Below are 227,357 nucleotides of genomic sequence, written 5' to 3'. Positions count from 1 at the left end.
TGCTCAGCGGAGCTGCGGTCACGCTGCTGCCAGCGCTGACCGTCCGCCGCGAGATCGAAGCGGGTCAGCTCCTTGCCATTCCGCTGGCCGGCAAGACCGGCATTCGCACCCATGTCGATCTCTGCGTCGCGCCGGACCGGCAGCTGTCCTTCGCCGCGACGAAACTGCTCGACTTCATCGAGAGGTTCATGCGCGAGCGCACGAGCCGTCGGACCGATACGAAAGACTGACGCTTCGAGCTTGCATTGCCCGCGGATTTACGGTGTAGCTTTTTTGGCTACACTGAGCACACAAAATCGTCATTGTGTGTGCACTGGCATAGTGCCACTTTATTCGCAAAAGGCCTTCGCCATCGAGCATGGCCAGACAGGGGACATGATGATCAAGCTTTCGTTTGCGCCTTCGCGTTTCGTCCGGCGGCTTTCCCTGGGTGCCGCACTTTCGGCCGGCCTGGTGATAACGGCGATGACGCCGGCCGAGGCGGCGAAGACCACGCTCAATCTCGGCATGAGCGTCGAGCCGACCGGTCTCGACCCGACGATCGCGGCACCCGTCGCAATCGGCCAGGTGACCTGGCAAAACGTGTTCGAGGGCTTGGTGACGATCGACCAGGCCGGTAAGATCCAGCCGCAGCTGGCAAAAAGCTGGGAGATCTCTGCCGATGGCCTGACCTATACGTTCAAGCTGCAGACCGGCGTCAAATTCCATGATGGCGAGGCCTTCGATGCCGCGAGCGCCAAGTTTTCGCTCGACCGCGCCCGCGGCGCGGAATCGGTCAATCCGCAGAAGCGCTTCTTCGCCTCAATCGCCTCGATCGATACGCCCGATGCCGAAACGCTGGTGCTGCATCTCTCGGCCCCGACCGGCAGCCTGATCTACTGGCTCGGCTGGCCGGCCTCGGTGATGGTCGCACCGAAGACGGCTGCCGACGGCAAGACGACGCCAGTGGGGACCGGCCCGTTCAAATTCGCCAGCTGGGCGAAGGGCGACAAGGTCGAACTCGCCAGGAATGCCGATTACTGGAACAAGGATGCGGCTGCCAAGCTCGACAAGGTGACCTTCCGCTTCATCGCCGATCCGCAGGCGCAGGCGGCTGCGCTGAAATCCGGCGATCTCGACGCCTTTCCGGAATTTGCCGCACCGGAGCTGATGAGTTCCTTCGACGGCGATGCAAGGCTCGTCACCAGGATCGGCAATACCGAACTCAAGGTCGTTGCCGGCATGAACACTGCCAAGAAGCCATTCGACGACAAACGCGTCCGCCAGGCGCTGATGATGGCGATCGACCGCAAGACGGTAATCGACGGCGCATGGTCCGGCCTCGGCACACCGATCGGCAGCCACTACACGCCGAACGATCCGGGCTATCGGGACATGACAGGCGTGCTGCCCTACGACGTCGAGAAGGCGAAGGCGTTGCTTGCCGAAGCCGGCTACCCCAACGGCTTTACCTTTACGATCAAATCGCCGCAGATGGCCTATGCGCCGCGCAGTGCCCAGGTGATGCAGGCGATGTTTGCCGAAATCGGCGTGACGATGAATATCGAGCCGACCGAATTTCCGGCGAAATGGGTCCAGGACATCATGAAGGACCGCAATTTCGACATGACGATCGTTGCCCATGCCGAACCGCTCGACATCGATATCTACGCGCGCGATCCCTATTATTTCAACTATAAGAACCCTGCTTTCAACGCACTGATGAAGAAGGTCCAGGAGACCGTCGATCCTGCCACGCAGAATGCGATCTATGGCGAAGCGCAGAAGATCCTCGCCGAGGACGTGCCGGCGCTCTACCTCTTCGTCATGCCGAAACTCGGCGTCTGGGACAAAAAGCTGAAGGGCCTGTGGGAGAACGAGCCGATCCCTTCCAACGTGCTGTCTGGTGTTTCCTGGGACGAGTAGGCGGCGGGTTCGGGCGGATTGAGAGGCATGGAATGAGCGAAGGGAAGCCGCATAGCGAAACGCTCAATGCCGGTCGCAACCCCCGCGCCACATCGAAAGCGTGGCACGCATGATCCCACTCCTCGCCCGCCGCTTCGCCGGTCTCATCGTCACGCTGGTCGTTGTCTCGCTGCTGATCTTCGCCGTCATGGACCTTCTGCCCGGCGATCCCGCCTCGATCATGCTCGGCACCTCGGCAACACCGGAAACGCTTGCAGCGCTCCGTCACAGTCTCGGCCTCGACCAGCCGCTGTTGCTGCGCTACGGGCAATGGTTGGCCGGCGTGTTCTCCGGCGATCTCGGCAATTCCCTGACCTATGGCGTACCGGTCGCGGGGTTGATCGTCGAGCGGCTGGCGGTAACGCTGCCACTGGCGCTGATGGCGATCGTGCTTTCGGTGGCGATTGCCCTGCCGCTCGGCGTGCTGGCCGCCTCGCGCCGCGGCGGTGTCTTCGACGTCATCGCGACGCTGTTTTCGCAGATCAGCATCGCCGTGCCCGCCTTCTGGGTGGCGCTGCTGTTGATCATCCTGTTTTCGACGATGCTCGGGCTGATGCCGGCCGGCGGTTTCCCGGGCTGGAACGCCGGCCTCACGCCGGCATTGCAGGCGCTGATTATGCCCGCCGTCGCGCTGGCGATGCCGCAGGCGGGCGTGTTGACGCGGGTCGCGCGCTCGGCGGTGCTTGACACGATGCATGAGGATTTTGCCCGCACCGCGGTCGCCAAGGGGCTGTCACGCGGTGCGGTGCTGTGGCGCCATATCGTGCCGAATGCGTCGATCCCGATCCTGACGATGATCGGGCTGCAATTAACCTTTCTCGTCGCCGGCGCGGTGCTGGTGGAAAACGTCTTCAACCTGCCCGGGCTCGGACGGCTCGCCCTTCAGGCGCTCTCTCAGCGCGACATCATCGTCATGCAGGATGTCGTGCTGTTCTTCGCAGGCCTGGTCATTGTGATGAATTTCATCGTCGATCTCTCCTACCTGGCGATCGATCCCAGGATGAGAAAGGCGGCCTGACGCATGGCACCGATCGTGTCCACCGCCATCACCAGCCGCCGCCGGGTCTTTAGACTTAGCCGGCGAATGAACCTGATTGCAGGGGCCGTCATCATCGGCCTGCTGGTCGCCGTGGCGCTGCTGTCGCTCGTCTGGACGCCGCTGCCGCCAGCAAAAATGCAGATCATCCATAAATTGCAGCCGCCGCTCGCCTTCGGCCTGCTTGGCACGGACCAGTTCGGCCGCGATGTGCTTTCGATGCTGATGGCGGGATGCTGGAATTCACTGTCGATCGCCATCACAGCGGTTGCGATCGGCGGGACGCTCGGCTCGATATCAGGCATTTCGGCGGCGGCGATCCGCGGTCCTTTCGAGGCGTTGCTGATGCGCATCTGCGACGTCATCTTTGCGTTGCCGCCGATCCTGTCGGCCATGGTGCTTGGCGCTTTTCTCGGGCCAGGGCGGTTCACTGCGATCACCGCGATCGCCGTCTTCATGATCCCGGTCTTTGCCCGGGTGACGCTTGCGACCTCGCTGCAGGCCTGGAGCCGCGACTATGTGACGGCGGCGCGCGCCATCGGCAATACCCGCCTAACCATTTCGCTGCGCCATGTGCTGCCGAATATCATCAGCCAGATCATCGTGCATGGCGCGATCCAGCTGGGGCTGGCGATCCTCACCGAAGCGGGTCTCAGCTTCCTCGGGCTCGGCATGGCGCCGCCGGCGCCGACCTGGGGCCGGATGCTTGCCGATGCGCAAACCTATCTGGCGCTCGCCCCCTGGCTGGCGATCCTGCCCGGCCTTGCCATCGCGCTCACCGTCTTCGGCTTCAACATGCTCGGCGACGGTTTGCGCGATCTGCTCGACCCGCGCGAGGCGAGCCGCTGATGTCCTCCCAAGACGAAAAAGCCCGAAAGACCATCCCATGACCGAAACCGACCTTACCATCCACGAACTCAGGCAGCGCTTCGCCGATAAGAGCCTCTCTCCTCTCGAATACTGGGTCGCCCTCGAAGACCATATCGCCGCCTGGGAGCCGTCGATTTCGGCACTCTACCTCTACGATCCGGAATCGGCGCGCGCCCAGGCGAAAGCGTCGACGGAGCGCTGGGCGAAGGCAGAAACGCTGGGCCCCCTCGACGGCATCCCGGTGACGCTGAAGGAATTGATCGCCACGAAGGGCCAGCCGGTACCATCAGGCACCAGGGCAGTGGAACTCAAACCCGCGGACGCCGATGCGCCGGCCGCCGCCCGGTTGCGGGAAGACGGCGCGGTGATCTTCGCCAAGACCACCTGCCCCGATTACGGTATGCTGTCCTCCGGCCTTTCGAGCTTTCATCCTCTCAGCCGCAATCCCTGGAACACCACGCAGAATCCCGGCGGATCGAGTGCCGGGGCTTCCGCAGCGGCAGCGGCCGGTTACGGACCACTGCATATCGGCACCGATATCGGCGGTTCGGTGCGCCTTCCCGCCGGCTGGACCGGCATCTTCGGCTTCAAACCGAGCCATGGGCGCATTCCGGCCGATCCCTATTATGTCGGGCGTTGCGTCGGGCCGATGGCGCGCACCGTCGAGGATGCGGCCTTTTCGATGGCGACGCTGTCACGGCCGGACTGGCGCGACGGCACCAGCCTGCCGCCGAACGATTTCAACTGGATGGATCTCGATATCGACCTGTCGGGCATGAAGATCGGGTTGATGCTCGATGCCGGTTGCGGGCTTGCGGTGGACGACGAGATCAGGGCCGCGGTCGAAACGGCGGCGAAACAGTTCGAGGCGGCCGGCGCGACCATTCAATTGGTCCAGCCGGTGCTGACACGCGCGATGCTGGATGGGCTCGACAATTTCTGGCGGTCCCGGCTCTGGGGCGATATCGCCGATCTCGACGATAACAGGCGCGACAGCATCCTGCCCTATATCAGGGATTGGGCGAAGGGCGGCGCCGACATCCGCGGCGTCGATGCGGTCAGAGGCTTCAACCAGACGATCGAGATGCGCAAGAGCTGCGGACGGCTGTTCACCGAAGTCGACGCCCTGCTTTCGCCGACCAATCCGATCATCTCCTATCCGGCCGAATGGGCATCCCCGACCAATGATCCGGCCCTGCCGTTCGAGCATATCGGTTTCACGGTTCCGTGGAACATGTCGGAGCAGCCGGCCGCCTCGATCAACTGCGGTTTCTCCCGCTCAGGCATGCCGATCGGGTTGCAGATCGTCGGGCCGCGCTTCGACGACGTGCGGGTGCTGAGACTGTCGAAAGCCTTCGAGGACAGGACCGGCGGAGTGATATCCTGGCCGCAGCCTCCGATCGGCTGATCAACTGATCGGGCGGCGATAGCCGGTCGGTTGCTCGTAGAGCCAGCCGATGCGCTCGACCGCGGCCGCGAAATTCTCGCACGCCACCGTCATGCTGTGGCCGTTGGCGTGCAGGATGGTTTCCGGATTTTCGAAGACGGCGACATGACCCTTCCAGAATACCAGGTCGCCACGGCGGATTTCGGATCGGTCGATCGGCTGGCCCAGGCCTGCCGCCTGCATATCGGTGTCGCGTGGCGCAGCTCTGCCCGTCATCAGCATCGCCAGCTGGACGAGGCCGGAGCAATCGATGCCGAGGCCGGAACGTCCGCCCCAGAGATAGGGCGTTTCCAGGAAACGGGCGGCGATCTCCACGTAATCGGCGCCATCGAGCACGCCGATCGGCTGGACGTGCTTGGCGAAGATCGCCGTTCCGTCCTCGAGCACGAGGTAGCGATTGCCGCGCGCTTCCGCCTCACCGGCGACATGAATGCGGCTTCCCATCGACAGGATCGCCTGGTGGGGCATGCGCAGTTCCGGTTCGGGATAGAGGAAGGTGCGCTGGACGGTGACGATATGGGTCGGCGCCGGCCGGCCTTCCAAGAGCGCGTCTGCCTTTACATAACCGACATAGCCGTCCGAGGTGGCTTTCACCCAGCACCAGTCATCGGCGCGATCGAAAACTGTCACATCCTCGCCGAGAAGCAGTTCCGTGTCGATGCCGCGGGCCAGGTCCGGTTCAGGGCGCAAACCCACGACAGGAACGGCGACACGTGCCGGCGCGCCTTTCACAAAGCGCAACGCCTCGACCTTGCCTTCAAGGCCGGCTTCCGCCAGATCAGGACGGTAGGCATGCAGGCGGCGGTCGAGCATCGTCATTCGCATTCCTTTCAGATCCGCAACCGGCGGGCCTGATCTCGGATGAGATCGCCGAGCTTTTCCAGATAGAGCGCACCGCCGACAGTGCGCTTGATGATCACGTTGCGCCGGTCGGCATCGTCACGCACACGATCGACCAGGCCCATCTCGCCCATCGTATCCAAGGCGCGGGTAATGACCGGCTTGGTGACGTCAAGCGTGGCGGCAAGCCCGCGCACCGTGTGCGGCGGCGGCACCAGATAAATATGCAGCAGGATCGCCATCTGGCGCAACGTCAAATCGCGGTCATCGTGGCGGACCTGATCGAGCGCCGCGCCATGCCAGAGCCCCAGCGCCTGCGAGGCGGTCAGTTCGATCGGCACGGCCCCTCCGGAAGATCGTTACGCTAACGTTCCATTTTCCGGCAGTTGCCACGCACATGCAAGGGGCGGCAGAAATTGCCGCCCGGCAAGGTGAATAAAATTTTAACGATCGGCAGCAAGGCGCGGCGCGTGAACCGGGATCATGCCACGCGCCTCAGCGCCTACTTTGGCATGGCGTCAGCGCAGGCTCTCGCGGATATGGTGAAAGAGCGCGCGGATTGCCTGTGCTTCGCCACCACCAGGCGAATGCGGCCGTTCGGACTGGGCCCAGCCGTAGATGTCGAAATGCGCCCAGCTCTTCGCCTTGCTGACGAAACGCTTGAGGAAGAGGGCGGCGGTGATCGCCCCTGCCATGCCGCCGGCCGGCGCGTTGGTGAGGTCGGCGAACTTGGTGCGGATATCCTTTTCGTAGCCGGAATAGAGTGGCAGGCGCCAGATCGGATCGTCGGTTTCCAGGCTCGCTTCGGTGAGGTCATGCGCCAGATTGGCGTCATCGGTGAAGAAAGGCGGAAGATCCGGACCAAGCGCAACGCGGGCGGCGCCGGTCAGCGTCGCCATGTCGATCAGCAGCTCGGGCTCTTCCTCGTCGGCATAGGCAAGCGCATCGGCAAGGATCAAACGGCCTTCAGCGTCGGTATTGTCGATCTGGACGGTCAGGCCCTTGCGGCTCCGGTAGATGTCGCCGGGCCGGAAGGCATTGGACGAGATCGCGTTTTCGACGACGGGAACGATAACGCGCAGGTCGACCTTCAGCTTAGCGTCCATGATCATCAAGGCAAGTCCCATGACATTTGCCGCGCCGCCCATGTCCTTCTTCATCAGCAGCATGGAGGCGGCAGGCTTGATGTCGAGACCGCCGGTATCGAAGCAGACGCCCTTGCCGACGAGCGTCACCTTGCGATGGCCCTTCTTGCCCCAGCGCAACTCGAGAAGGCGCGGCGCATCGGCGCTGGCGCGGCCGACGGTATGGACGAGCGGGAAGTTCTGCGTGAGCAGATCGTCGCCTGATATAACCGACATCTCCGCCTTGTAGTGTGCGGCCAGGCCACGGAAAACGGCCTCGAGCTGGTTCGGCCCCATATCATTCGTCGGCGTATTGATGAGGTCGCGGGCGAGAAAGACGCCGGCGAGCTGGCGCTTGATGTCGGCGGCGTCGGCATCGCGGGGGATCATCAGCGTCGCCGCCGGCGATTTTTCGGTTTTGTAACGGTCGAAACGATAGCTGCCGAGGCCAAAGCCGAGGGCCAGGCGATTTGCCGTCAGCGGCGCGGTCTCGATGTGCCAGTCGCCGGCCGGCAACGCACGGGCGAGCCTGCCGGTGATGTAAGGCTGCTCGGATGGATTGGTGCCGAGGCCGTAAAGCGCGCCGCCGAGATGGCCTTCGGCCGTCGGGATCAGCAGCAGCGACCCGCTTTCGGCCTTGTAGCCTGCCCTGCGCGCCCAATTGAGCGCGATCGGATCAATCGTGCCGGTCTCGATATGGGCAGGCGTAACGGCAAAGATCGGCAGCGTCGAACCGCCCTTCGTGTTGAAAGGAGTCGGTCTCTCGATAAACTGATAGGGGGCCATGATTGTCCTTCGGCGGTCGCAAGGAATCGTTCCTTAACGGTCTGTTAGGGTTAACAGACTATTGCTGGAGCGAAGATTACGCGTCAAACCTTTCCCTGTTCCGCTTCGAGGTCAGGCGCCGATTTCGGAATCCAGGAACGCGCCATGCCTGCCTCGCTCACCACCACAATCACCAATCGTATCCTGCAGGGCGCTGCGGCATCGCTGCTCGTCCTGGCACTTGCCGGTTGCTCGACGACCAAGGACCGGATGACAACGGGCTCGGTGCCGAAACTCACCAAGCCGGTCGAAGAGATGGATGCGACCGAGCTGCGCTCGGCGACGGACCGGCTCGGCCAGGCCTATGAAAAGAACCCGCGCGATCCCGTCACCGGCGTCAACTACGCCAATCTGCTGCGCATGAACGGCCGCGACACGCAGGCGCTCGCCGTCATGCAGCAGGTGGCAATCGCCAATCCCGCAGACCGCAACGTGCTGGCTGCCTACGGCAAGGCACAGGCGGCGGCCGGTCAGTTTCAGCAGGCGCTCGATACGATCGGCCGCGCCCAGACGCCGGACCGTCCGGACTGGAAGCTGATCTCGGCCCAAGGCGCGATCCTCGACCAGATGGGCCGGGCAAGCGATGCCCGGCAGCGCTACCGCGACGCGCTCGACATCCAGCCGAACGAGCCCTCCATCCTTTCCAACCTCGGCATGTCCTACGTGCTGACCGGCGATCTGCGCACGGCGGAAACCTATCTGCGCTCCGCCGCCAGCCAGCCGATCGCCGACAGCCGCGTCAGGCAGAACCTTGCCCTCGTCGTCGGTCTGCAGGGGCGTTTCCCGGAAGCCGAGCAGATCGCCCGACGCGAACTTTCGCCGCAACAGGCCGATGCCAATGTCGCCTATCTCCGAGGCATGCTCTCGCAGCCAAATTCCTGGCAGAAACTCGCCGCCAAGGACAAGACGCCGCAAGCAGCAGGCGACAGCAACACCAATTGACCGAATCATCTCGTCGAGAGGCTTACACCTTCGGAGAGATCATGATGTAATTTAAAGAGTTAGCGCATGATGTCGTCCGAAAACTGCGCACACTTTTCGGCATCATGCTCTAGCGGGCGCTCAGGCCCGAAAGAATGAGACGCAAACCCAGGCCCCCCATGACGGCACCGGCGGCCCGGTCGATCCAGCCCTTGGCGGCAAGATAAAGACGCCGCGGATGGCGGGCCGAAAAGGCGACGGCCACGATCGAATACCATCCGGCCTCCACGGCAAAGACACCGAGCGGCAGCGCGACGATGAGATCGAGCGGCACCGTTCTCGGCAGAAGTGCCGCAAAGAGGCTGGCATAGACGATGATGGTTTTCGGGTTGCTGAGCTGGGTCAGCAGCGCAGTCATGAAGCTCAATCTCAGCGCGCGGTTGCCGTTGACGGCGTCAGAGACTTCGAGCGGCTGACCGGCGCTCCTCCAGATATTGACCGCGATATAGACGAGATAGGCGCCGCCTGCGACCTTCAGCAGGACATAGAGCCATTCGAACTGAGACAGCAGCGCCGTCAGCCCGGCAAGCGCCAGCACAGCAAAAACGACACCGCCGACGCCCATGCCGAGCGCGGCCGCAAGGCCATCCAGCCTTGAACGTGAGATGGCGATCCTGGAGACGACGACGAAGCTCGGGCCGGGGCTCATCGCGCCGACCGCCAGGGCTGCCATGATGCTGATGAAAATGCCGGCAGAAGACATCGAAAACCTCTCTCTTGGGATTGAACGCGCGCCAGGGGCACTGCGGTGCATCCGCGCTTGCCGATGATCGCCCATCCCGTTTACCAGCTATGTCGGCGGCGGTCACGCGTGTTTGAAGGCCGCAATCGGCCGACGGTCTTTGAGGCAACATCGCCTTCTACAGAGGCGGCATCCGCTTTCCGGGACTGGCGCAATCGTCAGAACTTGTCTGCCACCTGAATGCCGGCCGGACCGAGAATGACGGCGATCAGCACCGGCAGGAAGAACAGGATCATCGGCACTGTCAGTTTCGGCGGCAGGGCGGATGCCTTCTTTTCCGCCTCGTTCATGCGTTCGTCGCGCCCTTCCTGGGCGAGAACGCGCAGCGCCTGCGCGATCGGCGTGCCGTAGCGATCGGCCTGGACCAGCGCCTGCGTCACCGAGCGTACCAATTCGATCTGGGTGCGCGTGGCGAGATTTTCGAGCGCCACGCGGCGGTCAGGCAGGAAGGAGAGCTCGGCCGTGGTCAGCACCATCTCCTCGGCGAGCGCCGGCGACTGCTCGCCGAGCTCTTCCGACGCACGACGCATCGCGGCCTCGATCGAGATACCGGATTCGACACAGATCAGCATCAGGTCCAACGCATCCGGCCAGGCGCGCTTGATCGAGTGCTGACGCTTGCCCATGCGGTTCGAGATATAGATGTTCGGCGCGTAGAAGCCGAGATAACCGATGCCGATGACGGCGAAGAGGCGGATGCCCATGCCCCTTTCAGCGAGATTACCGAGGCCGAAGACCCAGAAGGCCGCTAGCGCCAGGAAAAGGAAAGGCAGCAGGAAACGCGCCACGAGGAAGCTATTCAGCGCATTCTCCGAGCGGAAACCGGCGGCGCGCAGCTTGTTGACCGTGTTTTCGTCTACCAGCGCCTTGCGCAGGTTGAAACGCTCGACGATCTGGCGGACCGAGCGGTTGTTCTGGCTCCTCAGCGAAGCCTTGCCGGCGCCGGTTTCCGCGTTCATGCGAGCGCGCTCACGGGCGCGGATCTGCTCGCGCTCGGTCGAAACGGCCTTCATGCGCTTTGTGAGGTCGCCGCGCTCGAAGAAGGGAACAGCGATCGTATAAAAAGTAGCGAAGACGGCGATCGCCACGAAAAGTGCGATCAGCATGCTCGGATTGGTGAGCGTTGCGGCAAGATCCTGCGACATGGTGCTTCCTTCCGGCTAGATATCAAAACTGACCATTTTGCGCATGACGAAAATGCCGATCGACATCCAGATTGCCGAGAAACCCATGATGAAATGGCCACGCGGATCGGTGAAAAGGATCATCATGTAGCTCGGCGACGTCAGGTAGACGAGGGTCGCGACGACGAAGGGCAGAGCGCCGATGATGTAGGCCGACGCCTTGGCTTCCATCGAGAGCGCGGTAACCTTGGCCTTCATCTTCCTGCGATCACGCAAGACCTTGGAGAGGTTGCCGATCGCTTCCGATAGATTGCCGCCGGCCTGTGACTGGATGGCGATGACGATGGCGAAGAAATTGACTTCCTGGAGCGGCATGTGGATCGTCATGCGGGCGCAGGCATCGGAAATGCTGAGACCCACCTGCTGCGCTTCAATGACCCGCCGGAACTCGCTCTTGACCGGCTCGGTGCCCTCGGTTGCGATAAGACGGATCGCATCATTGAGTGGCAGGCCCGATTTGATCGAGCGGATGATGACGTCAAGTGCATTGGGCAGCTCGTTGAGAAACTTGTTCTGGCGGCGCTTGATCAGGAAGCCGATGACCCAGCGCGGCAGGCCGAGACCGGCGACCACGGCGACACCGACCATGACCATCCACGATACACCAACGATGAAGGCCACGAGCAGCAGCACGGAGGCGAAGATGGCGCTGATGAGATAGAATTTCGCCACCGTGATCGTCAGGCCGGCCTGCACCAGCCGGGATTTCATCGACAGGGTTTTCTTGGTCTTTTCGTGCTGGCGCTTTTCCAGATCCTTCAGATTGTCCTGTACCGATTTACGGCGTTTCGACAGTTCTTGCACACGGTCACGGGCGGCCTTGACCTTAACCCGGTCGCTTTCGGCCGATTTGACGCGATTGATGCGGCTTGCCGATTTCTTGTCGGCTTCGATCTTCGAAAACAACAGGGCATAGGCGACCGCCGCCGCGGAGACGGCGGCGAGGACGACGATTGCCAACACTATCGGATCGAACCCGAACATCTCGCCTATTCCTTCGTTTTCGCTTCCATCGCGTCGAGGGCGGCGGCAAGACGCTTTTCCTCGTTGAAGTAGCGGGCGCGATCCCAGAAATGCGGCTTGCCGACGCCGGTCGACATGTGCCGGCCGATCAGGCGGCCGTTCGCATCCTCGCCTTCGATCTCGTAGCGCATCAGGTCCTGGGTGATGATGACGTCGCCTTCCATGCCGATCACCTCGGTGATCTGGGTGATGCGGCGCGAACCGTCGCGCAGGCGCGCCGCCTGAATGACGACGTCGACCGAGCTGGAAATGATCTCGCGCACCGTCTTTGCCGGCAGGGTGAAGCCGCCCATGGCGATCATCGATTCGATACGGCTCAGGCATTCGCGCGGCGTGTTGGCGTGGATGGTGCCCATCGAGCCGTCGTGACCGGTATTCATCGCCTGCAGCAGGTCGAAAACTTCAGGTCCGCGCACTTCGCCGACGATGATGCGCTCGGGACGCATACGCAGGCAATTCTTGACCAGATCGCGCATGGTGATCTCGCCCTCGCCTTCGATATTCGGCGGGCGCGTTTCGAGACGGACGACATGCGGCTGCTGCAGCTGCAGTTCGGCGGTATCCTCGCAGGTGATGACGCGCTCGTCCCTGTCGATATAGTTGGTGAGGCAGTTCAGAAGCGTCGTCTTGCCCGAGCCGGTGCCGCCTGAAATGACGACATTGCAGCGTACGCGCCCGATGATCTGCAGCACGGTTGCGCCTTCCGGCGTGATCGCACCGAAACGGACGAGCTGATCGAGCGTCAGTTTGTCCTTCTTGAACTTGCGGATGGTGAGCGCCGGCCCGTCGATCGACAGCGGCGGCGCGATGACGTTGACGCGCGAACCGTCCGGCAGGCGGGCGTCGCAGATCGGGCTGGATTCGTCGACGCGGCGGCCGACCTGGCTGACGATACGCTGGCAGATCGAGAGAAGCTGTGCATTGTCGCGGAAGCGAATCTCGGATTCGATCGTCTTGCCGCCGACTTCGATGAAAGTCTGGCCGGCGCCGTTGACCATGATGTCGGCGATGTCGTCACGCGCCAGCAACGGCTCCAGCGGGCCGTAGCCGAGGACGTCGTTGCAGATATCCTCAAGCAGCTCTTCCTGCTCGGAGATCGACATCGCAAAGTTCTTGATGGTGATGATGTCGTTGACGATGTCGCGGATTTCCTCGCGGGCGCTTTCGCCGTCGAGCTTGGAGAGCTGCGAGAGATCGATCGTGTCGATCAGCGCGGAAAAGACCTGCGCCTTGGTGTCGTAATATTCATCGGTGCGGGCCGGGCGCTTGCGCTGCGGCGTCTGCATCGGCGGCGGCGTCACCTGCTGGCGCAGGGGCTCGCGCGACGGTTCGACCAGAATGGAGGGGGAAGAGGCCGTAGGGACGGCGGCCGGAGCCGGCGGCGGCGGAGCAATCGCCCCCCCGACCTTTCCGGAACCTTCGTTTCCGCGTTTTCCAAACATGCCACTCGATCCAATCTGCTCGTTCTAGAGCATTTCCCGATCTCTCCGAGTCAAGGAAATGCACTATCTTTTTGTTTTCACGCAATTCCGGACGCAAAACCGCTGCACAGTTTTGCTGGAATTGCTCATCGTCTACTTGCGCTTCAGGAGGCCCAGCAGGCCGCCTTTCTTCGCCTTCTTGATCGCGACTCGGCCGGTGACGATGTGCGATATCTGCGAAAAGGTTTCCGCCGTCGGCGACTTCGGGTCGACTTCGGAAATCATCCGGCCACTGTTGGCGGCGTTGCCGAAAAGATTGATATCGAAGGGAATGATCGCGATCGGATCGATCTCCAGCGGCTCACAAAAATCCGACGGCGAAATCTCCGGCCGTTTCGGCATGCCAACCTGATTGAGGATGAGATGCGGCGGCCTGTCGTTCGGCCGCATCTTGCGCAGCGCGTCCAGCATGTTCTTGGCGTTGCGCAGATTGGCAAGATCGGGAACCGCTGCGATGACCACCTCGTCGACGCTCGACAGCACCGAGCGCGTCCATTCCGACCATGCATGCGGAACATCGAGCACGGTGACGGGCGCGCTGCGTTGCAGAACGTCGAGCACCGGCTGGAAGGCCTGGCCGTCGAAATCATAGGCACGGTCGAGCAGCGAGGGTGCGGCAAGCAGCGACAGATGCTCGGAGCATTTCGTCAGCAGGCGATCGAGGAAGACCTCGTCGAGACGATCGGGTGCGAAGACCGCTTCGGCGATGCCCTGGGCCGGATCCTGATCGAAGTCGATGTTCGCCGTGCCATAGGGCAGGTCGAGATCGGCGAGGATCGTCTCGGTGGAGAAGAGATTGGAAATGCCGAAGGCGCAATTATGCGCGATGGTCGAAGCGCCGGTGCCGCCCTTCGAGCCGATGAAGGCGATGCTACGGCCGAGCGGCTCGGCGTCCGGATCGACAAAGATCGAGGCCATCGCAGTGAGGATATCGGGCATGGCGACGGGCTGAACCATATATTCGGAAATGCCGTTGCGGATGAGTTCGCGATAAAGCCCGATATCGTTGTAATAGCCGATAATGACGACCTTGGTCGTCGGATCGCAGACGGCGGCGAGCGGCGCAAGTTCGCCTAGCAGGTTCGCGGCATTCGCCTTGGTCTCAAGGATGATGAGGTTCGGCGTCGGGGCGCCGGAAAACATATTAGCGGCAGCGGCGATGCCGCCGCTGGTGATGCGCATGCTGACTTTCGCGACGCGCCGATCATTGGCGCAGCGTTCCATGACATGCTGCAGGGCCTCGCTCTCGCAGAAAGCATGGACGGAGATGCGCGGCAGCGGCCGCATGTTTTCCAGATCCGCCATGCGCACCGCCTCCTCGGCGTTGCGAAGCTCGCTGGGATTCCTGATTTCGTATTCGATCGCGCTCATCGTCCCGTTCCGCCTCAGAAGCTACTGTCGCTGCCGACATCTTCGATCGTCGTCGTTGTCGTCCGGTATTCCTGGATGGCATTGTTACGCCGCTGCGCGTCAATCGGAGTCATGCCGCGGGGCGCCACCAGATCCTCCGGATTGGCGATCTGGGCGGCGAGGTTGTTCTGCGAGGCGCAGCCGAAATTATAGTAGTTCTGATTGGTCAAATCGTTCGAGATGTCCTTCGGCCACTGACCGCATTGCGTGGTGACCGCGGTGGTGCCGGTAAAGCTCAGCCGGATCGGCGCCGCATCGCCGGGACCGGCGGCCACATAGGAGGTGTTGACGATTTTCGAGCTTGCGATCCCCCTCGATGTCAGCTCGGCGCGAACCTGATTGCGCAGCTGATAGGCGGCCGCCGAATTGGCCGAGCCTTGCGGCGACAGCACGTAAACCGGGCCCGAGGCGCGCGAGATGTAGTTTGCGGCAAAGCCGCGGATGAGGTCGCGCTGGGCGATGGTCAGGCGGCGATCGGTGGAGGCGACGGGTATATCCACCGTCTGCTCCGCCTCTGTGACGATGATCGGGTGGCGGGCGCGGTAATCGTCCGGAATGCCGCCGGTCGTCAGTTGGTCATGCGGGCCGGCGCATCCAGAAAGTATCGCCGCCGACATGGCGACCGTCGCAAAAAGCGCCTTCGAGATTCCGAGGCGGGGTGTCGTCGCATTCATATGGGCCATCGCCTGATCTCTGTTTTCTGCCATCGCTGCCGCTCGCGCCCCGCTCATTTGTAGATGAACCCGATCGAGCCGTGGAACTGCGCATCGGCGACGGGCGCCTCGCGGCGGCCATAGACCTTGTTGACACGGTTGAGGAAGAAGGTCGCACCGTCATTCTCAGGGCTGAAATTGTCGTCCGGCCGGTTGAGCTGATTGCGCGCCACCGGGCGCACCAGATAGGGCGTTGCGATGATGACGAGTTCGGTTTCCTGACGCTCGAACCCCTTCTGGCGGAAGAGCGTCCCGAGCAGCGGGATCTTCGAAACGCCGGGTGTGCCGCCCATCGTCTGGGAAACATTATCGCGGATCAGGCCGGCGAGCGCGATCGAGCCGCCCGAGGGCAGTTCCACCGAGGTTTCCGCCGAACGGCGCTGATAGGTGGCATTGCCGCTGCCGGCTACCGGTTCGGAGACATTGGTCTTGATCTGCAGGCTGATGCGGCCCGACGACAGTACGACCGGTTTGAAGGCAAGGTTGATACCGTAGTTGAACGGGACGACAGTGACGTTGCCGTCGTTGTCGGTCGTCGAATAGAGCTGCTGGCCACCGGAATTGAAGGTCGCGGCCTGACCCGATATCGCCGTCAGCGTCGGTTCGGCGAGTGTCTTGACGACCTTGGCCTGCTCCAGCGCGTTGAGGTAGGTCGAGATGTCGTATTTGCCGATCGAGCTCTTGAAGAGCGCCGCCAGGCCGCCGCCGACCGTCGATGCGGCGCTGTCGGCGTTCGGACTGCCGAGCTGGGCGACCGTCATGCCGGAGGAATTGGAAACCAGATTGTCGAAGCCGAGCTGCTTCAGCACCTCGCGGCGGACCTCGGCGATCGTCACCTTGAGGGTGACCTGGTCCTCGCCCTCGATCTGCAGGAGGTTGACGACCTGCGAGCTCTGGCGACCTTCGGCAAAGAGCGCCACCGAGCTGTCGCCGCCGGTGCCGGATGCCGTTTCGGTTCTGGTCGTCGCCTCGCCGCCCTTCAGGAAAACCTGCGCCAGATCGGCCGCCTGTGTGGCATCCTGTGGCGTGCGCACCGTGCCGGTCAGCACGATGTTGTCGGAGACGATTTCGACGTTGATGTTGGAGTCGGGAATGAAGCGGCGGAGATTGACTTCGAGGCCGGAGACGTCGCGCTCGATCTCGATGTCGAGATTGACGATCTCCTGTCCGCCGGCGCCGAAGACGAAGATATTCGTCTGGCCGACCTTCTTGCCGAACAGGTAGATGCGCCGCGAGGTGCGGGTCACGGCATCGGCCATGGTCGGATCGGAGACGAGGATATCATGCGCGTCGTCCGGCAGATCGACGACGACGGCCTTGTTGAGACCGATCTTCAGCCGGCGATGGGCATTGGAGCCGGTCTGCGAGATCCGGACCAAGCTATCGGAATCGGCGCGCGCCTCGCCTGCGCCGAGAAGCGGGGCGAAAGAGGCCGGCACTATACCGGAGACGCCGACCGCCAGCGAAAGGCAGCCTGTCAGGAGAGGTCCGGCGCGCCGCGTTGAATTGCCCATTTGCACGTCCTCTACTCCGCCTTCGGCGCGGCGCCGGCGTCCGTGACGATGGCGCCCGATTTGATGACCTGGATGATCGCACTGCCGTTGTCGCCGCTCAGCAGATAGTCGGCGGCACTGGTATCCTGCTCCTGCGCATCGGCGACCGAGCGCAGCGCGAGCGACAGCCGGTCTGCCATTTGCTGGGCGACGGCAAGAACCTTCGTTTGATCGGGCGTGAGCTCGAGCGTCGCGGTCGTGCCGACCACCGATTTCGAGCCGTCGTCCTTTTCCTGGATCTGCTGGTCGATGGCGAGGACGCGGACATTGCTCAGCACGGTTTCGGTGATGAGCTTGTCGGACTCAGTGCCCTTGCGGACCATGATGACGTCGACGCGATCATTCGGCAGGATGAAACCGCCGGCACCGGTTGCCACCGATATCTCGGTCGCGACGGCGCGCTTGCCGGCCGGCAACAGCGAGGAGAGGATGCGGCTGCTGGAATCGGCGATCTTTTCCGGCCGGATCGGTTCACCTTCGAAGATCGGCAGACGCACGACGGCGCCCTGCAGATCCTTGATCGCATCCGGCTTGTCGGCTTCGGTGATGAGGCCGGGAACGACGCCGCCCTGCGGCCAGGCCATCCAGTGCACCGACTTCTCCTCCAGTCTTGCGCCGACCGACAGATTGGCGCTCGAGACGAGGATGTTGACGGTCGGTTCCTTCTCGATGACCGACTGGACCTGGGTAACGACACCGCCACTGCCCGCCATGCGCATTGCCAGGAGGCCGGCAAGGCCGGCTGCCGCCACGGCGACAGCTAGGATTATAAGGCGGGCCGGTTTCATCGATCATTCCTCAGGGCACGATATGTTCGCCCTGTAGAATGCTCAGCAATTGGTATAATTATGGTTAATGGAATGCTTACATTTTAAGTTAACGGGCATTTAAAATGCCGTTATTTCAGGCTTTCCAGCGCGGCGATGAAGAGCGGCGAGGAGGGAAAGGCCATGAAGCCGCCGATCGCGATCGCGATGCCGTAAGGAACCTTCTTGGCAAGCAGCAGCGAATTGGGGATGGGAAGGCCGATGGCCAATATCGTATTTGACTGTGACCGGATCAACAGGATCGCCAACGTGACCAAGCCGCCGATGGCACTGATATAGGCCAGAAAAGTCAGCAGAGCAGGCTCGCAACCGAACCAGAGCGCGGCCGCGCTCAAAAGTTTCGCATCTCCACCGCCCATCACATTGAGCGCAAACAGGGCAAAGCAAATGCCGAACACGATGGCGGCGCCCAGCGCATGCATTCCGATTGCCGGAAGAGCCACTCCACTCGATGGCGCCAACACGGCGAATGAAATCACCATGATCAACGATACCCTGTTCGGGATCGTCATCGTCAACAGATCGGATATGGCCGCAAAAGCAAGGCAGAGCGGAAAAATCAGAAGGATTGCGGCTACGATCATCTTCTCACCTGCCCAAATTCCTAAACGCCCACGCCCCAAGACAAATAGGCTCACGGCGGTTCGCTCGTGAGCCTGATCGTTCTAAACCAGAGCTACGGCTCCAGTTATTAAGGAGTGGTCTTCGTCGTAGCGTTGGTCAGCTTCGTACCGAGTCCAACGAACGTGTCGTTGAGCTTAGTGCCGAGCGTGGTGGCACCAGCCACGAGGGCTACGGAAATGAGGGCGGCGATCAGGCCGTATTCGATTGCGGTCGCGCCGGATTCATCCTTCAGAAAACGGCTAAAAAGCTTGGTCATGGTTACTCCTAACTCCAGTTGATGTTCAGCACGTCCGCCAACTGTTTGCCGTTGATCGGATGACTGCAACCTAGCGAATGGCCGTTTCCATCGGCTTAAGGAAAAGAGTTAACAACATGTGAACGAGACAACATGCCCCTGTAGAGTCAGTATTTTCTTACGAACTTCGCTCAATATTTAACGATATTCCTGGAATAACCGCTGTATTCATCCGGAAATAGCACATATTCTGCTTCCAACCGGGGCGTGCGCCGTCTTAAAGCCGTACCAAATCGGATCATTACGCTTCATCCCGGAACAGAGTGGTAGGCTTAAGGCTTCGTTCACCAATTTTTTCCATTCTATGCGGATTGCGCTGTGATCGTGAAAGAGGACCCAATGTCATCGAGCGGCAAAATCATTTTCTTTGCCGGCATGATCGCCGTTTTCGGTATTTCGGGAGTGTCCGCGGCCGCAGACGATGACATGCTGCGCGTCTATATGGATCACGCGCGCGTCTTGAAGCTCGATCGCCCTGTCAGCAAGGTGATTGTCGGCAATGCCGCCGTTGCCGATGCGACCGTGGCCGATGCCATGACCATCGTGCTCACGGGACGCAGCTTCGGCACCACCAATCTGGTGCTTCTCGATGCCGACGGCAACGCGATCCTCGACGAACGCATCCTGGTGTCGATCGACGAGGGCAATACGGTGCGCGTCTACCGGCAGACCCAGCGCTCCGTGCTATCCTGCACGCCGAACTGCGAGCAGCATGCGCAGCAGGCGGCCACCGGGGCAACCTCGCCCTAAGTGGCTACCTTCAGCTTTCTCGACCATTCGTTAAAATCGTCGTGTCAGGTTGAAACGGAAAATCAACGAACGGACCTTAGTCTGACGACTGGAAAATGTCGCTCGGGTCCAGGCAATGACGGTAATTGATCAGAAGACGGATAAGGGGCGCGCTTTTGTGCCGTTCCGTTTCTTACGGCTTCGCGCTCTCGCCCGCTCGCGCGAGGGTGCTGCGGCGATCGAATTCGCCCTGCTCGCCATTCCCTATTTCCTGGTGATTTTCGCAATCCTCGAAACTTTCGTCGCCTTCGCCGCCGAGGAACTCGTCTCCAACGGCGTGGATACGATGAGCCGCCGGATGCGAACCGGGCAGATCACCTATAATCTCGGCCGCACGACCGATATGAACCAGGCGCAATTCCGCCAGGCTTTCTGCGATGAGATCTCGATCCTGATCCGCTGCTCGGCGACCGAAGTCGCCACACCGAGCAAACTCTACCTGGATGTGCAGACGTTCAGCACCTTCTCGGCCATTCCGACGACGATCCCCAAGGTTTCCACCGACAAATATGCCGACATCAACCCGGCTGCCTTCAAATATACGCCGGGCGGCGCCGGCACGATCAACATGCTACGCGCCTATTATCGCTGGGAAATCATCACGGATCTGGTCCGGCCCTATATCACCACGATACGTCCCTCCGGCGGCTCGATGCCGAGCCAATATCTGATCGTCGGGACCGCGGCCTTCCAGAACGAGCAGTATCCATGATGGCGTTGCGCAACCCGTTCACCAGATTGGTCCTGACGGCGCGGCGGCTGGCCCGCGACCGCAAGGGCGCCGGCGCGATCGAATTCGCGATCCTCTTTCCTGTGCTCGTCATGCTCTATATCGGCGCTTTCGAGATCACGATCGGCCTCAGCGTCAGCAAGCGCGTGACACGCGCCGCAGGAACGGTGGCCGACCTCGTCACCCAGCAGCAATCCGTCACCAAGAGTGCGCTTGCGCAAATGCCGTCGGTCGCAAACGCAATCTTCCTGCCCTACAACACGACGTCGCTGACCATGAAGATCACCGGGATTAGCATCGACGCCGGCGCCAATGCGAAAGTGCTCTGGTCCTGGGCCCAAGACGGGACGGTGCCCTATGCCAAGAACGCCGCGGTGAGCGACGTGCCGACCGACATGAAGACGGCGAACAGCTTCCTTGTTCGTACCGAGGTCAGCATCCCCTATACGATGTTCCTGTTCGCGCCGAACTTCATGCCGGACGGCATGCGCACGATCACCATCAGCCGCAATTATTTCTACCGCCAGCGGCAAGGCGACTCGATCCCCTGCGGCGACTGCTGACGGCCCTTGCCCGCTCTTCTCTGCTGCATCACTCCCTCAATCGAAATCGATCAGGGAGTTATGCAGCGATTCAAAGTGTTACAGCGTCCTTTGCGCGTCTGAAAAAGACGCGCGGCGCTGTAATTTGCCAAGCCGGCCACAGCATTATATGGCTGGATCTCAGCCGCCTCCGACATTGCAGAGGCCGGCGATCGGCTCTCTCGGGTGTAAAATGGCGCGTGCCTTTCTTTTTGTTCTGGATTCCTTCGGCGTCGGCGGAGCGCCGGATGCGGCGGCCTATGGCGACGAGGGCGCCGATACGCTTGGCCATATCGCCGAGTTCTGCGCGGCCGGAGTCGCAGACCGCGCCGGATTGCGCGAAGGGCCGCTTTCTCTGCCCAATATGTCGGAACTCGGGCTGATGCACATCGCGCGCTCCGCCTCCGGCCGGTTTCCGGCCGGCATGCCCGTCCCGGAGAAGGTCTACGGCATTTATGGCGCCGCCACCGAAATTTCCCGCGGCAAGGATACGCCGTCGGGCCATTGGGAGATCGCGGGAACACCTGTCAGTTTCGATTGGGGTTATTTCCCAACGGAGGGAGACGCCTTTCCTCAGGAATTCATCGAGGCGCTGTGCAGGGAGGCTGGCGTGCCCGGCATCCTCGGCAACTGCCATGCCTCGGGAACGGAGATCATCGCCCGGCTCGGCGAGGAACATATCCGCACCGGCAAGCCGATCTGCTATACCTCCTCGGATTCGGTCTTCCAGGTCGCGGCGCACGAGGTGCATTTCGGCCTCGATCGTCTGCTCGCCTTCTGCCGTCTAGCCCGGGGGCTGCTCGATCCCTACAATATCGGCCGCGTCATCGCCCGGCCGTTTATTGGCCAGTCCGCCTCTACTTTCCAGCGCACCGGAAACCGGCGCGACTTCTCCGTGCTGCCGCCGGAGCCGACGCTGCTCGATCGGCTGATCGAACATGGCCGGCATGTGCATGCCGTGGGAAAGATCGGCGACATCTTCGCGCATCAGGGCATTTCCAGAGTCATCAAGGCGAATGGCAACGAGGCGCTGATGAAAGCGTCGCTCTCGGCGATCGACGAGGCTGAGGACGGCGATCTCGTTTTCACCAATTTCGTCGATTTCGACATGATCTACGGTCATCGCCGCGACGTGCCGGGTTATGCCGCGGCACTCGAAGCCTTCGATGCGCTCTTGCCCGAAGTCCACAAGAAACTGAAGCCCGGCGATCTCGTCGTGCTCACCGCCGACCATGGCTGCGATCCGACCTGGCGCGGCACCGACCATACGCGCGAGCGCGTGCCTGTCATCGCCTATGGCCCCGGCATCCGGTCGCGTTCAATCGGCGTGCGCCGCAGCTATGCCGATATCGGCGAGAGCATCGCCCGGCATCTCGGCATCCCGGCCGGACCACACGGAAGGAGTTTTCTGTGACATCGCATTTGAAGAAGGTCGAACTGCACTGCCATCTGGAGGGTGCGGCACCTCCAGCTCTGACCGCGGCGCAGGCACGGAAATATGGCGTCGACATCAGCGCTGAGCTTCGCGACGGCGCCTATGTCTGGCATGATTTCGCAAGCTTCCTCGAATGTTACGACAAGGTTTCCGAGGTCTACAAAACCGAGGAGGACTATGCGCTTCTGACCGAAACCTATCTCGACGAACTCGCCGGCATCGATACGATCTACAGCGAGCTCATCGTTTCGCCCGACCACGGCAAGCGCATCGGGCTGGGCGCCGATGCCTATATATCCGGTATCTGCGAAGGCATCCGGCGGGCCAGAGAAAAGAGCGGCATCGAAGCCCGGCTGATCGTCACCGGCGAGCGGCATTTCGGTCCGGAAAGCGTAATTGCTGCTGCCGAATATGCGGCGAAGGCGGACAATCCCTTGATTACCGGCTTCAACCTTGCCGGCGAAGAGCGCATGGGCCGTGTGGCCGACTATGCCCGCGCCTTCGATATCGCCCGCGATGCCGGCCTCGGGCTCACCATCCATGCCGGCGAGGTCTGCGGCGCCTTCAGTGTCGCCGACGCGCTCGATGCGGTGCGCCCCTCGCGCATTGGCCATGGTGTGCGCGCTATCGAGGATCTCGACCTAGTGAAGCGGCTTGCCGACCTCGGCACCGTGCTCGAGATCTGCCCGGGCTCCAATATCGCGCTCGGGGTGTTTCCCGATTTCGCGTCCCATCCGCTGCGGCGACTGAAGGAGGCAGGCGTGCGGGTGACGATCAGCTCGGACGATCCGCCATTCTTCTATACTTCACTGAAGCGGGAATATGAACTTGCCGCCGGAGCTTTCGGCTTCAGCGACGCCGAGATCGATGCGATGACGCGCACGGCGATCGAAGCGGCCTTCGTCGACGAGCAGACGCGCAAGGACTTGCTCGCCCGGCTTTAAAGACCCCAGAGAGACTGGGGAAGATCGACGCAAATTGGCCGCCACTCTTGCGGTCGGCCCAATTTCCGTGAAAGAAACATTCGATAGAAAGAATGAAAGGCTTCCCCATGGACGGCGTCACGGTCATCGATCATCCGCTTGTGCAGCACAAGCTCACCATCATGCGGCGCAAGGAGACATCGACGGGAAGTTTCCGGCGTTTGCTGCGCGAAATCTCGACGCTGCTCTGCTACGAAGTGACCCGCGATCTCGAACTGACGATGGAAACGATCGAGACGCCGCTGCAGACGATGGAATCGCCGATCCTCGAGGGCAAGAAGCTGGTCTTCGCCTCGATCCTGCGCGCCGGCAACGGGCTGCTCGAAGGCATGCTCGATCTCGTGCCGTCCGCCCGCGTCTCGCATATCGGCGTCTACCGCGACCACGAGACGCTGCAGCCGGTCGAATATTACTTCAAGGCGCCGGAGGACGTAGCCGAGCGGCTGATCATCGTCGTCGACCCGATGCTTGCGACCGGCAATTCCTCCATCGCGGCGATCGACAAGCTCAAGGAACGCGGCGCCCACAATATCCGCTTCCTCTGCCTGCTTGCCGCCCCGGAAGGCATCCGCAACTTTCGCGCCGCGCATCCCGATGTTCCCGTCTTCACCGCATCGATCGACAGTCATCTCAACGAGAAGGGCTACATCATGCCCGGCCTCGGCGATGCCGGCGACCGTATGTACGGCACCAAGTAATTTCAGCCTTCCTTTACCAAATCGAAAGACTTTACGGCCCGGAGATTCATTCCGGGCCTTTTGGTGTCGATCTTAGCAACTTGTCAGCACTTGAGGTTTAACAAGCTCGGAGCATGAGGCCCTGCATGAAGCCGGGTTTATACAGGAAGGATTTCTGTTTCATGCTCGTGCGTACCGTCCTATTCGCCAGCATCGCCGCGGTGCTCGCCACACAGGTGCCTTCCTTCTTCGGAAGCACCAGCCAGCAGCCCGCTGACGCCCTTTCCGCCAATTACGTATCGACCCAAACCGAGCAGCCGGTCGCACCGCAGCCGGTCTACGGCAGCAATGCGGTCCGCCTTCAGCCCGATGCGCAGGGCCACTATACCGGCAGCTTCAAGATCAACGGCAAGCCGGTGCATGGTCTGATCGATACCGGCGCCACCTATGTGGCGCTCAACGAGACGCTCGCCCGCCGACTGGGCTTCACCGCCAACCAGCTCGATTTCCGCTACGGGGTGAACACCGCGAACGGCCGGACGAAGGCCGCGCATGTGACGCTCGACCGGGTCGAGATCGGCGGCATTCGCGTGCGTGAGGTCGAAGCCTTCGTCCTGAAGGACGATGCGCTGACGACGACGCTGGTCGGTATGAGCTTCCTGCAGAAGCTCGCCTCCTATTCCGTCGCCGACGGTTCGCTCAGCCTCAAGCAGTAAACCGCGTCAGATCAGGCCCGCAATCACCGGTGTCAGCTCCGGCTTGTCCTCGGTGATGCGATAGTGCGCGGCAAGTGCCGCAGCTGCCCTTTCCGCCGCGGCTTCGTCGGCGGCGTGAACCAGCGCGATCGGTTCGCCGGCATTGACGCGGGTGCCGAGCGGCAGGAGTTCGGAAAAGCCGACGCGATGATCGATCCGGTCCGCGGGGTGGCGTCTTCCGCCGCCAAGATCGATGACACTGACCCCGATACCGCGCGCATCGCAGGCGGCTAGCCAGCCGGACCCGGCGGCCGGGACAGGTTTTTCCACAGGTGCCCTGGCCAGATATCGGTCGGGGTTTTCGATGAGATCGGCCGGGCCGCCGAGCATGGATACCATGCGCGCGAAGACCTCGGCCGCCTTTCCCGATGACAGCGCCCGACGCGCCATTCCCTCGGCTTCATCAGACGAGGCGGCGATACCGGATTTCACCAGCATTTCGGCGGCGAAAGCAAGAACGACGGTCTCAAGCCGCGTGTCCGCCTTTCTGCCGGCCAGGAAATCCAAGCAGTTGCGCATCTCGACGGCATTGCCGGCACTATCGGCGAGCGGTTGGTTCATGTCGGTGATCAGGGCCGAGGTCTTCACACCTGCGCCATTGGCCACCTCGACCAGCGACTGCGCCAGGATCTCCGCCTGGTCGCGGTCAGCCATGAAGGCGCCGTTGCCGACCTTGACGTCGAGCACCAGCGTCTCCAGCCCCGCCGCAAGTTTCTTCGAGAGGATCGACGCGGTGATGAGGGGAATGGAATCGACGGTGGCGGTCACGTCGCGCACGGCATAGAGCCTGCCGTCGGCGGGCGCCAAGGTGCCGGTCTGACCGATGATGGCACATCCCGCCTCCCTAACGACCTTGTGGAACAGGTCCGCGTCCGGGGTGATCATATAGCCGGGAATGGATTCGAGCTTATCCAGCGTGCCACCCGTGTGGCCGAGCCCGCGTCCGGAGATCATCGGAACGGCAAGGCCGCAGGCAGCAGCGATCGGCGCCAGCATCAGCGAAACATTGTCGCCGACGCCGCCGGTCGAATGTTTGTCGGCGATCGGGCGGTCGATATCGGCCCATTGCAGCCTGTCGCCGGAATCGGCCATCGCCAGCGTCAGGGCCACGGTTTCGGTCCGCGACATGCCCTTGAACCAGACCGCCATGGCGAATGCGCCGATCTGGCCTTCCGATAATTGGCCGGCAGCGAGCTCAGCGATGAAGGAGCTGATCTCGGCGGCGTCGAGTTCGTCGCCATCGCGCTTACGCCGGATGATCTCCTGCGGAATCATTTCAGTAGCCCGACGCCGCAGCCGGGGCCGACTGTGTTCCGCTCAGAACAGACAGGATATCGTCGAGCAGGTCGGAAGCGCCGAAGCGGAACGTCGACGGCATCGCCCAGTCCGGTGTCATGATGGTCTCGGCAAGGCTCAGATAGAGCGCGGCATCGGTCACCGAGCCGATGCCGCCTGATGGCTTGAAGCCGACCTTGCGTCCACTTTCACGAATGGCGCGGATCATGATGTCGGCGGCTTCGAGCGTCGCATTTACGGCGACCTTGCCGGTCGAGGTCTTGATGAAATCGGCGCCGGCTTCGATGGCGAGTTCGGAGGCACGGCGGATCAATGCGGCATCCTTCAGCTCGCCAGTCTCGATGATGACCTTCAGCAGGACGGCGCCGGCGCATTCGGCGCGCACGGCCTTGACCATGTCGGTCACCGCCTTCTCATTGCCGGCGAGCAACTTGCGGTAGGGGATGACGAGATCGATCTCATCGGCACCATCGGCAATCGCCTCGCGTGCTTCGGCAGCGACATCGGCTACTTCCATATCGCCGGAAGGGAGGTTGACGACGGTCGCGATACGCACGGCGTGCCCAGTGCCAAGGATAGTGCGGGCCTGAGCGACGAACCGCGGCCAGATGCAGATCGCAGCGCTAGTGCCGTAGGGCGTCTGCGCACGGGCGCATAGCGCGTCGATCTGCGCCTCGGTGCAATCATCCCTCAAATTGGTGAGATCGAGAAGAGAAAGGGCGACAGCCGCTGTCTCCCGGTTGGAATGGCTATTCATCTTCGCTTCCTCTAGATCATGAAGCCGCAAAGTATGCGCGGTTTCGGCACCATGTTCTAACTATTAGAACAGGATTCGGATTTTAGGCCGACCCGGCCTAAAATCATCCTGTTCCAGCCGCAATCATGTCTTTCAATATCGCGGCGAGACAGGCGCCGCCGATGGGCGCCATGTCCTTGGTTTCTTCATGGCTGAGCTCATTGCCGGTCATGCCTGCCCCATAGTTGGTGATAACGGAGGCGGCTGCAACCCTCAGGCCCAGCATTCTTGCGATGATGACCTCGGGCACCGTCGACATGCCGACGGCATCGGCGCCCAGGATGCGCGCCATACGGATTTCGGCCGGCGTTTCGAAGCTTGGGCCGGAGAACCACATATAGACACCCTGCGCCAGCTCGATTTTAAGCTTCGCCGCTGCCCTTCGCATCGCCGCGGCAAGGCCCGCATCATAGGCATTGGTCATGCCGACGAAACGATGATCGCTTTCCTCGCCGATCAGCGGGTTCATGCCGGAATAGTTGATGTGATCGGTGATCTGCATCACCGAACCGGGCGGCATGTCGTCGCGCAGCGATCCGGCCGAATTGGTCAGGATCAGCGCTTCGACGCCGAGCGCCTTCAGCACCTCGATCGGCAGGCGCATGGCATTGGCATCGCCCTTCTCGTAATAATGCACGCGGCCGGAGAGCATGACGACAGGCACGCCGCCGAGACGGCCGGTAACGACTTCGCCTGCATGGCCGGAGACGGCGCTGACGGGAAAGCCCGGCAGGTCGCGATAGGGAATACGGACGGCGCCCTCCAGCTGGCTAACAAGGGAACCGAGGCCGGAGCCGAGCACGATGCCGTGGCGCGGTTTGATGGCGCCGAGCAATGCGGCGAGCAGGTCGACCGTCGCCTTCATCCGAGTTCGGTCTCGAAGCTGAAGGGAAGAAGCTCTTCCATCGTCATGGTCTTCTTCACGCCCGCCTCATCGCAGAGGTAGATCTTCGTCTCCTTGGAGGCGAATTCGGAGATCTTCTGGCGGCAGCCGCCGCAGGGCGGGCAGAGCGGCAGTTTCTCGGCAATGACCGCCATTTCGACGATCGTCTTCGCGCCGCCCATGATCATGGCGCCGATCGCCGTCGGCTCGGCACACCATCCTTGCGGGAAGGAGAGGTTTTCGATGTTGGCGCCGGTATAAATCTTGCCGTCCTCGGCGCGGATCGCGGCGCCAACCGGGAATTTCGAATAGGGCGCATGGGCAAAGGCCATAGCGCCGCGGGCGGCTTCGAACAGATCGTGAGACATATCAACGCTCCTTCGTATAGGGCACACCGCCGGCTTTCGGCGGGGTCGCGACGCCGATGAAGCCGGCAAGCAGGACGCAGGTGAGGACATAGGGCAGCGCCTGGAAGACCTGAACCGGCACTTCGCCGATCAGCGGCACCTGCTTTCCCTGCATGAAATTTGCGAGCGCATCGAGAAAGCCGAAGAGCAGGCAGGCAAACATGACGGGCACCGGCTTCCACTTGGCAAAGACGAGAGCGGCGAGCGCGATGTAGCCCTTGCCGGCCGACATGTCCTTGATGAAGGCGGCGGACTGGGCGATGGCCAGATAGGTGCCGGCAAAGCCGCAGAGAATGCCGGCACACATGACGGCGCGGTAGCGCAGCCAGGCAACGGAAATACCTGCCGTATCGACCGCGCCCGGGTTCTCGCCGACGGCGCGAAGGCGCAGGCCGAAACGTGTGCGGTAAAGCACCCACCAGGAAAACGGCACGGCAAGAAAGGCGAGGTAGGTGAGGATATTGTTGCCGGATATGACATTGGCATAAAGCGGGCCGACGATCGGAATGTCGCGGGCGGCGTCGGCGCCTGGCAGGATGATCCGTGCGAAGCGCGAATCCGGCGACAGCTGTGGCGTGCGCCCGCCCTGGCCGAACCAGGCCTGGCCGAGCACGATGGTGATGCCGGCGATGAAGAAGTTGATCGCCACACCTGACACAATCTGGTTGCCGCGATTGGTGATGGAGGCAAAGCCATGCACCAGGCTCAGCGCCACCGAGCAGAGGATGCCGGCACCGAGACCGAGCCAGGCCGAATCGGTGAGATAGGCGACGCAGGCTGCGGCAAAGGCCGAGCCCAGCATCTTGCCCTCCAGGCCGATATCGAAAATGCCGGCGCGTTCCGAAAACAGACCGGCAAGGGCGGTGAAGATCAGCGGGATCGACAGGCGGATGGTCGAGCTCAGAACGTTGATAAGGATGTCGTAATAATCCATCGCCCGCTCCTTAACCGCGCTTGAACTGTTGGTAGAGGCGCACTATCGCAGGCCGGAACATATATTCCAGCGCGCCGGCAAAGAGGATCACCAGACCCTGGATGACCAGGATCATCTCGCGGGTGATATTCGGCATTTCGAAAGAGATCCAGTCGCCGCCCTGATAGAGGATACCGAAGAGGATCGCGGCCATGATGATGCCGAGCGGATGGTTGCGGCCCATCAGCGAGACCGCGATGCCGACGAAGCCGGCGCCGCCGACGAATTCCACCTGCAGACGGGCAGACGAGCCCATGACTGGATTCAGCGCCATCATGCCGGCGAGCGCGCCGGAGAGCAGCATGGCGATGATCACAGTGCGGGCATAGGGGATGCCGGCATAGGCCGCCGCCGTCGGGCTGACGCCCAGCGTGCGCATCTCGAAACCGAGCTTGGTGCGCCAGACGAGCAACCAGACGAGGTAGCTGACGACGAGCGCAATAATAAAGGAGACGTTGAACGGGGCAGCCCCCAGCTTGGCGCCGAACAGCTGCATGACCCAGCCGAGCTTCGGCAATTGGCCGCCTTGCAGGAAGGTACGGGTTTCCGGCGCCATCTTGCCCGGTACGATCAGCACATGCACAAGGAGGTACACCATCAGCGCTGCGCCGATATAATTGAACATGATCGTCGTGATGACGATATGGCTGCCGCGTTTTGCCTGCAGGAAAGCCGGGATGAAGGCCCAGGCTGCGCCGAACAGGCCGGCGCCGATCACCGCGATCGGCATCGTTACATACCATGGCACGTAGCGGTCGAGCGCCAGCGCCACCAGCGCGCAGCCGAGGCCGCCGAGATAGGCCTGGCCTTCGGAACCGATGTTGAAAAGTCCCGCATGGATCGCCACCGCGACGGAAAGGCCGGTGAAGATGAAGCTCGTCGCGTAATAGAGCGTAAAGCCGATGCCTTCGCCATTGCCGAGCGCGCCCTGGATCAGCAGTGACAGCGCATCGAGCGGGCTTTCACCGATCAGCCAGACGACGAAGCCGGAGATCAGGAAGGCGACAGTGAGGTTCAAAATCGGGATGAGGCCGTAGTTGATCCAGTTTGGTAGCGGAACGGAAGCAGTGCTCATAAAGGCCTCATGCGGCAATGCCGGCCATCATCAGGCCGAGGGTCTGTTCACCGGCATCGGGCGTCTTCTCGCCGACGACATGGCCGGCAAACATGACAAGGATACGGTCTGAAAGGGAGCGGATTTCATCGAGTTCGACGGAGACGAGCAGGATCGCCTTGCCCGCGTCGCGCATTTCGATGATCCGGCGGTGGATGAATTCGATGGCGCCGATATCGACGCCACGTGTCGGTTGGCCGATGATCAGCATCTTCGGATCGCGTTCGATCTCGCGGGCGACGACGATCTTCTGCTGGTTGCCGCCGGAGAAATTCGCCGTCTTCAGCCGCGGGTTGGGCGGGCGGATGTCGTATCTTTCGATCTTCTCCATCGCATCCTTGCGGATCGCTTCGAGATCGAGCAGAGGGCCTTTGCTGTAGGCCGGGTGGCGATGATAGCCGAGCACGGAATTTTCATATTCCTCGAATTTCAGCACCAGGCCCATATGGTGGCGATCTTCAGGAATATGCGCGAGGCCGAGATCACGCAGGCGGGCGGGATCAGCCTTGTCGATCGTCTGGCCGTCGAGCAGGATTTCGCCGGAGGTCGGCTTGCGGATGCCGGCAATCGCCTCCAGCAATTCGGACTGGCCATTGCCGGCGACACCGGCGATGCCGACGATCTCACCGGCGCGCACGTCGAAGGAGACGTTGTCGACCATGGTGACGCCGCGATTGTCCTTGACCGTGAGGTTGCGGACGGAGAGCACGGCGGCCCCAGGGTTTGCCTCGCCCTTCTGCACGCGCAGCAGCACGCGGCGGCCGACCATCAGTTCGGCGAGTTCCTCCACCGTCGTTTCCGCCGTCTTGCGGGTCGCGACCATTTCGCCGCGGCGCATGACCGAGACCGTATCGGTGATCGCCATGATCTCGCGCAGCTTGTGGGTGATGAGGATGATCGTCTTGCCCTGATCGCGCAGCACCTTGAGGATACGGAAGAGATGATCGGCTTCCGCCGGCGTCAGCACGCCCGTCGGCTCGTCGAGGATCAGGATCTCGGCGCCACGATACATGGCTTTCAGGATCTCGACACGCTGCTGCAGGCCGACCGGCAGCTCTTCGATCAGCGCGTCGGGATCGACCTCCAGGCCATATTCCGTTTCCAGCCGCTTGAGCTCGGCACGGGCCGATGCGACGCCCCTGGCCAGCAGCATGCCGCCTTCGGCGCCAAGCATGATGTTCTCGAGCACCGTGAAATTATCGACCAGCATGAAATGCTGGTGCACCATGCCGATGCCGGTGGCGATCGCCGCCTGGCTGTCGCGGATGGTGACCGGATTGCCGTTGACCAGGATCTCGCCGCTATCGGCATGGTAGAAACCGTAGATGATCGACATCAGGGTCGATTTGCCGGCACCGTTTTCGCCGATGATGCCGTGGATCGTTCCCTTGGCAACGCTCAGGTTGATGTCCTTGTTGGCGTGGACGGCACCGAATTTCTTATCGATGCCGACAAGCTCGATAGCGGGCTTATCTGTCACTGCAGACTCCAAATAAGAAAAGGGCGTATGGCGAAAATCCCCTCCGCCATACGCCCGATCTCAATCGTCGATCACATACGGGCGCGGATCACTTCGGGCAAGCGTTGTCCGAGGTGTAATCGTGAACCTTGACGGTTCCCGCGATGATATCGGCCTTGGCCTTGTCGACGGCAGCCTGCATTTCCGGTGTGATCAGCGACTTGTTGTTGTCGTCGATCGCGGCGCCGACACCGTCTTCCTTGACGCCGAGCGCCTGGACACCGCCGGTGAACTTGTCGTTCTTGGTGTCGTTGTAGGCATTGTAGACGGCGAGATCGACGCGCTTGACCATCGAAGTCAGGACCGAGCCCGGATGCAGATGGTTCTGGTTGGAGTCGACGCCGATCGACAGCTTCTTGTTGTCGGCGGCGGTCTGCAGAACGCCGAGACCGGTGGCGCCGGCTGCCGCATAAACGACGTCAGCGCCCTGGTCGATCTGGTTCTTGGCCAACTCGCCGCCGCGGACCGGGTCGTTCCAGGCAGCGCCCGTCGTGCCGGTCATGTTCTGGAACACTTCGATATCGGCCTTGACGGAGCGTGCGCCCTGCTCGTAGCCGCATTCGAACTTGCGGATCAGCGGGATGTCCATGCCGCCGACGAAGCCGACCTTGCCGGTCTTGGAGGCCATGCCGGCGAGAACGCCGACGAGGTAGGAACCTTCTTCTTCCTTGTAGACAACCGAGCGGACGTTCGGCTTGTCGACGACGGAGTCAACGATGATGAACTTGGTGTCCGGGAATTCGGCTGCAACCTTCTCGATGGCCGAGGTCCAGGCGAAGGAAACGGCAACCACCGGATTGAACCCGCGGCTTGCGAAGTTGCGGATGGCCTGTTCGCCCTGGGTGTCGCCCGTCGGCTCGAAGTCGCGATAGGCAATGCCGGTCTCGGTCTTGAACTTCTCGGCGCCGTTATACGCCGCCTCGTTGAAGGACTTATCGAACTTCCCGCCGGTGCCGTAAACCAGCGCCGGCTTGACATCGGCGGCAAGCGCCGTCGTCGACATGGCAGCCACGGCAAAGAGAGTGAGAAGGGATTTTTTCATTGTGCAGCCCTGTTGTTGCTATTCGTTAGGGGTCCTCCCGCAAGCCCTTTTCGGGCATGTCTGCGGAACCACCGACCTCCCCCCGGAGGCCTGGCTGCGCGCATCCTTGCATGGCTCACGGAAAAATTCACCAGAAATTTTTCAGGCGGTAAAGATTTGCAGTGATTGCCAAAAATCAGCTCTTCGGGACTGATTTTTGGACATCCTCTCCCTCAGAATGCGGATTTTCTAGCCAGTCCGGCGGTAAATACCTTGGTCGAAGAGCAGGCTACGCCACCTGGATTTCTCGCCGGATCGTGCCGGCAAAACCACCTTGCTATGCAGTGAAGCGACCGGCTACCGGCGGCTTCTTGTAGCCGATCATCCACAGAAGCAGCGCGATCACCAGGAAAACGGCAAAGGCCGGCTGGAGCATCAGCCACTGGAAGATGAGCGTGTAGAAACGCGGGTGGATATAATAGGAAAGGGAGGATTGCAGCGACGTCAGGGTTGTCGGGCTCACATCCTGCCAGGCATCGGAGATCGGCGTCATCACCACGGAGGACGCCGCAACCGATTGGATCGAATCGATGGTTCCGGCAATCACGGCCGCCGCAAGCGCGACAAGACTCGCCAGACGCAACAGGAAACGCATCAATTCCTCCGACGCTCGATATGCCGGACAATTCCGGCCGGCCGCGCCATTCTCCACCTTAGAGAATTACATAGTCATCGATGAGGTGAAGCACAATGGATGGGCCGAGGCGAGTTTTATCCGAAGAAGTCAAAAAACTGTTAGATTTAGGTTGATCGACGTAAATTCATCGGTATATATCGCGCCGTTCCGACGATTTGCTCCTATCCTAGGCGCGAACGCCCAATGGACAGGTGGCCGAGTGGTTTAAGGCGCACGCCTGGAACGCGTGTGTACGTGAAAGCGTACCGTGGGTTCGAATCCCACCCTGTCCGCCATGGTATCGATTTCGATATTCATCTTAAATCGTTGTCGACAACTGGCCGAAGCTGTCGGATCCCCAATCTACGTTCGTGGAAGACGTGCTCCACCTTCGTCATCGCCCGTCATCGCCAGCGCCGTGATCTCCGTGCCTTGGAAAACGCAGAGCGAACTCAAGTTCAGCACGTCGAAAGATTCCTGAATTTTTACCATGCGGCTTCACCGCCTCTTTGCACGTTTGGGTTTACCGTCTGCCAAAATCAAAAACAGAGGTAAAACAGGTGGAAGAACTTTCGGTAGAGTCGAAGATCATCAAATCCGTCTATTTCAGCCAGGAAGACGGACGACTGCGGATTTGTTTCAAGAATGGCGAGGAACGTCTGTTTGAAGGCGTTCCCTCCTCGGAAGTGCACGCAATGACGGTGGCGCCGTCTCCAGGCCATTATTATCTCGACCGGATCAGAACCCGGTTTCGCAGATTGGCAGCCTGAAAACCCGAGCCGATACCGCCAGCGCGCATTGCGGGATTGTGCGAGATCGGGACAAGGCCGGTGGATAGTAACCGGCTGTTAGCCCTCGATATCATCCGGGTTGGATCGCCGCTGTCGGAAAGCGGCAACGTGTCGGCGCTGCCGGCTTGTGCAAGGTCGGCCAGCCGGGAGGCTCGGCGGCGGACCCCAGCCAGGAAGCCGAGCCTCCCCGTCATGGGTCTAGTGGACCGTATGGTGAAAGGCATGGGCGGCTCTCGGACGCCGCCATGCTCTGTTTGTCTGATGAAATGGCCCGGAACGGCTGCGACCTCATCATCCCCTGAACTAGCGAATTGGGGCTAATCCTGTGAAAAACCCGAATTGTCGCATCCGGACTCGACAATGCTTTATTAGAATGATTGCATAAATCGGAATAAAGACGGGGGTAATGATGTTCGAGAATCTGCTTGAGATGCAGGAACGTGGCGCACGGGACCGTGCGCGTGGCCGCAGTCTGGCCGACAATCCGATGTCGAAGCCGGATATCCTGCCGATCGCCGACTTCCAGGAATGGTACTCGATGTTCGACGCCTGGCGCTTCGGTTGGTCGATCGAGGATGCGATGGCGGGGCACATCAATATGCCCCGGGATGGCGGCACATTGGCCCAAACCTACACCAGAACGGTCTGATCGATCCTGTCCTCGGCGCCGAAGAATTTCAGGTAGCGTTCGACCTCGGCCGGGTCGCCGGTCGCCTTCTGCGGGTTGTCGGAGAGCTTCACCGCCGGACGGCCGTTGGCGTCGCTGACCTTGCAGACGACGGAGATCGGGTTGAGGCCGGAGATCTCGATCGGCGCGCAGCCGGAAAAATCGTTCGTCAGGTTCGTGCCCCAGCCGAAGCTCATGCGCACGCGGCCTTCGAAATGCCGGTAGGTATCGATGATGGCGTCGACATCGAGGCCGTCGGAGAAGATCAGCAGCTTCTGGCGCGGATCGCGGCCCATCTTCTTCCACCAGTCGATAATCTTCTCGCCGCCTTCGATCGGCGGGGCACTGTCCGGGCGGAAGCCGGTCCAGTCGGCGACCCATTCCGGTGCGTCGCGCAGGAAAGCAGCGGTACCGAAGGCATCCGGCAGGACGATCAGAAGGTTGCCGCCATAGAGCTTGTTCCAGTCGCGCAGGATCTTGTAAGGCGCGTTGCGCAACTGCTCGTCGGTTTCGGCCAGGGCGGCAGCCACCATCGGCAGCTCGTGCGCATTGGTGCCGACGGCCTCGAGATCGGAATCCATAGCCAGCAATACGTTGCTGGTACCGGCAAAGGCCGGGCCGATGCCTTCCTTCAGCGCCTCGACGCACCAGCGCTGCCAGAGGAAACTGTGGCGGCGGCGAGTGCCGAAATCGGAGATACGCAGGCCCGGCAATTCCTTCAGCCGTTCGACCTTCGACCACATCTTCGCCTTGGCGCGAGCATAGAGCACATCGAGGGTGAATGGACCGAGCGCCTTCATCGCCGAGCGCGAGCGCAGCTCGTTGACGATGGCGAGCGCCGGGATTTCCCACATGGTGGTTTCCTTCCACGATCCGTGGAAATCCAGCACATACTGGCCGTCCTTCTTCGACAGCTCGTATTCGGGAAGCTGGAGATTGGAAAGCCAGGCAAGGAATTCCGGTTCGAAGATCTGCGCGCGACCATAGAAGCTGTTACCTGCAAGCCAGATCATTTCCTTCTTGGAAAGCCTCAGCGTGCGGGCATGATCGAGCTGTTCGCGCAGCTCGCCTTCGTCGAGCTCCTCGGCCAGACGCACCCGTTTGGTGCGGTTAATGAGGGTGAACGAAGCATTCACGTCCGGATAGAGCTTCCAGATCATCTGCAGCATCAAAAGCTTGTAGAAGTCGGTATCGATCAGGCTGCGGATGATCGGATCGAGTTTCCAGGCATGATTGTAGACGCGTCTTGCGATATCGGTCCTGGCCATCAAACTCCCGCCCCTGTCCACTCCGGTCAGGTGCTGCCAAATTCCCGGGTACTGCCAAGTTCCCAGCCGGCGCACAAAACCGGCTCGTGCGCCTTCTTATCGAAAAATCGGCGACTAAAGTCCAGACAAAACAATGAACGTCCCGCCGCAGTGTCGCGACGGGACGTGAACATGGTTTTGCTCACGATTATTGGGCCGGAGTTGCAGGCGCCACATTCGGAGCGGCCGGCGTGGTGTTCGGCGTTTCAGTTGGAACGGCAGTACCGTTCTGTGGCGTCGGCGCGGGAGCCGGAGCAGGCTGCTGCGACTGAAGCTGCTGACCCGGCTGTTGCGGTGCCACTTCGTCTGCCTCGCGATTACCCCAGATTTCGACCGGGATCCAAACCACGAAGGCAAGCACCAACGCGACGATCAGCACCGTCAGGATGCGATAACCCATGCGTCCCTGCCTTGCCTTCACCGGCGGGATCTGCTCTTCCTTGTGAAGCTTGCCGTCCGACTTTTCCCAGCGTGTTTCCGTCTGATGGGCCATCATCGTCTCCTTCCGCTGTCTTGACGGGCCGATCCGGCCGCGAAGAATTTCCGCTAAGGAAACGGGTGGCTGTCTGGAAGGTTCCGAAACCTCAATAGCCGGCGGCGCGGTCGACCACGAATTGCAGCGGCTCGCCGCGCTCGAAGCGGGCGATCTGCGTCTCGACATGACGGAACAGCGCGTTTTCTTCAGAGACGGCCGCGTCGTGCGGCGTGATGAAGACGTTCTGCAATTCCCACAACGGGTTGTCTGATGCAAGCGGCTCCGCCTCAAAGACATCGAGGGAAGCGCCGCCGAGGGTGCCGTCACGGATGGCGGAGACGATATCGGCCTCGACCTGGCTCTTGCCGCGGCCGGCATTGATGAAGACCGGCCGCCCGAGCGCGCCGTTGCGGCGCAGCTTTGCAAACAGCCCGGCGTCATAGAAGCCTGATGTTTCAGGCGTCAGCGGCAGCAGGCCGACGAGGATGTCAGTCCTTGCGAGGAAGCTGTCAAACTCGCTGGCATCGAAGGTTTCGACGCCGTCGATCTGCTTGCGGCTGCGCGACCACCCGATGACGTTGAACCCCATCACTCTCAGCTTGGCGACCGCATCCTGCCCAAGAATGCCGAGACCCATGACGCCGACCGTCACTTCTGCCGCCTCCGGCGCGATCAGCTTGGCCCACTCACGCTGCCGCTGGTGGCTGTCATGGGTGTATTGCCCGCGCAGATGCATCAGGCATTGCATGACCACCCATTCGCTCATGCGGGTCGTCAGGCTGCGGTCGACGAAGCGGACGATCGGGATCTCGGGCAGGCCGTCCATGCCGATAATATGGTCGACGCCGGCGCCGCCGGAGAAGATCACTTTCAGGTTCGGCGCCCGTTTGAAGAGATCGGCATCCGGCTTCCAGAGAAGCGCGTATTCGACGTCGCGGAGATCGCGTGTCCGATCGGCCGGATCGGCGAGATTGATGCTGCCGCGGTCGGCGAAGGCCGTCTTCAGTACGCGGGCGACGCCTTCGGGATTGAACTTGATATCGACGAGAACGGGAGGAGTTGCGGGCATGATCTTCTTTTATTGCTGTACGGCGGGTGTCGGCACCGCCTCGATGTTGAAAGCGGCGGCCATCAGCGCCCTGGTGTAATCGTCCTTCGGCGCGCGGAAGATTTCCGCCGACGGTCCCTGCTCCACTACCTTGCCGAAACGCATGACGATGACGTCGTTGGCGAGCGCCTTCACTACCTTCAGGTCGTGGCTGATGAAGAGATAGGCGAGATCGTGCTTCTTCTGCAGATCGCGCAGGAGATCGACCACCTGGGCCTGCACGCTCATGTCGAGCGCGGAGGTCGGTTCGTCAAGCATGACGAAGCGTGGTTTCAGCACCATGGCCCGGGCAATGGCGATGCGCTGGCGCTGGCCGCCGGAGAATTCGTGCGGGTAACGCCAGCGGGTCAGGGGATCGAGACCCACCTCCTCCAGCGCCCAGCAGACGCGCTGATCGCGTTCTTCTGATGTCAGCGAGCGCTCATGCACCTTCAGCCCTTCGGCGACGATATCGCCGACCGACATGCGGGGGCTGAGCGATCCATAGGGATCCTGAAAGACGACCTGCAGCTGGTTGCGCAGCGGCCGCATCTCGCTGAATGAATAGCCGGCTATATCCTTGCCGACAAAGGCAATTCGTCCTTGCGAGGAGATCAGCCGCGTGAGCGCCAGGCCGAGCGTTGTCTTGCCGGAACCGGATTCGCCGACGACGCCGAGGGTCTGGCCGGCGCGCAGCGAAAGATCGATGCCATCGACGGCCTTCACGTGATCGACAACGCGGCGCATCAGCCCCGCTTTGATCGGGAACCAGACGCGGATATCCGAACCTTCCATCACCAATGGTTTCGACGGATCGGCAAGCGGCGGCTCGCCGCGCGGTTCGGAAGCGAGAAGGTGGCGGGTATAGTCGTGCTTGGGATTGGCGAAGACCTCCGCGACCGTCCCGGTTTCGACGATCTTGCCCTTGGTCATGACGCAGACCCGATCGGCGAATTTGCGGACGATGCCGAGATCATGAGTGATGAACAGCAGCGACATGCCGTGGACGGCCTTCAACTGCCGGAGCAATTCGAGGATCTGCGCCTGCACGGTGACGTCAAGCGCCGTGGTGGGCTCGTCGGCGATCAGTAATTCTGGCCGGTTGGCGAGCGCCATGGCGATCATGACGCGCTGGCGCTGGCCACCTGACAGTTCGTGCGGATAGGCCTTCAACCGCTTTTCCGGTTCGCGGATGCCGACCTGGTTCAGCAATTCCAGCACGCGCTCACGCGCCGGCTGGCCGGTAAGGCCCTGGTGCAGGGCTAGGATCTCGGCGATCTGCTTCTCGATCGTATGAAGCGGATTGAGCGAGGTCATCGGCTCCTGGAAGATCATGGTGATGTCGTTGCCGCGCACTTCGCGCAGCGCCCGCTCCGACGCCTTCAGAAGGTCCTTGCCCTTGAAGAGGATTTCGCCGGAGGGATGGCTTGCGGAGGGATAGGGCAAAAGCCGCAGGATCGAATTGGCCGAGACCGATTTGCCGGAGCCGGATTCGCCGACGAGCGCAACGACCTCGCCTTTGGCGATATCGAAAGAAATGTGATCAACGGCAAGCGAGGTTTCGCCGCCCTGATGAAAGGCAACAGAGAGATCGCGGACGGAAAGCAACGGTTCTGTCATGTCACTCATTGAAACGTCTTCCTCGGATCGAAGGCATCGCGCACGGCTTCGCCGATGAAAATCAGCAGGGAAAGCATGATCGACATGGTGAAGAAGGCCGTCAGCCCGAGCCACGGCGCCTGCAGATTGGTCTTGCCCTGAGCGATCATCTCACCGAGCGAGGGGGAGCCTGGCGGCATGCCGAAGCCGAGGAAATCGAGCGAGGTCAGCGTCGTGATCGAGCCGGACAGGATGAAGGGCAGGAAGGTCAGCGTCGCGACCATGGCGTTCGGCAGCATGTGCCGCCACATGATGGTGCGGTTGTTGACGCCGAGCGCGCGGGCGGCGCGGACATATTCGAAATTGCGGGCGCGCAGGAATTCGGCGCGCACGATGCCGACGAAACCGACCCAGGAAAAGAGCAGCATGATGCCGAGCAGCACGAAGAAGCCTGGCGGCAGAATGGCGGCGATGATCAGCAGGATGTAAAGCACCGGCATCGACGACCAGATTTCGATGAGACGCTGCAGCAGGAGGTCGGTCCAGCCGCCGAAATAGCCCTGCACCGCACCTGCCGTGACGCCGATGATCGCCGAGCAGATGGTGAGCGCCAGGCCAAAGAGCACCGATATGCGGAAACCATAGATGACGCGGGCGAGCACGTCTCGGGCCTGGTCATCGGTGCCGAGCCAGTTGAGATTGCCGAGGGTGCAGGCGGGATCGTTCATCCCTTGCGGATAGCCGGCGCAGCGCTCCTCCTTCGTCATCAGCCAGAACGGGGCGGTGGGCGCCGAATGCGGAATGTTCGAATTGACCGAGCGGTAGGAATAACGGATCGGCGGCCAGATCATCCAGCCATTGGCGTTGATCTCGTCGGCAATGACGGAGGAGCGGTAGTCGGTTTCTGCGAGGAAGCCGCCGAACTTCTCCTCGGGATAGTCGATCAGCACGGGAAACAGGATTTCGCCCTTGTAGGAGGCGATGACCGGGCGGTCGTTGGCAAGGAATTCTGCAAACAGGCTTAGCCCGAACAGCAGCAGGAACAGCCACAGCGACCAGTAGCCGCGGCCGTTCGCCCGGAAATTCTTCCAGCGACGGATGTTGGTCGGCGACAGCAGCCCCTTGCGCGGCGGCTTGACGGGGGTTGCAGTGACAGGATTTGCGGCGGCGTCCATCAGACATCCCTCCGCTCGAAATCGATGCGCGGATCGATCCAGGTGTAGATCAGGTCCGAAATCAAGCTGACGAACAGACCGAGCAGCGAGAAGATGTAGAGTGTGGCGAAGACGATCGGATAATCCCGGTTGACCACAGAGAGATAGCCGAGACGGCCGAGGCCATCGAGCGAGAAGATATTTTCGATCAGCAGCGATCCGGTGAAGAAGGCGGAGATGAAGGCGCCGGGGAAACCGGCGATGATGATCAGCATGGCATTGCGGAAAATATGGCCGTAAAGCACCTGCCGCTCATTCAGACCCTTGGCGCGGGCGGTGACGACATACTGCTTCTTGATTTCCTCGATGAAGGAATTCTTGGTCAAAAGCGTCGTCGTCGCGAAGGCTGCAAGCGAAAGCGAGATCAGCGGCAGGGTGAGGTGCCAGAAATAATCGAGCGGCTTCTGCCACCAGGCGAGCTGATCGAAATTGTCGGAAACCAGGCCGCGCAGCGGAAACCAATCGTAGAAGGAGCCGCCGGCGAAAAGCACGATCAGCAGAATGCCAAAGAGGAAGCTCGGCACTGCGTAGCCGACGACGATGACACCCGAGGTCCAGACGTCGAAGGTCGATCCGTCCTTGACCGCCTTGCGAATGCCGAGCGGGATGGAGATCGCATAGGAGAAGATCAGGATCCAGATGCCGAGCGAGATCGACACCGGCAGCTTCTCCTTGATGAGGTCGAGCACGGAGGTGTTGCGGAAGAAGCTCTCGCCGAAATCGAAGCGGATGTAATTCCACATCATCTCGCCAAAACGCGTCAGCGGCGGCTTGTCGAAGCCGAACTGTTTTTCGAGCTTGGCGATCAGTTCCGGATCGAGCCCTTGGGCGCCGCGATATCTGGAGCCTTCGTCCCCTCCTCCGTCACCCATCAGGTCACCGCCACCGGACAGGCGCTGATCGGCGCCATCGGCCTGGCCGGTCAATTGGGCGATCACCTGCTCGACCGGGCCTCCTGGCGCGAATTGAATGACGATGAAGGAAATCGCCATGATGCCGACGATGGTCGGGATCATCAGAAGCAGGCGGCGAATGACATAGGCGCCCATCAGCCTTCAGCCTCCGGAAATCTTCTTCTTGTCTGCCTGCCGTCCAGTCCGATGCTGCTCAATCCGCCAGCCTTCCCTTGCCGGCCGTACCGGCTTGTCGTGATTCGCTTGCCCCATTTGGAGCCGAGGCCGCCTTCAATGCAAGCCTGCTCATTTCGCCGAGGTCGACCACCAGGCATCCGGGAAGCCCAGGCTATAGGCCGGGAATTCGGCAGGATGAGTGATCGTATTCCAATAGACGATGTTCTGGGTACCGCGGTAGAACAGCGGGATGACGTAATGGTTTGCAAGCAGTACCCTGTCCATCGCCTTGATCGCCGCGACCTGTTCATCGCGGTTCGGCGCGAAGATGATCATGCGGATGAGCTCATCGACAGCCGGATTGGCGATGCCTGCGTAATTTTGAGACCCCTGCTGATTGACCGAACCGGAGCCCCAATAGTCGGACTGTTCGTTGCCAGGATTCATCGTCTGCGCCCAGACATTCCAGATCATGTCGTAATCGAAGCTGCGTTCGCGATTGACGGCCTGCGAGGCGTCAACCGTCCGCACGCGCGCATCTATGCCGATTTTCTTGAGATTGCTGGCATAGGGCACCGCCCAGCGCTCCAGCATGGGGCTCGACAACAGGATCTCGAAACTCATCGGCTGGCCGGTCTTGGTATTGACCATGCGATTGCCCTTGATCTCCCAGCCGGCTTCTTTGAGAAGCGCAATTGCCTTGCGGAGGTTGTCGCGGCTCTTCTGCGGATCGCCACCGACCGGATTGGCATAGGGCGTGGTGAAGATTTCTGCCGGGACCTTATCCTTTATGCCCTGCAGAATTTCCAGCTCTCTGCCTTGTGGAAGGCCGGAGGAGGCGAGTTCGGTATTCCAGAAATAACTGTCGATGCGTTTGTAACTGTTAAAGGCAACCGTTCGGTTCAGCTCCTCAAAATCCAGTCCATAGTTCAGCGCCTCGCGGACCTTGGTGTCCTTGAAGAGGTCACGTCGCATGTTGGGCACGAGAGCCTGCATGATGGCGGTGGCGCGCAGCGGGTTTGCAACCTCCTCTTTCTTGACACGTCCTTCCTTCACCGCGGGGAAATCATATCCCGTCGCCCAGCGGGCAGCCGTGGTTTCCTGCCAGTAGTCGCTATTGCCGGCGCGAAAGGCTTCGAACTCGACGTCCCGATCACCAAAATAGGTGTAGATGACATTGCGGAAATTGTTCTGGCCGACATTCACATTGAGGTCCTTGCCCCAATAGTCATCGCGCAATTCGTAGCGGATCGTCGCGCCGGGGGAGAAGGAAGCAATCTTGTAAGGTCCCGAACCCATCACGGGCTCCAGCGTCGTCTTTGAGATATCGCGTGGCTTGCCGTCTGGTCCCTGCCCCTCCCACCAATGTTTCGGCACGACGACCAACTGGCCGAGAATATTCGGGAGTTCCCGGTTGTTCTTCTCGTCGAAGGTGAAGGTGACGTCGCGATCGCCGGTCTTTTCGGCTTTCACCACGTGGCGGTAATAGTTCGCCGTGAGGGGATTTAATTCCTTGGTCTTATCCAGGCTGAAGATGACATCCTCGGGCGTGACCGGCTGACCATCTGCCCATTTTGCCTCCTTACGCAGGCGAAAGGTTGCGCTCGCGACATCGGCGGGGAAGGACAGCCCCTCGGCGAGCAAGCCGTAGGAAACAAGCAGCTCGTCATCTGCCGCCTTCATCAAGGTGTCGTATACGAGCGTCAGGCCTACTCCCACCTGGCCCTTGGCAAGTACCGGGTTGAAGGTGTCGAAGGCCCCGCTCGCGGAGAGGCGCAGGTCTCCACCCTTCGGGGCATTGGGGTTCACATAGTCGAAATGAGTAAAGCCCGGCTTGTACTTCATCTCGCTGATGACCGAGCTTCCGATCTGAAACGGCTGGCCCTCAGCCAATGCCGTCCGCGGCGCCAGAGCACCCGCAAGCGACAGAAACAGACCGATTTTCGACCACAAAGCCGCCATTCCCATTTCCCCTGAATATTGATGGATACGACAATACGAGAAATAGGGGCGAAAAACAGGAGAGAGTCTGGTTTTTGCCGGGCTCGCGAAATTTTGAGCCGCCAGTCCTGTCAAAGGTCAGCTCCTGTCAATGCCTGAGGCGCTGCGGCATTCCGTCACCGGCCCCTCCTGCGCCCGTCCAGCAAATCATCGATTCACCAAAATCGCTTTTCAGGATAGATTCGAGTGCAAATCACTTCGACATCGAATTAAGGGAACAGCATGGCTTTCGGCTTCGCTCAGGCTTTCAGAACATTCGGCAAACTGGCGCTCGCCGGCGCGATCGGCGCAGGTCTTGCCGTTGGCGACGTCGGCGCTGAGCAGAAGACGCCGAGCCCGGGCAGCGCCAAGGGGCAGTTCGGCGCCGTCGGCCTGCCGACGCAGGGGCCGGCACAGCCGATCGGCTTTTACGCAAAGGGCTGCATGACGGGTGCGGTGGCACTGCCGACCGACGGGCCGACCTGGCAGGCGATGCGGCTTTCGCGCAACCGTCGCTGGGGCAATCCGGCCATGATCGCGCTCTTGGAGCGGTTTTCGCAGGATGCGGTCAAATATGCCGGCTGGCCGGGCATCCTTGTCGGCGATATCGCGCAACCACGCGGCGGGCCAATGCTCAACGGCCATTCCTCGCACCAGATTGGCCTCGATGCCGATATCTGGTTTAGCCCGATGCCGGCGCGCCGCATGACGGCCGAGGAGCGCCAGGATCTGCCCTTCACCACGATGCTGCAGAAGGGCAAGTTCCTGACCGTCGACTCCAAGGTATGGACGCAATCGCACGCGCGGCTTTTGATGCTGGCGGCAAGCTATCCCGAGGTGGAGCGTATCTTCGTCAATCCGGCGATCAAGAAGAAGATGTGCGACACCTGGGCCGGCGACCGCACCAACCTTGGTAAGCTCCGGCCGATATACGGCCATGACTCGCATTTCCACATCCGCATCAAATGTCCGCCGGGCGCTGCCGGATGCACGCCGCAAGCTCCTGTCCCCGCCGGCGACGGCTGCGACAAGTCGCTCGCCTATTGGTTCACGCCGGCGCCTTGGGCGCCGCCGAAACCGCCGAAGCCCGGCGCCAAGCCGCCGAAGCCGCCGCGTGAGATGACGGTCTCCGACTTGCCGAGGGCCTGCGCCGCCGTGCTCAATGCTGCATCCGTCGCCTCGATGCAGGCAGCCACCTATGGCGGACCCTCCGCCGCAAGCGCGCTCGCCGCTGCTCCGGCAGCCGCGTCGGCTGACGACACCGATGGCGCGTTACCGGATGTCGGCCCGATCCCGAACGACAAGCCGGCGATCCAATGAAGTGGCAGATGCGCTGTCTTTCAAATCGCAAATTCTTGGTATACAGCGGTCAAATCGATTGAATTGGTGGGGCGGAGATTCACTTCATGGCCGGCGGCAAATGCCTTGCGCTGATCGCGCATGACCAGAAGAAGGACGATATGGCGGCATTCGCCCGCGCCAACCGCGACATTCTCTCGCGCTGGAAGATCGTCGCCACCGGCACCACCGGCGGGCGCGTGCTCGACGCTGTCCCCGACCTCAACGTTACGAGGCTGAAAAGCGGACCGCTCGGCGGCGACCAGCAGATCGGCGCGCTGATTTCGACCGGCGAGGTCGACGCCCTGATCTTCTTCGTCGACCCCTTGACGCCGATGCCGCACGATGTCGACGTGAAGGCGCTGATGCGGCTGGCGATCGTCTACGATATTCCGATGGCGCTCAACCACGCGACCGCTATAAAACTCCTTCCCACACTTAAAGCCTGATCAGCACGGAACCGGCCATGCCAAAACCGAACAACAGCACCGCTCCGCAGCCTTTCCCGATCCTGATCGGCGATATCGGCGGCACGAATGCCCGCTTCTCCATCCTGACCGATGCCTATGCCGAGCCGAAGCAGTTTCCGAACGTACGGACGGCGGATTTCGCCACGATCGACGAAGCGATCCAGCAAGGCGTGCTCGACAAGACCGCCGTGCAGCCGCGCGCGGCGATCCTTGCCGTCGCCGGCCCGATCAACGATGACGAAATCCCGCTGACCAATTGCGACTGGGTGGTGCGGCCAAAGACGATGATCGAGGGCCTCGGCATGGAGGATGTGCTCGTCGTCAACGATTTCGAGGCGCAGGCGCTGGCAATCGCCGCCCTTTCAGATGAAAACCGCGAACGCATCGGCGACGCCACCGGCGACATGATCGCCTCCCGCGTCGTGCTCGGACCAGGCACCGGCCTCGGCGTCGGCGGGCTCGTGCATGCCCAGCACAGCTGGATCCCGGTTCCCGGCGAAGGCGGCCATGTCGATCTCGGGCCGCGCAGCAAGCGCGACTATGACATCTTCCCGCATATCGAGACGATCGAAGGCCGCGTTTCGGCTGAGCAGATCCTCTGCGGGCGCGGCCTCGTCAACCTCTACCATGCCATCTGCATTGTCGACGGCATCCAGCCGACGATGAAAGATCCCGCCGACATCACCTCGCACGCGCTTGCCGGCAGCGACAAGGCGGCGGTAGAGACCGTCTCGCTGTTTGCCACCTATCTCGGCCGCGTGGCCGGCGACATGGCGATGGTGTTCATGGCGCGCGGCGGCGTCTATCTCTCCGGCGGCATCTCGCAGAAGATCATCCCGGCGCTGAAGAGACCGGAATTCCGCATCGCCTTCGAGGACAAGGCGCCGCATACGGCGCTGCTTCGCACCATCCCGACCTATGTGGTGACACATCCGCTGGCGGCGCTTGCCGGGCTTTCCTCCTATGCGCGCATGCCGGCGAATTTCGGCGTCTCGACGGAAGGCCGCCGCTGGCGGCGCTAAGCTCGGCATGCAAGGCGATAGAGCGTTCTTGGCGCGTCCCATCCGGACGCGCGGCGCTCTAGCCAAACCGGTCCCAACTCTTTATAGACCCCGGCAAAAGTGCGTGTCGCCCTCGCGGGCGCTTGGCCCGAGACAGGAAACCCTATTTGGAAGCGGCGGAAAGCAGAACGCAGAGCGTCAACAGCGATACCGTAACCGGCATCCTGAAGCGCATCATCGCTGAAAACGGCCGCGATCATCTGTGGGGCTACGTCTTTGCGATCGCCTGCCTCATCGTGGTGGCGCTTTCGACGGCATTCACCGCCTGGATCATGCGGGCGATCATCGACGAGGCCTTCGCCAATCGCCGCGCCGACGTCGTGTGGATCATCTGTCTTTCGATCTTCATCGCCTTCGTGCTGCGCGGTTTTGCGAGCTATGGCCAGGCGGTGGCGCTTTCCAGGGTCGGCAACGATATCGTCGCCCGCTACCAGCGCCGGCTCTATGCGCATCTGATGACGCTTTCGGTCGGCTTCTTCAGCGAGGCGCGCTCGGCCCATATCGCCGCGCAGGTGAGCCAGAATGTCAGCGGCATCCGCGACGTGCTCAACCTGACGATCACCTCGACGGTGCGCGACCTACTGACCTTCGTTTCGCTGCTCGCCGTGATGATCATCCAGGATCCGCTGCTCAGCCTTGCCGTGTTCATCATGGCGCCGCCGCTGCTTTATGCATTGCGCTATGTTTCCAAGCGGCTGCGCTCGGCGACCCGCGAGGCCGTGCATCTGAACAGCCACGTTCTCGGCGCCATGCAGGAGACGATCCAGGGCATCGCCATCGTGAAAGCCTTCACGATGGAAGAAGAACTGGAGCGCAAGGTCAACAAGCTCATCAAGGGCGCCGAAAACCGGGCGAACCGGATTGCCCGGCTTTCCGAACGCACCTCTCCGCTGACGGAAAGCTTCGCAGGCTTTGCCGTCGCCAGCGTGCTTGCCTATGCCGCCTACCGCTCGATCTACTTCAATGTGCCGCCGGGCGCCTTCTTCTCCTTCGTCACGGCGCTGCTGCTTGCCTATGACCCGGCCCGCCGGCTTGCCCGCCTGCAGGTGCAGATGGAGCGTGCCGTCGTCAATGCGCGGATGATCTATGAACTGCTCGACATGGAACCGCGCCAGCGCGACCTGCCGGATGCCCGGCCGCTGACGGTGACGCAGGCGAGGATCGAATTCCGCAATGTGTCCTTCGCCTACGGCAATGAGAGCGTGCTCAGCGGCGTCAGTTTCACCGCCGAGGGCGGCGCGACCACAGCGCTGGTCGGCCCCTCCGGCGCCGGCAAATCCACCGTGATCAGCCTCATTCCGCGCTTCTACGATCCGCGCGAGGGCGAAATCCTGATCGACGGACAGGACATCGCCCACATCACCAAAAAGTCGCTGCGCCAGCAGCTCGCCTATGTCTCGCAGCAGCCCTATCTGTTCGAGGGCACGATCCGCGACAATATCCGCTATGGCCGGCCGGAAGCGACCGATGCCGAGGTGGAAGAGGCCGCCCGGCTCGCCTATGCGCATGACTTCATCTCGGCACAGCCGCAGGGTTACGAGACACCGGTCGGCGAAAACGGCGTGACGCTTTCGGGCGGCCAGCGCCAGCGGCTATCGATCGCGCGCGCTTTGGTGCGCAATGCGCCGATCCTGCTTCTCGACGAGGCGACCTCGGCCCTCGACACCGAATCCGAGGCGGCCGTGCAGAAAGCGCTCGACGAAGCGATGAGCGGACGCACCGTCGTCGTCATCGCCCATCGGCTTTCGACCGTGGTGCGGGCCGACAAGATCGTCGTCATGCAGCAGGGTCGCGTCGTCGAGGAAGGCAATCACGAGACGCTTGCGAAGGTCAGCGACGGTCTTTACGCTCGCCTCAACAACCTGCAGAGGCCTTCGGCCTCCGATTCAAACTAAGCTGGCGAGACTGACATGAGCGATGCTGCGATGAAACTGGTGGTGGTTGGCGCAGCAGGACGCATGGGGCAGACGCTGATCCGGCTCATCCATTCGATCGAGGGCGTGAACTTGCATGCCGCGGTCGAGCGCGCCGGCTCGCCCTTCGTCGGCAAGGATGCCGGCGAGATCGCCGGTCTCGGCCCGTCCGGTGTCATCATAGGCGACGATCCGCTCAACGCTTTTCTCTATGCCGAAGGCGTGCTCGACTTCACCTCACCTGCCGCAACGGTGGAATTTTCGGGCCTCGCCGCGCAGGCCCGCATCGTCCATGTCGTCGGCACGACCGGCTGTTCGGACGATGACAATGCCAGGATCGCTGCGGCGGCCCGCCATGCGCGCGTCGTCAAGTCAGGCAATATGAGCCTCGGGGTCAATCTGCTCGGCGTGCTCGCAGAGCAGGCAGCGCGTGCGCTCGATCCTGTCGACTGGGATATCGAGATCCTGGAAATGCACCACAAGCACAAGGTGGACGCGCCTTCAGGCACAGCCCTTCTCCTCGGCGAGGCCGCGGCAAAAGGGCGCGGCATCGATCTTGCCTCGAAATCGGTCCGGGTGCGCGACGGCCATACGGGCGCCCGCGAGGCGGGCACGATCGGCTTTGCGACGCTGCGCGGCGGCTCCGTCATCGGCGAACATTCCGTGCTTTTTGCCGGAGAAGGTGAAATCGTCACCCTGTCGCACAGTGCGGCCGACCGCTCGATCTTCGCGCGTGGCGCCATCAAGGCGGCGCTCTGGGCGCGTGACAAGAAGCCGGGTCTCTATTCCATGCTCGACGTGCTCGGGCTTTCTTCCTCATAACGATACTACGGAGACAAATTCATGAGCGGTACCCTCGTCCTCGTTCGCCACGGCCAGAGTGACTGGAACCTGAAGAATCTCTTCACCGGCTGGAAGGATCCCGATCTGACGGAACTCGGCATCCGGGAAGCCAATGCAGGCGGAGCGGCCCTCGCCGAATACGGAATCAAATTCGACGTCGCCTATACCTCGGTGCTGGTTCGTGCGCAGCACACGCTGAAGCTCATCCTCGACAAGGTCGGCCAGCCCGATCTCCCGACGATCCGCGATCAGGCGCTGAACGAGCGCGACTACGGCGACCTCTCCGGCCTCAACAAGGACGATGCGCGCGCCAAATGGGGCGAGGAACAGGTGCATATCTGGCGCCGTTCCTATGACGTGCCGCCTCCCGGCGGCGAAAGCCTGCGCGACACCGGCGCCCGCGTCTGGCCCTACTACCTCACCGAAATCCTGCCGCGCGTGCTCAGGGGCGAGAAGGTGCTGGTTGCCGCACACGGCAATTCGCTGCGCTCGCTTGTCATGGTGCTCGACAAGCTGAGCAAAGAAGGCGTGCTTGCCCTCAATCTCGCGACCGGCGTGCCGATGGTCTACACGCTGAAGGCGGATTCCACCGTCGCGTCCAAGGAAGTGCTCGGCGACATGTCGGGCGCACATTGATCTCAGCTGATCTTTCCCCGCTTCGGCGGGGAAAGGCGCTCAGTTCTCGATCGTGAACTGTACCCGGTCGGCCGCGAAGCGGCTGATCGAATATTGCACCGGCACACCCTCAAGATCGGTATTCATCGCCTTGGCGATCAGCAGGATTGCGCCGGGGGTGAGTTCGAGGTCGGCCATATCGGCCGCACTCGCATGGGCGGCGGTCACTTCGGTGGTCGCGCGGACATAATCCGGTAGGCCGAGTTCGGCGAAAGCCTTGGTGATCGATTCGTGTCTGCGGTAGGCTTCGCCAATCCCGGCAAAACGTTCGGCGGGAAACCAGCTCGTCGCCTTTGAAACCGGCCGCCTGTCGGCATGGCGCAATGTTTCCAGCCGGATCACCTGTTCTCCCTGCTTCAGGCCCAGCCAGCCGGCGATCTCGGTACTCGCCTCCTCCTTCGCCTCATCGAGCAGAAGGCCGCGCATCTCACGCGCCTGATCGCCAATGCCGGCGGTAAAGCGCGTGCGCCTGGTGATCGGGAAATTCAGCCGCTCCTTGCGCTCGATCAGCGTGCCGCGTCCCTGTACCGCACGGACGATCCCTTCCTGCGCCAGTGCCGCCAGCGCACTGCGCACCGTATGTCGGTTGACGCCGAATTGCAGGGCCAGGACCGTTTCCGGCGGCACCATGCCCGTTTCGTCATAGGCTCCGGTGCTGATCGCCTCGCGAATCCGATCGGCGATCTGGCGCCAGAGCGCCACGCCCGTTTGCCTTTGCACCTGCTTCAATCCCGCCATTCCATCCCTGCCCTGCCATTTCACCCCTTCTGCTAATTCGATCCATAAATCGACTCCGATTTATGGATCGAATTATGCAGCAATTCAGAGTGCTACAGCGTCCTTTGCGCGTCTGAAAAGACGCGCGGCGCTGTAGGATGTCACACGCTTGTCACGACATCGATTTAGAGCTAAACATATCTTGTATGGTTGTCTATATCAATAGACATTTTAAGGGAAGCGGCGATGATATCAGCGGACAGGACAGACGCTGCGTCACAGACGGCATCCGGGCGCAAACGCGCCGCCGATCTGCTGGCGCGGGCGGAACGCGGCGAACTCCAGGCGGTCTTCGATGCATTGCCGGAAAAGCCTGTTGCCCATCCGGTGCGCGGACCGGAAACTGGACTGGTGATGGTGCGCGGACGCATCGGCGGCGGCGGCGCTCCCTTCAACCTGGGGGAAGTGACCGTGACGCGAGCGACCGTCCGGCTCAACTCCGGCTCGGTCGGCCATGCCCAGGCGCTCGGCACTGACCGTGAGAAGGCCCGGCTTGCGGCGATCTTCGATGCGCTCTGGCAGGAGGAGGCGACGCAGGATTTCGTCGAACAGGCCCTGCTTTTACCTGTTGCCGAACGGATCGCCGATGCCGAACGCCGCAAGGCGGACGAGACGGCGGCAACCCGTGTCGATTTCTTCACCATGGTGCGGGGAGACAACTGATGGGCCTGAAGACAGAAGCTCTGATCGGCGGCTTTGCCGAGCCGGTCTTCCATGCCCAAAGCGTCTTCAAGATGCTGATGGACGGCATGGCCCGCCCCGGCACGATCCAGACCGTTCAGCCCGATGTCGCTCCGCCGGCGCCGCTCGGCATCGCCGCTGGCACGATCGCGCTGACGCTTTGCGACCACGACACGCCCGTCTGGCTTTCCCAGGGACTGGCGAGATCCGCCGTGCCGGAGTGGCTCGGCTTCCATACCGGCGCGCCGCTGACGACCGAAAAGGCCGAGGCGCGCTTTGCTTTCACCGAGGCTGGCACCGCACTTTCCTCCTTCGGCCTCTTTGCATCAGGTACGCAGGAATATCCCGACCGCTCGACGACCCTCGTCATCGAACTCGCCGAACTCGAGGGCGGCCGCATGCTGACGCTGATGGGTCCCGGCATCCAGAGCGTGGCGGAGATCGCGCCTATCGGCCTGCCGGAGACCTTCCTGCGGCTCTGGACGGAGAACCGTGCGCTCTTTCCGCGCGGCGTCGACATCGTGCTGACGGCGGGTAAACGCTTCCTCTGCCTGCCGCGCACCACCAAGATCACAGCAACGGAGATCTGAGCTCATGTATGTTGCCGTCAAGGGTGGCGAGGCCGCCATTGCCAATGCCCACCGCCTGCTCGCCGACCGCCGCCGCGGCGATCGTTCGCTGCCGGCGATCGGCATCGACCAGATCGTGGCGCAGCTGGCACTCGCCGTCGACCGCGTCATGGCCGAGGCTTCGCTTTTCGACCGCACGCTCGCAGCCCTCGCCATCCGCCAATCACGGGGCGACATGATCGAGGCGATCTTCCTGCTGCGCGCCTACCGCACGACGCTGCCGCGTTTCGGCTATTCGAAGCCGCTCGACACGGCTGATATGACGATCGAACGCCGCATCTCGGCGACCTACAAGGATTTGCCGGGCGGCCAGCTTCTTGGGCCTACCTTCGACTATACCCATCGCCTGCTCGATCCCTCGCTGCTTTCGGATGAGGCGGTGGAAACGCCCGCTCAGCGCCCCGCCGAGACCGGCCGCGTCATGCGCGTCTCCGAGATCCTCGGCGAGGAAGGTCTGATCGAAGCCGACGGCGACATGCCGGAAGATCACCAGATCGGCGACCTGACACGCGAGCCGATGGAATTTCCGATGACGCGGGATCTGCGCCTGCAGGCGCTTGCCCGCGGCGACGAGGGCTTCCTGCTGGCGCTCGGTTATTCCACCCAGCGCGGCTACGGCCGCAACCACCCCTTCACCGGCGAAATCCGCATCGGCGACGTCGAGGTGGAATTCGACGTGCCGGAACTTGGTTTCGCCGTCTCGCTCGGCACGATCCAGATCACCGAATGCCAGATGGTCAACCAGTTCAAGGGTTCGGCCAAGGCACCGCCGCAATTCACCCGCGGCTACGGCCTGGTCTTCGGCCAGAGCGAGCGCAAGGCGATGGCGATGTCGCTGGTCGACCGGGCCCTTCGCGCCGAAGAGCTCGGCGAGGACATCACCGCGCCGGCCCAGGACGAGGAATTCGTTATTTCCCATTCCGACAACGTCCAGGCAACGGGCTTCGTCGAGCACCTGAAGCTTCCGCATTACGTGGACTTCCAGGCCGAACTCGATCTCGTCCGCCGCATGCGCCGCGAATTCGAAGCCGCCCGCAATGGTGGCGAAGACATGAAGGAAGCCGCCGAATGACCGACCTGGCCAGCTACAACTTCGCCTATCTCGACGAACAGACCAAACGGATGATCCGCCGCGCCATCCTGAAGGCGATCGCCATTCCCGGCTACCAGGTGCCCTTCGCCTCGCGCGAAATGCCGATGCCCTATGGCTGGGGCACCGGCGGTGTGCAGGTGACGGCCTCGATCATCGGACCTGATGACGTGCTGAAGGTCATCGATCAGGGCGCCGACGACACGACCAACGCCGTTTCGATCCGCGCCTTCTTCCAGAAGGTCGCCAATGTCGCGGTGACGACGCATACCAAGGATGCGACGATCATCCAGACGCGCCACCGCATTCCCGAGGAAAAACTTAGGCTCGGGCAGGTGCTCGTCTACCAGGTGCCGATCCCCGAGCCGCTGCGCTTCCTCGAACCGCGCGAGACCGAGACCCGCAAGATGCACGCGCTCGAAGAATACGGCCTCATGCATGTGAAGCTCTATGAGGATATCGCCCATAACGGCCGCATCTCGCGGACCTACGCCTATCCGGTGAAGGTCCACGGCCGCTATGTCATGGACCCGTCGCCGACGCCGAAATTCGACAATCCGAAGATGCACATGTCGGAGGCGCTGCAGCTCTTCGGCGCCGGACGCGAGAAGCGCATTTATGCGGTTCCGCCCTATACCGACGTCGTCAGCCTGGATTTCGAGGATTATCCCTTCGATATCCAGCGCTTCGACAAACCCTGCGCCCTTTGCGGCGCCGAGGACGTCTATCTCGACGAAGTGGTTCTCGACGACAAGGGCGGGCGCATGTTCGTCTGCTCCGACACCGATCATTGCGAAGACCGCCGCGCGCACGGACATGCCGGCGAGATGCTGGCCCGGGAGGCTGCAGAATGAGCGATACCCCGCTTCTCAAAGTCCATGACGTTTCGAAATTCTATGGCAACCGCATCGGCTGCCGCGACGTCTCCTTCGAACTCTGGCCCGGCGAAGTGCTCGCCATCGTCGGTGAATCCGGCTCCGGCAAGACGACGCTGCTCAACTGCCTTTCCACCCGGCTGTTGCCGAGCACCGGCAGCGTCGAATATCACATGCGCGACGGCAGCTACCGCGACCTCTATCGCATGAACGAGGCCGAGCGACGTTTCCTGATGCGCACCGATTGGGGCTTCGTGCATCAGAACCCGGCCGACGGCCTGCGCATGACCGTTTCTGCCGGCGCCAATGTCGGCGAACGGCTGATGGCGATCGGCGACCGACACTACGGCAAGATCCGCGCTTCGGCGATCGACTGGCTCGAACGCGTCGAGATCGACGCCGACCGCATCGACGACCAGCCGCGCGCCTTTTCGGGCGGCATGCGCCAGCGATTGCAGATCGCCCGCAACCTCGTCACCGGCCCGCGCCTCGTCTTCATGGACGAGCCGACCGGCGGCCTCGACGTCTCGGTGCAGGCGCGCCTGCTCGATCTCGTGCGCGGCCTCGTCAACGATCTCGGTCTCTCGGCCATCATCGTCACCCACGATCTCGCCGTCGCCCGCCTGCTCTCGCACCGGATGATGGTGATGAAGGACGGCTACGTCATCGAACAGGGTCTCACCGACCGCGTGCTCGACGACCCGCGCGAACCCTATACGCAGCTGCTCGTCTCCTCGATCCTGCAGGTCTGAGGCCCGAAACCAAGGAAGAAGAATATGGCAACGCCCCTCGTCGTTTCCGAAGTCTCGAAGAGCTTCATCATGCATCTGCGCGACGGCATCAAGCTACCCGTCGTCTCCGATGTCGCCTTCTCCGTCGCATCGGGCGAATGCGTCGTGCTCGGTGGCCCATCGGGCATCGGAAAGAGCTCGCTGCTTAAGATGATCTACGGCAACTACGCCGTCGACACCGGCCAGATCCTCATCCGCCACGACGGACGCATCGTCGATCTCGCCTCCACCGATCCGCGCACCGTGCTCAACGTTCGCCGCAATACACTCGGTTATGTCAGCCAGTTCCTGCGCACCGTGCCGCGCGTCGCGGCGCTCGACGTGGTTGCCGAACCGCTGGTGGCACGCGGCGAAGACGCCGGCACGGCACGGCAAAAGGCGGGCGCCCTGCTTGCCAGGCTCAATCTGCCAGAAACGCTCTGGCAGCTTCCGCCCGCCACCTTCTCCGGCGGCGAGCAGCAACGCGTCAACATCGCGCGCGGCTTCATCACGGAGCACACGATTCTGCTTCTCGACGAGCCCACGGCCTCGCTCGATGCCAGGAACCGTGCCGTCGTCGTCGGCATGATCGCGGAAAAGAAGAAGGCGGGGGTGGCCCTTCTCGGCATCTTCCACGACGAGGAAGTGCGCGAAGCCGTCGCCGACCGCATCCTCGACGTCCAGCAGTTCTCACCGAGAAAGATCGCTGCATGAGCCGCAAGCTGGGCATTGAGCCCTACTTTCATGAAACGGCATCCGTCAGCGAATCCACTTTCGGGTGCTATACGGAGGTCTCTGAACGCTGCCGCATCAGCGAGGCCAGCTTCGGCGACTATTCCTACATCATGCAGGATGGCTCGGTCTGGTGTGCGACGATCGGCAAGTTCGTCAATATCGCCGCCGCCGTGCGCATCAACGCCACCAACCATCCGACCTGGCGCGCGACACTGCATCATTTCACCTATCGCGCCGCCGATTACTGGCCGGACGGCGACATGGAAACAGACTTCTTCGCCTGGCGGCGCGCAAACCGCGTGACGATCGGCAACGACGTCTGGATCGGCCACGGGGCGACGATCCTGCCGGGTGTCAACGTCGGCAACGGCGCAGTGATCGGAGCCGGCGCCGTCGTCTCGAAGGACGTTGCGCCCTATACGATCGTCGGCGGCGTACCGGCAAAGCTTATCCGCGAGCGCTTTCCAAGAGAGGTCGGCGAACGGATGGACAGGCTTTCGTGGTGGGACTGGGAGCATGACCGGCTGCGCCAGGCGCTCCAGGATTTTCGCAACCTTAACGCGGAAGATTTCCTGTCCCGCTACGGCGGTTAAAACCCCCGATATAGGGGCGAAGAATTGTGACAGGACTTACACAAATATGACATGTGAGGTTCATCAAGCGGGACTAATGCGATGCTGACCAAGGCCTGGATTGCAAAGGGTAGAGCATGATGTTCGAGCTGAAAAATGTCACACGTCGTTTCGGAAAAAAGCTCGCTGTCGATTCCGTCACACTTGCCATTCCTCAGGGCCAGATGGTCGGCATCATCGGCCGCTCCGGCGCCGGCAAGTCGACGCTGCTGCGCATGATCAACCGCCTTCAGGAGCCGAGTTCAGGCTCCGTTCATTTCGCCGGCGTCGAGGTCTCCGGGCTTCGCGGCCAGGCGTTGCGCAACTGGCAGCGCGACTGCGCGATGATCTTCCAGCAGTTCAACCTGGTGCCGCGCCTCGACGTTCTCACCAATGTCATGCTCGGCCGTCTCAACCACCGCTCGACGCTTCTGAGCCTGCTCAACATCTTCACCCGCGAGGAACGCGTGCATGCCATCGCGGCACTCGAACGCCTCGGCATCGAGCAGACGGCGCTACAGGCAGCCGGCACGCTTTCCGGCGGCCAGCAGCAGCGCGTGGCGATCGCCCGCGCGCTGATGCAGAACCCGAAAATGGTTCTCGCCGACGAACCGATCGCCTCGCTCGATCCGCTGAACGCCAAGATCGTCATGGATGCGCTACGCGATATCAACGAACGCGAGGGCATCACCGTCATCACCAACCTTCATACGCTCGATACCGCCCGCAACTATTGTGAGCGCATCGTCGGCATGGCCGGCGGCCGCGTCGTCTTCGACGGGCAGCCTTCGGAGCTGACCGCCGAAGCGGTGAAGGAAATCTACGGGACCGACAAGGACGGCGCCGGCATCGACGAAACGCTGACCTCGACCAGCCTCGAATCCAAGCGCCGCGCCGCGGATCTCTCATCCGGCATGGTGGCCAAAGCCGCCGCCGTGCACTGACCGTTTCCGACCGACGGGACAACGGTCGGAAAACCAACTGACGAACAAACCATGTCACAAAAGGAGACTTCCATGTCTGCATTCCGCAAGATCATGATGGCAACCATCGCCGCCGCCGCCCTCGCCGGCAACGTTGCTGCCCAGGACGTCAAGGTCCTCCGCATCGGTCTCGATGGCGGTGAAAACGAAGCCGACCAGGTTCGCCGCACCGAATGCGTCAAGCCCGGCCTGATCGCTGCCACCGGCGTTTCTGAAGTTCAGCTCTTCCCGTCGCCGAATTACAACGGCGTCATCCAGGGCCTCCTTGGCGGCACGATCGACCTCGCCGTCATGGGCGCCGCCTCTTACGCCGCGGTCTATATCAAGGATCCGAACGCCGTCACCCCGGTTCTGACCACCAAGCAGGCAGACGGTTCGACCGGCTATTACTCGATCATGGTTGCCCGCAAGGACTCCGGCATCAAGACGCTTGCCGACGCCAAGGGCAAGAAGCTCGGCTTCGCCGATCCGGACTCTACCTCCGGCTATCTTGTTCCTAACGTTGCCCTTCCGAAGGCCACCGGCGCACCGGTCAAGCAGTACTTCGCTGAAACCGGCTTCGGCGGCGGCCACGAGAATCTCGTTCTCGGCGTTCTCGACAAAAAGTTCGATGTCGGTACCACCTTCGGTTCCGGTCAGGGCGACTGGGCGCAGGGCTACACGTCCGGCAACCTGCACCAGATGGTCACCAAGGGCTTGCTCGACATGGACGATATCGTCGAAGTCTGGAAGTCGCCGCTCATCCCGAACGGCCCGCTGATGGTTTCCCAGAAGCTGCCGGCCGACCTCCAGAAGAAGGTTACCGCCTATTTCGCCGAACTGCCGAAGACAGACAAGAGCTGCTTCGAATCGTTCACGGGCGGCGGCTACGTTGACTGGGCGCCGGTCGACCAGAGCTTCTACCAGACGATCATCGATGCCCGTAAGGCCGTTATCGGCGGCTGATCATCAAGTCTGAACAGTCTTGCGGCGGCATCATGATGATGCCGCCGTTTTCCAAGAAGGAAGCCACATATGGCGCACTCGGCCGGCGCGGACTCTCTGAGCGGATTGCAGGAGGGCTCACGCACCATCCTCGATCATTATCAGAGCCAGGTTCGGACGCGGCGGATCTATACCGTCGTTTCAATCGTGGTCTTCCTGATCATCCTCGGCGCCTCGCTCGACTTCGCCAACGGCGCCAATTCGGGTAAGTTCTTCGAGCGACTTCCCTATTTCTTCGACTTCATGAAGAGCTTCGTGCCGGACAGTCCGCTGGAGATCTTCCGCGCCATGTTCGACCTACCGTCGCCCTTCTCTGACGGTTCGATCAAATACGACTATACAAGCGACCGCGTCTGGATCACCGATAGTTTCTACATCCCGAATTTCTTCTACCAGCTCGCGATCACGCTCAACATCGCCATCGTCTCCACCATTCTCGGTGCGAGCGGCGCGTTCTTGCTCTGCTTTTTCGCTTCCACCAATCTGGTCGGTGCAGGCGTGACGCGCTGGGTCGTGCGGCGCATCATGGAAATCATGCGCGCCTTCCCGGAAATCGTCGTCGCCGGTCTTCTCGCCGCGATCCTGTCGATCGGACCGATTTCAGCGATCATCGCGGTATGGGTCCATACCGTCGGCGCGCTTGGGAAGCTGTTCTTCGAAGTCGTCGAGAATGCCGACATGAAGCCGGATGAAGGGCTGCGCGCCGCCGGCGCCAGCTGGCTGGAGCGTGTGCGCTTCGCGATCCTGCCGCAGGTGTTGCCGAACTTCGTCTCCTACACGCTGCTGCGGACTGAGATCAACGTGCGCGCCTCGACTATAATCGGCGCCGTCGGCGGCGGTGGCATAGGTGAGGTCTTCAGTCTGTCGATCGGACGCGACCATGCTGCCAAGACCTATGCGATCATCATCCTGCTGCTGATCACCGTCATTTGCGTCGACCAATTCTCCGCCTGGCTGCGCCGCCGGCTGATCGGCAAGCAGTCCTTCGAATTCGGACAGGGAGCAGCCTGATGTCCTCGGTTCCGACGATCAACGCCGCCGAGCGCGAACGACTGCTTTCCGCCTATCCGGACGTCTTCCATCGCAGCTTCATGCAACGCTGGGGTCTGCTCCTCATTTCAGCTGCGGTTTTCATTTATCTTGCCTTCTGCTTCGCCTTCTTCAACGTCATCCCCACCTTTGTGAACGGCAACTGGGACCGCGCGGCGATCTATGTCCAGGACTGGTATTCCTGGCGCGCCCAGCCGCGCCTGCGTTTCCAGAACGATCAGGTCGTCCCCCAATGGACGAGCCGCCGCCAGTATCCCGAGGGCGCCGATATCAACTGGCTGAAGCCCAATGCCGACAGCAGCCGATACACCGTCATCTTCGGTGGCGACGAGGACCGCATGGAAGTGACGCCGAGCCGCGTCGACGTCTATATCGGCGGCAAGCTCTATCCCGTGACCGTCACCCGCGATCGCGCCTCCCTGCCGGCCGATGCGCCTTCCCAGATGGAGCAGGACGACAACAAGGTGATCGTCTATTACGGCTTCGCGGGACAGGCGGAAATCCGTACCAGCCAGGTCTATGTCCAGCGCCGCTTTCTCGGCTGGGCGAACTTCTTCTTCGATACGCAGTCGCCCTTCTGGGGCCGGAACCTGCCTGAGGTGGTCGGCCTGATGTTCTCCGGCGAACGGCTCGATCCCAACCAGTCCAATGCCTCGCTGGCGTTGGACAACTTCCTGAACAACGCAAGCTGGCAGCATGGCGACATCCTGTCGAAGTTGATGCAGACGCTGGTCATGGCCTTTGTCGGTACGCTGTTCGGCACGCTGGTCGCTTTCCCGCTTGCCTTCATCGCCGCGCGCAACATCACGCGGAGCCGCGCTGCGAACTGGGGCACGAAGCGACTCTTCGATTTCCTGCGCTCGATCGACATGCTGATCTGGGCGTTGTTCTTCACCCGTGCCTTCGGCCCAGGGCCGCTTCCGGGCATCGCGGCGATCTTCTTCACCGATACGGGCGCGCTCGGAAAGGTATATGCCGAAGCGCTCGAGAACATTGACGACAAACAGCGTGAGGGCGTGAGATCGGTCGGTGCGACACCGGTGGCCGTCCAACGCTACGGCGTCATCCCCCAGGTCCTGCCGGTGTTCATCTCGCAATCGCTCTACTTCTGGGAATCGAATACCCGCTCGGCGACCGTCATCGGCGCCGTCGGTGCGGGCGGCATCGGCCTCAAGCTGCTCGAATCCATGAAGACCAATTCGGACTGGGACAAAGTCGCCTATATGGTCCTGCTGATCCTCCTCGTGGTCTTCGCCTTCGACAACCTCTCGAATGCTCTGCGTTCGCGCGTGATGGGAAAAAAGGGCCACTGACGAATTGACGCCATCATCATTCTGTCACGGAAATCTTTTAGCCGGGAGCCTGCTTGCGGTTCGCCGCCAAATCACTGCACAGTGCGCTCCCCCGTTTGGACGATCCCCAGGATAAAAGCCTTGCGCTACGCTCTCTATTTCTCGCCGCCGAAGGATGATCCCCTGACCGGCGCGGCCTCGTTCTGGCTCGGCCGCAATGCCTTCACCGGCGAGACCTATCCTGCACCGGAACATGAGCAGCTGGGTGCTGCAGAACAGTTCGAGCTGACCGCCGACCCCCGCCGCTACGGCTTTCACGCCACGATCAAGGCGCCGTTCTCACTCGCCTCCTCCGTCACCGAGAAGGATCTCATGGCCGTTGCCGAGGATTTTGCCCAGCGCACGCAAGCCTTCGAGATTCCTGAACTTGTGCTTGGCCAGCTCGGCCGTTTTTTTGCCCTTGTTCCCGGTTCTCTTCATCGACCTCTTCAGGATTTCGCCGCGAAGGTGGTAAGGTCGTTCGAGCCGTTCCGCGCAGCACTTTCCGAGGCCGATATGGCGCGGCGCAATCTGGAGAAGCTCAGCGACAGCCAGCGCGCCCATCTGCAACGCTGGGGTTATCCTTACGTCATGGAGGAATTCGGTTTTCACATGACACTGAGCGGCCAGGTGCCCGAGACACGCGCCGAGGTGATGAAAGCGATCCTGACCGAGCGTTTTGCCGATTTCACCGGCCGGCCGCTTTCGATTTCCGGCCTTGCCGTCTTCATCGAGGACACGCGCGGCGCCCCATTCAAAGTTCATTCCTGGCTGCCGCTTGCCGGCGCCAAAAGCTGAAAGACCTGACGTCATGAGCAAAGAGACCGTGTTTTCCAATGCCCGCATCGTTCTCGAGGATGACATCCTCTCAGGCTCGATCCTCATTCGCGACGGAAAGATTGCCGACATTTCCGGGGGCAACTCGGTAGCCGGCGAAGATTTCGAAGGCGACTACATCATTCCCGGCCTTGTCGAGCTGCACACCGACCACCTCGAAGGGCATTATCAGCCGCGCCCCGGCATTCGCTGGAACAAGACCGCCGCCATCCAGGCGCATGACGCCCAGATCGTCACCTCAGGCATCACCACGGTGTTCGACTGCCTGCGTATGGGGGCGGACGAGGATGGCGGCTTCGAACATGGCGAGATGCGCGAGATGGCCGATGCCATCCAGTCGGCGGAGACGGAAGGCAGGCTGCGCGCCGAGCACCTCATCCATTTGCGCTGCGAGGTCTCGGCCGACAATGTGCTCGAACATTTCGCCGATTTCGAAAACGACCGGCATGTGCGGCTCGTCTCGCTGATGGATCATGCGCCCGGCCAGCGGCAATTCCAGACGATGGATCAGTATATTTTCTACTACCAGAAGAAGCGGGGGCTCAGCGACGAGGCCTTCGCGCGTTTCGTCGCCAAGCGCCAGGCAGAATCGGCGCGCAATTCGACGCCGCACCGCAACGCCATCGCCAAGGTCTGCGCCGAGCGCGGCATCACCGTGGCAAGCCATGATGATGCGACGCTCTCGCATGTCGACGAGGCGATCGACAACGGCGTGCGCCTGGCCGAATTCCCGACTAGCTTCGATGCCGCCCGGGCGTCGCACGGACATGGCATGAGCGTGCTGATGGGGGCGCCAAACATCGTGCGCGGCAAATCCCATTCCGGCAATATCGCCGCCCGCGACCTTGCCGAGATGGGCGTGCTCGACGTGCTTTCCTCCGACTACGTGCCGCTCAGCCTGCTGCATGCGCCCTTCATCCTCGCCGACGAAGTCGAGAGCATCAGCCTGCCGAAGGCGATCGCCATGGTCACGTCGACGCCAGCCCGTACCGTCAGCCTCGATGACCGCGGCCGGATCGCGGCGGGGCTGCGCGCCGATCTCGTGCGCGTCCACCGTTCGCATGGCGTGCCGGTGACACGCTCAGTCTGGCGCCAGGGACGCCGTGTCGCATGATGTCGCACGAACCCCACCCCGGAGCCGGAGCCGAGCGCGGCATCATGGTCGTCGTCGTCGGACCGAGCGGGGCCGGCAAGGACACGCTGATGAACCTCGCGGCCCGGCGTTTCAAAGGCCGCGACGATGTGCATTTCGTCCGCCGCGTCATCACCCGTCACCGTGACGCCGGCGGCGAAGACCATCTTTCCGTCTCCCTCGAAGGGTTTGCCTCCATGGAACAGTCAGGCTCCTTCGCCGTCTGGTGGGAAGCGCACGGCCTGAAATACGGCATTCCGGCCGAGGTTTCGGTGGCGCTGTCGCGAGGTCACATTGTCGTCGCCAACGGTTCACGCTCGGCGCTTCACCGTTTCCAGGCCGCATTCCCGCGGCTGAAGGTCATCAACGTCACCGCCCGCGCCGAAGTGCTCGCCGGCCGGCTGGAGGCGCGCGGCCGCGAGACGCATGAGGATATTATGGCCCGGCTTGCCCGCGGACCACTGACGGTGCGTGGCGAATACGACGTGGTGGAGCTCGACAATAGCGGCTCGCTCGAAGAGGCCGAGCAGAAGATGATCGAGATCCTCGACGGATTGCTGACCAAGGCGCCCTGACCAGATCGAGAGGAAGGGCATGCGCGCCATCAAGGTGGTCGACTACGATCCTTCCTGGCCGCGGCTGTTTGCCGAGATCAGCACCGAGGTCTCCGCGTTGCTCGGCGACTGCCTGCTTTCCATCGATCATATCGGCAGCACATCAGTGGCTGGCCTGGCGGCCAAGCCGAAGATCGACCTCGATGCCGTGATGATATCCGAGGCATTCCTGCCGGCGGCGATCGAGGTCGTGCGCGCGGCGGATTTCGTCTTCCACGGCGATACAGGAGAGCAACGCTGGGCCTTCACGCGCGATCGTGAAGGTTATGGCTTCAAGCTCTATCTTTGCGGGCCTAATAATCGCGCGCATCGGGAGCACATTCTGTTTCGCGATTATCTCAGGGATCACACCGTGAGGGCCAAGGCCTATGCCGATTTGAAACGCCAGCTGGCTGCGGAGGCAGACGGCGATTGGGATTTTTATACCGGCGGAAAGACCGAGTTTGTCAGCGAGACGGTTCGGCTGGCTGCCTCGATGATGTAAGACAGGAATCCGTCAGACGCCCTGGCCGCCGGCGATTACTCGCCGTCGCCCCGTCCCGATACGATCTCGCGCTTGCCGACATGGTTGGCGGGGCCGACGAGGCCTTCCTTTTCCATGCGTTCCACCAATGAGGCAGCGCGGTTGTAGCCGATGCCGAGGCGGCGCTGGATGTAGGAGGTCGAGCATTTCTTGTCACGCATGACGACCTTGACCGCCTGCTCGTAAAGCTCGTTGCCATCCTCCGAAGCCATGGCGCTCTTGTCGAAGACGGCGCCGGCTTCTTCCTCGTCCGTCTCTTCCTCCTCATCGGCGGTGACGGTGTCGAGATATTCCGGGCGGCCCTGGGTCTTCAGATGGGCAACGACCTTTTCCACTTCGACATCCGAGACGAAGGGACCGTGGACACGGGAAATCCGCCCGCCGCCCTGCATATGCAGCATATCTCCCTGACCGAGCAATTGCTCGGCGCCCTGTTCGCCGAGAATGGTGCGGCTGTCGATCTTCGAGGTCACCTGGAAGGAGATGCGGGTCGGGAAATTTGCCTTGATCGTGCCGGTGATGACGTCGACCGACGGACGCTGTGTCGCCATGATCAGATGGATGCCGGCGGCTCGCGCCATCTGGGCGAGGCGTTGGATCGCACCTTCGATGTCCTTGCCGGCGACCATCATCAGGTCGGCCATCTCGTCGACGATGACGACGATATAAGGCATCGGCGTCAGGTCCAGTGCCTGGCTTTCCTCGATCGGAGTGCCGGTGCCCTTGTCGAAGCCGACCTGGACCATGACATGGATGGTCTCGCCCTTTTCGCGGGCCTGGGCGACGCGGTCGTTGTAACCGTCGATGTTGCGGACACCAAGGCGCGACATCTTGCGATAGCGCTCTTCCATTTCGCGCACGGCCCATTTCAGCGCCATGACCGCCTTTTTCGGATCGGTGACGACGGGCGTCAGCAGATGCGGGATGCCGTCATAGACGGACAGTTCGAGCATCTTCGGATCGACCATGATCAGGCGGCACTGTTCCGGCGTCATGCGGTAGAGCAGCGACAGGATCATCGTATTGATGGCGACCGACTTGCCGGAGCCGGTGGTGCCGGCGACGAGCAGATGCGGCATCTTGGCGAGCTCAGCAATGACAGGTTCGCCGCCGATGGTCTTGCCGAGGCCGAGCGCCAGCTTGTAGCCACTCTTCTCGAAATCCTGGCTCTCGATCATCTCGCGGAAGTAAACGGTTTCGCGTGTGACATTCGGCAATTCGATGCCGATGACGTTGCGGCCGGGGACCACGGCAACGCGGGCAGAGAGCGCCGACATAGAGCGGGCGATATCATCGGCAAGGCCGATGACGCGCGAGGATTTCACACCCGGCGCCGGCTCGAATTCATAGAGGGTGACGACGGGGCCGGGACGGACATGGATGATCTCGCCCTTGATGCCGAAATCTTCCAGCACGCTTTCGAGAAGCCCGGCATTCTGCTCCAACGTCTCCTGCGACATGATCTCGCCGAGGCGTTCCGGAGGCTCCTGTAGAAGGGCACGCGGCGGGAATTCGTAGCCGGATGCGTCGATCCTTTCGGGCCTCACGGCCAGGCGCGGCGATGGCAGGACCGCAGCGACGGGCGGCGTGCGCTGCGGCGCCGGCGCGACCTGAGGGGGCGATGCGATGTGAGGAGCCGGCGCAGCCCGGGGGGCCGGCGCGACCGGTGCCTCGACAGCAATGCGCCTGGGCTTTTCCAGGGATATGGCAGCAGCAGGGCGCACGGCAACCTTCGCGGAGACCGCGGCGGGCTGCGGGGCCGGGCGGGAGACGACGGGAGCGGGGGCCGGCCGGCCGGGGCGCCATTCCATGATCCGGAACAGCGACGTGATCGATTCGGGCGAAGTCTCGGTCTTCGGGAAGGATATCAACGGCGGCGTGCGAACCGGCTCGGCCTCTTCGAAGGCCATGACTTCCCAGAAGGCGAAATCCGAAATGGAGGAAAGCTCGGCGCTGGCGCGGAAGGCGGGCGCGTCGGGCTCGTCAAGCAAAGGTGCCTGCTGCAGTTCGATCCTGTGCGGTGCTGCGGAAATTTCGTCCGGCTCCGGCAGATAGATATCGAACGGCACGTCGACGGCAACCGGCTCTATCCGTATCGCCTGCTGTCCAATCTGCGAATCATCGCGAACCGGCTCATTCGGCGCGCGCCGCCTGCTGATCAGCGTTTCCGGCGTGCGGGTGAAACGGACGTTCGGCGCGAGGGAAAAGTTGCTCTGCCAGATGGGCGCCGCCGGCTTCTCCCCTGGGTTTTCCTCCGGAAGGTCCGTTTCAATCTCGCTGGAAAAATCTCCGGCATCCGTCAAATTGGTTCTGGGAAAACGCATGCGTCCGCTACTCACTCATGCTTTGCAAATTACGACCCTACCGGGATAGAAAAGGAAGGTTAATAAGTTCCTTCCTGCCGTATCGTTCCGATACGGCCCGTTTGGATAAATCGCTGCACTTTCAATGCGTTCAGGCAGTGAGAAAAATCTTTGCCAATTTTGGGGAGGTGCTCGAAAGCGCGTCGCGATCTTTCAGATTCGCTGCTGCCGCTTCAGGCTTTATTTCCACGCATGTTGTTGTCGCAAAACCGCCGCACAGTTTTGCGCGACATGCTTTTAATGCGCCTCGTCCCAATTGGTGGCGGCGCGGGCATCGACCCTCAGCGGCACGCGCATTTCCAGTGCCGGCATGGTGGCGTTTTCCATGACCGAGACGATGACAGGCATCGCCTTTTCGACATCCTCGTCCTCGACCTCGAAGATGAGTTCGTCATGCACCTGCAGCAGCATGCGGACGCGATCGGCAAGGCCGACTTCGACAAGCGCCGGCTCTATCTTGATCATTGCCCGGCGGATGACGTCGGCAGCCGAGCCCTGGATCGGCGCGTTGATCGCCGCACGCTCGTTGAAGGCGCGCACGGATGGATTGGACGAGCGGATTTCGGGATAGTTGATGCGGCGGCCGAAGATCGTTTCGACGTAACCCTTGTCGCGCGCCATGGCCTTTCGGCTTTCCATATAGTCGCGGATGCCGGGGAAACGCTCGAAATACTTCTTGATGTAGTCGCCGGCTTCCGAACGCTCGATCGAAAGCTGATTGGCAAGCCCGAAGGCCGAGATGCCGTAGATGATGCCGAAATTGATCGCCTTGGCGCGGCGGCGCACCTCGCCCGGCATGCCTTCCACCGGCACGCCGAACATTTCCGACGCCGTCATGGCGTGGATGTCGACGCCATCTTCGAAGGCCTTGGTCAGTTGCGGGATCTCGGCCACATGGGCAAGCACGCGCAGTTCGATCTGGCTGTAGTCGGCAGAGATCAGCTTGTGGCCAGGCGTCGAGATGAAGGCGGTGCGGATCTTGCGGCCTTCTGCGGTGCGCACCGGAATGTTCTGCAGGTTCGGCTCGGACGAGGACAGGCGCCCCGTGGTGGTCGATGCCAGCGAGTAGGAGGTGTGGACCCGCTTTGTCTCGGGGTGAACGTAACCCGGAAGCGCGTCGGTATAGGTGGATTTCAGCTTGGTGACCTGGCGCCAGTCGACGATCTTGCGTGGCAATTCGAAACCGGCGGCGGCCAGATCCTCGAGCACCTGCGCGGAGGTGGACCATTGGCCTGTCTTCGTCTTGTTGCCGCCGGCAAGGCCCATCTTGCCGAACAGGATATCGCCCAGCTGCTTCGGCGAGCCGATGTTGAACCGTTCGCCGGCCAGCACGTAAATCTCGTCCTCCAGCCTTGCTGCACTCTGGGCCAGCTCGCCGGAGAGGCGCGACAGGATCTGCCGGTCGACGGTGATGCCGCGCGCTTCCATACGCGCCAGCACCGGCAATAGCGGCCGCTCCAACCGTTCATAGACGCTGGTCAATCCCGCCGCCGCCAGACGCGGCTTCAGCACCAGCCAGAGGCGCAGCGTCACCTCGGCATCTTCGGCGGCATAGTGGGTGGCGCGGTCGATATCGACCAGATCGAAGGTGACGTTCGCCTTACCGCTGCCCGCCACGTTCTTGTAGGGGATCGGCGTATGGCCGAGGAATTTTTCCGAGAGCGGGTCCATGCCATGCGCGCCGGTGCCGGCATCGAGCACGTAGGAGATCAGCATCGTGTCGTCGAAACTCCTGGTCTCGATGCCGTAGCGCTTCATCAGCAGGTAATCGTATTTCAGGTTCTGGGCGACCTTGAGAACCGATTCGTCTTCCAGCAATGCCTTCAGCCGTGGCAGGGCATCGCCCATCGGGATCTGGTTTTCGGCAAGGCCGCCGCCGAGTAGATCGCCAACGCCGTTCTTATGGACGAGCGGCACATAGGCGGCACGGATCTTCGTGCCGGTGGGATCGGCCGTATTGTCCGCGATCGCCAGCGAAATGCCGACAAGCTCGGCCTGCATCGCATCCAGCGAGGTGGTCTCGGTATCGAAAGCAACGAGGCCGGTGGCGCGCGCATCGGCGATCCAGCGGTCGAGGGTCGCCAGGTCACGGATCGTGACATAGGTCGAATGATCGAAGGGCAGCGTCGCGAAGGCCTCGGCCCGCGCCTTGGCAAGATCGGCGGGCGAAAAGGCGCCTTCGACCGCGGTCTTCGCCTTTGCACGCGGCGGCACCGGCACGGATTCGCCGGAAACATCGGGGATGCCGCCGGCAACGGGCTCGGGCTCGGCCGCATCGAGATCCGGGCCGCGGGCCGTCTCACCCCATTCGATGCGGACGATCGCCGGTTCGATGGCGCTCGCATCGCAATCGCAGGCTTCGGCGACGCGGCGCGTCAGCGTGGTGAATTCCATCGTCTTCAGGAAGCCGATCAGCTTCGGACCGTTCTGCGGTTCAAGCACCAGCCCGTCGAGATCGAGATCGAGCGGCACATCGGTGCGCAACCGCACGAGATCGCGCGAGAGCCTGGCCATGTCGATATTGGCGAGGATCGTCTCGCGGCGCTTGACCTGCTTGATCTCGGTGGCGCGTTCGAGCAGCGTATCGAGATCGCCGTATTCCTCGAGAAGTTGGGCGGCGGTTTTCGGGCCGATGCCGGGAATGCCGGGAACATTGTCGACCGAATCGCCGGTCATCGCCTGCAGGTCGATCATCTTTTCCGGCGGCACGCCCCATTTCTCGATGACATCGGGAATTCCGATCTGCTTGTCCTTCATGCTGTCATACATATGGACATTGGGGCTGACGAGCTGCATCAGATCCTTGTCGGAGGAGACGATGGTGACATCGGCGCCGGTCGCTTCGGCCTGGCGGGCATAGGTGGCGATGATGTCGTCGGCCTCGAAGCCTTCGGTCTCGATGCAGGGCAGATTGAAGGCGCGGGTCGCCTCTCTTATAAGGCCGAATTGCGGGATGAGCTCTTCCGGCGGCGCGGAGCGGTTCGCCTTGTAGGCGTTGTAGAGATCCTTGCGAAACGTCTTGGCGGAATAATCGAAGATGACGGCAAGATGCGTCGGGGTCACGCCGACATCGGTATTGCGCGCGTCCCTCAGCAGCTTCCACAGCATGTTGCAGAAACCGGACACGGCGCCGATCGGCAGGCCGTCGGTCTTGCGGGTCAGCGGCGGCAGTGCATGAAACGCCCGGAAGATGAATCCGGAACCATCGACTAGGAAGAGGTGATCGCCTTTTTTCATGCGTGCATGGATAGCGCGGGCATGGGACGAGGTCCATATGGAGTTCGGCATAAAGTTCGGCGCGCGAAAAGGATTATGGCGCTCGGAGCACTACGTCGCCGCGCGCATTTTCGGACGTGCAAAGGACGCTGGGCACTTGGCGTTGCTGCATAATTTTATCCTTCCATCGATTCCGATCTCAGGAATTGTGCGGCAGGGATTCCGGCTCACCAAACTGTTACCGATTTGTAACGATGGCCCTCCCTTGAAAAACCACATTCTAAGGCACAAATCCATGTCACCGGCGCTTGATTGCGCCGCGGGTCTGATTACCGGCTTGTCCCCCGCCGCGTCAGGCTTGGACAAAGGCCTTATCCCCCTCTCCGGGCCTTTGTCCCCACTTTAAAGTCGCCATGGCCAACCTCCAGGCCATGGCGATTTTTGTTTTTTCGAGACACTCGAAATTCTGATCGCCGCTTGCATGTTATGGAGCATCGTATGCGATTTGCTGCATTGTCTCCGGCATGGTTTTGAGCCTAACTTGCAATCATGGGATTTAACCGCATGGATTCGGGAGCCTACCTTGCCAGCCAGCTGGCGAAGGGTTTTGCCCGCTCGCTGCACCAGCGCGCGGTCGGGCTCGGTTTTTCTCCTGGGCAGTTCCCCATTCTGCTGGAACTCTGGGCCGAGGACGGGCTGACCCAGAAACAGCTTCTCGAGCGGGTCGATATCGAGCAGGCGACCATGGCCAATACGCTTTCGCGCATGGTCCGCGACGGCCTAATCGAACGCCGGCCGCATCCATCCGACAAGCGGGCGCAACTGCTCTTCCTGACGCCGAGAGCCCGCGCCATGGAGGCCGAGGCGATCGAGACCGCGCGTGAGGCCGATCTTGCGCTGTTTAAAGGGTTTCGGGTTTTCGAGCGCGAGCTGACGCTTGAATATATCCGCCGGCTTCTGGAAAACGCCAAGGCGCTTTGACCCAGATTACTCGCAGGCAAGACGCGTAGGTCGCCACCGCGATATCTGCAGCGCGTCGGCGTCAGCCGTCGGAGACAGGAAGTTTCTGCGGGCGGCGAACTTGATGCTCGGCTCGATATCCGGCTTGCCGAGCAAAAAACCTTGTACCTGCGCGCAGCCTTCTTCGACGACGATCCGGCGCTGCGTCTCGGTTTCGACGCCCTCCGTCACAACAGGCATGCCGAGACTGTGACCGAGGCCGATGATTGCGCGCACGATCGACCGCGCCGCCGCATCATGCTCCAGCATGCCGGTGAAGCTGCGGTCGACCTTGATCTTGTCGAAAGGGAAAGTTCGCAGGTTGGAAAGGGAGGAATAACCGGTGCCGAAGTCGTCCATGACGATGTGAACTCCCAGACTGCGCAGACGCTGCAGCGTGGTCATCACCCGATCGCGATCACGGAAGAGAGCGGCCTCGGTGATTTCAATTTCCAGCCGATCTGGCGCGAGCCGCGTTTCCTCGAGGATTGTTTCGATTCGCTCGGCCAGGTTCGGCAGCATGAACTGCACCGGCGAGACGTTGACGGCAATCGTCAGCGGATGCGGCCAGCGAGCGGCCTCCGAGCAGGCCTGCTGCAGCACCCATTCCCCGAGTTGGACTATCGACCCGCTTTCCTCGGCGATCGGAATGAAGACGTCCGGTTCGCATATGCCGTGGCCCGGCCGGTTCCAGCGCATCAAGGCCTCGTAACCGCTGATCACGCCGCTATGTGCATCGAGAATTGGCTGATAGCTGAGATGGATCTGATGGCGAGTGATGGCGTGGCGCAGTTCGCTTTCGATCAGGCGGCGGGCTCGTGTGGCCTCGTCCATTTCCGCATCGAAAAAACAGGCCTTGCCGCGGCCACCGTGCTTGACCCGGTAGAGCGCGATATCAGCGTTGTTGCAGATCTCGTCTGCATCGCTGCCGTCGGCCGGATAAATGGCGATGCCAAGGCTGACGCCGACGGCGGTCGGGTCGCGTGCCGTATCCATCTCGACGGCGAATTCGTCGAGGATCACGGCCGCGAGCTTCTGCGCTGCCGCCGGCTGCTGTCCGGAGGGCTGGATGATGGCAAATTCATCGCCCCCGAGGCGGGCGATCGTATCACTTTCATCAGTCACGCGACGCAGGATAGAGGCGACCTTGCAGAGAATTCGGTCACCCTCGGCGTGGCCGAAAACGTCGTTGACGGTCTTGAAGCGATCGAGATCGATATAGAGGAGGGCAACCTCGCCGTTCTTTCGTTCGGCCATTTGCAGCGCCTGGCGGATGCGCGTGTCGAACAATGATCGGTTCGGAAGATCGGTGAGAACATCGTGGTGGGCGAGATGTTCGATCATTTCCTCGGCCTGTCTGCGCTCACTGAGATCGCGCACCGCCAGAACGTCGCAATTGTGCCCGCGATAGACGATCCTGCTTGTGTTCACTTCGACGGCGGTCTCCTTGCCGTTCCTGGTGTTGAGCAGCGTCTCGCCGAGCCTGTTCTGTCCCTGGACGGCGCCCAAAACAGCAGAGGGCGCCTTGCCGGCAAGATCGGCAAGCTTCCAGCCGGAGAGTTCCTGGAAACGTTCGTTGGCGTCGATGATCCTGCCTTCCCGCAGAATCAGCAGCCCTTCCTGCGAGGCATTCGCGAGCCCTCTCAGATCCGTCACGTGACTTTCGATATAGACCACCGCGAGCGCCATCAGAATGAGCGTCGTCGCCGCCACCACGACGATCGCAGCAAGCAGGCTGGCGTCGAGCACCGTTGCCGGAAGCTCTTTGCCGGGATCCGGCACGAGCGTGATGCTAGCCATCGAGATAAAATGGAGCGCGCAGATCGCGAAGACGAAAGTGATCGACGAAGCGAGGAGCCGCCTCGGTCCCTTCAATTCGAAAAAGGCGTGGAAGGCGGCGCTTGACAACAGCGCTCCTGCGAGAACCGCACTCAACGTCATATAGGGGTCGTAGACGATTACCGCTTGGGTCTGGATCGCCTGCATGCCGGTCAGATGCATCGCGGCGATGCCGAGCGCCATCAGGATGCCGCCGCGGATGCGCGAAAATCTGCAGCGGCTTTGCGAAGCGACGAGGATCGCGGCCCATGAGCCGACAACCGACAGGAGGAAGGACAGCGCCGTCAGGCCCAGCTGATAGCTGATCGGCATGCCGCCGTCATAGGCCAGCATCGCGATGAAGTGGGTTGCCCAAACGCCGGTGCCGAAGGCGAACGCCGCGGCCCCGATCCAGAGCTTGCGCCGCCCGGCATCGCATCCTTGGGCGCGGGAAAGCGGCAGCATCGCTGCCATCGCGCCGATCAGACAAACTGCGGCAGCCAGAAGCACCAGGCGCCAATCGTGATCGTCGCGAATACATGTGATGATCGAAAACATCCGTCCCCCCGAACAGCTGAATTCGATCAGGCTATCGAGGTTGTACTAAATAACTGTAAATTGAATTAGAAACTTCTTCTATAATGTTCGGCGATATTCTTGACCCCGATACTGACCTGGGCGTCTTTCGCACCGCCGATTTTCGTTTTTTCCGCCTCGCCTGCCTTTCGGGTTTGGTCTATCGTCCGGCCGAATTTCAAAAAGGAGTCGAAAATGACGGATGTACAACAGGTGCTTGCGCGCGCGGATCAGAACCTTTCCACGAGTCTCGAAAGGCTGTTCGAGCTTCTGCGCATCCAGTCGATTTCCACCGACCCCGCCTATAAAGCCGAATGCCAAAAGGCCGCCGAATGGCTCGTCAGCTATCTCGGGACGCTCGGCTTTGCGGCCTCCGTGCGCGATACGCCTGGCCATCCGATGGTGGTCGCCCACCATGCCGGCGCTTCCGCCGATGCGCCGCATGTTCTCTTCTACGGCCATTACGACGTTCAGCCGGTCGACCCGATCGAGCTCTGGGAAAACGACCCCTTCGAGCCATCGATCAAGGATGTCGGCGAGGGCCGCAAGATCCTGACCGGCCGCGGCACCTCCGACGACAAAGGCCAGTTGATGACCTTCGTCGAGGCTTGCCGCGCCTATAAGGAGATCAACGGCGCGCTTCCCTGCCGCGTCACCATCCTCTTCGAGGGCGAGGAGGAGTCCGGCTCGCCCTCCCTGAAGCCCTTCCTCGAAGCCAATGCCGCCGAGCTCAAGGCCGATTATGCGCTGGTCTGCGATACCGGCATGTGGGACCGCGACACGCCGGCAATCGCCGCAGCGCTGCGCGGCCTCGTCGGCGAGGAAGTGGTCGTGACGGCCGCCGACCGCGACCTCCATTCCGGTCTTTTCGGCGGCGCGGCCGCCAATCCGATCCATATTCTCGTCGAGGCTCTTGCCGGACTGCACGACGAGACGGGGCGCATCACGCTTGACGGCTTTTATGACGGCGTCGAGGAAACGCCCGACAACATCAAGGCGTCATGGGAGACGCTCGGCAAGACCGCGGAGAGCTTCCTCGGCGAAGTCGGCCTTTCCATTCCATCGGGTGAAAAAGGCCGCTCGGTGCTGGAACTCACCTGGGCACGGCCGACCGCCGAAATCAACGGTATCTGGGGTGGCTATACCGGCGAAGGCTTCAAGACGGTGATCGCCGCCAAGGCTTCGGCGAAGGTTTCGTTCCGCCTCGTCGGCACGCAGGATCCGGCCGCCATCCGCGAGGCTTTCCGCAGCTATATCAGCGCGAAGATTCCCGCCGATTGCTCGGTCGAGTTCCATCCGCATGGCGGCTCGCCGGCGATTCATCTCTCCTATGATTCGCCTGTTCTCACCAAGGCGAAGAACGCGCTTTCCGACGAGTGGCCGAAACCCGCCATCGTCATCGGCATGGGTGGGTCGATCCCCATCGTCGGCGATTTCCAGAAGATGCTCGGCATGGAATCGCTGCTCGTCGGCTTCGGCCTCAGCGACGATCGCATCCACTCGCCGAACGAGAAATACGAGCTTATCTCCTACCACAAGGGCATCCGCTCCTGGGTGCGGATCCTTCAGGCGCTCGCTGCCTGAACGGCCTGCCATGCCGGCGTGCCAAGCAAAATCGCAAAAAACAAAAAGGCCGGTTCGACCCGGCCTTTCGTCATCCGCTCACCTCAGTGCCAGTTCATCCGTGGTCAAGGAGCAAGCAGGTATTGCAATGAGACTGCCGCCGAAAGGTTAACGGGCCGTTAACAGTACCGCCCTTGTCGGAAGCACCACTCGCGGCTCCGAGCGCTGACTGACATTTCGCCGTTCAAGCTGCGTTCATCGCGAGCAACATATAAGCCATTGAAAGATAAGATGAATGACACCGCCCTAAACACCTGCGGGCGATCGCTCTATCTTTTGTTTCAGTGGCATATGCCATTGAAACGCCGCCAAACGCTGCCTGAAAAACGTGCCAACAAGGACTGAGAAGCGTGAAAAATCTCTTTGTTAAAATCGCAGCCGCCGGCCTGCTTATGCTGGCGCCTGCCATAGCGGAGGCTGCCGAGGGCTACTCGACGGCGAACGTCAACATGCGTGCGGGTCCAAGTACCCGTTATCCTGCCGTCGCGGTCATCCCGGCCGGTTCTTCCATCGAGATTCGCGGATGCCTTTCCGACGTCAACTGGTGCGACGTCGAGTTCTACGGCGGCCGCGGCTGGGTTTCCGGCCAGTACGTGCAGGCCCTCTATCAGCAGCGCCGCGTCTATGTCGGTCCGCAATATTACCGCCCGCTCGGCATTCCGATGATTCGCTTCAGCGTCGACAATTATTGGGACCGCTACTACCGCAACCGCGATTTCTATCGCGAACGTGACCGCTGGAGCCGCGGCCCGGACTATTACTACCGCGACCGCGACAATCGAGATCGCGACCGCGATCGGGATAACCGGGATCGCGACCGGAGCTGGCGTGAGCGGGATCGCGACCGAGATGGGCGCGACCGAGATCGTGACTGGCGCGACGACAATCAACGGGGCGATCGGCAACGGGGCGATCTGCAAAGGGGCGATCTCCAAAGAGGTGACCGGCAAGGGGACGACCGCAGGGGCGATGACCGCAGGCCAGACCGTAGGGATTTTGATTGCCGCCCCGGCGATCCCTCCTGCGACGAATGAGAAGGGGGACGGCAGCGCCGTCCTCTTCCGAGGTTCCAAGGGCAAACACCCAAGAAAAAGCCCGGCGCTCCCTTGGGGGGATGCACCGGGCCTGATGTCGATCGGCACGCGTTGAGGGGAGACGGCCGATCATTCGCGGGACGTGAGGGGTTGTCCCGCTTCTTCATAAACAATCGCGAAGCCTATTGGTTCCACCTTCTGCATAATTCCTTGAATCGGAATCGACTTAAGGAAAGAATTGTGCAGTAATTCAAAGTGTTACAGCGTCATTTACGCCTCTCGAAAAGGCGCATGGCTTGGTAATGGCGTCGTATCGCACGTGATTCACGTGACGCACCTCAGGTTTTTGTTTTCATGACGCATGCTGCTTCGCCGGCGAGCGCTAGACAGGGGAAGCATCGACCCTAGAATGCGGTCACCGACAATTTGAGGTGAGGCCACCGCGATGCTCTTGTTTTGCGGGATTGTTTATTGCATTTTTGTGAAGTTGCGGATCAATCTTGATCCGTTCGAGGCTGGACCCTGATGACGCAAGACTACCTGGCTTTCTTCGGGCTTTTCGCCCCTCGGGCGGCCGCCATAGATGTTACCATATGGCATAAACACAACCCGATCCTGCCTGTACGCCTTACCGATGGGGCGAACCTCAACCCTTCCGGCCAGATCTGGCGCCGCCTTCATCTGGGCGAGTGGGAATATAAGCAGGACCCGGAAACGCTCGACGATTACGAAGCCCGCCAGTTTTGACAAGCGGCGCGATCTGCTTTGCTTTCCATTATTAACACCCCGTTAAATCGCCGCATTTACAGTTCAGTCGGGTGATCACGGCGGCACTCAAAGTGCTCCAGCGTCCTTTGCGCGCCTGAAAAGACGCGCGGCGCTGGAGAAGAGCGCCGTCATGCGAAGCTGACTTCGCGATCGAATATGGGGTGTGACCGGTCCGCGATGGCAGGCAGAGGCAGATCAGGCGACAGAATAGAACCCTCCTTCAGCGGCCGGCCGGCACGCGACGATGACGAATTCTCGCTGGATGCCGACGAGCGCATCGCCGGAGGCCGATCTCCGCGCCGCGGCGGCTCGAAACCCCCGCCGCAGCGCCCCGCCTCCCGGCGACGGCGCGAGCCGCGGGAGCGTGAAGGCGGCGGGTTGTTCGGCTTCATGCGCCGCATGATCTACTGGTGCGTCGTGCTTTTCATCTGGGCCGGTATCGGCGTTGCCGGGCTCGTGGTCTATTATGGCTCGCGCATGCCGAGCGCCAGCACATGGGCGATCCCGGAGCGGCCGCCGAACGTCAAGATCACCGCTGTCGACGGCAGCGTCATCGCCAATCGCGGCGCCACCGGCGGCGAAGCGCTGTCGCTCGAAAACATGTCGCCCTATATTCCGGAAGCCGTCATCGCCATCGAGGATCGGCGTTTCTATTCGCATTTCGGCGTCGATCCGCTCGGCCTCGGCCGGGCGATCGTGACCAACCTCACCGCTGGCCACATGGTCCAGGGTGGCTCGACGCTGACCCAGCAGCTTGCCAAGAACCTCTTCCTCTCGCCTGAAAGAACGCTGGAACGCAAGGTGCAGGAGGTGCTGCTCTCGCTGTGGCTGGAGCAGAAATACACCAAGGACCAGATCCTGGCGATGTATCTCAACCGGGTGTTCTTCGGATCGAACGCCTATGGCGTCGAGGCAGCCTCGCGCCGCTACTTCAACAAATCGGCGCGTGACGTAAACCTCGGCGAGGCCGCGGTGCTTGCCGGCCTGCTCAAGGCGCCGTCGCGGCTTTCGCCGGCCCGCGATGCGGAAGCTGCGAATGCACGCGCCCAACTCGTGCTCGCGGCGATGCGCGAACAGGGCTTCATCACCGATTCCGAGGTCAAGACGGCGATGTCGCAGACCCCGGCTTCGGCCAAGAGCTACTGGTCGGGCGCCGGGCACTATGTCGCCGACATGGTGATGGACGCGCTGCCGGGTCTGATCGGCGACGTCAAGGAAGACGTCATCGTCGATACGACCATCGACAAGTCGCTGGAAAAGAAGGCCGAGCAATCGCTGGTCGACGTACTCGACAAGGAGGGCGGCAAGCTCGACGCCTCGCAGGCGGCCCTGGTCTCGATCGACGGCACCGGTGCGATCCGGGCGCTGGTCGGCGGCAGGGACTATGCGACGAGCCAGTTCAACCGCGCCGTCAAGGCCAAACGCCAGCCGGGTTCCTCGTTCAAGCCCTTCGTCTATGCCGCAGCACTCGAGAAGGGGCTGACACCCTATTCGGTGTTTAACGACGCGCCAATCCGGATCGGCGACTGGACGCCCGAAAATTACGAGAAAAAATACAATGGCGAAGTGACGCTGGCGACCGCGCTTGCCAAGTCGCTGAACACGGTGGCCGCCCAGCTGGTGATGTATGACGGGCCGGATCAGGTGATCAAGCTTGCCCACCGGCTCGGCATCGAAAGCGAGCTGCAGCCGAACGCCTCGATCGCCCTCGGCACGTCCGAGGTGTCGCTGATGGAACTCACCGCCTCCTATGCCGCCTTCATGAACGGCGGCTACAAGGCGACGCCGCACGTCATTCGCCGGGTGACGACCGCCGAGGGCAAGGTTCTCTACGAAAATACCTATGACAGCCCGCCGCGCGTGCTGTCCGAGCAGATCGTCGCCCAGATGGATGCGATGATGATGGGTGTCATCGACAACGGCACCGGCAAGAGCGCCAAGATCCCCGGCTGGCAGGCGGCGGGAAAGACCGGCACCACCCAGAATTCGCGCGACGCGCTCTTCGTCGGCTTCACCAGCAATCTCACCACCGGGGTCTGGTTCGGCAATGACGACGGCAAGCCGATGAAGAAAGTGACCGGCGGCGGCTTGCCGGCCAAGGCCTGGAAGGAATTCATGATCGCCGCCCACAAGGGTCTTTCGCCGGCACCGCTCTTCGGCAACGGCCAGTTGATCGCCGATCCGAACAATGGTCAGCCGATGGCGCAGGCACCGGCCGATGGGCAGCTGGGCAGCGGACAACCGATGACGGCCGAGGCGCCGCCGTCGACGATCGGCGGCATCATTTCCGGCGTCTTCGGCGGTGACGACAATGCAAACCGCTATCCGCAAGCGCCTGCCCGGCAGCAGGCGGCGAGCTCCGGCAATGGCCCGGTTCCTCCTGCAGACATTGCCGAAGGCGGGGGTTCGAACTATGAGGGCATGGTTCCGCCTGGGGATGTCGGGGGCGCGCAGACGACCTCTTCCGTCCAGCCGCGGCGCACGACGCTGCTCGATCTGATCATGGGCCAGTGAGATCTTTGCTACATGCCCGGCGCACGCCCGATGCTCTAAAGCGCGCCATGATCTTTCGGACTCGCGCCTCGCGCTTGAGCTCCTTGTTTTACGCATGTCGGTGTCGCAAAAACGCTACACGGTTTTGCGCGACATGCTTCAGAAATCGCCCGGTTTCCGGACATAGGGCGACCTCTTTCCCGGCTACTGTCAAAATTGAATGCAACACATTCGTTTTGCTGGATTCCGGGCCATTTCTCGCCTTGCAGTCCAGAAAACCGCTCCTTATATACGCCGCATCACCGCAATCACGATTGCGTAATCTTAAGTAGACCCATCCCGTAAGGGGCTGTCAGGGAAATGCCTTCTCGGGGTTCCCACAGCTTGCTTCAAGGAGAGAATGACATGGCAAAAGTAATTGGTATCGACCTCGGAACGACGAATTCCTGCGTCGCAGTTATGGACGGCAAGGACGCGAAGGTCATCGAGAACGCGGAAGGTGCGCGTACGACCCCTTCCATGGTGGCATTTTCCGATGATGGCGAACGCCTCGTCGGCCAGCCGGCCAAGCGCCAGGCGGTCACCAACCCGACGAATACGCTCTTTGCAGTCAAGCGCCTGATCGGCCGCCGCTACGAAGATCCGACCGTCGAGAAGGACAAGCATCTCGTTCCCTTCACCATCGTCAAGGGCGACAATGGCGACGCCTGGGTCGAAGCCAATGGCAAGGGCTACTCTCCCGCACAGATTTCCGCGATGATCCTTCAGAAGATGAAGGAAACTGCCGAATCCTATCTCGGCGAGAAGGTCGAGAAGGCCGTCATCACCGTTCCCGCCTACTTCAACGACGCGCAGCGCCAGGCAACCAAGGATGCCGGCCGCATCGCCGGTCTTGAAGTCCTGCGCATCATCAACGAGCCGACTGCTGCGGCCCTCGCCTACGGTCTCGACAAGAAAGAAGGCAAGACGATTGCCGTCTACGACCTTGGCGGCGGCACCTTCGATATTTCAATCCTCGAGATCGGCGACGGCGTCTTCGAAGTGAAGTCCACCAACGGCGATACCTTCCTCGGCGGTGAAGACTTCGACATGCGTCTCGTCGAATATCTCGTTGCCGAGTTCAAGAGGGACAACGGCATCGACCTGAAGAACGACAAGCTTGCCCTGCAGCGCCTCAAGGAAGCTGCGGAAAAGGCAAAGATCGAGCTTTCGTCCTCGCAGCAAACCGAAATCAACCTGCCGTTCATCACCGCCGACGCCTCGGGCCCCAAGCATCTGACGCTGAAGCTGACCCGCGCCAAGCTCGAAAGCCTGGTCGACGATCTCGTCCAGCGCACGATCGCGCCGTGCAAGGCAGCGCTCAAGGATGCCGGCGTCACTGCTGCCGAAATCGACGAAGTGGTTCTCGTCGGCGGCATGAGCCGCATGCCGAAGGTACAGGAAGTCGTCAAGCAGCTGTTCGGCAAGGAGCCCCACAAGGGCGTCAACCCGGATGAAGTGGTAGCGCTTGGCGCCGCCATCCAGGCCGGCGTTCTGCAGGGCGACGTCAAGGACGTCCTGCTCCTCGACGTGACGCCGCTGTCGCTCGGCATCGAGACGCTCGGTGGTGTCTTCACCCGCCTGATCGAACGCAACACGACGATCCCGACGAAGAAGAGCCAGACGTTTTCGACCGCCGAAGACAACCAGCAGGCCGTGACCATCCGCGTCTCGCAGGGCGAGCGTGAAATGGCTGCCGACAACAAGCTGCTCGGCCAGTTCGACCTCGTCGGTCTGCCGCCGTCGCCGCGCGGCATGCCGCAGATCGAAGTCACCTTCGACATCGACGCCAACGGCATCGTCCAGGTTTCGGCCAAGGACAAGGGCACCGGCAAGGAACAGCAGATCCGCATCCAGGCGTCCGGCGGTCTCTCCGACGCCGACATCGAGAAGATGGTGAAGGATGCCGAAGCCCATGCCACCGAGGACAAGAAGCGCCGCGAGGCCGTCGAAGCCCGGAACCAGGCCGAAAGCCTGATCCATTCCTCGGAAAAGTCGCTGAAGGATTACGGGGACAAGGTTTCCGAGGCCGACCGCACCGCGATCTCGGATGCGATCGCTGCGCTGAAGACGGCGTCGGAAGCATCCGAGCCGGATGCCGACGACATCAAGGCCAAGACCCAGACGTTGATGGAAGTGTCGATGAAGCTCGGCCAGGCGATCTATGAAGCACAGCAGGCCGAAAGCGGCGCTGCCGGTGATGCCTCCGCGGAAAGCGGCGACAATGTCGTCGATGCCGACTACGAGGAAATCAAGGACGACGACCGCAAGAAGTCCGCGTAATCCGCGACGGCGTGGTTATGCTTCAACATCTGATCCGGCTGCTCACCATGGCAGCCGGAAATCCATTTCCGGGGTTTAATCCTTAATGGCAAAAGCGGACTTTTACGAAACTCTGGGTGTAGCCAAGTCGGCGGACGAGAAAGAGCTGAAGAGCGCCTTTCGCAAACTGGCGATGAAATACCATCCGGACAAGAACCCGGATGACAAGGACGCCGAACGGAAGTTCAAGGAAATCAACGAAGCCTACGAGATGCTCAAGGACCCGCAGAAGCGGGCGGCCTATGACCGGTATGGTCATGCGGCCTTCGAGCATGGCGGCATGGGCGGCGGTGGCGGCGGATTTGCCGGCGGCGGTTTCTCCGACATTTTCGAGGATATCTTCGGCGAGATGATGGGTGGAGGGCGCGCGCGCCAGCGGTCGTCGGGCGGCCGCGAACGCGGCGCCGATCTTCGCTACAACATGGAAATAACGCTGGAGGAGTCTTTCTCCGGCAAGACGGCGCAGATCCGCGTTCCGACGTCGATCACCTGCGACGTCTGTTCGGGTTCAGGCGCCAAACCCGGCACGCAGCCGAAGAACTGCGGCACCTGCCAGGGAACGGGGCGCGTGCGCGCGGCACAGGGCTTCTTCTCGATCGAACGGACCTGCCCGACCTGCCACGGCCGCGGCCAGATCATTCCCGATCCGTGTCCGAAGTGCCACGGCCAGGGCCGTGTGACGGAAGAGCGTTCGCTCTCGGTCAATATCCCGGCCGGCATCGAGGACGGCACCCGCATCCGGCTGCAGGGCGAAGGCGAGGCCGGCGCCCGCGGCGGACCGGCAGGCGACCTCTATATCTTCCTGTCCGTCAAACCGCATGAATTCTACCAGCGCGACGGAGCCGATCTCTATTGCGCCGTTCCGATCTCGATGACGACGGCGGCACTCGGCGGCACCTTCGACGTGGCGACGCTCGACGGCACCAAGTCCCGCGTCACCGTGCCCGAGGGCACCCAGGTCGGCAAACAGTTCCGTCTCAAGGGCAAGGGCATGCCGGTGCTGCGTTCGGTGCAGACGGGCGACCTCTACATCCAGATCCAGATCGAGACGCCGCAAAAGCTCACCAAGCGCCAGCGCGAACTGCTTCAGGAATTCGAGCAGCTTTCCTCCAAGGAGAACAATCCCGAATCGACGGGCTTCTTTGCCCGCATGAAGGAATTCTTCGAAGGCTGAGCCGCGATCGACATGCCCATTACGAAAGCCGGGGACGGAAACGTCTCCGGTTTTTTTGTTCCCGGAATCTCGATTTGCGACATTCGCCGTCCATGCCGGCGAATCTGTCCCAGATCGATACGGCGGCGGGCGGGACGATGACTTGCGTTAACGCAGCCAGATGATGCCGCTTGCAAGTTTTCCAAATGAATTCAGTCTCTGCCGTCAGTGCATGACCCTGGGAGCCGGAATCGATTTCGGGGGCATGCACCAAATCAAAGTGATAGAGCGTCCTTAGCGCTAGCGGGAACAAACAAACCAAGGGTATCAGCCATGGCGCCAGCCTTTTCCTCTCAGTCCGAAGATGTCGACGTTCTCGCCGGCGCCATCTACACATGGTGCGCCGAGCGCAACATCAAGCTTCGCAGCCAGCAAGGCCTTTCCATTGCCAGCATCGCGATCGACCTCTATCATGCCGGCCACCAGACGCAGGACGATCTGCTGATGGCGCTGCACGAATGCGAGATTCACTGAAGCGCGCGGCATCAAACCTCAATCAGGCGGTCTGCTTCCGGTCTTTGTTCTGATGCAAGTCATCCTCCCAATATTGCTGCACACCCGCAGGCGTCCGGAAGCCATCCAGACCTTGAATAGGTCGTGCTTTCCGTGGGAACCGTGATTGCTGCAGTGGAATCAGGCGGTGGTTTCGGCCGCTTCCCCCGTCATGAGGGTGACGATGGTCTTGACCGCTTCCTTGCCTGCCGGTGAGTTCAGCTTGTCGTAGCTCAGCGCAAGCGCATAGGCGTCGGGGCTGAGTTCGACACGGCTGCCGAATGGCGACATGCCGGCACCCTCGAAGAGAGCGGAGATCTCGACGTCGAGAAAAACCGCGATCTGATGCAGCTTGCTGGCGGAAACGCGGTTCGCCCCCTTCTCGTATTTCTGGATTTGCTGGAAAGTCAGTCCGAGTGCTTCGCCAAGCTCGAGCTGAGAAACACGGCGAAGGGCGCGAAACTGTCTGACGTTGCGACCGACGATAATATCAACCGGATCTGGCACTTCATCACTCTCTTATACATAAACGGTCCGTTTACCATATCGTTTGCGCCGGATAACTCAACCCAACAGTTGCAAAATTCAACCAACTTTTTTTGGGCTTTACGTTACGTCAGTAGCCTTGGAGGATGGCGGCAAACCTTGAATATCCGGCGCTGGAAGACATTGGCAATGACTGTCGACAGGATCGGTCTGGCGATGTCAGGCATCTCGGATGGTTGTATTTTTAACCGAATTTCGAAAGTGCCATGGCTGCTGTTCCATCGGGAGGATGTCGGACACAAGGGCTTCTGTCACGGGATCATCTGAAATATATGTCCTGCGTGGCGCCAGCCGCCGCGTCCTGACGTTCGGCAGCAGCGGCGGTACACGTCCCCGCGGCCAAAAAGCTGCCAGCCTTGCCATCAGCGCCGCTTCGGCTTAGCTGTCACGCTTTACGATTCCGGACATTCGATGCCGCACAAAGTTTCTCTTTCCCGTCTGAAACTGACAGACTTCCGCAACTATGTGGCGGCGGCCCTTACCCTTGATGGTCGGCATGCCGTGCTGACGGGAGACAACGGTGCCGGCAAGACCAATCTCATGGAGGCCGTCTCGTTGCTTTCGCCCGGCCGCGGTCTGCGCCGTGCGGCTTATGGCGACATTACCCGCGTCGGCGCGGCCGGCGGCTTTTCGGTCTTCGCCGCGCTCGACGGCATGGAGGGCGACGTCGAGATCGGCACCGGCATCGAAACGGGCGAGGAGACCACCGCCCGCAGGCTGCGCATCAATGGCACGACGGCAAAGACTGCCGACGAACTGACCGACCATCTGCGCCTTCTCTGGCTGACACCGGCGATGGACGGCCTCTTTACCGGCGCCTCTTCCGACCGGCGGCGCTTTCTTGACCGGCTGGTGCTGTCGCTCGATCCCGCTCATGGCCGCCGCGCCAGCGATTTCGAGCGCGCCATGCGCAGCCGCAACAAATTGCTGGATGAAGGGCGCTTCGATCCCTCCTGGCTTGCCGGCATCGAGGAGCAGATGGCAAGCCTCGGCATCGCCATGGCGCTCGCCCGGCAGGAGATGCTCGGCCTGCTTACCCGGTTGATCGAGGAAACCCGCGAAAGCTCGCCCTTCCCTTCGGCATCGCTGCAGCTTTCGGGCTTCATGGACGGTCAGTTCTCGAGCCCCTCGGTCGACCTTGAGGACGACTACGCGGCGATGCTGGCGGAGAGCCGCTACCGCGATGCCGGCGCAGGGCGCACGCTTGAGGGGCCGCACCGGGCCGATCTCATCGTGCATCACCGCGAAAAGGCGATGGAGGCGGAGCGTTGCTCCACCGGCGAGCAGAAAGCGCTGCTTGTCGGTCTGGTGCTTGCGCATGCCCGGCTCGTCGGTAATCTCACCGGCCATGCGCCGATCCTGCTGCTCGACGAGATCGCAGCCCATCTCGACGAGGGCCGCCGCGCCGCGTTGTTCGACCTTATCGACGGGCTCGGCGGCCAGGCCTTCATGACCGGAACGGATCGCGCGATGTTTTCGGCACTCGGCGACAGGGCGCAGTTTTTCACGGTGGCCGACGGAAGGGTGTTCGAATGACCGAGGCGGCTTTTCCCGGCGTCGGGCGTCATGATAACATCGGCGCCATGGAACCGCTCAGCCCGGAAGAAATCGCGCGCTATCACCGCCACATCCTGCTGCCCGAGATCGGCGGCGCCGGCCAGCAGAAACTGAAAGCCGCCCGCGTGCTGGTGATCGGCGCCGGTGGCCTCGGTGCGCCGGTCCTGCAATATCTGGCCGCAGCCGGTATCGGCACGCTCGGTATCGTCGACGACGACCGGGTGTCGTTGTCGAACCTGCAGCGCCAGGTGATCCATGATTCCGGCACGATCGGCGAATTGAAGACGGAGAGTGCCGCCTTCGCCATCGCCAAGCTCAATCCGCATGTCCGACTGATCCGCTTCGAGGAACGCTTTTCCCCGGAGGCCGCCCGCCGTCAGCTCTCCGGCTTCGACCTGCTGATCGACGGCTCCGACAATTTCGACACGCGTTATGCCGCCGCCGATGCGGCGGAAGAAGCGCGCATCCCGCTCGTCAGCGGCGCCGTCGGGCGGTTCGACGGCTCGCTGACAGTTCTCAAGCCCTATGAGACGGCTGAGGATGGAACGTCCAACCCCAGATATCGCGACCTGTTTCCGGAAGCGCCGCCAGCGGGGCTGATTCCCGCCTGCGCCGAGGCCGGCATCATCGGCGCGCTGACCGGCGTCATCGGCACGATGATGGCGATGGAGGCGATCAAGCTCGTCACTGGCACTGGCGAACCACTGGTCGGACGGTTGCTGCTCTACGACGCGCTCTCGGCCCGCTTCGACACCATCCGCTACAAACGACGCCGTACAACAGAGAGACAGGTGGGATGAGGATTGTTCCGCTTGATCAGACTTTCACGCGCTGGGATGAACTGCTGGCGCTGATCCTTTCCGCCTTCGCCGCCATGAATGGCAGGATCGACCCGCCATCTTCGGCGCTCAAGCTGACGACGGCATCACTGGCCGAAAAGGCCGGGACCGAGATCGGCCATGTCGCCATCGACGGCGAAAAGCTGGTCGGCTGCCTCTTCCTGCGGCCAGAGGCCGATTGTCTGTATGTCGGCAAGCTCGCCGTCCTGCCTGAGGTACAAGGCAGGGGCCTCGGCAAGCGGCTGCTGAGGATTGCCGAGGAGACCGCTGCGGCGCTCGGTCTTCCCGCCTTGCGGCTGGAAACGCGCATCGAACTCACCGACAATCACGCCGTCTTTGCCGCCTGGGGATTTTCCAGAACCGCCGAAAAGGCGCATCCCGGCTTTGCCAGGACGACATTCGTCGAGATGCGCAAGGTCCTTGCTCCTCCGATCTGCGTCGCCTGATTTACAGCGTTCTTTAACGACCCGGCAGTACCCGATTCGGCGGTCTATGGCCGTCGATGAAGGTGCGGATGTTGATGATGACCTTGTCGCCCATGTCGACGCGGCCTTCGATCGTCGCCGAACTCATATGCGGCAGCAGCACGACCTTGCCCTCATTGGCGAGCTTGATGAGCCTCGGGTTGACGGCAGGCTCATTTTCGAAGACGTCGAGGCCGGCACCGGCAATCCGGCCCTCCCTCAGGCATTTGATCAGCGCAGCTTCATCGACCACGTCGCCGCGCGCGGTGTTGACGAGATAGGCCGTCGGCTGCAGCAGTGCCAGACGGCGGGCCGAGATCAGGTGGAAGGTCGCCGGCGTCGACGGACAATTGACCGAAACGATGTCGACGCGGGCGAGCATCTGGTCGAGGCTTTCCCAATAGGTCGCCTCCAGCTCGTCCTCAACGGCCGGATTGACGCGCTTGCGGTTGTGGTAGTGGATCGACAGGCCGAAAGCCTTGGCGCGGCGGGCCACCGCCGTGCCGATGCGGCCCATGCCGACGATGCCGATTCGCTTGCCATGAATGCGCCGGCCGAGCATCCAGGTCGGAGACCAGCCTGCCCATTCGCCGGGCTTGTCGGTCAGCACGCGCGCACCTTCGCCGAGCCGTCTCGGAACGGCAAGAATCAGCGCCATGGTCATATCGGCAGTGTCTTCGGTCAGGACGTTCGGCGTGTTGGTGACGGTGATGCCCTTGCGCGCCGCCGCCTCGACGTCGATGTGATCGGTGCCGTTGGAGAAGCTCGCAATCAGCTTCATCTGCGGTCCCGCCTGTTCGATCAGCGCCGCGTCGATGCGATCGGTGACGGTCGGCACCAGCACATCGGCGGTCTTGACCGCGGCGATCAGCTCGGGAACGGAGCGCGGCGCGTCGTCGATGTTCAGCTCAGCGTCGAAGAGTTCGCGCATGCGGGTTTCGACGGCATCCGGCAGCTTGCGGGTGATGTAGACCTTCGGTTTTTTCTTCGCTGTCATGGCTGCCTGTGGTGCCTTGTTCAGAGGTCTTTAACCAAGAGGGGTGATAATTTTCCCATTCCGGGCATTTTCTACCAGACCCGCACGCGAAGACAAACAAAACTCGTGGTGCAGCCGGGGAATGTCAGAGCCCGGAGCGCGAGCAGGCCGGGCCTGCCCGCGAATTCGAGCAAACGGAAACTTCGATGCGCAGCAAAGTCCTGAAGTCCTGCCTCGCCCTTGCCATCGCTCTGGCTGCATCCATGGGAAGCGTCGAGTTCGCCCATGCGCAGGCGGCCAAAGGGCCAAGCGGACTGCCATTGCCGCGTTTCGTCACGCTGAAATCCAAGCGCGTCAACCTGCGCATCGGTCCGGGAACGGATTACGCCGTGTCTTGGATGTACCTGAAATCCGGCCTGCCGGTGGAAATCATCCAGGAATACGACAATTGGCGCCGCATCCGCGATGCCGACGGCACCGAAGGCTGGGTCAACCAGTCGCTGCTGTCAGGTCAGCGCGCGGCAATTGCCGCCCCGTGGATGAAGACCAAGGGCAAGGGCATTTATGTCAATCTGCGCCGCGAGGCGCAGCCCTCCGCCTCGATCGTCGCCAAGCTCGAACCCGGCGTGATGATCACCATTGGCGAATGCAACGGCGACTGGTGCCGCGCCGAAACCGACGGCGCCTCGGGCTGGGTGGCGCAGTCGGAGATATGGGGCGCCTATCCCGGCGAAGCCTTCAAATAAGCCCTGCCCGTTTGGCGGCCTCGGAAAGCGAGGTCATCGGGCGCGGGCCGATCTGCTGGATGACGATGCCGGCGGCCAGGCAACCGAGCTTGCCGCAATCCTCCAAAGAACGTCCCTGCGTGTAGCCATAGAGGAAGCCGGAGGCGAACAGATCGCCGGCACCGGTCGTATCGACCACTTCCTTGATCCGGATCGCATCGACGTAAAAACGCTCGCGGCCCTTCAGGATGACGGCGCCATCCTCGCTCATCGTCACGGCGGCGATCTTGCAATCGGCGGCGATCCTGTTCAGCGCCTCCTCGAAATCGTCGGTCTCGTAGAGCGACAGCGCTTCCTGGCGATTGGCGAAGACGATATCGACCTTGCCGGTGCGCATCAGATCGAGGAATTCGCCGCGATAACGGTCGACACAGAAGCTGTCGGACAGCGTCATCGACATTTCGCGGCCGTTTTCATGGGCGATGCGGGCACAATCGAGGATCGCTTCCTTGGCGCGTGGCGGATCCCAGAGATAACCTTCGAAATAGGTAACCTTGGCGTCAGCCACGACGTCGGTCTCGACGTCTTCCGGGCCGAGCTCGACGCAGGCGCCGAGATAGGTGTTCATCGAACGCTCGCCGTCCTCGGTGACGAAGATCATCGAACGCGCCGTCGGCGGGAAGGTGCCCTTCGGCCGGGTCTCGTAGTGGACGCCCTGGGCGCGGATGTCGTGTGTGAAGATGTCACCGAGCTGATCTTGGGCGACATTGCCGAAATAGGCAGCCTTGCCGCCAAGGCTCGCCACGCCCGCCGCCGTGTTGCCGGCGCTGCCGCCGGAAGCTTCGAGCGCCGGTCCCATGCGCGAATACAAGAGTTCGGCGCGTTCGGCATCGATAAGGTTCATCGCCGCTTTGGTGATCTGGTTGTCAATGAGGAACTGGTCGTCGCAACGGGCAATGATATCCACGATTGCGTTGCCGACTGTCAGAACATCGAATCTTGTCATGAAATGAGGGGTCCCGGAGTTTGTGATAGCCGGGGTTTGGTCTTAGCGAAATTTCCGCGGTTTGGAAGGATAAATGGTGGATGGCCTGTCTATTTCTTCGCAAAAGTGCCGCCTATTCGTCATGTCCCTGTCATTTTCAATATCTAGAAATACTCGCAAGAAGACCGGCATGAGCAGCTTCCAGTTGCAGCCGGGCGCACGAGGGATGACCCCTTCGATCTTACCGGCGCGATGCTGACCACGGATGAACTGGCAGCTTCGTGATCCGGGTTTCCGGCAAGACCGGAGCGGAAAAGCGGGCTATGCCCGCTTTTTTTGTTTTGCCGATGTGCTTGATTGGACGGCGATTGCCTTTTCAAACCAAGCAGTTTGCTGCTAGACGTCGAATACTCCCCCGCGCAGAGCAGCCTCCCCTATGTCAGCCATCATTTTCGACGTCCTTCCCGTCTTCATTCTGATTCTCATCGGCTGGGTGATCGTGCGCAGCGGATTGATGGCGTCGAATGTTGGCGAAGCGCTCAGCGAATTCGTCTTCAAGATCGCCGTGCCGCTTCTGCTCTTCCGCACCATCGCCGAGGCGGATTTTCATGGCGCCTCGCCCTTCCGGCTCTGGATCGTCTATTTTTCGGGCGTCGCCATCACGTGGACGGCCGGCCATATCGCCGCCACACGCCTCTTCGGCCGCGACGAACGGATCGGCGTGCTGGCCGGCGTTTCCTCGGCCTTCGCCAACAATATCTTCATCGGTCTGCCGCTGGTCGAGCGGACCGTCGGCGACGAAGGGCTGGTGGCGCTGTCGATCCTGCTTGCGGTGCATCTGCCCGTGATGATGGTCGCCGGCACAGTGCTGATGGAGCATGCCGAGCGCAAGATCGCCGGCAAAAGCGATCGCAGCATGGTGCTCGTGCTTCGCCAGATCGCAGTCAACCTCGTGCGCAACCCGCTGGTGATCGGCCTTGCGGCCGGCATGGCCATGCACCTTTCCGGTCTCACCATGCCGACGACGCTGGCAACGGTCGTCGGGCAGATCGCCGGCATTGCCGGCCCGGCGGCGCTGATATCGCTCGGCATGGCGCTGGAAAGATACGGCGTCTCCGGCAATCTCGGCATCGCCAGCGTCACCTCGAGCCTGAAGTTGCTGCTGCTGCCCGGCTGCGTGTGGGCGGCGAGCCATCTGCTCGGTCTCAGCCCCGAATGGACGGCAGCGATCGTGCTGACCTCCTCCGTCCCAACCGGCGTCAACGCCTGGCTGATCGCCAACCGCTTCGGCGTCGGTCACAGCCTCGCCGCCTCGACGATCACGGTGACGACGGCGCTCGGCGCCATCACGGTTTCGCTCTGGGCCTATTTCCTCGGCGCCTGAGGTCTTTGCTTTACGCATGTCGTTACCGCACAACGAAAAAGCCCGGCTTGCGGGCCGGGCTTCAATGTCCTGCGATTGTCTGCCGTGCTACTGCGTCGCGGCGTTCGGATCCGGCAGCGGCACCGGCGAATCGGCGAGCGTGTGCAGGTAGAGGATAACGTTGGCGCGCTCCTGATCCTTCGCCAGACCGGCGAAGCCCATCGCGGTGCCTGGAATGTCCTTCTTTGGCGCCAGCAGGAACTTGTTGAGGTTTTCGAAGGTCCACTTCTCGCTGCCGCCCTTGGAGAAATCCTTCATGGCAGCGGAATAGGCAAAGCCTTCATGCGAGGCGATCGGGCGATCTACGGCACCAAAGAGGTTGGGACCGACCTTATTCGGTCCCCCTTTGGTGGCGTCATGACAGGACTGACACTTCTTGAAGACAGTTTCACCGGCCTTGGCATCTGCAGAAGCGAGCAATTGCGCGATCGGAACGGCAACGGCAGGCGCAGCCTCACCGCCGGCGGCAGGCGCCTCTTCGGCAACGATCGCGAAACCTTCCTTTTCCGGTGCTTCGGAATGGAAGATCCCTTCGGACGCGATGGAGACAGACATCAGAACGAAAATCGTTCCGAGCAGCGCCCCAACGGCCGTATTGACGTATGAATTCATCTGCAATGCTCCCCTTGCAGCCGGCAGATCATAAACCGGACCATCTTGAAATCGCGCGGAACCTATGTCTTTTGGCTGTTCGTTGCAACTGTCTAAATGGTCTTGCGCATGAGACTTTTTGACACTTTCCAGCCCGGAATAGAAGGCCTGAACCATGAGTGATTCAAATTTAGATGGCGTGCTCGTATTGATCCCGGCGCGCATGGCCTCCACCCGGCTTCCGGGCAAGCCGCTGGCCGATATTTGCGGTCTGCCGATGATCGTCCAGGTGGCGCTGCGTGCCAGGGAAGCAGCCATCGGCCGCGTCGTCGTCGCCGTCGACGACGCCCGAGTGTTCGAGGCCGTGGCCGCCGCCGGATTCGAAGTCGTCATGACCCGTGCAGACCATCAATCGGGTTCCGATCGGATTTTTGAGGCGCTGACGAAAGTCGATCCGGACGGAAAGGCGAAAATCATCGTCAACGTCCAGGGCGATCTGCCGACGATCGATCCGGAAACGGTGCGCGCGGCGTTGCGCCCGCTCGAGAACGAGGCGGTCGATATCGGTACGCTGACGACCGAAATCGACAATGAGGAGGACAAGACCGCGCCGCACATCGTCAAGATCGTCGGTTCGCCGATTTCCGCCAACCGGCTGCACGCGCTCTACTTCACGCGCGCGACCGCCCCTTACGGCCAGGGGCCGCTCTACCACCATATCGGCCTTTATGCCTATCGGCGCGCGGCGCTCGAACGCTTCGTCTCGCTCGGCCCCTCGACGCTCGAAAAGCGCGAATCGCTGGAGCAGCTGCGGGCGCTGGAAGCAGGCATGCGCATCGACGCCGAGATCGTTGACACGGTTCCGCTCGGTGTCGATACTCCCGCCGACCTCGAAAAAGCGCGGCGCATCCTCTCCGCAAAGTCGAACTGACGGAACCATCATGAACATCAAGACCAACAGGATCGCCTTCCAGGGCGAATTCGGCGCCAATTCCGATATGGCCAGCCGCGACATGTTTCCGACCATGGAGCCGTTGCCCTGCCAGACCTTCGAAGATGCCTTTACGGCAGTCGACAACGGCGACGCCGATATCGGGATGATCCCGATCGAGAACACGATTGCCGGGCGCGTCGCCGATATCCACCATTTGCTGCCGGAGTCGCGGCTGCACATCATCGGCGAATATTTCATGCCGATCCGCTTCCAGCTGATGGTGCTGCCCGGTGTTACCAAGGACGAGATCCGCACGGTGCACAGCCATATCCACGCGCTCGGCCAGTGCCGCAAGATCGTTCGCGCCAATGGCTGGAAGCCGGTGATCGCCGGCGATACGGCGGGGGCGGCGAAACTCGTGCAGGAAACCGGCGACCGCTCGATGGCCGCCTTGGCGCCACGCCTTGCCGCCGATCTCTACGGGCTTGAGATCATCGCCGAAAATGTCGAGGATACGGAAAACAATGTGACCCGTTTCGTCGTCCTGTCCCGCGACGAGGAATGGGCGCAACGGAATTCGGCGGAAGAAAAGGTCGTCACCACCTTCGTCTTCAACGTCCGCAACATTCCAGCCGCGCTCTACAAGGCGCTCGGCGGCTTTGCCACCAACAACATCAACATGACCAAGCTGGAAAGCTACCAGCTCGGCGGAAAATTCGTGGCGACGCAGTTTTACGCCGATATCGAAGGCCATCCGAACGATCCGAACGTGCGCCGGGCGTTGGAGGAGCTGCGGTTCTTTTCCGAGAAAGTCCGCATCCTCGGCGTCTACAAGGGGCATGCGATGCGAGGCCTGCTTTAAACAGCGGGTCCAGGGGTGCAAGTAGACCCCCCTCTGCCCTGCCGGGCATCTCCCCCACAAGGAGGGAGATCACAAGTGGGTTGGCCTTCCTGCTCATCTACCGTTTCGCCATGCTGCAACGCTGATTGCTTGGGAAGCCGGTGCGCCCAGCCAATCTCCCCACCTGTGGGGGAGATGCCCGGCAGGGCAGAGGGGGCGGATGTGGCACGACGAGATTGTGAGACAAAGCCCCCACAATCAGAGCGCCAAAATTCATTTATCCGGCTCACAGACACGCAGCCGATGGCCATCGGGATCGAGCACGACGAAGGTCGGGCCGAAATCCAGTTCGGTCAGTTCCTGGGCGATCGGCAGACCGCGCTGGCGCCAGTCTTCATAATGCCTGGCGACTGCATTTTCTCCTTCGACCATGAACGCCACTTCGCCTCGATTGCCGATGGCGGAGGGCTGCGGCTCGACCTTGCTGCGCCGCCAAAGGCCGAGCGTGAAGCCGCCCTCAAGCGGAAAGGCGACGAAATTCGGCGCTTCCACGGCCGGTTCGCGGTTCAGCAGATTCCGGTAGAAGCTGGCGCTTTCAGCCGGGTCCTTGACGTAAAGAATGATGAGATTGGGGCTGGTCATTTCGGTTCTCCCGTTGTTTACGAATTGCCCCGCGAGAGGTCTCGTCTGCTGACAATGAATGGCAGCAGACTACCGGGGCGTTGCGATCGCAACGCCCCGTATTCGTCGGACAGAATGTTGATAAGGATGGGCGGCCTAAAGTGGTCGCGCATGTCGTTGTCGCAAAACCGCTGCACACTTTTGTGCGGTATGCTTTAGAGCGGAAAACGGTCCTCGCGGCGCGGATGGCGTCCGTCGATGAAGCCGAGGTCGCGCTTCCGGTAATCCGGTGTCGCTTCAAGGTCGAGGCCGGTGCGGTCTCCTCTGCGAAATCGGAAAATGTTCATGACCAGGTGCAGCAGGCCGGAGCGCGCTGACTGGTGGACATCGGCAAAAGTCTCGGCCGAAATGACATCGGCAAAGGACTCGGCCGCAAAACGGTCGTTAGTAAAATGAATGGCTGGAGGCATTACCATGATCAGTACTCCTTCCTGGTGGATTGAGACTGATAATAACTCCATCTGCTGACAGTTTATGGCAGCAGCGTTCAGTTCTCCATCTGCACGTCCTGCGTCTCGCGCCATTCCTTGAGGAGCACCGTGCGGCGGCGCGGATAACGCACCTCGTGCAAGGCCATATCGATGATGCGATCGGTGCGGAAATGGCGAAAATCCTGGCGCAGTTCGCACCAGGCCATGAGGACGCGCACATGCTCGTAATAGCCGAGCCCGAAAGGCCAGACGCGGCGGCGCGAGATACGGCCCTGCTCGTCGCCATAATGCAGTTCGAGAATACGCTCCAGGCGGATCGCCCTGCGGATGGCCGAAACGTCAGCCTTGTCCTCGTCCCTGCGTTTGGGACCGACGAAAAGCGCTGCCGAATCGATCATCTCGCGCATATCGGCCGGCAGCACCGCGGCAATCTTGGCCAGTGCATCGGCGCCGGCGCCGGCAAGGCGCGGCTCGGCGGCGCGGGCCACCCAGCGCGAGCCGAGCACCAAAGCCTCCAGCTCTTCTTCGGAAAACATCATCGGCGGCAGCATGAAGCCGGGCTTCAGCACGTAGCCGATGCCGGCTTCACCTTCGATCATCGCGCCCTGGGCCTGGAGGCTGGCAATATCGCGATAGAGCGTCCGCAGGCTGACGCCGGTCTCTTGTGCCAGCACCGTGCCGGTCACCGGCCGCCGGTAACGCCGGAGCGTCTGGAGCAGCGTCAGCAGCCGTTCGGAGCGGGCGACGGGCATGACGCTAGCGCTTCCACTCCACCCAGTCGCGCATCAGGCGGTGGGCAATCGCCCCTTTCGGCGGAGAGGCCTTGCCTGTCGCGCTCGGGCGTTCCAGCATCTCGATCGTTTCCTCGCGGGTGAACCAGCGGCAATCCTCCAGCTCGGTCTCGTCGCGACTGATTTCGGTGGATTTCGCCTCGGCGTAACAGCCGATCATCAGCGAATGCGGCATCGGCCAGGGCTGTGAGGCGTGGTAACGGATACGGCCGGTGCGGATGCCCGATTCCTCCAGCGTTTCGCGGCGCACGGCGTTCTCGATGGTCTCTCCGGGTTCGACGAAGCCGGCCAAACAGGAGTACATGCCCGGCGCGAAATGCGGGCTGCGCCCGAGCAGGCAGAGATCGCGCTGCTCGTCGACCGTCAGCATGATGACGACGGGGTCGGTGCGCGGGAAGATCACGTGTTCGCAGGCGGCGCAGACACGCTTGTAGCCGCCGATATGGATCTCCATCGCCGAGCCGCAGCGGCCGCAGAAGCGATTGTCGCCATTCCAGCGGATGAGGCTTGCGGCCTGGGCGAATTCGCCGAGCAACACCTCGTCGATCAGCATTTCGCGAAACAGCGTGCGACCGTCGGCAGGCTTATAGTGGCTGGTGAGGTCGTCGACGTCGATGCCGACGGGAACGGCAAGGCGCGGCTCGCCGGTCTTGCGGTAACCGAGAAGTACGGTCTCGTCCCAATCCGGCTGCAATTCCTGCAGCTCGTAGCGGGCAAAGAGCGGGTCGAGCACCTGGCCGTCATGCTTCAGCACCAGCTTATCCCTGGCGAAGGCGAAGATATGAGTGCCTTCCTTGGCCAGCGCCTTTTGGACGGATTGTTCGTCGCGATGCTCGGAATCGCGGTTGAGATCGTTGGCGGCAAAGGCCGTGAGATTGCTGGGTTCCGGATGCGGCGCATCCGAATCGAAAAGCGAATGACTCATGATGACAGGGCTTCCCGCAGCTTCGCTGTAAATTCGTCTCTCTTTCCGTCTTCGTAGGGCTCCGCGCGCCCGAAGCCCCAGACGGGACCCGGCCAGTTGGCATCGCCTTCGAAGCGGGCAATGACATGAACATGAAGCTGGCGGACGATGTTGCCAAGAGCCCCGACATTGATTTTTGTCGCGCCGGTGATCTTCTTCAGCGCCTTGGCGACCAGTTCCGTCTCGAAGGCAAGCAGCACCTGGTCGAGCGGCGTCAGTTCGAAGATTTCGGTGATATCACCCCGGCGCGGCACGAGAATCAGCCAGGGCCAGCGGGCGTCCTTCGACAATCTCAGATCGCAGAGGCCGGTGACCATGATGCTGATGCTGTCATTTTCGAGCCTGGGGTCGAGCACGAAACCGTTCAAAGGGCATTCCTCCTGTCTTTTCCTACGACTAGCAGTTTTTTCGCATGTTGGCTTGCTTTTGATGTCGATATTGCCGATATGTGCATCCGGGAGGTTGGTGGTGGACGAGCCACTCGCCAACCGGGTCAGGTCCGGAAGGAAGCAGCCCTAACGAGCCCGGCACGGGTCATCGTGCCAGCCTCCCACCTTCTCTCCACGAAGTGCCCGACAGTCCGGGCGACAAGCAGGGCGATGAGCGACACCGAGCGACAATCAAAAGATGCCGCCTCGACGGGCACCGGATACCGCGTGCTGGCTCGCAAATACCGCCCCAAGGATTTCACGGACCTGATGGTCGGCCAGGAGCCGATGGTCCGCACCCTCACCAACGCTTTCGAGACCGGCCGCATCGCCCAAGCCTACATGCTGACCGGCGTGCGCGGCGTCGGCAAGACGACGACGGCGCGCATCCTGGCGCGGGCGCTGAACTACAAGACATCGGAAATCGACAAGCCGACGATCGACCTCCGCACGCCCGGCGAGCACTGCCAGGCGATCATGGAAGGCCGGCATGTCGACGTGATCGAGATGGATGCCGCCTCCCATACCGGTATCGACGATATCCGCGAGATCATTGAGCAGGTGCGTTACCGGCCGGTTTCGGCGCGCTACAAGGTCTATATCATCGACGAAGTACACATGCTGTCGACGCAGGCCTTCAACGGCCTGCTGAAGACGCTGGAAGAGCCGCCGGAGCATGTGAAATTCATCTTCGCCACCACCGAGATCCGCAAGGTGCCGATCACCGTGCTGTCGCGCTGCCAGCGCTTCGACCTGCGCCGCATCAGCGCCTCCGATCTCGTCGGGCTGTTCACGACGATCGCGGCCAAGGAAGGCATCGAGGCGGAAGCCGATGCGCTGGCGATGATCGCGCGTGCTGCCGAAGGCTCGGCGCGCGACGGCCTGTCGCTGCTCGACCAGGCGATCGCTCATGGCGCGGGCGTCGTGCAGGCGGAAGCCGTGCGCGGCATGCTCGGCCTTGCCGACCGCGCCCGGATCGTCGATCTCTTCCAGCATATCGTCAAAGGCGATGTCGCCGCCGCCCTCGGCGAGTTCCAGAACCAGTACGAAGCCGGCGCCAATCCGGTGGTGGTGCTGACCGATCTTGCCGATTTCACCCATCTCGTGACGCGGCTGAAATATGTGCCGGATGCGGCAAACGATCCTTCGCTCAGCGAGGTCGAGCGCACCAAGGCGGCGGAATTCGCCAAGGGCGTTGCGGTGACGACGCTGTCGCGCATCTGGCAGATGCTGCTCAAGGGCATTCCGGAAACGGAAGGCTCGTCGCGGACGGCAGGGGCAGCCGAGATGGTGCTGATCCGGCTTGCGCATGCCGCGCATCTGCCGGCGCCCGAGGACGCGGCGCGGCGGCTTGCCGAATTTTCCGGCGACAATGCCGGCCCGCGACCCGCGGTTCCGCCGTCCGGCAATAGCGGCGGCAACGGGACACGGGTTTCCTATCAGAACAGTGTCACGGCGCGCGCGGCGGAAACCGCATCGAGCCAGCCACAGCCTTCGGCGCCGGTGGCGATGCTGCGGGCCGTGCCGAGCAGCCAGCCGGAAACGATGCCTGTCGGGCGGATCGAGCCAAAACCGGCGGAGGCACCGAAGCCGCTCGTCTCGGTCAATTCGGTCAACGATATCGTCAACCTCGCCACCGAGAAACGCGATCCGAAGCTGAAGGCGATGGTGCGTACCTTCCTGCGCCCGGTCCGTATCGAAGCCGGCCGGCTCGACGTCAGCCTGGCTCCCGGTGCGCCGACGACGCTGCTCAACGAGCTTGCCGTCAAGCTGAAGGAGTGGACCGGCATCCATTGGATCGTCAGCCTCAGCCGCGACGAGGGCCAGCCGACGCTTGTCGAAGCGGAGGCCAGGACCCGGGAACAGCATGTGATCGACGCGCGCCAGGACCCTGACGTGGCGGCAATCCTTGCACATTTTCCCGGTGCCAAGATCATCGACGTGCGCGTACGGGCGCCCGAACCGGAGGAGGAAGGCGAGGCGACACCGCCGGCCGCCGCCGAATCCGAGGAAGGTGATATCCTGCCGGGCGACGACATAGAATTCTGAGGTTTCAACAAGGAGCGAGACGATGCGCGACATCATGGGCATGATGGGCAAAGTCAAGGAAATGCAGGCCAAGATGGAGCAGATGCAGGCGGAAATCGCCGAGCTCACGGCCGAAGGCAAAGCGGGCGGCGGTCTCGTCGCCGTGGTCATCACGGGCAAAGGCGAGCTGAAGAGCCTGAAGATCGATCCGTCGCTGTTCAAGGAAGACGATGTCGAGATCCTCGAGGACCTGATCGTCGCCGCCCACAAGGACGCCAAGGACAAGGCCGAGGCGCTCGCCGCCGAGAAGACCAAGGCGTTGACCGCCGGCCTGCCGATTCCGCCGGGCTTCAAGCTGCCGTTCTGAGGCGGCCCACATATCAAGGTGTGATCTAGTGCGCTTCGCCGGCTTGGGATTCCAGCATGGCCCGAAGCTTGCAGTGAATTGGGGCCGCGAGATATCGCGCACGATCTGCGCCCTGAAGCCTTCGGCCGAAGGTCTCCATTAGCTCGGGCATCGTAATCTTGTCTCCCGAAAAAGACGTGTATTCCATCGGCATCCCGGGCTCGACCACGCCGCCCCGGATGACGCGGCAATAGATGCCGGGACGGGCGGCGGCAGTGTAACGCTTGACGAATTTCGGATCGGCCATCCTGGCGGCGAAGGTGGCGCAGGGCATACGGCATGCCGTGACCTCGAGGATGAGATCGCCAGCGGCGAAGCGGTCGCCGACGGCGACGTCGCGATTGTCCAGATCTGATATCACCATGTTCTCGCCGAAAGTACCGGCCTCATAAGGCCTGCCGAGCTCGCTGCTCCACCAGTCGAGCGTCAGCGATCCCTCCACATAGACCGCCTGGTCGACGCCGCCATGGTGTTTGCGGTTGCAGATCGCATCGCCGACGAGACCTTCGGCGTCGATCATCACCGCGCCATTGACGGCGTGTTTGAAGATGCCGGTCTTGTAACTCTTGCCCGGTAGTCTTTCCGGATTGCCGGTGCACAGGGCCAGGATTTTCATGGGATGGCCGATCCTTCCACGATTCCGTTTTCGTTCCATATCAGTTAAGAACGGCGCATGGCAAAACGAGTCACCGGACCCGAAATCGAAAAACTCATCCAGCTTCTGGCGAAGGTGCCGGGCCTTGGGCCGCGCTCGGCGCGCCGGGCGGCACTGCATCTGATCAAGAAGAAGGACCAGCTGCTCGGCCCGCTGTCGAATGCGATGGGCGAGGCCTATGACAAGGTGAAGATCTGCTCGCGCTGCGGCAATGTCGATACGGTCGATCCCTGCATTGTCTGCACCGACGCGCAACGCGATCAATCCGTCATCATCGTCGTCGAGGACGTATCGGATCTCTGGGCGCTGGAGCGGGCAGGCGCGATGAACGCCGCCTATCACGTGCTCGGCGGCACGCTGTCGCCGCTCGACGGGGTCGGTCCTGACGATCTCAACATTCGCGGGCTGATCGACCGGGTCGGCGAAGGCGGCATCCGGGAGTTGATCATCGCGGTCAATGCCACGGTCGAGGGACAGACGACGGCGCATTATATCACCGACCAATTGCAGGGGCTCGACGTGAAGATCACGCGGCTGGCGCATGGCGTGCCTGTCGGCGGCGAGCTCGACTATCTCGACGAGGGCACGCTTGCGGCGGCACTTCGGGCGCGGACGGTGATATAGGGAGGCTTGCGTATGTTGCATCACACCCCCCTCTGCCCTGCCGGGCATCTCTCCCACAAGGGGGGAGATCACAAGCGGCTTTGGTTTCCCGCTTCATTGTCAGTTTGCCGCGCAGAAACGTCGATTGTCGGCGGAAACTTCTGCGCCCAGCCAATCTCCCCACCTGTGGGGGAGATGCCCGGCAGGGCAGAGGGGGGTGTTCCACGGCGGCTGCGGATATTCGCATTCGCTTTAACGGCAGCTCTCCTGCCCCTCTCCTGTTACGCGGCCCCTTCGAAAGCCGATGTCGAGGTGCAGTTCGAAAAATGGGTGCAGGCCGACCTCTGGCCGGAGGCGAAGGCGAACGGCATTTCGGAGAAGGTCTTTCAAGCCGCTTTCTCCGGCATCACGCTGAACTGGAACCTGCCCGATCTCGCCCCGCCCGGTTTCCCGCCACCGAAGGAGCAGAAGCAGACGCAGGCCGAATTTTCCTCGCCCGCTCCCTATTTCAACGAGGACCAGCTGAAGAAGCTTGCCGCAACGGGACGCGGCTTTGCCGCCCAGTATGGCTCGACGCTGAAGCGGATCGAAAAGACCTATGGCGTGCCGGGCTCGATCGTGCTGGCCATTTGGGGCCGTGAGACCGGCTTCGGTGCGGCGAAGATCCCGAATTCGGCGATCGAGGTGCTGGCGACCAAGGCCTTCATGTCGACGCGCAAGGAGATGTTCCGCACCGAGCTGGTGGCCGCACTCCATATTCTCGACGGCGGCGACGTCACACCTGCCGAGTTCAAGGGTTCGTGGGCGGGCGCGCTCGGCCAGCCGCAGTTCATGCCGACGAGCTATCTGAAATATGCGGTGGATTTCGATGGTGACGGTCACCGCAATATCTGGACCTCGGTGCCCGATACGCTCGCCTCGATCGCCAATTACCTGCTCAAGAAAGGCTGGCAGCGCAACCGCGACTGGGGCTTCGAGGTGTCGATACCGGAGGCGGTCTCCTGCGCACAGGAGGGACCCGATCTGGCAAAGCCGCTGTCGCACTGGGCCTCGCTCGGCATCGACCGCATCTCCGGCAAGGGCTTTCCCTCCGGCGAAATGAAGGCTGATGGCATGATGCTGGTTCCGGCCGGCCGCGACGGACCGGAATTCATCGTCACGCCGAATTTCTACATCATCAAGGAATACAATAATTCCGATCTCTACGCGCTTTATATCGGCAATCTTGCCGACCGGATCGCCTATAATGGCGGCGCCTTCCAGGGCCGGTGGGGCGATGTCGGCAAGATGTTGCGCTCGGACGTCGCCGCCATGCAGAAGGCGCTGGAACGGCAGGGCTATGATGTCGGCGGTTCCGACGGTCTGCCGGGCTACAAGACCCGGCGCTCGATCGGCCAGTGGCAGGCAAAGAACGGCATGAAGCCGACATGCTTTCCCGAGGCGACGATGAAGGGCAAGCTGAAGTAATCGGCTTTAGAGCGGTTCAGCTTTTCATGGACACGCCGAACCGCTCTAACCTTTTGTTTTGACGCAATTCCGGACGGAAAACCGCTTCGCACCTTTCCTGGAATTGCTCTAGAGAGTGCGTTTCAGCCCTTCATGGCTTGCAACGAAACCGAGCCTCTCGTAGAAGCGGATCGCATCCTGTCGCGCCTTGTCCGATGTCAGCTGCACCAAGCCGCAGCCGCGCTCGGCGCACTGAGCAATCGCCCATTCGATGAATTGCGCGCCGAGGCCCGAGCCGCGAAGATCCCTTGCCACACGCACGCTTTCGATCTGGCCGCGCCACATGCCCGTCCTCGAGAGGCCGGGAAGAAAGCTCAGTTGCAGACTGCCCACGACCTGGTCGGCCGCATCGGTCGCGACAGCCAACAACTGGTTGGCATCCGCCTCGATCGCGGCGAAGGCCGAGAGATAACGTGCATCGACGGGATCGGAGACGATTTCTCTGGCGCCGCCGAGATCGTCATCGCCAAGAAGCCGGACGATGGCGGCAAGATCGGATAGGCGGGCGAGCCTGAAATTATGCATTGACTGTTCTCAATGATGCAGGTCGATCGGCGCTTTGTGGAAGACATCGTCACCTGGCGCAATGGCCTGGCGCTCGATCATGCGGTGAACATGAGGCGGACCTTCGCCGCGATGGAGCGCGCGCAGCCTGTCGATATTTTCGGCATCGGCCTGCGTACGCCGCTGGTTGTGTCTTATATATTCGACCCATGTCGGCGTATGATAGGTCTCCGTCCACAGCCCCGGATTTTCAAGATCGCGCATCAGCGCCCAATTGCGGGCGCCGTCGCGGATGCGGATGCGGCGGCGCTCGCCCATCAGCGCCATGAATTCCGCAAGGTCCTCATCGGCAATCTCGTAATCGACCTGGATGACGATCGGGCCGCTGCGCGGCGTGATGTCGAGACTGAGGGCCGGTTCGGTGAAGCGGTTCAGCGGATCGAGGTTGAGCGAGGCGAAGGCCGGCATGGAAAACCGCAGGCCGATCGCAATGCCGAGCAGCATGACGACGGATGACATCAGCAGCGCATCGGCGACGCCGTAGCGATCCGCGGCAACGCCCCACAGCCAGCTGCCGCCGGCGATGCCGCCGAAGGTGACGGTCTGATAAAGCGACAGCGCCCGGCCGACTACCCAACGCGGCGTCGAAAGCTGAACGATGGTGTTGAACAGCGATAGTGCAGAGACCCAGCAGGCGCCGGAAACGAGCAGCCCGGCTGAGGTCAAGACGGCGCTCGGGCTCACGGCTGCAATGACCGCGCTCAATGCGAAGCCGGCAAAGGAGAGGCGGATGATCATCTCGCTGGAAAGCACCTGGCGGAGCCTGGCATTCAGCACCGCGCCGCCAATCGCGCCGATGCCGAAGGCGCCGAGCATGAAACCATAGGTCAGCGGGCCGCCGGCAACGAGATCGAGGGCGACGACCGGCAGCAGCGCCAGCATCGAACTGGCGCCGATGCCGAAGAGCAGTCCCCTGACCAGGACCTTTTCGAGATTGGGCGACATCGAGACATAACGCAGGCCGGCAAAGATGGCGCTGCCGAGCGCCTCTCGCGGCAGGGTCGAGACGGGCGCGGCTGGCCGCCAGCGCAGCAGGGCGTAGATCAGGGCGAGGTAACTCAGCGTATTCACCGCGAAGGCCGCGGCCGCGCCGGCAGCGGCGACGATGACGCCGCCGATCGCCGGGCCGACGCTGCGGGTGATGTTGAAACCCATGCTGTTCAGCGTGACCGCTGCCGGCAGATCGGCACGCGGCACCATATCGCCGACCGAGGCCTGCCAGGAGGGATTGTTGAGCGCGGTGCCGCAGCCGATCAGGAAGGTGAAGAAGAGCAGCAGCCAGGGCGTGATCCAGCCGAGCAGGGCTGAGGCCGTCAGTAGCGCCGAGACGGTGAGCATCATGCACTGCGCCGTCAGCATGACCCGGCGGCGGTCATAATTGTCGGCGAGCGCACCCGATATCAGCGAAAACAGCATGATCGGCAGCGCCGTCGAGGTCTGCACCAGCGCCACCATGTCCTCCGAGGCGGTGATCGTCGTCATCATCCAGGCCGCACCGACTGCCTGGATCAGGCCGCCGAAATTCGAGGAAAGGCTCGCGAACCAGATGGTGCGGTAGGTATCGTGCCGCAAAGGCGCCAATGTCGACGAAGTGTAGGCCACGATTTCTCCCGCTTTTGTTATTGCGCGCCAGCGGCAATATATGCGCAAGACAGGCGCCGGCCATAGTCCTCATCACGCGCGGCAAGCGAATTGGCCGAATCGGTCGGGGACCTTGCAATTTCGGAAAAACCCGACTATATGCCTCTCAAATTCTTGATCGCTTGATGAAGAGTGGGCCGCAAGGACCCGCTCTTTTTTATTAGCGCGATCGCCGAAAAAGCATGAAATTGCGAGGAGCGCACCGCTTGTCGGATCTGACAAACGCAGACAATGAACGTGAGCCGCGGCTGATTACCGAAACCGGGCTCGACCAGCGTCTTGCCGATATCATCGAACCCGTTCTCGTCGATCTGGGCTTCCGCCTTATCCGCGTCCGCATGATGAACCAGAACGGTGCGACGATGCAGGTCATGGCCGAACGCAACGACGGCACGATGACGGTTCAGGATTGCGAAGAAGTCTCGATGGCGATTTCTCCCGTCCTCGATGTGGAAGATCCGGTCGATAAAGAGTATCATCTGGAAGTGTCTTCGCCCGGCATCGACCGTCCGATGGTACGGAAATCCGATTTCGTCCGCTGGCAGGGCCACCTTGTGAAATGCGAGACGTCGATCTTGATCGACAATCGCAAGCGCTTCCGCGGCAAGATCGTCGAGGCAGGCACAGATGGTTTCACGCTCGAGCGTGACCAGGTCGCCTATGGGGAAGAGCAGAAGGTCACTATTCCCTTCACGGCGCTTAGCGATGCGAAGCTCATTCTGACCGACGACCTGATCCGCGACGCGTTGCGCGCCGACAAGCTGGCGAAAGCCCAGGCCGCCAACCAGAACGAAGCCGACGACGAAGAATAACCGATCAACAGACCGCTCCAGGGACGGGAACCCTGGAGTAAAGACGGAGAAACAAGACAATGGCAGTCAGTGCGAACCGGCTCGAACTTCTGCAGATCGCAGATGCAGTGGCGCGCGAAAAAGTCATCGACCGCGAGATCGTGCTGGCCGCAATGGCCGATGCCATCCAGAAGGCGGCACGCTCCCGTTACGGCACCGAGTCCAACATCCGGGCCGACATCAATCCGAAGACCGGCGAAATCCGCCTGCAGCGCCTGCTCGAAGTCGTCGAGAAGGCCGAGGATTATTCGACGCAGATCCCGCTGGAGCTTGCCCGCGACCGCAACCCGGACGCCGCACTCGGCGACTTCATCGCCGATCCGCTGCCGCCGATGGATTTCGGTCGCATCGCCGCTCAGTCGGCCAAGCAGGTGATCGTGCAGAAGGTGCGTGAAGCTGAGCGCGACCGCCAGTTCGACGAATTCAAGGATCGCGTCGGCGAAATCGTCAACGGTACCGTCAAGCGCGTCGAATACGGCAACGTCATCGTCGATCTCGGCCGTGGCGAAGGCATTATCCGCCGCGACGAAATGATCCCGCGCGAAAACGTCCGCTATGGCGATCGCGTCCGTGCCTATGTCTATGATGTCCGTCGCGAGCAGCGCGGCCCGCAGATCTTCCTGTCGCGCACGCATCCGCAATTCATGGTGAAGCTCTTCACCATGGAAGTGCCGGAGATCTACGACGGCATCATCCAGGTGAAGTCGGTCGCCCGCGACCCGGGTTCTCGCGCCAAGATCGCGGTGATCTCGAACGACAGTTCGATCGATCCGGTCGGCGCCTGCGTCGGTATGCGCGGCTCACGCGTTCAGGCCGTCGTCGGCGAGCTTCAGGGCGAGAAGATCGACATCATTCCGTGGAGCCAAGATCCGGCGACCTTCGTCGTCAACGCCCTGCAGCCGGCCGAAGTCGCCAAGGTCGTTCTCGACGAGGATGCCGAGCGTATCGAAGTCGTCGTTCCCGACGAGCAGCTGTCGCTTGCGATCGGCCGCCGCGGCCAGAACGTCCGCCTCGCTTCGCAGCTCACCGGCTGGGATATCGACATCATGACGGAGGCCGAGGAATCGGAACGCCGCCAGAAGGAATTCAACGAGCGCACCAACCTATTCATGGATTCGCTTGATGTCGACGAGATGGTCGGCCAGGTTCTGGCTTCGGAAGGTTTTGCCGCGGTTGAAGAACTGGCTTATGTCGATCTCGACGAAATCTCGTCGATCGACGGTTTCGACGAGGAGACGGCGCAGGAAATCCAGCAGCGCGCCCGCGAATTCCTCGAACGTCTCGAAGCCGAGATGGACGAGAAGCGCAAGGCGCTCGGTGTTCAGGACGAACTGCGTGAAATCAACGGCATGACCGCCCAGATGATGGTGGCGCTCGGCGAAGACGGCATCAAGACGATCGAGGACTTTGCCGGCTGCGCCGCCGACGATCTCGTCGGCTGGTCGGAACGCAAGAACGGCGAAACGAAGAAGTTCGAGGGCCTGTTCTCGAAGTTCGACGTCTCGCGCGTCGAAGCAGAACAGATGATCGTCCAGGCCCGCCTTTCGGCCGGCTGGATCACGCAAGAGGACCTGGCGAAGGGGACCGAAGAAGAGGTCACCGAAGCCGAACAAGAAGCATGATGACCGCGCATGAACCGGACGCTCCTCTCGAGGACGACGATCTTGCAGGTTATGACGTGAACGGACGCATGTGCATCGTGACGCGCGAAAGCGGATCGCCGGAAGAGCTGATCCGCTTCGTCGCCGCTCCCGATGGAACAGTTGTCGCCGATCTGAAGCGCGAGCTTCCGGGACGCGGATGCTGGGTGAAGATCGACCGGTCGCTGGTCGACAGGGCGGTGGCGAAGAAGCTCTTCGCCCGCGCGCTGAAGACGGATGTGAAGGCGGCGGACGATCTCGGCGCGAGTGTCGATCGGCTGCTCGCGGCGCAATTGATGCAGATGATGAACATGGCGCGGAAGGCCGGCCAGTTTGTCAGCGGGTCCTCGAAAGTGGATGCCGCGGTCAGAAGCGGAGCAGCCCTTGCGGTGTTCCACTCGACTGGCGCAGCGGACGACGGCGTCCGGAAAATCGACCAGGCCCGCAAGGCCTGGCACCTCGGAATGGAGACCGAGGAGGAGATACCTTCCTTCCGTCTCTTCTCGGAGAGCGAAATGGAAGGCCTGATGGGCCAGAATGCTTTTATCCATGCCGCAGTGCTTGCAGGGCAGGCGGGTGAAGGTGTAGTGAAGCGCGCAAAGATGCTCGAACAGTACCGTAATGGCGGTCAGTCCCGGGCAGCGGGCGGCGCTGGCCGGCAAAAACAATGAGGCGGTCACCGGCATCGGCCGGTCCCATACTCATTGATCGACAGTATTGAACGACAGGGTCTGATCTAGTTATCGCTCCCTGTCCGAAGGAACGGGAACGAATGACTGATAGTAACGACGACAAGACAATCAGCGTAGCGGGCAAAAAGACACTCACCCTGAAACCATCGGGGATGAGCCAGGGCACCGTTCGCCAGGATATGGGTCGAGGTCGCACCAAGGCGGTCGTCGTCGAGACCCGTAAGCGGCGTCCGATGCGCCCGGAAGACGAAAAGCCGATCACGCCCGTCGCTCCGGCGGCCCCCGTGCGCGCAGCCGAACCGGCGCCCGCACCCGTGCAGGCGCGTCCGCAACAGCCGACGCCGGCTCCGCGGGTCCAGCAGGGCAACAACAACCAGACGAACCAGCGTCCGCCGCAGCAGTCTCACCAGCCGCCGCGCCAGAACGATCGTCCGCGCCCGGTGGTGCTGAACCATCTGTCGCCGGAAGAGATGGATGCCCGCCGCCGCGCGCTTGCCGACTCCCAGGCGCGTGACGCCCAGGATGCGATCCGCCGCGCCGAGGAAGAAAAGCGCCGTGCCGCCGAAGAGGTTGTCCGCAAGGCAGCCGAAGCGGAAGACGCTGCCCGCAGGGCCGCTGAAGAGGCTATCCGGCAGGCTGAGGCACCCGCTGTTGCTGAATCCGCAGCCGCAGAACCGGCTCCGGCCGAAGCACGCACCGATGCGGCACGGCCGCAGCAGCCTGCATCGTCGGCACCGGCCGCACGCCGTCCCGATGCGGCTGGAGCACCTGCTGCCCGTCCGGCACCCGGCGCTGCCGTCCCCGGCGCCGTTCGCGGCCGTCGTGACGAAAAGGAAGAAGACGATCGTGGCGCAGCGCGCGGCGGTCCCGTCCGTGGCCGCGTCGTTCGCCCGGAACCCGCAAAGCCGGTCACGACTCGTCCGAAGACGGATGAAGAGCGCCGTCGCGGCAAGTTGACGATCACCACTGCCAACGTCGACGGCGAGGACAATGCCCGCGGTCGTTCTCTCTCGGCGATGCGTCGCCGGCAGGAGAAGTTCCGCCGCGGTCAGATGCAGGAAACCCGCGAGAAGATCTCCCGCGAAGTGATTCTGCCCGAGACCATCACCATTCAGGAACTGTCGCAGCGCATGTCCGAACGCGCCGTCGACGTCATCAAGTACCTGATGAAGGAAGGTCAGATGATGAAGCCGGGCGACGTCATCGACGCCGACCTCGCCGAAATCATCGCCGGCGAATTCGGCCATACGGTCAGGCGCGTGTCGGAATCCGACGTCGAACTCGGGATCTTCAACGTGTCCGACGACGATGGCGAACTGGTTTCCCGTCCGCCCGTCGTTACCATCATGGGCCATGTCGACCACGGCAAGACCTCGCTGCTCGACGCCATCCGCCATGCCAACGTGGTCTCCGGCGAAGCCGGTGGCATCACCCAGCATATCGGCGCCTATCAGGTGGAGCAGAACGGTCAGAAGATCACCTTCATCGATACGCCCGGCCACGCCGCCTTCACGGCAATGCGTGCCCGCGGTGCGCAGGCGACCGATATCGCGATCCTGGTCGTCGCAGCCGACGACAGCGTGATGCCGCAGACGATCGAATCGATCAACCACGCCAAGGCGGCTGGTGTTCCGATCATCGTGGCGATCAACAAGGTCGACAAGCACGAGGCTGATCCGCAGAAGGTCCGCAACCAGCTGCTGCAGCACGAAGTCTTCGTGGAATCCATGGGCGGTGAAGTGCTTGACGTCGAGGTTTCGGCCAAGACCGGCAAAAACCTCGACAAGCTGCTCGAGGCGATCCTGCTACAGGCGGAAATTCTCGATCTCAAGGCGAATGCGAACCGGACCGCCGAAGGCACTGTCATCGAAGCCCAGCTCGATCGTGGCCGTGGTTCCGTCGCGACCGTGCTCGTCCAGAAAGGTACGCTGCGTCCAGGCCAGATCATCGTCGCCGGCGATGTCTGGGGCCGCGTGCGCGCTCTCGTCACCGACAAGGGCGACCATGTGAAAGAAGCAGGTCCGGCAACGCCGGTCGAGGTTCTCGGTCTTTCCGGCACGCCGCAGGCCGGCGACAAGTTCGCCGTCGTCGAAAGCGAAAGCCGCGCCCGCGAAATCTCGGAATATCGTCAGCGTCTGGCCCGCGACAAGGCGGCTGCCCGCCAGTCGGGACAGCGCGGTTCGCTGGAACAGATGATGATGCAGCGCCAAAGCGTCGGCATCAAGGAGTTCCCGCTGGTCATCAAGGGTGACGTGCAGGGCTCGATCGAAGCGATTGCCGGCGCACTGGAGAAGCTCGGCACCGACGAAGTTCGCGCCCGCATCGTCCATTCGGGCGCCGGCGGCATCACCGAGTCGGATATCTCGCTCGCCGAAGCCTCGAACGCGGCCATCATCGGCTTCAACGTTCGTGCGAATACGCAGGCACGCCAGTTCGCCGAACGCGAAGGCATCGAAATCCGCTACTACAACATCATCTACGATCTCGTGGATGACGTGAAGGCAGCGATGTCGGGCCTCCTGTCTCCGGAACGGCGCGAAACCTTCATCGGCAATGCCGAAATCCTCGAGGTGTTCAACATCACCAAGGTCGGCAAGGTCGCGGGTTGCCGTGTCGTCGAAGGCAAGGTCGAACGTGGTGCCGGCGTCCGCCTCATCCGCAACGACGTCGTCGTTCACGAAGGCAAACTCAAGACGCTCAAGCGCTTCAAGGACGAAGTGTCCGAAGTGCCGATGGGTCAGGAATGCGGCATGGCCTTCGAAAACTACGAAGACATGCGCGCCGGCGACGTCATCGAGTGCTTCCGCGTCGAGCACATCACGCGCACGCTCTAAACAGCTGCGCCTGAACTTTTCCGAAAGCCATCCGCCAGCCGGCGGATGGCTTTCGGGTTCCTGCCGACTTGACCTTTTCGGCCAAAAGAGTCATGGACGCTCTCCTTTGACGGGTTCGATTCCCAGCCGCATCGGCAAATAGAGATAACAATGACCAGACCAACTTCTTCCGCGCCTTCGCAGCGCATGCTGCGCATTGGCGAACAGGTTCGCGCCGCTCTCACCCAAGTGCTGCAGCGCGGCGAAGTGCGTGACGAAATCATCGAGGCGACCGTGATCTCGATCTCGGAAGTGCGCATGTCGCCGGACCTCAAGATCGCCACCGCCTATGTGACGCCGCTCGGCGTTTCCGACCACAGCATTGTCATCCAGGCGTTGAACCGTCATGCAAGGTTCATCCGTGGCCGGCTCGGGCCGCAGCTTCGGCAGATGAAATACATGCCGGAGGTGCGCTTCCGCGACGATACCAGCTTCGACAACTACAAGAAGATCGACGAGCTGCTGCGGTCGCCCGAGGTGAGCCGCGACCTCGACGGCGATAATGACGAACAATAAACAGAAGAGACGCATGTCCAAACCACGCAAACCCAAGGGCCGGCCGATTTCCGGCTGGCTGATCCTCGACAAGCCGGTGGATTTCGGCTCGACGGAAGCCGTCTCCAAGATCAAGTGGCTCTATAAGGCTGAGAAGGCCGGTCATGCCGGCACGCTCGATCCGCTCGCCTCCGGCATGCTGCCGATCGCGCTCGGCGACGCGACGAAGACCGTCCCCTACGTGATGGACGGCCGCAAGATCTATGAATTCACGGTGAGCTGGGGCGAGGAGCGCGCGACCGACGATCTCGAGGGCGAAGTGACCAAGAGTTCGGACAAACGCCCGAGCGAACAGCAGATCCGCGATATCCTGTCTGGATATATCGGCACGATCAGCCAGGTGCCGCCGCAGTTTTCCGCGATCAAGATCGCAGGTGAACGCGCCTATGATCTGGCGCGCGAAGGCGAAACCGTCGAAATCCCCTCGCGTGAGGTCGATATCTTCCGGCTGACCTTGCTCGCCTGCCCGGACGCCGATAGCGCGCATTTCGAAGTGGAATGCGGCAAGGGCACCTATGTCAGGGCGCTGGCGCGTGATTTCGGCCGCGAGCTCGGCTGCTACGGCCATGTGTCCGGGCTGCGGCGCACCTTCGTCGCGCCTTTCGCGGAAGAGGCCATGGTGCCGCTCGCGGATCTCGTGGCACTGGAAGCGATCGAGGATATGGACGAGCGGCTGGCGGCCCTCGACGCGCTGCTGATCAACACCTGCGAAGCGCTGTCCTCCCTGCCCCATCTCGTCATCAACGATGACCAGGCGCACCGGTTGAAGATGGGCAACCCGATCCTGGTGCGTGGCCGCGATGCGCCGGTTGCCGAAAGCGAAGCTTATGCGACGGCCCGCGGCAAGCTGATCGCGATCGGCGAGATCGGCCAGGGCGAGTTCCGCCCGAAGCGGGTTTTCGCCTGAGCCTATCTGGGTTTCTGACAACGACAGCGATTGTCAGCCGGTCGCGATGCGATATCTTCCCTGTTGGGCCATGGGGGCCTGACAGAGGGAAAGATCATGCGCGGAACTGCTATCGGAATCCTGACGTTCTTTTCGATGTTTCTCGCCGCCGCCGGCGCTCGATCCGCCGAGCGCTGGGCCGAGCTTCCGGCCTTTCCTTCGATGCCGGCGGCAAAAACGAGCGGCATGGCCGATGTGAACGACATCAGGATGTATTACGCCGAATATGGCGAAGGCGACCCCATCCTGTTCATTCATGGCGGTCTTGGAAATGCCGAGGTCTGGGGTCACCAGGTCGCCGATTTTGCGAGGGATCATCGGGTCATCGTTGCCGACAGCCGCGGACATGGGCGCTCGACGCGCAGCCAGCAGCCCTTCGGTTACGATCTGATGACGTCTGACTACGTCGCCCTTCTCGACTATCTGAAGATCGACAAGGTGACACTTGTGGGATGGTCGGACGGCGGCATCATCGGCATCGACATGGCGATGAAAAATCCGGAGAAGCTGACGCGCGTCATTGCCCAGGCCGCCAACGTCACGACCGACGGCGTCAAGGCCGACGTGATGAACAACAAGACCTTCAACGACTACATCAACGTCGCCGGCGACTATTACCGGAAACTGTCGCCGACGCCGAACGAGTACGACGCCTTCGTCAAACAGATTTCCCACATGTGGGAGACCCAGCCGGCCTGGACGGCAGCGGATCTTGGAAAGATCGCGGTGCCGGTCACGCTCGCCATCGGCGACCATGACGAGGCGGTGAAGCTCGACCATACGGAGATGATGGCAAAAGACATTCCGGGCGCCAAGCTCGTGATCCTGAAAGACGCCAGCCATTTCGCCATGCTGCAGGATCCGACGGGTTACGATGCGATGATCCGGGACGCCATGGCGGGCCGCTGAAAACCGCTGCTGGAGCTCCCCTCTTTCCATTGCTGCTTATTTGGTTTATAGGCAGCGCCAGCGTCAGGTTTGCCTGCTCGCATTCACGGCCAAAGCTGGACGACATCCCGGCTTTTGGCGACTTTATCTCCTCCTCTTAGAAAGGATCACCCGATGTCGATCACTGCTGAGCGCAAGTCTGCGCTGATCAAGGAATATGCGACCGTTGAAGGCGATACCGGTTCTCCGGAAGTCCAGGTCGCGATCCTGACCGAACGCATCAACAACCTGACCGAACACTTCAAGGACCACAAGAAGGATAACCATTCCCGCCGTGGCCTGTTGACGATGGTTTCGAGCCGCCGCTCGCTTCTTGATTATCTCAAGAAGAAGGATGAGGGCCGCTATTCCAAGCTGATCACCAGCCTGGGTATCCGCCGCTAAGATTGTCCGGCGGGCGCTTTTCGAGCGCCCGCCGGATGTGTTTCGGGACACGGCTCCCGATGAAATGTTCCAGCCGCGCCCTATCTTTTAGCGGTGGAAAGACCGGCAGACCCGGATGGGCCGGTTCTGCCAAACCAACCGTTGACCTGTCATGGGGCAGGATTGCCGGATGCTTTCGGCCAAGGCTTGTCAATGAGCTTTGGCCCGGTTTCTCAGGAACGCCTGAGGAAACCGAGGATGAAAAGCCTCCCGTTGTCTTGCCCGTGATACGTCACATTGATTGCGGTCGACTGTGCGCTGCGCCTTGATATCGGCGATGGCGCGTGCTCCCGCATTGAAGGACAAGACATGTTTGATACACACACAGTCGAAATCGAGTGGGCCGGCCGCCCGCTGAAGCTCGAAACCGGCAAGATCGCCCGTCAGGCCGACGGCGCGGTTCTCGCCACCTACGGCGAAACCGTCGTTCTCGCCACCGTCGTCTCGGCCAAGGCGCCGAAGGCCGGCCAGGACTTCTTTCCGCTCACCGTCAACTACCAGGAAAAGACCTATGCGGCCGGCAAGATTCCCGGCGGCTATTTCAAGCGCGAAGGCCGTCCGAGCGAAAAGGAAACCCTCGTTTCCCGCCTGATCGACCGCCCGATCCGCCCGCTTTTCCCTGAGGGCTACAAGAACGACACGCAGGTTGTCGTCACCGTTATCCAGCATGACCTCGAAAACGACCCGGACATCTTGTCGATGGTCGCTACCTCGGCAGCGCTGACGCTGTCCGGCGTTCCCTTCATGGGCCCGGTCGGCGGTGCACGCGTCGGCTACATCAACGGCGAATACGTTCTCAACCCGCATCTCGACGAGATGGACGAATCGAGCCTCGACCTCGTCGTCGCCGGCACCTACGACGCCGTGCTGATGGTGGAATCCGAAGCCAAGGAACTTAACGAAGACGTCATGCTCGGCGCCGTCATGTTCGGCCACAGGGGCTTCCAGCCGGTCCTCGACGCGATCATCAAGCTCGCCGAAGTGGCCGCCAAGGAGCCGCGCGACTTCCAGCCGGCAGACTACTCCGCTCTCGAAACCGAAATGCTCGGCCTTGCCGAAGTTGAACTTCGCGAAGCCTACAAGATCACCCAGAAGGCCGACCGCTACGCCGCCGTCGACGCCGTCAAGGCGAAGGTGAAGGCGCACTTCCTCCCCGAGGAAGGCGAAGCCCGGTACACGGCCGAAGAAGTCGGCGCGATCTTCAAGCATCTGCAGGCGAAGATCGTCCGCTGGAATATCCTCGACACCAAGAGCCGCATCGACGGCCGCAACCTCGAAACCGTCCGTCCGATCGTTTCGGAAGTCGGTCTTCTGCCGCGCACCCACGGTTCGGCGCTCTTCACCCGCGGCGAAACCCAGGCGATCGTGGTTGCCACCCTCGGCACCGGCGAAGACGAGCAGTATGTCGACAGCCTGACGGGCATGTACAAGGAGCGCTTCCTGCTCCATTACAACTTCCCTCCCTACTCGGTTGGCGAGACCGGCCGCATGGGCTCCCCGGGTCGCCGCGAAATCGGCCACGGCAAGCTCGCATGGCGCGCGATCCGTCCGATGCTGCCGACGCCTGAGCAGTTCCCCTACACGCTGCGCGTCGTCTCCGAGATCACCGAGTCGAACGGCTCGTCCTCGATGGCGACCGTCTGCGGTACCTCACTCGCTCTGATGGACGCCGGCGTTCCGCTGGCAAAGCCGGTTGCCGGTATCGCCATGGGTCTGATCCTGGAAGGCGATCGCTTCGCTGTCCTCTCCGACATTCTCGGTGACGAAGACCACCTCGGCGATATGGACTTCAAGGTCGCCGGTACCGCCGACGGCATCACCTCGCTGCAGATGGACATCAAGATCACCGGCATCACCGAAGAGATCATGAAGGTCGCCCTTGGCCAGGCCCAGGGCGGTCGTGTCCACATCCTCGGCGAAATGTCCAAGGCGATCACCGAAAGCCGCGGCCAGCTCGGCGAATTCGCTCCGCGCATCGAAGTCATGAACATCCCGGTCGACAAGATCCGTGAAGTCATCGGCTCCGGCGGCAAGGTCATTCGCGAAATCGTCGAAAAGACCGGCGCGAAGATCAACATCGAGGATGACGGCACCGTCAAGATCGCCTCGTCCTCGGGCAAGGAGATCGAAGCGGCCCGCAAGTGGATCCACTCGATCGTCGCCGAGCCTGAGATCGGCCAGGTCTACGAAGGCACGGTCGTCAAGACCGCCGACTTCGGCGCCTTCGTCAACTTCTTCGGCGCCCGTGACGGCCTCGTCCACATCTCGCAGCTTGCTTCCGAGCGTGTTGCCAAGACGCAGGACGTCGTCAAGGAAGGCGACAAGGTCTGGGTCAAGCTGCTCGGCTTCGACGAACGCGGCAAGGTTCGCCTGTCGATGAAGGTCGTCGACCAGGCCACCGGCCAGGAAATCCCGAACGAGAAGAAGAAGGAAGAAGCGGCCGAATAAGCCGCCTTCCAAATTTGCTACCGGGCGCGGGAATGCTTCCGCGCCCTTTTTCGTATGAGAAGACGAGACGAGACCATGAGCAGCGAGACGCTGAAGACCCTGTTCCATCCCTTTGCCAGCGGCACAGTCGCGGCGCCCGGCGAGGGCGAGCGCGTGCTCTTCCTCGGCGCCGAGGCAGGCTTTGCGCTGCCGGAAGGCTTTGCCGCCTCGCTCAGCGCCGTCCAAGGCTTCCGGCCGCTCTACCGGCAGCTGCTGGCGCAGCGGATCGAAGCGAAGCCGGAGATCGACGGCGAGGACTATGATGCGGCTCTGGTGCTCTGCACCAAGCACAAGGGCGAGAACGAGGCCAATCTTGCTGCTGCTATCGCCCGTACGCGGCTCGGCGGCCTGATCGTCGTTGCCGGCGCCAAGGAAGACGGTGTCCAACCGCTGCGCAAGCGGATGGAAGGTTTCAATCTCGCCGTCGACCATATGCCGAAATATCACGGCGTCGCCTTCTGGTTCGGCCGGCCGGCGGATGCTGACGAGATTGTCTCCAAGCTGGCAAAGGCGCCGGTCCGCGTCGACGGCCGTTTCAATGCAACCGCCGGCATGTTCTCGCATGACCGCATCGATGCCGGATCGGAGCTGCTCGCCTCGCGCCTGCCTGAGGATTTCACCGGCGACGTTGCGGATTTCGGTGCCGGATGGGGCTATCTCTCCGTCGAGATGGCGCGGAAGTCGCGTGGACTGACGCGCCTCGACCTCTACGAGGCCGATCACGCGGCTCTGAAGGCTGCCAGGGATAATCTGGCTAAGAACTGCCCGAACGCGCCTGTGCGCTTCTTCTGGCACGATCTGGCGGGTGAGCCGATAAAAGACAAATACGATCTCGTCATCATGAACCCGCCCTTCCATGAGGGACACGCGGCCGATCCGGCGCTCGGCCAGGCAATGATCAAGACGGCCGCATCCGCCCTTCGTGGTGGCGGCCGCCTGATGCTCGTCGCCAATCGCGGCCTGCCTTACGAGCCGGTTCTGGCGGCGAATTTCAGGGAAAGCGGCGAAACCTGCCGCAACGCCCGGTTCAAGGTGCTGTGGGCGAAGAAATAAGCCTACGCGGCTTCGACGCTGATCCTATTATCGAACAACAAAAAGGCCGTGCGCATCATGCGCACGGCCTTTGAGTTTCAAAACGGGTAGCGTTTACTCGACGTCCGCCCTGCGCAACGTTTCAAGCGTCGGCATGGAGGTGACGTTGAAGCCGGCGTCGACGAAGTGGAGTTCGCCGGTGACGCCGGAGGAAAGGTCTGAGAGCAGGTAGAGAGCCGAGTTGCCGACCTGGTCGATGGTCACGGTCTTGCGCAGCGGCGCATTGCGCTGGTTCCAGGAGAGGATCGCGCGCGCATCGGAGATGCCGGCGCCGGCAAGCGTGCGGATCGGGCCAGCGGAAATGGCATTGACGCGGATGCCGCGCGGGCCGTAGTCGGCGGCGAGATAGCGCACCGAAGCCTCGAGCGCTGCCTTGGCGACGCCCATGACGTTGTAGTTCGGGATGACGCGCGTCGAGCCATTATAGGTCAGCGTCAGCATCGCACCACCATCTTCCATCAACGGAGCGCAGCGCTTGGCGATCTCGGTAAAGGAGAAACAGGAAATGACCATGGTGCGGCTGAAATTCTCACGCGTCGTATCGGCGTAGAGACCCTTCAGCTCGTTCTTGTCGGAAAAGCCGATGGCATGAACGATGAAATCGAGCTTGCCCCAGCGCTCGCTTATCGCGTCGACCACGGCATCGACCGAGGCGACGTCCTCGACGTCGCAGGGCAGGACGAAATCCGAGCTGACCTCGGCAGCAAGCGGCCTGACGCGCTTGCCGAGCGCAGCGCCCTGATAGGTGAAGGCGAGTTCCGCACCCTGTGCGGCGAGAGCTTTTGAAATTCCCCAGGCAATCGAGTGGTTGTTGGCGACGCCCATGACGAGCCCGCGCTTACCCTGCATGATTCCCGTCATATTATCATTATCCGTTATAGCGCTGGAAGACGAGCGTAGCGTTGGTGCCGCCGAAGCCGAAGGAATTGGAGAGGGCAATGTCGATCTTCGCGTCGTCGATGCGCTTGCGCACGATCGGGACGCCTTCGAATTCGGGATCGAGCTCGGTGATATGAGCGCTTTCGCCGATGAAGCCTTGCTGCATCATCAGCAGGGAATAGATCGATTCCTGCACGCCGGCAGCGCCAAGCGAATGGCCGGTCAGCGACTTGGTCGACTGGATATGCGGGATCTTCGAGCCGAATACTTCGCGGATGGCGCCGATTTCCTTGCTGTCGCCGACCGGCGTCGATGTGCCGTGGGTGTTGACGTAGTCGACATCGCCTTTGACGGTGGCGAGCGCCTGGCGCATGCAGCGGATGGCGCCTTCGCCCGAGGGGGCGACCATGTCGTAGCCGTCCGAGGTCGCGCCGTAGCCGACGATTTCGGCGTAGATCTTGGCACCGCGCGCCTTGGCGCGCTCCAGTTCCTCGAGCACCAGCACGCCGGCGCCGCCGGCGATGACGAAACCGTCTCGGTTGACGTCATAGGCGCGCGAGGCGCTGTCCGGGGTGTCGTTATATTTGGAGGACATGGCGCCCATGGCGTCGAAGAGGTTGGACATCGTCCAGTCGAGATCCTCATGGCCGCCGGCGAACATCACGTCCTGCTTGCCCCACTGGATCATCTCGGCGGCGTTGCCGATGCAATGCGCCGACGTCGAGCAGGCCGACGAGATCGAATAATTGACGCCGTGGATCTTGAACCAGGTGGCGAGAGTGGCCGATGCAGTCGAGGACATCGCCTTCGGCACGGCGAAGGGGCCGATGCGCTTCGGGCTGTTGTTCTTGACGGTGATCTCGGCAGCCTCGATCAGGGTGCGAGTGGACGGGCCGCCGGAGCCCATGATGATACCGGTGCGCTCGTTGTTGCCGATGTCCTTGTCCTCGAGACCGGAATCGGCGATCGCCTGCTTCATGGCGACATGGTTCCAGGCGCCGCCCTGCGACAGGAAACGCATGGCGCGGCGGTCGACCAATTCGGCAAGTTCCGCCGAACCGAGCTTCGGACTGCCCCAGACCTGGCACTTGAACCCATGTTCGGCGAAATCGCTCGAAAAGGAGATACCCGACTTTGCCTGCCGCAAGGATTCGGTGACTTCGGCCGCGTCGTTTCCGATCGAGGACACGACACCCAGACCTGTGACAACTACCCGTCTCATCTGATCAAACCTTTGTTGTTTTCGTCAGCCGCTCGAAATGCGGTTTCAGACCGTCTTGTCTTTCGATAGACCGACGCGAAGGTCGGCCGCCTGATATATGGTCTCGCCGTCCGCTTTTAGCCAGCCGTCGGCGGTGCCGAGGACCAGACGGCCGCGCATGACACGCTTGAAGTCGATGCCATATTCGATCAGCTTCGTCTGTGGCCGGACCATGCCCTTGAATTTCACTTCGCCAGTCGAAAGCGCCATGCCGCGGCCTTCTTCGCCGAGCCAACCCAGAAAGAAACCGGTCAGCTGCCACATGCCGTCGAGACCGAGGCAGCCCGGCATGATCGGATTGCCTTCGAAATGGCAGGGAAAATACCAGTCGTCCGGGCGTACGTCGTATTCCGCCCTGAGGTAGCCCTTATCGAAGGTGCCGCCCGTTTCGGAAATGTCCGTGATGCGGTGAACCATCAGCATGGGCGGCAGGGGCAGCTGCGCATTGCCGGGGCCGAACAGCTCGCCATGGGCGCAAGCGATGAGTTCTTCATACGAGAAGCTGGACTGTCTGGTCGTCATAAAGTTTCTGTTTCCCCCCGCGTCAAGCCGATGGATGTGAACGTGTAGTCCAAGTTCTTCAGAAAATGAAGCACAAGCAAGGCAGCTTCATTCATCGCCCCGGACCAGGCTTGCACCATTATTTGGTGGTCGCATACAGGAAGGCTAGGGCTGGGACCAGACCTATTTGCGTGAAAAGCCCGTTTTTGCCGCGTTTATCAGGCTCCCGTCCCCATTGAACTATTGAAAGGCTCCGATGCAAAAGTTATACCGCTTAAAGAAACATGATTGCTTTATGCCAGAATAACCGGAGTTGGTTTTGATGACGGGTGCATTCCCGATCGCAATAGAGGTGAGGCTGCGCGGTGCAGGCCTGCGCCCCACCCGCCAGCGCGTCGCGCTCGGCGACCTCCTGTTTGCCAAGGGCGACCGGCATTTGACCGTCGAGGAACTGCATGAAGAGGCGGTTGCCGCCGGTGTGCCGGTGTCCTTGGCAACCGTCTACAATACGCTGCATCAGTTCACGGAAGCCGGTCTCATCCGCGTCCTCGCCGTCGAGAGCGCCAAGACCTATTTCGACACCAATGTTTCCGACCATCACCATTTCTTCGTCGAAGGTGAGAACGAGGTCCTCGACATTCCCGTCAGCAACCTCACGATCGCCAATCTGCCGGAACCGCCCGAAGGCATGGAGATCGCCCATGTCGACGTGGTGATCCGCCTAAGGGCGAAGCAGGGCTGACGACGCCTCTAAAGAGCGTCGCGAGTTGTCCCAAAACCGCTGCGCACTTTGGGCGACATGCATTAGGCCTCACATGACATCGTCGGGATGCCGGCCGGGCTTGTGCCTGTAGGTGGGGAAGGTCCAGCCGAACCACAGGGCTCCACCGCGCACCGCAAAGGCCGCCACGACGCCGCAGGCAGATGCCAGATAGAGCTGCATTCCAAGCGCATTGGCGAGCGTGAACACACTGGCGCCGATGAGGGCTGCGGTCACATAGATTTCCGGCCTCAACAGCACCGAAGGCTCGTTTGCCATCAGATCGCGTAGGATGCCGCCGAAGGTCGCCGTCAGCGTGCCGGTGACGATCGCAATCGTCGGCGAACCGGTGGCGGCGAGACCCTTGGCGGCGCCGATCACGCAATAGGCGGCAAGGCCGATCGCATCCAGCCAGATCAGCAGGCGATATCGCGATTCCAGCAGATGGGCGGTGAAGAAAACGATGACGCCCACGATGCAGCAGACGAGGATATAGGCAGGGTTCAGCACCCAGAAGACCGGCACGCGGCCGAGCACGATATCGCGCACGGTGCCGCCGCCCGTTCCCGTCACCATGGCGAAAAACAAAAAACCGATCAGGTCCAGTTGCTTGCGCGAGGCAGCGAGCGCGCCTGTCGCGGCAAACAGCGCAATGCCGGCATAATCGAGATAGATGAGCAAGGACATGCGAACCCCGAAACCGGCAGACGTTTTATCGAAAGAACCACGGCGGCAAGGGCGGCGCAAGGCGGCGGCGCCATAAAGCTAAGGTCTTTACGTGATGCATGTCATTGTCCTAGAACCGCTGCACACTTTTGGCGACATGCATTGGGCCACAGAGCCTTTATCCAAAAGAGGAAAGCCGTGAAAACGCTGGTGCTCGCCGTTCTGAATATCGTCCTGCTGCTTGCCATGCCGGCTGTCGCCCTCAGTCAGCAATCGCTGATCTCCGACCCTGAGATCTACGAGAAGAAACATTTCCAGGAGCAGTGCAAGACGGCCGAATTTGCCGACGGCTTCATCATCCGACAGGACATCAACAATGACGGCCTGATCGACGCGGTGGTCAACGAGGGCCAGCTGACCTGCGACGGGCAGAAGGGGCCGCAATGCAATGACGACGGCTGCACCTATAATTTCTACCTGCAGGTTGCCGAAGGCGGTTATTTCATGATCGCGACGGCGCAAATCTATGGCTACGATTTCGTCCAGCGCTTCGGCAACATGGTGTTGGCGATGAAGATGCATCCGCGCTTCTGCGACCGCACCGAAGGTGATCCCTGCACTGTGACGGCACGCGTCCGCGGCACGAAATTCGTCACCATCTCGAAGAAGTAAATCTTAGAGCCGTTCCTTCCTGGAAGCGCGGAACCGCTCTAGCCTTTTGTTTTGACGCAATTCCCGGCAAAAGCGCTTCGCGCTTTGCCTGGGAAAACCGCTTCGCACTTTTCCTGGAATTGCTCTATTGCGGATAAAGCTCCGACGTGCGGCCGGCGAGATAATAGCCGACCAGGCCGTACCATTCGCGGATCGCCGTCGCCATGTTCTGCGCATTGAGGTTCGGCTGGGTAAAATCCAACCCAAGGCTCACCTGGCCGTCGGTGCGATAATCGGTCGGCCAGGGCACGATATCGATGCCGAGCTTGCGGAAGATGCCAACGGACCGCGGCATGTGAAAACCCGAGGTGATCAGCAGGCAATTGGAAAGGCCCTGGCTTGCCAGGAATTCCTTGGTGTTGACCGCGTTTTCGAAGGTCGTGCGCGATTGCCTCTCCTCGATCAGGCGATCCCTGCCGACGCCGAAGAGCGGGAAGAAACGCTCGGATGCCGCCGCATCGCCTTCATAGATGCCGGAGATGGAGCCGTCGCCGCCCGATACCAGAATGCGCGACTGCGGAAATTTCTGCGCCAGCCGCAGGGCTTCGATGAAGCGGTCGGCTCCACCATTGAATTCTATGCCGTGGCGCGCCGTGTTCACCTCGTTTTCGAAGGCGCCGCCGAGCACGATCATGCATTGCAGGCTATCGGGATCGACGGCGGGCTTTGCAAACCGCTGCTCGAGACCCTGCATCAGCAGGTTGCCGGCCGTGGTGTAGAGCGTGACGAAGAGGATGAGGGCCGAACCAGCTGCGCCGAGGATATTTAAGATACGCCAGCGCAGAAGGCCGGCAAGCAGGGCAAGGAAGACGAGGAAGAATGCCAGCGACAGCGGCTGAGCGAAAATCCAGACAAGCTTCGAAATCAGGAACAAAACCCACTCCTTGAGGATGGACGGCGGTCCTTCCTATCCGATTCGACGGTGACAGGAATGCGACGGTTTTATTTCGCGCGCGTGATGGCCGATCCGCTCGGTGCGATCTTCTGGTTGAAGCGGCGCTGAAGCGGCCGCGGGATGAGCATGGCGGCAAGCGCAAGCACCATGGCGAAGAGGGAGACCAGCCACAGCGCATGGGCGCCTGTCAGCCGTGTCAGGACGGCGCCGGCGATCGCGCCGAGCACCATACCGCCCCAGGGCACGATCTGGATCGTCCATTCGACACGACGATCGCCGATGATCCAGCGGCCGATGCCGCGGCCGAAACGCGACAGGGCGCCGGTCACGTAGGTCAGCCCGATCGGCAGGCCTTCGATGTGTTCGACGGCAGCATTCACCATGCCCATGGAAAAAACGATCATGTAGAACCGTGCGAAGAGCATGTTCTGCACCGTCATCATCGAGGCGAGCGCCAGAACCAGCCCGACGCAGCCAAGCACCACGAAAATGCGGCGTTGCGAGACATGAGAGATGACGATGCCTGCCGCATTGCCGAGCACGAAAACGACGATGGCGGAGATCAGCACCGCGGCGTGATAAAGATTGCCGTCGCTCAAGGCCAGTGCCGCCCGCGTCGTGTTCCCCGTCATGAAGGAGACGAAATCGCCGGTCAGCAGAAGACCGGTCGCATCGGTCATGCCGGCCAGAAACGAAATCGAGCCGACGAGGGCAAGCCCGGTCAGGGTTCGTCGGGTCCGGATGATGCGGCGGCGTCTTGCTCTGGTCATTGGCTGAAGGTCCTGGAGCCGAATCGCTGAGATTGCGGCAACAAGCATACATCGTCCTATTGAGGAAATGGCAAAGGCGATCGGAAGGGGATTGGAGGCGGACTTGAACGGCAAGACATTTTCGATGTCTGAGAGCCCCAGCCTTGTGTTTTGCCAGGCGCGACTTCAGATCACTCGCAAGTCAAGCCTCTTAGGCCGGCTAAGCGCGTATTGACGCATGAAGCTGGCCGCAGACCGTAAGGCTTTCGCGCATTGCCTTCACGCGCATCTCGGCATCTTCGAATGAATAGGCCCAGATTTTGGCAGACCAAGTCGAGAGGCCCATCTTGTATTCAAGGGCGAACAGATAGATTGCCCGACCGTGTTCGTCCATTCGGACGAACTGAGCGTCGGGCCTTTCGCGGGTGTCGCGAAGTTTGTTGAAACTGATTACGCTCATATTTGAACTCATTTAACACTGAGGCAGGAAGACAATCGTCTATCGCTGGCCTGTCGCCGCCGACAGTTCCAACAGTTGCCAACACCTGTTGTTCCCGGCCTGCCGCCATTTTTTACCGGATTCGCGCGCAGCTCTCTGATGCACGGCGGATAATGCGAAGGTTATCAATACTGTGCGACATCGCACTGGAACGATCTGCTCGGATTGCCGTTCCAAAGTCGAATCGAGCCGCGAAATCCCTTCCGGCAACGCTAGTGCGCGCGGTCCGCCGCAGCCTCCCGGCATCGTTGTGTTTCCGTCGCTTGGGGAGAGGTCCGCCGATGAGCGAAACGACATGTTTGTCCGATACCGCACGGCAACGATTAGGATGTTCGGGACTTTCCTTTCAATCCCAGGAGAGAAAAATGACGTCTCTATCTTCACCACGTCCTGCGTCACATTGTGAAAAAACATCCTCCGTCGAGTTGGAGATTGTCGCACTCACTCCGGCGTTGCGCGCCTTCGCCCGAAGATTCCTGCGAAGTGAGGACGACATCGATGATCTCGTGCAGGAAACGCTGCTGAAGGCGTTCAATTCAATTCATCTCTACCATCCCGGCACCTCTCTCAAATCCTGGCTCTTCACAATCCTTCGAAATACGTTCTGCAGCAACTATCGCCGGCGGCAGCGTGAGCCGGTCGGAATGGACGTGACAATGGAGCAAGTCGCAATTGCCCCGAGCCAGGAATGGGCGCTTCGCGAGCGCGAGCTGCAACAGGCGCTGACCCGCCTCTCCGACGACAGACGCCGTGCGCTAACGCTGGTGGCGGCCGGAACGAGCTATGAAGATGCCGCCAAGATCTGCGGCTGCCGGGTTGGCACCTTGAAAAGCCGCGTCAGCCGCGCCCGCGAGACCCTGCAGTCGCTGCTGGGTAACCAACTCATCGACTAATCGCGCTTCTGTTTCCGTCGCCGCCAATCAGCAATCATCACACAGCCGTCCTTTGTGAGGCTGAACGTCGGGAGCCACATGGCGCATCCGCCGAGGCTCCCGCATCGCACGCCGAGACGCCGCCCGCCGGAACATATCCTCTCTTTTCAGGTTCGGTGGCTTCAGCTTTTTCCGAACTCTAGGAGACAAAACATGGATAGGAATGAACTTGGAAAAGGTCTCGCGGTGATCACCGGCGCCTCGACGGGCATTGGCTATGAACTTGCCAAATGCGCGGCGCAGGAAGGCTATGATCTGATTATCGCCGCCGACGAGACACGCATCCAGCAGGCAGCGGCGAGCCTGAAGGAGTTTGGCACGTCGGTCCAGGCGATCGAAACCGACCTCTCCACCGAAGACGGCGTCGACCGGCTGATGGAAGCCATCGAAGCTTCCGGGCGTTCGGTCGATTTGCTGATGGCTAATGCCGGGCGCGGCCTCGGCAAGGGTTTCCTCGACCAGGATTTTGCGGAAGCGCGAAAAGTCGTCGATACGAAAATCGTCGGCACCATCTATCTCGTCCAGCAGGTCGGCAACCTGATGCGCAGCCGCGGCGAGGGTCGGATTTTGCTGACCGGTTCCATCGCCGGCTTCATGCCCGGCTCCTACCAGGCCGTCTACAATGGAACGAAGGCCTTCATCAACAGCTTCTCCTTCGCCCTGCGCGAGGAATTGAAAGAGACTGGCGTGACCGTCAGCTGCCTGATGCCCGGCGCGACCGATACCAAATTTTTCGAGCGCGCCGATCTCATGGATACCTCCGTCGGGCAGGCCAAGAAGGATGATCCGGCTGACGTCGCCAAGATCGGCTTCGATGCCATGATGGACGGTGAAGGGGATATCGTCAGCGGCTGGAAGAATAAACTGCAGGCGGCCGTCGCCAATGTGACGCCGGCAAGCATTCTTGCTCATCAGCATGCCAAAATGGCTGAACCAGGTTCAGGCAAGGAGTAGATTACCCTGACGCGTCGATCCAGACGAGATCGGCAATCCCGTCTACTTCTCACGCGGCTGCTTCAATCGTCTTCCGGCCGCCACCATCTTGCCGTCGCGGCGTAACGTGATGCCCTCCAAAAGCGTTCGAGCGGCATTGCGCACCTCCTCCTGAAAGGCTTTGTCTCTTTCAAAAGCATTGTGGCTGGTGGCGTAGGGCTCCCAATAACCGATGTAACGTTCAACCTCGGCCGAGGCTCCGGCCGGGATGAGGTCCATCGACGTCAGCCAATTGGAGACGCTGCGCCGGACATTCTCGACCCCTTCGGTATCGCCGTGGACGACGACTGAAAACAGGCGGCCGGAAAGATGGCGCGGATAGCCCCATCCCCGCATCTCGAGCTCCTTGGCCTCCTTGGCATGTTTGCCATGCGTGCTCGTCGGATCCGGATTGCCGCCGTCGGCGCAGACAAGCCGGTCGATCATCAGTTTCAGCGGCGAGGGCGTCTGGTACCAGTTCACCGGGCTGACGATCATGATGCCATGGGCCTCGACCCACATCGGATAGATGTCGTTCATCCAATCGTGGATCTGTCCGAGCGAATAGTTCGGATAGCAGGAGCACGGCCAATGACAGAGTGCGGCCGATGTCGAGAAGCACGCCTTGCATGGGTGAATCTGTCGGCCATACTCGGACGCGATGCGACTGAGGTCGAGGACGGTGACGATGACGCCGGCGGCGGCAAACACCTCCTTGGCGATTTCGACCATCCGAAAACTTTTCGAAAGCTCGCCCGGACAGCTATGTTCACTTCGCGACGAACCGTTGATGAGGAGGACGCGCGACGGCGCGTTCTTTTCCTCGAAGCGCGCTTGCGCAGCGCGGATTTGATCTCTCGCCGCGAGCCAGTCGACGCCAAGATCATAGTCCGGGTCGGCAAATTCTGGTCCGGCCTTTCTGGTTATCGGGCTCTTTCGCGAATGGGCGTAAGCATCCCAAGCAGCCGCGGCGACTTTGCCGAGTTCGTCTTCCAGGGTTTCGTACACTTGATCCTTGAACTGGCTCAGGAAACGCTCCTTGAATTCGCGCTCGTCGAGGCGAGGGCTCGGGCTGCCTTTTCGCGGTTCAAGGTCAGGTTCGGTTGCGGCTGGTTCGTCAGGCATGGGACCTCCACGCATCTATGCGCTCGACACAACGCGGTGAGCCGGCTTCTGTTCCGCTGCCTCCAAGTTGCATCGTCTATCGAGGATCTGTGTTCAGGCCGGAACAATCGGCCGTTGTCCCGGTTCGGAAATAAAGCTGATCGGATATCCCATGCAGCAAGGGGCTTTGGGATCATGAATTCTCGCAACCAAGCCGTCTTTTCGAACGCAAGAGCCACTGGCTTCGTCCGGATAAATCGTGCCAGCTGGATCGACACATTGCGTGTGGTTGCGGCTGTCATGGTTCCGACGGCTGCCAAAGGTGTCATCATTCGCCGCCCGATCATGGAACGCCTGGCACAGCGGCAGGATCTGGACACCGGTGCTGTCAGGCAGATGCAGCGGCTGGTGAAGAAATATGGCAGGGCGCCTCTGCTGTTGCCTATCCCGTTCCGGCCGCAGTTGCTGGTGCTCGACCCTGCCGACGTCTCGACGGTGCTCGAGTGTTCACCCCAGCCATTTGCCACGGCAACCTGGGAGAAACGCGCCGCTCTTGCGCATTTCGAACCGAAAAACGTGCTGATCTCACCTGCCTCGCGGCGGGCCGAGCTTCGGCCGATCCATGAACACGCTTTGGCAAGCGCGGACCGGCTGCATCCCTCTTCGGCCCGCTTCAAGACGATCGTCGATTCCGAACTCCTGGAGATTTTGGACGGCATCGGTTCCGGCGGGCCGAACGAACTCGATTGGTCTGCGTTCTCGCTAGCCTGGTTCCGGATTGTCCGCCGCACCGTACTCGGCGATCGCGCGCGCAACGACGTCACTTTGACGAAGACCTTGAACGACCTTCGAAGCCGGGCGAATTGGGCTTTTGCAGCTTCCATCGATCGGCACAAGCTTCGGCAGTTTCAGCAGCAGCTGGGTCAATATCTGCGCCAGCCGGAGGAGGGCAGCCTGATTGGTCGGCTGCCGAAAGGCAGCGATTTCGATTTGGAAAGCCAGGTGGCCCAATGGCTGTTTGCCTTCGACGCCGGCGGGATTGCTGTTTTCCGGACGCTTGCGCTGCTTGCTTGCCATCCGAGCTACTGGGCCAAAGCCGTTGACGAGGTTAAAGATCCCGAACTTGAGCGTCCCTTCACACGCAATTGCCTGCTCGAGGCTCTGCGTCTCTGGCCGACGACACCCGTCATTCTCAGAGAGCTGACCGAGGATATCAGATCCGGCGACAGGACCGTGGCGCGCGGCACGGGCGTCATCATCTTCGCGCCCTTCTTTCACCGTGATCCCGAGCTGGCTTATGCAAACCGGATGGAACCAAGTATCTGGGGGCCCAACGACACCTTGCCGACAGTCGGATTCGTACCTTTCAGCGCTGGTGCTGCCATTTGTCCAGCCCACAATCTCGTACCGGCGATTGCAAGCTTCGCCATCGGCGCGCTGTTGTCGCAGGCAGATATCACGCTGCTTCAACCGTCTCTGACAGTCGGCGACCTGCCCGGCACCCTCAACCACTTCGATATTCGGCTACGGCTAAGCAGGCAGCGGGTTGGAGCCGGTGCGCCGCATGCTGCGGCAGGCTTTCCGCCTCATTGAAATCCATTCTTTGTCGCAGTGGCGATCCGCAGAAGCGATAGTCTTTAGGTCTTAGCTGCCGGCGGCGGCTCAACTGCATAATGGCGTTGGCCTCGTCGGCACAGATAGACCTCGCGTTCCGGATGATCGTCGATTCGAAAGCCGGCGCTGCGCAGCATCGCCTCGACCGCCGCCTGGTTGGGAATGAACCAGTTTGTCGGATCGGACGCGTAGCGTTCCTCGACAAAGAAAAGCTTCGGATATTCCGGCTGGTCGAAGATGCTCCATTCGGAAAAGTCGTAATCTTCCCTGAGGTCGGGAATGCGCTCGTCGCCGCGCTGGAGGCACTGGAACAGCATCATGTCGCCGACAGCGTGTTCATAAAGAAGATCCAGCGCCAGCAGGGGGTGGCGCAGGTGATAGAGCACGCCCATGAAGATCACCAGATCGAATTTCTCGCCTAGTCGAGCGACGTCATAGACCGACATCTGCCGGAACTCGATTTCGGCTTGCAATTGTTCCGCCGCGAAGCGGGCCTGCGCCAGGTAGCGCGGGTCGGAATCGATGCCGACGACATGGGCGGCGTTGCGGCGTTTCATCTCAAGGGCATAGAAGCCGGCGTTGCAGCCGACGTCGAGCACGCTGAGGCCGCTGAGATCGGCCGGCAGCACATGCTGAAACCCTTTCCACTTGAAGGTGGGATAGTCTCCGAGGAAATGATCGGCCGCTGTCATGTGGCCGCCGATGTTCAAATTCTGAAACCACGGCTCGAGTTCCTGAATCCGCTTTTGCAGGTCCTGATCCCTTGTCGGCTGTGCTGCATCCATCTGGCTCTCCTTCGTCGTTCATCGCTCACATGTCAGACGCCGATCGCAGTGCGTCCGGCTTTTGCACCTTGCCTCCAGTTCGAGCGCCGCGTGACCTTCGCGCCGTCGAAGCCGCCGTCAGGACGGGCCGCGGCGATGAACCAATCGGCGGTCAGGCGCAGACCTTCGGCAAGCGGGATCGTCGGCTGCCAGCCGAGAAGGTCTTTTGCCCGCGAAATGTCGGGCCGTCTGCGCTGCGGGTCGTCTTGCGGCAGCGGCCTGTGGACGACGACCGATGTCGACGGCATCATGGCCAGCACCATGTCGACCAGCTGGTTGATCGTGAATTCGCCGGGATTGCCGAGATTGACCGGGACGCCCGGATTGGGATCGACATCCATCAGCGCTATCAATCCTGCGACGAGGTCGCTGACGAAGCAGAAGGAACGCGTCTGGTCGCCGCTTCCAAAAATCGTCAGCGGCGCGCCTGATATGGCTTGCACCAGCAGATTGGAGATGATCCGCCCGTCGCTCGGCTGCATACGCGGCCCATAGGTGTTGAAGATGCGGGCAACACGTGCGTCCACCTTGCCGGCCCGCAGCATATCGAAGCAAAGCGCTTCCGCCGCCCGCTTGCCTTCGTCGTAACAGGCGCGCGGACCTGTGCAGCTGACATTGCCGCGGTAGTCCTCCGTCTGCGGATGCTCGACCGGATCGCCATAGACCTCGCTCGTCGACGCCTGCAGGAGCGAGGCGCGATGCTGTTCGGCCAACGAAAGCAGATTGCCGGTGCCGGCAACGCAGGTCATCATCGTATGCACCGGGTCTGCCTGATATTGTGGGGGAGATGCCGCACAGGCGAGGTTGTAGATCTGGTCCAAAGGCTCTTCGAGGCTGAAGAGATGGCAGATGTCCTTTTCGATCAAACGGAACTTCGGATGGTTGATCAACGGCCGGACATTGTCCTCCGATCCGGTGATATAGCTGTCGACACAGATCACCCGGTCGCCGCGGGCCAGCAGCGCATCGCATAAATGCGAACCGACGAAACCGGCTCCTCCGGCGACAAGCACAGTCTTCACTCTTCCGTTTCGCGTCCTCTGCAGCATCATGCGTCTCCTAGGCTGAAATGGATTGAGGCTGGGGGCGACTGTCGTTCACCCCATCTTCTGGCAGTTCTCGCAAGGCGGCGGCGAGTTCACGAGCCCGCACCTCGCCGGTATGGCGCTCAAGCACCGTCGCCCTGGCGGCCGATGCCAGCGCGCGACGCCCCTCGGGAGAGATTTTCGTCAGGGCGTCGATCACATGATCCGATCCTTTGGCGATGATGATCGCCTGACCGTCGGCAAAGAGTTCTTCCAGCCCGCGCCAGTCGTCGCTGATGATCGGCGTGCCGCAGGCAGCGGCCTCGAACAGCCGCACGCTCGGTGACCAGCCCGCGGCAATCATGTCGCTTCGCGTGACGTTGAGCGTAAAACGCTGCCGGCTGTAGAAGCTCGGATGATCGGCAGGTGGCAGGTGCTCGATCCGCTCGACATTTGCCGGCCAGTCGATATCCCCGGGATATTGAGGACCGGCAACTACGAAGCTCAGATGCGGCAGCTGCCTGGCAGGCTCGACCAGCAACCGCTCCAGCGTTGGCTGCCGGTCGGAACTGTAGGTGCCGAGATAGCCGAAATCCCAGCGGAACGGCTCGCCCGTTGCCTGATATCGGCTCGCATCGACGGAGCAGTAGAGAGCGATCGCCTTGCGCGCGCCGTATCGACGTTCGAGCCGCGCCAACACCTCTCCGCCCGAAAACGAGAAGCAGGCGTCGAAGGTCGCAAGCTGTCGGCGCGCCAGATATTCCTCGTCGCCACGGTCGAGTTTCGCCAGTGTGACCGGGGTGTCGATGTCGTAAAAGCACAGCCGTCGTGGCTTAAGGGCGGCGATCCTGTCGATAACGGTGACGCCGGATGGGACATATGACCCTATGATCACGGCGTCCGCCGCCTTGATCCGATCGGCATGGTTTTCGATCATCTCATCGATGTCGCTGTAGTGGACGAGCTGGCAGAAGCCGGGATCCGGAAGATCTCGATGCGCTGCATACCAGGGCACGTCGCGCTCCAGGAACAGCACCCGGTGCCCCTCAGCGTGCAAGCCGCCGATGAGGGCGCGATAGGTCGTTGCGTGACCGTTGCCCCAGGACGACGACAAGGAGAGGCCGAGGATGACGATATCGAGCGGACCGGTCATTCGGCAGCCTCCGCTCGCGTGGCCCGGGCGCGGAAGATGGCATTGGCGGTCTCGGCGCGATTGCTATAGGTATGTTCGGCAAGCACGCGTCTCAGCGCCCGCTGTCCGATCGCCCTGGCCTGCTGCCATGTCAGACCGGCCAAAAGATCGGCGACATCCTGGCCGTCGCGCGCCACCAGGATTTCGTCGCCGGGCTTGAGAAACAGGTCGATGCCCTGCCAATAGTCGGTGATCAGGCAGGCGCCTGCGCCGGCCGCTTCGAAAACGCGGGTTGCCGGCGAAAAGCCATTTTCCGCCATGCTTGCACGCGAGATATTGAGCACCGCTTTCGGCGTCGCGTTGAAAGCGTTGTGGTCGCGGGTCGGGACATGCCCGATGTGAACGATGTTCGACGACAACGCTTTGTCACTCCAGCCGGACCCGCCGAGCAGAAACTTTTGCTGCGGCAGGCGTGCAGCCGGTTCGAGGAAAAATTGCTCGACCCGCGCTTCACGATCGGGCAGACGATTGCCGAGAAAGACTAGATCTGCGGTGAACCGCGCCTCTTCCTGCACCGGATGATGGGTTTCAGGATCGAGCGCGTTATAGATCGGCACACAGTCGGCTGCACCGAGGCTGCGATAGGCGTCGACCACGGGATTGCCGCCGCCATAGGTGAGGATGAGGTCTATCCGGCTCAAGGATTTGCGAAGCGGGTGCTCAGGGCTCTGCCGCAGCTCTGAGAGCGTTGCCGGCGCATCCACATCCCAAAAGATTTTCAGAGCCCGTTGTCTGGCGTGGCGAAGAACTTCCTGCAGCAGGAGATCGTCCTCGAAACCGACGCCGCTGGCTTTGACGACGATATCGGCCTCGGCCGCAGCCGCCGTCACCTCCTTCAGCGCCTCGATTGTGCCTTGGTAGACGACGACCTTGCACCATTCCGGCGGATCGATATCGCGGTTTTTCTGCCGGTCGTAGACGTCGGGCTCGTAGAAGGTGATGTCATAGCCCTTCTGCGCCAGAGCGCGCAGCAGGCCGCGATAATAAGTAGCGGCACCGTTCCAATAGGCGGAAACCAGGCTTGATCCGTAAAAGGCGATTTTCATTCGGCAGCCTCCTTGGCTGGCAGCTGCCCGACGACGCCCGCCGTGCCGCATTGCTCCAGAATCGAGAAGAGTTCATCGACGCGATGCCGGCAGGTATGCCGCGCGCGGATCGTCTCGAGACCCGATGTGATCAGCGCAGCCGCGAGAGCATCGTCCGTCATCACCTCGCGCAGCAGGCGCGTCATCTCCCGGCCATTCTCGGCGACGAGATAATCCTTGCCCGGCCTGAAAAGCGCCTCGGCATCGTGCCAGGGTGCTGAGATCAGCGGGATGCCGCAGGCCAACGCTTCGAAGACACGGATTGTCGGAATGCCGGGGAGGTTTTCGACATAGGGGCGCCGCGGGATATGCACGGTCGCTTTGTGGCCTGCGAAAGCGAGCGGCGCCTCTGCATTGGCGATCCAGCCGCCATAGGCGATGTCTGCATCTTCGAGAGCATCGAGCGCCTGTTGAGGGTAACGCACACCGCGAACGGTCGTCTTCAACCGGAGCTCACGCGCGGGGCGGACGAGGAATTCCATCAGCTCGGTGGAGCGCTCGTCGTCACCCCAATTGCCGATCCAGATGAGATCGCCGGTCTTTTCGATCTCCGGCCTCGGATAAAACAGCGCGTCGTCGGCCGCCTCATGCCAGGTAAAGACCGATCTGCCCCAACCGGCCTGCAGATAGCGCTGCCGTAGCGTCTCGCCGAAGGCGAGCACGCCGTCATAATCTTCAAGCGTCAGTCCGGCGATATCGCCTTTTGCCGACACGGCCCGGTGATGTGTGTCGTGGAACAACAGGGTGAAATCGGCGCCGCTGCGCCGGGCTCGGCCGATCCGTTCCACCAGCGCCGGTTCCGTCCATTCGTGGACGACAACGACGTCGGCCTCGGCAATCGCCGCTTCGTGATCGAAATGCGGTCCGTAAATTTGCGAACGGAGCTGCGGGAACAGGTCGTGAAATTTCTCGACCGCCCTCGGCCCTTGATCGCTGAGCAGGTTGCTGCGGCTCCAGGATTCCTCGGGTTCGAGCGCCAGCGCCTCGTGATGGCGGCGGTTCAGCTCGCGCATGATGCCGCGCAGGAAGTGGGCGTTGCCATGGTTCCAGTCGGAAACCAGCGAATGGGTGTAAAATAGGAATTTCATGATTGCTCCGCCGCTACCGGGGTAAATTTGTCGTTCAGCAGCTGCGCATAGGTTTCGAGCACCGCTGCCGCCTGCCGTTCCAAACTGAAGGCTCGCGAGCGCTCCAGCGATCGCACCACGAGTTCGTCGCGCAATTGCTCGTCTTCGCTGAGGCGCATGCACACTGCTGCCAGGGACTGGGGATCATGCGGATCGAAGAACAGCGCGCATCCGTCCCATAACTCGCGATAGGTCGGGATATCGGACAGCACCAGAGCCGCGCCGCATCGCGCCGCCTCCAGGGCGGTCAGGCCGAAAGGCTCGTAAACGGATGGCGATACGACGATTTGCGCGCGCTGCATCAGGGCGATGGTCTTCGGATAGGACAGCGGTCCGCGATCGTCGGCGTCATTGAGCTGCAGTCGCTGTCCGTTGGGACCTGAGCAAGAACCTGCCATGACGACGGGCAGAGGCATCGCCGCTGCCGCCCTGTCGAGCACCGCGCCGTTTTTGCCCTCGTCCCACCAGCGCCCGGCCGCGAAGACGAAAATCTTCTTCGGACGCGGATCGGATCCGACGCGGCTGGCGTTGTGGACCACCTTCAGTCGGGAGAGTGGACCGTAGGCGGCTTGCAGTGCATCCGCATGGCTCAGGCTCGGCGATAGTACCGCATCGGCGCGGTCGAAGCCCTCACGGTTTGCCTCGCGCTGCCAGACCCAGTCCGGCGGCACCGGCGTCCCGCGCACCGCGGCAAACCACGTGACGACGCAGGAATGGGAAACCGCGACAACGGGCAGCGGCGTATCGATGCCGGCGGCCTGGGACGGCAGGTTGAGATGCAGCAGATCGACGCGATAGTCTCTGGCGATCCGGGAGATTTCGGCGGGCGCGGCTGATATTTCGGCGCTGCTCGCCGCCATCCAGTCGAGAGGGGCATCGAGCCACACCAGCTGTCCCAGCGCTTTCGCCTCTGCGGTCTGCGTTGCCGACGGTGCGGGTCCGAGGCCTGCAAAGACGATTTCCATCCCCTGGCACCGAAACCCGGCGGCGAGATCCATCGCATAACGCCAGACGCCGCCAACCGCATCGAGGGTCATCAATATCCGGTTTCGTCGACGAATCATGCGGAGACCTTTCGATCGCGGCGCGGGATCGGCCGGCCGCCGAAACGGTTTTCGATGAGCCACTCGGCCAGATGCTGCAGTCCGCTTTCCCAGCCGACACGCGCGCTCCAGCCAAGCGTGTGCTGGAGCGCGCGGGTGTCTGCGACGAAGAAATACTGGTCGCCGGCTCGCCAGTCGTCGAAGGAGGTCTCGACCGGGCGCCCAATCAGCTTGCCGATCTCGCGCAGGACTGCGAGCACGCTGACGGCATTCGCCGGACCGCCTCCGAGGTTGAAGACGCGGCCCTTGATCCCGTCAATGCCATCGAGGACGCTGCGATAGGCGGCAATCGCATCCGCGACGTGCAGAACATCCCGGACCTGCTTGCCGTCGCCGTAGATCGACACGGGCTCTCCGGCGAGCGCCCGGATCAGGAAATGCGCCACCCAGCCCTGGTCCTCGGTGCCGAACTGGCGTGGGCCATAGATGCAGCTCATGCGCAGCACGGCCGTCGGGATGCCGAAGGATTTCGCATAATCCAGCACATATTGGTCGGCCACGCCTTTCGAGCAGCCATAGGGGGTGCAGAAATCGAGCGGCCTGTCTTCGCCGATCCCGTATGACCGGATGGTCGCGTCGACCGGCAGGTAGCGATCCTCGGCCTCACGCATGGCAATGTCATCGAGCCCGCCATAGACTTTGTTGGTGCTGGCAAAGATCACCGGAGCCTGGCGGTCGGCCTTGCGCACCGATTCCAGCACGTTGATCGTGCCGCGCGCATTGGCCTCGAAGTCGTCGATCGGATGGATGAGGCTCGTCGTGACCGCTGTCTGGGCGGCGAAATGAAAGACCGCCTTGGCGTCGGCAAAGGCTGCTTCGATGCTTCTCGCGTCGCGCACGTCGGCAAGCACCGGATGTACGTTTGAGCCATGTCTTTCGGTCAGCCAGCCGAGATTCTGATCGACGCCCGGCCGGCCGAGATTGTCGAGCACGACAACGTCTTCACCGTCCTGAAGGTAGCTGTCGGCAAGGTTGGAGCCGATGAAGCCGCAGCCTCCGGTGATGACGATCGGGGCGGCTCCCTTGGCGACGTTGGGGGTGGCGAGCCGGGCGACCTGCTCGAGCCGTTCGACGCCGCCTTCCATCAGCAGGCGCGCGAGCAGCTTCGGCTGGTTCTCATGGGTGACGGCACCGAGATGGTAATGCCGGGGGTCGAACCAGAGGCCTTCCTGCACCGGCACATCCGGCGGCACATCCCGCCAGGAATACCAATACATCCGGTCGGCCGGCACGCTCAGAGCCTTCACGAAACGCCGTGCCTGTTCCATCTCGTCGTTGCGCCAGGTCGAATAACCGGTTTCGGTGATCCAGATCTCGGCCCTGTCGTTGAAGCGGCCGATAATTTTTCGCATCTCGCCGAGATGCATGTCCCAGCCGCCCCAGGTGCCTTCCTCACTGTCCCATGTGCCGGGGAAGCCGTGGAAGCCGACGGCATCGACGACGCCGAGCACGCCGCGCTCGCCCATCAGGTTGAGCCAATAGGGATCAAAGGGGCATGGCCCGCCGAGCACCGGCTGCCAGCCGCGATGTTTGGCCCAATAGGCGGCGGCGCCGACCATCTCGCAAAACAGCAGAAAGTCCTTGTCTTCGCGCCAGTCCCAGTCGAGCAGATTGTTGGGCTCGTTCCACAATTCGATGTGACTGAAATACCGACCGTATCGGGTGAGCACGTGGTCGACGAAGTCGGCATAGGATTTGAGATCGGCCGGTGCGCCGGAAGACCGTCCTGTCCGGGATAAGGACGGCGGCGTGTAGTGAATGCACGGCAGAAGATCGATCTCGCGCCCAAGCTTCGGGATCAGCCAATCAAACCACGCTTCGCCACCCGGAGCGAGGTATTCGGCCCATGAGAGATGCGTGCGCAAATAGCTGGCGCCGCTTATACCGACATCTGCGATCGTCTGCGACGTCCGCTCGTATTCGCCCGGGCGAAACCACTCGACGAAGCCATAGGATCTCGAGGACGCGCCGGTTCCGGCGGACAATGCGGATATGGTCATGATACCAGCCCTCTTTCCTCCAACTGCCGTTTCATCTCTGCGCCGCGATCGATCGCTCCGGTATGTCTCACCCAATCGGCGAAAGGCCCGAGCGCGTTTTCCAGCTTGAAGCGCGGCTCGAAGCCGAGCAGTTCGCGCGCCTTTGCGATGTCGGCAAAGCAGTTGCGGATATCGCCGGAGCGCGCCTTGTTCATGATCTCGGGCCGTATTTCCGGCACGCCCATAGCGTCGGCGAGAAGCGTTGCGACCTCAGCGATCGTATAGGCCTGGCCGCTGCCGATATTGATGACATGTCCCGGCGCATTGGGTTTTTCGAGCGCCAGGCGGAAGGCGCGCGCCACGTCGCGCACATGCACGAAATCCCGCCGCTGCTCGCCATCTTCGAAGATCATCGGCGGCTGGCCATTGGCGAGCCTGGAGGCGAAGTTTGCCAAGACGCCGGTATAGGGGTTGGACAAGGCCTGGCCGGCGCCGAATACGTTGAAGAGACGGAGCGCCACCGCCTCGACGCCATAGGCTTCGCCAAAAATCAGGACCTGTTTTTCCTGCGCATATTTGGTAAGCGCATAGATCGAGGCGAGATCGACGGGCTTTTCTTCATCCGTTGCAAGCGGCCTCAGGACTTTGCCGTCAGCGCCGCGCAGGTTCCATTGGCCGGCCTTGATCTGGTCGCCGCGTCGCCTGACCAGATCGAGCTGCGCACCGTCGGCGGTTTCATAGCGGCCCTCGCCATAGACACTCATGGACGAGGCGACGACAACGCGTTTGGGCCGGCGACCGATCATCGCCTCCAGAAGGACCGCCGTGCCGAGATCATTGCCGCCGACATATCGGGCGATCTCGTACATCGACTGTCCGACGCCGACCTCCGCAGCGAGATGGATGACGCCATCGGCACCCAACAAAGCCCGTTCGACCGCAGTCTTATCCCTGACGTCGCCGCGCATTATTTCGGCAGCCTCGGGCAGCGCCGTTTCAGCATCGCCGTGAACCTGATCGATCAACGCATCGAGGACCCGCACCTCATAGCCGTTGTCGAGAAGTTCCTCGACGACATGCCTTCCGATGAAACCGCAGCCGCCGGTTACAAGGATCATCGCCATCTGATTTCCGTCCGCTCAAGTTGAAGATGACCTGCCGAACCAAGCGCGGCGAAGATTGTTCCGGCTTCAATGTCATCTTCTTTGACATGTTCTTTGACATCATCCGGAACATCTGGCGACGTCGCTGGTTCGGCGGCCAATCCATGAGCGAAATATTCCTCGAAGATTGAGAAGCGGCCACCGGCGTCTGCCGGCAAGCAGACCGGCCATGCCAAACGAAGGAGCAATTCATGAACATGTTGGCAAGAGCGGCCGAGGGAGCAATCCGGGCGGCGATCATCACCGGCCCCGGAGAAGTGTCCGTCGAAGAGAGACCTCTTCCCCAGCCGGGACCGGGCCAGGTCAGGATCAGGCTCGAAGGCTCGGGCGTGTGCGCTTCCAATCTTGGCCCTTGGGCCGGCCCGGAATGGATGACCTTTCCGACTGAGCCGGGCGGTCTCGGTCACGAGGGCTGGGGCAGGATCGATGCGCTGGGCGACGGGGTGTCTGGCCTCAATCCGGGAGACCGGGTCGCTGCGCTCTCATATCATGCCTACGCCACCCACGACATCGCGGATGCCGACATGGTCGTGCCGCTGCCGCCGGCGCTCGACGGCCAGCCTTTCCCTGGCGAGCCGCTCGGCTGCGCGATGAACATATTCCGGCGCAGCCGCATCGAGGCGGGCCAGACCGTCGCCATCATCGGGATCGGATTTCTCGGCGCCTTGCTGACGCAGCTTGTTAGCGGCGCCGGCGCGCGCGTCATCGCCGTCTCGCGCCGTCCGTTTTCCCTCGAAATCGCCAAGCGCATGGGCGCCGCCGAGACGCTGGCGATGGACGACCACTGGCGGATCATCGAAGCTGTAAGAGAGTTGACCGACGGTGCTTTCTGCCACCGCGTCATAGAGGCGGTCGGCAAGCAGTGGCCGCTCGACCTGGCCGGCGAACTGACTGCCGAGCGCGGCCGGCTGGTGGTGGCCGGATACCATCAGGACGGTCCGAGGCAAGTCAATATGCAGCTCTGGAACTGGCGTGGCCTCGACGTCATCAATGCTCACGAACGCGATCCCCTGATTTATATCAGTGGCATGCGCGAGGCGATCGAAGCGGTCGTTTCCGGCAGGCTCGATCCGTCATCGCTCTATACCCATGTCTATCCGCTGGAAGGCCTGGGCGAAGCGCTCGACGCCACCCGGGACAGGCCAGATGGTTTCCTCAAGGCGATGGTGACGTGCTGATGAACAGGATGGTAGATCGCTCCCTGCAGACGCGGGTCAAGCCCGTGAGACTCGGCTTCCTCGGTATCGGCTGGATCGGCAGGAACCGAATGGAGGCAATTCTTCGCACGCGGATGGCCGAAGCCGTTGCCATCGCCGATCCCTGCGAGGAAATGATAACAGAAGCCCTGCGCCTTGCGCCCGATGCGGAAATCGTCGGCGGTCTCGATGCGCTCCTGTCGCTCGACCTCGACGGCGTCGTCATCGCCACGCCGAGTGCTCTGCACGCCGAGCAGTCGATCCGGGCGCTGCAGGCCGGTGTTGCCGTATTTTGCCAGAAACCGCTCGGCCGATCCGCGGCGGAGGCGGAAGCGGTCGTGGCCGCCGCCAGATTAGCCGACAGGCTGTTGGGCGTCGATCTCTCCTATCGTTATACGCAAGGCATGCAGCGCATTCGCGATCTGATCAGAAATGGCGAGCTCGGCACTGTCTTCGCCGCCGATCTGGTCTTCCACAATGCGTTTGGCCCCGACAAATCCTGGTTTTACGACAAGTCGCTGTCGGGTGGAGGATGCGTCATCGACCTCGGCGTCCACCTCATCGACATGGCGCTCTGGTGCCTCGACTTTCCGCAGGTCACCGACGTCACGAGTACACTAATGAAAGGCGGCGAGCCGATCAGCGCAGCGGGGGATGTCGAAGATTTCGCCATCGCCACTCTGACGTTGGCAAATGGCGCGGTTATCCGCCTCGCCTGCTCCTGGCGGCTGCAGGCAGGATGCGATGCGGTCATCGGCGCCGACTTTTTCGGAACATCCGGGGGTGCATCTTTCAGGAATGTCGGCGGGTCGTTCTATGACTTTGCGGCCTGTCGCTTCCGCGGGACATCGACCGAAGAACTTGTTCGGCCTCCCGACGACTGGGGCGGCCGGGCGGCGGCGGACTGGGCGGCCCGGCTCGCCAGTGGTCAGGCTTATGATCCGTCCTGCGAACGGCTTGTCGAGGTCGCTGCAATTATCGACGACATCTATCGGCACGCATGAAGCGGCGGCGTCGGCACGGCCGGACAAAATCTTTGCAGTCATCGGTGAATCGGCTGGAACCGCCGAGCCTCTCGCCGGTTTTGGCGGTCGCAAATCATCTGCGGGATGGACATGGCCTCTCGACCAGCAGGGAAGACGTCGAAGCCGCGGGCAGCCTCGAGCGATATGCTCGCCCGCAGCAAAATCCCTGTCTGGATCGTCAAGGCGCTTCTGTCCAGCGGCATAAAGCGTGTCAGTAAATTGTCTTCGATGACCGACGACGAACTGCTGGCGCTTCCCGGCATCGGCAAGCGGGCGATCGAACTGATCCGATCATTTCAGAGCGCCCGCGAAAGCGGCGGGAGCCAGGCTCGGGGATTGCCTGTTCGTCGATGAAATGAGCGGCGCTGGTCAAACGCGAAACTCTCCGCCTTCACAGAGGTTGGATTTGCTTAAACATGGAAGCATTCAATGTCGGCACCGAGATCCGAGCAGCAGCAGAGCACGATATCCAGACGTCTCGACCGCAACATCGAGGCTCTGCTGAAGCGGCGGGAGCAAGAGGCGCGGCAATCGAGCCGGCAGGAGCGGGCGGCCGATGCCATTACCCGTTTTGCGGGATCGATGATGTTCGTCTACCTGCACCTGCTGGTCGTCACGCTCTGGATCGTCGTCAATACCGGCCTGCTTCCGCTTATACCCGCCTTCGACCCGTCATTCGTCATTCTGGCGATGGTCGCGTCTGTCGAAGCGATTTTCATCTCGACATTCGTGCTGATCAGCCAAAACCGTATGGCGGAGGCCGACGACAAGCGCGCCGATCTCAACTTGCAGATCTGTCTTCTGGCAGAGCATGAGGCGACGGAGGTGTTGACACTGGTTTCGGCCATCGCCGAGAAACTCGGCGTCGAAATCGAGACGAGAGAGGAGCTCGAGGAACTGAAAGAGCAGGTGACGCCGGAAGAGGTACTGGACGAAATCGAACAAAAAATGCGGCGTCGGGGAACCAACACGCCGCTGGCGTAAAGCGGCCCAATCGCGGAACCTGGCCTAAACCGGCAAAGACGCATTTAGTGGAATCGTGCGAAAACCTCGCCAAGGCAACTATATGGAAGATGACGAACAACGGGCAAACCGCGCTTTTTTCGAAGCATTAGCGAGCTCGGCGACCGACCATGTTCCGGATGCCGTCGACGGGATCCCGCGAGATATTCGGCGGCCTGAACATGCCGGATGCCGAGGCGAGAGCGAGACCGGACCTACTGGAGCGGACGATAAGAACCGGCGCAGGCGATGAGCTGCGGCGCGAAAGTCGCCACCAGCTGAAGACAAGCTGTTCGTCGCACCTCCTTCGATCGTTCAAGGAGTGCCCGGCAAATCGGTCGAGTTTTCAGATAGCTCCTTTTCCTGCTCTCCGGCGGCCATCATTTCGCGCAGCGGCGAACGCGACACATTTGCCTCGATCGCCTCATGACCCGGCGTATCGGCAAGCGCCTCGCGGAAATTTTTGGCGTAGTTTTTCGGCATCTTCGGCGGCATCATCGGCTCGTATTGATCCACCAGGGCTTGAATGACCACAGGACCGGCCATGGAAAAAGCTTCCTCCAAAGTCGGCTCGATCTGATCGAAGCTGCTGATCGTGAAGCCGTGGCCTCCCATTGCCTCTGCCGCCTTGGCAAAATCGATCGGCGCCAGCTCGCAGGCAAATTGCGGGTTGCCGAGGAACATCATCTGCTCCCAGGCAATCTGGTTGAGCATGCCGTTGCAGATCACCAGAATTTTCAACGGCAGAGCCATCCGAACGGCGGTCGAGAACTCACCGAGCTGCATGCCGAATCCGCCATCGCCGATGACCGCATAGATTGGCCGTTTCGGATCGGCAGCGCCCGCCGCAATCGCATAAGGCAGGCCGGAGGCCATCGAAGCGAGCGCGCCGGAGACGGCGAACTGGTTTGCCGGGCCGAGGTCGATGTGGCGCGCTGCGAGTTCGGTGTTTTGGCCGGAATCGGCCACCAACACGCCGTCGGCCGCGATACGCCTGCCGAAGGCTCGCACCACGGCCTGTGGCTTCAAGGGAGCGCTCAGGTCCGTCTCCATCATCTCCATCTTTCGGCGCCAGTCGGACATCGCCGTTTGCGCCTGCTCCAGAAATGACCGATCCGTTTTGCTGTTCAGCCTGGGCTTCAGCAGCCGCAGCGTTTCCCGCGCCTCGCCCACGAGACCGGCATCGACGGGGAAGCGCAGGCCAATGCGCTGAGGATCGCTGTCGATCTGCACGCCGCGGGCGCCTTCGGGCCGCGGGTAATATTCGATATAGGGAAAGGAGGAACCGACGATCAGCACCGCGTCGCATTGCTCCATGATCTGCTGCGACGGGCTGGTGCCGAGAATTCCGATGCCGCCGGTCGTCAAGGGATCGTCGTCGGCGAGAGCGGTCTTGCCGAGCAGGGCTTTGGCCACCGGCGCCGCGAGCAGGTCGGCAATCTCGCGTAATTCCACCTGGGCGCCGACGGCGCCCCGGCCGGCGAGGATCGCCACCTTGCGGGCATCATTGAGTATCTGGGCCGCACGATCGAGCTCGATTTCCTCGGGGATTTGGCGGCCCCGGAAATAGCGGTTCGGCACATGTTTGGGACGGTTTCGTTTCGAGCGCAATTTCGCGTCCATCTCCTGAACGTCATTGGCGATGGAGAGATGTGCCACGCCGCGGCGTGAGAGCGCCGAGCGGCAGGCAAGGCTGGCGACGTTTTCCATGTGCGATGCGTCACTGACGTGCGCATTATAGATCGCGACATTGTCGAACACGCGGGTCAGGTCGACGTCCTGCTGGGTAAAGGTCTCGATCAGGTCGTGATACTGCGTTCCGGTGATGGCAAGCACCGGCATCTGGTCGAGCTTGGCATCGTAGAGGCCCGTCAGCAGATGCGTGCCGCCGGGTCCGGACGTTGCGAGACAGACGCCGAGCTTTCCGGTGAACTTGGCGTAGGCGCTCGCCATGAAGGCGGCCGATTCCTCATGCCGAACCTGGATGAACCGGATCCGGTCCTGGCGCTTGCGCAGCGCCTCCATAATACCGTTGATGCCATCTCCCGGAAGGCCGAAGACGAGCTTGACGTCCCATTCGATCAGCGTGTCAATCAATATGTCGGCGGCATTGGGCATCGAACTCGTCCTTTGTTTGTCAAAGACCGCAAACCTGCGCCGCTATCAAAGGTTCCGAGCTCAATCCTTGGAGCTGCACGGTAGCAAGCCGATGTGGCAGGCTACGGCTTCGTTCACATCCTATGCGCCAGACCGTAGACGAGGATGGTGACGTAAAGCAGGAAGGCGATGGCGGCCACGGTCACGATCAGGATGACGGCGATCCGCCCGCCTTTCAGGCTGTTTCGCTGCTGTTTGGCAGTGGGGCGGGTTGCCTGAATCGGATCTTTTTCTGGCTTGTCCATCAGGACCTCGCTTCCGTCGAGACCGGCGCCGGCTCATCACCTCGCCGCCTGCCTCAAATGAGATGATTGCACCGAAAACGATCAAAAGCCCGACCAACATCACGGCTACGATGTAGATTACGAAGCTCGACGGTCCGTCTTCTGGTTCATCCGCCCCTTCCCTGCTCCTCAAACCGCGGGGCAAGTGCAATGTTCCCGACAGATGATCTTACCGCGTATTCCTGCCTTGCGTGCAGCCATCGACCACGATCGATGTCGGCCCCTGACGTATGCAGCGCCTGATTTCCGTCAACAATGCCGCCGGCTCGCATGGTTTTTCCAACCACACGCCCTCGGAAAATGCTGCAGCATCCGGGTGCACCTTCTGCTGGGCGCCCGTGTAAACGATAAATGGGATATGGCGGTCGCGCAAAGATCTGGCGATCGCTCCGGCGATCCCGTCTTTCAGTTCGACATCCATCACCACCAGATCGGGATCGTTGGCCGTCAGCCACTCTTCAGCGGCTCTACAAGACGACACTGTCTCTATCCGGTCGAAGCCGGCGCGATGAAGCGTGTCCTCCACATCCATCGCGATGATAATCTCATCCTCCATCAGAAGAATGGAAGTCGTCCCTGCAATGTTCATGGCCCAACCCCTAATATGCGGAGTTGATACAATAAACTATTCAGGCCAAAATTCAGGGATCGTGCGCTATCGCACGGTCCTGTTACGAGCGCGTTTCTTTGCTCCTGCATGTCGGTCACGACGACCGTGCCGTTGCCCTCCATGTCATTGATCGAGCGCGCTATCGGCTGGAACTTTCCCTCGCGCGATCGGTTCGGCGCCGTGCCCCGAGCGAGTGTGTGGGGCCGACATCGAACGGAGGTTTCCATGACGACCGCAAATACGACGACCGATCATTCTGCCATTCGCAAATGGGTGGAAGCCCGTAAAGGACAACCCTCCCGCGTCAAGGGCGCCAAGCAAGGCGGCATATTGCGGATAGACTTCGGAGAGCCGGAAGAGAACCTGGAAAAGATCTCCTGGGACGAATTCTTCGCCATTTTCGATGAAAACGAACTTGCCTTTCTTTATCAGGACAAGACCGAGGATGGGACAAGCCGATTCAACAAATTCGTCAGCCGTAAATGACCGGATGATATTCGCCGCGCGAGATGGTCGTGCTGTCATCGCCATGCTCGCGGAGGATACTGGCGGCGGCGAGGCCGGCGGCAAGCTCTGAGCCTGGTTCGCGGCCGTGACGCGCGAAAAAGCTCACGCTTGCTATAACAGCACCATTCCTGCCGTGCGGCCGCGCCTGCAGGGCCTTTGTCGCCGGCCAGGCCATTGTCTTTTTCAGTCCGGGCGATTTTCAAAACCAGAAAGGCGAAGCACTGCGGTCTGTACGTTAGTGCACAAACTATTGCTCAACGATTCTATATGGTTAGGTTCGCTGCAGCAGCGATCGACGATCGATGCGCGGATCAAGCCATGGACGATGAACAATTGAATTTTCGAAATGAACTTCTGCGCGCCATGGGGCCGCAGGAGCGTGAACTTCTTGTGCCCCATCTGGAGCCTGTCGATCTTGACGTGCCTTTGATCCTCGAGATGGAAGATACGCCGGTCGGCGACGTGTATATTCTCGAATCGGGACTAGCATCGATCGTCGCGCGGTTTCCAGGCGGGCGCGACATCGAAGTGGGCATCGTCGGCAGGGAGGGCATGACCGGCGCCGCCGTGATCCTTGGCGGTGATCAATCCGCCAACCGGACATTCATGCAGATCTCAGGCCACGGGTTCAAATTGCCGGCAGCCATTCTTTATGCCGCCATGGAGGAGAGCCGCGCCTTGCGCAGTCTGCTTCTGGCCTATGTCCAGGCGCTGCTGGCGCAGACGACATCGACCGTGCTTGCTAATGGTCATGCCAAACTCGAGGAGCGGCTCGCGCGGTGGCTGCTGATGGTCCATGACCGGACGGACGGCATGACGATATCGCTGACCCATGAATTTCTCGCGGTGATGCTTGGTGTCCGCCGCGCCGGCGTGACGGTTGCGCTGCATCTGCTCGAAGGCAAAGGTCTGATCCGGTCCACCCGAAGGCAGATCGTCATCCTCAACCGGCGCGGATTGATCGAAGAGGCGCACGGCTCCTACGGGGCGGCGGAGGAGGAATATCGACGGCTGATCGGCAGCCATCTTGCGCGTTGAACAGTCTTTTCAATCAGAGTTGGCAGTGACCTGCGGTGACAGGCGGCGCTTCCGTGTCGATGCCAAGCGACCCACCGACAGCAATTTGTCCTGGTCTGCCACTCCATGACGATAAAGGCTGATCAGCAACGCTGCGATCTCCTCAGTCTCCGGCGCTCGCAACGGTCTGCCCGTCTCGCAACAGATGGCATTCAAAATCGCCTGCAACTGACTGAGGTCAGCTGAATCGAGCGCTTTCAAATGAGCAGACTGGGAATCGAGCATAGCGCCTTTCCCGATACGAAGGCTTCGGATTATGCAGATACCCATAATGGAGCGCAGACACGGTCAGCGCAACGCCCCTTTGAAAACCGTACGCAAGCGCACTGATCTAATGATAGTAACCGGCATCAGGCCCGAACAACGCCGCGACGATCGCGTTGATGTCGGCGGGACGATGGCTGAGGACAAAGCCGGCTGAGCGCGCTTCGGACCGATGATCCTGAGCGAAGACGAAGGGTATCCGTCGCGTCTCCAGCCAATCGCTTATTGCAAGCATCGCCTCGTCGGAAATGGTGACATCGATGATCGCCGCATCGCATACCAGGCTTTCATCCAAGCAATGCATCGCAATCGCATCGACGCGCCGATCGACGACCACGGCTTGATGCGCGACCAATGCCTCCCTGGCGCCGTCCGACAGGAAGCTTGGCTCCCCGATGATGACGATCGTCTTGCCGGCGACCGGACTGAGCGATTTCATAGCGGACGCCTGCAATGGTTGTTCTGACTGCGATTGTGCCCTTGGATGGCACCTCAGGCCGTCACTGTCTGCGCCGTGCGTAGCATATTCATGCCTGCCATGCGACCTTCATTTGGTTCACCAAACCGCATCGCCTTGTGTTGGTTCCCCGGCCGGCGGCGAGGCCAACGGGAAACCGAATTCGTACGGTTCCGCACGAGCGGTTGAAATCGAAAATCCGGAATTTTAGGATCGTCTTACATTCCTGGGGAGGAACACGATGACACAGCATTCGGGAATTACGAAGCCGGCTTTGCAGCCTGCTGACGTCGCCATGTTGCAGGCTGTCTTGCGAGGCTGGTGCCAGGAAAAATCATGTGGGATTGCCAGTCCGGCGGCGCAACATGTTGCCAGGGAACTTGTCTCCTGGTTTGAGTGCGGCATTCGAGATCAGCGTAAACTCAGCGATCTGATGCGATATATGCACTTGGATTCCAAAAGTTTGCCGGTTTCCACGGAAGCGCCGCGTCGGGAGTCCGTGCGATCGGCCGCCAATATCAGCGAAACCAATGTGCTATGATGGACAGGCTCGGTTATTTCAAATGGGTCACCGCGGACCCGACCGCTCTCAATGCCGTCGATCGGCAGATTGTGGTCAGGCAGATCGTCGATGAGCTTCAAGAGATCTGCGATAGGGACGCTGGAAGCGGCGGCATCGACCGGTACCCGGCGCTCAATCGTCTGCTCCAAACGATCCGCGCCTCCATCATATCTATCGCCAAAGCCGACGACAGTTGCTGGGAAGGTATCATCGACGAGCTTCTCCAGCTTCGCACGACGATGGTTGATCTCAGGGCGAGTCAGGGCGCAAGGATCTCCCACTGATGCCCGAGAAAATCGTGATGCAGGACCTCCTTCATCGCCGCCGGTTATTTCGAGCTTAGCCGACCGTCGACATTTTTCTGAGGAACTAACCGCAATTTATGGCATTGATTCCGCAACGATGGGGCGGGCGATGCCAACATTTTACTTCAACATCGTTTCCGCTGCAGGGACGATCGCCGACTTCGAAGGGACCGAGCTGGCGACGCTCGAGGACGCCAGGCGCGAGGCCATACGCGACGCGAGAGCGCTGATGAGCCAGGCGGTCCTTTCGGGAAAAGATATTTCCGCCAGAAGAGTTCATATTTGCGACGAACAGGGCGGCATTCTCCTGATCGTGCCTTTCACCGAAACGATCAGGCCTTTCGACTGACCGATCGCCGAACCGGCAGGCCGATCAGTCGTTCATATTCCCGCTCGGGTATGCCGTAACTTCCGGCGGCGATCTCTTCCAGCTTCGCTCTATCGATGACCCTGACATTGCCGCGGGTGGCCTTGATGATCCTCATTCCCTCGATGACATGCAGCTCGTTGGTGACGCCGGAGCGGCGCACGCCAAGCATAAGCGACAGGAATTCATGGGTGAGCGGCAGATCGTTGCCAATCAGACGGTCATGGCACATCAGCAGCCAGCGCGCGAGCCGCTCGTGCATATTGTAGCGCCCGTTGGCGAGCGCCGATTGGGCAAGCTGTATGTCACAACAATGCACGTAGTTGAGGAACATGTCGTTGACCGCCGGAAACTCCGCCAGTATCCGCCTGAAGGTGGTGACGGAGACCAGCAGACCGGAGCCGCTAACCTGAAGGAAAGTCCGGTTCGGCGTCGTATCCGTCTTCAGGACGACATGGGCTCCCACCAGGCCCTCATATCCGACATGTCCGACCTCGACAGCTTCGTCTTCGGCGATGGTGGCCACCATCGACGCCAGACCCTCCTCCATGAAACAGACGTGTTCGTTCGGCTGATCGGATTCGACCAAGACATGTTTAGCCGGCAGCTGGACCACTTCGGCATCGGCCATCAGCAAGTCGAAGACATCGGTGGGCAAAGCCTTCAGCAGCAGGTTGCGAACATTACGCTGATCGGGTGCGGGCATGCACGTCTCCTTCGGGAGGGAGCCCGCACTCATACCAGCAGCCGTTGCGATGGTGGCAATGATCAGCTTATGCGTCAAAAAGGCAGTCATAGCCATATTCGCAAAGGACTTTGTGCGTTTTTGACAATTCCGGCGACAGGTACAGGAGCCGATTTATCACTGGAAATAAACGGTTACGGGTTTTGAGGCAGACGGATTAAAAATCGCGCGCCTGACCGTTGATCCTCGATCTGAAGCTCGGCCTTCAGCTGCTGCACGAGACCACGGACGACCCTCATTCCCAGGCTTTTACCGTCATTTTCGAAGGACGAAAATTCCGGCGGCAGACCTTTTCCGCATCGGCGATCTCAAGCAGAATTTCGTCATTGGTACTATGCGCCCTGACGGTGACTGGGCCGGAGCCGTCGGGATAGGCGTGTTTGAAAGCGTTCGTCACCAGCTCGTTGACAAGAAGGGCGATCTGGATCGCACGGTCGGCATCGACGACGCACGGCTCCACCTCGACGGATACGGCGTGCTGGGAGGCTGACTGCTGCAGGCGTTGACAGAGGTTCGACAAGAAGTCCGCCAGATCCACCGTCTCGATATGCGGCTGGCGCCACAATTGATCATGCACTTGGGCAATGGTTCCGACGCGCGCCTCCGCATCGCTGAGCGCCCGGCCCACTTCCGGATGCTGCGCTAGACGGGCCTGCATCGCCAGCATGCCCGCGACCAACATCAGGCTGTTTTTGACGCGATGGCTGATCTCGCGCATCATGATTTGCTGATGCTCATCGGCAAAGTGTCGTTCGGTGTCGTCGCGCAGCACCTTCAGGTAGCCGGCTCTGTTGTGATGGGCGCGAAGCGGCATGGTCAAGCCGCTGCCCCAGAACGCCGTGCCGTCCTTGCGCATGTGAAACCGTTCGTTCTCTGCACGACCGCATTCGAACGCCGTTTTCATTTCGCGTTCCAATGCGCCATTTTCGCGGTCCTCCGGCAAGAACAAGATACGTGCGTCGCGATCGAGGATATCCCGTTCCTCATAGCCGAAAATGCGGCAGGCCCCGGTGTTCCAGCGGATGATCAGTCCGTCGCGATCAAAGGTGAAGATCGCATAGTCGGTGGCGCTTTGGAGAATGAGCTGCAGGCGCTCCTGGCTCGAACGCAACGTTTCGTCCTGCTGAAGCGTTCGTGTACGGTCGCGAACGACCTTCATGAGGCCATAGACCCCGCCGGCGTCGTTGCGAAGCGGCATCATCAGCCCGGAAGCCCAAAACATGCTGCCGTCTTTTCTAACGTGCCACCGATTGTCGTCGGCACGGCCTTCGGCGAGCGCCACCCGCCTCTCCTTAAGCGGCACGCCAGCGAGTTGATCCTCGAAGGAGAAGATCAACTCGCTGTTCTGGCCGATCATCTCATATGGGGAATAGCCGAAGAGATTTTTCGCACCCGTGCTCCAAGTGGCGACCGTGCCGTCGATGTCCATGGTGAAAATAGCATAGTCCAAGGCGCTCTCGACGATATGCCGATAGACGTCAGCATTTTCACCCGGAAAGGCATATTGATCCACGCCAATGGGCTCCTCAAGATTAGCATCGTCTTACATTAGCACCTCCGACGGCGATTTCTCCGCGAGTGCGTTTGCGTACAAAGTCACGATCGAACATCGCCGCGACGTGAAGGAACCGATGCAAGCGCGACAGAGCGACCGATACCCCGTTCGGGGTGCACGACCACGGACAAACGGCTTGCAATGGGGCCTGTTGCGGCCCATAATTCGACCATCGTTGGCTGAATTTTTGGCGCCGACGGCTGGGAGACGATCCGCTCTTGCCACACAAGAGGGCAAGGTGATGCGTCCTTTCGAAAGCAAAAATCTCTTCCTGCTCCATCTGACGACGCCGCAGATTGTGGTCTTCGAGAGAATTCTCGAGCCGCTTGCTCTGCCGCGCGATTTCGAACTCGCCTCCATCGGCCTGCCCGTCAGCCACTATTACTTCCTGGAAAGCGGCATCGCCTCCATGGTGGCGACTTCGCCTGAAGGCAAGAAAGCCGAAATCGGCTTGGTCGGCAGAGATGGCATATCGCCGCCGGTTCTAACGATGGAGGCGGAGAAATTTTCCTTTGACGTGATGATGCAGGTCGGCGGCGCGGGACGTCGTGTGGAAGCACGGGCTTTGGCAGGGTTTCTGTCCGACCAGCCCGCCGTCCGCCAACTGCTTGCGCGCTTTCTGCATGGCTTTTTCGCGCAGGTCGCCAACACCGCGCTTTCCAATGCCGTTCACAAGATCGACGTTCGATTGGCAAAGTGGATATTGATGTGTCACGATCGTATGGATGGCGAGGAGATCGCGCTGACGCATGAATATATGGCGACCATGCTCGGCGTGCGCCGCTCCAGCGTTACCGAAGCGCTGCACATCCTCGAAGGCGAGCACTTCATCTATTCTCACCGGGGACTTGTTATCGTTCGCAATCGCACATCCCTGGAAGCGTTTGCGGCTGATGCCTACGATGCTCCGGGAGTATCGGGCCGCAGCTGGCCCGACCTCGGTCAGCTCTCACTGGTTGCGGTCCAGTAGCCTTCTGCAAGACGCGGGCGCTATTGCGGCGTCAACCGGTCGGGCCTGTTCTTCCATTCCTTGTACGGCTGCAGCAGCTGGCCGGGAAACCGTCTTTCGATCGCGCTCTCGGTGAGAAGGATTTTTGCGAAGACCTCGTCTGTCGAGGATCGATTCAACGCTTCGCTGCGCATCTCCAGATCAGCCATCAGTTCGAAAAGCTCTTCATCCGTCATCGACTCCAGAGCCGAGGCGAACTCACGCTCCGAGACATCCGCAAAATCCGTCACGATGCACCTCCTGCCGATGGCTGCGTTTTGACCTACCGATCAGCGATTTCTTAGGCGTCATTGCCCTGGCAGGTCCTTCTCGGTCGTCGCAGCCGCCGGAAGCTTTTGCTGCGACCCTTCCCTGTCCGACGCCCGCATCGGAGCCGTCGGCGCACTGGCGACATAGAGGCCCAGCACCAGCGCGCCGATGGCAACGACAAATGCACCCGATATGGCGAGGACGGACCGCTGTCCGTCCTGCTTGATCATTCCGAAAGCAAGAGCAATGCCGAGAAGGGCCGCTCCTCCTGCCACTGCAAACAGCCAGAGGTAATTCATCCGCAGAGGCTCCCAATGTCCGGCCGCCTAACCCTGAGGAGGGCGGAATGTTCCTGGAGCATTTCCGTTCTCTCCAGATCACGGAAATGCTCCATCTCTTTGTTACAACTTCGGCGCAACCGCAGACGGCTATTTGTTAAGCTCCTCTGCCATCTGCAGATGGTGTTCAAGCGCAGGCCTCGTGCTTGCCGCCCAAGCTTTCAGCTCAGCATTGTCGCCGCCTTCGCCATAGCGTTTGAAGAGATCGACCGCATCCTCGTGCGCGGCCTCCTGATCGGAATGATATTGCTTGAGGAAATCATCGCCTTGAAGGCCCTTCAGCTTGTCGAGCATGTCCTGCTGCGCGCTGGTCATGGCGCCCGGCAGCTGCGCCTGCACCTTGCCGGCGGAGATCAACGCCTTGAGTTCGCTGCTGGTCTTTTGATGGTCCGTCACCATCTGCTGCGCAAAGGTCTTGGTTGCAGCATCACCGCGCTCGAGTGCCAACTTGCTGGATTCGATCTCGAACATGTCGCTGGTGGCAGCCTCCAGCACGAAATCCTCGGTCTTCGGTGCGGTTCCCATCAGCGAATTGACACCGGTCTTTTCGGCGGCGGACTGAGCCATCACAGGTCCGGCAAGCGAAACGGCAAGAGAGGCGATGATGATCTTCTTCATGGTTTCTGATCTCCTGGTTGGAGGCGTCAGAACTTTGAAAGCGCGAAACTGTTCCCGGCGCGCGGATCAATTGTCGTCTGGCCCTTGGTGCGAATTACAAAAGATCCGTGTCGAGCGGATCTGCAAAAGACCACGATCGGCGCCGGGGCATACTGTTATCGGCATCGCGCCTACAGCGCCGCGGGTCTGGCTGGGACCCCAGCGGATGACCGGGTGATGGCGCGAGCGCTGAGGAAGGTTTGTTCCTGCGACTATGGATCTGCTCGTTTTCCGATGGAACAACTTTCGCGGATCTAGGTTTGGTCGTCTTCTCGGGGGGCCAAAACGATGAAGATCGTTTTCGTGCACCGCATGTTCCAAACCCGAAGAGCTGCAAGGGCAGCGCGTCGGCATTGCGGCTAGATCAAGAAGGCAGGCGAAGACATGAAGGCACTCACCTGGCACGGCAAACACGACATCCGATGCGAGAGCGTTCCCGATCCTCAAATCCAGGAAGGCCGCGACGCGATCATCAAGGTGACGGCGTGCGCGATCTGCGGCTCGGATCTCCATCTCTTCAACGGTGTGATGCCCGACATGCATAGCGGCGACATCATGGGCCATGAGACCATGGGCGAGGTCGTCGAAGTCGGCAGGGACAATAAAAAGCTCAAGGTCGGCGACCGTGTCGTCGTGCCTTTCACCATCTCCTGCGGCGAATGCTTCTTCTGCCAACGCGGCTTTTATTCCGGATGTGAACGCAGCAATCCCGATCCGTCGAAGGTCAAGAAGATGTGGGGGAATTCGCCTGCGGGCCTGTTCGGCTACACGCATCTTCTCGGCGGTTACAGTGGAGGCCAGGCGGAGTACCTGCGCGTGCCTTATGCGGACGTCGGCCCGATCAAGGTGCCGGATGGACTGACGGATGAGCAGGTGCTCTTTCTCTCCGATATCTTTCCGACAGGCTACATGGCGGCAGATTTCTGCAATATCCAGTCCGGCGACACGATCGCGATCTGGGGCTGCGGTCCCGTCGGGCAGATGGCGATCAAGTCGGCCTTCATCCTCGGCGCCGAGCGCGTCATTGCTATCGATACCGTGCCGGAGCGGCTTGCTCTTGCCGAGGCGTCGGGAGCAATCACGCTCGATTTCATGGACGACGATATCTACGACAAGCTGATGGAGCTGACCAATGGGCGCGGCGCCGACGCTTGCATCGATGCGGTCGGCACCGAAGCCGATCCTTCGGCGAGCTGGGACTCACGGCTTGACCGCATCAAGGTCGCCACCTTCATGGGAACCGACCGACCGCACGTCCTTCGCCAGGCAATCCATTGTTGCCGCAACTTCGGCACGGTTTCGATCGTCGGCGTCTATGGCGGTTTCCTCGACAAGATCCCGATGGGTTCGGCGATCAACCGCGGCCTGACCTTCCGAATGGCGCAGACGCCGGTGCAGCATTACCTGCCGCTGCTGATGGAACGCATCCAGAAGGACGAGATTGATCCGTCCTTCGTCATCACCCATCGCGCGCCCCTCGAAGAAGGCCCCGATCTCTACAAGACTTTCCGCGACAAGAAGGACGGCTGCATCAAGGTTGTTCTCAAGCCGTAGAGAAGTCGACTGCGGTCAAGGCAAGCAGGATTGGCGCCATAAAGCTAACCACTGGCGCCTTGGGATTATCGCCGGCATTGAGGAAAGGTCCGATCATGCAGAAGGAATCCAACGATCCTATCGAAGACCGACATAAGCTGCGCCCACCGGAGATGGAGCTCGAGCCCATCCCGCCAGAAGGTGAAGACCCGGGTGACGCTGCCGGCAAGGGCGGCAAAGCGCAAGCCGGCGGTCGCCCGAAGGGATCACCGGCGACGCGCCGCGGCCAAGCGGACAATCAAAGGGTAGAAGGATTGCCCGAAACAGACGCGGCAAAAAGCCTGGCGACGGCACCACCGGCGATGAAGCGCGATTGACCACGACCGTCGTCGTCCGTCGAATCGAACACCGCGTAATGGTAGCCGATAACGCGTAAGGCTGAGCGCGATGACACAGGACGTATTCGTTTTTGGAACGCTGAAGAGAGGTTTCGCTCTGCATGAGCGGGGACTGTCCCGCGCAAGGTTTCTCGGAATTTTCAGGACTCTGGAATGTTATCCGATGCTTATTGCCGGTCCCTGGTTCGCCCCGATGATGTTCAACGAACCGGGCAACGGCTATCACGTCGTCGGTGAACTTTATGAGTCCGGCGACGATACGATAGCAAGGCTGGACCAGCTGGAATCCCTCGGCATCCCCGGCAATCTGCGCGTGGCGATAGACGTGGAACCGGTCGCCGGCGGGCCAATACGCACAGCGCTGGCATACATGAAATCGCGGCAGCTCGCTAAGCCCGTTCACTCGGATTATCTGCGCGTCTACGAAGACCGGCGGTTTGTTCCGTTCGACCGGAGAGGCTGAGGCGCCTGTGGACAAATCGGCCCGGAACGGACACGGCAAAAAGCCTAGCGAGGGCACCGTCGATGATGAAGCGCGATTGAACTGCGGCCATCGTCGCCATGTGGGGGGGCGCAAGCGGCCTGCTCGATTTGACGCGAGACGGCTACAGTCTTTTCTTTGCGAATGCTCTGCCTGAAGCCGACTTCAGATATTTCTCGAAAGCGAAGGCCTGCGCTTCATCGGAGAAAGCGAGATAGGTCTTGAGAGACCAAGGAAGATATTTCGAGGTGTGAGAAACCTCGCCGGCGTTGTGTTTTGCCAAGCGCGACTTCAGGTCACTCGTCACGCCAACATAATAGCGATCCGGAAATTCAGTGCTATGGAGAATGTAGACGTACTTCATGAAGGATCATAGCCCGCCTACGTTGCTTCGCAACTTCGGCGCGGCAGCCTCCGCTTCCTTCTCGCCCTCGTCCCGTCAAGCCTGCCGGCCTGCCGAGCCGAAGCTCGAAGAGCGTAGGCTGGTGGAGCTAAGCGGGATCGAACCGCTGACCTCTTGCATGCCATGCAAGCGCTCTCCCAGCTGAGCTATAGCCCCATCAAGGTGGTCCGGCTTAAGGCCGGTCCTGGGATGCTCCTTAAGGCTGGCGCCTTCGGAGTGGCGGCTTATTACTTCCGGATTCCGGAGATAGCAAGCCTAAAAAATCTGGCCCGGAGAATTTTTTCCTCGCCGGGCCGAAATGCGGTCTCAGACTTCGTCGTCGTCGCCGGTCACGCCGATGATATCGCTCATGTCGTCATCATCGTCATCTTCGTCGGGTGTAAGGAAGGTATCGTCGTCGTCGTCGCCTTCGATTTCGACATCGTCATCGCCGATATCGGGGATGTCGTCACCGCTGGCGGCGTCATCGGCATCTTCCAGCGAAACCAATTCGACTTCGGTGTTTTCAGTATCGACTTCCGCGACCTCCTCTTCCTCGGCAACTTCGGCGATCGCCGAGGTTTCTTCGAAGAAGGACAGAGGGTAGGACTTGCCGGTATAAGGAGAGACGATCGGATCCCGGTTCAGATCATAAAACTTCTTGCCGGTTTCCGGATCGGTACGCTTGGTTCCAAGTTCCGCTTTCGCCACTATAAGCCTCGTGTGAATAGCCGAATATGAGATTCGGCAGATGCCGTTCAAGCCGGCGTTCCATCGGAATTTATAAGCCGGTCCCCTTAATCGCTGTGGCTTCCCATGTCAAAGCCAAACTTTGCGATCCGGGCGCCGGGTTTTTGGCAAGCCGACGGATGACCGCCCGGCGCGTTTATGTTAACGAGCCGCAACAGCTGCGGAAGCGGACGGGAATTGCGACCGGCCAAGCCTGTCTTGCGGCAAAAATAGACTGCGTTTGCAAAGGATTACACATGCTGCACGGCTCTGCGCCCAGACCCGCCACCGCCCGCAAATCCGCCGGTCTTGCGGGCAGCGTCCGTATTCCGGGCGACAAGTCGATCTCGCATCGTTCCTTCATGTTCGGCGGGCTCGCCTCTGGCGAAACGCGGATCACCGGCCTGCTCGAAGGCGAGGACGTGATCAATACCGGCCGGGCGATGCAGGCGATGGGCGCCCGAATTCGCAAGGATGGCGCGCAATGGGTGATCGACGGCACCGGCAACGGCGCGCTGCTTGCGCCCGACGCGCCGCTCGACTTCGGCAATGCCGGCACCGGCGTGCGGCTGACCATGGGCCTTGTCGGCACCTACGATTTTCGCTCCACCTTCACAGGCGACGCCTCGCTTTCGAAACGGCCGATGGGCCGGGTGCTCAATCCGCTGCGCGAAATGGGCGTGCAGGTCAGCGCCTCCGAGGGCGACAGGCTGCCGGTGACGCTCAGAGGCCCGGGAACGCCGAGCCCGATCCGTTATCGCGTGCCGATGGCATCCGCCCAGGTGAAATCGGCCGTGCTGCTTGCCGGCCTCAATACGCCGGGTGTCACCACGGTCATCGAGCCCGTGATGACGCGCGACCATACCGAAAAGATGCTGCAGGGTTTTGGCGCCGCCCTTTCCGTCGAGACGGACGGGGATGGCGTCCGCACGATCCGGCTCGAAGGCCGCGGTAAGCTCAAAGGCCAGGTGATCGACATTCCAGGCGATCCCTCCTCCACCGCTTTCCCGCTGGTTGCGGCGCTGCTTGTCCCCGGCTCCGACATCACCATCGTCAACGTGCTGATGAACCCGACCCGCACCGGGCTGATCCTGACGCTGCAGGAGATGGGGGCCAATATCGAGGTGCTGAACACGCGTCTTGCCGGCGGCGAGGACGTGGCGGATCTGCGTGTGCGCCATTCCGAGCTCAAGGGCGTCACCGTTCCCGAAGAGCGTGCGCCGTCAATGATCGACGAATATCCTATCCTCGCCGTCGCCGCCTGTTTCGCCGAGGGCGCGACTATCATGAAGGGGCTGGAGGAACTGCGCGTCAAGGAGTCCGACCGCCTTTCCGCCGTCGCCGATGGCCTGAAACTCAATGGCATCGACTGCGACGAGGGCGAGGATTTTCTCGTCGTGCGCGGCCGGCCAGACGGCAAGGGGCTCGGCAATGCTGCCGGCGGCAGGGTCAGCACACATCTCGACCATCGCATCGCCATGAGCTTCCTTGTCATGGGGCTTGCCTCTGAGCATGCTGTGATGATCGACGACGCGGCGATGATCGCGACCAGCTTTCCGGAATTCATGCAGCTGATGACCGGCCTTGGAGCAAAGGTCGAGGCGGTGCCGGAATGATGTGCCAGCCACCATTCCGCGAAGCCAAACTCATTTACCGTTTCGGCTCGCTGCCGCAGGATTGATCGCATGACGAACGAGACCTTCACCATCGCCATCGATGGCCCGGCAGCAGCGGGCAAGGGCACGCTCTCGCGCCTCATCGCAGAGCACTACGGCTTCTATCATCTGGATACCGGCCTGACCTATCGCGCCACGGCCAAGGCGCTGCTCGATGCCGGCCTGCCGCTCGACGACGAGGCGGTAGCGGAAAAGATCGCAAGAGAGGTTGAACTCGCCGGATTGGATCGCGATATACTTTCCAAACATGAGATCGGCGAAGCCGCATCGAAGATTGCCGTCATGCCGGCAGTGCGCCGGGCGCTGGTCGAGGCGCAGCGGCGGTTTTCGACGAAAGCGCCGGGAACGGTGCTCGATGGACGCGATATCGGCACGGTTGTCTGTCCGAATGCGGCGGTGAAATTCTATGTAACGGCGTCGCCGGAAGTCCGCGCAAGACGCCGTTATGACGAGATCCTCGGCAAAGGCCTGACCGCGGATTTCGATGCGATCCTCGAGGACGTCAAGCGGCGCGACGAACGCGACATGGGACGGGCCGACAGCCCTTTGAAACCAGCTGATGATGCGCACTTGCTTGATACGTCGGAAATGAGTATAGAGGCCGCGTTTCAAGCTGCTCAATCGATCATCGATGCGGTCTTGAGCCGAAATGCCTAAATTCAAGCGATTTTGCGTGCTCTGAGCATGGATCGCTTCTAATACAGCAAGCCTGAAATTCCGTCCAAGCGCCGGATTGCCTTCGTAAGAGAAGGCGGACTGGGTTCAGGCCCGTTCAACGCAAACCAACCGGCGCGTACGTGTCCGCTCCGTTTCAGGACACGCAGGAGATTTTATGTCAGTAGCTACCCCCTCCCGCGAGGATTTCGCGGCTCTTCTCGAAGAGTCCTTTGCCAAGAACGACCTGGCCGAAGGCTATGTCACCAAGGGCATCGTCACGGGCATCGAGAAGGACGTCGCCGTTGTCGACGTCGGTCTGAAGGTTGAAGGCCGCATCGCGCTCAAGGAATTCGGCGCGCGCGCCAAGGACGGCCTGTTGAAGGTCGGCGACGAAGTCGAAGTTTACGTCGAGCGCATCGAAAACGCGCTTGGCGAAGCCGTTCTGTCGCGCGAGAAGGCTCGCCGCGAAGAAAGCTGGGTCAAGCTCGAAGCCAAGTTCGAAGCTGGCGAGCGCGTCGAAGGCGTGATCTTCAACCAGGTCAAGGGCGGCTTCACGGTCGACCTCGACGGTGCGATCGCCTTCCTGCCGCGTTCTCAGGTCGATATTCGTCCGATCCGCGACGTGACCCCGCTGATGCACAACCCGCAGCCCTTCGAAATCCTCAAGATGGACAAGCGCCGCGGCAACATCGTGGTTTCGCGCCGTACGGTTCTGGAAGAATCCCGTGCCGAGCAGCGTTCTGAAATCGTTCAGAACCTCGAAGAAGGCCAGGTTGTTGACGGCGTCGTCAAGAACATCACCGATTACGGTGCGTTCGTTGACCTCGGCGGCATCGACGGCCTGCTGCACGTCACCGACATGGCATGGCGCCGTGTGAACCATCCGTCGGAAATCCTGAACATCGGCCAGCAGGTCAAGGTTCAGATCATCCGCATCAACCAGGAAACCCACCGTATCTCGCTCGGCATGAAGCAGCTCGAGTCCGATCCGTGGGATGGCATCCAGGCCAAGTATCCGGAAGGCAAGAAGATTTCCGGTACTGTCACGAATATCACCGATTACGGTGCATTCGTCGAGCTGGAGCCGGGCATCGAAGGCCTGATCCACATCTCGGAAATGTCCTGGACCAAGAAGAACGTTCACCCCGGCAAGATCCTGTCCACAAGCCAGGAAGTCGAAGTCGTCGTTCTCGAAGTCGATCCGTCCAAGCGTCGTATCTCGCTCGGCCTCAAGCAGACGCTGGAAAATCCGTGGGCAGCATTCGCCCGCAGCCATCCGGCCGGCACTGAAGTCGAAGGCGAAGTCAAGAACAAGACCGAATTCGGCCTGTTCATCGGCCTCGACGGCGATGTCGACGGCATGGTGCACCTCTCCGACCTCGACTGGAACCGTCCAGGCGAACAGGTCATCGAGGAGTTCAACAAGGGTGACGTCGTCAAGGCCGTCGTTCTCGACGTCGATGTCGAGAAGGAACGCATCTCGCTCGGCATCAAGCAGCTCGGCAAGGATGCAGTCGGCGATGCCGCTGCTTCTGGCGACCTGCGCAAGAATGCAGTCGTCTCCTGCGAAGTCATCGCGGTCAACGACGGCGGTGTCGAAGTGAAGCTCGTCAACCACGAGGACATCACTTCCTTCATCCGTCGCGCCGACCTCGCCCGCGATCGCGACGAGCAGCGCCCTGAGCGCTTCTCGGTCGGTCAGGTGTTCGACGCCCGCGTCACCAACTTCTCCAAGAAGGACCGCAAGATCATGCTGTCCATCAAGGCTCTGGAGATTGCGGAAGAGAAGGAAGCCGTCGCCCAGTTCGGTTCGTCCGACAGCGGCGCTTCGCTCGGCGACATTCTCGGCGCAGCTCTGAAAAACCGCGGCGGCGAATAAGCCTCGCATCCGCCTTTGAATTGAAGAACCCGCCGGAGCGATCCGGCGGGTTCTTCATTTTCAGGCTTAAAAAAGAGCAGTTCTGCTTTTCATGGAGCGCAGAACCGCTCTATCCTTTTGTTTCTCCGCAATTCCGGACGGAAAACCGCTTCACACTTTTCCTGGAATTGCTTTATTCCCAGCCGACCATGCGCTGATAGAGAGCATAGACCGGATCGGCGGCCGCGCCTGCCGGCTGATGAGCCACCGGTTCGGTATCGATCATCCTCGGGGTCCTCCGCGCGGGTGCTGCGTCGGTCTCTTCGCCGTCGGGCTCGGCATCCTCGCCGCCGGACTGCGCCTGCTGCTCGTCCTGATTCTGATCCTGTGGGGCGCCGTCGCGATGGTGCTGGTGCTGGTGGTGGGTTTCGCCTGCCTTTTCGTTCGACAGGATATCCTTGGCGAACTGATAGGGCAGCTGGGTGTAGGCAAGTCCCTCCGGCATTCTTGCCGCCAGCGGCACATAGGGGGATTCGATCGTCTCCGGGACCGGTATCATTTCCGCTTGGGCGGAGACTTCCCTCGGCTGGCGGGTCTCGACAACCAAGGGCGGGATATCCGGCTGCGACGGGCGGAGCGCTGTGATCTGGCGGACGTCCGGCGCGGCAAGTTCCACCGGCTGCTTGGTCAAGCTCCCGGTCGCCTCGCTGATGACGGCCTCATCGAGGATCGTATCGATTTCCACCGCCGCCTCGACGGGAACATCCTCCAGCACGGTTTCGATGTCCTGCTCGCGGATGAGGGTGGCGATCATCTCCGAGGCTTCTTCGGTCATGGAGGCGACGATCCCTGCCCAGTTCCTGGGAATGACGGGATCGGCCTTGTCGGACACTATGCGGGGCTGAACGGCCGATTGCTCCACCGCTTCCTGCGTATCCTCGATTTTGTCCAGATCCGTTGACAATAATTGCTGGGCTTCGATCTCCTGCGGCAGGGATTCTTCCGCGGCGACTTCCGCTGCCGCCACCGGGGCAAGCTGGGCCGGGGCTTCTTCAGGCTGTGGCGTTTCCGGATCGGCGGCCTCGACAGTTTCGGCGATAAGCGGCTCTTCGGCAGTCACGAGCGCTGCAGCCTCGGTCAGCGGAGCGACCAGTATCGGCACCTTTTCCGCCAGCTGGCGCGTCGCGGCAGTCGGCCTGTTGTCCTCATGCAGCTGGATTTCGGGGCGGGCTTCGGCGCGCATCGGCGAAGCGTCGTTCTGGCGATAGGAGCGCATAACGGCGCGGGCTGCGAGATCGCGATCCTTGTAGCGGACGATTTCCAGATAGGCGACGATGCGGGCGGCTTCCGTGCCTGTCGGGTTTTTCAGAGCTTCGGCAATGGTCCGCAGCGGCAGACCGTGGCCTTGCGCGGTCAGCTGGCGCTCGACCTCGTCGATTCTCGCGGCCGGCAGCCGCCGGATCGCATCGGCAAGCCGGGAGGCGAAGGCAAGATTGCTCTCATCATCTCCACGATCGAGCGAAATCGAGCGGCCTGCCGCATCGATGACATCGAGAAGGGCTTCGACCATGCGCTCGCGCGCCGCAAGGAGCAGAATATTGAGCTTGCCGGCAATGGCGGAATTGAGGTCTGCGGCTTCGACGGCGTTGACAGGCGCGGGGGCAATCACCGATTGGCCGAGACCGCTGGCGACGATCGCCGCTGTCTGACCCTGGGACGAAAAGCTTGCATTGGACGCTGCACGAACGGGAGTCAACATGGCATGCTCCTTTCGTAAAGTGACGATGAAAGCAGGCTCTAGAAAAGGACCGCGCTCATCCGGTCCCCTTGCATCCCAGCAGATCCTCCTGTCCGCATGACGCAGTTCCGGCGTCATCGAAATGCATAAAAATTAACAGGAATATTAATGAACAGGCGTTAATGAATCGCTAACGGCCGCCGGCAAGCCTGCCGTACGGCTATTGGCAAACGCAGAATGAAGGCAATTCGCTCAGCTATGGGCGAAGATATCCGCCTCTTCCCAGCCGAGCAGATCGAGCTTGGCGCGGGTCGGCAGGAATTCGAAGCAGGCCGTCGCATGATCGTAACGGCCGTCGCGGATCAGCCGCTCCGTCAGCTTGTCGCGCAACGCATGCAGATAAAGCACGTCGGAGGCGGCATATTCGAGCTGGGCCGGAGACAGCGTCTCGGCTGCCCAATCGGAGGATTGCTGCGCCTTGGAGACATCGACGTCGAGCATCTCCTTGAGATTGTCCTTGAGGCCGTGGCGATCCGTATAGGTCCGGATCAGGCGCGAGGCGATCTTGGTGCAGAAGACCGGGGTCGTCGTGACGCCGAAGGTGTGGAAGAGCACGGCAATATCGAAGCGGCCGTAGTGAAAGATCTTCTGATGGGTGGGGTCTTCAAGCAGGGCGACGAGATTGGGCGCCTCTTTCTGACCGGCGGCGATACGGATGATATCGGCGGTGCCGTTACCCGGGGAAAGCTGGACGACGCAGAGCCGATCGCGGCGCGGCACCAGGCCGAGCGTTTCGGTGTCGATCGCAATCGCGCCGGTGTAGCGAGCGGCATCGGCCGCGGAAATATCGCCTTCGTGGTAACGTATGGTGGCCGCCATGAGACTGTCTTTCGTACGAATGCATCTCTTTGGGCTATAGCGCAAAGGCGCAGAGTGCGAAACCGCTTTGCTGCGGTAGAGCGCCATGTGTCCTCTGGATGCACAAGGACGCTCTACCTTTTTTAATCTCCGCATCGCGCTTTCAGGAAATCTATTCCGATTTTCGGGCCGATGCGCTGCAGTTCAGAATGTCGGCGGCGTGTTGATCCAAAGAAGCACGGTTTCGCCATCGTGGCGGTTGCGCCAGGAATGATCGCGGCGGCTTTCGAAATAAAGTGAATCGCCGGGGCCGAGATTGAAGAACTGATCGCCGTCGAGCACCAGTTCGAGCCGGCCGGACAGAACATGCATGAATTCCTCGCCCTCGTGGCGATAGGCGCCCTCGCTGGCAGCACCGGGCGCCAACACGAAACGATGGCAATCCATCATCCGGCGGCCTTCGGCGAGGAGCTGTACGGTGACACCCGGCGTCGTTTCCGGCCAGGCGCGACATTCACCGGCGCGCACCAGCGCCGGCACCTCCCCGCTTTCCTCACCGGAGAGGCGCGAGACGGTGGTGCCGTAATACTCTGCCAGATCGTGCAGCGTCTTGAAGCTGACGCCCTGCGAGGTGCGCTCCAGTGTCGAGAGCGTCGACGAGGTGACGCCGATGTCGCCGGCCACCTGATCGAGCGTCTTGCCGCTCGCATGGCGCAGGCTGCGCAGCTTGCGGCCGAGGCCGGTATCCTGGCTTGCCTCGGCGCCATCGGCGGAAGGTTCCTCGCTTTCCAACGCCTCGCGGATCGCTGCGGGATTGAGGCCGCGCTCGACACGATACCAGGAGATGCGCTTCAGCCGCGCCACATCGTCGGCGCTGTATTGCCGATGGCCGGTTTCGGAACGACCGGGAACCACCAGACCCTGGCTTTCCCAGAGGCGTAGCGTCGAGGCCGAAACGCCCGCCAGCCGCGCGGCTTCCGCCACCTTGTAGCGTACAGGCCCATTATCGTTCATCCGTCAATATCCCCGATTCCAATCGCCCCAGAACCTCCATCAAAAAGCCTAATGTTTGAAGCGAAAAATGCCGCTTGTTTTCTTGCAGGAAAAATGTAGGAGTTTTATAAACATCTTGCAGAAATTATACAAGATAGCTTTCCACCCCTCTCAGCGCAGGAGCCATCGATGACCGCGACAAGCCTTACCGACCGGAAGAACGCCGCTATTTCACGCGGCGTCGGAATGACCACCCAGATCTATGCCGATCGCGCAGAGAATGCGGAGATCTGGGACAAGGAAGGCCAGCGTTACATCGACTTCGCCGCCGGCATCGCCGTTCTCAACACCGGCCACCGCCATCCCCGGGTCATCGCAGCGGTCAAGGATCAGCTCGACCGCTTCACCCATACCTGCCATCAGGTGGTGCCCTATGAAAGCTACGTGCACCTTGCCGAACGGCTGAACGCGCTGCTGCCTGGTGATTTCGAGAAGAAGACGATCTTCGTCACGACAGGCGCCGAAGCGGTCGAGAACGCCGTCAAGATCGCGCGTGCGGCAACCGGCCGCTCGGCCGTCATCGCCTTTGGCGGCGGCTTCCATGGCCGCACCTTCATGGGCATGGCGCTGACCGGCAAGGTCGTGCCCTACAAGGTCGGCTTCGGCGCCATGCCGGGCGACGTGTTTCATATTCCCTTCCCGGTCGAGTTGCACGGCGTTACCGCCGACCAGTCGCTGGCGGCGCTGAAGAAGCTCTTCGCCGCCGATGTCGATCCGCAGCGCGTCGCGGCCATCATCATCGAGCCGGTACAGGGCGAAGGCGGCTTCTACTCCGCACCCGCCGCCTTCATGAAGGCGCTGCGCGAGCTCTGCGACCAGCACGGCATCCTGCTGATCGCCGACGAGGTGCAGACCGGTTTTGCCCGCACCGGCAGGATGTTCGCGATGGATCATCACGAGGTGGCGCCCGACCTGACGACGATGGCAAAGAGCCTAGCCGGCGGCTTTCCGCTCGCCGCCGTCACCGGCCGCGCCGCGATCATGGATGCGCCGGGACCGGGCGGGCTCGGCGGCACCTATGGCGGCAATCCGCTCGGGATCGCGGCCGCCCACGCCGTGCTCGACGTCATTGCCGACGAAGATCTCTGCAACCGCGCCAACCAGCTTGGCGGACGGCTGAAGCAGCGGCTGGAATCGCTGCGTGAGACGGTGCCCGAGATCGTCGATATCCGCGGGCCGGGCTTCATGAACGCCGTCGAATTCAATGACCGGACGACGGGACTGCCGAGCGCGGAATTCGCCAACCGGGTGCGGCTGATCGCGCTCGACAAGGGCCTGATCCTGCTCACCTGCGGCGTCCATGGAAACGTCATCCGCTTTCTTGCACCGATCACCATCCAGGACGAGATCCTCGGCGAAGCCCTCGATATTCTCGAAGCTTCGATGCTCGAAGCAAGCGCGGGCCGTTAGGCGCACCCTAGAGCGGTTCAGCTTTTCAAGGAAGCGCAGAACCGCTCTAACTTTTTGTTTTACGCAATTCCGGACGGAAAACCGCTGCGCACTTTTCCTGGAATTGCTCTAGCCGGATTTCAATGGCTGCCGGCAACCGGCAGCCGCACTCCCAAGGAGGATATGACATGGCTTTCACCAGCGCACTGACCAAGCACGTTCCCTTCTCCTCGCCCTTGCTGCGCGATGCCGGCTATATCGACGGCGTCTGGACATCAGGCGATGCCACAAAGACTTTCGACGTGCTCAACCCGGCAACCGGCGAGCTGCTCGCCTCGCTGCCCGATATGGGTGCGGCCGAGACACGGAAGGCGATCGATGCGGCCCATGCCGCCCAGCCGGGCTGGGCGGCCCGCCCAGCCAAGGAACGCAGCGCGATCCTGCGCAAATGGTTCGATCTGATGGTCGCCAATGCCGACGAACTCGCCGCGGTCCTGACTGCCGAAATGGGCAAGCCGTTCCCGGAAGCGCGCGGCGAAATCCTTTATGCAGCGGCCTATATCGAATGGTATGCGGAAGAAGCCAAGCGCATCTACGGCGAGACAATCCCCGCGCCTTCCGACGACAAGCGGATGATCGTCATCCGGCAGCCGGTCGGCGTCGTCGGCACGATCACGCCGTGGAATTTCCCGGCGGCGATGATCACCCGCAAGATCGCCCCGGCGCTTGCCGTTGGCTGCACCGTGGTCTCGAAGCCCGCCGAACAGACGCCACTGACGGCGATCGCGCTTGCCGTGCTCGCCGAGCAGGCCGGCATTCCGGCCGGCGTCTTCAACGTCATCGTCGGGGTGGATGGTCCGGCAATCGGCCGCGAGCTCTGCGGCAATGAAAAGGTGCGCAAGATCAGCTTCACCGGCTCGACGGAGGTCGGCCGCATCCTGATGCGGCAGTGCGCCGACCAGATCAAGAAGGTGAGCCTGGAGCTCGGCGGCAACGCGCCCTTCATCGTCTTCGACGATGCCGATCTCGACGCTGCCGTCGAAGGCGCGATCGCCTCCAAATACCGCAATGCCGGCCAGACCTGCGTCTGCGCCAACCGCCTCTACGTCCAGTCGAACGTCTATGACGCCTTTGCCGCCAAGCTTGCTGCCAAGGTCGCCGAGATGTCGGTCGGCGACGGCTTCAAGCCGGGTGTCGTGATCGGGCCGCTGATCGATGAACAGGGCCTTGCCAAGGTGGAAGACCATGTCAGCGATGCGCTTGCCAAGGGCGCCAAGGTGCTGACCGGCGGCAAGCGCATCGACGGCGCCGGCACCTTCTTCACACCGACGGTGCTGACAGGCGTTGCGCGCGGCATGAAGGTGGCGCGCGAGGAGACCTTCGGGCCGGTGGCGCCGCTCTTTTGCTTCGACACGGTCGAGGATGTCATCAACCAAGCCAACGACACGGAGTTCGGCCTCGCCGCCTATTTCTACGCCGGCGATCTGAAGAAGGTCTGGCGGGTGGCGGAAGCGCTGGAATACGGCATGATCGGCATCAATACCGGCTTGATGTCATCCGAGACGGCGCCCTTCGGCGGTATCAAGCAATCCGGCCTCGGCCGCGAAGGCTCGCGGCACGGCGCCGACGACTATCTGGAAATGAAATATCTCTGCATCGGCGGCGTCTGATTCATCATCCTAATGAGAGGGCACGCGGCATTGCGCCGCGTGTCGTCAATAATGCGGCGGGCGGGTGATCGCTGGCGCGTCCAGCGACTGCTCCTCCAGCGACAGGAAGCGTTCTGTCAGCCGGTCGAGCTTGGTGCGCATCTGCTCGACGGTCTTCCATTGCTCGGCGAGCTGATCGGAAAGCTCTTCGATCGTCTTTGCCTGGTGGGCCAGCATTTCTTCCAGCCGGGTGATGCGGTTCGTCTCGTCGGACATCGATGCTCCTTTGCCGAAACCGGCACAGATGGTTCTCCCAAAGCGGAAATAGGCCGCCTCGTCAATGCTTTCCATGCCCGGCGCGGCCACGCGCAAAACTGTACCGTTTGGTTACTAAAAGACCTTGCCGTGCCTGATGTTGTGGGGTAGGCCGTTATCCATCAGGGAGGAATACTGATGGATGCAGGAAACGGCTTTCTTCATCCGGACCGGCTTTTTCCGGCTGATCCGGCAACACGGACCATCGCGCGAGACCTCTACGAGACGGTGCGCAATCTTCCGATCGTCAGCCCGCACGGGCATACCGAACCCTCCTGGTTTGCCGACGACAAGCCCTTCGAAGATGCGGCCTCGCTGCTGGTCATTCCCGATCACTATCTCTTCCGCATGCTGCACAGCGTCGGTGTCACTTTGGATGAGCTCGGCGTGCCGCGGCTTGACGGCAAACCGGTGGCTGAGGGGCGGGCGATCTGGCGGACCTTTGCCGCGCATTATCATCTCTTCCGCGGAACGCCTTCAAGCCTCTGGGTCGACCACGCCATGTCGGCCGTGCTCGGCTGCACCGAACCGCTGACACCAGACAATGCCGATGCGCTCTACGACCATATCAATGCCCGGCTTGCCCTTCCAGAATTCCGCCCGCGGGCGCTGCATCAGCGATTCGGCATCGAAACGATCGCGACGACGGATGGAGCGCTCGATCCGCTGGCGCATCACCAGAAGATGGCGGCCGACGGCTGGATCGGCAAGGTGCGCACCACCTACAGGCCGGACAGCGTTACCGATCCCGATGCCGTCGGCTTCCGCGACAATCTCATCAAGTTCGGAGAGATCACCGGCACTGAGGTCACGCGTTGGGACGGCCTGATCGAGGCGCATCGGCGCCGGCGCGCCTATTTCCGCCAGTTCGGCGCCACCGCGACCGATCACGGCGTGCCCACGGCCTTCACCGCCGATCTGCCGCTGGCGGAAAAACAGGCGCTGCTCGACAAGGCGCTGAAGGGTCCGCTTTCGGCCGAGGATGCCGAGCTCTTCCGCGGCCAGATGATGACCGAGATGGCCGGACTTTCGGCCGAGGACGGCATGGTGATGCAGATCCATGCCGGCTCGAGACGCAATACCGACCGCGGCCTTTTCTCGACCCGAGGCGCGAATATGGGCGCCGATATCCCGACACCCACCGACTGGGTTGGCGGCTTGAATGCGCTGCTATCGAAATATGGCCACGCGCCGGATTTGCGCGTGCTGCTCTTCACGCTCGACGAGACGACCTATGCACGCGAGCTGGCGCCGATGGTAGGTCATTGGCCTTGCCTGATGATCGGCCCGCCGTGGTGGTTTCACGACAGCCCGCTCGGCATCCGGCGCTATCTCGACCAGGTTGTGGAGACGGCGGGTTTTGCCAATATGGCGGGTTTCAACGACGATACGCGCGCGCTGCTATCGATCCCGGCCCGGCATGACGTCTGGCGCCGCGAAGTCTGCCGCTTCCTTGCGCAGCTCGCCGCCGAGCACCGGCTTTCCAAGCGGGAAGCCGAGATCGTCGCAGGCGAGCTCTCCTATGGCAATGCAAAGAAGGCCTACAAGCTGTGACCGAACGACTGCAGACCCTTTCCGGCCTCGCCTCGACGGCGAAGCTTCCCACCTATGACCGCAACCAGCTGAAAAGCGGCATCCTGCATCTTGGGCCGGGCGCCTTTTTCCGCGCGCATTTCGCGCCGTTTACGGATGCTGCGCTCGCAGCCGCAGGCGGCGACTGGGGCATCGAGATAGCAAGCCTGCGCACGCCCGATGTCGCTGACAATCTGAGCGCTCAGAACGGGCTTTATACGACGCTGATCCGCGACAGCTCGGGCACGACGGCTGAGGTGATCGGTTCGATCCTGAAGGCGCATGTGGCGCCGCGCGATCCGGCTGGCCTGCTGGCGCGGCTCGAAGATCCCGCTATCCGCATCGTCAGCATGACGGTGACGGAAAAGGCCTATGGTTTCGATCCGGCAACCGGCGGCCTCGACCTGAAGCACCCCGATATCGTCGCCGATCTCGCCAGCCGGCATGCGCCGCGCGGCGTCATCGGTTACCTCGTCGAAGGCCTTGCGCGCCGCCGGCAGAAGGGGATCGTGCCCTTTACGCCGCTCAGCTGCGACAACCTGCCGAGCAACGGCGCCGTTCTGAAACGCCTCGTGCTCGAATTCACCTCCCGCATTGATCCCGGCCTGCATCGCTGGATCGAAGCGAATGTGCCCTTCCCTTCGACGATGGTCGACCGCATCACGCCGGCAAGCACCGAAGCGACCTATGCCGATGCCGAGCGGCTCACCGGCCGCACCGACATGGCGGCGGTCGAGACAGAGCCTTTTACGCAATGGGTCATAGAAGATCATTTCGCCAATGGCCGACCGGCCTGGGAAAAGGTCCGCGGCGCGCTGATGGTCGAGGAAGTCTCTGCCTACGAAAAAATGAAGCTGCGGATGCTGAACGGCGCCCATTCGCTGCTCGCCTATCTCGGTTACATCGGCGGCTATGAATTCATTCGCGACGTGATGGACGATGCAGCCCTGGCAGCACTTGCCTACCGCCACATGCATGCGGCCGCGCGTACGCTCGATCCGGTGCCGGGCATCGATCTCGATGCCTATGCCAGCGAATTGATAGCACGCTTTGCAAACAAGGCGATCGCACATCGCACCTATCAGATCGCCATGGACGGCACGCAGAAACTGCCGCAGCGGCTGCTGGAGCCGGCAAGCGAGGCGCTGGCGCATGGCGACAGGGCGGAGACCTATGCGATCGCCGTTGCAGCGTGGATGCGCTATGCGATCGGCGAGCACGGCAACGGTGAGCGCTACGAACTGCGCGATCCCAGGGCTGCGGAAATTGCCGCTCTCATTGCCGATATCCCGCGCACTGGCCTGGCGATCTCAGCGGCTCTCTTCACCCTTCCGGGGCTCTTCCCGGCGGCTTTGACAGGCCACCGGGCCTGGACGCAGGATGTGGCTGACAAGCTGGAGATCCTGATCCAGGANGCCTGGACGCAGGATGTGGCTGACAAGCTGGAGATCCTGATCCAGGACGACCGGCTGCCGCTGTTCTGAGGCTTGGGACTTCTCTGGTGTAGCGAGGGTTTGCGGTGTGGCACCCCCCTCTGCCCGGCCGGGCATCTCCCCCACAAGGGGGGAGATCGGCTGGGCGCAATGGCTTCCCAAGCAACTGGTGTCGCAGCCCGGCGAAACGGTAGAGGGGTGAGAATGCCAAGCCACTTGTAATCTCCCCACCTGTGGGGGAGATGCCCGGCAGGGCAGAGGGGGCGCCGCACGGCATGGCCCTCTCCCCCCGTCATCCCTGTGCTCGTCACAGGGACCCAGTGCGCCTAAGTCCTTGGGCGCGAGAAACTCTATCCAGATCGTAGAGTCTTTCACCGCGCCGACGCGCGTGGCTGGATTCCTGTGACGGGCACAGGAATGAGGGAGTTCGGTGGTTACAGGCTCTTCTCAACCATACGGGATGGTCAGACCTTCACCCGCGCCATATCGGGATCGTAGAGTGGCGACAGCGACACGCTGCAGGGGATGCGTTCCCGCGCGACGTCAAGCTCATAGGTGCCGGAGAGGACGAAATCCTCGGTCACGCCGTCGGGATTGCGGACGTAGCCATAGCCGATCGGCTTGCCCAGCGTATAACCGAAGCCGCCGCTCGACAGCCAGCCGACGCGCTTGCCGTCGCGATAGATCGTTTCACGGCCGAGCAGCACGGCATCGGCATTCTCGGGAACGAAGCAGGCGAGGCGCTTCTTGACGCCTCCCGAAAGCTGCCGCTCGATCGCCTCACGGCCGCGGAACGGAATATTCTTCCGCATCTTCACCGCCCAGCCGAGACCGGCCTCGACAGGCGTATGGTCGGGACCGATATCCGAGCCCCAGGCACGATAACCCTTTTCCAGGCGGCAGCTCTCAATGGCGCGGTAGCCGGCATTGACGAGGCCGAGCTCGCCGCCTGCTGCCATCAGCACGTCATAGACCGTGGTCGCATATTCAACGGGAATATGCAGTTCGTAGCCAAGCTCACCGACATAGGTGATGCGCAGCGCCCGCACCGGGCAGCCTGCAATGCCGATGGTGCTGACCTTGCCGAAGGGGAAGGCCGCATTCGAGACGTCGCTGCCCGTCACCTTTTCCAGCACGGCGCGGGAATTCGGTCCCATCAGCGACAGCACGGAATAGGCGGATGTGACGTCGACCAGCTCGGCATGCATCTCCGCCGGGATATTGCGTGCGATCCAGTCGAAGTCATGGGTGGCGAAGCCGGTACCGGTAACGACGTAATATTCGTTCTCGGCGATGCGGGCGACCGTCACGTCGCATTCGATGCCGCCCTTATCGTTCAGCATCTGCGTGTAGATGAGCGATCCCACCGGCCTTGCGACATCGTTGGAGGCGATCCAGGACAGAGCTGCCTCGGCATCCCTGCCCTTCAGCACGAATTTGGCAAAGGACGTCTGGTCGAAGATGACCGCCGCTTCGCGCACGGCCTTGTGCTCACGACCGACCGCGTCGAACCAGTTCTGCCTGGTGTAGCTGTAGACATCCTTCGGCTCCTCGTTGGCGAAGAGATCGGCAAACCAGTTCGGCCGTTCCCAGCCTAGCTTTTCGCCGAAACAGGCGCCCTGCGCCTTCAGCCGGTCATAGAGCGGCGATTTGCGGCAGGAGCGGCCGCTCGCATGCTCTTCGAACGGCCAGGCCATGGTGTAATGTTTGCCGTAGGCTTCGAGCGTGCGTGTCCGCACCCAGTCGGTATCGAAATGCGGCCGGCCGAAACGGCGGATATCGACCGGCCAGAGATCATAGGGCGGCTCGCCCTTCGTCACCCATTCGGCAAGCGCCATGCCGGCGCCGCCGGCAGAGGCGATGCCGAAGGCGTTGAAACCGGCGCCGACGAAGAGATTTCTCAGCTCCGGGGCCTCGCCGAGAATGAAGTTGCCATCCGGCGTAAAGCTTTCCGGGCCGTTCAGCAGCTGCTTGACGCCGACATTTTCCAGCGCCGGGACCCGGCCGAGCGCCTGTTCCATGATCTGCTCGAAATGATCGAAATTGCTGTCCAACAGCGTGTAGTGAAAACCGTCGGGGATGCCGTCCTTCGCCCAGGGAATGGGATTCGGCTCGTAGCCGCCCATGACGATGCCGCCGACCTCTTCCTTGTAGTAGGTCAGGCGATCGGGATCGCGCAGCGTCGGCAGGTTGGAGGGCACGCCGAAGGATTCGGTGATGATGTATTGATGCTCGACGGAAACCAGCGGCACGTTGACGCCAAATCGGGCGGCGAAAGCGCGCGTCCATTGGCCGGCGCAGACAACGACACGCTCGCATTCGATGCGCCCTTGCGCCGTGACGACGGCACGGATCCTCCCCTTGTCGATTTCAAGGTCGAGGACTTCGGTATCCTCAAAGATCGAAACGCCCGACATGCGGGCGCCCTTTGCCAGCGCCTGGGTGATGTCGGAGGGATTGGCCTGGCCGTCGGTAGGGAGGAAGGCGGCGCCGACGAGATCGTCGACCGTCATCAGCGGCCAGAGGTCGAAGGCTTCCTGCGACGTCAGCAATTGCATTTCGAGGCCGAAGGACTGCGCGGTGGTTGCCTGGCGCCTGACCTCGGTCCAGCGTTCCTCGTTGCAGGCAAGGCGCAGGCCGCCATTCATCTTCCAGCCAGTGCCGAGGCCCGTTTCCTCTTCCAGCCGTTTGTAGAGATCGACGGAATAACCGAGAAGCTGGGTGATGTTGGCGCTGGTGCGCAGCTGGCCGACGAGGCCGGCGGCATGGAAGGTGGTGCCTGAGGTAAGCTTCTTGCGCTCCAGCAGCACGGTATCGGTCCAGCCGAGCTTGCCGAGATGATAGGCTGTCGAGCAGCCGATGATGCCGCCGCCGATGACCACGGCTTTCGCCGCCTTCGGTAATTCCTTCGTCATTTATCGGTCCTGTTCAAAGGCTTGATAGGCGCGCTCGAAGCGCGCGAGATTTTCGGCCGTATAGCCGGCGTAATCGAAATCGATGCTGGAATGGATTTCTGAAATCATGCTCCAGAGCGTCTCGCGCAGCAGCGAGGCGCATTTCATCGCGGCATAGCGCCTGTTGAGATCATCGGTCAGCGGCCGGTCGAAATAGGTCTCCAGCATCGTGTGCTCGGCCGCTTGCGAGAGCTCGTTGTTGGAGGCCAATCCGCCGAGATCGAAAAGCGGCGTGTTGAAACCGGCATAGTCCCAGTCGATCAGCCAGAGCCGCTTGCCGTCATCGAGAAAGTTGGCGGCCAGCAGGTCGTTGTGGCCGAAGGCGATCTCGAAAGGCCCTGCCGCTTCTTCCAGCGTCTCAGCCCTACCGACGAGCCCCGGCAGCAGAGGAAGATAGCTGCTCGCCGACGCCTTCAGATTGGCGGCGTAATCTCGGATGACGTGGAAGACCCAGAAGATCATTGCCTGGCCGCGGAAATGCCGGGCGATGTCGCGATGGCAAGCGCGCACCAGCGGCAAGACCCGGGCGAGCGTGTGCGGGGTCCTGATATCCTCCGGCGACAGCGCCCGCGCCTCGATATATTCGAGCACCAGGACGCCCGGCGAATGGTGGATGACGGCAGGCGATATGCCGACCGCATGGGCGGCGCGGCTCGCGGCAAGCTCGTTCTGCCTGTTGATGTGGTGGATCGGAATATCGGTGCCGAGCCTGACCACACAGCGTGCGACGGCATCGCTGACCAGATAGTTCCTATTGGTGATGCCGCCTGCTATCGGCGAGATTGCGATCGGCCCCTGCCAGATGCCAAGCGCATGAATCCTATCTTCAGGCGTCATGCTCAACCCCCTTGCGGCCCCTCGTGAAATGATGGGCCAGAGGAGGATCGGCTGTCAAGCAGCCGCGCGCTTAGATCGTCTTGCCGGCGGCGTCGAAGACGTGGCAGCGGGCCGGATCGAAGGAAGCCTTCACATTGGCGCCGGGGGCCACCTTCTGCTGGCCGTCGAGTGCGACGGTCAGGAGCTGGTTATCCGGCGTCGTGGTGTAGAGCATGGTAGCGCCGCCGAGGTTTTCAACGAGATCGACGTTGACGGTCGAAAGCGTGATTGCGCCTTCGGCCAGCGAAAGATGCTCGGGGCGAATGCCAAAGGTGACCTCCTCTCCCGCGCCGCCTTTCAGCCGGCGCGGCAAGCGGACGGAATTGCCGCAGACATGGATGCTGGTTTCGGTCTCGCCAACCTGCTCTATGCGGGCCTTCAAAAAATTCATCTTCGGGCTGCCGATGAAACCGGCGACGAAGCGGTTGGCCGGGTTGTTGTAGAGATCGAGTGGGGCGCCGACCTGCTCGATGCGGCCGGAATTCAACACCACGATCTTGTCCGCCATCGTCATGGCTTCGACCTGGTCATGGGTGACATAGATCATCGTATTGCCGAGGCTGCGGTGCAGGCGGGAGATCTCGACGCGCATCTGCACGCGCAGTTCGGCATCGAGGTTCGACAGCGGCTCGTCGAACAGGAAGATCCGCGGCTCGCGCACGATGGCGCGGCCGATGGCGACGCGCTGGCGCTGGCCGCCGGAGAGCGCCTTCGGCTTGCGCTCCAAGAGCTTCTCGATCTGCAGAATCTCGGCGGCGCGCTTCACCTTCGGCTGGATATCGGCCTTCTTGTAACCCGCCGTCTCCAGGCCGAAGGCGAGGTTTTTATAGACCGACATATGGGGATAGAGCGCATAGGACTGGAAGACCATGGCGATGCCGCGCTTGGCAGGCGCCACCTCGTTCATGCGCTCGTTGTCGAGCAGCAGCCCGCCGCCTGAGATCTCCTCGAGACCGGCGATCATGCGCAGAAGGGTGGATTTTCCACAGCCCGAGGGGCCGACGAAAACGACGAATTCGCCGGGATCGATCGTCAGGTCGATGCCATGGATCACATCCATCGCGCCGTAGCGCTTCTCGACCTTCTGAAGAACGACACTGGTTGCCATCTTCTCAAAACCCTCTCTTTTTATTTTACCGGTTACTTCGTTCTTGCGCGCCAATCGGCGTATTTCGGACTATCAGAACCCACCGGCAGCGGCACGTCGGCGCCGCTATCGGAAGACTGGTAGATGGCGGTGACGAGTTCCAGCGCGCGCCGGGCGTCCTTTGTCGTCACCGGCAGCGGCGCATGGCCGCTGAGGAAAGCGTGGAACTGGCCCATCTGGGTGGTGAAGCGCGGCGCGACCGGCTGCCAGTCGCCAACCACCCTGTCGATCTGCTGCTGCACGTCGTCGTTTGCGGCGATGATCTTCCAGGGGTCCTTGCCGGGTGTATAGGGCTCGTGACTGCTTTCGAAGGTGACATTCTCGAAGTGGAGCCTGAGCCGGCTAATCTGTTCCTGCGAACCAAGGGTGCAGGAAAGCGAGACAAAGGCGCCGCTTTCCATCAGCAGGCTGGCGGAGGCACAATCCTCGACCTCGATATCGTTGACGCGGGTGGCGACGCGGCCGAAGACCCTGGCAGCCGGACCCATCAGATGCATCAGCATATCGTGCAGGTGCAGGGCATGGGTGACGAGCACACCGCCGAGTTCCGTCGCCCATTTGCCGCGCCAAGGGACGGCGTAATATTCCGGCTTGCGCAGCCAGAAGGTTTCGACCGAAGCAGTATAGGGCTTGCCGGCGATACCGGCGTCGATGATCCGCTTGGCCTTCTGGATGCCGTCGCCGTAACGGTACTGGAAGATCGGCATCAGCACGCCTTTGGCGGTCTTTTCCGCTGCCATGATGGTATCGATGGCGGCAAGCGAGCCCGTCAGCGGCTTTTCGCAGACGACATGTTTACCGGCGGCAAGCGCTGCGACCACCTGTTCCAAATGGATGCCGGGAGGGGTGCAGATATCGATGATGTCGATCGTGTCGTCGGCCAGCAATTCCGCGAAGGAGGTGGTGCGCCGTTCGATGCCGAACTCGTCGCCGACCGCTGCCATGCGCTGCTCGTTCAGGTCGCAGATCGCCACGACCTTGAACTTGTCGGAATGCGGCAGGTAACCCTCGACGATATGGGAGCGGCCTATACCGCAACCGATAATCGCGACCGTCCTGATGCTCATGTCGTTCTTTCCCGTCATCGCCATCAACGCTTCATGCCCGTCGTGGCGATGCCCTCGATCAGCAGGCGCTGGAAGAACAGGAAGAAGAAGAACACCGGCACAAGCGTCAGGGTCGACATGGCGAACAAACCGCCCCAATCCGATGCGCTGGTTGAGTCGACGAAGGTGCGCAGGCCGAGCTGGATCGTATAGGTGTTCATGTCGTTCAGGTAGATCAGCGGGCCGAAGAAATCGTCCCAGGTCCAGATGAAGGAGAAGATGGCGGCCGTTGCCAGCACCGGTAGCGACAACGGCAGCATGATCTTCCAGTAGATGCGCCAAGCGCTGCAGCCGTCCATCATCGCCGCCTCGTCGAGTTCGCGCGGGATGCCGCGGAAGAACTGCACCATCAGGAAGATGAAGAAGGCATCGCTTGCCAGGAACTTCGGCACGACAAGCGGCAGGATGGTGTTGACCCAGCCGAGATCGAGAAAGAGCACATATTGCGGGATCAACGTCACGTGATAGGGGATCATCAACGTGCCGAGCATGATCGCGAACCAGAAATTCCGGCCGGCAAAACGCAGCCGCGCAAAGGCGAAAGCCGTCAGCGAACAGGCGATGACATTGCCGGTCACCACCAGCAGCGAGATGACCAGCGAATTCCAGAAGAACCGGCCGAAGCTGACATCGAGGCCGACCCAACCGCGCGCATAGGAGGAGAAATCGATCGACGACGGGATGAGCGAGGTCGACGAGAAGATCTCGGTTTCCGGCCTGACCGATGCCGAAACCATCCATAACAGCGGATAGAGCATGAGGAGCGAAGCGGCGATCAGCAGGGCGTGGATGATGAGCGACGCCGGCAGGCTGCGTTTGGTGATGTCGGATGGCGGCCTGGCCGCAGTGACGGAAGCGGTCATCTCAGTCATCGTAGTGCACCCAATAACGCGAGGTCAGGAAGGAGAAGGCGGTGAAGATCGCGATGATCACCACCAGGATCCAGGCGAGCGCCGAGGCATAGCCCATGCGGAAATTGCCGAAGGCTTCCTGATAGAGGTAGAGCGTGTAGAACAGCGTCGAGTTGATCGGACCGCCGGTACCGCCTGATATGATGAAGGCCGGCGTGAAGGCCTTGAAGGCATCGATCGTCTGGACGACGGCATTGAAAAAGATCACCGGCGTCAGAAGCGGCAGCGTGATCTTGTAGAATTGCCGGAACTTGGAGGCGCCGTCGAGGCTGGCGGCCTCATACATATCCTGCGGGATCTGGCGCAGGCCGGCCAGGAAAATAATCATCGGCGAGCCAAACTGCCAGACGGACAGCGCCACCAGAGTATAGATCGAATAGTTCGGATGCGAGATCCAGCTCGGACCTTCGATACCGAAATACGAAAGCGCGGCATTGACGAGGCCATCACTGGCGAAAAGCTGGCGCCAGAGCACGGCGATCGCCACGCTACCGCCCAGCAGTGACGGCAGATAGAAGATGGCACGATAGACCGACAGCCCGCGCAGGCCGCGGTTCAGCGCCATGGCGACCAGCAATGCGAAGGTCAGCTTGAACGGCACCGAGAAGACGACATAGGTCAGGGTGACATACATGGCGGCCGAGAATTTCGGATCCGCCGTGGCGATGCGCACGTAATTCGCCATTCCCACCCACCGCGGCGACTGAAGCATGTCGAAGTCGGTGAAGGAAAGGTAGAGCGAAATCAGGGCCGGCCCGAGCGTCAGCCCGAAAAAGCCGATGAGCCATGGAAGAAGGAAAAGATAGCCGGGAGCATTGGCATTCCAGAGACGCTTGAAGCGTCCTTCGGCCACGGCCCCCTGATATCTTTCCACATTGATGGCCCCTGCGGGCGTGCGCATCGCATTGCTCATACGGGATCAGCCTCGTGCGAGAATCTGCGTGATTTCAGCGACAAGCTGTTTGCCGCCGTCGGAAGGAGACAGCTGTCCGAAGCCGACCTGTTCGGCGATGTTGCGTAACATCAGATCAGCTTCACCGGCGCCGGCCGGCGGCGGCGGCGGCAATTTGCCGGCGAGATCGCCGAGGCCGCTGACATAGGCGAGCGCAACTTTGCCGTTCTCATCAAGCTTCGCCGCGACCACCTCGCGCATGGCTTTCGATTCCGGAATGCCGCGTTCGACATCCAGAAGCAGCGCTGCTTCGGGGTTCTTGACGAAGAAATTGACGTAGTCCACGGCCATATCTATGGCTTTCGACTGGGCGGAGACCGAGAAGAACATCGAAGGCTTGCGATAGTGGCCGCCCTTCGAATCCCCCTTGACGCGCATGTAGTTGGTCAGCGCCAGCTTGTCCTTGTTCATTGCCTGATAGCCTACGAACTGGTTGGAATGGGCAAAACCGGCGGCCGACTTGCCGAGCGAGACCGTGTTGGTTTCGATATCGTTCTTGTCGAGAGCCTGGATATCGGCGGGAACACAGGCGCCGGCCTCACGGAACTTGGCCCACATGTCGTACCATTCGGAGGCATCGTCCACGTCGAAGGCGATCTTGCCGTCTGCAGTATAAAGAGCCTTGCCGCGCTGACGCAGCCAGTTTTCGAACAGCGGTTCGCTGCCGCTGCCGTCGGCGATGCCGAACATGCCCTTGCGTTTTCCTGCCTTGGTGATCTCCGCACCCATACGGGCGAACTCTTCCCAGGTGGTCGCCTGGGTCGGCAGATCGACGCCGGCCTCCTTGAAGGCCGCGGTGTTCAGGACCGTGGCCGCCGAATTCGCGCCCAGGCTGACGCCATAGAGATGACCGTCGACGCTGCCGCCTTCGATCTGCGCCTTGTCGAAATCGTCGAGGTTGAGCTTGGCCGGCATATAGGATTCGAGCGGGGCGAGCGCGCCGCGCCGCGCATATTGGACGATATAGCGATAGTCCATCTGGATGACATCGGGCGCGTTGCGGCCAGCCACCTGGGTCGCAAGGCGCGGCCAGTAGTCGCCCCAGCCGAGGAATTCGCCGGTGATCGACGTTCCCGGCTTCTTCGACTGATAGAGCTGCGATACCTTGTTGGTGCGGTCGGCGCGCGGCTGCGAGCCCCACCACAGGAGACGCAGTCGCGTTTCCTGTGCCAAAGCGCTGGTTCCCAGCGCCGAGAGCGAGAGAAGCGTGGCGCCTCCCGCGACGAAATTGCGTCTGCTTACACGGAATGTCATTTCTTTTCCTCCTCCAAAGGGAAGCGCCTCCACACGCTTCCGAACCTAGTTACCCTTGCATAAATAACTAATTGGTTACAAGCTACGGGCAAAGCGGCGAGCGTGTCAAGCGGTGTCGCGCGCAGGGCTTTCAAATTCGGTTTTTACAATTTCGCACCGAAGGCTTATGAGCGCAACATGTGAGACGGAGGTGGAGAGATGAACGACAGCGGGGGGAATGGGGAAAAGAAAAGGTCTCGGCGCCCATCTGCCGAACGCACGGCCCAACGCGATCCGGAGCGGACACGCGCTGCTATCCTTGACGCGGCAACCCGGGAATTTGCCGAAAACGGCATGGGCGGGGCTCGTGTCGACGCCATCGCCGAGCGCGCCGGCACCAACAAGCGCATGCTCTATCATTATTTCGGCGACAAGGAGCAGCTCTACCTCAGAGTGCTCGAAGAGGCCTATGTCGGCATCCGCACCGCCGAACGTGCGCTGCATATCGGCGACCGCAGCCCCGAGGAAGGCATCGGCGAACTGGCGCTCTTCACCTGGCGTTATTTCCTCCAGCACCCGGAATTCCTCAGCCTGCTCGGCACGGAAAATATGCATCGGGCCCGCTGGCTGCGCCAGTCCGTCCGGCTCAAAGAACTGCATTCGCATCTGATCGGCGAGCTTTCGGACGTGCTCGAACGGGGAAAGAAGCAGGGGGTCTTCATCGAGACCGCCGATCCCCTGCATGTCTATCTGACGATCGCCTCGCTCGGTTATTTCTACCTGTCCAACCAGTACACGCTTTCGACGATCTTCGGCCGCGACCTGATCGAACCGACCCACCTCAATGCCTGGGAAAGGCATATCGTCCACGTCACGCTGACCTCGATCAAGCGCTGAATTTGTAAAATCGGATTTGACTATTGACAGCCGCGTTGCTCTTCTGCCATCAAGTAACTGTTTAGTTACCGGCTCGGGAGGACCGGACGAGGATGCCCGCTCCCGCCGCAAAAATTTGCTGGGAGGAAAAAATGGCACGCTTGGGGATCATCTTGCACGGCGTTACCGGCCGCATGGGTTACAATCAGCACCTGGTGCGTTCTATTCTCGCCCTCCGCGATCAGGGGGGCATCACGCTGAAATCGGGTGAGAAACTCGAGATCGACCCCATCATCGTCGGCCGCAACGGCGCCAAGATGGAAGAGCTGGCGAAGAAGCATAACATCAAGCGCTGGTCGACCGATCTCGATGCCGCGCTCGCCAATCCCGACGACACGATCTTCTTCGACGCCGGCACGACGCTGATGCGCGCCGAGCTGCTGTCCAAGGCGCTCGATGCCGGCAAGCATGTCTATTGCGAAAAGCCGATCTCCGACGATCTGCAGGTGGCACTCGATCTTGCCCGCAAGGCGCGCGGCTCCGGCCTCAAGCATGGCGTCGTGCAGGACAAACTCTTCCTGCCCGGCCTGCGCAAGCTGGCGCTGCTGAGGGATTCCGGCTTCTTCGGCAAGATCCTCTCGGTGCGTGGCGAATTCGGCTACTGGGTTTTCGAAGGCGATTGGGGCGTGCCGGCCCAGCGCCCCTCCTGGAACTACCGCAAGGGCGACGGCGGCGGCATCATCCTCGACATGCTCTGCCACTGGCGCTACGTGCTCGACAATCTGTTCGGCGAAGTCAAAGCCGTATCCTGCCTCGGTGCTACGCATATTCCGCGCCGCATCGACGAGCAGGGCAAGCCCTATGACTGCGACACCGACGATGCGGCCTATGCGACCTTCGAGCTCGAAGGCGGCGCGATCGCGCAGGTCAATTCCTCCTGGGCCGTCCGCGTCCGCCGCGACGACCTCGTCACCTTCCAGGTCGACGGCACGCATGGTTCGGCCGTCGCCGGTCTGACGAAATGCTGGAGCCAGCACCGCGTCAACACGCCGAAGCCGGTCTGGAACCCGGACCAGCCGCAGACGATCGACTTCTACAAGACCTGGGACGAGGTTCCCGATACGCAGGCCGTCGACAACGGTTTCAAGGCGCAGTGGGAAATGTTCATCCGCCATGTCGTCGAAGATGCGCCGTGGCCCTATGGCCTGGAAGCCGGCGCCAAGGGTGTGCAGCTTGCCGAACTCGGGCTGAAATCCTGGGCCGAGCGTCGCTGGCTCGACGTTCCTGCACTGGAGTTCTGAGCCGTGGCGACCATCAATCTCCCTCTCGACGGCAAGATCGCCCCCTACACGCTGACCGGCACGCCGATCGAACTGAAGAAGCGCGAGGCTAAAAGCTTCCCGCGCATCGCCTTTGCCGCCGCCCATGTCGTCGCCGATCCGCTCGCCGACAACGATCCGTGGCTGACGCCGGCGATCGACTGGGATCGCACCCTCGCCTTCCGTCACCGGCTCTGGGACCTCGGCCTCGGCGTCGCCGAAGCGATGGATACGGCACAGCGCGGCATGGGCCTCGGCTGGCCGGAAGCGCGCGACCTCCTCCGCCGGGCGCTTGCCGAAGCGGCCGGCCGCAAGGACGCGCTGATCGCCTGCGGCGCCGGTACCGACCATCTGACGCCCGGCCCCGACGTGACGGTCGACACGATCCTCAGGGCCTATGAGGAGCAGATCGAAACGGTGGAGGCGGCCGGCGGCCGCATCATCCTGATGGCGAGCCGGGCCCTTGCCGCCGCAGCAAAAGGGCCGGACGATTATATCCGCGTCTATGACCGCATCCTTCGCCAGGTCAAGGAACCCGTCATCATCCATTGGCTCGGCGAAATGTTCGATCCGGCGCTCGAGGGTTATTGGGGCAACGGCGATCATATCGAAGCGATGTCCACCTGCCTGCAGGTGATCGAGGCCAATGCCGCCAAGGTCGACGGCATCAAGATCTCGCTTCTTTCCAAGGAGAAGGAAGTGGCGATGCGCCGCCGGCTGCCGAAAGGCGTGCGCATGTATACCGGCGACGATTTCAACTATGCCGAACTGATCGCCGGCGACGAAGAGGGCCATTCCGACGCGCTGCTCGGCATTTTCGATGCGATCGCTCCGGCTGCCTCGGCAGCCCTCGAAGCGCTCGGTCGCAAGAGCAATCATGAATTCTTCGACCTGCTGGAGCCGACCGTGCCGCTGTCGCGCCACATCTTCAAGGCGCCGACCCGCTTCTACAAGACCGGCGTCGTCTTCCTCGCCTATCTCAACGGCCTGCAGGATCATTTCGTCATGGTCGGCGGCCAGCAGAGCACCCGCTCGCTGACACATCTGGCCGAACTCTTCCGCCTGGCCGACAAGGCCCGGGTTCTCGCCGATCCGGAACTCGCAACGACGCGCATGAAGCAGGTGCTTGCCGTCCACGGCGTCAACTGAAGCACGCGGAACGGGAGGAGAATGACATGCAGGTCGACGGACTTTCGATCAATCTGGCGACGATCCGCGAACAATGCGGCTTTGCAAAAGCCGTCGACATCTGCCTGAAACACGGCATCACCGCGATCGCGCCCTGGCGCGACCAGGTCGCCAAGGTCGGTCTCGACGAGGCGGTGCGGATCGTCAAATCGAACGGTATCAAACTGACCGGTCTTTGCCGCGGCGGCTTCTTCCCGGCAGCAAACGATGCCGACTGGCAGAAAAACCTCGACGACAACAGGCGTGCCATCGACGAGGCGGCGGCATTTTCAGCCGATTGCCTCGTCCTCGTCGTCGGCGGTCTGCCGGGCGCGTCGAAGGACATCGTCGCAGCCCGCCAGATGGTGTTCGACGGCATCGCCGCCGTGCTGCCGCATGCGCAGGCTGCCGGCGTAAAGCTCGCCATCGAACCGCTGCATCCAATGTATGCCGCCGACCGTGCCTGCGTGAACACACTCGGTCAGGCGCTCGATATGTGCGAGCAGCTCGGCGAGGATGTCGGCGTTGCGGTCGATGTCTACCATGTCTGGTGGGACCCCGATCTTGCCAACCAGATCGCCCGCGCGGGCAGCATGAAACGCATCTTCGCCCATCACATCTGCGACTGGCTGGTGCCGACAAAGGACATGCTGCTCGACCGCGGCATGATGGGCGATGGTGTGATAGACCTCAAAGGCATAAGACGGATGGTGGAGGCCGCCGGTTTCTTCGGCGCTCAGGAGGTGGAGATCTTTTCGGTCGAAAACTGGTGGAAACGCCCGGCCGACGAAGTGATCGCCACTTGCGTCGAGCGCTTCAGAAGCTGCTGCCAGGCCTGATTTTCATTAAAAGTTTCATCACGCATGCAGGAGGATCATTCGATGGAGAAACGCCGTTTTGCCCTGATCGGTACGGGAAACCGCGGCACCACCATGTGGGGCAAGGATCTGCTTGCCGGCTGGCGCGAACATGTCGACCTCACCGCGATCGTCGAAAAGAATTCGCTGCGCGGCGAACGCGCCCGCAACATGATCGGCAGCAATGCGCCGCTCTACGAAAACATCGATTCGATGCTTGCTGAGCAGAAGCCGGATCTCGTCATCGTCTGTACGCCCGACCATACGCATGACGATATCGTCGTGCGGGCGCTGGAGTCCGGCATCGACGTCATTACCGAAAAGCCGATGACCACTTCGGTCGAAAAAATCCGCCGGATTCTGGATGCCGAAAAGCGCACCGGCCGCCGGGTCGACGTCTCCTTCAACTATCGCTATGCGCCGACCGCCGCAAAGATCAAGGAATTGCTGAATGCCGGCGAAATCGGCCGGGTCACATCTGTCGATTTTCATTGGTATCTCAACACCAAGCACGGCGCCGATTATTTCCGCCGCTGGCATGCCTATACGGAAAATTCCGGCAGTCTGTTCGTCCACAAGGCGACGCATCATTTCGATCTGCTGAACTGGTATCTCGACAGCGATCCCGATGCCGTCACCTCCTTTGCCGATCTGCAGAATTACGGCCGCAAGGGCCCGTTCCGCGGCCCACGCTGCAAGCTCTGTCCGCACGCGCATGAATGCGACTACTATCTCGATCTCGAGGCCGATCCCTTCCTCGATTCACTCTACGAAGATCCCTCGAAGATCGACGGCTACTTCCGAGACGGCTGCGTCTTCCGCGAGGACATCGACATTCCCGATACGATGGTGGTCGGCATCCGCTACCGCAACAACGTCCATGTCTCCTATTCGCTGAACACCTTCCAGCCGATAGAGGGCCATCACCTTGCCTTCAACGGCACCAAAGGTCGGATCGAAATTCGCCAGCATGAGGCCCAGCCCTGGGAAGAGCCGAAGGAGGACACGATCCTCCTTATCCGCAATTTCCCTGATGGTAAGGAGGCGGTGGAGCGCATCGTCGTTCCGCATTTCACAGGTGGCCATTACGGCGGCGACGACCGGATGCGCAACATGATCTTCAAGCCCGAAATAGAAGACAAGCTTGCGCAACGCGCCGGCACGCGGGCGGGCGCCATGTCGGTGCTCTGCGGCATTGCCGCGCTGACGAGCTCGCGCACCGGCAAGGTGGTCGATATTGCCGATCTCATGCCTGAGCTTGCCAATGACGGTTCGCCAAACTCGCTGAGGACGTCGCGCTGATACCCATCGCCTGAGGCGCGTGACGCGCCTCAGGCGATGTTTTCGAGATTTGCCTGATGGATCTGGTAAAGCAGCGGCTGACCGGTCACGAAGCGCTCTATCTCGTCCACCGCCATCTCGCCGAGGCGCGCCCGTTCCAAGCCGACGGCGCCGGCAATATGCGGTGTCAGAAAGACGTTCGGCAGATCGTAGAAAGCAGAGCCCGCCTCCGGGATTTCCGGTTCGGTGACATCGAGGACCGCGTCGATGCGGCCAGTCTTGAGCGCTGAAAGCAGGGCGGCCTCATCGATGAGAATGCCGCGCGCCGTGTTGATGAGCGTCGCGCCGTCCTTCATCAGCGACAGCCTTCGCGCATCGATCATATGCTGCGTCGACAGCAGCGACGGCGCATGCAGGGAAACGATATCCGATTGCCGCATCAATTCGTCGAGATCGACCTTTTCCGTTCCCAGGCCGGCGGCCTCGGCGGCATCAAGGGTCGGATCGGAGAGCAACAACCTATAGTCAAACGGTCTCAGGAGCTCGATCACGCGCCGGCCGATGCGCGAAGCGCCGACGATACCGACAGTGCGGCGGTAGTTTCCGATCGCTTCGCGCTGCATCAAATGTGTCCGGTTGCGGTTTCGGTCGGCAACATAGAGGTCGCGGAAACGGAAAACACGCTTGCCGGCGAAGATGATCGCCGCCAACGTGAATTCGGCCACCGGCACGGCGTTGGCCTCGGCCGCATGGCTGACCGGGATACCGGCTTCGAAGATGGCGTCGTCGATGACGCCCTTTACCGTGCCCGCCGCATGGACGATGAATTTCAGATGCGGCGCCGCGGCGGGAATTTCGGGCCCGACATAAGGCCCGCCCCAGCCGGTGATCAGGATTTCCGCCTCGGCCAGCAGACGTCTCGCACGCTCGTCGTCGAAGCGCTGCAACGGCTTGGAATCCAGCAGGCGACCGATGCCACCCAGCCGCCGCAGGACCTCATCCGACAGGACATGCTGCGTGCGCGACGGTTGCATGGCAAGGATAATGGCCGGCTGGCTCATGGCATTTGTCCGGGCGCTTCGATGGCGCTGACTGTCACGCCCTTTTCCCTCACCAGGGCCTCCAGCGCTGCAATCTCAGGCGCTTTCGGCGGTGTCGTCCATGCACACGAGAGCGCGGCGGGATCGTCAAGCGCCAGCACCGCCGTCACCAGGATGGTTTCACCGGCCGGAATCTGCCCGCGCAGCTGCGGCACCAGGGTTTTCGCGACGATCACATTTGTGTTGGGCATTGCCTTCTGGACAATACCCGAACGTTTGACCGAAGAGCCGAGATCGAGAATACCGGTGAAATCGGCTTCGCCGACCGCATAGGCAATCCCACCCGAAGCGGACAGCGCATCCAGCTCGAAGTCCCGGCGGCCGATGGCAAATCCGCCTTCGGCAATCCACAGCGGCCGGCTTGTCCTGATCCTATGGAGGCGAATATGCCAGGGTGCGGCGGGCACAAGCCAGGTTTCGACGTCGACATCGGCAAAAGACGACCATTTTGCAAACAGCACCTCGCCTGCGATCTTGGCTTCCTCGTTCGTTTCGCGCACGCGGTAGTGCAGGCCGTCATCGCTGAAGGCAAGCGCTGAATCGAAGGCGGCAAGCGCAAAGGCGCGCTCATCGGCCTCGACGCTGAAGCCGTAGCGGGCCGAATAAGCGAACTTCGCATATTTTTCCGTGCCGCACCGCATCTGCAGGTTTTCCTGGCCGGAAGACAGCGCAACGACATCGCCGCCCGCCCGCATGATCACCATGCCGGGATGATGCTGGGAGACGATGTCAGGTGCTTGCTGCGGCACTTTCTCCTTCGCCGTCCAGAATGGGTGATCCTCGGCGATCGCCAGCGGCAGGAAGGCCTTGAAGGCCCAGTAGGGTGAGCCGGCGGAATTGTAACTCTCCGACATCAGCAGGTTCGGATAGCCGAAACCGATCGACAGCACGCCGTCGCGATCGGCAATCGGCTTGTCCTTCCACCAGCGCAGATGCTGCAGGCAGAGATGCTTGACTTCGCCCCAGGGCAGAGCCTCGACATCGGCAAAGGCGAGCGCCGACCAGAAACCGGCGCAGGCAAAGCGATAGGTCAGGCTGCGGCCGAAGGGGATCGTCGCCCCGTCGGCGGCAAACCAATGCCGGAAATCCCGGGCGAAGAGGACCGCGCGCTCGCGGTAGCGTTTCGCATAATCATCATCGACGAGCTTCGAATAGATCAGGCCATAGAAATGCATGGCGAAGGGAATGTAGTGGTCGATGCGGCGCACGTTTCCATCGCGATACCAGCCGTCGCCGATATAGAAACCTTCGAGCTCCTCGAGATATTGCCGCGTCAGACTGCGGTCGAAATCGGCGCCGAGACGATCGAGCGCGATATCGACGAAGATCCGGAAGAATTTCCAGTTGTTGTCGGCATAGTCGAACTGCCTGACATGCTTGAGGTAGGCGACGACATTGCCGCGGGCCCGCGCATCGAGCGGCTCCCAGATCTTTTCCGGCACCAGCGCCAGGGCAAAACCGAGAGCGGCAAGCTCGACCATCCGCTGATCGCGGCCATTGACCGTTCCCCAATATTCGGGATGGGCGGGATCAGTGCCGTTTGCGAGGCCTTCGGCAAAACGATGCCAGTGGGCGAAGTCGCCGTTGCCGGCGCCAAGCGGCGCCAATCCCCAGAGCGGGCGGGCGAACCCTTCCAGATCGGCCGCCGCCCGGTCGAAATGGGCGGCGGCGCCATTGAGCCTGACGCGGGCATTGCCGTTCGAAAAACAGGCAAGCAGCGGATCGAAGAGCGCGAGCAGGGCACGGCTCATATCGGTGCGGGTTTCCAGCGGATTGCCGACAAGCGGGTTGGCGCTGGCGGGATCATAGGTCATCGCATCTCTCACGGGTTTTCGGCATTCGGATTCGGAACAGTCCCACCCTGAACGGGAACGACCGCCTGGCAAATGTGGCGGGCCGGTGCCGTCCTGTTGCGGAAACGGGCAAGCATCAGCGACACGGCCTCACGCCCGAGAGCGGCGCGATCGACGCGCATGGTGGACAGCCGTGGATTGGTCATCAGCGCGCAGGGCAGATCGTCGAAACCGACAATCGCGAAATCCACCGGCACACGCAGGCCGGCCTCGGTCACAGCCTCGAGCACGCCGACGGCGATGAAATCATTCATGCAGAAGGCGGCGGTAAAACCGGCATTCTCGGCAAGTGCTGCGGCGGTGCGTTCATGCGCCTCACGGATGGGGCTGCCCTGGAGGGTCAGGGACACGAAACGGCCCTCGGCACCGGGGACGGCGTTAATCGCCGCCTCAAAACCGCGCACACGCTCCCGGATCGTATGGCGGTGGGAGCCGCTCAGATGCAGGATGCGGCGATGGCCGGCCTTTATCAACCGGCCGGTCGCCTCATAGGCGCCAAAGAAATTAGCCGGCGAAACGCCATCGAACTGCATCCTTGGATCGGTGCCGTTGACAAGAACCGTCGGGGTCATGCTGGCCTGCAGCCAGCCGCGCAACATCTCGTTCGGATCGATACCGACGAGAAAGAGGCCCTCAGCGCTCGCGGTCTGCATATAGTCGCGCACGGCATCCGGGGTGGTTCGATCCTCGCGGACCAGCCGGACTTCGAAGGGCATGCCCGCTTCGGCAGCGCCGGCGCGCAGGCCGTCGACGATCGCTTCATAAAAGACGCTGAGGGTGCCTGTGACGCCGTCGCTGGCAATCAGCGCCAGTCCCCCGGCAACGGCTTCGGAAGCAGGCTTGACGGGATAACCGTTCTCCGCTGCCACTTTCAATATCTGGCGGCGCACGCTTTCGCTGATACCAGGTTCGTTGGCGAGCACGCGTGACACCGTGGAGACCGAGACGCCGGCCAATGTGGCTATATCGGCCTGACGCGGCCGTCTGATTTTTTGGTCGTTCATGGGGCAACATTATGCAAATAATGCAAATTTGCAAGAAGTTGGTTGGTTCTTGCAAATAAATTTTTTTTGCGTAGTCTATTTGCTGAAATGCCCTGACAACGCCATTGGAGGATGGCAGCGGGCATATTGGAACAAGGAGGATTTCTATCATGCAGGTCAATCGCCGTTCATTCCTGATGGGTTCAGCCGGCGCGGCCGCCGGCCTCGCCTTCGGCGCCGGAAGCGCCATTCCGGCCTTTGCCGAAGACGCACAGCTACGCGCCATGTGGTGGGGGTCCAACGACCGCGCCAAGCGCACACTTGACGTCGCCAAGCTCTATCAGTCCAAGACGCCCGGCGTCACTATTGTCGGTGAATCGCTTTCGGGCGACGGCTACTGGACAAAACTCGCAACGCAGATGGCCGGCCGCTCGATCGCCGACATCTTCCAGCTCGAGCCGGGAACAATCTCGGACTATTCGAAGCGCGGCGCCTGCCTGCCACTCGATGAATTCGTCCCCTCCGCGCTGGACGTCCAGTCCTTCGGCGCCGACATGCTGAAACTGACCACCATCGACGGCAAGCTCTATGGTGTCGGCCTCGGGCTCAACTCCTTCTCGATGTTCTTCGACACAGTCGAATTCGAAAAGGCGGGCATCCCTCTGCCGACCCCCGACCTCACCTGGGATGAGTATGCCAAGCTCGCCGTAGAACTCGCCAAGTCCTCCGGCAAGAGCGGCGGCCCCTATGCGGCACGCTACGCCTATGTGTTCGATGCCTGGCTGCGCCAGCGCGGCAAAAGTCTTTTTGCGAGGGAAAGCGTTGGGCTCGGCTTCACGGCCGACGATGCCAGGGAATGGTTCGACTACTGGGAGAAGCTGCGCAAGGCGGGCGGCACCGTCGCCGCCGACGTCCAGACGCTCGATCAGAACACCATCGACACCAATGCGCTTGGTCTCGGCAAGTCGGTCATCGGCATGGCCTATTCAAACCAGATGATCGGCTATCAGCTGATCATCAAGAACAAGCTCGGCATCACCATGCTGCCGCGTGAAAAGAAGGGCGGTCCATCCGGCCATTATTACCGTCCGGCACTGATCTGGAGTGTGGGGGCGACGACCAAACAGGGCGAGGCTGCCGCGAAGTTCATCAGCTTCTTCGTCAACGATCCCGAAGCCGGCAAGATTCTCGGAGTGGAACGCGGCGTGCCAATGTCGCCTACCGTGCGCGAAGCCATCCTGCCGCAGCTTAACCCGACGGAGCAGGAGACGGTCAAATACGTGAACATGCTCAAGGATCAGGTCGGCGAATATCCGCCGCCGGTGCCGATGGGCGCAACCCAATTCGACCAGCGCGTGCTGCGCCCGATCTGTGACGAACTCGCCTTCGAACGGGTCTCGCCCGCCGATGCGGCAACCCGGCTCATCGAAGAGGGTAAGGCAACGATCAAGGGATGATCGGTCGCCTGATATGAGAGGAGAGGCCCGCAACACCCCGGCGGGCCTCTCTTTTTCAGAATGTCAGTTGCCCAGACTTTCGACCACGCGCCAGTCTGGCCGGCCGAGATTGAAAGGCCAGGCATGCACATCCCGGTCGTTGAAATAAACGACTTCCTGCAGATTCGGAAAGGCGCTCTGCTTCAACGTAACCGTTTCGATCCAGGGCTTCATATAGGCGTCGCCGCCTTCATAGCCGAGCTCGGCCACCCAGATGGGCTTGCCGTAGCCGGCAACGAGATCATATCCCTGCTTCAGCGCTTCCGAGAAGGTCCGCTGCTCATTATAGGCAAGCTCGTCGTAGCGCTGCAGGCCGAAGACCGAGAGCCCGACGAGGTCGACGTAATCGTCGCCGGGATAATAGGCCTGAAGGCCGGGCTCTCCCTTCGGCGACCACATGAGTTCGGTGCCGGGCGCCTCCAGGCGGACGATATCCATCATCCGCCTGTAGGCCGTGATATAGTCCTGCGGGTTCCAGCCGGACCATGAAAACCGCCCCGATTTGTCTTCCATCTCCTGCCCCCAGCGGACGATCACCGGGCTTTTCAGTGCCGATATCATCTGCGCGATCGCACGCATGTTGACATCATAATCACCGCGCAGGACCTTTGCGCGAAGCTCCGCGGAGGTCAGCCGCCAATCGACGTCCCAGGACCATGGCTCCACGGTGATCAGCAGGTTGCGGCCCCTGGCCTGCGCATAGGCATCGGCGACGCGCAACGTCTCGAGGTCGACGTCCTCCCACGGCAGGAACAGGGCTTCGGTCGCGACATTCGCCTGGGCGCCGAAATCGCCGTGCGGATCGTAGGCACCGAACTTGATCCCCTCGGCATGAAGGACGGGGCGCTTATCGATGATCGTCCGCACGGCCGCCGCCGGGTTCGGGGCAATGCCGGCATATTGCACTTCGCTTCGGCCCGGCAGATCCGCGACACACAGTAGCAGCAGCGCTATTGCGGCGGTCGAGAGGTTGTTTTTCATTAGCTTCTTCATGGCTCACCCTCCTTTTCGGGCTACTTCCTGGCTCAGCAGGATCTGCTTCAGTTCGCTTGCCTTCGCGCTCACGGTATCGGTGGGAACAAGCTTCTGGAACTCATCACCCTGACGCACCGATGCGTGGCGGAAGACGTACCATTCGCCGTTCGGCTGGCGCCGCTGATAGATCGTGTTGCCGATCTTGCGATGTCCGAAACAGGTGCTGGCGCGGGCCGCGCCCTCGGCATTCGTCCAGGTGGCGCGCATGCAGAGCTGACCGAGATCATCGACCACCCATCTGCCTTCGGCAAAGGACGGCTTCCCCTTGTCGTTGCTCCAGGCGACGAACCGCCGGCCGTCATCGAAGAAGCGGCCGCCGCCGGTGTTCCAGGTCCAGGTCTTGTCGCCGTAGATCCGATAGAGCTCATAGGCGCTGAGCGGCGTCGGCGCGTCCTTTTTGGCAACCTCGGCGCCGTGCGCTACCGCCGGCAGACACAGGCTGAGAGCAAGCGCTGTTCCCCATAGTCTCGATCCGATACTCATTACATCCTCCATACTCGACACTTGCCGGTTCCGCCGGCTCACGCACCCTGTTCGTCTCGGCCGGTTCTGCCGAAACCATTCCATTTCAGGTGGAATTTCACGATCCTGGTCTTGCCGCCGCCGAGGCCGGCGCCGGCCACGGCAAATTGCGTTTCGGTGAAACTGACAAACGTCTGGCCGTGCGAAAGAGCTTCGAGGCCGCGCAGGCCGTGGCTCCCCGCCTGCGTGCCGCCGGCGACGAAAATCGCCAGCCCGGTGGCTGTCGCAAGCCACCGCGCGCGCGATTGCGGCAACAGCGGCAGATCGTTTTCGACCGCATGGCGAACGACGATCAGCACCGTCAGCGACAGGTAGACCGAGAGGTTCATCATGGCGAAAACATAAAAACCCTGGGCGGCCGCGGCATCGGTCGCAAACATCATTGCGGCGGCGGAAAGACCGGCGAGCCCGATATAGGGCGCGATGACGCGCAGCGGCAAAGACCGCTGCTGCTGCCTTCCCTTCGGCGTGATGCGGAAATCGACGAAGGAGCCGCAGATATGGTCGCGAACAGCGGCAAGGCTGCCGGCCAGCGACCACGGCCAGCGCAGAAAGATGAAGGCAAGCCCTTCCCAGCCGAACAATTTCGCGTCGTGCGGCCTGAAGGTTGCCGTTGCCCGCCAGAAGAAGGCAAACAGCGTCAGCACGATCGACATCGGCACGAAGTGCAGCAGGAAATCCGGATAGGTGACATTGACGAAGACACGGCCCGTCAGCAGCGCGGCAACCGGCAGCAGGAACATCATGGCCATGAAGGCCGAAAAGAGCGGGTACCAGAGCTCAGAGAACACGAACTGGAACCTCAGCCGCCAGGGCAGGTGCATGATGTGGTGGCGGGAATATTGCAACAGAATGGTGACCAGGCTGCGTGACCACTGGAATTCCTGGACGACGAGGTCGGTGAAATTTGCCGGGCCGTCGCCATGGGCGATCGCATCGACGGCATGCACGCCACGCCAGCCGCCGGCATTCATAATCAGCGTCGTCGAATGGTCTTCGGCAAGCTCGGGGCCGAGGCCGCCGATCTGGCGAAGGGCAGCGGTGCGAACCGCATAATGCGAGCCGATGCAAAGCGGCGCCCAGCCATTGTTGTAGCCGGTCTGCAGCGAACCGTGCAGGCTTGCCTCCGCATAGAGTCTGCCACGCGCCGCCCAGCTTGTCCCGGCATTGGCATCGCAGATGCTGGGAGCGGAGACATAGCCGATCCCGGGATCGGAAAAGGGACGCAAGATTTCGCGAAGGTAGGTCGGCGTCGGCACATGGTCGGCATCGAACTGGGCGACGAAATCGTAACGCGCATAGCCGAAATGGTCGTAGAAATAAGCGAGGTTGCCTTCCTTGCAACGTGTCCGGCGCGGCCAGGTGGTGCGATGATACTCCGCCACGCCCTTTCGGGTGGAGATCAGCACGCCGTGCGCCGCACACCAGCGGCTGGTTTCCTCCGAGGGGTCCTCGTCGGCCAGCCAGACATCAAAATCGACGTCGACCTGGTCGAGCATCGCCTGCAGCGTGGCGCGGACGACGGCAAAGGGCTCGGATGGCGCCTTGGTGACGACCATAGCCACCTGCCCTTCCGGCAGCCCTGCGCGAGGGCTGACCGTCCTCGCATCGAGGAAGATCAGGATAAAATAGGCGGGCACCAGAGTGATCCAGGCAAGCACGAGGGTGATGAGTACGAAGGCCGTCCAGGAAATGATATGGGCTGACTGGCACCACCAGGTCCAGAAATAGCCGAGTGCCGTCAACCAGCAGAGGATGCCGAAACCATAGGCGACGCGGTTCCAGCCGATGAAAACAGGATCGAACGCGTCCGCTGCGACGGCTTTGGCCGTCCTGACGCGGTGGCTGATCTGGGAAATGTCGCTCATGCCGTCACCTGCAGGCCGAAGGTGGGGCCGGCGGTGCGAATGATCGTATCGATGTCCGAGAGGACGGGGGCAAAGCCGAGTTCCGCCTGCGCCCTTGCGGTATTGGCAAAGAGGATCGGCGGGTCGCCGATGCGGCGCGAGCAATAACGGACGGGGACTTCGCAGCCGCTGGCGCGATGGATCGCCTCGAGAATCTCGCGCACCGAGGTGCCCCGACCTGAGCCGAGATTGACGCTGAGCGAGCCGCCGTCCGCCATCAGATGGTTGACGGCGGCGAGATGCGCCTGCGCGAGATCGCTGACATGAATATAGTCGCGAACGCAGGTTCCGTCCTCGGTCGCATAGTCCGTTCCAAAGATATCGAGCCGCTCCAGCCTGCCGGCGGCGGCGAGAAGGGCGCGCGGTATGAGATGGGTCTCGGGTTGATGACGCTCGGCGAGCTCACCATCGGGATCGGCTCCGGCCGCGTTGAAATAACGCAACGCGGCATAGCGGATGCCATAGGCAGCGGCAAAATCCTCGAGCGCCATCTCGAAGATCAGCTTGGTGCGGCCATAGGGGTTAACCGGATGCTGCGGGCTTTCCTCGCGTATCGGCAACGAGGCGGGAACGCCATAGGTGGCGCAGCTGCTCGAAAAGACGATCCGGTCGATATCCTGATCGAGGCAGGCCTCGAGCAGGGTCAGACTGCCAACGACATTGTTGCGGTAATATTTCCTGGGCATGTCGACGGATTCGCCGACATAGGCATTGGCACCACAATGAATGACGCAATCGGGCGAAAACTCTGCAAGAGTCCGGCGCAGGGTGGCGGCGTCGGCAAGTTCCGCCCGAATGAGCGGACCCCAGCGGACACTGTCGGCATGTCCTGTCGAGAGATTGTCGTAGGTGACCGGGGTCATGCCGGCGCGCGACAGCGCTTTGCAGATATGACTGCCTATGAAACCGGCGCCGCCGGTGACGAGAATGTAGCGGGGCATCTCATACGACCTCCGCCTTCTCTGTGCCGGCGAGCAGTCCGTCGAAATAGTCGACGGTGCGAGCCAAGCCGGTTTCGAGCCCGATGCGGGGCTGCCAGTCCAGCTCGGCCATGGCCCGGGAAATATCCGGCCGCCGCTGACGAGGGTCGTCGGCGACCGCAGGCAGGTGGACGATCCGGGAACGGGAGTTCGTCAGGTCTCGAATGATTTCCGCCAGACGCCGAACGGTCATTTCGGCTGGGTTGCCGAGGTTGATCGGACCGTTGCAGGCGCTGCCGGCAGCCGAAAAACGTAGGAAACCCTCGATGAGATCATCGACATAGCAGAAAGAACGGGTCTGCTGGCCATCGCCATAGATCGTCAGGTCGTCGTTGCGCAGGGCCTGTACGATGAAATTGGAAACCACCCGCCCGTCGTCCAGGCGCATGCGGGGTCCATAGGTGTTGAAGATGCGGCCGACCTTGATGTCGACGCCATAAGTCCTGTGATAGTCGAAAAACAGGGTTTCGGCGCTGCGCTTGCCCTCGTCGTAGCAGCCGCGCGGTCCGATCGGGTTGACATTGCCGCAGTAGGATTCGTGCTGCGGGCTCTGGATCGGGTCGCCATAAACCTCCGACGTCGACGACTGGACGACGATCGCACCGGTCTTTCGCGCGCAATCCAGGGTATTGACGGCGCCGAGCACGTTGGTGAGCAGCGTTCCCACAGGATCCCGCTGATAATCAGGCGGAGAGGCGGGGGAGGCGAAATTGAAGATGAGCGACGCGTCGATATCGAAGGGCTGCCTAACATCGTGCTCGACGATGCGGAAGCGGGTGTTCGATGCAAGATGAGTGACATTCGCACGGCGGCCGGTCGAAAAATTATCGAGGCATGTGACGCTGTGGCCGCGCTGCAGGAGCCTTTCGCAGAGATGTGAACCGAGGAAACCTCCCCCGCCATTCACAAGAACGGTGCGCAACGCTTGCGCTACCGGTATGCCTGACACTTCAGAATAGCCTTCGTTGGGAACGAAACTACGCATTACAAACTCCTTCCCAGGTATTTAGTCTTTTGATTTATTTATGCACTGCATGCGTCCGTTATCCGCACCCGATATTCATAAAACTGAGCGTCAACCCATGAATAACTTTGTAGTTACTCTTCGGATAACCGAATTACTATTAAAATAATACAACTAACGCCGGTAAGGTCAACTTGAAAAAATCCAACTATCCGAAGTAATTACGCAAGTATACTTAAGGTAACAAATGATTAATCACTTTCAACGCAATACCACCAATACGTCTCTCATCCACCTCTCAAGCTTCACTCAATGCAGCTAATATACGAGGGAACGCAGCAGATTGGCCGAGCTCAACCTCACCGCCGGTCTTGCATCCGGAAGCGCCATATGCGAGGGATTTGGTATGTCAAAAAAACAAGACGCGACGCAGCTCAAAGGCTGGCGCCTCCGCTCGGCGATGTTCGTCTGGGGAACGGCGCTTCTGGCGATCGGAACGACGGCTTGCACGGTCGTTGACGACGATTTCGCGGTCGTCGCGAAAAAGAACATCGACGGGATCGAAGCCCCGCGCGTCTCGAAGGCCTACGCCTATCCGGTAAACCGGGCCGAGCGGCCGGCTACGCCGACGCTCCGCACCGCAGCCTATCACGGCTCAGCGCCCTATATCTGCTCTCCAAGCGGCTTCGGACAAAAATCGCGCTGCTTTGCGCGGCCCTCAACCTGAAGCAAAAAGCGCTAGATCAATTGCGCCAGCGTCCGGACATGTCGTCTTCGCCGGCGGGATGCTCATTGAAGAAGCGGGATGCCGCTTCCGTGCGGTTTCGCACGTTCATCTTCTTGTAGATGTTGCGGACGTGAACCTTCACGGTATTCTCGGAAAGATGCAGCTTGTCGGCGATGATCTTGTTCTGCGTCCCCTTGCAGATGAGATCCAGGATCTGAACCTCCCGGGTGGTCAAAGCGGAGATGCTGTCGCGTCTTAGCTTGAGCGCATTGCTGCGGGCCGCATCGACCGATTTTGTCTGATAGAGCGAAGGCTCCAGCTGGGCGTTTTTGCTGGTGAGGCGATTGAGAAGTGCTGACGGAAAATGTTCGCCGCCCTTCATCAGTAGATCCACTGCAGCCATGAAGACATCGAGCCGGAGGTTGAGCGGCAGGACGCCATCGATGATCCGCGCTTCTACCAGCCGGCTGACATAAGTCTCGAGCATGTCGATAGCTTCTACGACAAGTCCGATCGAGGTTTCAGGATGGTTTTCGCGGACAGCCTGCAACGCTTCATGGAGCTCCGGGCCGGGTATATGGTAGAATAAAACGAGTTTCATATCGCCGGTATCTTTTTCCAGCATCGGCTTTGTACTCGTTATGCTTGCCACATCACAGTTCGGAAATTTCTTTGCCAGTGCTTCTACCATGCATTCTGAAAAAAGATCCGCCTTTGCTACCACTAATATAGTATCTCCGGACGAACCCAACTTCCTTCCCTGGTCCGCATTCTCCATTCCTGAGCCTGTCATGAACATATACGCCTCCCCTAGCGTTACACTTTACTCAACTTGGCGCGATGGCGGGTATTAGTTAGTAAGAAATGCCGACCCCAAAGTCATCGCTTTATTTTTTAGACATTTCTTAATTATGTTAATACGGATTGAGAAGGAAGGAAATGGCCCAAAGTAATTAGTTTTAGCGGACTAAAAACGATACGATACCAAGCAACGGTTGCATTCTTACTGCAATATATACTTAGAGGCTATATTTGCCTTCAATATAGATGAGAGCTAAATGTAATGCTTCAGTACAGATTGTTATATTTTCATCACGCATGAAGTGTCGGATATGAGACAGGCAGACCTCGAAAGCTGCTCCTCAGCCCAGCGGCGAATGCCGGAAGTCCTGGATTCTCGCAGCTTAGCGTCGCCCCGGCTGAAGAAGTCTCAACGCTCCAACGACAGGGGCTAGCCGGAAGTGGCAAATCGGCCTTAGCCCGAATTGGTATCTATCGGATCCATATTCTTTACAGCATTCTGTGATCGTCGTCCAAGTGGCGACATGGAAAGCCATGCATTGTCATGCGTTTTTGATGCGCGGCCTCCATTTAGGGCAACCCAACGAAAAGAAAACCTGAATACTCCCTATCCTTCCCAGGATTCGGAGCCGGATATGTGCGGCCTTGTACTGAGTACGTACGTTCCCAATACCAACGGTTTGATCAACAAATCGCGATGAAGCTGCAGATGACCAGTATCGAATACATCTGCCGATGTTAACCGCATCGGAGCGAGCGCGAGTAAAATCCCATTTGAGATGAGAGGGATTTCGAGAAGCTGCTCCGGTTTTTTCTGGAGAATGCAATGTCTGACGACACCGAAATCACGAAGGCCGGGGCGCTTGCCGACGGCTTTGCCAACAGCGCGATCAATTCGACTAAAATCGACGACGATTCGACCGGTTATGTCGGCGGCGTCGCCAATGGCGACAATCGCGACAATCGCGACAACAGCGTCGACGTGGACGTCAAGTCGGAGATCGATGTCGCCGCCAACAATGGCGACAACCGCGACAACGAATATGACTGGAGCTATAAGTCCGACGACGATACGAGCACCAAGACCACGACGATCACCGATACCGACACCAAGACCGACTACGACTGGAGCTATGACAGCAAGTCATACAGCGACAACGATACCGACACCAAGACGATCACGGACACCGATACGAAGACCGTGACCGACACCGATATCAAGACCGTTACCGAGACGGATACGGATACGAAGACGGTTACCGACAGCAACAACACCTCCGACAGCTTCAACAAGACGGACACAGACTTCGCCGTCATCGAGGACGTCAAGGACTCCAACCTCGGCGTTGCCGGACACGACCTCACCTTCAACCTCGGGGACGACTTCTCCTTCACTCTCGACGTCGACAGCATCCTGAACAATTCGCTGACCGGCGAAGGCAATGACAGCGGCTTCAGCGCCATCCAGGCGAACCATCTGGCTGACCAGGATAGCGCCTGGAACACCAAGATGGACAACGCAGGAGCTCAGAACCACCTGAATGCCAATGGCGGCACCGCCGACAGCGCAGAAGGCATGGAGATGGACGGCAAAAGCTGGGATCTCAAGGCCGGCGACGACGCGAGCGGATCGAGCGCAGCCGATGCTTCGGCGATCCTTGCCAATTCCGGCTTCCACCTCGAGCTCGTTCAGGGTGCGAACCTGCTCAGCAACACAGTCGACTCCAGCGTCATCGGCGGCAATTCTCATGCCTCCGACGTCGGCGAGGATACCGGCACCTGACACGACCTCCAGCGACCAAGACGAACTGCACCGGCTCAAGCCGGTGCAGTTTGATTGCTTGAAAACGATTTGACGACCACACCACGGCTCCCCCGGGCGGGCGCCACCAAGGCCGATCGTCATCTCGAATGGGAGGGCCGAACCATGCATATCGAGAAGATTTCGGAAATCATTGCGCACTTCATCGGTCTCTTCGAGATGACGACCGACGAGATGAGGTTGCGTGCCAACTATGCCGAAGGCGCAGGACCGGGCGCGGATGGACCGGCTCTGCCGGATCAGGATGCCTTTACCGCCGCCTTCTCTTCCGATCTCCAGCTCAAGGACTACGATCCGGGCATCAATTACAAAAGCGGCAGCTACGAAATCGAATTTGGCCCGGCGCGCCATTTCGGCCGCGTCTTCGAAGAGAGCCTCGAGAAGCTGGCGGCGATAGCCGGAAAGGACATCCCGTTACCGCATTTCGGCGATCCTACGGATATCGTGCTCACGGATGAGCCGGAACTGACAGTCTTTGCCGGGCCTGGTTCGGCGATCAGTCATGTCCTCCAGGTCAACGCCCTCTACGACGACGACTATCTCGATATGACGGATGGCGTCCATGCGCCTCGAGACACGAGTTTCGTCATCGAGCAGCTCGCGGATTTCAGCACCAAGGCCGAGATCTTCACGCCTTTTGCGAGCCTCCACCGGACAGATACCTATGATGGCGCCCTGAAGATCGCCGAGGATCTCCAAAGCTATATCCGGAATGCCAGAAATACCGAGGATAGCGGGGTGGCCTCGCCCGACAGCGACGTGACGCATCATTTCGTCACCACCGAACCCATGGACGACAAAGTCTATGTCAACGGCAAGGTCGAAGCCGATATACCCGTCCTTGACGATTTTCTGCCCGACCGCGGTCTCGCAAAGCTGCCAGAGGAACCCGATGACAGCAATACATCCGTCGAGCAGACCGACCCGAGCGGCAACAGCCTCGATGTCACCGCCGGTGCAAATCTCGTCGTCAACGTCGCCTCGGTGATCAATACCGGCGTCATCACCTCGGTCTCGGCGGTGATGGGCAACTATCACCAGATCGACGCGATCTCCCAGGCCTTTGTCTACAGCGACAACGACGAGATCGCCTCGGCACTGCATTCATCCGGCCATTCGGCCGAAGAGACGGGAACGATCGCCAAGAATATCGCCCTCTTCGAACAAAGCACCTTCGAAGCATCGAGCCATGCCGAACCCGATTCGGCCGATCCGACGTTCCCCAACAGCTGGCGCGTCAGCGTCATCGATGGCGACGTCTCCTTCGTACAGTGGATCGAGCAATATCACTTCGTCACCGACAACGACACGATGACGGTCACCACCTCAGGGTCCGAAGCCACGGTTCTGACGGGCGGCAATACTTCGATTAATTTCTCCTCCTTTTTCCAGATGGGCCTGCAATATGATCTGGTGATCATCGGCGGCAATGTGCTCGATATCAACAGCATCACGCAGGTCTCGCTGCTCTACGACAATGACTGGGTGCGGGCAGAGGGCGACCTCGATCCCGGCGCCGACCTACAAACAGGCAACAACCTGATCTGGAATTTCGCCTCGATCCACAATGTCGGGACGGGCGGCCCGTTCGAGGCCATGCCCGACTACATGGTCGACACGCAGAAGGCGATCGAAGATCGCGATCCCAACATGCCGGAAGGGCTGTCCTTCGATGTGGATTTCCAGGGATATGCCGGCCTCGACGTTCTCTATATCACCGGCAATCTCTACGACATGACGATCATAAAGCAGGTCAGCATCCTCGGCGATTCCGACGATGTGACCCAGGCGGCATCGACCATTCTCGAAAACAATCCCGACGCAACGGTTACGATCGACACGGGCAGCAATGCGGTCGTCAACATCGCCGAGATCGTCGACTACGACAGTTTCGGCCAGACGACCTATCTGGCAGGCCAGCTCTATTCAGACGCCATCCTCATTCAGGGCGGACTGGTGGAGCATGACACGACACAGCCACAGCCGGTCGACGACGGGCTCGCCAATGAAGTCATCGCCTTTCTCGACAACGACGATCCGGCGGGCGGCGATTCCGCTGACGGCGTCATCAATGCCGGGCACGATTTTTCATGGTCGTCGACGCACCCCGCCGACGTAATGCAAGCCATGGTCGCCTGACCTTGAGTATTGCGAGGAAACCACGATGAACCAGATTTCGAAACAAATCTTTGCGGCAGGCAGCGCCCTCGATCTGAGATCGGGCACTATTCCCTCCGCTGCTCCCTCGGATGCGCCGATGACCGATATGTGCATATCCGCGATCGACGAGGCGGTCGAGAACCTTCGCAGGCTGAGCGGCGCCGCTGCTTCGTCTCCCGATCGCCACAAGAAGACGTCCGAAGCTGCGGCAAACGAGGCTGCCGATATCGGACGCGCAAGCGCTACGCAGGCGCCGCTCCCGGAAAAGATGGTGGTGCCGGAAGCTAAAGTGGAAACGGCACCTCATGTCGCGGTGGCGCAGGGCCTGGCGACAGCAAAAACGCCGGAAGCGCCAGCCCGGCCGCAGATCGAAGCGCGGGTGACCCCCGAACTGCCGAAAGAGAAGACCGAGCTTAAATCGAGCCCGACGATGCCTTTCGGCAGGACCATCGAAGGCGAAAGCGGTCCGATCAGCGAGAACAACAGGCGGCTGCGCACCGGCGGCGGCGGAAATGGCAAGAATTCCGACCCCGGGGGCGGCGGGGGCGGGGGCGGGGGAAGCGGCGGCGGTTTTCACAAGCGTAGCGAGCCTGTGAATTTCGCCGCCAGCCTCTCGCGGGGCATGGCGGCGGTACGGCGCAATTTGGTGGTCGTCATGATGTTCACGATCGCCATCAACGTCCTTCTGCTGGCAATCCCGCTCTATCTATTCCAGATATCCGATCGTGTGCTGACAAGCCGTTCCGTCGACACGCTCGTCATGCTCTCGATCGCCGTGCTCGGCGCCGTGCTACTACAGGCCTTCATGGATTCGGTGCGCCGCTTCATCCTGATGCGCACCGCGGTGGAGCTCGAAGTACAGCTCGGCGCGCCGATCCTCAGCGCTGCAGCCAGGGCATCGCTGCATGGCAGCGGCAAGGACTATCAGACGCTGCAGGATCTGCAGCTGCTGCGCGGCTTCCTGACATCAGGCACGCTGATCGCATTTCTCGATGCGCCGCTGATGCCGTTCTTCGTGGTCGTCGTCTATTTCGTGCATCCGCATCTCGGCATCATCATCATGGTCTGCTGCGCGGTGCTTTTCGTCATCGCCTATCTGAACCAGAAATTCACCGCCCGGCAATTCGCCGAATCCAACGGCTATCTCAGCCGGGCGAATTTCCATCTCGATTCCATGTCGCGCAATTCGCAGATCATCAACGCAATGGCGATGATCCCCGAGGCCGTGAAGATGTGGGGCCGGGAAACGGCGGGTTCGTTGAAATCGCAAGTCGAGGCACAGGACCGCAATATCATCTTCTCCGGCATATCGAAGGCCTGCCGCATGATCACCCAGGTCACCCTGCTCGGCTGGGGCGCACATCTGTCGCTCGCCGGCGAACTGACGGGCGGCATGGTGATTGCGGCCTCGATCATCTCGGGACGCGCGCTGGCACCAATCGAAGGCGCCATAGAAGGGTGGAACCAGTTCAACCGGTCGGCAGCCGCCTATAGCAGGATCAAGGGACTACTGTTGAATTCCCCATTGAACTTCCCGCGCCTGCGCCTCCCCAATCCCGAAGGCCGGCTCGATGTCGAACGCATTCTCTTCGTGCCGCCACCGCAAAAGAAGGTCATTCTCAACGGCATCTCCTTCTCGCTCAGGAAGGGGGAATCGCTTGCGATCATCGGTAATTCCGGATCCGGCAAGACGACGCTCGGCAAGATGCTCGTCGGCTCGATCGTCCCGACATCGGGAAATGTACGCCTCGACCTAATGGATCTGCGCAACTGGGATCAGCGCCAGTTCGGCGAAAGCATCGGCTATCTGCCGCAGGACGTGCAGCTCTTTCCCGGCACGATCAAGGCCAATATCTGCCGCATGCGCGACGACGTCGACGATCACCAGATCTACGAGGCGGCGGTGCTGGCCGACGTTCACGAACTCATCGCCGGCTTCCCGCAGGGCTACGAAACCATCGTTGCAGCCGATGGCGCTCCGCTTTCGGGCGGCCAGAAGCAGCGCATTGCGCTGGCCCGTGCCTTCTTCGGCAATCCCAAATTCGTGGTGCTCGACGAGCCGAATTCGAACCTCGATACGCAGGGCGAGGCAGCCCTTGCCAGGGCACTGATCCACGCCAAGAAGCAGGGCATTACCACCGTCACCATCACCCAGCGCCCGGCTCTTCTCCAATGCGTCGACAAGATCCTTGTGCTCAAGGACGGCACTGTCGCCATGTTCGGGGAAAGGATCGAGGTGCTGCAGGCGCTTTCCAAGAACAACGGCAATAACGGTCAACAAGCACCGCGCATTGAGGGATGAACGACATGGGACGGAAAAATCGGGAGACGACAGGTCCGGCGCAGCTCGAGTGGTATAGCGATGTGCCGCGCTCGATCCGTGTGCACAGCATCGTCGGCCTGACGGTTCTCTTCACCTCGTTCGGAGGCTTCGGCTTTTGGGCGGCGACGGCGCCGCTCGCCTCCGCCGTTATCGCGCAGGGAAGCTTCGTCGCGACCGGCAACAACAAGATCATCCAGCATCTGGAAGGCGGCATCATCAAGGAGATGCGCGTCAGCGAAGGCGATACGGTCAGGGAAGGCGACATCCTGCTGACCCTCGATCCCACAGCATCCCGCTCGAACGAGCGGATGCTGCAGCTTCGTCGCCTGCGCCTTGAAGCCGTCGTCGCCAGGCTCCGTGCCGAAGCGCAGGGCCTGCGCGAATTCCAGCTTCCCGATATCGTGACGAAGGAGGCCGGCGATCCCGATATCAACGCGATCATCCAGAGCCAGAACGTCGTCTTCCGCAGCAAGCAGATCAAACTCGAGGAGCAGCTCAATCTGATCGGGAAGAACATCGCATCGCTCGAATTCCGGTTCGCCGGCTATAGGGGCCAGCGAGAATCCTTCGAAAGGCAGCTGTCGCTGCTGACCGAGGAACGCGACTCCAAGGCTCGGCTGGTCAAGGTCGGCTATATGCGCAAGACGGATCTGCTGGCAATCGAGCGAGCGATCGCCGATGCGATGGGCGACATTGCTCGACTGAACGGCGAGCTCAACGAGAGCGAAGCGGAGATCGCCAAATTCCGCCAGGAAGCCGTCATCGCCGTCAACTCCAACAAGCAGGCGGCACTCGATGCGCTCGAGACTGCCGAAACCGATCTGGACAGTGTGCGCCAACAGATGCGCGAGGCCGCCGGCGTGCTCGAACGCACCACTATCCGTTCGCCGGTGTCGGGCACGGTGGTGCGCTCCTATTTTCACACAGCCGGCGGTGTCATCACGACAGGAAAGCCGATCATGGAGATCCTGCCGTCGCATGTGCCGCTGATCCTGGAAGCGAAGGTGCTGCGCAACTCCATCGACCAGTTGCATGAGGGAGAAACGGCCTCGATCCGCCTCACGGCGCTCAACCGGCGCACGACCCCTGTTTTGCAGGGCAAGGTCTTCTACGTCTCAGCCGATTCGATCGAGGAAAATGCGGGAGCTTCGGTCAAGGACGTCTATATCGTCCGCGTCGGAATACCCGATTCCGAGATTGCGCGGGTGCACAATTTCCATCCCGTTCCTGGAATGCCGGCCGAAGTGCTGATTCAGACGTCGGAACGCACCTTCTTCGAATATCTGAGCAAACCGATCACCGACAGCATGTCCCGGGCTTTCAAGGAGCGCTGATCGCTCACGATCCGGCAACGGGCGGTCCGGTAGATATGACGGACTTGCCCGTTGTTCTGATGTAATGTCCACATGTTCATCCCTTGAGGGATGGATCCCTCCGGGGAGAAAGGGGCAAGCATGGCGGCGATGTCCGATGTCCTGCTGCGGGTCGGCCGCCTGAACTATGTCTGGACGAACACCGAAAGCCTGCTGATCTACATCATCGCCCATCTTCTCCGGGTCGAAAAGGATGCGGCAATCGTCGTGTTCCTGACGCTGAACACCACGCGCGCCCGGATCGATCTCATCGAACGGCTGTCCAAGCTCGCTTCGACCTCCCCTTCCGACCGGAAGGCGATTCTTTCGGCCATGGCGCGGCTGAAGAAGGAATCCAAGATCCGCAACAAGTACAATCACTGCATCTATTCCTTCGACGAAAAAGGAGAGATCTCGAGCACGCAGCTGATGCGGCTCGTCGAGGACGACAAGCAGATCCGCTACGGCAAGATCGAACAGATGGACGCGCGCGAACTCGACCTTCTCGAAAAGTCGATCGCCGAGATCGTCGCCATCAGCCGGACGCTCTGGGCCTTCATCCATGCGAGCCCGCGGATCTCCGGCGAGCTCTGATCTAATCTTATGTACCCATGTTCTCAAAACCGCTGCACACTTTCGGGCGATGTCCGTTGAAGTGCAGCATCCTTCAGGACCCGTTGCGCTCTAACGTTTTGAATCTGTGTATAATTGCTACCAGAAACCGGATGCGATTTTGGGTTATGCGCCGGCTCAGGACTAATCCCATTTAGGCCACTTAAATCATCCGGACGGTTTATTTGAAGATCGGTGTTTCCCACTAGAATGAAACCTCCCGAGTGACGTATGGGGTATTGGGGGCGGACATGCGCATAGATATCATCGACACCATTACAGGGTTCGAGGCGGTACGCGAGAACTGGGATCAGGTCTTCCTGGAAGATCCCGACGCGCAGCATTTCCTCTCCTGGATATGGCTGAAGAACTATCTCTCCCGCCGACGCCGCTGGTTCATCCTCGCCCTTCGCGAACGCGATCCCGAAGCACCCTATGTCGCCTTCTTTCCGCTGCGCCTCATCACGCATCTGAACGAGAAGACCGGGCTCTTCTACGACGAGATCATCATGGCCGGGAATTTTGCGGCCGATTATACTGGCTTCATCGTCAGACCGGATTACGAGCATCACGCCATTGCCGGCTTTGCTTCGTTTCTCAAGCATCAGAACTGGACCGACCTGAAGCTCGAATATTTCAGCGGTCCTGCCGGCCGGCGCGAGAAGATGATCGAGGCGCTGCAGGGGCCGGAGGTGATGTTTCGCGACAGCTCGCCCAAAAACAGCGAGAATATCGACAATACGATCTGCCCGATCGTCCCCCTGCCGGCAAGCTTCGACGACTATCTCGAACAGCGCATGAGCAGCCAGACTCGCCAGAAGCTCCGGCGGTTCCTGCGCAAGGTCGAAGGAGACGATATTTACCGGATCACGATGGCAACCGCCGAGACCATCGATCGGGACTTGGACATCCTCTTCAAACTCTGGCGGATCAAGTGGAGTGCCCGCAAAGGCATGGAGCGGACCGAGCGGCTGATCATCACCACGCGCGAGATGCTGATGGACAGCTTCAACTGCGGCAATCTCGAGGTGCCGGTCTTTTGGCATGGCGACCAGCCGCTCGGCGCGCTGGCGAATATCGTCGACCGGCAGAAGCAGGCGATCCTCTTTTATATCACCGGCCGCGACGAAAACTGGAAGACGCCGTCCCCCGGTCTCATCCTGCATGGTTACTGCATCCGGCGAGCGATCGAGCACGGCTTCAAGACCTATGATTTCCTTCGCGGAAACGAACCCTATAAATATATGTTCGGGGCGGAGGAAAGGCGGATCAGCTGCACCCTGTTCCGCACCCGCAACGGCCTGAATCTGCATGGCGTGCTGAACCCGCGCAGTATTCGTTTCGTCTATGAACAGGCGCTCGACATGTACCGCAACGGAGCCCGGAGCAAGGCGGAGATCGCCTTCAACCAGGTCCTGCAATCGGCTCCAGGCCATACCGGCGCGGAATTCGGGCTCGCCAATCTGCTATTCGACCGCGGCAAGCTGACGGAGGCATTGACTGCCTACAAGGTTCTCGTCGAGCAAGCGTCCGATCCGACACCGATCCAAATGCGGCTTGGCGACACGCAGCTTGCCCTGCATCAATATGAGCAGGCCGCAGAGACTTTCCGCCGGGTCGGCGAGATTGGGCCGCATCTTATCCAGGCACATTACAAGCGCGGTATCGCCCTTGCCGCCAGCAAACGGCTGGCCGAGGCCGAGGCCGTCTTCGCCGCGATCCAGGACGTGCATTCGGACGATCCGACTTCGCTCGATTATGCCGCCAAGGCGGGGATTGCCCTCGAACGCCTGCGCTCGATCGCCGAGCCCGCCGTTGGCAAGACGGACGTCGTGCCGGAGACCATCGCCCGCTGGAATCGGGGACGGCAACTCAGCGAGCGACGCCGGCCACGTCTGCATTGATGTGGCCTTGCCATGGTGCGGAAATGCGGTCCGGCGGCTCCGGGACGCGCAGCCACCATGGTCTTTGATTTTGAGCTGCAATCGTTGCTAAAAGAAAGCGCGAGCCTATTTTTGCAACTCCTCAGTGAGAAGTCATGCAGACAATTGCAGACGGCGCCGAAAGGGAACGGCTTCTGGCCATTCTCGATTTCTGGCACAAGATCGAGTTCTTCATTCCTTACGATCTCTCCAGCCGCATCGTCTCCGGTGAAGGCCGAACTGTTTTCTGGCTGCATGCGAAAACGCTCGAGGATGACGGTGCCGCACTCAGCCGTCCAGCGATCCCCGAGGAGAAGCAAATCACGGGTTTTACCCTCTTCCTCGGGATTTTCAACAAATCCGAAATTGCCGATATCCGCAGACACTTCGATAGCGTTACAGCCGATATCGCCGAATATGACGATGCCGAACGCGGTGATCTCGATGGCGATACCTGCTTTGCCAGCCTGCAGCTCTCCCCCTTGGGAGAGCCGATGTTCGAAACATTTTCGGTTTCCACGCTTCCATGGGCTCTGGGACGGGTGCGGAAATCCGGCCTCTCCTCGCTCAGCCACGAGGCATTTGCCGACAGCAAGCGGCAGCTCTCGGAATTGCTTCAAAACTTTCGGGCTCAACGGCATCTGAGATCTTCATCCTCCGAGGACATGGTCGATCAGCCGATCGATGCCAACGAAATCCTGACACTGCATGAATTGCTCTGCGATTGGGCCGGCTTTGCCTCGAAGCACGAAAAGCCCATCGCCGCTGTTGAAATACGCTATCGAGACCGGGTGGAAAAACCTGAGCTTATCTCCTTGCCGCCACCGCCTGATAGTAATGCGATCGATGCCGACGACGAGGACGAGAGTGCAAGCGTTGAAGATGACATCGGCATCCTGAACAGCTTCTTCATCGAAGACATCGAGCGGGCGATGATACGCGTCACGCATGGCGATATCCCCGCGCCGCTCAGGCAATATCTCACCCCGCTGGCGCGTGAGAAACGGATCGACCTCTACTCGGAGGACGGACGCCGGGCGATCGTTCGGGCCTTGCATCCTGGAAAACTCAACCGCGGGCGCTGGCTCAGCGAACCTCACCACGCCATGAGCCTCATACAACAGTTCGCGATCAATTCGGCAATCGACGACCTGTAGGAAACGGGACTGTTCTCGGTCAACGGCCCGCCAGGGACGGGAAAGACGACGCTGCTTCGCGACATGTTCGCGGACAATATCGTTCGGCGCGCCCGCATCCTGGCCTCCTTGAAGACGGCTCGCGATGCCTTCGATGGCGCGCCGCGCCGCGTCATTTTCTCGGACCGGAGCACGGCCTCGATATCGGCGCTGATCCCGGCCCTGGCAGGATTCGAAATGGTCGTCGCCTCCTCCAACAACGCCGCCGTGGAGAATATTTCGCGCGACCTTCCGAAGAAAAGCTCGGTCGCGAGAACGTCTTCCTTCCAATATCTGCAGACCATCGCGCACAAAATCGCTTGCCAGAAGGACAATGGGGCGGTCGTCAAGCTCTCGGACGGCGACCGCCCATGGGGGCTGATCGCCTGTGCGCTCGGCAATTCCCGGAATCGCCGAGCGTTCAAGGAACGTTTCGCCTTCATGGAGATCGCCGAAAGGCCGAAGCCCGGCTGGTCCGGTGCCGACAAACCAGAGACCATCTGGGAGTGGCTAAAGGGTTATAAGGGACCAAACTTCGCCGAAGCATCGGCGGCATTTCAGGCCGCCGACAAGGTGGTTCGCGACAAGATCGGCGAATATGCACGCTATGCCGATCTCCATGAAGAAATCTCCCTGATTTCGCAGGATACTTTCTGCCGCGAGGCGCTTGAAAAGGTCAGGGCGGCCGCAAGCGAGCTTCGACATGCGCAGGACCGATGCGACATGGTCGCGGCCGAAATGCTCCGTATCAGGGAAGGATTGTCTCAGCTGAAGGAGGAGGAACAACTGCTCGACCGCAGCGCTCCCGCGTGGTGGGAGAAAGTGCTGCCGGCCAATCCTGCCCGCCAGCATCGGCAAAGTGTTATCGCCAATGCGCGCAGGCAGTTGGAATTGCGCAAGGCACTGGCGCAATGCGAGCGTCATATTGCAAAAACCCATGGACCTGCGCTGAAACGGGCGCTGCGGGGATATCAGCGGGCGGAACAGACGCTAGGATCGCAACGGGAAATCTGGTCGAGGAAGAGAGAGGAATACGATCGCCTCGGAAAGATTCTCGATCATCCCATCCTACCCGGGCGTCTCGCCGATCTCGAGACCGATCAGTTCCAGATTGACGGTCTGTGGCATCGAGACGAACTGGCAGGTCTGCGTTCTGCATTGGTGGAAGCGGCATTGACGCTGCATGAAGCGTGGCTGGCTGACGTGGGCAAGAAAGGCGGAGGTTTTGGAGGAAACATCGTCGCCACCAACAAACTGCTTTCCAACAACGGACCCGCCGACGGCGAGCACATTGCGTTGATCTGGCAGAGCCTTTTCATGATCGTTCCCATCGTCTCGACGACCTTCGCCTCCTTTGCCCGGCAGTTCCGCGGTCTCGACACCGGCTCGATCGGCTGGGTCTTCATCGATGAAGCTGGTCAGGCGGTGCCGCAAGCGGCCGTCGGCGCCCTGTTGCGGGCCCGCCGCGTTATGGTGATCGGCGATCCCCAGCAGATCGAACCGGTCTTCACGCTGCCCAGCGCGCTGATCACCGCCATCTCGGCTCTCTCGCCCCACACGGCGGCAGGACAATATTCGCCGAACAGGGCGTCGGTGCAGATGCTGGCCGACGCCACCAACCGCTATGGGACGGCGGTCTCGGGCGAGGAAGCCGACGGGCTCTGGATCGGCAGCCCCCTCAGGGTACATCGGCGCTGCATCGATCCGATGTTCGGCCTTGCCAACCAGATCGCCTATCAGAACAAGATGGTATTCGGGCTGGAAGAACGCCGACCAGCCGGCGACGTGCCGCCGTTTTACGGCGACAGCGCCTGGATCGATGTCAAGGGCAGGGTATCGGGCAAACAGGCCGTTGTGGAACAGACGGATTTCATCGTCGACGTCCTTACCGCCACCTATCGCCGGGACGGCGCGTTGCCAGATCTCTATATCATCTCGCCGTTCAAAGAGATCAAGAACAGTCTGAGGCAGGCTCTCGCCCACGCGACATGGATCGATCCGAACGGAAATATGCGGGCATCTCCACCGAAGCTGTCGAGGTGGTTGAAGGAAAGGATAGGCACGGTGCATACCTTCCAGGGCAAGGAAGAAGACATCGTTTTCATGGTGCTCGGCGCCGATGCCGACCATAGCGGAGCGGCCAGTTGGGCCGCTTCGAAGCCGAACCTCTTGAACGTTGCCCTCACGCGCGCCAAGCGCCGATTCTATATCGTCGGCGATCGCAGCCTCTGGGAGGGCCTGCCTTATTTCCGGGAGACAGCGAGCGCCTTGGATACATTGCAGGCAGCAGAATTCCTGGGCCGCATTGAATTGGACTGAAGGATCGGGATCCGATTACTGCTCACTGGATCCTTGCCTCGACCGACGTCTGGAATCGTTTCGCAAGCGACCTTCGCCACATCCGGACTGGCCTGGTTTGCTCCGCCAATGACAATAATCTTGTGAAAAATCCGATATTAGGGCACAATTTGTGAACGCATCGGAATTTGCGGCGCAATCTCAATTCCGGCCGTCTCGCGCCGGGTAGCAGTTCGCGTCGGAGGGTCGGCGTCGATGGAACCGGGGTTCTTTCTTGTGTTCGCTACGGTGTCCGTGATCACGGCCCTGACGGTGATCTTGGCCCGGAATCCGGTGCACAGCGCAATGGCGCTGATGGCGTGTTTCCTCAACATCTCGGCAATCTTCGTTATGCTCGAGGCGCCGTTGCTCGCGGTCATCCAGATCTTCGTCTATGTCGGCGCGATTATGGTCCTGTTCGTCTTCGTGATCATGATGATCGATGTGCGCGAAGCGGTCTTGCAACGGTTCTTGCCGGGCGGCAACATGGCGGCTCTGGTGTTGCTCGTCCTGCTTGGGATCGAGATGGTTGCGCTGGTGCTCTGGAGCGGCCGCTTTTCGCTCACGCAGCCCGTCACCGTGCGCGGTGGCGATCAGGTCAGGCAGCTCAGCACAACGCTGTTCGCCGACTATCTCCTGCCGTTTGAAGTTGCGTCCGTCATCCTGCTGGCCGCCCTGATCGGGGCCATCGTGCTGGCGCAGAAGGAGCAGCGGTGATGGTTCCGCTCTGGTGGTATATTTTGCTCGGAGTGGCGCTGTTCGTGATCGGAGCGGCGGGCGTGCTGCTCAGGCGCAACATTCTGGTCGTGCTGATGTCGCTGGAGCTGTTGCTCAACTCGGTCAACATCAATTTCATCGCTTTCGGACGTTACTACGCCGATTTCCGCGGTCAGATCTTCGCGATCTTCGTCATCGCAATCACCGCGGCGGAGGTTGCCGTCGCCCTCGGTATCCTGGTCGCCCTCGTGAGGAACAAATCCACCCTCAAGGTCGACGACGTGACCATGATGAAAGGATAGTGGCTTGGACCCGGTGATATCGATCCGGCCGCTACTTGCCGTCGCCGTCGCGGGCCTGGCGGCCCTTGCAGTTCTTCTCCTGAACAACCGCGAGAAACTCCGCGATATCGTCTCGCCATTGGCGGCAATCGCCATGTTCGCAATTGTCGTCTCGATGGCGCCCACGGTGCTGGCGGGCGGGACGGTCGAATTGCGCCTGTTTGAGGTTCTGCCGGGGATTGACTTGGCCTTCCGGGTCGATGCGCTCGGCATGGTGTTTGCCACCGTCTCGTCGCTGCTGTGGATTGTCGCGGCGATCTATTCCATCGGCTACATGCGGCACTTGAACGAGCATGCGCAGACCCGGTTCTTCGCCTGCTTTGCCGCCAGTCTCGCGGCAGCGGTCGGGGGCGCCTTTTCCGCCAATCTGTTCACGCTGGTGATCTTCTACGAGATGCTCACCCTCGTGACCTATCCGCTCGTTTACCACCACGAAGACGAAGAGGGATGGGCGGGCAGCCGCAAGTACCTGGTCTACTTGATGGGAGCGTCAAAGAGCGTGCTTCTCGCCGCGCTGGCGCTGACCTACCACATTGCGGGATCGCTCGACTTTGTCACGGGGGGCCTGCTGGCAGGGAGCGATGCTTCGGCGGCGCTGCTGACAGTCGTCTATTTCTGCTACCTCTTCGGCTTCGCCAAGGCTGCGGTGATGCCGATGCACGCATGGCTGCCTGCCGCGATGGTGGCGCCGACACCGGTCAGTGCGCTCCTGCATGCCGTGGCCGTGGTCAAGATGGGCGTGTTTTGCGTGCTGCGGTTGGTGTTCCATGTGTTCGGCACGGGGCTGGTGGACGGGCTAGGACTGGGCATCGCCACGGCCTATCTGGTCTCGTTCACGATTCTGATGGCGTCGGTCTACGCCCTGACGCGGGACGACCTGAAGGCGCGGCTCGCCTATTCGACGGTCAGCCAGCTCTCCTACATCGTGCTGGGGGCGGTTCTGCTCTCGCCGGTCGCGATGGTCGGTGGGATCATCCACATCGCGGCGCATGCATTCTCAAAGATCACACTGTTTTTCTGCGCCGGGTCGATCTATTGCGCGTCTGGCAAGCGCAACATCAGCGACATGGCTGGTATCGGCCGCCGGTTGCCCTGGACGATGGGGGCGTTCTTCGTCGGCTCACTCAGCATGATCGGCGTGCCACCGACTGCGGGGTTCGTGAGCAAGTGGTATCTGGCGCGAGGCGCGGTGGAGGCGGGGGAAATCGCGTTCCTGATCGTGCTCCTAGCGAGTTCGGTTCTCAACGCCGCTTATTTCCTGCCGGTCAGCTATGTCGCCTTTTTCGGGACGGAGGCGCAAGGGAGCCCGGCAACGGTCCGTGAAATTCCGATGGTGACGATCCCGCTAGTTGCGACCGCCATCCTGTCGGTGGCGATGGGCATCTTCCCCGACTATTTCGTCGCCTTGGCGGAAGGAGTTGTCAGGTGATAAAGCGCGTGGTCGATTTCTTTGGCGACGGAAAGTATGCGACCGAACGGCGTCGGCTTTTCTATCTGGTGCTCGTCCTGATCGTCATCGCCGACTTCCTGGTGCCGCGCGAACACGCCGAATACCCGTGGGACCGTCTGCCGGGCTGGTCGGCCGTCTACGGCTTCTTATCCTGCGTGCTGCTGATTTTCGTTTCCAAGTTCCTCGGTCATCGGGCTGGGCTCATGCGGCGCGAGGACTATTATGACTGACTTCGTCCATCCCGCCCTGCTGTTCATTCTCGGTGCCCTGCCGATCCCCTTTCTGAACGGGTCGATCCGCAAGGCCTATCTGCTGCTGATCCCGATACTTGCGATCCTCACCGTGCTCACGATGCAGTCAGGCAGCTACGGCGCGGCATCGTTCATTGGGCAGGAAATCCTCATCGCGAAGGTCGACAAGCTGAGCATCGTCTTCGCAACGGTCTTCACCATTATGGCGCTGATCGGAACGGTCTACGCTCTGCACCTGACGCGCCCCGGCCAGCATGTCGCTGCGTTCGTCTATGTCGGCAGCGCGCTTGGCGTGGTTTTCGCCGGCGACTACCTGACCTTGTACCTGTTCTGGGAAGGCATGGCGTTTGCCTCTGCCTATCTGGTTTTCGCCCAGGGCGGCCGGCAGGCGGTTGCCGCCGGTTTCCGCTATCTCATGGTCCACATCACCGGCGGCGTCGTTCTGCTCGGTGGCGTCATTCTCCACGAGCTCGCCACGGGTTCGCTGCTCCTCGGCCCGATCGCGGGGGGGATGGGCGTCGGCGCCTACCTGATCCTTGCCGGGTTCATGCTCAACGCCGCGGTGCCGCCCCTTAACGCTTGGCTGACTGATGCTTACCCGGAGGCGACTGTCACCGGGGCGGTGTTTATGAGCGCCTTCACCACGAAGACCGCCGTCTATGTCCTGGCGCGGACGTTTCCGGGGACCGAGCTTCTGGTTTGGCTCGGCACTGCAATGGCGCTTTACGGTGTCATCTACGCGGTGCTGGAGAACGACTGCCGGCGGCTGCTCGCCTATCATATCGTCAGCCAAGTGGGCTACATGGTGGCAGGTATCGGCATCGGCACCGAGATGGCAGTGAACGGCGCCTCCAGCCACGCCTTCGCGCATATCCTCTACAAGGCACTGCTATTCATGGGCGCAGGAGCGGTGATCCACGTGACCGGCCGCCGCAAGCTCACCGAACTTGGCGGGCTCTACAGGACCATGCCGATAACGGTGGCGCTCTATATGGTCGGCGCCTTCGCAATCTCGGCGTTTCCGTTCTTCTCAGGCTTTGTCACCAAATCGATGGTGATTGCCGCCGCCGGACAGGATCATCGGGCGCTGGTGGTGGTGGCGTTGACGATGGCGTCGTCGGGGACGTTCCTGCACACGGGCCTGAAGCTCCCGTATTACATGTTTTTCGGCGTGGACCGGAAACTGGAGGCGCGGGAGCCGCCGCGCAACATGCTGGTTGCGATGGGCATGGCGGCGGTGCTCTGCATTGCGATCGGGGTATTCCCGCAGCCGCTTTACGCTCTCCTTCCCTATTCGGTCGACTTCGAACCCTATACGGGCGTCCATCTCACCGAGAGCCTCAGCTTGTTGATGTTCACCGCACTGGGATTCGTGCTGTTCCTCAGGGCGCTCGACCCCGAGAACACGATCAGCATCGACACCGACTGGTTCTACCGCAAGGGCGCGCGGCTCTTCATGTGGTTCGCCGAAAAACCGCTGGCGCGCTATGAGAAGGCGGTAAGCAACGTGTCCGAGACAGCCGCACTACCCTTCCTGCATGGGACGGCACGGGCGGGACTGTGGATCGATCTCACCGGCGTGGACGCCGTCGTGAACGGCGTCGCCCGCTCGATCCTGCGCGGCGGCGGGCGGCTCCGGCGGCTCCAGACCGGCGTCGTGACCCATTACGCGCTGGCGATGATCGCTGGTGTGATCGCAGCCGCCGTGGTCTTCGCCGTAGTATGGCGGTAGGGGGCGCGATGGGATTGCCGCTTCTGAGCTTCATAATTTTCACGCCCGTCGCCGGGGCAGCGGTTCTGATGTTTCTCCGCGGCGACGATGCGGTGCGCTGGACAGCGCTGGGTGTCACAATCCTCGACCTCGCCCTCTGCATCGCCATGCTGGCCGGATTCGACACCACGACCCACGAGATGCAGTTCACAGAGAAGCGCTCTTGGGTGCCCGCGCTCGGGATCACTTATGCGCTTGGTATCGACGGGATAAGCGCGCTCTTCGTGTTCCTGACCGCGTTGCTGGGTTCGATCTGTGTGCTCGCCTCGTGGGTTGCGATCGACCGCAAGGTGAAGGCGTTCATGGTCAGTCTGCTCTCCATGCAGGCGCTGATGCTGGGGGTGTTCTGCGCGCTCGACCTGTTCCTGTTCTACGTTTTCTGGGAAGCGATGCTGATCCCGATGTACCTGATCATCGGCGTCTGGGGCGGCGACGGCCGGATCTATGCGGCGTTCAAGTTCTTCCTCTACACTCTGGCGGGCAGTGTCCTGTTCCTGGTCGGTGTCATCGTGCTCTATTTCAACGGCGGCGAGACCTTCGACATCCTCGCCCTCACTGCACAGGATTTGCCATTCCGGGTCCAATCCTGGCTGTTCTTCGCCTTCCTGATCGCCTTCGCGGTCAAGGTGCCGATGGTCCCGGTCCATACCTGGCTGCCGGACGCCCATGTACAAGCGCCGACCGCGGGCAGCATCATCCTCGCGGGCGTACTCCTGAAGATGGGCGCCTATGGGTTCCTGCGGTTCTCGCTGCCGATGCTGCCAGAGGCGTCGGTATATTATTCGACACCGATGCTTTCGCTTTCAGCGCTTGCGATCGTCTATGGCGGGTTGCTCGCGCTGGCACAGGACGATCTGAAGAAACTGGTGGCCTATTCCAGCGTCAGCCACATGGGCTTCGTGACCATGGGGATATTTGCGCTGAACCTCCGCGGGCTCCAAGGAGGTATCCTGCAAATGTTCAATCATGGCGTGACGACGGGCGCGTTGTTCCTGTTCGTCGGCTTGATTTACGAGCGGACCCATACCCGCAGCATCGCTGATTATGGCGGGCTGATGAAGGCAGCACCCGTCTATACCGCGTTTCTTGCGCTGTTTACTCTGTCGTCGATGGCGCTGCCGGGAACGAATTCGTTCGTCGGCGAGTTGCTGGTCCTGTCGGGCGGGTTTGCGGCCAACCTGGCCATCGGCGCGGCCGCCGTTGTGGGCGCGTTGCTTGGCGCGGCCTATCTGCTTGGCATGTATAGGAAAGTCGCGCTTGGTCCGGCCAGCGTCAGCGTCCGGTTCAAGATACGCGACGTGAACGCCCGCGAGCTGGCAGCGACCCTGCCGCTGGCCGTCTTCGTGCTGTGGGTCGGGCTCTATCCGAAGCCCTTTCTCAATATCATGGACGCTTCGGTGGAACATCTGCTGGTGCAGGTGCATGCCAAGGGGAGCGGCCAATGATCGTCGCCGCACTTTTCCAGTCGGCCCTCGCAAGCCTGCCCGAGATCGTGGTGATTACTGGAGCCTGCATCCTGCTGATCCTGGGACAGTTTTTGCGCAAGGGGCAGAAGTATTTCCTTGTCTGGGCTTCCGTCACGGTCGTGCTGATTGCCGCCTTGGCGACACTGATGCTGGCGGGAGAAGTGCGGCCGGCCTATACTGGCATGTTCATCGCCGACCGCTTCGCGGTCTTCTTCAAGTTCGTGTTCTACATAGCCACCATTCTGACATTCCTGCTTTCGCGGAAATATGCCGAAATCGAAGGGATCGGGAGCAGCGAATACTATGTCCTGCTGCTTTTCGCCCTTTCGGGAATGATGATCATGGCCTCGGCGACCGATCTCCTCTCGATCTACGTGGGCCTCGAGTTGATGGTGCTTTGCACCTACGTGCTGACCGGATTTCTGCGGCGTGAGCGGCGATCGAACGAAGCGGCGCTGAAATACGCAATCCTTGGTGCGGTCTCGACCGGAATTTTCCTCTACGGCGTTTCGCTGGTCTACGGGCTCACCGGCACGACGCAATTGGACGGTATGGCTGCGGCCGTGACCGGCGCTCCGCGCGACCCCGGCTTGCTGCTGGCGGTGGTCTTCATCGTCGCGGGGCTGGTCTTCAAGGTCGGTGCGGTGCCGTTCCACATGTGGGTGCCGGACGTCTATGAAGGCGCGCCGACGACGATTACCGCCTTCATGTCCGTGGGGCCTAAGGCGGCGGGGTTCGCGGTGATCCTGCGGGTGTTCCTCAACCCTCTGGTCGCAACCTCCAACGTTTGGATCATCGTCGCGGTCATTGCTGTGGTGACGATGGCGCTCGGGAGTTTCGTTGCACTGGTGCAGGATAATTTCAAGCGCCTGCTGGCCTATTCCAGCATCGCCCATGCCGGGTTCGCTCTTTTCGGCGTGGTGGCCGGCGGGGCGGACGGGATCGCCAGCGTGATGATCTATCTGCTGATCTACTCGCTCATGAATCTCGGCATTTTCGGCATCGTCATCGTGATGCGGAACGGCGATTTTTCCGGCGAGGTTATCGAAGACTATGCGGGTCTCGCCAAGTTGCATCCGGGGCTGGCACTTCTGATGCTGCTCTATCTGTTCTCGCTGGCCGGCATTCCGCCAACGGCCGGGTTCTTCGCCAAGTTCTACGTGCTGGTGGCGCTCGTCGAGCGAGGGTTCGTCATCCTGGCGGTGATCGCAGTGCTGCTGAGTGCTGTTGCCGCCTACTTTTATATCCGCATCGTCATGGTGATCTACATGCGCGAGCCGGAAAGGACGTTCGACCCGGCGCTGACGCCCTTGGTGCGCGCGACGCTCGCCTTCACTGCTGCCGGCACCATCGGCATCGGCCTGTTTCCCGCATGGTTTTTAAGACTTGCCCAGCATTCCGTGTTGGCGGCTGACCGATTGAATTTGCAATGATCTGTCCGACGGAATAAACTCAAAGCTCAAGAAAGGATTGCCCAAGTTGCTTCCCGGGGCGACCGCATTACGGTCCTGAACAGGACGGTCGCGGCCTGAGGAAAGCTCTCAGTGGGTAACCGGTGCAGTGCGATATGGCTGCGATGGAATTCTTGCCGGTTCTTTTTATGATCGTCGGAGTCGTTCTGGTGACGGGGGCGACGCTTCTTGTCTCCTCGCTGCTGCGTCCGTCCAATCCCTATCCCGAAAAGAACATGCCCTATGAGTGCGGCATGGACGCCGCGGGTGAGGCCGCCGCGGGGCGCTTCAGAGTGCCGTTTTTTATCCTTGCGATCCTGCTGGTCGTCTTCGATGTCGAGACGATGTTCCTCTTTCCCTGGGCCGTCGTCCTGAAAGACATCGGGCTGGTCGGCTTTGTCGAGATGTTCGTCTTCATATTGCTGCTTCTTGTGGGCTTCGCCTACGCCTGGCTGAAGGGAGCACTCGAATGGGAGGCGTAAACAACGCGATCCGCGACAGCGTGCTGTTCACCACGGCCGAGAGCGTTATCAACTGGAGCCGAAGCTCGGCGCTGTGGCCCGAAACTTTCGGAATTGCCTGCTGCGCCATCGAGATGATCTCGGCGGGGTGCGCCCGCTATGATCTCGACCGGTTCGGCGTGGTGTTCCGGCCATCGCCCCGCCAGTCCGATGTGATGATCATCGCCGGCACAGTAACGCGGAAGTTCGCGCCCGTGGTGCGCCGCCTGTATGACCAGATGCCGGAGCCCCGCTGGGTCATCGCCATGGGCACCTGCGCTATCTCGGGCGGGGTCTACAACACCTACGCGGTGGTGCAGGGAGCGGAGACCTTCGTGCCGGTGGACGTGCATGTGCCCGGCTGCCCGCCGCGGCCCGAGGCGCTGATGCATGGATTCCTGCTACTTCAGGAGAAGATCAAAAAATCCCGAGCACTGGCCGGGACTCCTCTGGATCGGGTTGCAGCGTCATGAGTGTGGAGACGCCCCTCATCCGCACTACGATCACGGAGCGTTTCGGCGAGGCAATCGACGATCTTGGCTTCGCGCATGGTGTACATGCCTTCGCCGCTCCGCCTGACATGATCGTCGAGCTTTGCCGGTTTCTGAAGGAACACCCGGCGTTGCGGTTCAACTTCCTGTCGGACATCTGCGGGGTCGATCATTATCCTGAGATGCCACGCTACGAGACGGTGTACCACCTCTATTCGCTACCGAACAAATGGCGCGTTCGCATCAAATGCCGCCTCGCCGATCCGCCGCGGGTCCCGTCGGTGACGGGGGTCTGGCGAACCGCCAATTGGCATGAGCGCGAAGCCTGGGACATGTACGGGATCAGGTTCGAGGGCCACCCCGATTTGCGCCGGATCTACATGTGGGAAGGGTTCGAGGGCTTCCCGCAGCGCAAGGATTTTCCGCTCCGTGGTTACAAGGACAAGCTGAACCCGTTTGGCGCCGAAGGCACGCCGCCGACGCAGCCCGACCTCGCCACCAAGAACATTCCATAAGGGAGGCCGCTCCACGCCGGAAACTTAAAATGACCGAAGTCACCGAACTGATCAGCCCGCAAGGCGAAGCGTTCGACACCAAGGAGGTGCTTCTCAATCTCGGCCCCCAGCACCCCAGCACGCATGGGGTTCTTCGGCTCGTCCTCGAATTGGACGGTGAGTACGTCAAGCGCGTGGATCCACACATCGGCTACCTCCATCGCGGCACTGAAAAACTGGCGGAGAGCTTCACCTACACCCAGATTTTTCCGCTCACCGACCGGCTCGACTACCTCTGTCCACCGTCGAACAACCTCGCCTTCGCGCTGGCGGTGGAGAAACTCCTCGGCATAGAAGCACCGATTCGCGCACAATATATCCGCGTGATGATGGCCGAGCTGGCGCGGATCTCCGGCCATGTCTTGATCACCGGCGCGCTGCCGATGGACCTCGGCGCCATGACCGCCTTGCTTTACGCCATGCGGGAGCGTGAAATGATCATGGATCTCCTGGAAATGATCAGCGGTGCGCGCATGCACACGTCCTTCTGCAGGGTCGGCGGAGTGCGCGAGGATCTGCCTGACGGTTTCCTTCCCAAGATCAGGGAGTTCTGCGACATCTTCCCGAACCGGATCCGCGACTATGAGCGGTTGCTCGAAAACAACCGGGTATTCCTGAAGCGCACGCAGGGGATCGGCGTAATCTCCGCCGAGGACGCCATCGATCTCGGACTGAGCGGCCCGAACCTGCGCGCCTCGGGCGTCGACTGGGACATCCGCCGCGACGAGCCCTATGAGATTTACGACCGGCTCGACTTCAATGTCATCACCCGCGACGAGGGCGACTGCTATGCACGCTGGCAATGCCGCGTCGAGGAGATGCGCGAGAGCATCCGGATCATCGAGCAATGCCTCGACCAGATGCCCGAAGGGCCGTTCCAGATCGACATGCCAACAATCGCCTTCCCGGTGGACAAGGAGAAGGTGCATTGCTCGATGGAAGCACTGATCCAGCATTTCGACCTGTCGGCCTATGGCTTCAAGGTGCCGAAGGGCGAGGTCTATTCGGCGATCGAGGCGCCAAAGGGCGAGCTCGGCTTCTACATCATCAGCGACGGGTCGCCAAAACCATTCCGCATGAAGGTGCGGGCACCCTCGTTCGTCAACCTTCAGGGACTGTTCGGGGTGACCAACGCCCGCTATCTGGCCGACATGATCGCCGTGCTCGGCAGTCTCGACCCGGTGATGGCGGAGGTGGACAAGTAGCAGGGATTTGAATGCAATGACCATGCGCGAAAAGATAAAAGAGGCAGCGGCGCGGTATCCCGACCAGCGCTCTGCGATCATGCCCGCGCTTCTGATCGCGCAGAGGGAGCATGGCCATCTGCCTGGTCAGGTGCTGGAAGAAGTCGCCGACACTCTCGGAGTCGAACGGATCTGGGTCTACGAGCTGGCGACCTTTTATACGCTCTTCCATACCGAGCCGGTGGGCATGTTCCACCTGCAACTCTGCGACAATGTTTCCTGCATGCTGTGCGGAGCCGAGGACCTGCTGAAGCATCTGGAAACGGCGCTGGCGATCAGCAAGGGCGACACCACGCCGGACGGGCTGTTCACGCTTTCCTCCGTCGAGTGCCTCGGTGCCTGCGAGATGGCTCCGGTGATGCAGGTCGGCGACGATTACCACGGCGCCCTTGATGTCGCGAGTATCGACGCGCTTCTTGACAGGTTGCGGACTGAGGCGGGGCAAGCGACAGGTGTCGATCTCGCCGCCACACCGCCCGGAGAGTAGCGCCATGTTCGAGCCGGTTCTTCTCAAGAACATCGACGTGCCGGACAGTCATTTGCTGTCAACCTACGAAGCCGGCGGAGGCTACCAGGCGCTGGCCAAGGTGCTGCGCGAATACACGCCTGACGAGGTCGTCGAGCTTGTCAAACGGTCCAATCTGCGCGGTCGAGGCGGCGCCGGATTCCCGACCGGCATGAAATGGAGTTTCGTGCCGAAGCAGGTCGACAAGCCGAAATATCTTTGCTGCAACGCCGATGAGGGCGAGCCAGGCACCTTCAAGGACCGGATCATCATGGAGCGCGATCCGCATCAACTCATCGAGGGGCTGGCGGTAAGCGCCTATGCGATTGGAGCCAAAACCGCCTATGTCTACATCCGCGGAGAATATGTGACGGCGATCCGTCGCCTTGAGGAGGCGATCGCCGAGGCACACGAAAAGGGTTATCTGGGATCGCGCATTCTAGGCTCGGATTTCAATTTCACCGTCCACATCCACTGCGGCGCCGGCGCCTATATCTGTGGCGAGGAGACCGCGATGCTCGAGTCCCTCGAGGGCAAGCGGGCGCAGCCGCGATTGAAGCCGCCCTTTCCGGCCGTGGCCGGGCTCTACGCCAGCCCCACAGTCATCAACAATGTCGAGACGCTCGCTTGCGTGCCGCATATCGTTGTGCGGGGGCCGGACTGGTTTCGGGACATCGGCCCGGACAAGAGCCCCGGCCCGAAGCTCTACTGCGTCAGCGGGCAGGTGCACAAACCCGGCCTCTACGAGTTGCCGATGGGCATACCGCTGCGCGAACTGGTCGATCACGCCGGCGGCCCGCTGCCGGGACGCAAGATCAAGGCGGTGATCCCGGGCGGGGTCTCAGCGCCGGTCATCCCGGAGCACGGGCTGGACGTGGGGATGGATTTCGACTCGCTGACTGCTGCCGGCTCGATGCTCGGTTCGGCCGGGGTGATCGTGATCGACGACACCACCTGCATGGTCAAGGTTGCCACCCGGATCATCGAATTCTTCCACCATGAGTCCTGCGGCAAGTGCACGCCATGCCGGGAAGGACTGAACTGGGTCGTGAAGGTCCTGCGCCGGATTGAGGCGGGGGATGGCGCACCCGGCGATCTGGAGCAGCTGGAGATGCTCTGCAAGGGCATTTTCGGCAATACGTTTTGTGCCTTGGGGGACGGCGCAGCGATGGGATTGCGGGCGGCGCTCGCGCATTTCCGCGATGAATTCGTCGCCCATATCGAGGAGCGGAGGTGCCCGTTTCACTGAAGGCGTGCGCCGGGATAGGACTGCGAGGAAGTATGGTTAGCATTGTGGTCAATGAACAAACTCTGGAAGTGGAAGCTGGCTCGACAGTGCTGCAGGCCGCCGAGCGTTTGGGCGTCGACATCCCGACCTTCTGCTATATGAAACGGCTGCCGGCGCTGGCCTCATGCCGCATGTGTCTGGTGGAGATCCAGGGGCTGCGGCGGCTGCAGCCGTCCTGCGCCACCGCGGTCACCGACGGTATGGTGGTGCGGACGAACACGCCTCTGATCGAGGAAACGCGCTCTTCCATGCTCGACATGCTGCTCGCCAACCACCCCCTCGACTGCCCGATCTGTGACAAGGGCGGCGAATGCGAGCTTCAGAACCAGGTGATGGCTTACGGGCCTCGCGAGAGCCAATTCCGCGATGACAAACGTGTGTTCCACTCCGAGGACATTCGTCTGAGCCCGGTCATCATCATGAACGTCAACCGCTGCATCCAGTGCCAGCGCTGCGTCCGGATGTGTGAGGAGGTCGTCGGCGCGGTGGCGCTGGGCACCGTCGAAAAAGGCATGGATACCGCCGTCACCGGCTTCGAGGGCAGTCTGGCAAGTTGCGACCAGTGCGGCAATTGCGTCGAGGTCTGCCCGGTCGGCGCGCTGATGAGCTTCCCCTATCGCTACAAGGCGCGCCCCTGGGATCTCATAGAGACCGACACGGTCTGCCCGCATTGTGGCACCGGTTGCCAGCTGACGGTGGGCACGCGCAAGGGCGAGTTCATGCGGGTGCGCTCGAAGTGGGACGAAGGTGTCAACCACGAAACGCTCTGCGTGCGAGGACGCTTCGGCCTCGATTTCGTTGCAAGCCGGGACCGGATCAAGCAGCCAATGATCCGTCACGATGGCGCCCTGGTTCCGGTTTCCTGGGACGAAGCGGGGGACTATCTGCGCCGGCGACTGTTGGCCGTCGAGAGCAAGGATGCCGGCGGGCTGGCCTCACCTCGCCTGCCCAACGAAGTACTTTATCAGTTCCAGAAGCTGATGCGAACAGTATTTCGGACCAACAACATTGATTGTTCGTCACGCTGGGCCGCGCCCTTCGATACGCTCGGCCCGCTATTGGGAACTTTCTACAGCCGCACGCCGCTGGACGACCTAATCGGCAACGACTGCGTGCTCGTCGTCGGAGGCAATATAACCGAGGAGAACCCGGTCACCGAATACCTGCTGCGGGACAGCGCGCGGCGGCGGCAGACCGGATTGCTCATGCTATCGGCGCGGCCATCGCGTCTGGACGCCGATGCCAGGGTGGTGGTTCGTGTGCCTCCGGGCGGAGAAGCGGCGAGCCTTGCGGCGGTGGTGGCCGGTCTCGTGGCGGCCGCTGGTCAGGCCTTGCCGGGCGGCGCTGTTGCGGACATCGATGCGGCAATCGGCAGGCCAGCGGCGGGCGCCGGCAGTGACGGGCCGGATCGCCTGGCCGCCGCGCTCACGGAAGGCCGCAGCGTCACCGTGCTTGTCAGCGTCGACCTCCTGAGATCACCCGAAGCGCGTGCGACGCTGCAGCAGCTCAACAACCTGCTGCACGTTCTCCGCCTGCTAGGCAAGGGCCCGGCGATGCAGTTTCTCTTCGACCGTGCCAACCAGATGGGCGCCTGGGACATGGGGGTCCTGCCGGCGGCTCTGCCGGGGCTGCGGGCGGTCGCCGATGACGCGGGGCGCGCAACTCTTGCACGAAACTGGAGCGCCGAAATCCCATCTGAATCCGGCGCGGATCTCGACGCCATGCTGGAGCTCTGCGTCGGTGGGCGGATGGGCGCGCTCTACATCGTCGGAACCGACCCCCTGGTCGCCTATCCCGACCGGGACTTTGTGACGCGGGCGCTTGGCGCCGCCGATCTCCTGATCGTGCAGGACGCGTTCCTCACGGATACGGCGGCCATGGCCGAGGTCGTCTTGCCCGCGTCGGGCTACGGCGAGGAATCCGGAACGTTCACCAACAACGAGGGCCGGATCCAGAATGTTCGCAAATTCCGTGAGCCCGTTTTCGAGGCGCGAAGCAATCTGGCGATTGTCGACTTCGTCGCGGCGCTACGCAACCAGGCGCTGCGGCCATCGACGCAAGCTGAAATTTTCGACGAGATTGCCCGGCTGGTTCCGGCCTATCAGGGGTTGACGCAGGACGGGCTTGGCGTCGACGGCGCATTCACCAAGGCGGTGCCAACATTACCGGCTGGCCTGTCCCTTGCGCCGCCGCCCGTTCCAACAGCAGCCGACCGGCTCATGCTGATCACTGGCGACTGCCTGTTCCACAACGGATATCTTTCCGAACGGTCGGACATCCTGAACACAGTCGCCAACGATCCCTATGTCGCGATGAGCGCGCAGGATACCGCGGAGCTTGGCCTTTCGGATGGCGATCTGGTAATCGTGCGTTCCGGCCGAGGTGAACTGACGGCGCAGCTCAAGGTCGACAGGCGGTTTCCAAAGGGCCTCGTCTTCGTTCCGGAAAACTATAGAGCCTTGCGTCTCAACAGCCTGCTGCGGCGGGGCGAATATCCGTGCGCGGTGGAAGTCCAGAAGGCGCATGCCACTCTTGAGGTCGACCGCCCAAGCCGGATCTGGCGTGGGATCTGAAGATTTGGGGTCGGGGCACCGCAAGGCTCCGCAGCAAGCTGCCCGGCCCGGCGTCTTCACATCGAGTTGGCGACGTCAGTGATACCTGGTCCCGCATATGTAATCCTGCAGATCCTGCTCTGTACGCTGCGCTTCGTCGAGCCTGTGTTTAACCACGTCGCCGATGCTGACCACGCCGACAACGTCGCCTCCATCCGTGACCAGCACATGGCGCGTACGCCGCTGGGTCATGATCCCCATCGCGACGGGCAGCAAATCCTGTGTCGAACACGTCGCCACATTGCGGTTCATGATGTCCGCGGCCCGCTTTGCCGCCGCCTCGGCCCCGTATTCCGCCACCGCATTGCAGCAGTCCCGCTCAGACAGCGTACCGAGGTATTTGCCGTTCGATCGGCTGACGACGACGAAGCCGATATTGTTGTCTCGAAACAGCCGCAGTACCTCCACCATCGTTTGATCGGGAGCAACTGCGATGACACCGACACCCTTGTTTTTCATGATTTCACCGACAAACATCTAAGCCTCCTTCCGAGCGCTTCGGTTTGACAGCTGGCGCGCTTTCATGTTCGCCGGATATTCCGCCACCAGTTGTAGCCCTGCGTCTCTTTCGTCTCGACAAGTACGTCCTTCTTCGTATTCAGGCGCGCGGCAACCACGCCGCCGCCGGTTGCCGCCTTACCCGGCTTGGCGAGCAGATCATCGCACCCGATCACCAGGTCAGCTGAGGAAAAACTCGAGAATTCGTATTGTTGGCCAAGCGCGATCGCGTCCGCCGGGCAGGCGTCCTCGCACAGCCCGCAGAACAGGCAGCGGGCCGTGTCGATCTCGAATTTGGCCGGGTGCCGCTTGCCCTTCTCGTCCTCGTAGGGGACGACTTCGATACAGTCGCAGGGACAGATCCGCGCGCAGAGTTCGCAGGCCACGCACTTGATCTCGCCCTCTTCATCACGCGTCAGGAAGTGATGCCCGCGATAGCGGGAGTAGGGTAGCCACTTTTCCTTGTCCGGATACTGCATGGTCACGGATCTGGAGAACATGTAGCCGAAGGTCAGAGCCAAGGCGCTCGCCAGATCGGCAAAGAACGCCCAACCAATCCATGTTCCAACTCTGTCCTGCGCGCGCGACATCGCCGCCTCGCTACGGAGCCGCTACGGCTCCTAAAAGTACACCGGTTATAATTATGTTCGCCATTGAAAGAGGAAGCAAGACTTTCCATCCGATCGCCATCAGTTGGTCGTAGCGGTAGCGGGGGAAAGTGAAGCGGAACCAGATAAACACGTAGACGAAGAACGCGATCTTGAGCACAAACCACAGGAGCGGTGGCAAGGGAATCAGAACTCCGTTCCAACCGCCGAAGAACAGGATCACCACCAGGACCGACACAAGCAATACGATGGCATATTCGCTGACCATGAAGAAGGCAAAGCGGATACCGCTGTATTCGGTATGGAACCCGGCCCCCAGATCACCCTCCGCCTCCGCCAGGTCGAAGGGTATGCGCTGCGCTTCGGCGAGCCCGGCGACGAAGAACACGAAGAATCCGACCGGCTGGTAGACGATGTTCCAGACATCGGCCTGCGCCCGCACGATCTCGAGCAGGCTCATGGATTGCGCCAGCATGACCACGCCGATGACCGCGAACCCCATCGGGATCTCGTAGCTGATCATCTGCGCGCAGGTCCTGAGGCTGCCCAGAACAGCGTATTTGCTGTTGGAGGCCCAGCCGCCGAAGATCACGCCATAAACCTCGATCCCGATCACCGAGAAAACAAAAAGGAGCGCCACATTCATGTTGGAGACGTAGAGCGTGATCTCGTGGCCGAGGACCGAGATAGTTTCGCCGAAGGGGATCGCGACGAACACCACAAAGGGCGGGGCGAGCGCCAGGATTGGCGCCAGTTTGAACAGGAACCGGTCGGCCTCGGCCGGGATGTGATCCTCTTTGGTCAGGAGCTTGATTCCGTCCGCCACCGGCTGCAACAGCCCGTGCCATCCCACGCGCATCGGCCCCATCCGCTGCTGCATGTGCCCGGCGATCTTGCGTTCCAGCCAGGTTAGCGGCAAGGGTAGCAACAGCAGGATCGCAATCAGGAACGCGACCTTCAAGACGATCAGGCCAAGGGCGACGATAAGTTCCATGATCCCGGCTACTTATTCATCGGGTTGAAGCGCACGACCGGACTTTGGCTCCGGCTATACAATGAACACTGCGCGCTTGTCAGACTATATGGTACAACGGCGACGCACCTCATACAATGCCGACGCAGTTATGTCGTCGCTGGCTATGATGTGTCCAGGCTCAGGACGTTTTGAGACGAGTGGCTCGCTGTGCAAGATGAAAGCTTCGCGTTTCCGCCGGTTGCACCGCGCCATTTGCGTATCAAAAGCCGCCGAGGCTCTCATCGCTGCCGGATGAAAGTTCCGTGGCAGGCCAGCTGGCGTCCGGGGAGCTGGACACCCAGCAGAAACGCAAAAAGCTCCTCGACGCTTACGCGGAGGAGCTTTCTGTTAAGCGACTTGAATGGCAAAATATTCAAGTGTGTATCTGGTTGCGGGGGCAGGATTTGAACCTGCGGCCTTCAGGTTATGAGCCTGACGAGCTACCGGGCTGCTCCACCCCGCGCCTAGCGCAAATCCCGAAGGGATTTGTCGCGTCTGAGTAAACGCCTTTGGCGGTTTACGCATACTGCCCGAGCAAATTGCTTTTGCAATTTGTCTCGTGTTTTCCTACCGATGCATTCTAACACAAAAGGCCGCTTTGTGAGCGGCCCTTTTGTTCGGCATGGGCCGTAGAGTTTGTGATGAGAAGATTGTTTTACATCAGTTGCGTTTTGCAGACCTGGCAGCGACCTACTCTCCCGCGTCTTAAGACGAAGTACCATGGGCGCAGGGGCGTTTCACGGCCGTGTTCGGAAAGGGAACGGGTGCAGCCACCCCGCCATAACCACCAGGTCGGCAAAGCGCAACTTTGTTGTTTTGAGAAGCTGGTTCACTGAGTGACTAGTGATTAGTGACTAGTCGGTAGTGGTTTGTTTTTGAACACGTCTTTTGAGGCTTGTGAGGGCAGATGCGAGAGTTTTCACCACTCACTACTGCCTATTCACTACTCACTTCATCGATCCGGACGACCGCTTTTGCGGTCGCCGGGAGATGAGCATAGTCAATGAGA

The 227,357-nt window shown here is 61.3% G+C and carries 214 protein-coding genes, 3 tRNA genes, 1 rRNA gene, 1 other RNA gene and 2 pseudogenes (1 of these 221 running past the window's edge); 120 read left to right on the top strand and 101 right to left on the bottom strand.

Features of this window, described 5'->3' with window-relative positions; genetic code table 11:
* The 5 genes from BS630_RS09500 to BS630_RS09480 form a co-directional block, all read left to right on the top strand.
* A protein-coding gene (locus BS630_RS09500) for a LysR family transcriptional regulator (protein WP_077977220.1) crosses the window boundary here: on the top strand, positions 1-230 show its end. 691 nt of this gene lie to the left of the window's left edge; 230 of the gene's 921 nt are visible here — the last part of the coding sequence; the start codon falls outside the window, past its left edge; it ends in the stop codon at positions 228-230.
* A 148-nt stretch (positions 231-378) separates the two neighbouring features.
* Entirely contained in the window at positions 379-1,905 is a 1,527-nt protein-coding gene (locus BS630_RS09495) for an ABC transporter substrate-binding protein (RefSeq protein WP_183594493.1), read from the top strand.
* 109 nt (positions 1,906-2,014) lie between these two features.
* Positions 2,015-2,962 carry an ABC transporter permease gene (locus BS630_RS09490; RefSeq protein WP_077977219.1) on the top strand — a complete coding sequence of 316 codons (948 nt, stop codon included), beginning with the start codon at positions 2,015-2,017 and terminating at the stop codon, positions 2,960-2,962.
* Between the two features lie 3 nt (positions 2,963-2,965).
* A complete protein-coding gene (locus BS630_RS09485) occupies positions 2,966-3,829 on the top strand; it encodes an ABC transporter permease (protein ID WP_077977218.1) in 864 nt (287 codons plus the stop codon).
* A gap of 37 nt (positions 3,830-3,866) precedes the next feature.
* Positions 3,867-5,258: an amidase gene (locus BS630_RS09480; RefSeq protein WP_077977217.1), complete on the top strand. Its 1,392-nt coding sequence runs from the start codon at positions 3,867-3,869 to the stop codon at positions 5,256-5,258.
* On the opposite strand, the gene BS630_RS09475 is transcribed toward BS630_RS09480, so the two are convergent.
* The 3 genes from BS630_RS09475 to BS630_RS09465 form a co-directional block, all read right to left on the bottom strand.
* Positions 5,259-6,116 carry a C40 family peptidase gene (locus BS630_RS09475; RefSeq protein ID WP_077977216.1) on the bottom strand — a complete coding sequence of 286 codons (858 nt, stop codon included), beginning with the start codon at positions 6,114-6,116 and terminating at the stop codon, positions 5,259-5,261.
* Between the two features lie 11 nt (positions 6,117-6,127).
* Positions 6,128-6,478, bottom strand: coding sequence for a MarR family transcriptional regulator (locus tag BS630_RS09470; protein ID WP_077977215.1), 351 nt, complete (start codon positions 6,476-6,478; stop codon positions 6,128-6,130).
* Between the two features lie 177 nt (positions 6,479-6,655).
* A complete protein-coding gene (locus BS630_RS09465) occupies positions 6,656-8,047 on the bottom strand; it encodes a leucyl aminopeptidase family protein (RefSeq protein WP_077977214.1) in 1,392 nt (463 codons plus the stop codon).
* 144 nt (positions 8,048-8,191) lie between these two features.
* Here BS630_RS09465 and BS630_RS09460 point away from each other — a divergent pair, with 144 nt between their 5' ends.
* Positions 8,192-9,028, top strand: coding sequence for a tetratricopeptide repeat protein (locus tag BS630_RS09460; protein ID WP_077977213.1), 837 nt, complete (start codon positions 8,192-8,194; stop codon positions 9,026-9,028).
* A gap of 109 nt (positions 9,029-9,137) precedes the next feature.
* Here the strand turns inward: BS630_RS09460 and BS630_RS09455 are convergent, their stop codons facing one another.
* The 10 genes from BS630_RS09455 to BS630_RS09410 all read right to left on the bottom strand — a co-directional run bounded on the left by BS630_RS09455 (position 9,138) and on the right by BS630_RS09410 (position 18,880).
* Positions 9,138-9,770 carry a LysE family translocator gene (locus BS630_RS09455; RefSeq protein ID WP_077977212.1) on the bottom strand — a complete coding sequence of 211 codons (633 nt, stop codon included), beginning with the start codon at positions 9,768-9,770 and terminating at the stop codon, positions 9,138-9,140.
* Between the two features lie 197 nt (positions 9,771-9,967).
* Positions 9,968-10,954, bottom strand: a complete 987-nt coding sequence (locus BS630_RS09450) for a type II secretion system F family protein (protein WP_077977211.1) — start codon at positions 10,952-10,954, stop codon at positions 9,968-9,970.
* Positions 10,955-10,969: 15 nt separating this feature from the next.
* Positions 10,970-11,977 carry a type II secretion system F family protein gene (locus tag BS630_RS09445; protein WP_077977210.1) on the bottom strand — a complete coding sequence of 336 codons (1,008 nt, stop codon included), beginning with the start codon at positions 11,975-11,977 and terminating at the stop codon, positions 10,970-10,972.
* 5 nt (positions 11,978-11,982) lie between these two features.
* A complete protein-coding gene (locus BS630_RS09440; RefSeq protein WP_077977209.1) occupies positions 11,983-13,458 on the bottom strand; it encodes a TadA family conjugal transfer-associated ATPase in 1,476 nt (491 codons plus the stop codon).
* A 132-nt stretch (positions 13,459-13,590) separates the two neighbouring features.
* Entirely contained in the window at positions 13,591-14,868 is a 1,278-nt protein-coding gene (locus BS630_RS09435) for a CpaE/TadZ family protein (RefSeq protein WP_077977208.1), read from the bottom strand.
* A gap of 14 nt (positions 14,869-14,882) precedes the next feature.
* Positions 14,883-15,638 (bottom strand): CpaD family pilus assembly protein, encoded by a 756-nt coding sequence (locus BS630_RS09430; protein WP_077977207.1) that lies wholly within the window; start codon positions 15,636-15,638, stop codon positions 14,883-14,885.
* On the bottom strand, positions 15,635-17,134 hold the full coding sequence (locus BS630_RS09425) for a type II and III secretion system protein family protein (RefSeq protein WP_077977206.1): 1,500 nt from the start codon (positions 17,132-17,134) through the stop codon (positions 15,635-15,637). Before BS630_RS09425 ends, BS630_RS09430 begins: the two co-directional genes overlap by 4 nt.
* An 11-nt stretch (positions 17,135-17,145) precedes the next feature.
* Positions 17,146-17,961: a Flp pilus assembly protein CpaB gene (cpaB, locus tag BS630_RS09420; protein ID WP_077977205.1), complete on the bottom strand. Its 816-nt coding sequence runs from the start codon at positions 17,959-17,961 to the stop codon at positions 17,146-17,148.
* A 110-nt stretch (positions 17,962-18,071) separates the two neighbouring features.
* Positions 18,072-18,584, bottom strand: coding sequence for an A24 family peptidase (locus BS630_RS09415; protein WP_077977204.1), 513 nt, complete (start codon positions 18,582-18,584; stop codon positions 18,072-18,074).
* A gap of 107 nt (positions 18,585-18,691) precedes the next feature.
* A complete protein-coding gene (locus tag BS630_RS09410) occupies positions 18,692-18,880 on the bottom strand; it encodes a Flp family type IVb pilin (protein ID WP_077977203.1) in 189 nt (62 codons plus the stop codon).
* Positions 18,881-19,258: 378 nt separating this feature from the next.
* Between BS630_RS09410 and BS630_RS09405 the strand changes: the two genes are divergently transcribed.
* From BS630_RS09405 to BS630_RS09375, 7 genes are all read left to right on the top strand, one after another.
* Positions 19,259-19,669: a pilus assembly protein N-terminal domain-containing protein gene (locus tag BS630_RS09405; protein ID WP_077977202.1), complete on the top strand. Its 411-nt coding sequence runs from the start codon at positions 19,259-19,261 to the stop codon at positions 19,667-19,669.
* A gap of 115 nt (positions 19,670-19,784) precedes the next feature.
* Entirely contained in the window at positions 19,785-20,420 is a 636-nt protein-coding gene (locus tag BS630_RS09400) for a TadE/TadG family type IV pilus assembly protein (RefSeq protein WP_077977201.1), read from the top strand.
* Entirely contained in the window at positions 20,420-21,001 is a 582-nt protein-coding gene (locus tag BS630_RS09395; protein ID WP_027669162.1) for a TadE/TadG family type IV pilus assembly protein, read from the top strand. Before BS630_RS09400 ends, BS630_RS09395 begins: the two co-directional genes overlap by 1 nt.
* A gap of 211 nt (positions 21,002-21,212) precedes the next feature.
* Entirely contained in the window at positions 21,213-22,433 is a 1,221-nt protein-coding gene (locus BS630_RS09390; protein WP_077977200.1) for a phosphopentomutase, read from the top strand.
* Positions 22,430-23,398: an adenosine deaminase gene (locus BS630_RS09385; RefSeq protein ID WP_077977199.1), complete on the top strand. Its 969-nt coding sequence runs from the start codon at positions 22,430-22,432 to the stop codon at positions 23,396-23,398. The genes BS630_RS09390 and BS630_RS09385 overlap by 4 nt, the downstream gene beginning before the upstream one ends.
* A 107-nt stretch (positions 23,399-23,505) precedes the next feature.
* Positions 23,506-24,135, top strand: coding sequence for a uracil phosphoribosyltransferase (gene upp, locus BS630_RS09380; RefSeq protein ID WP_003544477.1), 630 nt, complete (start codon positions 23,506-23,508; stop codon positions 24,133-24,135).
* Between the two features lie 125 nt (positions 24,136-24,260).
* Positions 24,261-24,830 carry a TIGR02281 family clan AA aspartic protease gene (locus tag BS630_RS09375; RefSeq protein ID WP_077977198.1) on the top strand — a complete coding sequence of 190 codons (570 nt, stop codon included), beginning with the start codon at positions 24,261-24,263 and terminating at the stop codon, positions 24,828-24,830.
* A 6-nt stretch (positions 24,831-24,836) separates the two neighbouring features.
* Here BS630_RS09375 and deoA read toward each other — a convergent pair whose 3' ends face one another.
* From deoA to BS630_RS09330, 9 genes are all read right to left on the bottom strand, one after another.
* Positions 24,837-26,144 carry a thymidine phosphorylase gene (gene deoA / locus BS630_RS09370; protein ID WP_077977197.1) on the bottom strand — a complete coding sequence of 436 codons (1,308 nt, stop codon included), beginning with the start codon at positions 26,142-26,144 and terminating at the stop codon, positions 24,837-24,839.
* A 1-nt stretch (position 26,145) separates the two neighbouring features.
* Positions 26,146-26,922 (bottom strand): deoxyribose-phosphate aldolase, encoded by a 777-nt coding sequence (deoC, locus tag BS630_RS09365; protein WP_077977196.1) that lies wholly within the window; start codon positions 26,920-26,922, stop codon positions 26,146-26,148.
* A gap of 103 nt (positions 26,923-27,025) precedes the next feature.
* Positions 27,026-27,826, bottom strand: a complete 801-nt coding sequence (locus BS630_RS09360; protein WP_077977195.1) for a purine-nucleoside phosphorylase — start codon at positions 27,824-27,826, stop codon at positions 27,026-27,028.
* On the bottom strand, positions 27,823-28,212 hold the full coding sequence (locus BS630_RS09355; RefSeq protein ID WP_077977194.1) for a cytidine deaminase: 390 nt from the start codon (positions 28,210-28,212) through the stop codon (positions 27,823-27,825). The genes BS630_RS09360 and BS630_RS09355 overlap by 4 nt, the downstream gene beginning before the upstream one ends.
* A 1-nt stretch (position 28,213) precedes the next feature.
* On the bottom strand, positions 28,214-29,185 hold the full coding sequence (locus tag BS630_RS09350) for an ABC transporter permease (RefSeq protein ID WP_077977193.1): 972 nt from the start codon (positions 29,183-29,185) through the stop codon (positions 28,214-28,216).
* Positions 29,186-29,195: 10 nt separating this feature from the next.
* Positions 29,196-30,299: an ABC transporter permease gene (locus BS630_RS09345; RefSeq protein WP_077977192.1), complete on the bottom strand. Its 1,104-nt coding sequence runs from the start codon at positions 30,297-30,299 to the stop codon at positions 29,196-29,198.
* A 7-nt stretch (positions 30,300-30,306) separates the two neighbouring features.
* Positions 30,307-31,818, bottom strand: a complete 1,512-nt coding sequence (locus BS630_RS09340; RefSeq protein ID WP_077977191.1) for an ABC transporter ATP-binding protein — start codon at positions 31,816-31,818, stop codon at positions 30,307-30,309.
* An 88-nt stretch (positions 31,819-31,906) separates the two neighbouring features.
* Complete coding sequence (locus tag BS630_RS09335) at positions 31,907-32,899, bottom strand: BMP family lipoprotein (protein ID WP_017962791.1); 993 nt, start codon at positions 32,897-32,899, stop codon at positions 31,907-31,909.
* Positions 32,900-33,215: 316 nt separating this feature from the next.
* The gene (locus BS630_RS09330; protein ID WP_003544459.1) at positions 33,216-33,533 is read right to left on the bottom strand and encodes a hypothetical protein; all 318 of its coding nucleotides are present in this window, start codon (positions 33,531-33,533) and stop codon (positions 33,216-33,218) included.
* 227 nt (positions 33,534-33,760) lie between these two features.
* On the opposite strand from BS630_RS09330, the gene BS630_RS09325 reads away from it, so the two are divergent.
* The 3 genes from BS630_RS09325 (at position 33,761) to BS630_RS09315 (ending at position 34,994) form a co-directional block, all read left to right on the top strand.
* Positions 33,761-33,850, top strand: a tRNA-Ser gene (locus tag BS630_RS09325).
* A 264-nt stretch (positions 33,851-34,114) separates the two neighbouring features.
* Complete coding sequence (locus BS630_RS09320; RefSeq protein ID WP_077977190.1) at positions 34,115-34,324, top strand: KTSC domain-containing protein; 210 nt, start codon at positions 34,115-34,117, stop codon at positions 34,322-34,324.
* A gap of 430 nt (positions 34,325-34,754) precedes the next feature.
* Complete coding sequence (locus BS630_RS09315; protein WP_077977703.1) at positions 34,755-34,994, top strand: CrpP-related protein; 240 nt, start codon at positions 34,755-34,757, stop codon at positions 34,992-34,994.
* On the opposite strand, the gene pncB is transcribed toward BS630_RS09315, so the two are convergent.
* The 7 genes from pncB to BS630_RS09280 all read right to left on the bottom strand — a co-directional run bounded on the left by pncB (position 34,976) and on the right by BS630_RS09280 (position 43,726).
* Entirely contained in the window at positions 34,976-36,280 is a 1,305-nt protein-coding gene (pncB, locus tag BS630_RS09310; protein WP_077977189.1) for a nicotinate phosphoribosyltransferase, read from the bottom strand. The genes BS630_RS09315 and pncB overlap by 19 nt on opposite strands.
* 187 nt (positions 36,281-36,467) lie before the next feature.
* Positions 36,468-36,815, bottom strand: a complete 348-nt coding sequence (locus BS630_RS09305; protein ID WP_170269400.1) for a hypothetical protein — start codon at positions 36,813-36,815, stop codon at positions 36,468-36,470.
* An 88-nt stretch (positions 36,816-36,903) separates the two neighbouring features.
* Positions 36,904-37,863, bottom strand: a complete 960-nt coding sequence (locus BS630_RS09300; protein WP_077977187.1) for a 2-hydroxyacid dehydrogenase — start codon at positions 37,861-37,863, stop codon at positions 36,904-36,906.
* A gap of 9 nt (positions 37,864-37,872) precedes the next feature.
* Complete coding sequence (locus tag BS630_RS09295; RefSeq protein ID WP_027669147.1) at positions 37,873-39,510, bottom strand: ABC transporter ATP-binding protein; 1,638 nt, start codon at positions 39,508-39,510, stop codon at positions 37,873-37,875.
* A complete protein-coding gene (locus tag BS630_RS09290; protein ID WP_020052388.1) occupies positions 39,507-40,655 on the bottom strand; it encodes an ABC transporter permease in 1,149 nt (382 codons plus the stop codon). Before BS630_RS09290 ends, BS630_RS09295 begins: the two co-directional genes overlap by 4 nt.
* On the bottom strand, positions 40,655-41,743 hold the full coding sequence (locus BS630_RS09285) for a microcin C ABC transporter permease YejB (RefSeq protein WP_017962784.1): 1,089 nt from the start codon (positions 41,741-41,743) through the stop codon (positions 40,655-40,657). The genes BS630_RS09290 and BS630_RS09285 overlap by 1 nt, the downstream gene beginning before the upstream one ends.
* Positions 41,744-41,893: 150 nt before the next feature.
* Positions 41,894-43,726, bottom strand: a complete 1,833-nt coding sequence (locus BS630_RS09280; RefSeq protein ID WP_077977186.1) for an extracellular solute-binding protein — start codon at positions 43,724-43,726, stop codon at positions 41,894-41,896.
* Between the two features lie 261 nt (positions 43,727-43,987).
* Between BS630_RS09280 and mepA the strand changes: the two genes are divergently transcribed.
* The 6 genes from mepA to BS630_RS09250 all read left to right on the top strand — a co-directional run bounded on the left by mepA (position 43,988) and on the right by BS630_RS09250 (position 50,005).
* Complete coding sequence (gene mepA / locus BS630_RS09275; RefSeq protein WP_077977185.1) at positions 43,988-45,064, top strand: penicillin-insensitive murein endopeptidase; 1,077 nt, start codon at positions 43,988-43,990, stop codon at positions 45,062-45,064.
* An 86-nt stretch (positions 45,065-45,150) separates the two neighbouring features.
* Positions 45,151-45,531 (top strand): methylglyoxal synthase, encoded by a 381-nt coding sequence (locus BS630_RS09270; protein ID WP_077977184.1) that lies wholly within the window; start codon positions 45,151-45,153, stop codon positions 45,529-45,531.
* Between the two features lie 17 nt (positions 45,532-45,548).
* Positions 45,549-46,574 (top strand): glucokinase, encoded by a 1,026-nt coding sequence (locus BS630_RS09265; RefSeq protein WP_077977183.1) that lies wholly within the window; start codon positions 45,549-45,551, stop codon positions 46,572-46,574.
* 146 nt (positions 46,575-46,720) lie between these two features.
* Entirely contained in the window at positions 46,721-48,508 is a 1,788-nt protein-coding gene (locus BS630_RS09260; protein ID WP_077977182.1) for an ABC transporter ATP-binding protein, read from the top strand.
* A gap of 15 nt (positions 48,509-48,523) precedes the next feature.
* Entirely contained in the window at positions 48,524-49,348 is an 825-nt protein-coding gene (dapB, locus tag BS630_RS09255; RefSeq protein WP_077977181.1) for a 4-hydroxy-tetrahydrodipicolinate reductase, read from the top strand.
* A gap of 21 nt (positions 49,349-49,369) precedes the next feature.
* The gene (locus BS630_RS09250) at positions 49,370-50,005 is read left to right on the top strand and encodes a 2,3-bisphosphoglycerate-dependent phosphoglycerate mutase (protein ID WP_077977180.1); all 636 of its coding nucleotides are present in this window, start codon (positions 49,370-49,372) and stop codon (positions 50,003-50,005) included.
* Positions 50,006-50,044: 39 nt separating this feature from the next.
* Here BS630_RS09250 and phnF read toward each other — a convergent pair whose 3' ends face one another.
* Positions 50,045-50,782, bottom strand: a complete 738-nt coding sequence (phnF, locus tag BS630_RS09245; RefSeq protein ID WP_077977179.1) for a phosphonate metabolism transcriptional regulator PhnF — start codon at positions 50,780-50,782, stop codon at positions 50,045-50,047.
* 225 nt (positions 50,783-51,007) lie between these two features.
* Between phnF and phnG the strand changes: the two genes are divergently transcribed.
* The 15 genes from phnG to BS630_RS09170 all read left to right on the top strand — a co-directional run bounded on the left by phnG (position 51,008) and on the right by BS630_RS09170 (position 63,627).
* On the top strand, positions 51,008-51,484 hold the full coding sequence (phnG, locus tag BS630_RS09240) for a phosphonate C-P lyase system protein PhnG (RefSeq protein ID WP_077977178.1): 477 nt from the start codon (positions 51,008-51,010) through the stop codon (positions 51,482-51,484).
* Complete coding sequence (gene phnH, locus BS630_RS09235; RefSeq protein ID WP_077977177.1) at positions 51,484-52,092, top strand: phosphonate C-P lyase system protein PhnH; 609 nt, start codon at positions 51,484-51,486, stop codon at positions 52,090-52,092. The genes phnG and phnH overlap by 1 nt, the downstream gene beginning before the upstream one ends.
* A 4-nt stretch (positions 52,093-52,096) precedes the next feature.
* Positions 52,097-53,203, top strand: a complete 1,107-nt coding sequence (locus BS630_RS09230; protein ID WP_077977176.1) for a carbon-phosphorus lyase complex subunit — start codon at positions 52,097-52,099, stop codon at positions 53,201-53,203.
* The gene (locus tag BS630_RS09225) at positions 53,200-54,075 is read left to right on the top strand and encodes an alpha-D-ribose 1-methylphosphonate 5-phosphate C-P-lyase PhnJ (protein WP_077977175.1); all 876 of its coding nucleotides are present in this window, start codon (positions 53,200-53,202) and stop codon (positions 54,073-54,075) included. The genes BS630_RS09230 and BS630_RS09225 overlap by 4 nt, the downstream gene beginning before the upstream one ends.
* Positions 54,072-54,848, top strand: a complete 777-nt coding sequence (gene phnK / locus BS630_RS09220; RefSeq protein WP_077977174.1) for a phosphonate C-P lyase system protein PhnK — start codon at positions 54,072-54,074, stop codon at positions 54,846-54,848. The genes BS630_RS09225 and phnK overlap by 4 nt, the downstream gene beginning before the upstream one ends.
* Positions 54,849-54,872: 24 nt before the next feature.
* Positions 54,873-55,580, top strand: coding sequence for a phosphonate C-P lyase system protein PhnL (gene phnL / locus BS630_RS09215; RefSeq protein ID WP_077977173.1), 708 nt, complete (start codon positions 54,873-54,875; stop codon positions 55,578-55,580).
* Complete coding sequence (locus BS630_RS09210; RefSeq protein ID WP_077977172.1) at positions 55,577-56,194, top strand: DapH/DapD/GlmU-related protein; 618 nt, start codon at positions 55,577-55,579, stop codon at positions 56,192-56,194. The genes phnL and BS630_RS09210 overlap by 4 nt, the downstream gene beginning before the upstream one ends.
* 119 nt (positions 56,195-56,313) lie before the next feature.
* On the top strand, positions 56,314-57,156 hold the full coding sequence (phnC, locus tag BS630_RS09205) for a phosphonate ABC transporter ATP-binding protein (protein WP_077977702.1): 843 nt from the start codon (positions 56,314-56,316) through the stop codon (positions 57,154-57,156).
* Positions 57,157-57,228: 72 nt separating this feature from the next.
* Complete coding sequence (gene phnD / locus BS630_RS09200; RefSeq protein ID WP_077977171.1) at positions 57,229-58,140, top strand: phosphonate ABC transporter substrate-binding protein; 912 nt, start codon at positions 57,229-57,231, stop codon at positions 58,138-58,140.
* A gap of 69 nt (positions 58,141-58,209) precedes the next feature.
* Complete coding sequence (phnE, locus tag BS630_RS09195; RefSeq protein WP_077977170.1) at positions 58,210-59,190, top strand: phosphonate ABC transporter, permease protein PhnE; 981 nt, start codon at positions 58,210-58,212, stop codon at positions 59,188-59,190.
* Positions 59,190-60,542 carry a phosphonate ABC transporter, permease protein PhnE gene (phnE, locus tag BS630_RS09190; RefSeq protein WP_077977169.1) on the top strand — a complete coding sequence of 451 codons (1,353 nt, stop codon included), beginning with the start codon at positions 59,190-59,192 and terminating at the stop codon, positions 60,540-60,542. The genes phnE (BS630_RS09195) and phnE (BS630_RS09190) overlap by 1 nt, the downstream gene beginning before the upstream one ends.
* Before the next feature lie 120 nt (positions 60,543-60,662).
* Positions 60,663-61,358: a DUF1045 domain-containing protein gene (locus BS630_RS09185; protein ID WP_077977168.1), complete on the top strand. Its 696-nt coding sequence runs from the start codon at positions 60,663-60,665 to the stop codon at positions 61,356-61,358.
* A 13-nt stretch (positions 61,359-61,371) separates the two neighbouring features.
* A complete protein-coding gene (locus BS630_RS09180; RefSeq protein ID WP_077977167.1) occupies positions 61,372-62,511 on the top strand; it encodes an alpha-D-ribose 1-methylphosphonate 5-triphosphate diphosphatase in 1,140 nt (379 codons plus the stop codon).
* Positions 62,508-63,104 carry a phosphonate metabolism protein/1,5-bisphosphokinase (PRPP-forming) PhnN gene (gene phnN / locus BS630_RS09175; RefSeq protein WP_077977166.1) on the top strand — a complete coding sequence of 199 codons (597 nt, stop codon included), beginning with the start codon at positions 62,508-62,510 and terminating at the stop codon, positions 63,102-63,104. Before BS630_RS09180 ends, phnN begins: the two co-directional genes overlap by 4 nt.
* Before the next feature lie 19 nt (positions 63,105-63,123).
* On the top strand, positions 63,124-63,627 hold the full coding sequence (locus BS630_RS09170) for a GrpB family protein (RefSeq protein WP_077977165.1): 504 nt from the start codon (positions 63,124-63,126) through the stop codon (positions 63,625-63,627).
* A gap of 35 nt (positions 63,628-63,662) precedes the next feature.
* Here the strand turns inward: BS630_RS09170 and BS630_RS09165 are convergent, their stop codons facing one another.
* Positions 63,663-65,990, bottom strand: coding sequence for a DNA translocase FtsK (locus BS630_RS09165; RefSeq protein ID WP_077977164.1), 2,328 nt, complete (start codon positions 65,988-65,990; stop codon positions 63,663-63,665).
* A 276-nt stretch (positions 65,991-66,266) separates the two neighbouring features.
* Positions 66,267-69,266, bottom strand: a complete 3,000-nt coding sequence (gene polA, locus BS630_RS09160) for a DNA polymerase I (RefSeq protein WP_077977163.1) — start codon at positions 69,264-69,266, stop codon at positions 66,267-66,269.
* 543 nt (positions 69,267-69,809) lie between these two features.
* On the opposite strand from polA, the gene BS630_RS09150 reads away from it, so the two are divergent.
* Complete coding sequence (locus tag BS630_RS09150) at positions 69,810-70,226, top strand: MarR family winged helix-turn-helix transcriptional regulator (protein ID WP_003544385.1); 417 nt, start codon at positions 69,810-69,812, stop codon at positions 70,224-70,226.
* A 6-nt stretch (positions 70,227-70,232) separates the two neighbouring features.
* Here BS630_RS09150 and BS630_RS09145 read toward each other — a convergent pair whose 3' ends face one another.
* Positions 70,233-72,620, bottom strand: a complete 2,388-nt coding sequence (locus BS630_RS09145; RefSeq protein WP_077977162.1) for a bifunctional diguanylate cyclase/phosphodiesterase — start codon at positions 72,618-72,620, stop codon at positions 70,233-70,235.
* A 213-nt stretch (positions 72,621-72,833) separates the two neighbouring features.
* Here BS630_RS09145 and BS630_RS09140 point away from each other — a divergent pair, with 213 nt between their 5' ends.
* The 7 genes from BS630_RS09140 to BS630_RS09110 all read left to right on the top strand — a co-directional run bounded on the left by BS630_RS09140 (position 72,834) and on the right by BS630_RS09110 (position 82,604).
* Positions 72,834-74,222 (top strand): dipeptidase, encoded by a 1,389-nt coding sequence (locus BS630_RS09140; RefSeq protein WP_077977701.1) that lies wholly within the window; start codon positions 72,834-72,836, stop codon positions 74,220-74,222.
* 389 nt (positions 74,223-74,611) lie between these two features.
* Entirely contained in the window at positions 74,612-75,295 is a 684-nt protein-coding gene (locus BS630_RS09135) for an SH3 domain-containing protein (protein WP_077977161.1), read from the top strand.
* A gap of 525 nt (positions 75,296-75,820) precedes the next feature.
* Positions 75,821-76,042, top strand: coding sequence for a hypothetical protein (locus BS630_RS09130; RefSeq protein ID WP_077977160.1), 222 nt, complete (start codon positions 75,821-75,823; stop codon positions 76,040-76,042).
* Between the two features lie 198 nt (positions 76,043-76,240).
* Positions 76,241-78,577, top strand: a complete 2,337-nt coding sequence (locus BS630_RS09125; RefSeq protein ID WP_077977159.1) for a transglycosylase domain-containing protein — start codon at positions 76,241-76,243, stop codon at positions 78,575-78,577.
* Between the two features lie 384 nt (positions 78,578-78,961).
* Positions 78,962-80,878, top strand: coding sequence for a molecular chaperone DnaK (gene dnaK, locus BS630_RS09120; RefSeq protein WP_072640060.1), 1,917 nt, complete (start codon positions 78,962-78,964; stop codon positions 80,876-80,878).
* Positions 80,879-80,963: 85 nt separating this feature from the next.
* Positions 80,964-82,091: a molecular chaperone DnaJ gene (dnaJ, locus tag BS630_RS09115; protein ID WP_011649969.1), complete on the top strand. Its 1,128-nt coding sequence runs from the start codon at positions 80,964-80,966 to the stop codon at positions 82,089-82,091.
* 312 nt (positions 82,092-82,403) lie between these two features.
* On the top strand, positions 82,404-82,604 hold the full coding sequence (locus tag BS630_RS09110) for a hypothetical protein (RefSeq protein WP_003544370.1): 201 nt from the start codon (positions 82,404-82,406) through the stop codon (positions 82,602-82,604).
* A 159-nt stretch (positions 82,605-82,763) separates the two neighbouring features.
* Here BS630_RS09110 and BS630_RS09105 read toward each other — a convergent pair whose 3' ends face one another.
* Positions 82,764-83,129: a helix-turn-helix domain-containing protein gene (locus BS630_RS09105; protein ID WP_017962753.1), complete on the bottom strand. Its 366-nt coding sequence runs from the start codon at positions 83,127-83,129 to the stop codon at positions 82,764-82,766.
* A 450-nt stretch (positions 83,130-83,579) separates the two neighbouring features.
* Here BS630_RS09105 and recF point away from each other — a divergent pair, with 450 nt between their 5' ends.
* The 3 genes from recF to BS630_RS09090 are packed head-to-tail and all read left to right on the top strand — an operon-like array spanning position 83,580 to position 86,010.
* Positions 83,580-84,704, top strand: a complete 1,125-nt coding sequence (gene recF / locus BS630_RS09100; RefSeq protein WP_077977158.1) for a DNA replication/repair protein RecF — start codon at positions 83,580-83,582, stop codon at positions 84,702-84,704.
* On the top strand, positions 84,701-85,525 hold the full coding sequence (locus tag BS630_RS09095) for a molybdopterin-synthase adenylyltransferase MoeB (protein ID WP_077977157.1): 825 nt from the start codon (positions 84,701-84,703) through the stop codon (positions 85,523-85,525). Before recF ends, BS630_RS09095 begins: the two co-directional genes overlap by 4 nt.
* A complete protein-coding gene (locus tag BS630_RS09090; RefSeq protein ID WP_077977156.1) occupies positions 85,522-86,010 on the top strand; it encodes a GNAT family N-acetyltransferase in 489 nt (162 codons plus the stop codon). Before BS630_RS09095 ends, BS630_RS09090 begins: the two co-directional genes overlap by 4 nt.
* A 13-nt stretch (positions 86,011-86,023) precedes the next feature.
* Here the strand turns inward: BS630_RS09090 and BS630_RS09085 are convergent, their stop codons facing one another.
* Positions 86,024-87,025 carry a 2-hydroxyacid dehydrogenase gene (locus BS630_RS09085; protein WP_025396647.1) on the bottom strand — a complete coding sequence of 334 codons (1,002 nt, stop codon included), beginning with the start codon at positions 87,023-87,025 and terminating at the stop codon, positions 86,024-86,026.
* Positions 87,026-87,210: 185 nt separating this feature from the next.
* On the opposite strand from BS630_RS09085, the gene BS630_RS09080 reads away from it, so the two are divergent.
* Positions 87,211-87,750, top strand: a complete 540-nt coding sequence (locus BS630_RS09080) for an SH3 domain-containing protein (RefSeq protein ID WP_025396646.1) — start codon at positions 87,211-87,213, stop codon at positions 87,748-87,750.
* On the opposite strand, the gene BS630_RS09075 is transcribed toward BS630_RS09080, so the two are convergent.
* The gene (locus BS630_RS09075) at positions 87,743-88,735 is read right to left on the bottom strand and encodes an adenosine kinase (RefSeq protein ID WP_077977155.1); all 993 of its coding nucleotides are present in this window, start codon (positions 88,733-88,735) and stop codon (positions 87,743-87,745) included. The genes BS630_RS09080 and BS630_RS09075 overlap by 8 nt on opposite strands.
* Positions 88,736-89,150: 415 nt before the next feature.
* On the opposite strand from BS630_RS09075, the gene BS630_RS09070 reads away from it, so the two are divergent.
* Positions 89,151-90,098 carry an AEC family transporter gene (locus tag BS630_RS09070; RefSeq protein WP_062944866.1) on the top strand — a complete coding sequence of 316 codons (948 nt, stop codon included), beginning with the start codon at positions 89,151-89,153 and terminating at the stop codon, positions 90,096-90,098.
* Positions 90,099-90,185: 87 nt separating this feature from the next.
* Here the strand turns inward: BS630_RS09070 and BS630_RS09065 are convergent, their stop codons facing one another.
* Entirely contained in the window at positions 90,186-90,749 is a 564-nt protein-coding gene (locus BS630_RS09065; protein WP_077977700.1) for a c-type cytochrome, read from the bottom strand.
* A gap of 154 nt (positions 90,750-90,903) precedes the next feature.
* Between BS630_RS09065 and BS630_RS09060 the strand changes: the two genes are divergently transcribed.
* On the top strand, positions 90,904-91,659 hold the full coding sequence (locus tag BS630_RS09060; RefSeq protein WP_077977154.1) for a 3-deoxy-manno-octulosonate cytidylyltransferase: 756 nt from the start codon (positions 90,904-90,906) through the stop codon (positions 91,657-91,659).
* A 10-nt stretch (positions 91,660-91,669) separates the two neighbouring features.
* Positions 91,670-92,524, top strand: coding sequence for a prephenate dehydratase (locus BS630_RS09055; RefSeq protein ID WP_003544355.1), 855 nt, complete (start codon positions 91,670-91,672; stop codon positions 92,522-92,524).
* 252 nt (positions 92,525-92,776) lie between these two features.
* Here BS630_RS09055 and BS630_RS09050 read toward each other — a convergent pair whose 3' ends face one another.
* From BS630_RS09050 to BS630_RS09030, 5 genes are all read right to left on the bottom strand, one after another.
* Positions 92,777-93,145 carry a VOC family protein gene (locus BS630_RS09050; protein ID WP_017962745.1) on the bottom strand — a complete coding sequence of 123 codons (369 nt, stop codon included), beginning with the start codon at positions 93,143-93,145 and terminating at the stop codon, positions 92,777-92,779.
* A gap of 194 nt (positions 93,146-93,339) precedes the next feature.
* Positions 93,340-93,600: a hypothetical protein gene (locus BS630_RS09045; RefSeq protein WP_077977153.1), complete on the bottom strand. Its 261-nt coding sequence runs from the start codon at positions 93,598-93,600 to the stop codon at positions 93,340-93,342.
* A gap of 71 nt (positions 93,601-93,671) precedes the next feature.
* Positions 93,672-94,367, bottom strand: coding sequence for a helix-turn-helix transcriptional regulator (locus tag BS630_RS09040; RefSeq protein WP_077977152.1), 696 nt, complete (start codon positions 94,365-94,367; stop codon positions 93,672-93,674).
* 4 nt (positions 94,368-94,371) lie between these two features.
* Complete coding sequence (gene nudC / locus BS630_RS09035; protein WP_077977151.1) at positions 94,372-95,331, bottom strand: NAD(+) diphosphatase; 960 nt, start codon at positions 95,329-95,331, stop codon at positions 94,372-94,374.
* Positions 95,328-95,738, bottom strand: a complete 411-nt coding sequence (locus BS630_RS09030) for an HIT domain-containing protein (protein ID WP_077977150.1) — start codon at positions 95,736-95,738, stop codon at positions 95,328-95,330. Before BS630_RS09030 ends, nudC begins: the two co-directional genes overlap by 4 nt.
* A gap of 89 nt (positions 95,739-95,827) precedes the next feature.
* Here BS630_RS09030 and ffs point away from each other — a divergent pair.
* The 3 genes from ffs to BS630_RS09015 all read left to right on the top strand — a co-directional run bounded on the left by ffs (position 95,828) and on the right by BS630_RS09015 (position 98,193).
* Positions 95,828-95,924: signal recognition particle sRNA small type (ffs, locus tag BS630_RS09025), an RNA gene on the top strand.
* A gap of 45 nt (positions 95,925-95,969) precedes the next feature.
* A complete protein-coding gene (locus BS630_RS09020) occupies positions 95,970-97,847 on the top strand; it encodes a DNA polymerase III subunit gamma/tau (RefSeq protein WP_077977149.1) in 1,878 nt (625 codons plus the stop codon).
* 22 nt (positions 97,848-97,869) lie between these two features.
* Complete coding sequence (locus BS630_RS09015) at positions 97,870-98,193, top strand: YbaB/EbfC family nucleoid-associated protein (protein ID WP_003544342.1); 324 nt, start codon at positions 97,870-97,872, stop codon at positions 98,191-98,193.
* Between the two features lie 25 nt (positions 98,194-98,218).
* On the opposite strand, the gene BS630_RS09010 is transcribed toward BS630_RS09015, so the two are convergent.
* Positions 98,219-98,848 carry an MOSC domain-containing protein gene (locus tag BS630_RS09010; protein ID WP_077977699.1) on the bottom strand — a complete coding sequence of 210 codons (630 nt, stop codon included), beginning with the start codon at positions 98,846-98,848 and terminating at the stop codon, positions 98,219-98,221.
* Between the two features lie 57 nt (positions 98,849-98,905).
* Between BS630_RS09010 and recR the strand changes: the two genes are divergently transcribed.
* On the top strand, positions 98,906-99,511 hold the full coding sequence (recR, locus tag BS630_RS09005; protein ID WP_077977148.1) for a recombination mediator RecR: 606 nt from the start codon (positions 98,906-98,908) through the stop codon (positions 99,509-99,511).
* Between the two features lie 174 nt (positions 99,512-99,685).
* Positions 99,686-100,957, top strand: a complete 1,272-nt coding sequence (locus tag BS630_RS09000) for a lytic murein transglycosylase (protein WP_025396636.1) — start codon at positions 99,686-99,688, stop codon at positions 100,955-100,957.
* A gap of 108 nt (positions 100,958-101,065) precedes the next feature.
* Here BS630_RS09000 and BS630_RS08995 read toward each other — a convergent pair whose 3' ends face one another.
* Both BS630_RS08995 and BS630_RS08990 read right to left on the bottom strand, forming a co-directional pair.
* Positions 101,066-101,521 (bottom strand): GNAT family N-acetyltransferase, encoded by a 456-nt coding sequence (locus BS630_RS08995; protein WP_020052338.1) that lies wholly within the window; start codon positions 101,519-101,521, stop codon positions 101,066-101,068.
* A gap of 9 nt (positions 101,522-101,530) precedes the next feature.
* Positions 101,531-103,210, bottom strand: a complete 1,680-nt coding sequence (locus tag BS630_RS08990; RefSeq protein WP_183594495.1) for an MFS transporter — start codon at positions 103,208-103,210, stop codon at positions 101,531-101,533.
* Between the two features lie 197 nt (positions 103,211-103,407).
* Here BS630_RS08990 and rimP point away from each other — a divergent pair, with 197 nt between their 5' ends.
* The 10 genes from rimP to BS630_RS08940 all read left to right on the top strand — a co-directional run bounded on the left by rimP (position 103,408) and on the right by BS630_RS08940 (position 115,669).
* On the top strand, positions 103,408-104,013 hold the full coding sequence (rimP, locus tag BS630_RS08985; RefSeq protein ID WP_020052336.1) for a ribosome maturation factor RimP: 606 nt from the start codon (positions 103,408-103,410) through the stop codon (positions 104,011-104,013).
* 59 nt (positions 104,014-104,072) lie between these two features.
* Positions 104,073-105,674 (top strand): transcription termination factor NusA, encoded by a 1,602-nt coding sequence (gene nusA / locus BS630_RS08980; protein ID WP_003555785.1) that lies wholly within the window; start codon positions 104,073-104,075, stop codon positions 105,672-105,674.
* Positions 105,671-106,363 carry an RNA-binding protein gene (locus BS630_RS08975; protein WP_170269392.1) on the top strand — a complete coding sequence of 231 codons (693 nt, stop codon included), beginning with the start codon at positions 105,671-105,673 and terminating at the stop codon, positions 106,361-106,363. Before nusA ends, BS630_RS08975 begins: the two co-directional genes overlap by 4 nt.
* A 101-nt stretch (positions 106,364-106,464) precedes the next feature.
* Positions 106,465-109,218 carry a translation initiation factor IF-2 gene (infB, locus tag BS630_RS08970; RefSeq protein ID WP_077977146.1) on the top strand — a complete coding sequence of 918 codons (2,754 nt, stop codon included), beginning with the start codon at positions 106,465-106,467 and terminating at the stop codon, positions 109,216-109,218.
* Between the two features lie 150 nt (positions 109,219-109,368).
* Positions 109,369-109,773, top strand: coding sequence for a 30S ribosome-binding factor RbfA (gene rbfA / locus BS630_RS08965; protein ID WP_077977145.1), 405 nt, complete (start codon positions 109,369-109,371; stop codon positions 109,771-109,773).
* A 13-nt stretch (positions 109,774-109,786) separates the two neighbouring features.
* Positions 109,787-110,719 (top strand): tRNA pseudouridine(55) synthase TruB, encoded by a 933-nt coding sequence (gene truB / locus BS630_RS08960; protein ID WP_077977144.1) that lies wholly within the window; start codon positions 109,787-109,789, stop codon positions 110,717-110,719.
* Positions 110,720-110,815: 96 nt separating this feature from the next.
* Positions 110,816-111,667, top strand: a complete 852-nt coding sequence (locus BS630_RS08955; RefSeq protein ID WP_077977143.1) for an alpha/beta fold hydrolase — start codon at positions 110,816-110,818, stop codon at positions 111,665-111,667.
* 153 nt (positions 111,668-111,820) lie between these two features.
* On the top strand, positions 111,821-112,090 hold the full coding sequence (gene rpsO / locus BS630_RS08950; protein WP_003544317.1) for a 30S ribosomal protein S15: 270 nt from the start codon (positions 111,821-111,823) through the stop codon (positions 112,088-112,090).
* 348 nt (positions 112,091-112,438) lie between these two features.
* Positions 112,439-114,577 carry a polyribonucleotide nucleotidyltransferase gene (gene pnp, locus BS630_RS08945; protein WP_077977697.1) on the top strand — a complete coding sequence of 713 codons (2,139 nt, stop codon included), beginning with the start codon at positions 112,439-112,441 and terminating at the stop codon, positions 114,575-114,577.
* Positions 114,578-114,652: 75 nt separating this feature from the next.
* A complete protein-coding gene (locus BS630_RS08940) occupies positions 114,653-115,669 on the top strand; it encodes a class I SAM-dependent methyltransferase (RefSeq protein WP_077977142.1) in 1,017 nt (338 codons plus the stop codon).
* Positions 115,670-115,762: 93 nt separating this feature from the next.
* Here the strand turns inward: BS630_RS08940 and fabI are convergent, their stop codons facing one another.
* Genes fabI through fabA form a run of 3 tightly spaced genes read right to left on the bottom strand, consistent with a single transcriptional unit; the run spans position 115,763 to position 118,370 of the window.
* Entirely contained in the window at positions 115,763-116,569 is an 807-nt protein-coding gene (gene fabI, locus BS630_RS08935; RefSeq protein WP_077977141.1) for an enoyl-ACP reductase FabI, read from the bottom strand.
* A gap of 7 nt (positions 116,570-116,576) precedes the next feature.
* Complete coding sequence (fabB, locus tag BS630_RS08930; protein ID WP_077977140.1) at positions 116,577-117,809, bottom strand: beta-ketoacyl-ACP synthase I; 1,233 nt, start codon at positions 117,807-117,809, stop codon at positions 116,577-116,579.
* Between the two features lie 45 nt (positions 117,810-117,854).
* A complete protein-coding gene (gene fabA, locus BS630_RS08925) occupies positions 117,855-118,370 on the bottom strand; it encodes a 3-hydroxyacyl-[acyl-carrier-protein] dehydratase FabA (protein WP_077977139.1) in 516 nt (171 codons plus the stop codon).
* 301 nt (positions 118,371-118,671) lie between these two features.
* On the opposite strand from fabA, the gene irrA reads away from it, so the two are divergent.
* On the top strand, positions 118,672-119,091 hold the full coding sequence (gene irrA / locus BS630_RS08920; RefSeq protein WP_003544303.1) for an iron response transcriptional regulator IrrA: 420 nt from the start codon (positions 118,672-118,674) through the stop codon (positions 119,089-119,091).
* Positions 119,092-119,160: 69 nt separating this feature from the next.
* On the opposite strand, the gene BS630_RS08915 is transcribed toward irrA, so the two are convergent.
* Positions 119,161-119,796, bottom strand: a complete 636-nt coding sequence (locus BS630_RS08915) for a trimeric intracellular cation channel family protein (RefSeq protein WP_077977138.1) — start codon at positions 119,794-119,796, stop codon at positions 119,161-119,163.
* Between the two features lie 177 nt (positions 119,797-119,973).
* On the opposite strand from BS630_RS08915, the gene BS630_RS08910 reads away from it, so the two are divergent.
* Entirely contained in the window at positions 119,974-120,447 is a 474-nt protein-coding gene (locus tag BS630_RS08910; RefSeq protein WP_028743597.1) for a hypothetical protein, read from the top strand.
* Between the two features lie 124 nt (positions 120,448-120,571).
* Here BS630_RS08910 and BS630_RS08905 read toward each other — a convergent pair whose 3' ends face one another.
* The 3 genes from BS630_RS08905 to BS630_RS08895 form a co-directional block, all read right to left on the bottom strand.
* Positions 120,572-121,360 carry a YdcF family protein gene (locus BS630_RS08905; RefSeq protein ID WP_077977137.1) on the bottom strand — a complete coding sequence of 263 codons (789 nt, stop codon included), beginning with the start codon at positions 121,358-121,360 and terminating at the stop codon, positions 120,572-120,574.
* Between the two features lie 68 nt (positions 121,361-121,428).
* Positions 121,429-122,151 carry a YoaK family protein gene (locus BS630_RS08900; protein ID WP_025396624.1) on the bottom strand — a complete coding sequence of 241 codons (723 nt, stop codon included), beginning with the start codon at positions 122,149-122,151 and terminating at the stop codon, positions 121,429-121,431.
* A gap of 199 nt (positions 122,152-122,350) precedes the next feature.
* Positions 122,351-122,590 carry a hypothetical protein gene (locus BS630_RS08895; protein WP_131640086.1) on the bottom strand — a complete coding sequence of 80 codons (240 nt, stop codon included), beginning with the start codon at positions 122,588-122,590 and terminating at the stop codon, positions 122,351-122,353.
* Positions 122,591-122,994: 404 nt separating this feature from the next.
* Between BS630_RS08895 and BS630_RS08890 the strand changes: the two genes are divergently transcribed.
* The gene (locus BS630_RS08890; RefSeq protein ID WP_025396622.1) at positions 122,995-123,522 is read left to right on the top strand and encodes a sigma-70 family RNA polymerase sigma factor; all 528 of its coding nucleotides are present in this window, start codon (positions 122,995-122,997) and stop codon (positions 123,520-123,522) included.
* A gap of 192 nt (positions 123,523-123,714) precedes the next feature.
* Positions 123,715-124,515, top strand: a complete 801-nt coding sequence (locus BS630_RS08885; protein WP_077977135.1) for an SDR family NAD(P)-dependent oxidoreductase — start codon at positions 123,715-123,717, stop codon at positions 124,513-124,515.
* 42 nt (positions 124,516-124,557) lie between these two features.
* Here the strand turns inward: BS630_RS08885 and BS630_RS08880 are convergent, their stop codons facing one another.
* The gene (locus BS630_RS08880) at positions 124,558-125,658 is read right to left on the bottom strand and encodes a flavodoxin family protein (RefSeq protein WP_077977134.1); all 1,101 of its coding nucleotides are present in this window, start codon (positions 125,656-125,658) and stop codon (positions 124,558-124,560) included.
* Positions 125,659-125,832: 174 nt separating this feature from the next.
* On the opposite strand from BS630_RS08880, the gene BS630_RS08875 reads away from it, so the two are divergent.
* Complete coding sequence (locus tag BS630_RS08875) at positions 125,833-127,230, top strand: cytochrome P450 (protein ID WP_077977132.1); 1,398 nt, start codon at positions 125,833-125,835, stop codon at positions 127,228-127,230.
* A 44-nt stretch (positions 127,231-127,274) separates the two neighbouring features.
* Here the strand turns inward: BS630_RS08875 and BS630_RS08870 are convergent, their stop codons facing one another.
* Genes BS630_RS08870 through BS630_RS08830 form a run of 9 tightly spaced genes read right to left on the bottom strand, consistent with a single transcriptional unit; the run spans position 127,275 to position 136,907 of the window.
* Complete coding sequence (locus BS630_RS08870; RefSeq protein WP_077977131.1) at positions 127,275-128,036, bottom strand: TIGR04290 family methyltransferase; 762 nt, start codon at positions 128,034-128,036, stop codon at positions 127,275-127,277.
* Between the two features lie 32 nt (positions 128,037-128,068).
* Positions 128,069-129,124 (bottom strand): UDP-glucuronic acid decarboxylase family protein, encoded by a 1,056-nt coding sequence (locus BS630_RS08865; protein WP_077977696.1) that lies wholly within the window; start codon positions 129,122-129,124, stop codon positions 128,069-128,071.
* 10 nt (positions 129,125-129,134) lie between these two features.
* The gene (locus tag BS630_RS08860) at positions 129,135-130,253 is read right to left on the bottom strand and encodes a CgeB family protein (protein WP_077977130.1); all 1,119 of its coding nucleotides are present in this window, start codon (positions 130,251-130,253) and stop codon (positions 129,135-129,137) included.
* Positions 130,250-131,338, bottom strand: a complete 1,089-nt coding sequence (locus tag BS630_RS08855) for a CgeB family protein (protein WP_077977129.1) — start codon at positions 131,336-131,338, stop codon at positions 130,250-130,252. Before BS630_RS08855 ends, BS630_RS08860 begins: the two co-directional genes overlap by 4 nt.
* Positions 131,335-132,465 carry a CgeB family protein gene (locus tag BS630_RS08850; protein WP_077977128.1) on the bottom strand — a complete coding sequence of 377 codons (1,131 nt, stop codon included), beginning with the start codon at positions 132,463-132,465 and terminating at the stop codon, positions 131,335-131,337. Before BS630_RS08850 ends, BS630_RS08855 begins: the two co-directional genes overlap by 4 nt.
* Positions 132,462-133,541 carry a glycosyltransferase family 4 protein gene (locus BS630_RS08845; protein WP_077977127.1) on the bottom strand — a complete coding sequence of 360 codons (1,080 nt, stop codon included), beginning with the start codon at positions 133,539-133,541 and terminating at the stop codon, positions 132,462-132,464. Before BS630_RS08845 ends, BS630_RS08850 begins: the two co-directional genes overlap by 4 nt.
* Before the next feature lie 23 nt (positions 133,542-133,564).
* Positions 133,565-135,607: an NAD-dependent epimerase/dehydratase family protein gene (locus BS630_RS08840; RefSeq protein WP_077977126.1), complete on the bottom strand. Its 2,043-nt coding sequence runs from the start codon at positions 135,605-135,607 to the stop codon at positions 133,565-133,567.
* Entirely contained in the window at positions 135,604-136,710 is a 1,107-nt protein-coding gene (locus BS630_RS08835) for an NAD-dependent epimerase/dehydratase family protein (protein WP_077977125.1), read from the bottom strand. Before BS630_RS08835 ends, BS630_RS08840 begins: the two co-directional genes overlap by 4 nt.
* Entirely contained in the window at positions 136,701-136,907 is a 207-nt protein-coding gene (locus BS630_RS08830; protein WP_143529415.1) for a hypothetical protein, read from the bottom strand. Before BS630_RS08830 ends, BS630_RS08835 begins: the two co-directional genes overlap by 10 nt.
* Before the next feature lie 33 nt (positions 136,908-136,940).
* Between BS630_RS08830 and BS630_RS08825 the strand changes: the two genes are divergently transcribed.
* From BS630_RS08825 to BS630_RS08810, 4 genes are all read left to right on the top strand, one after another.
* Entirely contained in the window at positions 136,941-137,927 is a 987-nt protein-coding gene (locus BS630_RS08825) for an MDR/zinc-dependent alcohol dehydrogenase-like family protein (protein WP_025396610.1), read from the top strand.
* Positions 137,927-138,949: a Gfo/Idh/MocA family protein gene (locus BS630_RS08820; protein ID WP_183594497.1), complete on the top strand. Its 1,023-nt coding sequence runs from the start codon at positions 137,927-137,929 to the stop codon at positions 138,947-138,949. Before BS630_RS08825 ends, BS630_RS08820 begins: the two co-directional genes overlap by 1 nt.
* Before the next feature lie 165 nt (positions 138,950-139,114).
* Positions 139,115-139,324 carry a helix-hairpin-helix domain-containing protein gene (locus BS630_RS08815; RefSeq protein ID WP_025396608.1) on the top strand — a complete coding sequence of 70 codons (210 nt, stop codon included), beginning with the start codon at positions 139,115-139,117 and terminating at the stop codon, positions 139,322-139,324.
* 75 nt (positions 139,325-139,399) lie between these two features.
* Positions 139,400-139,954 (top strand): DUF1003 domain-containing protein, encoded by a 555-nt coding sequence (locus BS630_RS08810; RefSeq protein WP_077977122.1) that lies wholly within the window; start codon positions 139,400-139,402, stop codon positions 139,952-139,954.
* 333 nt (positions 139,955-140,287) lie between these two features.
* Here BS630_RS08810 and BS630_RS08805 read toward each other — a convergent pair whose 3' ends face one another.
* From BS630_RS08805 to BS630_RS08800, 3 genes are all read right to left on the bottom strand, one after another.
* Positions 140,288-142,090 (bottom strand): thiamine pyrophosphate-dependent enzyme, encoded by a 1,803-nt coding sequence (locus BS630_RS08805; protein WP_077977121.1) that lies wholly within the window; start codon positions 142,088-142,090, stop codon positions 140,288-140,290.
* A 113-nt stretch (positions 142,091-142,203) separates the two neighbouring features.
* Complete coding sequence (locus tag BS630_RS37310) at positions 142,204-142,374, bottom strand: hypothetical protein (RefSeq protein WP_167383827.1); 171 nt, start codon at positions 142,372-142,374, stop codon at positions 142,204-142,206.
* A gap of 208 nt (positions 142,375-142,582) precedes the next feature.
* A complete protein-coding gene (locus tag BS630_RS08800; protein WP_077977120.1) occupies positions 142,583-143,002 on the bottom strand; it encodes a response regulator in 420 nt (139 codons plus the stop codon).
* Positions 143,003-143,248: 246 nt separating this feature from the next.
* Here BS630_RS08800 and BS630_RS08795 point away from each other — a divergent pair, with 246 nt between their 5' ends.
* Positions 143,249-143,509, top strand: a complete 261-nt coding sequence (locus tag BS630_RS08795; RefSeq protein WP_025396604.1) for a hypothetical protein — start codon at positions 143,249-143,251, stop codon at positions 143,507-143,509.
* Here BS630_RS08795 and BS630_RS08790 read toward each other — a convergent pair.
* Positions 143,496-143,705 (bottom strand): hypothetical protein, encoded by a 210-nt coding sequence (locus BS630_RS08790; RefSeq protein WP_077977119.1) that lies wholly within the window; start codon positions 143,703-143,705, stop codon positions 143,496-143,498. The genes BS630_RS08795 and BS630_RS08790 overlap by 14 nt on opposite strands.
* Before the next feature lie 143 nt (positions 143,706-143,848).
* Here BS630_RS08790 and BS630_RS08785 point away from each other — a divergent pair, with 143 nt between their 5' ends.
* Entirely contained in the window at positions 143,849-144,568 is a 720-nt protein-coding gene (locus BS630_RS08785) for a Crp/Fnr family transcriptional regulator (RefSeq protein WP_077977118.1), read from the top strand.
* A gap of 9 nt (positions 144,569-144,577) precedes the next feature.
* Here the strand turns inward: BS630_RS08785 and BS630_RS08780 are convergent, their stop codons facing one another.
* Both BS630_RS08780 and BS630_RS08775 read right to left on the bottom strand, forming a co-directional pair.
* Positions 144,578-144,832 carry a hypothetical protein gene (locus tag BS630_RS08780; protein WP_025396602.1) on the bottom strand — a complete coding sequence of 85 codons (255 nt, stop codon included), beginning with the start codon at positions 144,830-144,832 and terminating at the stop codon, positions 144,578-144,580.
* A gap of 106 nt (positions 144,833-144,938) precedes the next feature.
* A complete protein-coding gene (locus tag BS630_RS08775) occupies positions 144,939-145,310 on the bottom strand; it encodes a response regulator (protein ID WP_077977117.1) in 372 nt (123 codons plus the stop codon).
* Between the two features lie 259 nt (positions 145,311-145,569).
* On the opposite strand from BS630_RS08775, the gene BS630_RS08770 reads away from it, so the two are divergent.
* The 3 genes from BS630_RS08770 (at position 145,570) to BS630_RS08760 (ending at position 146,544) form a co-directional block, all read left to right on the top strand.
* Positions 145,570-145,869 (top strand): hypothetical protein, encoded by a 300-nt coding sequence (locus BS630_RS08770; RefSeq protein WP_077977115.1) that lies wholly within the window; start codon positions 145,570-145,572, stop codon positions 145,867-145,869.
* Complete coding sequence (locus BS630_RS08765) at positions 145,866-146,174, top strand: hypothetical protein (RefSeq protein ID WP_245289791.1); 309 nt, start codon at positions 145,866-145,868, stop codon at positions 146,172-146,174. Before BS630_RS08770 ends, BS630_RS08765 begins: the two co-directional genes overlap by 4 nt.
* A gap of 130 nt (positions 146,175-146,304) precedes the next feature.
* On the top strand, positions 146,305-146,544 hold the full coding sequence (locus BS630_RS08760) for a DUF6894 family protein (RefSeq protein WP_077977695.1): 240 nt from the start codon (positions 146,305-146,307) through the stop codon (positions 146,542-146,544).
* On the opposite strand, the gene BS630_RS08755 is transcribed toward BS630_RS08760, so the two are convergent.
* Both BS630_RS08755 and BS630_RS08750 read right to left on the bottom strand, forming a co-directional pair.
* A complete protein-coding gene (locus tag BS630_RS08755; RefSeq protein ID WP_077977113.1) occupies positions 146,528-147,268 on the bottom strand; it encodes a Crp/Fnr family transcriptional regulator in 741 nt (246 codons plus the stop codon). The two genes, BS630_RS08760 and BS630_RS08755, sit on opposite strands and share 17 nt — an antisense overlap.
* 173 nt (positions 147,269-147,441) lie before the next feature.
* Positions 147,442-148,820: pseudogene (locus BS630_RS08750) on the bottom strand (sensor histidine kinase).
* Positions 148,821-149,103: 283 nt separating this feature from the next.
* On the opposite strand from BS630_RS08750, the gene BS630_RS08745 reads away from it, so the two are divergent.
* Entirely contained in the window at positions 149,104-149,832 is a 729-nt protein-coding gene (locus tag BS630_RS08745) for a Crp/Fnr family transcriptional regulator (RefSeq protein ID WP_077977111.1), read from the top strand.
* Between the two features lie 20 nt (positions 149,833-149,852).
* Here BS630_RS08745 and BS630_RS08740 read toward each other — a convergent pair whose 3' ends face one another.
* From BS630_RS08740 to BS630_RS08730, 3 genes are all read right to left on the bottom strand, one after another.
* Positions 149,853-150,101: a hypothetical protein gene (locus BS630_RS08740; RefSeq protein ID WP_025396594.1), complete on the bottom strand. Its 249-nt coding sequence runs from the start codon at positions 150,099-150,101 to the stop codon at positions 149,853-149,855.
* A gap of 57 nt (positions 150,102-150,158) precedes the next feature.
* Positions 150,159-150,419 carry a hypothetical protein gene (locus BS630_RS08735; RefSeq protein WP_025396593.1) on the bottom strand — a complete coding sequence of 87 codons (261 nt, stop codon included), beginning with the start codon at positions 150,417-150,419 and terminating at the stop codon, positions 150,159-150,161.
* Between the two features lie 129 nt (positions 150,420-150,548).
* Positions 150,549-151,076, bottom strand: a complete 528-nt coding sequence (locus BS630_RS08730) for a DUF4142 domain-containing protein (protein ID WP_077977110.1) — start codon at positions 151,074-151,076, stop codon at positions 150,549-150,551.
* A 423-nt stretch (positions 151,077-151,499) separates the two neighbouring features.
* Between BS630_RS08730 and BS630_RS08725 the strand changes: the two genes are divergently transcribed.
* The 3 genes from BS630_RS08725 to BS630_RS08715 all read left to right on the top strand — a co-directional run bounded on the left by BS630_RS08725 (position 151,500) and on the right by BS630_RS08715 (position 153,509).
* Positions 151,500-152,669: a zinc-dependent alcohol dehydrogenase gene (locus BS630_RS08725; protein ID WP_077977109.1), complete on the top strand. Its 1,170-nt coding sequence runs from the start codon at positions 151,500-151,502 to the stop codon at positions 152,667-152,669.
* A gap of 95 nt (positions 152,670-152,764) precedes the next feature.
* Positions 152,765-153,025: a hypothetical protein gene (locus tag BS630_RS08720; RefSeq protein WP_077977108.1), complete on the top strand. Its 261-nt coding sequence runs from the start codon at positions 152,765-152,767 to the stop codon at positions 153,023-153,025.
* Positions 153,026-153,095: 70 nt separating this feature from the next.
* Positions 153,096-153,509: a gamma-glutamylcyclotransferase family protein gene (locus BS630_RS08715; RefSeq protein ID WP_077977107.1), complete on the top strand. Its 414-nt coding sequence runs from the start codon at positions 153,096-153,098 to the stop codon at positions 153,507-153,509.
* A 142-nt stretch (positions 153,510-153,651) separates the two neighbouring features.
* Here the strand turns inward: BS630_RS08715 and BS630_RS08710 are convergent, their stop codons facing one another.
* The 3 genes from BS630_RS08710 to BS630_RS08700 form a co-directional block, all read right to left on the bottom strand.
* Positions 153,652-153,891, bottom strand: a complete 240-nt coding sequence (locus BS630_RS08710; RefSeq protein WP_077977106.1) for a GIY-YIG nuclease family protein — start codon at positions 153,889-153,891, stop codon at positions 153,652-153,654.
* A gap of 119 nt (positions 153,892-154,010) precedes the next feature.
* Positions 154,011-154,086, bottom strand: a tRNA-Ala gene (locus tag BS630_RS08705).
* A 150-nt stretch (positions 154,087-154,236) separates the two neighbouring features.
* Entirely contained in the window at positions 154,237-154,620 is a 384-nt protein-coding gene (locus tag BS630_RS08700; protein ID WP_012759632.1) for a TIGR02300 family protein, read from the bottom strand.
* Positions 154,621-154,895: 275 nt separating this feature from the next.
* Between BS630_RS08700 and aroA the strand changes: the two genes are divergently transcribed.
* The 3 genes from aroA (at position 154,896) to rpsA (ending at position 158,850) form a co-directional block, all read left to right on the top strand.
* The gene (gene aroA / locus BS630_RS08695) at positions 154,896-156,254 is read left to right on the top strand and encodes a 3-phosphoshikimate 1-carboxyvinyltransferase (protein ID WP_077977105.1); all 1,359 of its coding nucleotides are present in this window, start codon (positions 154,896-154,898) and stop codon (positions 156,252-156,254) included.
* 69 nt (positions 156,255-156,323) lie between these two features.
* Positions 156,324-156,971, top strand: coding sequence for a (d)CMP kinase (gene cmk / locus BS630_RS08690; RefSeq protein ID WP_077977104.1), 648 nt, complete (start codon positions 156,324-156,326; stop codon positions 156,969-156,971).
* A gap of 175 nt (positions 156,972-157,146) precedes the next feature.
* Positions 157,147-158,850, top strand: a complete 1,704-nt coding sequence (rpsA, locus tag BS630_RS08685) for a 30S ribosomal protein S1 (RefSeq protein ID WP_003544285.1) — start codon at positions 157,147-157,149, stop codon at positions 158,848-158,850.
* Positions 158,851-159,022: 172 nt separating this feature from the next.
* On the opposite strand, the gene BS630_RS08680 is transcribed toward rpsA, so the two are convergent.
* From BS630_RS08680 to BS630_RS08670, 3 genes are all read right to left on the bottom strand, one after another.
* Positions 159,023-160,588: a hypothetical protein gene (locus BS630_RS08680; protein WP_077977103.1), complete on the bottom strand. Its 1,566-nt coding sequence runs from the start codon at positions 160,586-160,588 to the stop codon at positions 159,023-159,025.
* A 231-nt stretch (positions 160,589-160,819) separates the two neighbouring features.
* Positions 160,820-161,446 (bottom strand): ribonuclease D, encoded by a 627-nt coding sequence (locus BS630_RS08675; RefSeq protein WP_020052310.1) that lies wholly within the window; start codon positions 161,444-161,446, stop codon positions 160,820-160,822.
* A gap of 183 nt (positions 161,447-161,629) precedes the next feature.
* The gene (locus BS630_RS08670; RefSeq protein ID WP_077977102.1) at positions 161,630-162,439 is read right to left on the bottom strand and encodes a MerR family transcriptional regulator; all 810 of its coding nucleotides are present in this window, start codon (positions 162,437-162,439) and stop codon (positions 161,630-161,632) included.
* Positions 162,440-162,607: 168 nt separating this feature from the next.
* Between BS630_RS08670 and BS630_RS08665 the strand changes: the two genes are divergently transcribed.
* Both BS630_RS08665 and BS630_RS08660 read left to right on the top strand, forming a co-directional pair.
* Entirely contained in the window at positions 162,608-163,888 is a 1,281-nt protein-coding gene (locus BS630_RS08665) for a 4-aminobutyrate--2-oxoglutarate transaminase (RefSeq protein ID WP_077977101.1), read from the top strand.
* 167 nt (positions 163,889-164,055) lie between these two features.
* Positions 164,056-165,537: an NAD-dependent succinate-semialdehyde dehydrogenase gene (locus BS630_RS08660; RefSeq protein ID WP_077977100.1), complete on the top strand. Its 1,482-nt coding sequence runs from the start codon at positions 164,056-164,058 to the stop codon at positions 165,535-165,537.
* A gap of 45 nt (positions 165,538-165,582) precedes the next feature.
* On the opposite strand, the gene BS630_RS08655 is transcribed toward BS630_RS08660, so the two are convergent.
* Positions 165,583-165,792, bottom strand: coding sequence for a SlyX family protein (locus BS630_RS08655; protein WP_077977694.1), 210 nt, complete (start codon positions 165,790-165,792; stop codon positions 165,583-165,585).
* A gap of 177 nt (positions 165,793-165,969) precedes the next feature.
* Between BS630_RS08655 and uxaC the strand changes: the two genes are divergently transcribed.
* Together uxaC and BS630_RS08645 are read left to right on the top strand one after the other, a co-directional pair.
* Positions 165,970-167,385 carry a glucuronate isomerase gene (uxaC, locus tag BS630_RS08650; RefSeq protein WP_077977099.1) on the top strand — a complete coding sequence of 472 codons (1,416 nt, stop codon included), beginning with the start codon at positions 165,970-165,972 and terminating at the stop codon, positions 167,383-167,385.
* Complete coding sequence (locus BS630_RS08645) at positions 167,382-168,887, top strand: mannitol dehydrogenase family protein (protein ID WP_077977098.1); 1,506 nt, start codon at positions 167,382-167,384, stop codon at positions 168,885-168,887. The genes uxaC and BS630_RS08645 overlap by 4 nt, the downstream gene beginning before the upstream one ends.
* Positions 168,888-169,300: 413 nt before the next feature.
* Here BS630_RS08645 and BS630_RS08635 read toward each other — a convergent pair whose 3' ends face one another.
* From BS630_RS08635 to BS630_RS08605, 7 genes are all read right to left on the bottom strand, one after another.
* Entirely contained in the window at positions 169,301-171,751 is a 2,451-nt protein-coding gene (locus BS630_RS08635; protein ID WP_077977097.1) for a GcvT family protein, read from the bottom strand.
* The gene (locus tag BS630_RS08630) at positions 171,752-172,627 is read right to left on the bottom strand and encodes a phosphotransferase (RefSeq protein ID WP_077977096.1); all 876 of its coding nucleotides are present in this window, start codon (positions 172,625-172,627) and stop codon (positions 171,752-171,754) included.
* A 70-nt stretch (positions 172,628-172,697) separates the two neighbouring features.
* Positions 172,698-173,774, bottom strand: coding sequence for an ABC transporter ATP-binding protein (locus tag BS630_RS08625; RefSeq protein ID WP_077977095.1), 1,077 nt, complete (start codon positions 173,772-173,774; stop codon positions 172,698-172,700).
* A gap of 32 nt (positions 173,775-173,806) precedes the next feature.
* Entirely contained in the window at positions 173,807-174,904 is a 1,098-nt protein-coding gene (locus BS630_RS08620) for a Gfo/Idh/MocA family protein (RefSeq protein ID WP_170269373.1), read from the bottom strand.
* Positions 174,904-175,791: a carbohydrate ABC transporter permease gene (locus tag BS630_RS08615; RefSeq protein ID WP_003544261.1), complete on the bottom strand. Its 888-nt coding sequence runs from the start codon at positions 175,789-175,791 to the stop codon at positions 174,904-174,906. The genes BS630_RS08620 and BS630_RS08615 overlap by 1 nt, the downstream gene beginning before the upstream one ends.
* Positions 175,784-176,743 (bottom strand): carbohydrate ABC transporter permease, encoded by a 960-nt coding sequence (locus BS630_RS08610; protein ID WP_017962699.1) that lies wholly within the window; start codon positions 176,741-176,743, stop codon positions 175,784-175,786. The genes BS630_RS08615 and BS630_RS08610 overlap by 8 nt, the downstream gene beginning before the upstream one ends.
* Positions 176,744-176,749: 6 nt before the next feature.
* On the bottom strand, positions 176,750-178,036 hold the full coding sequence (locus BS630_RS08605; protein ID WP_077977094.1) for an ABC transporter substrate-binding protein: 1,287 nt from the start codon (positions 178,034-178,036) through the stop codon (positions 176,750-176,752).
* Positions 178,037-178,234: 198 nt separating this feature from the next.
* Between BS630_RS08605 and BS630_RS08600 the strand changes: the two genes are divergently transcribed.
* The 5 genes from BS630_RS08600 (at position 178,235) to BS630_RS08580 (ending at position 183,536) form a co-directional block, all read left to right on the top strand.
* On the top strand, positions 178,235-178,912 hold the full coding sequence (locus BS630_RS08600; RefSeq protein WP_077977093.1) for a TetR/AcrR family transcriptional regulator: 678 nt from the start codon (positions 178,235-178,237) through the stop codon (positions 178,910-178,912).
* A 131-nt stretch (positions 178,913-179,043) separates the two neighbouring features.
* Positions 179,044-180,192, top strand: a complete 1,149-nt coding sequence (locus BS630_RS08595) for a Gfo/Idh/MocA family protein (RefSeq protein ID WP_077977092.1) — start codon at positions 179,044-179,046, stop codon at positions 180,190-180,192.
* Positions 180,193-180,195: 3 nt separating this feature from the next.
* Positions 180,196-181,359, top strand: coding sequence for a dihydrodipicolinate synthase family protein (locus tag BS630_RS08590; protein WP_077977091.1), 1,164 nt, complete (start codon positions 180,196-180,198; stop codon positions 181,357-181,359).
* A 26-nt stretch (positions 181,360-181,385) separates the two neighbouring features.
* Complete coding sequence (locus BS630_RS08585) at positions 181,386-182,216, top strand: sugar phosphate isomerase/epimerase family protein (protein ID WP_077977090.1); 831 nt, start codon at positions 181,386-181,388, stop codon at positions 182,214-182,216.
* Between the two features lie 42 nt (positions 182,217-182,258).
* Positions 182,259-183,536, top strand: coding sequence for a Gfo/Idh/MocA family protein (locus BS630_RS08580; RefSeq protein WP_077977089.1), 1,278 nt, complete (start codon positions 182,259-182,261; stop codon positions 183,534-183,536).
* A gap of 29 nt (positions 183,537-183,565) precedes the next feature.
* On the opposite strand, the gene BS630_RS08575 is transcribed toward BS630_RS08580, so the two are convergent.
* Genes BS630_RS08575 through BS630_RS08565 form a run of 3 tightly spaced genes read right to left on the bottom strand, consistent with a single transcriptional unit; the run spans position 183,566 to position 187,472 of the window.
* Entirely contained in the window at positions 183,566-184,576 is a 1,011-nt protein-coding gene (locus tag BS630_RS08575) for a hydroxyacid dehydrogenase (protein ID WP_077977088.1), read from the bottom strand.
* Positions 184,573-186,429, bottom strand: coding sequence for a DUF2264 domain-containing protein (locus BS630_RS08570; RefSeq protein WP_077977087.1), 1,857 nt, complete (start codon positions 186,427-186,429; stop codon positions 184,573-184,575). Before BS630_RS08570 ends, BS630_RS08575 begins: the two co-directional genes overlap by 4 nt.
* 8 nt (positions 186,430-186,437) lie before the next feature.
* Positions 186,438-187,472, bottom strand: a complete 1,035-nt coding sequence (locus tag BS630_RS08565) for a LacI family DNA-binding transcriptional regulator (RefSeq protein ID WP_077977086.1) — start codon at positions 187,470-187,472, stop codon at positions 186,438-186,440.
* A 149-nt stretch (positions 187,473-187,621) separates the two neighbouring features.
* On the opposite strand from BS630_RS08565, the gene BS630_RS08560 reads away from it, so the two are divergent.
* The gene (locus BS630_RS08560; protein WP_077977085.1) at positions 187,622-188,908 is read left to right on the top strand and encodes an ABC transporter substrate-binding protein; all 1,287 of its coding nucleotides are present in this window, start codon (positions 187,622-187,624) and stop codon (positions 188,906-188,908) included.
* A gap of 63 nt (positions 188,909-188,971) precedes the next feature.
* On the opposite strand, the gene BS630_RS08555 is transcribed toward BS630_RS08560, so the two are convergent.
* Genes BS630_RS08555 through BS630_RS08535 form a run of 5 tightly spaced genes read right to left on the bottom strand, consistent with a single transcriptional unit; the run spans position 188,972 to position 194,376 of the window.
* Positions 188,972-189,940, bottom strand: a complete 969-nt coding sequence (locus tag BS630_RS08555; protein ID WP_077977084.1) for a glycoside hydrolase family 26 protein — start codon at positions 189,938-189,940, stop codon at positions 188,972-188,974.
* Positions 189,941-189,943: 3 nt separating this feature from the next.
* Positions 189,944-190,465, bottom strand: a complete 522-nt coding sequence (locus tag BS630_RS08550) for a DUF995 domain-containing protein (protein ID WP_077977083.1) — start codon at positions 190,463-190,465, stop codon at positions 189,944-189,946.
* A gap of 38 nt (positions 190,466-190,503) precedes the next feature.
* Complete coding sequence (locus BS630_RS08545; protein ID WP_077977082.1) at positions 190,504-192,372, bottom strand: glycosyltransferase family 2 protein; 1,869 nt, start codon at positions 192,370-192,372, stop codon at positions 190,504-190,506.
* Positions 192,369-193,352 carry a UDP-glucose 4-epimerase GalE gene (gene galE / locus BS630_RS08540; protein WP_077977081.1) on the bottom strand — a complete coding sequence of 328 codons (984 nt, stop codon included), beginning with the start codon at positions 193,350-193,352 and terminating at the stop codon, positions 192,369-192,371. Before galE ends, BS630_RS08545 begins: the two co-directional genes overlap by 4 nt.
* A 1-nt stretch (position 193,353) precedes the next feature.
* A complete protein-coding gene (locus BS630_RS08535; RefSeq protein WP_077977080.1) occupies positions 193,354-194,376 on the bottom strand; it encodes a UDP-glucuronic acid decarboxylase family protein in 1,023 nt (340 codons plus the stop codon).
* Between the two features lie 385 nt (positions 194,377-194,761).
* Here BS630_RS08535 and BS630_RS08530 point away from each other — a divergent pair, with 385 nt between their 5' ends.
* Positions 194,762-195,082: a hypothetical protein gene (locus tag BS630_RS08530; RefSeq protein WP_077977692.1), complete on the top strand. Its 321-nt coding sequence runs from the start codon at positions 194,762-194,764 to the stop codon at positions 195,080-195,082.
* A gap of 16 nt (positions 195,083-195,098) precedes the next feature.
* On the opposite strand, the gene BS630_RS08525 is transcribed toward BS630_RS08530, so the two are convergent.
* Complete coding sequence (locus tag BS630_RS08525) at positions 195,099-195,881, bottom strand: helix-turn-helix transcriptional regulator (protein ID WP_077977079.1); 783 nt, start codon at positions 195,879-195,881, stop codon at positions 195,099-195,101.
* Positions 195,882-196,709: 828 nt separating this feature from the next.
* On the opposite strand from BS630_RS08525, the gene BS630_RS08515 reads away from it, so the two are divergent.
* The 21 genes and pseudogenes from BS630_RS08515 to nuoG all read left to right on the top strand — a co-directional run bounded on the left by BS630_RS08515 (position 196,710) and on the right by nuoG (position 224,188).
* Complete coding sequence (locus tag BS630_RS08515; protein ID WP_077977078.1) at positions 196,710-197,666, top strand: fibrinogen-binding protein; 957 nt, start codon at positions 196,710-196,712, stop codon at positions 197,664-197,666.
* Positions 197,667-197,810: 144 nt separating this feature from the next.
* The gene (locus BS630_RS08510) at positions 197,811-199,844 is read left to right on the top strand and encodes a hypothetical protein (protein WP_077977077.1); all 2,034 of its coding nucleotides are present in this window, start codon (positions 197,811-197,813) and stop codon (positions 199,842-199,844) included.
* 25 nt (positions 199,845-199,869) lie between these two features.
* On the top strand, positions 199,870-202,167 hold the full coding sequence (locus tag BS630_RS08505) for a type I secretion system permease/ATPase (RefSeq protein ID WP_077977076.1): 2,298 nt from the start codon (positions 199,870-199,872) through the stop codon (positions 202,165-202,167).
* Between the two features lie 5 nt (positions 202,168-202,172).
* A complete protein-coding gene (locus tag BS630_RS08500; RefSeq protein ID WP_077977691.1) occupies positions 202,173-203,522 on the top strand; it encodes an HlyD family type I secretion periplasmic adaptor subunit in 1,350 nt (449 codons plus the stop codon).
* Positions 203,523-203,642: 120 nt separating this feature from the next.
* Positions 203,643-204,134, top strand: a complete 492-nt coding sequence (locus tag BS630_RS08495; protein ID WP_017962677.1) for a hypothetical protein — start codon at positions 203,643-203,645, stop codon at positions 204,132-204,134.
* A gap of 269 nt (positions 204,135-204,403) precedes the next feature.
* Positions 204,404-206,056, top strand: a complete 1,653-nt coding sequence (locus BS630_RS08490; RefSeq protein ID WP_077977690.1) for a GNAT family N-acetyltransferase — start codon at positions 204,404-204,406, stop codon at positions 206,054-206,056.
* Between the two features lie 134 nt (positions 206,057-206,190).
* A pseudogene (locus tag BS630_RS08485) lies at positions 206,191-209,568 on the top strand (DEAD/DEAH box helicase).
* 234 nt (positions 209,569-209,802) lie between these two features.
* Positions 209,803-210,303 (top strand): NADH-quinone oxidoreductase subunit J family protein, encoded by a 501-nt coding sequence (locus tag BS630_RS08480; RefSeq protein WP_077977075.1) that lies wholly within the window; start codon positions 209,803-209,805, stop codon positions 210,301-210,303.
* A complete protein-coding gene (gene nuoK / locus BS630_RS08475) occupies positions 210,303-210,605 on the top strand; it encodes an NADH-quinone oxidoreductase subunit NuoK (RefSeq protein WP_017961910.1) in 303 nt (100 codons plus the stop codon). The genes BS630_RS08480 and nuoK overlap by 1 nt, the downstream gene beginning before the upstream one ends.
* Positions 210,606-210,609: 4 nt before the next feature.
* Positions 210,610-212,073, top strand: coding sequence for a monovalent cation/H+ antiporter subunit D family protein (locus BS630_RS08470; protein ID WP_077977074.1), 1,464 nt, complete (start codon positions 210,610-210,612; stop codon positions 212,071-212,073).
* Positions 212,070-212,324: a hypothetical protein gene (locus BS630_RS08465; RefSeq protein ID WP_017961912.1), complete on the top strand. Its 255-nt coding sequence runs from the start codon at positions 212,070-212,072 to the stop codon at positions 212,322-212,324. The genes BS630_RS08470 and BS630_RS08465 overlap by 4 nt, the downstream gene beginning before the upstream one ends.
* Positions 212,317-214,077, top strand: coding sequence for a Na(+)/H(+) antiporter subunit D (locus BS630_RS08460; RefSeq protein ID WP_077977073.1), 1,761 nt, complete (start codon positions 212,317-212,319; stop codon positions 214,075-214,077). The genes BS630_RS08465 and BS630_RS08460 overlap by 8 nt, the downstream gene beginning before the upstream one ends.
* Before the next feature lie 8 nt (positions 214,078-214,085).
* A complete protein-coding gene (locus tag BS630_RS08455) occupies positions 214,086-215,561 on the top strand; it encodes an NADH-quinone oxidoreductase subunit M (RefSeq protein WP_077977072.1) in 1,476 nt (491 codons plus the stop codon).
* Entirely contained in the window at positions 215,558-217,015 is a 1,458-nt protein-coding gene (locus tag BS630_RS08450; protein ID WP_077977071.1) for an NADH-quinone oxidoreductase subunit N, read from the top strand. The genes BS630_RS08455 and BS630_RS08450 overlap by 4 nt, the downstream gene beginning before the upstream one ends.
* A 134-nt stretch (positions 217,016-217,149) precedes the next feature.
* The gene (locus BS630_RS08445; RefSeq protein ID WP_077977070.1) at positions 217,150-217,515 is read left to right on the top strand and encodes an NADH-quinone oxidoreductase subunit A; all 366 of its coding nucleotides are present in this window, start codon (positions 217,150-217,152) and stop codon (positions 217,513-217,515) included.
* Positions 217,503-218,006: a NuoB/complex I 20 kDa subunit family protein gene (locus BS630_RS08440; protein ID WP_017961917.1), complete on the top strand. Its 504-nt coding sequence runs from the start codon at positions 217,503-217,505 to the stop codon at positions 218,004-218,006. Before BS630_RS08445 ends, BS630_RS08440 begins: the two co-directional genes overlap by 13 nt.
* Positions 218,003-218,539 (top strand): NADH-quinone oxidoreductase subunit C, encoded by a 537-nt coding sequence (locus tag BS630_RS08435; protein ID WP_017961918.1) that lies wholly within the window; start codon positions 218,003-218,005, stop codon positions 218,537-218,539. The genes BS630_RS08440 and BS630_RS08435 overlap by 4 nt, the downstream gene beginning before the upstream one ends.
* A gap of 29 nt (positions 218,540-218,568) precedes the next feature.
* Positions 218,569-219,783, top strand: coding sequence for an NADH dehydrogenase (quinone) subunit D (nuoD, locus tag BS630_RS08430; RefSeq protein WP_077977069.1), 1,215 nt, complete (start codon positions 218,569-218,571; stop codon positions 219,781-219,783).
* 16 nt (positions 219,784-219,799) lie between these two features.
* Positions 219,800-220,309, top strand: a complete 510-nt coding sequence (gene nuoE / locus BS630_RS08425; RefSeq protein ID WP_072637295.1) for an NADH-quinone oxidoreductase subunit NuoE — start codon at positions 219,800-219,802, stop codon at positions 220,307-220,309.
* Positions 220,310-220,313: 4 nt separating this feature from the next.
* A complete protein-coding gene (gene nuoF, locus BS630_RS08420; RefSeq protein ID WP_077977068.1) occupies positions 220,314-221,576 on the top strand; it encodes an NADH-quinone oxidoreductase subunit NuoF in 1,263 nt (420 codons plus the stop codon).
* A 32-nt stretch (positions 221,577-221,608) separates the two neighbouring features.
* Positions 221,609-224,188 carry an NADH-quinone oxidoreductase subunit NuoG gene (nuoG, locus tag BS630_RS08415; protein WP_077977067.1) on the top strand — a complete coding sequence of 860 codons (2,580 nt, stop codon included), beginning with the start codon at positions 221,609-221,611 and terminating at the stop codon, positions 224,186-224,188.
* A gap of 75 nt (positions 224,189-224,263) precedes the next feature.
* Here the strand turns inward: nuoG and BS630_RS08410 are convergent, their stop codons facing one another.
* The 5 genes from BS630_RS08410 to rrf form a co-directional block, all read right to left on the bottom strand.
* Entirely contained in the window at positions 224,264-224,704 is a 441-nt protein-coding gene (locus tag BS630_RS08410) for a CBS domain-containing protein (protein ID WP_077977066.1), read from the bottom strand.
* A gap of 44 nt (positions 224,705-224,748) precedes the next feature.
* On the bottom strand, positions 224,749-225,315 hold the full coding sequence (locus BS630_RS08405; RefSeq protein ID WP_077977065.1) for an NADH-quinone oxidoreductase subunit I: 567 nt from the start codon (positions 225,313-225,315) through the stop codon (positions 224,749-224,751).
* 10 nt (positions 225,316-225,325) lie between these two features.
* Positions 225,326-226,327, bottom strand: coding sequence for an NADH-quinone oxidoreductase subunit NuoH (nuoH, locus tag BS630_RS08400; protein ID WP_077977064.1), 1,002 nt, complete (start codon positions 226,325-226,327; stop codon positions 225,326-225,328).
* Positions 226,328-226,734: 407 nt separating this feature from the next.
* A tRNA-Met gene (locus tag BS630_RS08395) sits at positions 226,735-226,811 on the bottom strand.
* 214 nt (positions 226,812-227,025) lie between these two features.
* A 5S ribosomal RNA gene (gene rrf, locus BS630_RS08390) occupies positions 227,026-227,140 on the bottom strand.
* Between the last annotated feature and the right edge of the window lie 217 nt (positions 227,141-227,357).

Source organism: Rhizobium laguerreae, assembly GCF_002008165.1.
GTDB lineage: Bacteria > Pseudomonadota > Alphaproteobacteria > Rhizobiales > Rhizobiaceae > Rhizobium > Rhizobium laguerreae.
The sequence above is the reverse complement of the archived record's forward strand: the minus strand, read 5'-3'. Positions and strand labels throughout refer to the sequence as shown.

Excerpts from the sequence above, each read along its gene's own strand:
- BS630_RS09495 (WP_183594493.1), top strand. The coding sequence starts at position 379 with ATGATCAAGCTTTCGTTTGCGCCTTCGCGTTTCGTCCGGCGGCTTTCC.
- BS630_RS09490 (WP_077977219.1), top strand. The coding sequence starts at position 2,015 with ATGATCCCACTCCTCGCCCGCCGCTTCGCCGGTCTCATCGTCACGCTG.
- BS630_RS09485 (WP_077977218.1), top strand. The coding sequence starts at position 2,966 with ATGGCACCGATCGTGTCCACCGCCATCACCAGCCGCCGCCGGGTCTTT.
- BS630_RS09480 (WP_077977217.1), top strand. The coding sequence starts at position 3,867 with ATGACCGAAACCGACCTTACCATCCACGAACTCAGGCAGCGCTTCGCC.
- BS630_RS09475 (WP_077977216.1), bottom strand. The coding sequence starts at position 6,116 with ATGACGATGCTCGACCGCCGCCTGCATGCCTACCGTCCTGATCTGGCG.
- BS630_RS09465 (WP_077977214.1), bottom strand. The coding sequence starts at position 8,047 with ATGGCCCCCTATCAGTTTATCGAGAGACCGACTCCTTTCAACACGAAG.
- BS630_RS09460 (WP_077977213.1), top strand. The coding sequence starts at position 8,192 with ATGCCTGCCTCGCTCACCACCACAATCACCAATCGTATCCTGCAGGGC.
- BS630_RS09455 (WP_077977212.1), bottom strand. The coding sequence starts at position 9,770 with ATGTCTTCTGCCGGCATTTTCATCAGCATCATGGCAGCCCTGGCGGTC.
- BS630_RS09450 (WP_077977211.1), bottom strand. The coding sequence starts at position 10,954 with ATGTCGCAGGATCTTGCCGCAACGCTCACCAATCCGAGCATGCTGATC.
- BS630_RS09445 (WP_077977210.1), bottom strand. The coding sequence starts at position 11,977 with ATGTTCGGGTTCGATCCGATAGTGTTGGCAATCGTCGTCCTCGCCGCC.
- BS630_RS09440 (WP_077977209.1), bottom strand. The coding sequence starts at position 13,458 with ATGTTTGGAAAACGCGGAAACGAAGGTTCCGGAAAGGTCGGGGGGGCG.
- BS630_RS09435 (WP_077977208.1), bottom strand. The coding sequence starts at position 14,868 with ATGAGCGCGATCGAATACGAAATCAGGAATCCCAGCGAGCTTCGCAAC.
- BS630_RS09430 (WP_077977207.1), bottom strand. The coding sequence starts at position 15,638 with ATGAGCGGGGCGCGAGCGGCAGCGATGGCAGAAAACAGAGATCAGGCG.
- BS630_RS09425 (WP_077977206.1), bottom strand. The coding sequence starts at position 17,134 with ATGGGCAATTCAACGCGGCGCGCCGGACCTCTCCTGACAGGCTGCCTT.
- cpaB (WP_077977205.1), bottom strand. The coding sequence starts at position 17,961 with ATGAAACCGGCCCGCCTTATAATCCTAGCTGTCGCCGTGGCGGCAGCC.
- BS630_RS09415 (WP_077977204.1), bottom strand. The coding sequence starts at position 18,584 with ATGATCGTAGCCGCAATCCTTCTGATTTTTCCGCTCTGCCTTGCTTTT.
- BS630_RS09410 (WP_077977203.1), bottom strand. The coding sequence starts at position 18,880 with ATGACCAAGCTTTTTAGCCGTTTTCTGAAGGATGAATCCGGCGCGACC.
- BS630_RS09405 (WP_077977202.1), top strand. The coding sequence starts at position 19,259 with ATGTCATCGAGCGGCAAAATCATTTTCTTTGCCGGCATGATCGCCGTT.
- BS630_RS09400 (WP_077977201.1), top strand. The coding sequence starts at position 19,785 with ATGACGGTAATTGATCAGAAGACGGATAAGGGGCGCGCTTTTGTGCCG.
- BS630_RS09395 (WP_027669162.1), top strand. The coding sequence starts at position 20,420 with ATGGCGTTGCGCAACCCGTTCACCAGATTGGTCCTGACGGCGCGGCGG.
- BS630_RS09390 (WP_077977200.1), top strand. The coding sequence starts at position 21,213 with ATGGCGCGTGCCTTTCTTTTTGTTCTGGATTCCTTCGGCGTCGGCGGA.
- upp (WP_003544477.1), top strand. The coding sequence starts at position 23,506 with ATGGACGGCGTCACGGTCATCGATCATCCGCTTGTGCAGCACAAGCTC.
- BS630_RS09375 (WP_077977198.1), top strand. The coding sequence starts at position 24,261 with ATGAAGCCGGGTTTATACAGGAAGGATTTCTGTTTCATGCTCGTGCGT.
- deoA (WP_077977197.1), bottom strand. The coding sequence starts at position 26,144 with ATGATTCCGCAGGAGATCATCCGGCGTAAGCGCGATGGCGACGAACTC.
- deoC (WP_077977196.1), bottom strand. The coding sequence starts at position 26,922 with ATGAATAGCCATTCCAACCGGGAGACAGCGGCTGTCGCCCTTTCTCTT.
- BS630_RS09360 (WP_077977195.1), bottom strand. The coding sequence starts at position 27,826 with ATGAAGGCGACGGTCGACCTGCTCGCCGCATTGCTCGGCGCCATCAAA.
- BS630_RS09355 (WP_077977194.1), bottom strand. The coding sequence starts at position 28,212 with ATGTCTCACGATCTGTTCGAAGCCGCCCGCGGCGCTATGGCCTTTGCC.
- BS630_RS09350 (WP_077977193.1), bottom strand. The coding sequence starts at position 29,185 with ATGGATTATTACGACATCCTTATCAACGTTCTGAGCTCGACCATCCGC.
- BS630_RS09345 (WP_077977192.1), bottom strand. The coding sequence starts at position 30,299 with ATGAGCACTGCTTCCGTTCCGCTACCAAACTGGATCAACTACGGCCTC.
- BS630_RS09335 (WP_017962791.1), bottom strand. The coding sequence starts at position 32,899 with ATGAAAAAATCCCTTCTCACTCTCTTTGCCGTGGCTGCCATGTCGACG.
- BS630_RS09330 (WP_003544459.1), bottom strand. The coding sequence starts at position 33,533 with ATGCGTTTCCTGTTGCGTCTGGCGAGTCTTGTCGCGCTTGCGGCGGCC.
- BS630_RS09315 (WP_077977703.1), top strand. The coding sequence starts at position 34,755 with ATGTTCGAGAATCTGCTTGAGATGCAGGAACGTGGCGCACGGGACCGT.
- pncB (WP_077977189.1), bottom strand. The coding sequence starts at position 36,280 with ATGGCCAGGACCGATATCGCAAGACGCGTCTACAATCATGCCTGGAAA.
- BS630_RS09305 (WP_170269400.1), bottom strand. The coding sequence starts at position 36,815 with ATGATGGCCCATCAGACGGAAACACGCTGGGAAAAGTCGGACGGCAAG.
- BS630_RS09300 (WP_077977187.1), bottom strand. The coding sequence starts at position 37,863 with ATGCCCGCAACTCCTCCCGTTCTCGTCGATATCAAGTTCAATCCCGAA.
- BS630_RS09295 (WP_027669147.1), bottom strand. The coding sequence starts at position 39,510 with ATGAGTGACATGACAGAACCGTTGCTTTCCGTCCGCGATCTCTCTGTT.
- BS630_RS09290 (WP_020052388.1), bottom strand. The coding sequence starts at position 40,655 with ATGGACGCCGCCGCAAATCCTGTCACTGCAACCCCCGTCAAGCCGCCG.
- BS630_RS09285 (WP_017962784.1), bottom strand. The coding sequence starts at position 41,743 with ATGGGCGCCTATGTCATTCGCCGCCTGCTTCTGATGATCCCGACCATC.
- BS630_RS09280 (WP_077977186.1), bottom strand. The coding sequence starts at position 43,726 with ATGGCGGCTTTGTGGTCGAAAATCGGTCTGTTTCTGTCGCTTGCGGGT.
- mepA (WP_077977185.1), top strand. The coding sequence starts at position 43,988 with ATGGCTTTCGGCTTCGCTCAGGCTTTCAGAACATTCGGCAAACTGGCG.
- BS630_RS09270 (WP_077977184.1), top strand. The coding sequence starts at position 45,151 with ATGGCCGGCGGCAAATGCCTTGCGCTGATCGCGCATGACCAGAAGAAG.
- BS630_RS09265 (WP_077977183.1), top strand. The coding sequence starts at position 45,549 with ATGCCAAAACCGAACAACAGCACCGCTCCGCAGCCTTTCCCGATCCTG.
- dapB (WP_077977181.1), top strand. The coding sequence starts at position 48,524 with ATGAGCGATGCTGCGATGAAACTGGTGGTGGTTGGCGCAGCAGGACGC.
- BS630_RS09250 (WP_077977180.1), top strand. The coding sequence starts at position 49,370 with ATGAGCGGTACCCTCGTCCTCGTTCGCCACGGCCAGAGTGACTGGAAC.
- phnF (WP_077977179.1), bottom strand. The coding sequence starts at position 50,782 with ATGGCGGGATTGAAGCAGGTGCAAAGGCAAACGGGCGTGGCGCTCTGG.
- phnG (WP_077977178.1), top strand. The coding sequence starts at position 51,008 with ATGATATCAGCGGACAGGACAGACGCTGCGTCACAGACGGCATCCGGG.
- phnH (WP_077977177.1), top strand. The coding sequence starts at position 51,484 with ATGGGCCTGAAGACAGAAGCTCTGATCGGCGGCTTTGCCGAGCCGGTC.
- BS630_RS09230 (WP_077977176.1), top strand. The coding sequence starts at position 52,097 with ATGTATGTTGCCGTCAAGGGTGGCGAGGCCGCCATTGCCAATGCCCAC.
- BS630_RS09225 (WP_077977175.1), top strand. The coding sequence starts at position 53,200 with ATGACCGACCTGGCCAGCTACAACTTCGCCTATCTCGACGAACAGACC.
- phnK (WP_077977174.1), top strand. The coding sequence starts at position 54,072 with ATGAGCGATACCCCGCTTCTCAAAGTCCATGACGTTTCGAAATTCTAT.
- phnL (WP_077977173.1), top strand. The coding sequence starts at position 54,873 with ATGGCAACGCCCCTCGTCGTTTCCGAAGTCTCGAAGAGCTTCATCATG.
- BS630_RS09210 (WP_077977172.1), top strand. The coding sequence starts at position 55,577 with ATGAGCCGCAAGCTGGGCATTGAGCCCTACTTTCATGAAACGGCATCC.
- phnC (WP_077977702.1), top strand. The coding sequence starts at position 56,314 with ATGTTCGAGCTGAAAAATGTCACACGTCGTTTCGGAAAAAAGCTCGCT.
- phnD (WP_077977171.1), top strand. The coding sequence starts at position 57,229 with ATGTCTGCATTCCGCAAGATCATGATGGCAACCATCGCCGCCGCCGCC.
- phnE (WP_077977170.1), top strand. The coding sequence starts at position 58,210 with ATGGCGCACTCGGCCGGCGCGGACTCTCTGAGCGGATTGCAGGAGGGC.
- phnE (WP_077977169.1), top strand. The coding sequence starts at position 59,190 with ATGTCCTCGGTTCCGACGATCAACGCCGCCGAGCGCGAACGACTGCTT.
- BS630_RS09180 (WP_077977167.1), top strand. The coding sequence starts at position 61,372 with ATGAGCAAAGAGACCGTGTTTTCCAATGCCCGCATCGTTCTCGAGGAT.
- phnN (WP_077977166.1), top strand. The coding sequence starts at position 62,508 with ATGATGTCGCACGAACCCCACCCCGGAGCCGGAGCCGAGCGCGGCATC.
- BS630_RS09170 (WP_077977165.1), top strand. The coding sequence starts at position 63,124 with ATGCGCGCCATCAAGGTGGTCGACTACGATCCTTCCTGGCCGCGGCTG.
- BS630_RS09165 (WP_077977164.1), bottom strand. The coding sequence starts at position 65,990 with ATGCGTTTTCCCAGAACCAATTTGACGGATGCCGGAGATTTTTCCAGC.
- polA (WP_077977163.1), bottom strand. The coding sequence starts at position 69,266 with ATGAAAAAAGGCGATCACCTCTTCCTAGTCGATGGTTCCGGATTCATC.
- BS630_RS09150 (WP_003544385.1), top strand. The coding sequence starts at position 69,810 with ATGGATTCGGGAGCCTACCTTGCCAGCCAGCTGGCGAAGGGTTTTGCC.
- BS630_RS09145 (WP_077977162.1), bottom strand. The coding sequence starts at position 72,620 with ATGTTTTCGATCATCACATGTATTCGCGACGATCACGATTGGCGCCTG.
- BS630_RS09140 (WP_077977701.1), top strand. The coding sequence starts at position 72,834 with ATGACGGATGTACAACAGGTGCTTGCGCGCGCGGATCAGAACCTTTCC.
- BS630_RS09130 (WP_077977160.1), top strand. The coding sequence starts at position 75,821 with ATGACGCAAGACTACCTGGCTTTCTTCGGGCTTTTCGCCCCTCGGGCG.
- BS630_RS09125 (WP_077977159.1), top strand. The coding sequence starts at position 76,241 with ATGGCAGGCAGAGGCAGATCAGGCGACAGAATAGAACCCTCCTTCAGC.
- dnaK (WP_072640060.1), top strand. The coding sequence starts at position 78,962 with ATGGCAAAAGTAATTGGTATCGACCTCGGAACGACGAATTCCTGCGTC.
- dnaJ (WP_011649969.1), top strand. The coding sequence starts at position 80,964 with ATGGCAAAAGCGGACTTTTACGAAACTCTGGGTGTAGCCAAGTCGGCG.
- BS630_RS09110 (WP_003544370.1), top strand. The coding sequence starts at position 82,404 with ATGGCGCCAGCCTTTTCCTCTCAGTCCGAAGATGTCGACGTTCTCGCC.
- recF (WP_077977158.1), top strand. The coding sequence starts at position 83,580 with ATGCCGCACAAAGTTTCTCTTTCCCGTCTGAAACTGACAGACTTCCGC.
- BS630_RS09095 (WP_077977157.1), top strand. The coding sequence starts at position 84,701 with ATGACCGAGGCGGCTTTTCCCGGCGTCGGGCGTCATGATAACATCGGC.
- BS630_RS09090 (WP_077977156.1), top strand. The coding sequence starts at position 85,522 with ATGAGGATTGTTCCGCTTGATCAGACTTTCACGCGCTGGGATGAACTG.
- BS630_RS09085 (WP_025396647.1), bottom strand. The coding sequence starts at position 87,025 with ATGACAGCGAAGAAAAAACCGAAGGTCTACATCACCCGCAAGCTGCCG.
- BS630_RS09080 (WP_025396646.1), top strand. The coding sequence starts at position 87,211 with ATGCGCAGCAAAGTCCTGAAGTCCTGCCTCGCCCTTGCCATCGCTCTG.
- BS630_RS09075 (WP_077977155.1), bottom strand. The coding sequence starts at position 88,735 with ATGACAAGATTCGATGTTCTGACAGTCGGCAACGCAATCGTGGATATC.
- BS630_RS09070 (WP_062944866.1), top strand. The coding sequence starts at position 89,151 with ATGTCAGCCATCATTTTCGACGTCCTTCCCGTCTTCATTCTGATTCTC.
- BS630_RS09065 (WP_077977700.1), bottom strand. The coding sequence starts at position 90,749 with ATGAATTCATACGTCAATACGGCCGTTGGGGCGCTGCTCGGAACGATT.
- BS630_RS09060 (WP_077977154.1), top strand. The coding sequence starts at position 90,904 with ATGAGTGATTCAAATTTAGATGGCGTGCTCGTATTGATCCCGGCGCGC.
- BS630_RS09055 (WP_003544355.1), top strand. The coding sequence starts at position 91,670 with ATGAACATCAAGACCAACAGGATCGCCTTCCAGGGCGAATTCGGCGCC.
- BS630_RS09050 (WP_017962745.1), bottom strand. The coding sequence starts at position 93,145 with ATGACCAGCCCCAATCTCATCATTCTTTACGTCAAGGACCCGGCTGAA.
- BS630_RS09045 (WP_077977153.1), bottom strand. The coding sequence starts at position 93,600 with ATGGTAATGCCTCCAGCCATTCATTTTACTAACGACCGTTTTGCGGCC.
- BS630_RS09040 (WP_077977152.1), bottom strand. The coding sequence starts at position 94,367 with ATGCCCGTCGCCCGCTCCGAACGGCTGCTGACGCTGCTCCAGACGCTC.
- nudC (WP_077977151.1), bottom strand. The coding sequence starts at position 95,331 with ATGAGTCATTCGCTTTTCGATTCGGATGCGCCGCATCCGGAACCCAGC.
- BS630_RS09020 (WP_077977149.1), top strand. The coding sequence starts at position 95,970 with ATGAGCGACACCGAGCGACAATCAAAAGATGCCGCCTCGACGGGCACC.
- BS630_RS09015 (WP_003544342.1), top strand. The coding sequence starts at position 97,870 with ATGCGCGACATCATGGGCATGATGGGCAAAGTCAAGGAAATGCAGGCC.
- BS630_RS09010 (WP_077977699.1), bottom strand. The coding sequence starts at position 98,848 with ATGAAAATCCTGGCCCTGTGCACCGGCAATCCGGAAAGACTACCGGGC.
- recR (WP_077977148.1), top strand. The coding sequence starts at position 98,906 with ATGGCAAAACGAGTCACCGGACCCGAAATCGAAAAACTCATCCAGCTT.
- BS630_RS09000 (WP_025396636.1), top strand. The coding sequence starts at position 99,686 with ATGCCCGGCAGGGCAGAGGGGGGTGTTCCACGGCGGCTGCGGATATTC.
- BS630_RS08995 (WP_020052338.1), bottom strand. The coding sequence starts at position 101,521 with ATGCATAATTTCAGGCTCGCCCGCCTATCCGATCTTGCCGCCATCGTC.
- nusA (WP_003555785.1), top strand. The coding sequence starts at position 104,073 with ATGGCAGTCAGTGCGAACCGGCTCGAACTTCTGCAGATCGCAGATGCA.
- BS630_RS08975 (WP_170269392.1), top strand. The coding sequence starts at position 105,671 with ATGATGACCGCGCATGAACCGGACGCTCCTCTCGAGGACGACGATCTT.
- infB (WP_077977146.1), top strand. The coding sequence starts at position 106,465 with ATGACTGATAGTAACGACGACAAGACAATCAGCGTAGCGGGCAAAAAG.
- rbfA (WP_077977145.1), top strand. The coding sequence starts at position 109,369 with ATGACCAGACCAACTTCTTCCGCGCCTTCGCAGCGCATGCTGCGCATT.
- truB (WP_077977144.1), top strand. The coding sequence starts at position 109,787 with ATGTCCAAACCACGCAAACCCAAGGGCCGGCCGATTTCCGGCTGGCTG.
- BS630_RS08955 (WP_077977143.1), top strand. The coding sequence starts at position 110,816 with ATGCGCGGAACTGCTATCGGAATCCTGACGTTCTTTTCGATGTTTCTC.
- rpsO (WP_003544317.1), top strand. The coding sequence starts at position 111,821 with ATGTCGATCACTGCTGAGCGCAAGTCTGCGCTGATCAAGGAATATGCG.
- pnp (WP_077977697.1), top strand. The coding sequence starts at position 112,439 with ATGTTTGATACACACACAGTCGAAATCGAGTGGGCCGGCCGCCCGCTG.
- BS630_RS08940 (WP_077977142.1), top strand. The coding sequence starts at position 114,653 with ATGAGCAGCGAGACGCTGAAGACCCTGTTCCATCCCTTTGCCAGCGGC.
- fabI (WP_077977141.1), bottom strand. The coding sequence starts at position 116,569 with ATGACGGGAATCATGCAGGGTAAGCGCGGGCTCGTCATGGGCGTCGCC.
- fabB (WP_077977140.1), bottom strand. The coding sequence starts at position 117,809 with ATGAGACGGGTAGTTGTCACAGGTCTGGGTGTCGTGTCCTCGATCGGA.
- fabA (WP_077977139.1), bottom strand. The coding sequence starts at position 118,370 with ATGACGACCAGACAGTCCAGCTTCTCGTATGAAGAACTCATCGCTTGC.
- irrA (WP_003544303.1), top strand. The coding sequence starts at position 118,672 with ATGACGGGTGCATTCCCGATCGCAATAGAGGTGAGGCTGCGCGGTGCA.
- BS630_RS08915 (WP_077977138.1), bottom strand. The coding sequence starts at position 119,796 with ATGTCCTTGCTCATCTATCTCGATTATGCCGGCATTGCGCTGTTTGCC.
- BS630_RS08900 (WP_025396624.1), bottom strand. The coding sequence starts at position 122,151 with ATGACCAGAGCAAGACGCCGCCGCATCATCCGGACCCGACGAACCCTG.
- BS630_RS08895 (WP_131640086.1), bottom strand. The coding sequence starts at position 122,590 with ATGAGCGTAATCAGTTTCAACAAACTTCGCGACACCCGCGAAAGGCCC.
- BS630_RS08890 (WP_025396622.1), top strand. The coding sequence starts at position 122,995 with ATGACGTCTCTATCTTCACCACGTCCTGCGTCACATTGTGAAAAAACA.
- BS630_RS08885 (WP_077977135.1), top strand. The coding sequence starts at position 123,715 with ATGGATAGGAATGAACTTGGAAAAGGTCTCGCGGTGATCACCGGCGCC.
- BS630_RS08880 (WP_077977134.1), bottom strand. The coding sequence starts at position 125,658 with ATGCCTGACGAACCAGCCGCAACCGAACCTGACCTTGAACCGCGAAAA.
- BS630_RS08875 (WP_077977132.1), top strand. The coding sequence starts at position 125,833 with ATGAATTCTCGCAACCAAGCCGTCTTTTCGAACGCAAGAGCCACTGGC.
- BS630_RS08870 (WP_077977131.1), bottom strand. The coding sequence starts at position 128,036 with ATGGATGCAGCACAGCCGACAAGGGATCAGGACCTGCAAAAGCGGATT.
- BS630_RS08865 (WP_077977696.1), bottom strand. The coding sequence starts at position 129,124 with ATGCTGCAGAGGACGCGAAACGGAAGAGTGAAGACTGTGCTTGTCGCC.
- BS630_RS08860 (WP_077977130.1), bottom strand. The coding sequence starts at position 130,253 with ATGACCGGTCCGCTCGATATCGTCATCCTCGGCCTCTCCTTGTCGTCG.
- BS630_RS08855 (WP_077977129.1), bottom strand. The coding sequence starts at position 131,338 with ATGAAAATCGCCTTTTACGGATCAAGCCTGGTTTCCGCCTATTGGAAC.
- BS630_RS08850 (WP_077977128.1), bottom strand. The coding sequence starts at position 132,465 with ATGAAATTCCTATTTTACACCCATTCGCTGGTTTCCGACTGGAACCAT.
- BS630_RS08845 (WP_077977127.1), bottom strand. The coding sequence starts at position 133,541 with ATGACCCTCGATGCGGTTGGCGGCGTCTGGCGTTATGCGATGGATCTC.
- BS630_RS08840 (WP_077977126.1), bottom strand. The coding sequence starts at position 135,607 with ATGACCATATCCGCATTGTCCGCCGGAACCGGCGCGTCCTCGAGATCC.
- BS630_RS08835 (WP_077977125.1), bottom strand. The coding sequence starts at position 136,710 with ATGGCGATGATCCTTGTAACCGGCGGCTGCGGTTTCATCGGAAGGCAT.
- BS630_RS08825 (WP_025396610.1), top strand. The coding sequence starts at position 136,941 with ATGAACATGTTGGCAAGAGCGGCCGAGGGAGCAATCCGGGCGGCGATC.
- BS630_RS08820 (WP_183594497.1), top strand. The coding sequence starts at position 137,927 with ATGAACAGGATGGTAGATCGCTCCCTGCAGACGCGGGTCAAGCCCGTG.
- BS630_RS08815 (WP_025396608.1), top strand. The coding sequence starts at position 139,115 with ATGCTCGCCCGCAGCAAAATCCCTGTCTGGATCGTCAAGGCGCTTCTG.
- BS630_RS08810 (WP_077977122.1), top strand. The coding sequence starts at position 139,400 with ATGTCGGCACCGAGATCCGAGCAGCAGCAGAGCACGATATCCAGACGT.
- BS630_RS08805 (WP_077977121.1), bottom strand. The coding sequence starts at position 142,090 with ATGCCCAATGCCGCCGACATATTGATTGACACGCTGATCGAATGGGAC.
- BS630_RS37310 (WP_167383827.1), bottom strand. The coding sequence starts at position 142,374 with ATGGACAAGCCAGAAAAAGATCCGATTCAGGCAACCCGCCCCACTGCC.
- BS630_RS08800 (WP_077977120.1), bottom strand. The coding sequence starts at position 143,002 with ATGAACATTGCAGGGACGACTTCCATTCTTCTGATGGAGGATGAGATT.
- BS630_RS08795 (WP_025396604.1), top strand. The coding sequence starts at position 143,249 with ATGACGACCGCAAATACGACGACCGATCATTCTGCCATTCGCAAATGG.
- BS630_RS08790 (WP_077977119.1), bottom strand. The coding sequence starts at position 143,705 with ATGGCCTGGCCGGCGACAAAGGCCCTGCAGGCGCGGCCGCACGGCAGG.
- BS630_RS08785 (WP_077977118.1), top strand. The coding sequence starts at position 143,849 with ATGGACGATGAACAATTGAATTTTCGAAATGAACTTCTGCGCGCCATG.
- BS630_RS08780 (WP_025396602.1), bottom strand. The coding sequence starts at position 144,832 with ATGCTCGATTCCCAGTCTGCTCATTTGAAAGCGCTCGATTCAGCTGAC.
- BS630_RS08775 (WP_077977117.1), bottom strand. The coding sequence starts at position 145,310 with ATGAAATCGCTCAGTCCGGTCGCCGGCAAGACGATCGTCATCATCGGG.
- BS630_RS08770 (WP_077977115.1), top strand. The coding sequence starts at position 145,570 with ATGACACAGCATTCGGGAATTACGAAGCCGGCTTTGCAGCCTGCTGAC.
- BS630_RS08765 (WP_245289791.1), top strand. The coding sequence starts at position 145,866 with ATGATGGACAGGCTCGGTTATTTCAAATGGGTCACCGCGGACCCGACC.
- BS630_RS08760 (WP_077977695.1), top strand. The coding sequence starts at position 146,305 with ATGCCAACATTTTACTTCAACATCGTTTCCGCTGCAGGGACGATCGCC.
- BS630_RS08755 (WP_077977113.1), bottom strand. The coding sequence starts at position 147,268 with ATGCCCGCACCCGATCAGCGTAATGTTCGCAACCTGCTGCTGAAGGCT.
- BS630_RS08745 (WP_077977111.1), top strand. The coding sequence starts at position 149,104 with ATGCGTCCTTTCGAAAGCAAAAATCTCTTCCTGCTCCATCTGACGACG.
- BS630_RS08735 (WP_025396593.1), bottom strand. The coding sequence starts at position 150,419 with ATGAATTACCTCTGGCTGTTTGCAGTGGCAGGAGGAGCGGCCCTTCTC.
- BS630_RS08730 (WP_077977110.1), bottom strand. The coding sequence starts at position 151,076 with ATGAAGAAGATCATCATCGCCTCTCTTGCCGTTTCGCTTGCCGGACCT.
- BS630_RS08725 (WP_077977109.1), top strand. The coding sequence starts at position 151,500 with ATGAAGGCACTCACCTGGCACGGCAAACACGACATCCGATGCGAGAGC.
- BS630_RS08720 (WP_077977108.1), top strand. The coding sequence starts at position 152,765 with ATGCAGAAGGAATCCAACGATCCTATCGAAGACCGACATAAGCTGCGC.
- BS630_RS08715 (WP_077977107.1), top strand. The coding sequence starts at position 153,096 with ATGACACAGGACGTATTCGTTTTTGGAACGCTGAAGAGAGGTTTCGCT.
- BS630_RS08710 (WP_077977106.1), bottom strand. The coding sequence starts at position 153,891 with ATGAAGTACGTCTACATTCTCCATAGCACTGAATTTCCGGATCGCTAT.
- aroA (WP_077977105.1), top strand. The coding sequence starts at position 154,896 with ATGCTGCACGGCTCTGCGCCCAGACCCGCCACCGCCCGCAAATCCGCC.
- cmk (WP_077977104.1), top strand. The coding sequence starts at position 156,324 with ATGACGAACGAGACCTTCACCATCGCCATCGATGGCCCGGCAGCAGCG.
- rpsA (WP_003544285.1), top strand. The coding sequence starts at position 157,147 with ATGTCAGTAGCTACCCCCTCCCGCGAGGATTTCGCGGCTCTTCTCGAA.
- BS630_RS08680 (WP_077977103.1), bottom strand. The coding sequence starts at position 160,588 with ATGTTGACTCCCGTTCGTGCAGCGTCCAATGCAAGCTTTTCGTCCCAG.
- BS630_RS08675 (WP_020052310.1), bottom strand. The coding sequence starts at position 161,446 with ATGGCGGCCACCATACGTTACCACGAAGGCGATATTTCCGCGGCCGAT.
- BS630_RS08670 (WP_077977102.1), bottom strand. The coding sequence starts at position 162,439 with ATGAACGATAATGGGCCTGTACGCTACAAGGTGGCGGAAGCCGCGCGG.
- BS630_RS08665 (WP_077977101.1), top strand. The coding sequence starts at position 162,608 with ATGACCGCGACAAGCCTTACCGACCGGAAGAACGCCGCTATTTCACGC.
- BS630_RS08660 (WP_077977100.1), top strand. The coding sequence starts at position 164,056 with ATGGCTTTCACCAGCGCACTGACCAAGCACGTTCCCTTCTCCTCGCCC.
- BS630_RS08655 (WP_077977694.1), bottom strand. The coding sequence starts at position 165,792 with ATGTCCGACGAGACGAACCGCATCACCCGGCTGGAAGAAATGCTGGCC.
- uxaC (WP_077977099.1), top strand. The coding sequence starts at position 165,970 with ATGGATGCAGGAAACGGCTTTCTTCATCCGGACCGGCTTTTTCCGGCT.
- BS630_RS08635 (WP_077977097.1), bottom strand. The coding sequence starts at position 171,751 with ATGACGAAGGAATTACCGAAGGCGGCGAAAGCCGTGGTCATCGGCGGC.
- BS630_RS08630 (WP_077977096.1), bottom strand. The coding sequence starts at position 172,627 with ATGACGCCTGAAGATAGGATTCATGCGCTTGGCATCTGGCAGGGGCCG.
- BS630_RS08625 (WP_077977095.1), bottom strand. The coding sequence starts at position 173,774 with ATGGCAACCAGTGTCGTTCTTCAGAAGGTCGAGAAGCGCTACGGCGCG.
- BS630_RS08620 (WP_170269373.1), bottom strand. The coding sequence starts at position 174,904 with ATGGCGATGACGGGAAAGAACGACATGAGCATCAGGACGGTCGCGATT.
- BS630_RS08615 (WP_003544261.1), bottom strand. The coding sequence starts at position 175,791 with ATGACTGAGATGACCGCTTCCGTCACTGCGGCCAGGCCGCCATCCGAC.
- BS630_RS08610 (WP_017962699.1), bottom strand. The coding sequence starts at position 176,743 with ATGAGCAATGCGATGCGCACGCCCGCAGGGGCCATCAATGTGGAAAGA.
- BS630_RS08605 (WP_077977094.1), bottom strand. The coding sequence starts at position 178,036 with ATGACATTCCGTGTAAGCAGACGCAATTTCGTCGCGGGAGGCGCCACG.
- BS630_RS08600 (WP_077977093.1), top strand. The coding sequence starts at position 178,235 with ATGAACGACAGCGGGGGGAATGGGGAAAAGAAAAGGTCTCGGCGCCCA.
- BS630_RS08595 (WP_077977092.1), top strand. The coding sequence starts at position 179,044 with ATGGCACGCTTGGGGATCATCTTGCACGGCGTTACCGGCCGCATGGGT.
- BS630_RS08585 (WP_077977090.1), top strand. The coding sequence starts at position 181,386 with ATGCAGGTCGACGGACTTTCGATCAATCTGGCGACGATCCGCGAACAA.
- BS630_RS08580 (WP_077977089.1), top strand. The coding sequence starts at position 182,259 with ATGGAGAAACGCCGTTTTGCCCTGATCGGTACGGGAAACCGCGGCACC.
- BS630_RS08575 (WP_077977088.1), bottom strand. The coding sequence starts at position 184,576 with ATGAGCCAGCCGGCCATTATCCTTGCCATGCAACCGTCGCGCACGCAG.
- BS630_RS08570 (WP_077977087.1), bottom strand. The coding sequence starts at position 186,429 with ATGACCTATGATCCCGCCAGCGCCAACCCGCTTGTCGGCAATCCGCTG.
- BS630_RS08565 (WP_077977086.1), bottom strand. The coding sequence starts at position 187,472 with ATGAACGACCAAAAAATCAGACGGCCGCGTCAGGCCGATATAGCCACA.
- BS630_RS08560 (WP_077977085.1), top strand. The coding sequence starts at position 187,622 with ATGCAGGTCAATCGCCGTTCATTCCTGATGGGTTCAGCCGGCGCGGCC.
- BS630_RS08555 (WP_077977084.1), bottom strand. The coding sequence starts at position 189,940 with ATGAAGAAGCTAATGAAAAACAACCTCTCGACCGCCGCAATAGCGCTG.
- BS630_RS08550 (WP_077977083.1), bottom strand. The coding sequence starts at position 190,465 with ATGAGTATCGGATCGAGACTATGGGGAACAGCGCTTGCTCTCAGCCTG.
- BS630_RS08545 (WP_077977082.1), bottom strand. The coding sequence starts at position 192,372 with ATGAGCGACATTTCCCAGATCAGCCACCGCGTCAGGACGGCCAAAGCC.
- galE (WP_077977081.1), bottom strand. The coding sequence starts at position 193,352 with ATGCCCCGCTACATTCTCGTCACCGGCGGCGCCGGTTTCATAGGCAGT.
- BS630_RS08535 (WP_077977080.1), bottom strand. The coding sequence starts at position 194,376 with ATGCGTAGTTTCGTTCCCAACGAAGGCTATTCTGAAGTGTCAGGCATA.
- BS630_RS08530 (WP_077977692.1), top strand. The coding sequence starts at position 194,762 with ATGTCAAAAAAACAAGACGCGACGCAGCTCAAAGGCTGGCGCCTCCGC.
- BS630_RS08525 (WP_077977079.1), bottom strand. The coding sequence starts at position 195,881 with ATGTTCATGACAGGCTCAGGAATGGAGAATGCGGACCAGGGAAGGAAG.
- BS630_RS08515 (WP_077977078.1), top strand. The coding sequence starts at position 196,710 with ATGTCTGACGACACCGAAATCACGAAGGCCGGGGCGCTTGCCGACGGC.
- BS630_RS08510 (WP_077977077.1), top strand. The coding sequence starts at position 197,811 with ATGCATATCGAGAAGATTTCGGAAATCATTGCGCACTTCATCGGTCTC.
- BS630_RS08505 (WP_077977076.1), top strand. The coding sequence starts at position 199,870 with ATGAACCAGATTTCGAAACAAATCTTTGCGGCAGGCAGCGCCCTCGAT.
- BS630_RS08500 (WP_077977691.1), top strand. The coding sequence starts at position 202,173 with ATGGGACGGAAAAATCGGGAGACGACAGGTCCGGCGCAGCTCGAGTGG.
- BS630_RS08495 (WP_017962677.1), top strand. The coding sequence starts at position 203,643 with ATGGCGGCGATGTCCGATGTCCTGCTGCGGGTCGGCCGCCTGAACTAT.
- BS630_RS08490 (WP_077977690.1), top strand. The coding sequence starts at position 204,404 with ATGCGCATAGATATCATCGACACCATTACAGGGTTCGAGGCGGTACGC.
- BS630_RS08480 (WP_077977075.1), top strand. The coding sequence starts at position 209,803 with ATGGAACCGGGGTTCTTTCTTGTGTTCGCTACGGTGTCCGTGATCACG.
- nuoK (WP_017961910.1), top strand. The coding sequence starts at position 210,303 with ATGGTTCCGCTCTGGTGGTATATTTTGCTCGGAGTGGCGCTGTTCGTG.
- BS630_RS08460 (WP_077977073.1), top strand. The coding sequence starts at position 212,317 with ATGACTGACTTCGTCCATCCCGCCCTGCTGTTCATTCTCGGTGCCCTG.
- BS630_RS08455 (WP_077977072.1), top strand. The coding sequence starts at position 214,086 with ATGGGATTGCCGCTTCTGAGCTTCATAATTTTCACGCCCGTCGCCGGG.
- BS630_RS08450 (WP_077977071.1), top strand. The coding sequence starts at position 215,558 with ATGATCGTCGCCGCACTTTTCCAGTCGGCCCTCGCAAGCCTGCCCGAG.
- BS630_RS08445 (WP_077977070.1), top strand. The coding sequence starts at position 217,150 with ATGGCTGCGATGGAATTCTTGCCGGTTCTTTTTATGATCGTCGGAGTC.
- BS630_RS08440 (WP_017961917.1), top strand. The coding sequence starts at position 217,503 with ATGGGAGGCGTAAACAACGCGATCCGCGACAGCGTGCTGTTCACCACG.
- BS630_RS08435 (WP_017961918.1), top strand. The coding sequence starts at position 218,003 with ATGAGTGTGGAGACGCCCCTCATCCGCACTACGATCACGGAGCGTTTC.
- nuoD (WP_077977069.1), top strand. The coding sequence starts at position 218,569 with ATGACCGAAGTCACCGAACTGATCAGCCCGCAAGGCGAAGCGTTCGAC.
- nuoE (WP_072637295.1), top strand. The coding sequence starts at position 219,800 with ATGACCATGCGCGAAAAGATAAAAGAGGCAGCGGCGCGGTATCCCGAC.
- nuoF (WP_077977068.1), top strand. The coding sequence starts at position 220,314 with ATGTTCGAGCCGGTTCTTCTCAAGAACATCGACGTGCCGGACAGTCAT.
- nuoG (WP_077977067.1), top strand. The coding sequence starts at position 221,609 with ATGGTTAGCATTGTGGTCAATGAACAAACTCTGGAAGTGGAAGCTGGC.
- BS630_RS08410 (WP_077977066.1), bottom strand. The coding sequence starts at position 224,704 with ATGTTTGTCGGTGAAATCATGAAAAACAAGGGTGTCGGTGTCATCGCA.
- BS630_RS08405 (WP_077977065.1), bottom strand. The coding sequence starts at position 225,315 with ATGTCGCGCGCGCAGGACAGAGTTGGAACATGGATTGGTTGGGCGTTC.
- nuoH (WP_077977064.1), bottom strand. The coding sequence starts at position 226,327 with ATGGAACTTATCGTCGCCCTTGGCCTGATCGTCTTGAAGGTCGCGTTC.